We start from the raw sequence: 162,785 nt of genomic DNA, 5'->3' as shown, positions 1-162,785 counted from the left end.
CCCTGTTACCGCCGTGAAAGGGCGGTGTCCTAGGCCACTAGACGAAGGGGACGCAAACCCTTCTATACAACTGATCAACGCTGAGTGTTGATCGCTTCAAGGTCGGTGTGGCCAGACCTTGAAGTGTAAATTGGTGGAGCTAGACGGGATCGAACCGTCGACCTCTTGCATGCCATGCAAGCGCTCTCCCAGCTGAGCTATAGCCCCTCATCGCTGAGGACGGGGCGAATCTTAATGGCGCATCGGAAAGCTGTCAAACTTATTTTTCAAAAAATTTAAAATTTTTTGCCGACATAACAATCACTTACCGCCCTCCCCCCGTAAATTCGGGGGAAGCGCCGAAGATCAGGATCAAAAGATCGCGGCCTCCGGCAGCTCCTACAGAGTCAAACGCCGTCAGGCAATCGCGCCCAGAAGCTTTTCCCACTCTTTGTTTTCTTTCTTCGACACGCCGCCCAGCAGGTCAATGGCCTGGCGCAGACGGAAACGGGTCAGGTCCGGACCGAGGATTTCCATCGCGTCGAGCACCGATACCGAACTGGCCTGCCCGGTGATCGCAGCAAACATCAGCGGCATGGCGTCACGCAGCTTCAGCTCCAGGGATTCGACCACCGCCTGAATCGTTGCGGTGATGCTGTCCTTCTCCCATTGACGCAGGCTTTCCAGCTTCCACAGGATCAATTGCATCAACTGACGAACCTGATCGCCCGAGAGCTTCTTGGATTCGAACAGTTTAGCGTCCGGATTCACGCCACCAGCGAAGAAGAAGCCAGCCAGCGGTGCGACCTGGCTGAAGGTTTCAACCCGGCCCTGCACGTGCGGCGCGATCTTCATCATGTATTCAGGGTTCAGCGCCCACTTCTGCACGCGAGCGGCGAACTCTTCCACCGGCAGGTCACGCAACCACTGGCCGTTGAGCCACGACAGTTTCTCGATGTCGAAAATCGGCCCGCCAAGCGAGACGCGGCTCAGGTCGAAGTTGTCGACCATTTCCTGCAGGGAGAACTTCTCGCGCTCGTCCGGCATCGACCAGCCCATGCGGCCCAGGTAGTTGAGCATCGCTTCCGGCATGAAGCCCATGCGCTCGTAGAACGTCACCGAGGTCGGGTTCTTGCGCTTGGACAGCTTGCTCTTGTCCGGGTTACGCAGCAGCGGCATGTAGCACAGCTGCGGCTGTTCCCAGCCGAAGTACTCGTACAGCAGGATCAGTTTCGGTGCCGAAGGCAGCCATTCTTCACCGCGCAGCACGTGAGTGATGCCCATCAGGTGGTCATCGACCACGTTGGCCAGGAAGTACGTCGGCAGGCCGTCGGTTTTCATCAACACTTGCATGTCCATGCGATCCCACGGGATCTCAACGTCGCCACGCAGCATGTCCGGCACCACGCACACGCCTTCGGTCGGCACTTTCATGCGGATCACGTGAGGTTCGCCAGCGGCCAGGCGGCGCGCGACTTCTTCCTTGGACAGCAACAGCGCACGGCCGTCGTAACGCGGGGTCTCACCGCGGGCCATTTGCTCGGCGCGCATCTGGTCCAGTTCTTCGGCAGTGCAGAAGCACGGGAAGGCATGGCCCATGTCGACCAGTTGCTGGCAGTACTTCTGGTAGATATCGCCGCGCTCACTCTGACGGTAAGGACCGTGCGGGCCGCCGACATCCGGGCCTTCGCTCCAGTCGATACCCAACCAGCGCAGGGCGTCGAAAATCTGCTGTTCGGACTCGCGGGTCGAACGCAGTTGGTCGGTGTCTTCGATCCGCAGGATGAACTCACCGCCATGCTGCTTGGCAAAGCAGTAGTTGAACAAAGCGATGTAAGCGGTACCTACGTGGGGGTCCCCGGTAGGCGATGGCGCGATGCGAGTGCGGACGGTGGTCATGGCATGTCTCAAAAAGAATGAAAAGCAAAGATCAAACAAGGGGCGAATGGTAACAGGCGATAGCCGCCCGGCTCCAGTGAGTGCGGGATTTAAGCGCTGCAGGAGTCGCCAAGGCTGCGATCTTTTGACTTTGCCTGTAAAAACAAGATCAAAAGATCGCAGCCTTCGGCAGCGTCTACAGAGGGAACGTCAAACCGCGATCAACCGCTCCCGCAGCTTGCCGATTTCGTCGCGCAGCTGCGCCGCGGCTTCGAATTCCAGGTCGCGGGCGAGCTGGTACATCTTCTCTTCCAGCTGACGAATGCGCTTGGTGATCTCGCTTGGCGAGCGCAATTCGGCTTCGTATTTGGCGCTTTCCTCGGCGGCCTTGGCCATGCCTTTGCGCTTCTTGCTGCGCGAACCCGGCACAGTCGCGCCTTCCATAATGTCGGCAACGTCCTTGAACACCCCTTTGGGCGTAATGCCGTTGGCCAGGTTGAAGGCGATCTGCTTGTCGCGACGACGCTCGGTTTCGCCAATTGCCCGCTCCATGGAACCAGTAATCCGATCCGCATACAGAATCGCCCGGCCATTAAGGTTGCGTGCCGCCCGGCCAATGGTCTGGATCAGCGAGCGTTCGGAGCGCAGGAAGCCCTCCTTGTCCGCATCAAGAATCGCCACCAGCGAGACTTCCGGCATGTCCAGGCCTTCACGCAGCAGGTTGATCCCCACCAGCACATCGAAGGTGCCGAGGCGCAAGTCACGGATGATCTCGACCCGCTCCACGGTGTCGATGTCCGAGTGCAGATAACGCACGCGCACGCCGTGATCGGCCAGGTAATCGGTCAAATCCTCGGACATGCGCTTGGTCAGCGTGGTGACCAGCACCCGCTCTTCCAGGGCTACGCGCTTGGTGATTTCCGAGAGCAAGTCGTCGACCTGAGTCAGCGCCGGACGGATTTCGATCTGCGGGTCCACAAGGCCAGTCGGGCGCACCACTTGCTCGACCACGCGCCCTGCGTGCTCAGCCTCGTAATTGCCCGGCGTGGCCGAGACAAATATTGTCTGCGGGCTGATGCCTTCGAACTCGTCGAAACGCATTGGCCGGTTATCCAGCGCCGATGGCAGGCGGAAGCCATATTCCACCAGCGTTTCCTTACGGGACCGGTCGCCCTTATACATGGCGCCGACCTGCGGCACGCTGACGTGGGATTCGTCGATCACCAGCAAGGCGTCGGCCGGCAGGTAGTCGAACAAGGTGGGCGGCGCCTCGCCGGATGCACGGCCCGACAGGTAGCGCGAGTAGTTTTCGATGCCGTTGCAGTAACCCAGCTCCAGAATCATCTCCAGGTCGAAACGAGTGCGTTGCTCCAAGCGTTGGGCTTCCACCAGTTTGTTGTTGGAACGCAGGTATTCCAGGCGTTCCTGCAACTCGACCTTGATCCCCTCCACGGCGTCGAGCAGGGTTTCCCGAGGCGTCACGTAGTGGCTCTTCGGATAGAAGGTGAAGCGCGGCAGCTTGCGGATGACTTCGCCCGTCAGCGGATCGAAGGCGGACAGACTCTCCACCTCGTCATCGAACAGCTCGATGCGGATCGCCTCAAAATCGGATTCCGCCGGGTGGATATCAATCACATCGCCGCGCACCCGGAAAGTCGCCCGGGCGAAGTCCACGTCGTTGCGGGTGTATTGCAGGTCGGCCAGGCGACGCAACAAGGCACGCTGGTCGAGCTTGTCGCCGCGATCCACGTGCAACACCATCTTCAAATAGGTTTCCGGGCTGCCCAGACCGTAGATGCACGACACCGTGGTGACAATGATTGCGTCTTTGCGTTCCAGCAGCGCTTTGGTCGCGGACAGGCGCATCTGCTCGATGTGGTCGTTGATCGAGGCGTCCTTCTCAATGAAGGTGTCGGACGACGGCACATAGGCTTCGGGCTGGTAGTAGTCGTAATAGGAGACGAAGTATTCAACGGCGTTGTTCGGGAAGAACGCCTTGAACTCGCCGTACAACTGCGCAGCCAGGGTCTTGTTCGGCGCCAGCACCAGCGTCGGGCGCTGCACTTGGGCGATCACGTTGGCGATGCTGAAGGTCTTGCCCGAGCCGGTCACACCGAGCAGCGTCTGGTGCGCCAGCCCGGCCTCGATGCCCTCGACCATCAGACGGATGGCTTCCGGCTGATCGCCGGCGGGCTCGAAGCGGGTGACTAGCTGGAATTCAGACATACATACCTCTGGTTCACTCTTGCCCGGTTACACCGGACAGGAACGAGAAAGACCGCAAACGACCGATGTCGCCCGAGGAAAAAACTGGATTGTGCTCAATGTGGAGCCGATTGCCATCCCTTTCAAGGCAAACGTCCTACATCGGGTAAAACCTTTGACGACGTCACTCAAACAGCGATCGAAAAATAATTGGAAAAACTTACCGTAAAAACCGAATCGCCTGTCGCCATCAATCGCTGATGGCCTCTATACTAGCTCCCCGTTTGTGCACCGCTCTAGTGCATTCGGCTGGAGCGCGACACGTCCCTCCACACTCCATTCAGAGCCGCCGTAATAATGAGCCTGTTCTCCGCTGTCGAAATGGCACCACGCGATCCAATCCTGGGCCTCAACGAAGCATTCAATGCCGATACCCGTACCAACAAGGTCAACCTGGGGGTCGGTGTTTACTGCGACGAGCAAGGACGAATTCCTCTCCTGCGCGCCGTTGTCGAAGCCGAGACGATTCGCGCCGCTCAACACGTTTCCCGTGGCTACTTGCCGATCGACGGCATCGCCGCCTATGACCAGGCCGTGCAGAAACTGCTGTTCGGCAATGATTCGCCGCTGATCGCTGCTGGCCGGGTCATCACCACCCAGGCCGTCGGCGGTACTGGCGCGCTGAAAATCGGTGCCGATTTCCTCAAGCAACTGCTGCCGAACGCCGTCGTGGCGATCAGCGACCCGAGCTGGGAAAACCACCGCGCACTGTTCGAAACCGCCGGTTTCCCAGTGCAGAACTATCGCTACTATGACGCCGCCACCCACGACGTTAACCGCGCCGGCCTGCTGGAAGACCTGAACGCCCTGCCGTCCGGCTCCATCGTTGTGCTGCACGCCTGCTGCCACAACCCGACTGGTGTCGACCTGAGCCCGGCGGACTGGAAAAACGTACTGGAAGTAGTGAAAGCCAAAGGTCACGTGCCGTTCCTCGACATGGCCTACCAGGGCTTTGGCGACGGTATCGATGAAGACGCCGCTGCCGTGCGCCTGTTCGCCGAATCGAACCTGACCTTCTTCGTTTCCAGTTCGTTCTCCAAATCCTTCTCGCTGTACGGCGAGCGCGTTGGCGCTTTGTCGATCGTCAGCGAATCGAAAGAAGAAAGCGCTCGCGTGCTGTCGCAAGTCAAACGCGTGATCCGCACCAACTACTCCAACCCGCCGACCCACGGTGCAAGCATCGTCGCCGCTGTGCTGAACAGCCCGGTATTGCGTGCCCAGTGGGAAGAAGAACTGGCAGAAATGCGTCTGCGGATTCGCGGCATGCGCACCCAGATGGTCGACCTGCTGGCGAAAAACGCTCCACAGCGCGATTTCAGCTTCGTCGGTCGCCAACGCGGCATGTTCTCCTACTCCGGCCTGACGGTTGAGCAAGTGACCCGTCTGCGCAACGAGTTCGGCATCTACGCCTTGGACACCGGCCGCATCTGCGTTGCCGCGCTGAACCAGAGCAACATCGACGCCGTGACCAAGGCCATCGTTCAGGTGATCTGAGTCGTCGCGTGACATGAAAACGGGAAGCCAAACTGGCTTCCCGTTTTTTATTGGCCTCAGATAAATCTCAAAGCAGCCGCTGCGCCCTTTAAACTCCCACAGGCTTTATGTACACCCGAGAATTCTTGCGAGAACCCCACATGAAAAACGATGACCTACGCGCCGACCGCGACGAGCTGGACCACTTCGTGCCCCGCTCCTCTGCCAAACGCGGTAATAACCTGGTGCTGCAAGTGGCCGCGGGCGTGTTCCTTGGCGGCCTGGCCTTGTGGCTGGTGCAACTGGCCGCCACGATGCTGTATGCCAAGCTGATGCTCGGCACCATCACTTTTGGCGGTTAGGCCAATTCGCTCGCACGCTGGCTGGCCGCGTCGTCATAGGCGACATAAAGCGACTCGGCCACCTGGCTTTTGATCGCCTTGGTGCTTTCCAGGCCCAGGACAAAACCTTCGGCCTTGCCGCCTGCGCGGTTCAGCTCGTCAGCGGTGCTGGCCTGAGTGATTGCGTCGAGCAGTTTCTCGGCGTGCGGGCCGACACCTTTGGGCAGGCTGATCTGAGCGATGCTCATGGGAACACCCCACTGTTTCGGGGTGTGAAGGCTGGGTGATTCATGGCGCGTACCTTTTCGGCTGAGGGCCGGCAGCGCGTGTCACCACTTCCGGGCAGCCATGGTAGACCTCTCCCGCGCTTCTGGTAACCGCCGATGGCCGATAAACCTCCCTCTGATCCGATGAAAACATCAAATTGCCAACAGAGGCTTGACTTCTCTTTTTGAATCAGTAACATACACGCCATTCCGCGATAGCTCAGTTGGTAGAGCAAGTGACTGTTAATCACTGGGTCCCTGGTTCGAGTCCAGGTCGTGGAGCCAGACAGCAAAATCGAAAAGCCCCTGAATCGAAAGGTTCAGGGGCTTTTTTGTGTTTGCCATAAAGTCAAAAGATCGCAGACCGCAATCTTTTGACTATCTATCTTTAGACATGCTCACTGCTTTTCACATGCACCACCTGCAACTCGGCATGCCCATGGTCCATCTCCACCACCGGAATCTCATTCCCGTCGCAGTCGCGCAGTTTACCTTCGCTGAAGTAATCCCCTTCCCGCAGCGCCGCCAGGTCTTGATAACGCAGGACTCGTTCAGTACCGGCGGCAAACACTGATTGCTGGTCCGAGTTGCCGGCCGTGAGGTGGTTGAAGGTCAGGTTCAGCACGATAGCCATGATCGCCGAGGAGCTGATGCCCGAGTGGAAGATCGTCGAGAACCAGCTTGGAAAGTGGTCGTAGAAGTTCGGGGCGGCGATGGGGATCATGCCGAAACCGATGGAAGTGGCGACGATGATCAGGTTGACGTTGTTGCGGTAGTCGACCTTGGACAGTGTCCGAATGCCGCTGGCGGCGACGGTACCGAACAACACGATGCCGGCGCCGCCGAGCACCGAGGTCGGCACGGCGGCGATGACCCGGCCCATGAACGGCAGCAATCCGAGCACCACCAGAAACACACCACCCGTGGCCACCACGAAGCGGCTCTTGATCCCGGTCACCGCCACCAGCCCAACGTTCTGGGCGAAGGCGCTCTGAGTGAAGGAGCCGAAGATTGGCGCAATCATGCTCGACAGCATATCGGCGCGCAGGCCATTGCCCAGGCGTTTGGAGTCGACCTTGGTGCCGATGATTTCACCAACGGCAAGGATGTCGGCCGAGGTTTCCACCAAGGTCACCATGACCACGATGCACATCGACAGGATCGCGGCGAAGTGGAAGGTCGGCATGCCGAAATGGAACGGCGCCGGAAAGCCGAACATTGGCCCTTGGGTAACGGACGAGAAATCCGCCATGCCGAGGAACACAGCGATGACCGTGCCGATGACCATCGCCAGGAGGATCGACAAACGGGAAATGGTCGCGCTGCCGATCTTGCTCAGAAGCAGCACCAGCACCAGCGTCACCGCCGCCAGACCAATGTTCGCCATGCTGCCGAAATCCGGCGCATGGCTGTTGCCACCCATGGCCCAGCGCGCGGCCACCGGCATCAGCGTCAAGCCGATAGTGGTGATCACAATGCCGGTCACCAGCGGTGGAAAGAACTTGGTAATCCTTGAGAACACCGGCGTGATCAGCAAACCGATCAACGACGCGGCAATCACCGCCCCGAGAATCGATTGAAAGCCGCCCTCCCCGCCACTGCTGACAATCGCGACCATGGTCGCAACGCCGGAGAACGACACGCCCTGCACCAGCGGCAACTGACAACCGAAAAACGGCAAACCCAGGGTTTGCAGCAATGTCGCCAGCCCCCCTGCAAACAATGAAGCAGCAATCAACAAACCGATGTCCGCCGGCGAGAGCCCGGCCGCCTGGCCGATGATCAAAGGCACCGCGACGATACCGCCGTACATGGTCAGAACGTGTTGCAGGCCATAAGCCATATTCGCGCCGATCCCAAGGTTTTCGTCCTCGGGCCGTTGGTGTGAAACATGGGGCGTTTTCATGGTTGGGGGGGTCCCTGGTTTTTGTTATGCGCACACTGTATTCAATACTCAGGACAAATGTCTATAGAGTTGTATACAACTAGCCAGTCAGATTATGGACACTTGTCCACGCCACCCTTTGGCCATAACGCCTCCAGCCCCAAACGTCTTGAAATACATCCCTGCGCCCCTATCCCTCCTCACCGCTAATCTTTTGCTTTCCAAGCGACCGCCGGCACGGACGCCTCCTCGCTTATACATATAAAGTATGCATAATTAAGTCATTCGAAATTCAGTATCACAGGGCAAAGAACGCGGCCAACAAACTAAAACATCAAGGCATCAGCCTCGCAGAGACAGAACCGGTGTTTTATGACGAACGAGCCCTGACTTTTCAGGACGACCATCATGATGAGCAGCGGTGGATCATCATGGGGCTGGATGCCAAAGGTCGCTTGCTGGTCGTTGCGTACACCTGGCGCGACCCGAATTTCGTGCGAATCATTTCCGCACGCGTCGCCACCAAAGGCGAGCGTCGCCACTATTTGGAGGCTTGAACGATGAAAGACGAATACGACTTCAGCAACGCCAAGCGTGGAGCAATTGCCACAAGCAAAGGCAAGACCCGAATCACCATCATGCTCGACGATGTCGTCATAGAGGCCGCGCGTGCTCTGGCAGAAAACGAGGGGTATGGCTACCAGACAGTGATCAACAATACTTTGCGCCAGGTGTTGCTCAGTGATAAAGGCAAAGCGGCGAAGCCCGATGAGAACACCGCGGGGGCAAACGTCGGGCATTTCAAAAAAGGCATAACCGCCTCGGAGCTGAAAAGCCTGGAGAAAAAATTGTCAGAGGCCCTCAGCGAAATCCATCACGTGATGGAGCTAGAAGTTCGTTCCTAGACACAAACCGCTTGAGTCGGCCAAATAAAAAAGGGCGGATTGATCAGATCCGCCCTTCGCGTGGTGCTCAGTTTGCCTGCGGCACCGGCTCGATCAACCGCTCCAGCACCGGCTTCAACGCCTCCTTCGCTGGCACCCGAATGTCGAACTCACGTTCCAGCAACCCAATCAACTCATCCACATCCGTCACCTGCCGCCGCTCGCTCTCGCTGCCCATGCGGTGAATGGCAAAACTGCCATTGTTCAGAGTGCGTCGCCATCCCTCCCCCGTCCGCGCCACCATCAATTGTTTGACGAAGGACGATTCGGGATGAGTCGAGACGTACCAGTTGCCGAGGGTGTAATCGATGTCTTCCTGACGTTGCAGGTCGAAGATGTACATCGCCCGCCATTCACCGCCGACGTTGGCACGCAGGGTGTAACCGTCTGCATGCTGTTCGATGCGATAGGGTTCGTGGGGAGTGAGCTGTTCGTCCTCGGTGTCGAGGATCAGCGGTGCGGTGGGCACCATGCCGCCGAAGCCGACGTCGGTGATGTAACGCACGCCGTCGAGGGTCACCAGGCTCAAGCGGTGAGTGCGTGCGGTCCATGCGCCTTCGGGCTGGTTCATGACCACGCGACCGGTGATGCCGCGCGCATCGAAACCCAGCGTCTGCAGCAAGGCCAGGAACAGGTTGTTGAGTTCGTAGCAGTAACCGCCACGGCCGTCGTGCAGGACTTTCTGCTCGATGGACGGCAGGTCGATGAGTACCGGTTGCCCTAACAGCGTGGTGAGGTTTTCGAACGGAAAAGCACCGGTGTGGCGCAACTGCAATTGACGCAGGGTTTCCAGGGTCGGCGCCGGGGGCGCGTCGAAACCCAGGCGTTGCAGGTACAGCGCAAGATTTGTCAGTCGTGGTTCGCTCATCGCTCAATCCTTATGCATGGAACCCGCGGATCGCTCCGCCGATGGCCGCCATGTATAAGGGAAAAAGCGTCCGGGCCGATAATTGATTTCGCCAATCGCCGCACACGCCAAAACTATCGCCGCTTGCGTGAACCCAATCGAATCCACGTCGGCGCGTGATCGCTGGCATGAGACTCGTTGCGAACCCAGGCGTCGACACCGGCCTCTTGCAGGTAAGGACGCGCTGCCTGATTGAGCAGTAGATGATCGATGCGCAGTCCCGAGTTTTTCTGCCAGTGCTGCCGGAAGTAGTCCCAGAAGGTGTAGATCCGCTCCTGCGGATACAGATGACGCAGGGAATCAATCCAACCCTGATCCAGCAGACGTTGATAACACGCCCGACTCTCGGGTTGCAGCAGCGCGTCCTTGAGCCAGGAGCGTGGGTTGTAGATGTCCATGTCGGTGGGCACCACGTTGTAGTCGCCGGCCAGCACCACCGGATGGTCGCTGCCTTGCAGGTCCTTGGCGTAAGAGATCAGCCGCTCGAACCACGCCAGTTTGTAATCGAACTTTGGCCCTGGCTGCGGATTGCCGTTGGGCAAGTACAGACACCCCACCAGAACCCCGTGCACGGCCGCTTCGATGTAGCGGCTATGGGTGTCACTGTCATCGCCCGGCAGACCACGCCGACGCTCCAGCGGTTGCGCATCGCGCGCCAGAATCGCCACCCCGTTCCACGCCGCCTGGCCCTGCCAGATAGCGCCATAACCGGCCGCCTCCAGCTCAGCGGCAGGGAATGCCCCGTCCACCGATTTGAGTTCCTGCAGGCAGGCGATGTCTGGCTGCTCCCGCGCAAGCCACGCCAGTAGATTCGGCAGGCGTGCGCGCATGCCGTTGACGTTGAAGGTGGCGATTTTCAGGTTGTTCATGATCCGACGCTCGCAACGGATGGGCACTATCCAGTTGTGACCGGAGTACGCCACGGCAGTTGCCGTGGCGCACGAAACAGGCGACTAAAGGTGCGCGCCCTGCTGCGCAAAGTCTTCCTGCGAGGCCTTGAGCAAAGGCAGCAGTGCAGACCTGTCCACCGGACGACTGAGGTAAAACCCCTGCACTTCATGACACTGATCCGAGATCAGGAAGTCCAGTTGCTCCAGCGTCTCGACACCTTCTGCAGTGACGGTCAGGCCCATCGCCTTGCCCAGGTTGATGATCGCCTGCACCACGGCGCGATCATTGCTGCCGCTGCTCATGGACGAAATAAAGCGTTTGTCGATCTTGATCCCGTCGAACGGATACGTGCGCAAGTAACCCAGCGAGGAATAACCGGTGCCGAAGTCGTCCATGTTCAGGCGCACGCCCAACTCCTTGAGTGCATTCATGGTCGCCAGGGCGCCATCGACATCGATGAGCATCACGTTTTCAGTGATCTCCAGCTCCAGCCGACTGGCGGGCAAGCGGGTCTGGATCAACGCTTCGCGCACGTCCTCGATCACATCGCTACGGGCGAATTGAACCGGCGACAGGTTGACCGACACCATCATCGCACCGGGCCAGGTCAGAGCCGTCTCGCACGCCTCGCGCAGCACCCAGCGGCCCAATGGCACGATCAGATCGGTTTGCTCGGCCAGCGGGATAAACGCGTCGGGGCTCAACAAGCCTTGCACTGGATGCTGCCAGCGCAGCAGCGCTTCGACCGAGACGATGCGCTTGCCATCGACGTGATAACGCGGCTGGTAATGCATCACGAATTCGTTGTTCTTGATCGCCCGACGCAGGTCGTTTTCCAGTTGCCGGCGATGCTGGATCTGATCGTTCATGTGCGCGGCAAAATAGCACCAGGTCTTCTTGCCATCGGATTTGGCCTGATACAACGCGATATCGGCACACCGAATCAGCTCCTGTGGAATATGCCCCTGGCGCCGACTCAAGGCGATACCGATGCTCGCGCCGATGTGCAGCGAGTGATGGTCGTAGTGAATCGGCTGATGCAGGCTGTCGAGCAAGCGCTCGCAAAACCTGTCGATTTCCGCGTGGCTGTCCATGCCATGGAGCACCAGCACGAACTCGTCGCCACCCAGTCGGGCGACCAGGTCAATTTCTCGTGTGCACTCGCGCAAACGAGTGGCGACTTCCAGCAATACCGCATCGCCGGCCGGGTGGCCGAGGGAATCGTTGATCGGCTTGAAGTTATCCAGGTCGATCATCAACAACGTCAGCGCCGTCGACTGCTCTTTCAGTGCCAGCGCCTCATCGAGAAAACGCGCCAGTTTGTTGCGGTTCGGCAGGCCGGTCAGGGCGTCGTGCAACGACAGATGCTGGATCTGCGCATGGGCGGCGACTTCGTCGGTGATGTCGCTGGCCGTTCCGCGATAGCCCAGCACCGCGCCCTTGCGCTGGATCGGCCGTGCCGACACCCGACAGACCCGCTGTTGCCCCGATTGATCGCGGTAGGAACAGCGCAAATGGCTGACGGCTTGCTCTTCATCAAGTTTGTTCAGCCACAGCGACAACGGCGTCGTATCGCAATGGAGCAATTGCCCGATGTTCTGTCCCAGCCACTGCTGATCGGAGAACCCGGTGACGGTGCTGAAGCGTCCCGACAGATAAGTGATGCAATGCTGGTCGTCGATTTCCCAGATCCAGTCGGACGCGGCCTCGGCCACCGCACGAAAACGCTCTTCACTGGCCTCCAGTGCCTGGTTCGACAAATCGAGGCTGGTGTAACTGGCATCCACATGCCCCGACGTGCGCAGGACATAGCGAAAGAAATAAGCGGTCAACAACGCCAGAACCAGCAGCGCCCCGCCCAGTGGCGGCAACAGTGACCAGAGCAATTGATGACCCGGCCGCTCGAGCCGGGAGACCAGACTGTAACCGGTGCCAGTGAGTGCAATAGCGGGCTGACCGGGAGCGATGGCGTTGTCGGGCATCAGGCTCAAGTCGTGCAAACCGTAATCGACGCTCAAGGTGCTGAGCTTTCAGGGTTCAGTTGGTCGACGTATATAAGCACCGAAGTGCTTTTGGGATCGACCGCCGGGCGTTCGTCATTGGGCACAATCGCGGCGGCCGACAGCAGCGCGGGTTTGCCCTCGAACAAGGTGTAGTGGCTGACGGGTTTGATGAGGTTCTCCTGACCCTGAGCCTCGTCAATGAGCGTCGCCATCGAGGTCGACAGATAGGCCGCCGCCTCGTCCTGAACCTGAAGCCCACGCACCACGGCGTATTTTGTTCGCTGAACATCGACCACGAAAACACCCTCGTAGTGGTCCATGGTGAACAGGGTTTTACCCATGTTCTGCTCGACGTAGGCCCACTGCACATCGACCTCGCCGTTCAGGTGATCGTAGGCCGACGTCCAGTCGGCATAACTGGCGATGTAGTTTTTCGTGGCGGTAATGCGGTTTTCCAGCGCGCGCTGGGTATAAAACGTGGTCTTGGCCAAGTCCTCGGCATCGAGCCGCCCGGCAATACTGAACAGGGCGATCAGCGCGATCAGCACCCCAACCACAAACAACAGACCGACCACCAACATCAGGTTGCGAGTAATCGGGGTATGGCGCGCAGGTGCAGCGGTGGTAACGGCAGACAAATCCATGCACTTGATCCTGTCATTCGATTGCCCGATCGGGATGAGACCGGTGGGCCCGGTCGGTCAGGTGTGACAGCCAGGCTCTCTGCACTGACCATAGCAGGCATGCCCGATCATCGCTCCTGGATAACGCAAGTCATTGCCGCACTTGAAGAACCGGTCACAAGGACCATTGCCCATCGATGGCCGCAAGCGTCATCGATCCGAGCGCATCAGCGCTTCGACGCCCCCTTCCATCGACAACACTGCCGAGCGATTTCGCCCTGAGTGCTTGGCCTGGTACAGCGCCGCATCCGCGCGCTTGATCAACATTTCGGTGCTGTCGTGCGCCGTCGGCACAAACGAATAACAGCCAAGACTGACCGTCAGATAGCCCGTGGGTGAACCGCTGTGGGTGATGTTTTTGTCCATGACGCTACGGCGGATTTGCTCGGCGATCGTCAGTGCTCCATGAATGTCGGTGTCCGGCAGCAACACCGCGAACTCTTCGCCGCCGTAGCGCACCGCCAGATCGGCTTTGCGGTGGCAGCAACTCTTCAGGGCCCGCGCCACTTCGGCCAGGCAATGGTCCCCGGCCACATGACCGTAAGTGTCGTTGTAGCGCTTGAAGTAATCGATATCGAGCATAATCAGGCCCAGCGAGCTCAACCGCCGGGCACCGCGCCCGAACTCTTTCTCCAGCGCCCGTTCGAACAAGCGGCGGTTGGCCAACCCGGTCAGGCTGTCGTGGGTGGCGATCAGCTCCAGGGTTTTCTGCGCCTCGCGCAAATCCGCCTCGATGCGCTCGCCCGCACGAACCTGATGAATGAACACCCAACCGAACAACCCCACGCCGAGGACAACCAGAGCGACTATCACACCGGATTGAATCGCCGTGTCGTACCAGTCCTTGAGGACTGCGTCTTTGGAGGATGCCGCTGCGACCACCACCGGATAGGCGTCGAGCTGACGATAGCCATACAGCCGAGGGATGCCATCGACCACCGAGTCGATCATGGCGTTGCCGGACGTGGCGTTGGGCAAGAGTTTCTGAAAAATCTCGCCCTTAGCCAATGACCTGCCGATCTGCGATTCCACAAACGGCCGCCGCGCCAGCAGTGTTCCATCGGTCAATGCCAAAAACATCGCGCCGTTGTCGTCGAGGCTGAAGCTTTTGAAGAACTGATCGAAGTACGACATCTTGATCCCGGCCAGCAACACGCCCTGGAAATGACCGCTCTGATCGTTTATCCGTTTGGAAACCGGAATGATCCACTCGCCATTTTCCCGACTGCGAATTGCCGGGCCGATGTGCGCCAGGGTTGAGATGTTTTGCTGGTGAAACCTGAAATACTCGCGATCCGCCACACCAGCCCCGCGGGGTAGATCCTCGAACGACGTCACGGCCCATTGCCCCTGCCTGTCGAACAGAAATATCCCGTGCAACTGATGCAGCGCCTGCACCCGCCGCGCGAAGGTTTTCTGCAAGCGTGACGTCTGGGCAGCGTCGAAACCTTCAGCCTGAATCCAGTCCACCAGACTGGTCAGCACCAGATCGGCCTTCATGAACGTGTCTTCGGCCTGCTGCGCCATGGCCCGGGTCAGGTTCGACGACGACACCTCGGCCAACGCGAGGTCGTGCCGACGCGACTGCTCCAGTTGCAGGTAAAGCAGCCCACAGAGACAAAGGCATACCGCCGCAATGAACAGCACCGCGGCCTTGAGCAAAGGCAGTCGCTTCAAGGCACCGCCGGACGCGTCCTGCGGATCGTGAATGGGGATAGGCAAAAGTGAGTCCTGGAAGGGTAAGACATGGGCAACGGCCCAAAGCCCCTATTTTTTTTGAGCGTAGTCTACGGGGTTGTGCGGGATAAACAGAGGATTGAGGGATAAATGGTTGTGTTTTAATTCCATGACGCAAGGCAAAACCACATGACCTTGAAGGAGCTACGATTAACTGACATCACGACAGGAAATCGAAATGAGTAAGGTAGACGAGCTCGCCGCGAAGCTTAAACAATCCCGGCAAACCAGTGCCGACGCGACCATCGCCGATCAAGCCATCGACAGCTGGCCCGCCCAGGTCTACGAGCTGTATCACCAGATCGAAGCCTGGCTGCAACCACTGATCGAGGTGGGCCTGAAGCTGCGACGCAATTCCACCCATGTGTTCGAGAGTGCGCCGGACGGTGCGACTTACGATTACGCCATCGACCAACTGCTGATCGAAGGCAACCACCACGGCATCACCTTCGATCCCGTCGCGCGCTTCACCGTCGACGGCGCCGGGCGGATCGAAATCCACTCGACAGGCAAGGAACTCGCCTTGTTACGAACCGTGAACGAACACGGCGAGACGCAGTGGTGGCTCCAGGCGAGCGAACAATCCGGACAACAACCGGATGCGATCGCGCTGACGGAACACAATTTGCTGCTGGCAGTGCAAGAAGGCTTGGGGCTTTAAAGCCTACAACTTGCTCTGCTCCGCTGCCACCGAGGGAGGCGCCGCTCGCCTCCCGTCCAGCGCCGGCCGCTCCGAAGGCTGATTCAACGCCCGCAATACCGGGGAGTCATAGCCATACACATCGGGCTTGAATGTCACGCGCCCATCAAGACTCAGGTCCACCGTCCAGTAGGCCAACAGCACCGGCACTTTCACCGGGAGCCTGATGTTCTCTGTCTTGCCGTTGGCTAACTGTTTTTGAATCCCTTCGCTGTTCCAGTGAACCGGATCGTTGAACAACAGCTCCACCAATTGCAGCGGGTTTTCTACCCGAATACAGCCGGAGCTGGTCGCGCGGTTGGATTTCGCGAACAACTCGCGATGCGGCGTGTCGTGCAGATAAATCGAATACTCATTGGGAAAACGAATCACCACCTGCCCCAGCGAGTTATCCGACCCCGCATCCTGCCGTAAGGTAAGGCCACGCGGGTTGTCCCAATCGACAGTGGACGGATCAAGCACATTGCCATCTCGATCGATCACGCGAATCCGGCTTGCCTCAAGGTAACCAGGATTGTCGCGAATCTTCGGCAGCATGTCCTTGAGCAGAATCGTCGGTGGCACGGTCCAGGTGGGGTTGAACGTGACGTAGGTGATCGCGGATTGAAAAATCGGCGTGCTGCGAAACGGCTTACCGACCTGCACCCGCGAGCGCCAGATCGGTTTGCCATCGCGATAGAACGCGACTTTATACCCGGCGATATCGACCACGACGAAGGTGCCCTGAAGCTTGTACAGCAGCCATCGCGCCCGCTCCATGTTCACCCGCACCTGATCGATTCGCGCCTCGACCGGTACATTCAGCTCCGCGAGCGTCGCCGGCCCCGCTACGCCGTCCGCCCCAAGGTATTGCTCGGTCTGAAACTTCTTCACCGCCGCAGTGACGGCGTCGTCGTAGTCGGTGCGAGCAGTTCCTTGCGCGGCGAGATAACCGCCCGCCGCCAAACGCGTACGCAATAGAGCGACCGAGGCGTCGTCCATGCCGGGCCTGAGCGTCTGCCCTTCCGGGATCTTTGGCCAGCCGCCCCGATCACGAACCTTGCGCAGTTGCGCCAGGCCATGGCGCAACGTGCCGTAAACCGCTTCTTGGGGCGGCGCCTGGGCGAAGGCGCGCGCAATGTCATGGCTGTCGAGGGCGGCAAAAAATTTATTGACGTCCTCCCGAGGATCGACGCCAGCGGGGTCGAAGTTCCAGTGGATGTCCAACCGCGAAGGGTCGACCTTGCCGCGCCGCAACTGCAGCAGCGCCGTGATGAACGTCCGGGTGGCGGAGATATCAAAGGCTGCCCGTTGCCCGGGGGTTGGGGAGGTTGTCTGCATCAGCGTGTGGGCCTCGGCCAACTCGGCGATCCGGAAATCCGCGGGGTTCAGGCCATCGGCCTGGGTATCACCCAAGCTTTTCAACAACTGAGCGACATCGTCATCGTCCGTCCAGGCGGCGCGATAGCCACGATGGCTATAAAAATCCAGCACGACTCGGTTCACATCGACCCGTTGATGACGCGGCGAGGTGAGCAGCGGCGGAAACGCCGAACTCAATGGCGCCAACTCCGCCTGAATCGCTTGGCCAACATAATCACCGGGAGCCGCTTCAGCCACAGTGCTAACGGGAGATACCGGCTCAATCGGCGAAGTTTGCGCGATCGCCGTGCCGCTTATCAGAAAGCCCATAAAAAACATGCGGCTTATGACGAATAACCTTGTTAACTGCGCCATGGATAATCCTTAATCTTCCGTTTTCAACCGGCTAGCGTCGTGCGCGCTGCTAGACTCGAAATATTCAGATGAGACTTGCATATGGCCCCACACCGCTTTGGCTGCTTAATGACGGCCCTGCTGCTGACTGCTTTTTTTTCATTACCGGCAGCCTACGCCGATTCGCTTGAAGCTGCCTTGGTCAAAGCGGCCCCCGATGCCAACGCCAAAGTCATTGCCCTGGCCGTTCGCGCCTCCCAATGCAGCCGGGCCCAAGGCACGTCCCCGGTGCAGAGACTCGCAGTGATCGATTATTCCCTGCCCTCGACGGTGCAACGTCTTTGGGTATTCGACCTTAAACAACGCAAATTGTTGTTCCATGAACTGGTCGCCCACGGTCGCAACAGTGGCGAGAACATGGCCAGCCAATTCTCCAATCAGAATGCCAGCTACGCCACCAGCCTGGGCTTGTACCGCACCCAATCCAGCTATGTCGGGCAGAACGGTTATTCCCTGCGCATGGAAGGTCTGGAACCGGGTTTTAACGACAACGCCTTCGAACGGGCGATCGTCATTCATGGCGCGCCTTACGTCAGCCCTGCCCTGGCGCGGGCCAATGGCCGGATTGGCAGAAGTCTCGGCTGCCCGGCGGTGAGGCCTGCGATTGCACATCGGCTGATCGACTCGATGAAAGACGGGCAGTTGTTGTTCTCCTACTATCCGGATCAGCGTTGGTTGAAATCTTCTTCGTATATCAATTGCGGTAACGCCACCGTGGCGGATTCTTCCAGGTCCAATAGCAGTCCTTGAACACCGCGTGAAACTGTCAAAACTGTAATCTTGGCCTCAGCCTGCTGAAAGGCACCGCCCGTTAGCCTCCTCCCCATTGAGTTCTCTTCCTTCCGCTCAGGATGGACCTGAGGGCTTTATCAGGCTGACGGACGGGATAAAACGGCATGCATTCCAACACCTCAAGACGCACCTTTGTGAAGGGCCTGGCCGCTGGCGGGATGCTCGCTGGCCTCGGGCTGTGGCGCACGCCAGTCTGGGCGGTCACCAGCCCCGGCCAACCGAATGTGCTGGCCGGTACCGACTTCGACCTGTTCATTGGCGAATCCCCGGTCAACATCACCGGCAACCCTCGAACCGCGATGACCATCAACGGCGGCATTCCCGGCCCCCTGCTGCGCTGGCGTGAAGGCGACACCGTCACGCTGCGGGTGAAAAACAAACTCAAGGACAGCACGTCGATTCACTGGCACGGCATTTTGCTGCCGGCCAACATGGACGGCGTGCCGGGCCTGAGTTTTCACGGGATCGAGCCGGGTGGCATGTACGTCTACCAGTTCAAGGTCCGGCAGAACGGCACTTACTGGTACCACAGCCATTCGGGCTTTCAGGAACAGTCCGGGGTTTACGGGCCGTTGGTGATCGACGCCAAGGAGCCGGAGCCGTTCCAGTACGACCGCGACTACGTGGTGATGCTCACCGACTGGACCGACGAAGACGCCGTCGGCCTGATGAAAAAACTCAAGAAACAATCGGACTACTACAACTACAACAAACGCACCGTGGGCGATTTCATCCACGACGTCAGCGAGAAAGGCTGGGGCTCCACGGTGGCCGATCGCAAGATGTGGGCCGAGATGAAGATGAACCCCACCGACCTGGCGGACGTCAGCGGTGCCACTTACACCTACTTGATGAACGGCCAGGCGCCGAACATGAACTGGACCGGCCTGTTCCGTCCCGGCGAAAAGCTGCGCCTGCGTTTTATCAACGGCTCGTCCATGACCTATTTCGACGTGCGTATCCCGGGTTTGAAAATGACCGTGGTCGCGGCGGATGGCCAACACGTCAAACCGGTGAGCGTCGACGAGTTCCGCATCGCGGTGGCGGAGACGTTCGACGTGATCGTCGAGCCTACCCAGGACGCCTATACCCTGTTCGCCCAGTCGATGGATCGAACGGGTTATGCGCGAGGCACCCTGGCGGTGAAGGCCGGGTTGTCGGCGCCGATTCCAGCGCTGGATCCGCGACCGCTGGTGACCATGGATGACATGGGCATGGGCGGCATGGATCACGGCAGCATGGGCGGTGACATGGCGGGGATGGACCACGGTGCCACGCAAGGCATGAACGGTGGTGACATGCAGGGCATGGACGGCGGAGACATGCAGGGCATGGACGGCGGCAACATGCAGGGCACGAACAGCATGGCCGGAATGGATCACAGCAGCATGGACATGGGTGGCATGGCCGGGATGGCCGGGATGCAATCCCATCCCGACACGGAAAAAGACAACCCGCTGGTGGACATGCAAGCCATGAGCACCACGCCAAAACTCGACGACCCGGGCATGGGCCTGCGCAACAACGGCCGCCGTGTGCTGACCTACTCCGACCTGCGCAGCACCTTCGAAGACCCGGACGGCCGCGAGCCCGGCCGCACCATCGAACTGCACCTGACCGGCCACATGGAGAAGTTCGCCTGGTCGTTCAACGGCGTGAAGTTCTCTGATGCCGAACCCGTGCGACTCAAGTACGGCGAGCGGGTTCGAGTGGTGCTGGTCAACGACACGATGATGACCCACCCCATTCATTTGCACGGCATGTGGAGCGACCTCGAAGACGAAAACGGCCAGTTCATGGTGCGCAAACACACCATTGATGTGCCGCCGGGATCGAAGCGCAGCTACCGGGTCACCGCCGATGCGCTCGGCCGCTGGGCCTACCACTGCCATCTCCTGTACCACATGGAAATGGGCATGTTCCGTGAAGTTCGCGTGGAAGAATAAGGCGCTACCCATGACCAGACTCACTCCGATCTCTTTGGCCCTCGTTACCGTGGGCCTGACGCTCTCTTCGGCCATGGCCGCCACCGACAACATGCAGGGCATGGACCATAGCCAGATGCCGGGCATGGATCACAGCCAGATGCAGAGCGAGGATTACGGGCAAATGCAGCCCGCCGCGCCGACCCAAAGCCGCACGCCGATCCCGGCATTGACCGACGCCGACCGTGCCGCCGTTTTCGTCAGCCCCGCCGGCCATGACATGCACGACAGTGCGCTCAACTATTACTTCCTCGCCGACAAACTCGAATGGCAGGACGCCGATAACGGCAGCGCATTGGCGTGGGATCTGTCTGGCTGGATCGGCGGCGACGTTGATCGCCTGTGGTTGCGCTCCGAAGGCGAACGCGTCAATGGCAAGACCGAAGATGCCGAAGTCCAGGCCCTCTGGGGCCACGCGATCAGCCCATGGTGGGACGTGGTGACCGGCGTGCGCCAGGACTTCAAACCCGGCGCCCCGCAAACCTGGGCCGCGTTCGGTGTGCAAGGCATGGCGTTGTACAACTTCGAAACCGAGGCCACCGCTTTCATCGGCGAAGGCGGCCAGACCGCCGCACGGCTGGAAGGCGACTACGACATCCTGCTCACCAATCGGCTGATTCTGCAGCCGACCGCCGAGCTTAACGTCTACGGCAAAAACGACCCACAACGGGGCATCGGCTCCGGACTTTCCAGCACCGAAGCCGGGCTGCGCCTGCGCTATGAAATCCGCCGGGAGTTCGCGCCCTACATCGGTGTGACCTGGAACCGCACCTACGGCAAAACCGCCGATTACGCCAGGGACGAAGGCGAGGACCGCAGCGAAGCCCGACTGGTCGTCGGCGTTCGGCTGTGGTTCTAAACACTTCAACTCAAAAACCTAAAAAACAACCGCTTAAAGCGGTAAGAGGCCTTGCATGCGCACCATCAAAACCACCGCTGTCGCCATCGCACTTTCCACCGGGCTGCTCATGAGCGCACAGGCTCAAGCCCACCCGAAACTGCTCTCCTCCACCCCAACCGAAGGCGCGGACGGCGCAGCACCGAGCAACATCGAGCTGCACTTTTCCGAAAACCTCATGACCCAATTCTCCGGCGCCAAACTGGTCATGACCGAAATGCCCGGCATGGCCCATTCCCCCATGCCGATGAAAGCCAAAGTCTCCGGCGGCAGCGACCCGAAAACCATGGTCATCACCCCGCTCTCGCCCCTGCCCACCGGCAGCTACAAAGTCGAATGGCGCGCCGTGTCTTCGGACACTCACCCGATCACCGGCAACGTTACGTTCAAAGTGAAGTGATTGATGAGCGACTCGGTCGGCATTGCCCTGCGGTTTGCGTTGTATGTGGATTTGATGCTGTTGTTCGGGGTGGCACTTTTTGGGCTGTACAGCCTTAAAGGGCAGGAACGGATGTCCGGGGCGGTGCTGCCATTCCGGTCGATGCTGGCGGGGACGGCAGTGCTGGGCGCGGTGTTGTCCGTCGCCAGCATGGTGATGATGGCGAGCGCCATGAGCGGTGAAACGGACTTCGCCGAGCTGCGTCCGCACATCGAGATGATGCTGTTTGAGACGGATGTCGGCTTGGCTTGGGGGGTTCGCATTGTTGCGCTGGTCATCGCTGGCTTAGCGGTGATGCTCCGTGCGCCTGGTTTCAGTTTATGGGTCGCGGCTTTTGCCGGTGCTGTTGCCCTCGCCAGCCTGGCCTGGAGCGGGCATGGGGCGATGGATGAAGGCGATCGTCGCTTTTGGCATTTCGCGGTGGACATTCTGCACCTGCTGGCGGCGGGGGCTTGGCTTGGCGCGTTGCTGGCGTTTGCGTTGATGGCGAAGATCAATGCCCTGCAAACCGAAGCGCGCCTCAGGTTGCTGGCCCGCGCGGTTAATCGGTTTGAGGCGATTGGCGCGGCCATCGTCGTGGTCATCACCGCGACGGGAGTCGTGAATTATCTGTTCATCGTTGGGCCGAAGCTGGACGAGGTGTTTCTCAGCACTTACGGGATTCTGCTGTTCATCAAAGTGGTGCTGTTTGCCGGCATGCTGGTGCTCGCCGCGTTGAACCGGTTTCACCTCGGGCCGTTTCTGGAGCGCTCGTTGCGGGACGGGCAATACACGGTCGCCGCCAATGCGTTGCGGCGCAGCGTGGTGGTGGAATTGGCGGCGGCGGTGTTGATCGTGGGATTGGTGGCTTGGCTCGGAACGCTGAGCCCGGAAATGGGTGCCCAGTAGGGAAATGAAAGCATCCGATGACCGGCCAGAGCAGTCAGTGGACAGGGTGAGGGTCCTTTACTAGCGTCTAACCACACTAGATTTCAAGCCAGAGGGTTCAACACCCAAGCGCCAAGGTGAAAAAAGCGGCGCAATTATCGAAAGGAGTTCGAAAATGGCTGAAGTAATGAAAGTGGTGGATGTCGACTTAAAAATACTTAAATCCAACCCACCGCAGCTACACATATCGGCAATTGGCCTGGTGAATTCTGGTGGATGGACAAACCCGAGACTGGAGCCGCGGGTTTACATTCAGTTCCCACCAGACGGCATTCAGGACTTCGATTTTGTTGCTGATCCGCCCCAAGGAGCCGCTATTCAGGTCATCCTTCCCATCGACGCATCAAAACTTTGGAAAGACCCGCCACTCGATAAACTCAAGGGAGTAAGAGTGCACTCTGCTAGCAACTCGATTGAAGCTCACCTTAAGAGTTCGAAGTCCGTGGCTTGTGGATAAACAACTCATGTAGAGGGATACGTGTCGGGCCTTGCCTGACACGTATCAGCCATTGGAATGTCACAGTGGCAGCACAACAAACCTCTGTGGGCGTCGCTTGATATGGATCAACAACGCCCTGCGACCGTGGCGTAAGTTCAAGATCACTCCCTCTAACGGGAACACAACATATCCTGGTCCGCAGCCATCCGACGCTGCCGATCCGCGTTATCACTGTGGAGATCGCCATGCACATCTACGTCAAGTCCCTCCTGGCCGCACTGGTCATGAGCAGCCCATTGCTGACGCTGGCTGCCGAATACCCCGAAACAGCGCCCGCCGCCCCCACCGATAACGCAACCCAAGCCACGCCCATGCAAGACAAGGCCATGAGCGAACAGATGAAGAAAATGCAGGCAGCCCACGACAAAATGATCGCCGCCAAAACCCCGGCCGAACGCCGGGCAGCCATGCAGGAAGCCATGGCTACGATGAGAACAAGCCTCGGCATGCTGCACGACAATTGCAGAGGTATGGGGATGGGCATGGGCATGTCCGGTGGCAAGGGCAGCTCGGATACGACGATGATGGACATGATGATGAAAATGATGGATCAGCAATCCAGGATGATGAAGATGCCGATGGGCCAATAAGCATTGCGCCATAACCCCCGTCGCTGACGGTTGGCATTGGCCGGCATGGCCGGACGAACCCCCGCGACATTTTCGTCAGAATGGAGCGCGTCACATGAACCACTCAAACCCCTCGACACCTCCTGCCACCTCGTTCTGGCGCGGCAAACCCGGCATCGCGCTGGGCATGCTGCTGGTGATCGGACTGTTCTACATGGCCCGCGAGCATTACGGTCATATCTACCCGCTTCTGCCCTATCTGATTCTATTGCTGTGCCCGCTGATGCACCTATTCGGGCATCACCACGGCAGACACTGACCCATGCATCGCCCTCTCGATCATCGAGCATATTGAACCAGGGCCGGGGAGCATCGCATTCAGCGTGGATGACAGCCAAGAAGCGGTTTCACTACACTGATCCAGCCTTGCCCCCCACTCCATCACAAAAGCCCGATAACAATGAAAACCATAAAAAGCACAATGATGCTCTGTGGCCTGCTGGCTCTATCCTGCGGCGCTCAGGCAGAGCAAAACTCTTCCCATCTGGACACCGTCCTGCAACAAGGCCAACTGCGCGTTTGCACCACAGGCGACTACAAACCCTATACCTTCAAAGGTGAAGACGGTGAATACTCGGGCATCGACATCGCCATGGCCCGCTCACTGGCCGACAGCCTGGGAGCGAAGGTCGAGTGGGTCCAGACCACCTGGAAAACCCTGATGCCCGACATGCTCGCGGGCAAATGCGACATCGGCGTCGGCGGCATCTCCGTCACCCTGGAACGCCAGAAAAAAGCCTTCTTCAGCACCACCCTGGATGTCGACGGCAAAATCCCGCTGGTGCGCTGCGAAGATCAAGCGAAATACCAGACCCTCGAACAAATCAACCAGCCTTCGGTTCGCCTGGTCGAACCGGCCGGCGGCACCAACGAAGCCTTCGTCCACGCCTTCCTGCCCAAGGCGCAATTGCAGCTGCACGACAACGTGACCATCTTCCAGCAACTGCTGGACAAGAAGGCTGACGTGATGATTACCGACGCCTCGGAAGCGCTGTATCAGCAGAAACTCAAACCAGGTTTGTGCGCGGTCAACCCGACGCAATACATGCAGTACGGCGAGAAGGCATATCTGCTGCCACGGGATGACATCAGCTGGAAGATGTATGTCGATCAGTGGCTGCATCTGGCCAAGGTGACGGGGAACTACCAGAAAATTCTGGGTCAGTGGATAGCGGTGCCAGAGGCTAAATAGCCCGTTAGTTGCCGCGACACATTCCCTGTAGCAGCTGGCGCAGCCTGCGTTTGGCTGCGCAGCAGTCGCAAAATCAGGGCACACGGTTCATCAGGCAAATCACGCAACGGCGAAAACACCCCAGCCGTTGCGTCATTCCTTAGTCGTGCAGCAAGCCCGAGCTGTACTCATTAAAGCTGTTGCCGATGGCGCTCCCACCAAAGTTCACCTTGTTGGGGTTATGGCCATCGAATTGTTGGCAGCCTTCTGAAAAGCAGGAACTGGTGCTCACACCCGAACAGGCGCTCAAGAGCAAAGCACCGGTGATCAGCATGGCTTTGAAGAGGTTCGAGATCATCTTGTTGTTTCCTGTGGGCTGGAGGTGTGGCAGCACGGTCTTAGGTGGTCATCCTATGCCGCGAGCCTACCCAACTTGATGAAACATTACTGAGCGACAGCGTGGGTTCAGCATCCTTGTTTTCTCTGAAGCGACCCACCTGCTCAATGGCGGCTTTGTGCGGGAGACCTTCGGGTCTGCCGGGTTCCTGGTTTCCCGGTCTTGCAGACCCGCGCACAGCTGCCACCGCATCGATTGGGCGCTGCTTTCTCCTTCCGTTTTCGCGGGCGGGCATCCGGCAGATCAAATAGTGCATATAAACATACACTCGATATTTCAATTTTTTCCAAAGACGAAAAATTTCCTGGGGTGGGAGCTTTGTGCTCGCCTATACTAAAAAGATTAAATAGTGTCAGCGAGTGCATTTAACAAGATATTGAAACCTAGGCGTCTTTTGGAGTTACTGGTTAAAAACATTTTCTGTGATGATCTGGTGTCGCGACGAGGATTTGACATGAACGTTTTGTTGAAAGAACTTCTGACCTATCATCACGAAGTGTCTATGAAAATTACTCAGATCAAAGAATTGCTGAGGAAAATCAGACATGAACCCGATGGAACTGATGACTGCAAGCTGTTGTTCACGATGCTGGAAGCCTTGCATGGTGATGCAGAGCGACACCACCATGAAAATGAAGAACTTATTCGGCTGGCCTTGCTAGCGACTGAGGCGCCGATCCACCAACGGGTCAAGGATATCGAGCGAGATCATCAGGCATTTGGGCGCATTGCTGGACAGTTGAAGATGTTGGAGGACACCACTAAGGAAACGAGAGTAATTGCTGACACTATCGATGACTTTATCAAAAAATATTACGATCATATGGACGCCGAGGAAAATATTTTCTTTCCGGCGGCAGATAAGTGGCTGTCAGACGACCAGTGGCAGGAAGTCAAGAATCAATGGCATTAGTTGGAGCTCGCCGTACACCTTAAAAAATTAGCTTACTTAGCACTGACTTCACTTAAGTATTACGCGGACACCACGTATTAACTTACAGGGGTGTCCGTATATCGACGGCTCTTCGTTGCAAGTCACTCAACCCCTCCCGTTCCTGTTCTCACTCGCTCTCAACTACCACAGCAAGACTCACCTGAGCCCCGCAAGCCCAATCCTGATAAACTCCCCACCTCCCAGCCTCACCCATTCCAGAAACGCCAATGCCACCAATCACCGCCACACTCGCCCTGCTCTCCCGCCGCTTCTGCGTCGCCCCATTTTGCGTCGATCAGGCTGGTCGTTGGTAACTCAGCATCTCTCTTTTACGCAAACACGCTTATTTGAAATCGCCCATTTATTCTCGAGGTAATGGTGACTCACTCTTCGGATCAACGTACTGACGAAAAAAGCCTGCCTCGATTGTTGCTCGATCTACTTTGGCAAATCGCCGTACTGTTGATCCCGATTTTTCTCGTGGCGGTATTACCGCTGCTGTGGGCGCTCGGTGTGGTACTGGGTTGTGCTGCCTTGATGTGGCTGACGGCACGGGCCGGTTGGCAACGAACCGGTCGAGGGGCTGCCCGGCTCATGACCTCTGCCGCACTAGGCCTGGGTTTTAATCTGGGCAGGGCTTTGCCGGCGTACTGGGATATTGCGGGGGCAGCGGCTGTGATGTTCTTCGGGCTGGCTTGCGTCAGTCACTTGGAAAGACGTTTTGGCCTGGTCGATAAAACACAGGCCAAGTCGTCACCGGTATCGCCTGGTCAGTCTTCAGGCGGCGCCAGTGCCTGGGGTGGGGACGAACCGCAGCAAACTCCCGAGGGCGAGCCCATCAGGGTGTTCAACTACAGCGAAATCGCCATGGGCGGACCCGTCCTGTGCGATTACCTATTTCCCGATGGGGTGCTGCTCCAGGGCCTTGGGTCGTCGGCTCGCTTCTCGAATGACGGACGTTATTTCGCCGCGCCTTTACCCTCGCGCCAAGCCTGGGGATTGGTGATTCTGGATCGACAGTTGCGTCAGCTTTACCAGTGTTCGTGTGATGAATTTTGGGAACTGGATGCCTTTAACGACGGCATCCTGAGTGGGCGTTACAGTCCTCTGGTCGACAACGGCGCACGGGAGATCAGCCTGGAGCAACTGCTGACGACGGCTGAAAAGGTCAGCCTGGTGCCCGTTATTGACCTTTGGGTTGAGCCTGGTGACTGGCAAAAAAACCTTGCGCTCGACGCGTTCCGGCATACGTCTCCCGATGGTCAGCAAAGATTGGACGCCTGTCTGGCGCTGCCGGCCAGCCTGCGCGAATTGCCACAGCCTTGCGCCCCGCTGATGAGCCCGGAATACAGCGTGAGCATGAACGGTGAGCCCACTTCGTTGCTGATCAGGGCCGATACCTCAATCATCTGGAATCATGATGGCCGCTCGTTCGCTTGCCATGCACGGATGAATGATGAGCAACCGCAAGCCCTCGAATATTGGCTCTGGCACGTAGACCGCGGCTGGCAAGCATTGCCTTGTCCGTGGCTATCTGCCGACAGCGAACCTTCCATGGGTTGGAGCGACCCCCTGGAGCTGGATGACCACTACCTGCGGCTATCGTCTTACTTCGACTACCCACAGCCTGATCGCGGTCGCTATGGATATGGCTTGTACAGCATACACAGCGACTGTGAGTCTCAGGTGGGCCATGATCCGAACGGCCGGGTGCAGGTTGCGCAGCGGCACCTGACTCGCATGCGGTTGGCCGTGCCTCTGGTGGGTGATGGACAGCGAGGCGCGACGATGGTCGAGTCGGCACCATTGACTGGTGATACGCGGGCTCAATTTAGCTGGCGGCAAGACAACAGCCTGGGGCTCGGGGGTTATACCTGCAGGATTGGGGACTGGGAGTTACCGGGCGTTTGGCTGCTCGATCATCGAGTTTCAGACACTGGACGTTACATCGCATTAATACCGTTCGCCCTGCCGCCCGCGACAGCAGGTCACGTGGTGGTGGTCGACGCACAGGAACGACAATTGATGAACAGCCCTCCTCTGTTGGTCGCACGATTGTTGGACTTTCGTGGGCCGAGACTGAGCCTGGCAGTGATTCGAGGTCGCCTGGATCAAGATCGGCAAAGCAGTCCATTGCAGCGCTTTGATCAATCGCCACCCGAGGCGGACGATGCCGCTGCATTTTGCCAGTATCGACAGGACTCGCGGCTTTACTACGAGTGGTGTGAGCTCAATGTCAGCCAACAAGGCCTAAGCGCCCTCCCCGATTGGCGTCTGGTTAAACAGCCACAGTCTGCAATCGCCGATGGAAACTTTGTCCAGCCAGCACCGATGGATAAAGATGCCGCTTGGCTGTTCGGTTGTGAAACCGAATACGCCGACAGTTGGCTACGCGTCCAGAGCCCACGCCTGGGCGGGCATTTGCTGACGGCGTCCGGTTGCGCCATCAGCCATCTCGCGCCCTCGATGATCTGGTCCGAGGATGCACGTTATCTCGCGCTGACTCGACTCCATACCAACGTCGAAGATGACCACGGAGGTCGCTTGGCATGGCAGATCTTGCTGTTGGATGTCCAGGAGCGAACCTTGAGGCATTCACCTCAGTGGCTCCATAATCGACCACAGTTTGAAGGTTTTAATGCCAATGTCTTGAAGGTACGTCTATTTCTGCGCGACTGGGAAGCCGAGGATGAAGGAGACCGAGGCTCAATCAGCGCAATGAAGTTGAGCGACCTGCTGGCACTCCCCGCCGAGTCCCTGTGCCCGCACGCAGGACTCTGGCTGACGAAGGATCAACTTTGCCACTCCGAAGCGTGGCAAGCATTGGATACATCGGCCTTACGCCATTGGCGCTAGTCACGTTTATCACTGGCGCTGGATGGCGCGCGAAAAGAGACGAAGCCGACTGCGGTGAGAAGCACGACGTCAGAATCGTGGTCGCCGCAAGTGCCCCCTAGCGCCCTTCCACTCCCTCATTCCTGATAAACTCCCTACCCCGCCTCACGCTTCTTTTATTCAGATACCCATGCCCCATTCAGCCGCACCAACCATCGCCCAACCGCTCTCCCGCCGCTTCTCCGTCGCCCCGATGATGGACTGGACCGACCGCCACTGCCGTTTCTTCCTGCGACTGCTCTCCAAGCACGCACTGCTCTACACCGAAATGGTCACCACCGGCGCGCTCCTCAACGGCGATCACGAGCGCTTCCTGCGTCACAACGAAGCCGAGCACCCACTCGCCCTGCAGCTCGGCGGCAGTGTCCCGCTGGACCTGGCCGCCTGCGCCCGCATGGCCCAGGATCACGGTTACGACGAGGTGAATCTGAATGTCGGCTGCCCGAGTGATCGGGTGCAGAACAATATGATCGGCGCGTGCCTGATGGGGCATCCGCAGTTGGTGGCCGATTGTGTGAAGGCGATGCGTGATGCGGTGTCGATTCCGGTGACGGTGAAGCATCGGATCGGGATTAATGGGCGGGACAGTTACGAGGAGTTGTGTGATTTCGTCGGCACGGTTCGGGATGCCGGGTGCACAAGTTTTACCGTGCATGCGCGGATTGCGATTCTGGAGGGTTTGTCGCCGAAGGAGAACCGCGACATTCCGCCTCTGCGTTATGACGTGGCGGCGCGGTTGAAGGCGGATTTTCCGGAGCTGGAGATTATTCTCAACGGCGGGATCAAGACGCTGGAGGCCTGTCACGAGCATTTGCAGACGTTCGACGGTGTGATGCTGGGCCGTGAGGCGTATCACAACCCTTATGTGATGGCTGAGGTGGATCAGCAGCTGTTTGGCAGCACGGCGCCGGTGATCACTCGGGCCGAGGCGCTGGCGCAGTTGCGGCCTTATATTGCCGAGCATCTGCTGGCGGGTGGCGCGATGCATCACATCACTCGGCATGTACTGGGGCTGGGTACCGGGTTTCCGGGGGCGCGCAAGTTTCGGCAGTTGTTGTCGGTGGATATTCACAAGGCTAAAGAGCCATTGGCGTTGCTGGATCAGGCGGCAGAGTTGTTGGAGGGACGTTAATCCCTCGTCACTCACTTGCAGGTTTCGCGCGCCGGTGTCCGCGCTCTGTCTCGTTAGAAATTGGCCGCTTTGAAATGGCGGCCGTCACTTGTTCGGCCCGAGCGCTCAAAGGTCTAATTCGCAAGCTGGTCAAATCGGTAAGCATTGAGGACATGACCCAGGCCTGCTCAGCACGCTAACCGTCACCTCCATTGAACCTGCCCTCCATTTCAGCATCGTATTTACCGAGACCACGCCCCGCCTTTCAAACATCCGTTTCCAGGATGTTGCCACTGGGGCCTCGATACGCACATGCACCCTTGAGTGGCTGTCAGCGCTCGGGTAATGTCATTAGACCCATAGGACAGAGCACGCCCATGACTTCCAAGCTGGAACAACTCAAACAAATGACCACCGTGGTTGCCGACACTGGCGACTTCGAAGCAATCGCTCGCGTTAAACCCGTGGACGCCACCACCAACCCTTCCCTGCTGCTCAAAGCAGCGGCCATTCCCGGTTATGCCGAGTTGCTGAACGCTTGCGTCAGCGACTGCAAGGGCGATGTGGGCCTGGCCAGTGACCGTTTTGGTGTGGCGGTGGGGCAAGAGATTCTGAAGGTGATTCCTGGCCGTATTTCCACTGAAGTGGATGCGCGCCTGTCGTTCGACACTGACGCCGTATTGAAGCGTGCGCACCGTCTGATCGACTTGTACGAAAAGGCCGGCGTTGGCCGTGACCGTGTGCTGATCAAGATCGCTTCGACCTGGGAAGGCATCCGCGCTGCCGAGAAGCTGGAAAAGGAAGGCATTCAGACCAACCTGACCTTGCTGTTCTCTTTCGCTCAGGCGGCGGCATGTGCTGACGCTGGAGTTTTCCTGATTTCGCCGTTCGTGGGCCGTATCTACGACTGGTACAAGAAGGCCACCGGCAACGACTACACCGGCGCGGATGATCCGGGCGTGCAGTCGGTGACGCGCATCTACAACTACTACAAGGCCAATGACTACAAAACCGTAGTGATGGGTGCCAGCTTCCGTAATCTGAATCAGATCGAACAGTTGGCCGGTTGTGATCGGTTGACCATCAGCCCTGATCTGCTGGAGAAACTGGCGGCGGATACCGGCAAGCTGGAGCGCAAGTTGGTGCCGGGGCATGCGGGTGAAGCGCGTCTGAGCTTGAATGAAGCGCAGTTCCGTTGGTTGTCCAACGAGGATGCGATGGCGACCGAGAAGCTGGCTGAGGGCATTCGTCAGTTTGCTCGGGACCAGGAGAAGCTTGAGGCGTTGTTGCAGGCCAAGCTGTGATTTGAGTTAGCTGGATGCAAAAAGGGCGAACCATGGGTTCGCCCTTTTTTTGCGTTGAATTCGGGTAATGGGCTTAGCACTGGAAGATGTGGTGATTGTTAGGGCGCCTTCGCGGGCAAGCCCGCTCCCACAGGGAATTAATCAGTGACGCTCCAGCGCGTTCACCAGGTCATGAAACGCCTCACGGTTGGAGTCGTTCAGGCCCATGAGGATTTTGTGTGCTTCGAGGACTTTGATCCGCACCACTTCTTCGGACTGGTCCTGGTCTGGCAGGTCGGTCAGGCATTCAGGGCATGGGATCGGGCGGTCAACGATGTTGAACACTTGCTCGAAGCCCATGGACTGCAGCAGACGGGTGATGTCTTCGTGGGTGGTGACGACAGTCGGCAACAGGCCGACTTTTTGCCGCGACAGGATCGACAGCTTGGCCAGCAGGCCCAGAGTGGTGCTGTCGATGCTACGGGTTTCGGTCAGGTCGATCACGATGGCGTTGAAGTTCAACGCAGTGAAGATCCGCTCAATAGTCGCATCCAACGCCGAACACAAGGTCAGGCGAACTTCACCGACGAACTTCAGGACGAAGGTGCCGTCCTGCTCGGCGAACTGGATTCTACCGGTACTCATTAAAGATTCCTGCTCAACACCAACAGGGCGATATCATCCGGCATCTCCCCTAGCGTGGCCAATCCAAAAACCTGGCGCAGGCCATCCAGGCTGCCGCCCGCCGCTTTCACCCGTTGAGGCAAAGCAGCTTCTTTATCTTTGAGTGTGGGTTCTGGCAAAAGGTCCAGAATGCCATCAGACATCAGCGTCAGGCTGAATACCGGCGGCAGCTCCAGTACGTGGTCTTCGTAGGTGGCTTCATTGAAGAGGCCCACCGGCAGACCACGCCCTTCCAGGTAACGAACACTGTCTGGCGTGTACAACACGGGCAACGGCAGATGACCGCCGATGCTATAGGTCAACAAACCTGTCTCCTCGTCGATGACTCCACCGACCATTGTGACGTGTTTACCCAGCTTACAACTGATCAGGCCCCGGTTGATATGACCAAGGACTTCTGAAGGCTTGAATTCCGGCAATGTGCCGTTGCGCTTGGATTCGAACAGCAAGCGCGTGGTCATGAACTTCAGCAGCACGGTGACGAAGGCTGAAGAGGCGCCATGACCGGAAACGTCCGCCAGGTAGAACGCTACCCGACGCTCGTCGACCCGAAAGTAGTCGACGAAATCGCCCGACAGGTACAGCGACGGGATGATCTGGTGCGCAAACTGGAACTCGTTGATGGTCCAGGGGCTCACCGGCAGCATGTTCATCTGCACCTGGCGACCGGCGTTCTGGTCTTCCTGGAGCAAGTTCAGGCTGGCTTCGAGCTCGCGGTTGGCCTTTTCCAGCTTCTCGCGGTAGCGCTGGTTTTCCAGCAGCAGACGCGCACGATCCAGGGCACGGCGCACGGAGTGCTCGAGTACGGCGAGATCTTCGAGAGGCTTGATCAGGTAGTCCGCTGCGCCCAGGCGCAGGGCCTCGACGGCGTCGTTCATCACGCCGGCGCCCGAAACCACGATTACCGGGGTTTGCGGCGACAGTTCGGTGACCTGGCGAATGAGTTCGAGTCCGCCCATCTGCGGCATGCGCAGATCGCAGATGACCAAGTCGGGCTTGTCTTGCTCGAATACCTGAAGACCCTGCTGGCCATTGCTGGCCTGCAGGACACTGAAACCACTGTCTTCCAAGTAGGCCGCGAGGCTCGCACGCACTACTTCGTCATCATCGATTATCAGCAGCGTGGCACTGGTTTTTGGCATGTGGGCAAACGGCGCCAGAATTAGGTTGGCGTAGCAGGCTGGGCATTTGGCCCTGCACACACTACTGGATTCGCTTTCTAGCCTCTCTGCTGCACCGTTTTCGAGCGTTTGCCCTACTCACTGTTCCACCAGAGGTGCCCTTCTAAGGCGCAGACGGTACTCCCATCCGCGAGGCGTTTCAAGCTCACGCCGATGGTCGCTTGACGTCTTTACTTGTCAAATCACCGAGAGTTATAAGAACAGGCAAAACCGTAACCCAAAGGAAGGATCGAGCCCATGAGCCAAACCGATCGGGACTACAGCGAAAAGCGCGATTTCATCCGCATGCGGGTTGATGCCGATGTGTCGCTGATTCATGAAGGCGATGAGGTGCAAGCCGTCTGCATCGACCTTTCCAGCAGTGGCATGCAGCTGGAGGCGCCCCGCTCATTCAAGGTCGGTGACCGGCTCAGCGTGCGGATCGATTCCGATCACGCAGCCCTCAAAGGCCTTGAAGCCGACACCGAGGTGGTGTGGGTGAAAGCACAGGACGGTGGCGGCCAGAAACTCGGGCTTACAATCCTGAAGATGAAATAGCCCTGACTTAACCCCGCAAGCCAAACGAAAGAAGGCGGCCAATTGGCCGCCCTCTTTGTTTTACCGGTCGAGATTAAAAATCGTCTTCGACCTTACCATCCTTGACCTTGAATTCGCGGTTTTGCAGGTATGCATTGCGAATAAAGGTGTATTTGTCGCCAGTGATCAGTTTCTCGGCCGACAACAGGCTGGCGCGAGTGTCGACGATGTTCAGGCCGTAAATCGAGTTACGTACCGGTATATCGTTGATGTAGGGGTACGGACCGGTATAGCCATCGACATACTTGGAAGGCGTATCACGCAAGGTGCTTGGACCCAGCAGCGGCAGCATCACGTACGGGCCGCTGCCCACGCCCCAGTAACCGAGGGTCTGGCCGAAGTCTTCGTCGTTGCGGTGCAGGCCCATCTTGGTGCCCACGTCGAAGAAGCCCAGCAGGCCGAAGGTGGTGTTGAAGATCAAACGCGCGGTGTCGACGCCAGCCGCAGCGGGCTTGGCCTGCAACACGTCGTTGGCGAGGTTGGTCACATCGCCGACGTTGCGGAACATGTTGTGGATGCCGTCTTCCAGGAACTGCGGTGTGACGAACTGGTAGCCCTGAGCCAACGGCTTCAGTGCGTAGGTGTCGACAAAATCGTTGAATTTGTAGATCGGGCGGTTGATGCTTTCCCAAGGGTCTTCTTCCGTGGCGGCCTGAGTCGCAAACGGAACCAGCAATACACTGGCACACATACAAAGCTGAGCGAGTCGATTGCTCCAGCGCATAGAAAAACTCCTTGGATTGTACTGACGCGGGCGCTTGGCCCAGCCGCAAAGACCGCTAGTATATGACGGAAAACCCGGTTTAGGCAGCATCGTGCACGATGGTCTACGAACGACGCCCTCCTGACGGCGAGCGATTCACATCCGTGTCACTCGATTGTCATCGTCCGTGAATAGCCTTGTCGCTATTTCAGGGACGTTTCCATGCCGCACGCCGAAGTCTTGCCCCTTGCCGCACCAAATCTGACCGCCGTGCTGTTCGGCCTCAGTGGTTGCCTGGTGGATTTCGGCGCGCGCACGCGTCAGCACGGCACCGTTTCTGCCGAGCACACCGAGGTCACGCCCGGCGCCCTGGAGAGCCTGTCCAGCTTGCAGCGACAACGGATTCCCTGCGCCTGGCTTGATGAACTACCCCCTGCCCTCAGCCATTCCCTGGCCGTCGCACTTCCGGCCTGGATCAAATCTTTGCAACACTCTGAAACAATCAATCCATGGCCGGCCCCGAATGCCTGCTGGCAAGCCTTGATGGCGCTGAATGTCGAGCGCCTGGACGGTTGCGTGCTGGTCAGCGGCGAGCCGCGACTGCTGCAATCGGGCCTGAACGCCGGGCTGTGGACCATCGGCCTGGCGTCGTGCGGCTCGTTATGCGGGCTCGCGCCGAACGAATGGCAAGCCTTGAGCCAGAAGGAACGGGAACACTTGCGCGGCAAGGCGACGGTGCAGTTGTTCGGCCTGGGCGTGCATTCGGTGATCGATCATCTGGGCGAGCTCGATACCTGCCTGGCCGATATCAGCCTGCGTCGGCTCAAAGGCGAAAAGCCCTGACTGAGATCATGCAGGTTGCCCGGGAGTGGATTAATCTAAAGGTCAGCCATAGACCTTTGGCACGCCGCTGCGGTCTATGCCAGTGCCTATCGAGAAAAGGAAGAACGCCATGCCCGCCCGCGAACTGCAAGATCAGCTCAATAAACTGCGCGAGCAATTGGAACAGAATCCGCCACTGACCGAAGCCGAGCGCGAAGACCTGCACGCGCTGATGCAACAGATCCAACTGGAGCTTGAGCTGGAAACCAAAACCCAGGACACCAACCTCGCCGACAGTGTGAACCTGGCAGTCGATCGCTTCGAAGTCGAACATCCCGCCCTTGCCGGCACCTTGCGTAACATCATGCAAGCCTTGGTCAGCATGGGGATCTGAACCCGTCAGATGCAAAAAAGCCCCGCTATTGATAGCGGGGCTTTTTCATTTCCGGGATTTGCAAATGCAATCCCGCACTGGCTCTTTATTGTCGGACCAAGCGATGGTTCGGCAGTTGCACCTCTTCGGTGCTGCGATACGGGTTGATGTCCAATCCACCACGACGCACATACCGCGCGTACACCGTCAATTTCTCCGGCTTTAGCAACCGCTGCAGGTCGAGGAAAATCCGCTCCACGCACTGCTCATGGAAGTCCGAGTGCTGGCGGAAGCTCACGATGTATTCCAGCAAACTCGCGTGATCCAGCGCCGCGCCACGATATTCCACCACCACGCTGCCCCAGTCCGGCTGACTCGTGACCGGGCAGTTGGATTTGAGCAAATGGCTGTGCACGCACTCTTCAACGATGCGCGACTCATCGCAACGCAGCAGTTCCGGACGCGGATGCTCATAGTTGCTGACACTGATGTCCAGGTCATCGATGCACACGCCCGGCAACGCCACGACGCCTTCCGCCTCTACCTCTTTCAGGCTGCGAACCCGCACGCCCACCGGTTTGCCGGCAGCGACCGAGAGATCTTTCACCAGCGTCGCTTCAAGGCTGGCGGTGTCGGCAAATGGCGTCTGGTTCAGCGAGTTGAGGTACAGCTTGAACGACTTCGACTCGATGATGTTCGGCGAATCCGCCGGGATGCTGAATTCGCCGATCGCCACCACAGGCTTGCCGGACGGCAATAGCCACGACAGCTCGAAGCAGTTCCAGAAGTCCACGCCCTTGTACGGCAGGGTTTGCGCGGTCAGGCCCAGCTCGGCCCATTTCGCTGTGCGCGGGATCGGGAACAGCAAGGACGGCGTGTAGGTGGCGATGTATTCGCTGGATTTGCCCAGCGGCGAATGTTCGGCTGCGGGATGCATGGCGGAAACCTGACTGAAGAATCAGCGGATTCTACCAGCCTTTGCTCCCGCCTTTGAGTGCTTACTGACTGACTGTCAGTTTGCCGACCATGCCGGCCTGGTAATGGCCGGGGATGTTGCAGGCAAATTCCAGGTTAGTGGCCTTGGTGAAGGTCCAGGTCAGCTCGGCGGTTTTACCCGGCTCCACCAACACACTATTGGGGTCGTCATGCTTCATGCCGTGATCCATGGTGCCATGATCCATTCCGGCCATGGAACCGTGGTCCATGGCCTTCATGCCTGTAGGCATCAGCATGCCGCTTTGCTGCATCTGGAGCATTTCCTGCTGATGCCTGGCATGCATCTGTGCATCGCCGAGGTTGAATTCATGCAGCAACTGTCCTTTATTCACCAGTACGAGACGCACGGTTTCCCCGGCCTTGATATCGAGGGTCTTGGGGCTGAAGGTCATATCGCCCATCACCACTTCAACGCTGCGGGTGGCCTGGGCGGCCGAGGCTGGTCGACCGAAATCGTAGGTCTGCGCCGGTGAGGCTTCCAGCCCTAAACTCAGAGTCAGCAAACAAGCGGCCAGTGCCAGACGCTTTTGCAAAAACATAGTCGTACTCCAACAAGATGAGGTTCAGCTTGTGGGAAACTCTACCAGCCGGCTCTGCCAGCTACCTGACAGGCAGATTACAACTTTGTCAGATTGGCCAGCTTCCTCGCCGCCCACGGTATAACGCACCTGTTCCAACTACCCGAGTCGCCCATGAAACTGCTGATCGTCGAAGACCAACCGAAAACCGGCCAATACCTGCGCCAGGGCCTGACCGAGGCCGGGTTCAATACCGAACTGGTGACCGACGGCACCACCGGCCAGCAGCTGGCCTTGAGTGGCGATTACGCCTTGTTGATTCTCGATGTGATGCTGCCCGGACGCGATGGCTGGCAGATTCTGCAAGCGGTGCGCGGTGCAGGCCTGGACACGCCGGTACTGTTTCTGACCGCGCGGGACGCGGTGGAAGATAGAGTCCACGGCCTGGAACTGGGCGCCGACGACTACCTGGTCAAACCTTTCGCCTTCTCCGAACTGCTGGCCCGGGTTCGTAGCCTGCTGCGTCGCGGCAGCGCCACGCCTCAGGAAACCAGCCTGCAACTGGCCGATTTGCGCCTGGACCTGATCCGTCGACGGGTCGAGCGTAACGGTCAGCGCATCGACCTGACCGCCAAGGAATTCGCCCTGCTGGAAATGCTCCTGCGGCGCCAGGGCGAAGTTCTGCCCAAGTCGCTGATCGCGTCCCAGGTGTGGGACATGAATTTCGACAGCGACACCAACGTCATCGAAGTGGCGATCCGCCGGTTGCGCCTGAAGATCGATGACGATTTCCCGAACAAGTTGATTCACACCGTGCGCGGCATGGGTTACGTCCTTGAAGAGCGCCCCGCCTGATGCGCCGGCTTTCATTAAGCAACCGCCTGGCACTGCTGTTTGCCGCCTGTACTGCGGTGGTGTCGTTGTTCGCCGGGGTGTTGTTCAGCCGCGCCAGCGAGGCGCACTTTGTCGAGTTGGACCAGCAGTTGCTGGATGACAAACTGATTGGTTTACGCCGGGCGCTGGATGACATTCAGGCCGGCGACGCCGAGGCCAGGCTGGCCGATGAATTGAGCCGACAGGCCGATCTTTCGCTGCGCATCATTAGCAGTGACGGCCAACGCATGTACGACAGCTCGCCCAGCGTGCCCAAAGATTTGCCGCGCAAGCGTGGCCTGTCGACAGTGAGCGACGACGGCACCGATTACCGCGTCCTGAATGCGCCGCTGTTCCTCGACAAACCCGACTCACCGCAACTGACCTTGTTGCTGGACATCACCCATCACCAACACTTTCTGCAGCGCATGCAACACCTGATCTGGCTGACGGTTGGCCTCTCGGCCCTGGCCACTGCCCTGCTCGGTGCCTGGGCGGCGCGCAGTGGTTTGCGTCCGTTGCTGCGTATGAGTGCGGTCGCCAGCGGCGTGTCGGCGCAATCACTCAACGCCCGTCTGCCGGAAGCAGACATGCCGCCGGAACTCGCGGAAATGGCCCACAGCTTCAACGCCATGCTCGGACGCCTCGATGACTCTTTTCAGCGGCTCTCGGCCTTCTCCGCCGACATCGCCCATGAACTGCGCACACCACTGTCGAACCTGCTGACTCACACCCAAGTCACCCTCACCCGCCCTCGCCCCCTTGAGGATTACCGCGAGGCGCTGCACAGCAACCTCGAAGAACTGCAATGGATGGCGCAACTGGTCAACGACATGTTGTACCTGGCCAAGGCTGACCACGGCTTGCTGATGCCCAAGCGCGAACCGCTGGACCTGGCGGAAGAAGCGGATGTGCTGCTGGAGTTTTTCGCGCCACTGGCCGAGGACGCCCGGGTGAAGTTGAGTCGTGACGGCCACGCGCGTATGCAGGGCGATCGCAGCATGTTGCGCCGGGCACTGTCCAATTTGCTGGACAATGCGTTGCGGTTTACCCCGGCCGGTGGTGAGGTGCGGGTAAAGATCGTCGAGCAACCGGCAGGCTTGAGCCTGACCGTTGAAAACAGTGGTGAAGGGATTTCCGAGGACCTGGTGCCGCGTTTGTTTGACCGTTTCTACCGGGCAGACCCCGCGCGCCGTGAAGGCAGCAGTGAGCATGCGGGATTGGGATTGGCGATCACCCAGTCGATCATCCGCGCCCATGGCGGGCAGATTCGTTGCGAATCGGCTCAGGGGTGGACGCGGTTCATAATTGAGTTGCCAAGAAAGGACTGAGGCCAGCAGGACTGGCCCCTTCGCGGTCTAACGGACTACGAATACCGCAACGCAGTAGCCGGCTCGACTTTCGCCGCACGCCACGCCGGATAAACCGTCGCCAGAAAGCTCATGATGAAACCGGCGGAGCAGATCAACAGCACATCCGCGCCCTGCAATTCGGACGGCAAGTTGCTGACGAAGTACACATCGGAACTGAAGATGTGCTGCCCGCTGACCCGCTCCATCCAGCCCACCAGTTCACTGACGTTCAACGCCGCGATCACGCCCAGCACACCACCGATCAAGGTGCCGACAATCCCGATCACCGTGCCCTGCACCATGAAGATCGCCATGATCTGCCGAGGTGTGGCGCCGATGGTGCGCAGGATCGCGATGTCCGCGCCCTTGTCGTTCACCACCATGATCAGGGTGGCGATGATGTTGAACGCCGCCACGGCGACGATCATCAGCAACAGCAAGCCGATCATGGTTTTTTCCATCTTCATCGCGCTGAACAGACTGCCCTGGGTGTGGGTCCAGTCGTCAGCCTTGTAGGCGGCACCCAGGCCCGTTGCGATGTCGCTCGATACTTGCGGCGCGGCGTACAGATCCTTCACCGCCAGGCGTACGCTCTGTACCTGATTCGGCTGCCAGTGCTGCATTTGCGCGGCATCGGCCATGTGGATCAGCGCCATCGAACCGTCCAGTTCGGCACCGACCTTGAACACGCCCACCACGTTCAGCCGCTGCATGCGCGGGGTGATGCCACCCGGTGCATTGCTGACTTCCGGCACGATCAGGGTGATCTTGTCGCCGACGTTCAAGCGAAAGCGCCGCGCGGTGATCTCGCCGATCACCACGCCGAACTCACCCGGCTTCAAGGCGTCGAGACGCCCCTGAACAATGTGCTTGGCAACGATCGAGACCTTGCTTTCCAGCGCCGGATCGACCCCGCTGACCTGGATCGGCTGCATGGTGCCCTTGTAGGACAGCATGCCTTCCATCTCGGTGAACGGCACGGCGGCGGTGACTTCAGGATTCTTCATCGCCGCAGCGGCCACCGGCTGCCAATCGTCGATAGGGTTCACACCGACGATGGTCGCGTGCGGCACCATGCCGAGGATGCGCGAGCTCATTTCGCGCTGGAAGCCGTTCATCACCGACAGCACCACGATCATCGCCAGTACGCCCAGGGCGAGGCCGATCATCGAGGTCATCGAGATGAAGGAAACAAAGCGATTGCGGCGCTTGGCGCGGGTATAGCGCGTGCCGATAAAGATCGATAACGGTCTGAACATTCGCTGGGGCACCGTATAAAAATAAAAGACCCGACGCACTGTTCAGTGTGCCGGGTTTCAGCCAATCAGATGGGGGTCAGGTAACCTTCCTGCAAATGCAGGACGCGATCCATCTGGCGAGCCAGGTTCATGTCGTGGGTCACCACCAGGAACGCCGTGCGCATCGAGGTGCTGAGTTCCAGCATCAAATCCTGAATGCCTTGGGCGGTGTGGGAGTCGAGGTTGCCGGTCGGCTCGTCGAGCATCACCAGGCCTGGCTTGTTCACCAGGGCGCGGGCAATAGCCACACGCTGGCGTTCGCCACCGGACAACTCCGCCGGTTTGTGCTCCAGGCGATGGCCCAGCCCTACCCGCCCCAGCAACGCCGTCGCACGCTGACGCGCTTCCGGGATCGCGGTCTTGCCGATCAGCAACGGCATGCAGACGTTTTCCAGCGCGGTGAACTCAGGCAGCAAGTGGTGGAACTGGTAAACGAAACCCAGCGACCGGTTGCGCAACAGGCCACGGGCCTTTTCGTTCAGGGCCGAGAGTTCTTCACCGGCCAGCCAGACGCTGCCCTTGGTCGGCGTATCGAGGCCGCCCAGCAGGTTGAGCAAGGTACTTTTGCCCGAACCCGACGTACCGACGATCGCCACGCGCTCACCCGGATGCAGTTCCAGTTGCAGACCGGCCAGAACCTCTACCGATTCCGGGCCTTCCACGTAGGATTTGCCCAGGTTGCGGCAGCTCAAGATTGCTTTATCACTCATGCCCGACTCACTCATAACGTAGCGCCTCCGCAGGCTGGGTGCGCGCGGCACGCCAGGCTGGATACAGGGTGGCGAGGAAACTCAGGACCAACGCGGCGGCGCAGACCATCAACACGTCCTGGCTCTGCACTTGCGACGGCAGGTAATCGATGAAATACACGTCGGCGTTCAAGAACTTGTGGCCGATCAGCCCTTCAAGGGCCGAGATCGCGGCGCTGACGTTCAGCGCGGCGAAGATCCCGACCACGGCGCCGATCAGCGTACCGACCACACCAATGACCGTGCCCTGGACCATGAACGTCGCCATGATCGAGCCCGGCGTGGCGCCCAGGGTGCGCAGGATCGCGATGTCGCCCTTCTTGTCGTTCACCACCATCACCAGCGTGGAAATGATGTTGAACGCAGCAACGGCGACGATCAGCAGCAACAGCAGGCCGATCATGGCTTTTTCCATGCGGATTGCCTGATACAGATTGCCGTGGGTACGAGTCCAGTCGCGGGCGTAGTAACGGTCTTCGCCGAGCTGCTGGGCGATGGTCCACGCGGTGCGCGGCGCCTGGAACAGGTCGTCGAACTTCAGTCGCAAGCCCTGGACCTGATCCGGTTGCCAGCGGTGCAACCTGGCCAGATCCTGCAGATTGGTCAGGCCCAGATAGCCATCCAGCTCACCGGCGCCGACATGGAAGATGCCGACCACAGTAAAGCGTTTCATGCGCGGGAACATCCCGGCCGGGGTCACGGTGACTTCCGGCGCGACAAACGTCAGCTTGTCGCCAACCGCCGCGCCGAGCTTGGCTGCCGCCTTGTCGCCGATGACGATGCCGAAACTGCCCGGCGCCAGGTCGTCGAGTTTGCCCTGCTGCATGAAGTTATCAATGATCGACACCTGCCGTTCCTGCACAGGGTCGATGGCATTGAGCAACACTTTGGAAACCTTGCCGTTGTTGGTCAGCAGGCCCTGCATCTGGACGAAGGGCGCAACCGCCGCCACCTGCGGGTTCTGCTTGACCTTGGCGGCCAGGCTTTGCCAGTCGCTGATCGGCTCGCCGGACTCGATGGTCGCGTGGGGCACCATGCCCAGCACACGGGTGCGCATCTCATGATCGAAGCCGTTCATGACCGACAGCACCACGATCATCACGACCACGCCGAGGGCGAGTCCGATCATCGAGGTCAGGGAAATGAATGACACAAAATGATTGCGACGTTTTGCACGGGTATAACGCGTGCCGATAAATACGAAGAGAGGTCTGAACATGTCGGGGCTTGTTCGGAGGGAAAAGGAACGTCCTTGTGGCGGGGGTCGATAACCAGCTTTACACTCAGACCACCGCCGCTACCATGGGTTCGCCATGTCGACATTAGATGAAGAAGATCGCCGCGAATACTACCGTATCGAGGACACGATCGCACTGGAAATTCGGCCCCTGTCTGCTCCCGAAGCAGCAGGCCAGGAAGTGTTGCAGGATGCTTCCCCGCTATTCAACCTGCTCAGCGAACTGCACCTGAGCGAATTCGAGTCGCAACACCTGTTGCGCCAGATCAACGAACGCGACCGGACCATCGCCGCATTCCTGAAATCACAGAACAAACGCATCGATCTGCTGAGCCAGGTGGTCGCCCTGACCGTGCTCGGACAGATCGGCGAACCGCAGCCGGTGATCATCTCCGAAGGCGGCATCGACTTTCAGCATCCGACGCCCATCGCCGTTGGCGCGCACCTGTCGGTCAAGCTGGTGCTGATGCCACAAGCCCTCGGCCTGTTGCTGCGGGCCCGCGTCACCCATTGCGACCGCAAGGGTGGCGGCTACGACGTCGGCACCGAGTTCGAATACCTGTCCGATGCCCAGCGACAACTGCTGGCCCGCTACATCTTGCAGCGACAGGCACAAGAACGACGCCTGGCGCGCGAACAAAACGAAACCGGCCATTAATTAAGGAAGAACCGTGACTCTCATCTACGGCCATCGCGGCGCCAAGGGCGAAGCACCGGAAAACACCCTGACCAGCTTTCAGCAATGCCTCAAGCACGGAGTGCGCCGCTGCGAACTGGACCTGCACCTGTCCATGGACGGCGAATTGATGGTGATCCACGACCCGACCCTCAAACGCACCACCGATCGCCGCGGCAAAGTGGTCGAGCACACGGCGGCGGAACTGGTGACCTACGACGCGCGCAAGGGCGGCCCGGGCTGGATCAAACCTTGCCCGATTCCAACGCTGGAAGAACTGTTCGAAAAATGCGATTTCGAGCACTGGCAGCTGGAAGTCAAAAGTGCTTCACGCACCCGTGCCGCGACTACCGTGCTGGCGATTCGTGAACTGGCTCAGCGTTTCGGCATACGGGACAAGGTCACGATTACCTCGAGTTCACGCGAAGTATTGAAAGCCGCGCAGGACCTGGTGCCGGACGTGTCTCGCGGACTGGTGGCCGAGTACGCCTGGCTCGACCCGTTGAAGGTCGCGCAAAACTATGGCTGTGAGATGCTGGCGCTGAACTGGACCCTGTGTACGCCGGAACGCCTGCAGAAGGCGCAGCGTCAGGGGCTGCATGTGTCGGTGTGGACAGTCAACGAGCCCGCGCTGATGCGCAGGCTCGCTGATTTCGGCGTTGACAGCCTGATTACAGACTTTCCCGGTTTGGCCACTGCCACGCTCGAGAATTGCTGAAATCGGTCTCCCCGGCCGGCTCAGGCCACCGGCCGGAGCCGCTCAAAAAAGCCGGTTGAGGCCATCGTACGCCGCTACCCGATAGGCTTCAGCCATGGTCGGGTAGTTGAACGTCGTGTTGACGAAGTACTTCAGGGTGTTCTGCTCGCCCGGCTGGTTCATGATCGCCTGACCGATGTGCACGATCTCCGACGCCTGATAACCGAAGCAGTGAACGCCCAGCACTTCCAGCGTCTCGCGATGGAACAGGATCTTCAGCATGCCCTGAGGCTCGCCGGCGATTTGCGCACGCGCCATGCTCTTGAAGAATGCCTTGCCCACTTCGTACGGCACCTTGGCCTGAGTCAGCTCCTGCTCGTTCTTGCCGATCGAGCTGATCTCCGGAATCGTGTAGATGCCGGTCGGCACGTCGTTGACGAAGCGCCAGCTGCCGTTGTCGACGATGCTGCCAGCGGCCGAACGGCCCTGATCGTGGGCGGCACTGGCCAGGCTCGGCCAGCCAATCACATCACCGGCGCCATAAATGTTCGGCACGCAGGTGCGGTAGTTCTCGTCGACTTCGATCTGGCCACGGCTGTTGACCTTCACGCCGATGTTTTCCAGACCCAGCTGATCGGTGTTGCCGGTACGGCCGTTGCACCAGAGCAAGGCGTCGGCCTTGATCTTCTTGCCGGACTTGAGGTGCAGGATCACGCCGTTGTCCACGCCTTCGACGCGGTCGTAGTCTTCGTTGTGGCGAACCGTGATGTTGTTATTGCTGAAGTGGTAGCTCAGGGCCTGGGAAATTTCCGAGTCGAGGAAGCTCAGCAACTGACCACGGTTGTCCACCAGTTCAACCAATACACCCAGACCACTGAAGATCGAGGCGTATTCGCAGCCGATCACGCCGGCGCCGTAAACAATGAGTTTACGCGGGGTGTGGCCAAGGCTGAGGATGGTGTCGCTATCGTAGATACGCGGGTGATGGAAATCGATGTCCGCCGGGCGATAAGGACGCGAACCGGTGGCGATGATGATGTGCTTGGCCACCAGTTTTTCGACCACGCCGTTGGCGCAGACGACTTCGATGGTTTGCTCGTCGGCGAAGCTGCCGGTGCCGAAGAACACGTCGACGCGGTTACGGGCGTAGTAGCCGGTGCGCGAGGCGACTTGTTTGGAGATGACTTTTTCAGCGCTTTTCAACACGTCCGGGAACGAGAACCAACGCGGCTCACCAATGGCCCGGAACATCGGGTTGGTGTTGAACTGCATGATCTGCCGGACCGAGTGACGCAAGGCCTTGGACGGGATGGTGCCCAGGTGGGTGCAGTTGCCGCCGACCTGGCGACGGCTATCGACCATCGCCACCTTGCGCCCTGCCTTGGCAGCGTTCATTGCCGCGCCTTCTCCCGCCGGGCCGGAACCCAACACCACCACATCGTAGTTGTAGACAGCCATGCGTACTCCTCAGAACAGGCCGCGACACCCTCGGCGCCTGCGGCTAAATCACGCCGATCGGCGGCGTGAAGGAACAATTTGGGGCCAGTGCAGAACCCGGACACAGTCTATAGAAGCGTCAACGCCGCGCACATTAACCCTTGGTCGCGTCGTAGGCTAGTTTTGCCTGCACTACAAAGCCATCGAAAAATGCTTTTGCAGCCGCAATCACTCGGTTTTATCACCGGCCAGGCGCTCAAAAGCCTGATTGGTGCGTGTGACAAAACCTGTATCGGCACGAATCACAAAGAATGCAGCAATGTCATGCGTTTGGGCATAGTCCCAACCCCGTTCAGGGCCAAGAATCAGCAACAGCGTCGATAAGCCATCGGCCATCAACGCTAAAGGATGAATCACCGTGACTGACGCCAGGGTGTGTAGGACCGGTGTTCCGGTGCGGGCATCGAAGGTGTGGGAATAGCGCCGGCCACCCTGCTCGAAATAGTTACGGTAATCACCGGAGGTGGACACACCGTAGCCGTCGACGGCGATGACACGCTCGGCCACTTGCTGATCATCACGGGGTTCTTCCAGGGCGATGCGCCACGGTGAGCCGTCGAGTTTTTTGCCGACGGCCTTGAGTTCACCGGTGGCTTCAGCGAGGTAGTCGTGGATGCCCAGCGCTTCGAGTCTGGCGGCAATCGTGTCGACCGCGTAACCGGCAGCGATGCTGTTGAAGTCGACCTCGACCGCGGCATCCTTGCACAACTGGTCACCGTCAATGCGCAAGTGACGGTGGCCGACGCGCTGCTGCACCTCGGCCAGCGCTTCGGCGCTCGGGACCTTTTCCTCACGCGCCTGCGGACCAAATCCCCAGAGGTTGAGCAGCGGCTCCACCGTCAGGTCGTAGGAGCCGTCGCTTTGGGATGACAACTGTTCGCCCACACGGATCAATTCAAGGATCGGCGCGGGCATTTTCTGACAGTGGTTGGCGGGCAAATTATTGAAGCGCTCGATGTCCGAGTCGCTGCGATAGGTCGAAAATTGTCGATCCACGTCGGCGAGGATATTTTCCACTTCGGCCTGCACCGCTTTCGGCCCGGGCGTGGAGGCATGCCTTACATATTGAATGGAATAACGACTGCCCATGGTCGGGCCGTCGAAGCGTTCCAGGCTGTCGCCGTTGCCACAACCGGATAAAACGCCGGCCAGCACCACAAGTCCGCCCCACCGTCCAGTTAACAAATCTTCATCTCCCCTCAAAACCGCGCCCGCCATTATGGGCTCCAGAGCGCATGGGAGCGAGGCCTGCTCCCTCCCACAGGTGCAGCGCTTTCAAACAAGATTGACCAGAGTGAGTATCTACAAATGTCTTCCAGCACGAGCAAAGGCAAAGCGATTTTTCGCGTTGTCAGCGGTAACTTTCTCGAAATGTTCGACTTCATGGTCTACGGCTTTTACGCCACGGCCATTGCCAAAACCTTCTTTCCCGCCGATAGCGCGTTTGCTTCCCTGATGCTGTCTCTGGCCACTTTCGGGGCCGGTTTCCTGATGCGTCCGCTGGGGGCGATTTTCCTCGGGGCCTACATCGACCGCCACGGCCGTCGTAAAGGCCTGATCATCACGCTGGCGATGATGGCCGCCGGCACGGTGCTGATTGCCGGTGTGCCGGGTTATGCCACGCTGGGCGTCGCGGCGCCGCTGATCGTATTGTTCGGCCGCCTGTTGCAAGGCTTCTCCGCTGGCGTGGAACTGGGCGGTGTGTCGGTGTACCTCGCCGAAATCTCCACGCCGGGCCGCAAAGGCTTCTTCGTCAGTTGGCAGTCCGCCAGCCAGCAAGCCGCGGTGGTATTCGCCGGCCTGCTCGGCGTGGGTTTGAACCATTGGCTGAGCCCCGACCAAATGGGTGAGTGGGGCTGGCGCGTGCCGTTCCTGATCGGCTGCATGATCGTGCCGGCGATCTTCGTGATCCGCCGTTCGCTGGAAGAAACCCCGGAATTCCAGGCACGCAAACACCGCCCTACCCTGCGGGACATCGTCCGCTCGATCGGTCAGAACTTCGGCATCGTCCTCGCCGGCATGGCGCTGGTGGTGATGACCACGGTGTCGTTCTACCTGATCACCGCCTACACCCCCACCTTCGGCAAAGCCGAGCTGCATCTGTCGGATCTGGATGCGCTGCTGGTGACGGTGTGCATCGGCCTGTCGAACTTCTTCTGGCTGCCGGTGATGGGCGCGCTTTCCGACAAGATCGGCCGCAAACCCCTGCTGCTGGGTGCGACGACTCTGGCAATCCTTACGGCCTATCCGGCGCTGTCGTGGCTGGTGGCGAACCCCAGCTTCAGCCATTTGCTCATTGTCGAATTGTGGCTGTCGTTCCTGTATGGCTCGTACAACGGCGCCATGGTGGTGGCCCTGACCGAGATCATGCCGGTGGAAGTGCGTACGACTGGTTTCTCCCTGGCCTACAGCCTGGCGACCGCAACGTTCGGTGGTTTCACCCCGGCGGCCTGTACGTACCTGATCCATGTGCTGGACAACAAGGCAGCACCGGGGATCTGGCTCAGTGGTGCTGCGGTGTTGGGGTTGATCGCGACACTGGTATTGTTCCGTGGCAATCGGCATGCGTTGCGTACGGCGCAAGCGGCTGTCATCAGAGGCGCTCACTAAAAGGAACGCAGTCAGGTGCAGAACCTGTAGGAGCGGGCTTGCTCGCGAAGAGGGAGTGTCAGTAAACACTGATGTTGCCTGACACACCGCCTTCGCGAGCAAGCCCGCTCCCACATTTAATCGGCGTGCCCCATAGGTTTTAGTTCGCTTCGGTCCACATGCAGCCAAGGCGGCCCCTCTGCAAATCTGGCCTCCAGCCATGTCTTGAACGCCATGAGCGTCGACTGCGCGATGTTCAGGCAGTATCGGTATTCGATTTCCAGCGAACAATATAGCCTTACTGCAGTTCATTACTGCACACAGCGCAGCAGTCAGAAACCTTCGGCAACAGGGCCACAGCAAGGGCCAGGAGAATCAGTGCCACGGCGACGGCAAACGTTATCCGCATGCCGCTGGCGACGGCTGCGGGAGACGCGCTGGTGATGTCTGTCGTCGCCGAAGCAAGCGCAAACACCGCGCCCATCACCGAAGCTCCAGTGATCAGGCCGAGATTGCGTGACAGGCTGAGCATGCCGGAAATCACGCCGCGCTGGTCCGGGCGGATGTCGGTCATGATCGCGGTGTTGTTGGCCGCCTGAAACAACGCGTAGCTGGCCGTGATCACCGCGATGGGCGCGAGGTAACCGAGGAGGCCGAACCCCGCTGGCATCATTGATAAAGCACTCGCGCCGAGCGCCATTGTCGCGAGTCCGAGACGGGTCATGCGCCGAGTGCCAAAACGGTCCACCAGGCGACCGGCCGGCACGCCGGTCAATGCAGCCACCAACGGGCCGACCGACAAGGCGAAACCGACAAGTGCCGTGCCGAGGCCAAGCGCACCCGAGAGATAAAACGGCCCGACCACCAGCGTCGCCATCATCACCGTCGAAACGAGCGCGCTCATGGCCAGGCTGGCGCTCAATCCCTGCTGGCGGAACATCGCTAATGTGATCAATGGCGATGCGACCGTGGCCTCGACGAAGATGAAAAGCCCAACGCCGAAAACAGCCGCCAGCAGCAGCGCGATATTGAGCGGTCCAAAATCACCGTGCCCGATCGTCATGGCCAGCGCGTACGCTGCGAGCGTCAGCGCCAGCAGCAACGTGCCGGCCTTGTCGAACCCCACCCGCCCTGCTTTCACCCGCTGAACATCCGCCGGCAAATAGCGATACGCGAGCCAGATGTTCAGCACACCCAGTGGTATGTTGATCAGAAAAATCGCCTGCCAGCCAACGCCGGCAATCAACATCCCACCGAGCGACGGCCCCAGCGTGGTGCCGATCGCCGACATCGTTCCGAGCACCCCCATGGCGCTGCCGGTCTGCGCTTTCGGCACCGTCTCACCGACAAACGCCACGGTCAGCGCCAGCATGATCGCCGCCCCAAGCCCCTGCACCGCCCGGGCGCCGACCAGCCACCCAAGCGACGGCGCGACACCGCAGGCCAGCGATGACAGGGTAAAAATGGCGATGCCCACCAGTAGCAAACGCCGACGGCCGAGCATGTCGCCAAGCCGTCCGACGCTGACGATCAGCGTGGTGATCGCCAGCAGATACGCCAGCACAATCCACTGCACGTGTTGGAAGGAAGCATCGAATGCCTCGGCCAACGTCGGCAATCCTGCATTGGCGATGCTGGTGTCGAGTGAAGGCATCAACATCGACAGCGAAAGGCTGGCGAGCGACCAGCGCACCGAACCTGATTGAGTGATGGATTTCATTGTCTGGCCACGTCTGAAAGGTAGAGCAGCAGCGTATGCCCGTGCGTGACAAGGCGGAAGGCGCAGCATTTGCACTTGATAGATGCGTTTGACGCCATGTCATCCCCGCGCCGTGCTAACGTTGCGGCATGACCACTCCCGATCTCAATCTGCTGATTACCCTGGACGTGCTGCTCGCCGAAGGCAGCGTCGCCCGCGCCGCCCAACGACTGCGGCTGAGCCCGTCGGCCATGAGCCGGGCGTTGGCGCGGTTGCGCGAAACGACGGGCGACCCGCTGCTGGTCCGGGCCGGACGCGGCCTGGTACCGACGCCCCGAGCACTGGAACTGCGCGAGCACGTCAGTCGATTGGTGCAAGACGCCGAAGCAGTTTTGCGCCCCGCCGAACAACTCGACCTCAAGCAACTGGTTCGAACATTCACGCTGCGCACCAGTGACGGTTTCGTCGAAAACTTCGGCCCGGCGCTGATCGCCCGCGCCGGTGAGCAAGCCCCCGGCGTGCGTTTGCACTTTGTGCAGAAGCTGAGCAAGGACAGCGCCGCACTTCGCGACGGCTCCGTCGATCTGGAAACCGGTGTGGTCGGCGGCACGACCAGCCCGGAAGTGCGCACCCGCGCGCTGTTCGAGGACCGTTTCATCGGCGTCGTGCGCACGGGGCATCCGCTGAGCCAAGGCGAGGTCAGCACCTCCCGTTACGCCGCTGGCCGGCACATCCTGGTCTCACGGCGCGGGCTCGATAAGGGGCCGATGGATGAAGCGTTGGAGGCGCTGGGACTGCAGCGGGAAATCATCACCGTCGTCGGCGGTTTCTCAGCCGCCCTGGCACTGGCTCGCGCCTCGGACCTGATCGCCACCGTGCCTGCCCGACACACCCAAAACCTGCGCACCGGCCTGCACAGTTTCGAGCTGCCGTTCGAGCTGCCGCCGATCACCATTTCGATGCTCTGGCATCCACGGATGGATGCCGATTCGGCGCATCGGTGGTTGCGTGAATGTGTTCGAGAGGTTTGTGCGCGGCCCTGAGGAACCCTCAACCCTTCCTTTTCTGAAGCCCCTTCAACCGCACACTCGCCCGTTGCGCCGCCGCCATTTTTTCCGGACGCTTCATGCGCTTCCATTTTCTGATGTCGTCCTTGGTGCGACCACAACTGACACACAGTTCACCACTGAGCTGGCAAACGGAAATACACGGATTTTCGATATCCTTGGCCACGGCTCAACCCCGCGTTGAGCGCTTGGGCGCCAGGCGTTGCTGCCAGTTGCCGCCATTGGCACGCTGACATTGTTCTTCAGAATCGAACTGCACATGGGCCGCGACCGGGCTGACGAGAACGTCCGCTTCATTTAATGCTACGGCCGTCAGTTCGACCATGCGCGCGCCCTGCCCGCTCGCCAGCGCCTGATCCTTATGGGCCTGCGTATCGAAGACCCAGATTACCCGCAGGCTAGATGGAAAGGCGTCGTAATCGATTTCGTGGGTCAACCAGCAAAACCCGACTATTTCCGCTTTGGCTGTTTCGCACGCCTCGGTCAGAGTGGCGACCAGGCGACGTTCGATGTGTGCCTGATCGCGTTTGCTTAAAGACATCGGGTGGATCCTTGGGTGGCAGTCAACGGAAAAGACTCATCATACGATACCTTCCATCCCCCGAATCTTTCGCATCTGTATCAGTGCTACACGGCGCCCATCCTGCGACACCCGCTCTTCAACCCCAAACGGCACAAACCCGAGCTGCGGATACAAAAGTAGCCCCGCCGTGTTCTCGTTGAAGCACGAAAGCTGCACCTCGCTTGCCCGATGACGTTCAAACGCCAGCCCCACCATCGTTTCCACCAAAAACCTCGCGACACCTTTCCCCCGAGCCGTGGGTGAAACGATCACATTGCCGATCGCGCAAACGCCATCGCGCTCAAACGAATAAAAGTTAGCAAAACCGACAACAGCATTATCCCCTTCAACCACCGTTGAGTCCGAGCGTTGAGCTATCGATGCAAGCAGCTGAGCTTCCGTCAGCGGGTACTGCGCCTTCGGGAACATGAAAAAAAGCTCTTGGGGCGTTTGAGGAAAGTCGCAAATCGTCAACACGTCTTCAGCACTGACGGGGCGGTGGGTTAGCAGCATTGGTTTGGTTCCATCCAAAGGTCGATGCGACAGATTACGTTTTGCCGGCGCTGGATAAAAGAAACGCGTAACAGCGGCTCCATCTCGACGGCTCAGATAAAAGACTATCCCTATCACCCCCCAATACTCCCCCTATTAGCTGACTGCTTTATAGGCGTCTACCCTTACTGGAGCGCTGGCGTCAGCCGGCCGGTTGAGACCTGAGAAGAGATACGAATGAGTCAGGAAACGTACTAGGCTTGCCGTGGGCCACCGTGCTGGCAACTCGATTGCCGCTATCCGGATTTCCCGTGTGACCACGACGATCAATTGATCGCACGGCTGCAGCCTATGTCATTGATTCCGCTCGTCGCTATTGCGTGCCCAACCCCGGGCCGGATAGCCGGATGAACACGACCAAAGGTAGCGCACACATGGCAAATGAATCGAAATGCCCGTTCAATCACGCCGCCGCTGGCGGTGGCACGACGAACCGCGATTGGTGGCCGAACCAACTGAATCTGAGGATCCTGCACCAACACTCGCCCCTGTCCGACCCCATGGACGAGGGCTTCAACTACGCCGAAGCGTTCAAAAAACTGGACTTTGCGGCGGTCAAGCAAGACCTGCATGCACTGATGACTGATTCGCAAGACTGGTGGCCTGCGGACTTCGGTCACTATGGGCCACTGTTTATTCGCATGGCCTGGCACGCCGCCGGCACGTACCGCGTCGGTGACGGTCGTGGCGGTGCCGGCTCCGGTCAGCAGCGCTTCGCCCCGCTCAACAGCTGGCCGGACAACGTCAGCCTCGACAAGGCGCGCCGGCTGCTTTGGCCGATCAAGCAAAAGTATGGCAACAACATCTCCTGGGCTGACCTGATCGTCCTCACCGGCAACGTCGCGCTGGAGTCCATGGGCTTCAAGACCTTTGGCTTTTCCGGCGGTCGGCCAGACGTCTGGGAACCGGATGAAGACGTCTACTGGGGCACCGAAAGCACGTGGCTGGGCGGTGACGTCCGCTACGGCAAAGACAAAGAAGCCACGCAACAACCCGGCGAACGCAACCTGGAGAACCCGCTTGCCGCCGTGCAAATGGGCCTGATCTACGTCAATCCCGAAGGCCCGGAAGGCAACCCGGACCCGGTCGCTGCGGCGATAGATATCCGCGAAACCTTCGGGCGCATGGCAATGAATGACGAAGAAACCGTGGCGCTGATCGCTGGCGGCCACGCTTTCGGCAAAACCCACGGCGCCGGCCCTGCCGACAACGTCGGCGCCGAGCCCGAAGCCGCGGGTCTCGAACAACAGGGCCTGGGCTGGAAGAGCAAATTCGGCAGCGGTAAAGGCGGCGACACCATCACCAGCGGCCTGGAAGTGACCTGGACCACCACGCCCACCAAATGGAGCAACAACTACCTGGAAAACCTGTTCGGCTTCGAGTGGGAACTGACCAAGAGCCCGGCGGGCGCCAACCAGTGGACGGCGAAAGGCGGTGCCGGCGCGGGCATCATTCCGGATGCTCACGACCCGTCCAAGCGGCGTAACCCGACCATGCTGACCACGGACCTGTCACTGCGATTCGACCCGATCTATGAACCGATTTCGCGGCGCTTCCTCGCCAATCCGGACCAGTTGGCCGACGCCTTCGCCCGCGCCTGGTTCAAACTGATCCACCGCGACATGGGCCCCCTCTCCCGCTACCTCGGCCCGGAAATGCCCAACGAAGTACTCCTGTGGCAAGACCCGATCCCGCCGGTCGACCATACCTTGGTCAACGACAGCGACATCGCCGCACTCAAGGGCAAGCTCCTGGCCAGCGGCCTGACCGTCTCGCAACTGGTATCGACCGCCTGGGCAGCGGCCTCCACCTTCCGCGGCTCCGACAAACGTGGCGGCGCCAACGGCGGACGCCTGCGTCTGGCCCCGCAGAAATCCTGGCAGGCCAACCAGCCTGAGCAACTGGCGAGCGTGTTGGCGAAACTCGAAAGCATCCAGAACGAGTTCAACAGCGCGCAAACCGGCGGCAAGAAAATCTCCCTGGCCGACCTGATCGTGCTGGCCGGTTGTGCCGGCGTCGAACAAGCGGCAAAAAATGCCGGCCAGACCATCACGGTGCCTTTCACACCGGGCCGCATGGACGCCTCGCAAGAGCAAACGGACGTTGAATCCTTCGGCTACCTCGAACCCGCCGCCGATGGCTTCCGCAACTACCTCAAAACCCGCTATCGCGTACCGGCCGAGGCACTGCTGATCGACAAGGCCCAGCTGCTGACCCTCACCGCGCCGGAAATGACCGTGCTCATTGGTGGCCTGCGCGTGCTGAACACCAACGTCGGCCAAACCCAACACGGCGTGTTCACGAAGCAACCGGGAGCGTTGACCAACGACTTCTTCAAAAACCTGCTCGACATGGGCGTGGAATGGAAACCGGTGTCGCAGGCCAATGAAGAGTTCGAGGGACGCGACCGCAAAACCGGCGATCTCAAATGGACAGGGACGCGTGTTGATCTGGTGTTTGGCTCGAATGCACAGCTGAGGGCGTTGGCTGAGGTTTATGCCAGCAACGACGCGAAGGAGAAGTTTGTGAAAGACTTCGTGGCAGCCTGGGTCAAGGTGATGAATCTGGATCGGTTTGACCTGAGGTGATGCAAGCGCTCAATCCAGCGTGAAAAAAGCCCACTGACCGTTACTGGTTCAGTGGGCTTTTTATGGCTTGGCTCTCAGGTTCAATCCCAAGTGGAACCGAAGCACTAGCGACAAAGGTTTTTCCCAACTAGGGTTCTCTGTGTGATTGCGATTAAACCACCTATCGCAGTGGCGCATCACCGACGTGGCGAACCGAAGGAGCCAGATCAATTGATGAGGTCTTTGTGTGTCGCGGTCGCATTCGTAGCGCCCATCGTGTTGTCCACCACGGTCACTGCTGAAGTACTTGCGCATAAGACAGCGCTCGCTTTTGTTGCTCAAACCCATGTGGGTGACAGCCTGCCAACGCTGGCGCTGTTGGCGGCAAAGAAAACGCAAACCTTTGCGATGCTCATTGAAAAGTTAGGAAGTGAAAAAGCACACAGTGCCGTATCGAGCGAAATTGACGCACTACTTCCGCAGTACCAGCCGAAATGGAATCAAAATCTTGCTGCGGCTTATGAGAAGTCTTTTACTGAAGAAGAGCTGTTATCACTCGCGTCTGAAGGCCAGGCATCCAAATACGCTGGCAAAGTGCTGGAGCGTCGAACTGACATCGGCAGAGACATGCAGTCCAGCTCGACCCCGATACTGATTGCCCTTGTATCCGAGGCACTTAAGGCGGCCTATTCCAAGCATATTCGTTGAAGCGGTCTTGATCCCCCTCTGCCATCAGCTTGTCCGAAGAAAACCAACACCTCCATGTGTGGAGGCGTTGTGCTTTTTGCTGATCGCAGGACGAGACTAAACGGGAGAAATCGTGGCCAGCGCGCCAATCAAAATGGTCAACACCAGAAATCCACCCAGGAAAATTGCCATCTTGCCCATGGGGCCTCCTACGCTATGAGTTTGCGGTGCAGCGGTTACCACCACTGCTGACCGTGCCGTCATTGTGAGCCGCAGGCTGATCCCATTACAGATGCAGATAGCCAAGAAAAATACGGATCAGATCCGCGATTCACGCCCCCTGTAGCTGCCGAAGGCTGCGATCTTTTGATCTTAAACACGTCGCCCTGGTTATGTGGCGTCTACTAATGACTTCACATGAGTCGCAAAATCATCGTGTATCTGTTGGAACCCGCAGCGAAGGTAAAATGCCGATCCCTCTGGGGTATCCGTGGATAGGCGCACGACACGGAATCTCTGAGCCGCATATTCCAGAAGCCGCTCCACCAGAGCTTTACCCACATTCTGGCCCCTTGATGCGCGCGCGACGTATACCCGCCGTAGTCTCCCGATATCCGACCCGGCATATGGATCATATGAAAGACCACCGATGGCCATCAGTTGCCCGTTGCGGAAGGCTCCCAAAAGACATTCACCTGGTTGATCGAATCGATTCGACCCTTTTTTCCAATCTGCAACCAAGCGCGTGAGAAACCTGAAACCCTCTGTAACGGCCTCCGCTTCCAGTATCAGGATTTCCGGAGAAAGCGCTGATATCTGACGTATCGTCAGTTCGCCCGTTGACGTAACCACTCGATATCCCTTGTTTGTTTTGGCACCCTGCCTGACTCATCTGTGTGGACACCACGGCGTCAGGTGTTTTACACACAACCGCGTAGGAACTAGTTGCCCCGCCCGCCACCAAACGACCACTCATCTGCCGCGGTCGTGGTAATCACCACCATCACGTCCTCAGAATCGATGCCCGGCGCTCGGCCCAGTCTCTCGACCAGGTTGCGATAGAAACGCTGTTTCGTCTCAATGTCTCGAGGGCGACCGGCAGTGATCGCGATTAGCACAAAGTCATGGCTGCGCGGACCGCCCAGGTAGTTGGGGTCAAAGATCAGTTCGCCCACTTCGTGTTGGTGAATGACCTGGAACCGGTCGGCCATCGGCACTTCGAAGCTTTCTACCAAGGCATCGTGCAGCCCTTGTGAGAGGGCCTGTAAATACTCGGCAGACTTTCCCCGGTGCAGTGAAATACGTGCAAATGGCATTAAGACCTACTCCTGAAAATCCAACTGACCGGGGAAAACTATCAAGTCGCGATCATTCCGAATATCAGATTTAATAGCGTCCTTAGTCCCGAATTAATGGATGATTCGATGCGCCGTCCGACCTTCGATCTTGATGTGCTGCGTACTTTCGTGACCGGTGTGGAGTTCAACAGCTTTACCAAGGCGGCGGATCGCCTCAACCGCTCGACGTCTGCCGTAAGCGCACAACTCAAGAAGCTTGAGGAACAGGTAGGCACACCAGTGCTGTCAAAATCCGGTCGAGGGTTGGTGTTGACGCCGGTGGGTGAAACCCTGCTCAGCCATGCACGCCGACTGCTTGAATTGAACGACAGCATTTTCCAGACCCTGCACGAAAGCCAGACCGCCGCCACGGTACGCCTTGGGCTTCAGGAAGACTTTGGCGAACACTTTCTCAGCGACATACTGCGACGCTACGTCAAGATGTACCCGATGGTGAGCCTCGAAGTCAGGATCGCGCGTAATACCGAACTGCTTGCATTGATCGACAGCGGTGGCCTGGACCTGGCCCTGTCTTGGGACACAGGGCACAAATCCCCCTACGCCACGCACCTGGGTGAAACGCAGATGCACTGGATCGGGCCTCGTGACGCGCCCCCCATCAACGGCTCTGTCGATTCCCCCCTGCCATTGATCATGTTCGACGCCCCTTGCGTGTTACGCAGCGCGGCAACCCAGGCACTGGATGAGGCGCGGATTCCCTGGCGAATCGCGCTGACCAGCCCCAGCGTTGGTGGAATCTGGGCGGCCGTTGCGGCCGGTTTGGGCCTCACATTGCGAACTCGCATTGGGCTGCCAGCGCATCTCGCCATGATTGCCGGTCTACCCTCGTTGCCGACCCTCGGCTATGTACTTCATCGAGGAGCAGAACACTTGGCGCCTGCCCCCCGACAATTGGCTGCGTTGATACAAACGAGTCTGCAAGCGCAGGCGTTCAGTATGACTAGAGGCTCCCCCGCTTGATGCTGCCTAAAGCAGGTCGCTCAAAGTGTCGTACTTGTAGTACTGGCTGTAATTCAGAACATCTCGAGGTGTCACCTTTTCCGGAAAAGGGCTGTACATCGGATCATCGATCCGATGGAACTTGAGCGTATCGGGAGCCGCTGCGTCAGGTACGTAAGCGGCGGTGGGATGCTTCGCTTGCCATGCAGCCCAGAGTCGGTCGACATTGCAATGATGCAGAAAGAACACCGGGTCGTTTGGCGAAGATGACAACCCCATGTCACCGCCGACCCACACATGGACGTTGTTATGAATGCGCTCTTTGCCCGCCCATCCCTCGATGGAGTTGCGCGCACCACCGGTGGATTGCGCCGCGTCGTAGGGTGTTTTGTCATACACGGTATTTTCCTGGATGACCTTGCGTACATTGGCTCGACTGGGCAGTGCTCCGTCTCCACCCAGATAACGCACCAGAGGGCGGTTTACCCGGCCCAGTTCCATGGTGCGGCCGTCACCCATCAGTCGTACCCGCCACTTCCCGTCCACGAACTGTCCAAGGTACTGATTCGACCAGATGACTGATGTCCTGGGGTCCTGAAGTTCCGCGTCAGTGTTCCAGTCCCAGTACGGAATTCGAAAGTGTGGGTCGTTTACCGCTTTGCGAAGCAACGATTCCAGCCGCACGAGAAAGTAGCGATGCCACGGTAAAAATGACGGGCCTCCATGCGCAGCATTCCTGGCCATCTGGCCCGCAGGCGTTGAAATCATCATGGCTCGGTGGTGCCAGGCCACCAAGGAGTCATAAATCGAGAGATTGGCCTGCCCAGGCCAGGGATTCTGCACGGGGTCCTTGAGCCGCTTCACCCCTTCGACGTATTTCTGGAGCGCCGCGAGATCTTTAACTGCATTAGACCTGATCATGATGTGCTCCGTGATCATGGTGGACGGGATGGTCGGAGTGCTCTCCCCCGTCGCCATCGCTCTTGGCGAAAGACTCGGGATAGGCATCGATCACCGCTGTCATCAAATCGAGAGCCGACCCGTAAGAAACGAATGGAGTGGCGTGCGTATGGACCTGCCCAGCATCGTCCACAAACAGATGCGCCTGGACCGGAGCGCCATCCACCTCTACCTGATAGGTAGTCACGATCCGGACAACGTGCCCTTTGTGGTTAATCTCGCGAACCGTCCTGGCCTCATGGCCTGCATGCGGGTCCACGTACTCGGGAAACTGCTCCTTGATCCACGCTGGGTGCATTTTGTCAGGATCAGTGATGGATATCTCGGCGAGAGCAGCTATGTCGGGCGGGCTCAACAGCACGTTGGCTTCGGTTGCTGGGGGTTCAGGGCTGGAGACATTTTTCCTTGTCATGATTCCTCCTGGAGTGTGCCCCCGGACGATTGCCCGGACTGGCTGGAGAAAGTGTAGTCGGTGATGGGTAGAGATGCTGTTGAAGCCAGAGTAATGGGACCGGATTTCATCTCTCCCGGGGGGCGGACATTCAGTTTGAACACGGCTGCCAGTCCTCTGATCCCTTGTCAGGAAAGAATGATCCGAAAGACCAGTGGTGGAGCCTTGATTTCATGGCTCCCTGTTATATGCCTGAACTGGTTGAGCACAGGCAGTTGGTGACCGTAGATACCGTCTTGAACTTCACCTACTCCTGCGGATCAATCTGAGCCAACAGGATATTGACGTCAAAAAACAGAAGTCGCGCGATTATAGCTGAGGGGTTGGGCGTGAAATATAGGCCTATGATTTATATAGACTTTTAAAAATATCGGAATTGGTAGCGCAGAGTTATCTAGAGGCTTCTATTATTTCGTTACCGCCGAATTCGGTCCAATCATTGTTATGCGTCAACGACAACGCAAGCCCTTAATCAATAATTATGGGAGGGTAACATGTCGATAAAAAAAACAACTGCCTTACTCGTGCTGGCTTTTAGCTTTTTCGGAGTGACGAGTTGTGCCAGCATAAGAAATTATTCAGAAGTCTCAAGCGAAAGAAACAAGAGCATCGTTCCTGATATTGACTATTATGACCTTGCATACAACGTAGATGTTATTGTGCTTCCTGCAGAAATAAAAACCAAAGAAAATGTAGATATAGACAATAACTTTTCAGGCGAATTACAAATTTCAAACTGGGGAAATGCCATCAAGGATGCGACCCAGAAAGAAATCCATAACAGTGATCGCTTTATCGAATTTGGACATTACAGCGGCCGCATTGAAATCAGTACAGAAATATCTTCAGTATCTATAAGCAACGCCCGAGGCGGGACTCGATCGAAATGCAATGTTGTTTACACATATAAAGATTTAGCGGCAGGAAAAATACTCTCCAGGCATGACAGTGCCATTGAATTAATAGCACCATCCTCTGCCATACCAAAACCCAGTAATAGTTTTTCTTACAGCCTTGATCAACTGACATACGCTATTGCTCGCGAGGCGATTTTTGGCCTCGTTCGATTGTCGCCTGTTGCCGATATCCAGCTAACGCAGAAGCAAGTGAAATTTTATAATTCAAATATTAAAAGAAAGCCCAACCAAATTATTAGCTATGTGCCGATAGACAGCCTTATTCACAAGAACAAAAAAGAACTAAACTCTGCTTTTTCAATGGCTAAGAAAACGCAAAAAAACAGCAATAAATCGACTAAGAAAAATAAGTCAACCGTTAGAGTAGACACCGTCTCCGCTCCCGCTACCCTCCCTCTGAAACCTAGCACAGCTAGCGAGCCCCCCACCGCAAACACCGTTACATCGAGTGAAAACCCTGTCAGTCAGAACTCAAGCCAAGCTGCGACTGAAACTAAAACAGACGACAGCAGTTCAAGCGGCATTACTAGCTCATTGGAGCCATTGAAGGATGACACCATTAAAAACGACGCGCCAAGTTATGACACCAGCGGACCTCAAATCGATGTATCGGCAGAGCAAGAAAGAGCGATGGATGAATGTTTGAAGGCGGAAAAAGCAAAGTTACAGGGAGCGAAAGACAATGCCGCTTCACGTACCGGATATACAACCGTGCCGGGACTCTATCAACCTCAAAACAAGATATTAGCAGTGCAAGAAAGAGCAATGGATGAATGTTTGAAGAGGGAAAAAGCAAAGTTACGGTGAGCGACTGGCAATGCTGCTTCACGTACCGGATATACAGTCGTGCCGGGACGGTAGAGGCAGAGCATGATCGCTGCGGTAGTCGACGTGCCTGGCGATGCGCCCAGCAGGCCGGCGATGGCGCTGCTTGATGATTTGCACGCGTTGGCCGGCTTGTCACAGACTGCGCTTCCCTACGGCAGGATGAAGGAATATTCCGATTTTTCCATTGACCTCTGAGAGGTCTCTTCAGCAAACAGGGCCTTCTGCTAGGCTAGCCGTCAGGATTAAAGGGCCACAGGGAGAAGGCAGGGTGCTCACATTCGACACGTTATGGAAAAACCACCCAGAAATATTTGGAGACGCAGCTCCGTGCAGAACCAACGGCGCCAAAAACTTCAGTGATCAGTGTGCTATCAACCTCGGTGTGGCACTACGCCGGGCAGGTGCTGATCTCGGCAAGCTCAAGGATGTCCGCCACTGTTGGCAGCACCCCAAGAGCGAAGGGCATGTATTGGCAGCAGAAGAGATCGCGCAGGCGTTAAGCCAAGCCAAAATACCCGGGCTGCACGCCATCAAAAAGATAAAGCCGAAGGACTTCGAAGATGATCTTGAAGGGCAACAAGGCATCATTTTCTTCAAGGATTTCTGGCGCCGAGGGAACGAGACCTTCGGCAATCGCAGCGGCGATCATATTGATCTATGGAACGGACGTAGACTCACGGATTGGCTGAGCTACCCTCGTATTCAGTTGGGGTTTTCCATTGAGGGCAGCTTCTCCGACTACCACGAGTCGAAGGAAATATGGTTTTGGAAGGTCATATGAAAATTGTCAAAGGGGCATTGTTCGTCATCCTTGTTGTTGCCCTGGCCGTTGGGGCGTTTAATTTGATATTCGTGGCAGTGTCTGGCTACTTTGGGCCGTTCTACGAGAGTGAGGCAGACCAAAGTCGGAATTTTGCAATTTGGCTTTTGGGTAATGCGGGGGTTGGGTTGCTTTCGGTTTTCATGGGTGTCGTTTTGTATCGGCGATATCTTCCCAGACACAAAAAAGCCCACTGACCGTCAACGGTTCAGTGGGCTTTTGACAGGGCCTCTAGTTACAGAGCCATATCCGTCGCAGCATTCTCTTTCACAGCCTTAGGCTTCTCAGCAGGAGCAGCAGGAGCCGCCACCTGACCAATCACCGGCGGCGGAGTCAGCTCGAGCACCTTGGCGGTGTAAGCCCACTCTTGAGCCACTTTCTCAGGGCTGCTGTTCAGCTGAGTGCCATAGCTAGGCACGATCTGGTGCAGTTTTTCCTGCCAGGCTGGGGTGGCAACCTTGTCCTTGAACACTTTCTGCAGCACGGTCAGCATGATCGGTGCGGCAGTCGATGCACCTGGCGATGCGCCCAGCAGGCCGGCGATGGTGCCGTCAGCGGAAGCAACGATTTCGGTACCCAACTTCAGCACGCCACCGGCGGCTTCATCACGCTTGATGATTTGCACGCGCTGGCCGGCTTGCCACAGGCGCCAGTCTTCGGCTTTGGCATTCGGGAAGTATTCTTTCAGGGCATTCATGCGGTCTTCGTCAGACAGCATCAGTTGGCCTGCCAGATACTCGACCAGTGGGTATTCCTTGATGCCGACGCGGGTCATTGGCCACACGTTGTGCGTGGTGGTGGTGCTCAGCAGGTCCAGGTACGAGCCTTCTTTGAGGAACTTGGTGCTGAAGGTCGCGAATGGGCCAAACAGGATGACGCGCTTGCCGTCCAGGACACGGGTGTCCAGGTGCGGAACCGACATTGGCGGTGCGCCAACGGAGGCTTTGCCGTAGGCCTTGGCCAGGTGTTGTTCGGCGATGGCCGGGTTATCGGTGACCAGGAACGAGCCGCCAACCGGGAAGCCTGCGTATTCCTGAGCTTCAGGAATGCCGGACTTCTGCAGCAGGTGCAGTGCACCGCCGCCCGCGCCGATGAACACGAACTTGGCGTCGGTTTCGGTTTTGGTGCCGTCTTTCAGGTTTTTGTAGCTGACGCGCCAGCTGCCGTCTGCGTTCTTGGTGATGTCTTGCACTTCGCTAGACAACTTCAAGTCGAACTTCGGCGTGGTTTGCAGGTGCGCGACGAACTGGCGGGTGATCTCGCCAAAGTTCATGTCGTTACCGAGCGGGCTCCAGGTGGCCGCGACTTTCTGGTTCGGGTCACGCCCTTCCATCATCAGCGGAACCCATTTCTTGATCACTGCCGGGTCTTCGGAGTACTGCATGCCGGCGAACAGCGGGCTTGCTTGCAGGGCTTCGTAGCGCTTCTTCAGGAACTTGATGTTGTCATCGCCCCACACAAAGCTCATGTGCGGAGTGGAGTTGATGAACGAACGCGGGTTCTTCAGCACGCCTTGCTGAACTTGCCAGGCCCAGAACTGACGGGAGATCTGGAAGGCTTCGTTGATTTCAACGGCTTTCGTGATCTGAACTTTGCCATTCTCGTCTTCCGGGGTGTAGTTCAACTCGGCCAGGGCGGAGTGACCGGTACCGGCGTTGTTCCAGCCGTTGGAGCTTTCCAGGGCGACGCCATCGAGGCGCTCGACCATTTCCATCGACAAGTCGGGTTCCAGCTCATTGAGCCACACACCCAACGTTGCACTCATGATGCCGCCGCCAATGAGCAGCACATCGACTTTCTTTGCCTCCGCGTAAGCGGACGTGATCCCCATCGACAAAGCCAGCCCCAGCAGGGCTGTGTTCAGTTTCTTAAACATTTGTAGCACCTATGATAAACGCCATCCGCCTCCAACCTTCATTCATGAGCAACCCAGGTTCACGGGTACGCAGGCAGCGTGCCGCGGGTTTCTGCATTCAGAAAGATTTGAAGGTGGGCACACAAGGCCGACGTGTCTCCATCGACCTCAGTTATATGTCCCTCGTGCACTGACTTCTTATCATTATTGGCTCAGCTACTTGAGCGACATTGATTCTGTCGCACGTCTGTGGACGTACGAACCGAATAAGTCAAACCAAGTTAATGCGACAGAATATCACGCCTCGGCCAGCCTGCGCGCCCGAAAGGACTCGACAGTCTAGACGGGACGAGGCCCGTGCTCGGCGTTTTTGCTCAAACGATCCAGCACAAACGCCTTGGCGTTGCGCGTCATTTGGTCGAGATGCCGGTCGCGCTGCTTTTCCGCATCGATCATTGCCCGCTTGCCGTGTTTTTGCAGCAGATACGTATGTATCTGCCGCACCTCCAAAGAACTGTAGATCGAGGTGACATCCAACAGACCCATCAGGCCTTCAGTGCCGTGATCCCGGGTGTTCATCAGCACCTGAGTGCCGCGCACGCCCAGCACTTGAAAACCCATCGACTCGAACCAGGGCACCTTGGCGACGGTGCATGTCAACTCGGCATGGGGGTAGCGACCGAGCATGTCTTGCAGCATCGCCCGCGCGACACCCTGTCGCCGGTGACTGGCCTGCACCGCCATGTACGCCACGCCGCAGGCCTCGGGATCGTCCTTGACCGGCAGGTACAGCAAAAACCCGATGACCTTCTCGGGATCTTCATCATCCATGGCGACGATCAACTCGACCGCAATGCCTTTGGCGCCGCCGAGCGCTTCCAGGTAGAGATGAACCTCATAGCCCACCGCGTATTGATAGACGTTGTACAACGGGTTGCTCGGCGCGATGCCTACCATGCTGATGTCGGTCAGGTTGTCGACGACCATCTGCAGAATCTGGCTGTTGATGGGCTCCGGGCATGGAGTGGCAAAGTGGGTGAGCTGGGGCATTGCGTTTCTGACTCCGGATCAAGGCTTACTGAACATCAGCCCGGCCATTGTCACAGATCGAGCCCCTCGCAGGAAAATCAACGCTGCGGCGCGACGATGCGGAAGCGGATGTCGATGTCGTTGGAGACCACCGTATCGGCCCACTCCCCCTCCCCGATCTTGAAGTCACTGCGTTTGAGAATGATGTTGCCATCGAAAATCCCGATGGCCTGCTCCGGTTTCAACAGCACCTTCACCTGCAACTCGCGCGTCATGCCCCTGAGGTTAAGTTTGCCGGTGATCAGATAGCGCTGATTGCCCAGCGCTTTCACCCGGGTCGATTCAAAGGTCGCCACCGGATAGTCCGCCGTGTTGAACCAGGCAGGCTTTTGCAATTCGGCATTGGCATCGCTGCTGCCGGCGTCGATGCTGGCAAGGTCGATGGTCATCCTGGCGTGGGCCGCGGTGGGGTTTGCCGTGTCGAAATCGAGCGTGGCGTCGAATTTGCCGAAGGTGCCGTACACCCTGGAGCCGAACTGGTTATAGGTGAAGGAGATCTTGCTGGCGGTGGTGTTGACTCGGGTGTATTCAACGGCTTGGGCACAGGGCAAGACGCCGATCGTGAGGATGGCGAGCAATGCGGCGAAACGCGGGAATCGAAGAGGCATGGAGTTCTCCGGGTGGAACGCCCTTCAGGGATTGAAGTGCTGCACCCGTGTGGCTGCGATAGCTGGACTTAAGCAAATATTCGAGGGTTATTCCAGCCCAGCAGAGCCCCTGCTCCTCAAAAGCCCGGCCCCACGGGTCTTTGGACTCGCCGGAAAGCCCGATGTGCCTAAAGTTGTGCTCTTGGCCGCCGACTCCCTTTTACTAACTCCTCTTACGAAGGACCGTAAAGTAGTGAACCTACAGCGTGAAATTGACGAGGTTTACGAAAGAAAAGCCTTCGAACGGCCACTGTTCTATTCCTACCCGGGAGGTTTGCGATTCAGCCTTTCCGAAAAGGGAACTGCCATTGAACAGTTTCTCCTGGCGCTTCAAAAAGCACGGTGCATTTGCGAGGACATATTCTCCAAGGAAGGATCGCTCGTTGTCTGTCTTCGTGTTCGTTCCAGAGCAAATCCACTTGCACACCGACCTGTTCTAGCGGAGCTTCGGGCGGCCGGTATCAAGATCCCCTCGAATCATTCCCGATGGCTTAACCCCATTCATCCGGACAATTGGTTTAATGAACATGAAGAAGAGCATTGGGCAAATGTCGCCTTTCATGCCCCATTGTCGCTACTTCAGAACTTTCTATGGTGTGCATTGGCGAAGGACATTGGAGACATTCGGCCCCGCCCGTTTTGTGACATCTACTTTTTCAACCTGAACCTGCAGGTTATGGCATTTCCCTACGATGATCGCGGCATGGATGTCGTCGGACCGAACAGGACTGCCCTGGCGCAGCTGTATCAGAAACATCAGCGTTTTTTACTAACCCATGATCGACCAGTGATGGATGAGGTATTCGGAGTCCAGGAACCCCATTGTAGATAACGCTGACAGCGACGCCTGGACTCCAAAAAATTTGGGCTCGATGGGGCGTGAAACAACCCGAACTGCTCTTCGATAAAGGAAAGTGCAATGCCACCGCTGATATGGGACCCGTTTGACCTTTTCAACGTACTTGGGGTTGCTCCTTCTGAAGGAGAGTCCGGGATCTCGCACCAGTACATCGTCGAACAGGGCGCTGTCAGACTGCAATTGACCATTTGGCAATTTGATTGCGATGTTGAAGTCCAGCTGTGGGCGGCTCCGCTACCAAACCCAATAGTGCGGTACTCAATGCTCGATTGCCCGGGTATACGCGTCGTTAACGATAAACGTGGTCGTTTTTTAGAGTTCGCTGCGTCTAATACCTTCTCGGGTCGCTACGACGGCTATTCAGTCATTCCTTACGGTTTAAGACTCTGGATTGATCCGCAAATTTTTCTTGAGCCATTCACCTACTCGTGATTGGTGCTCCCACGTCTTTACCCAGCCTGCCATTACTGGATAATGGCCCCCTGCCACAACCAGGCTCTGACCTTGATTTCTCAAGGTTTTATATTGCTACAGCCTGACAGTCACCTTCAAGGACGGACGATCGGCTACGGAACAAGGAATCAGCACCGTGATATCCCAGCAAGACTCAGCAATACCGCTTACCCGCACTCAGAAATTCACCTCGTTGATCACCCGCGGCATGGCAGGCCTCAGCGTCGTGCTGGGCGCCATGTGGGCGTTAATCACCTATGCCGTGCCGGACCCGAGCGTGTTCGGTTTCAGCTTCATCAGCTGGAAAAACGTGGTCCTGCTGGTGAGTGCATTCATATTTCTGGGAGCCGTTTCAATCGGCTGGCAGATTCGTAATTTCACGCCGATGCTCCGCGGCGCGTTGCAGTTTTTCATGATCGCCGGCTTGTCTTTCGGCTTCTTCATCCTAGGCACCGAATACGCCAAGCCCTCTTTCGAGTTCGCCAAACTGCAAGCCAAAATAGTCGAAAACGAAGGCAACAACCTGCTCGGCAAACGCATGGAAGTGCTGGATAACATTCGCATCGAACTGGAGGGTTGCGAGAACATCGGCCGTCTGCCCACCTGCACTTTTGAACTGACCAATCTGAACGTAGACCGCAGCTTTCGCTTCGACGACGGCACCCGGCTATTCGACGAGTCTGGCGGTCCACTGAAGTTCGAGTCGATCCGGGTGGGCCAGGTCGAGGACAACGCCTGGCTGCGCTTTCAGCTGATTCGCAACGTACCTACACGCGTTACGCTGATCTTCCAGCAGAGCAACAGCAAACTCAGCAAAACACCAGCGATCAAGTTGGTGTTTCGAGATGGGAATGATGAGACGCTTACCGTCAAATTCAGTGAGATTGTAATGCGCTAGTTGTTGGAATAAAGGCTCTCTACTGACCACTACGGCGCAGGCACATACTCTTCGGTAATAACGAGACTATGTATAAGCCCCAACCACCCACTTCACTTTCTCCAGCGCCTCCCTGAGCGCCCCCATCTCCACGGAGCCCAGCGCCAGGCGAAACGCATGTGGAACGTTGGCCGATGTGGCAAACGGTTCGGCGGTTGAAACCGAGACGTTTTCCCGCATCAACGCCATGGCGATCTGGTCGGCCCGTGCGTCTTCCGACAATGGCAGCCAAAGAAAATACGACGAGGGGTGGCGAATACAGCGCAGCCCCGCCAGTACCTCGCCGGCCACGATTTGCCGGGCCTGCGCGTCCCGGCGCTTTTCGGCTTCCAGTTGCATGACGGTGCCGTCGTCAAGCCAGGTGGTGGCAATCGCCGTCATCACACCCGGGGTATTCCAGGTGGTCGCTTTGATTGTGCGTTCCAGCGCTGGCACGTTCTGCAGGGGGGCGGCGACGAAGCCGACGCGCAGTCCGGTGGCCACGCTTTTGGAGAGCCCTGACACGTAAATCGTCCTCTCGGGGGCGAGTACCGCCAGCGGCGCGGGTGGATTTTCGGCGAGGAAGGCGTAAGCGGCGTCTTCTATGATCAGCAGCCCATGCTGGCGCGCAATCGTCACCAGGTGTTCCCGTTGCTCGGCACTCATCACCCAGCCCAGCGGATTGTGCAGGGTCGGCATCGTGTACACGGCCCGCACGCGTCGATGCCGGCACAGGCTTTCCAGCGCTTGCAGATCAGGCCCGTGATCAAGCACCGGAATGGGCACGATTTCAAGGTGCAGCGTGTCGGCCAGGGCCTTGAACCCCGGGTAGGTCAACGCGTCCGCGGCAATCACGTCACCAGGTTGCAACAGCGCCATCATCGTCACCGCCAGCCCTTGCTGGGCGCCGGTGACGATCAGCACTTGCTCAGCCTCGACCGTCAGCCCTCGAACGCGCAGATGGCGCGCTACAGCGGCGCGCTCATGGGGTCGCCCGGCGTGTGGCTGGTAGCGCAGCAACGCTTCCAGATCACCGGCCGAGGCGAGCTGACGCAGGGCATTGCGCAACAGTTCTGCTTGCCCGGGTAGCGCCGGATAGTTGAAGTTCAGGTCGGTCATGCCGGCGGCAACGCTGTGTTGATCGATAGCCTGGTTGGGCGACCACGAGGTTTCCCTGACGAATGTCCCCCGCCCCGTCTCCCCGCTGACCAAGCCCATGGCTTCCAGCTCCGCATAGACCCGGCTAGCCGTCACCAGGGCCAGGCCTTCCGTGGTCGCCAACTGACGGTGAGTCGGCAAGCGTGTGCCCGGCAACAGGCGCCCTGAACGAATATCCGCGGCAAACGTATCCACCAGTGATTTGTAGCGGGAACGAGGCATGAGCAGATGTATCCATGACAATATTTTGATTGTATTGAGTTTCGTCCATACGATGCCTTCCATGCAACCTGAGCATGAAGGGGATCCAGAATGGAACGCACATCGAACCTGCAACAGCACACCACGGAAAAGACCGCGAGCGGATGGCTCAACGGGTTCATTGGCGTGCTCATCTTCAGCGGCTCGCTGCCGGCGACACGGGTGGCCGTTCTACAGTTCGACCCGGTCTTCCTGACGGTTGCCCGGGCCAGTATCGCTGCCATTGTGGCGCTGTGCTTGCTGTTGCTGTTCAAGGAAAAACGCCCGGCCAGGCATCAACTGTTCTCCCTGGCCATCGTGGCCCTGGGCGTTGTATTAGGGTTTCCGCTGTTGACCGCACTGGCGCTGCAATATGTAACGTCTGCGCACTCCATCGTCTTCGTTGGCCTGTTGCCGCTCGCCACCGCAGCGTTCGGGGTCTGGCGCGGCGGCGAGCGGCCCCGGCCGGTGTTCTGGTTCTTCTCGGTGCTGGGCAGCCTGCTGGTGGTGGGGTTTGCCGTCTCCCAAGGCCTGACGGCCTCTCCTGCGGGGGACATTCTGATGTTGCTGGCCATCCTGGCGTGCGGGTTGGGCTATGCCGAAGGTGCGAAGCTTTCCAAGACTCTGGGAGGCTGGCAGGTGATTTCCTGGGCGCTGGTGCTGTCGCTGCCCGTCATGGCGCCGCTGACCTGGTTGCTGGCCCCGCCTTCGCTCTCGGCAATTACCCCGCCTGCGTGGTTGAGCCTGGCTTACGTCTCGCTGTTCAGCATGTTGATTGGCTTTGTGTTCTGGTACCGCGGGCTGGCGCAGGGCGGGATCGCCGCCGTCGGCCAGCTTCAGTTGCTGCAGCCGTTTTTCGGCCTGGCACTGGCGGCCACGTTGCTGCATGAGCAGGTCAGCGTTGCCATGCTGGGGGTGACCGTGGCAGTGATTCTTTGCGTGGCCGGGGCACGAAAGTTCTCGAAATAGACGGCTCGCGTGGCGAAACAAATCGGCCAGGGGCTTTTTTAGAGCCCCTTTTCTATAGTGGCCAGAGCACTAAAGAGGCCCCGTCAGCTCCACGCTATCGCGGTACTCCGGCACCGAGACCGACCAGCCCAGCTCCAGGCTGATTCGCCGGCGCAATACATCCGAGGCATTGGGTTCGCCATGTACCACATAGGTGTGTTTCGGCGGTCGCTTGAAGCCGCGCAACCACAGCATGATTTCATCGCAGTCGGCGTGCGCGGACAGGGTTTCCATCGGCACCACTTCGGCGCGGATCGGCACGTCTTTGCCGTGAATACGTACTGACGGGGCGCCTGCGATGATCTGCGCGCCGCGGGTGCCGCCCGCCTGAAAGCCCGGCACCAGCAGCGTATTGAGCGGGTTGGGCGCCAGCGCCTTGAGGTGGTGCAGCACCCGCCCGCCAGTGGCCATGCCGCTGGCGGCGATGATCACCGCCGGTGTGCGCTGCTGGTCCAGCTCGATGGAATCTCTGGTGGAGCGCACAAAACGCGTGACACGGCACATGCCTTCGCACTCTTCCAGGGACAACCGGTGTTCACTGCGAAAGCGCTGGTACAAGCGCGTGACGTCGGTGGCCATGGGGCTGTTGAGGTAGATCGGCAGGTCGGGAATCGCGCGTTTTTGTTGCAAGCGATACAGGTGATACATCAGCAACTGCGCGCGACCGACCGCGAACGATGGCACCAGCGTGATGCCATGGCGCAGCGCGGTACGGGTGATGACCTCGGCCAGTTGATCCTCCGGGGGCTCGTCGGGATGCCGACGGTCACCATAGGTCGACTCCACCAGCAGATAATCGGCCTGCTCGATCGTCTCCGGGGCAAACATCAATGGATCGTTCGGCCGCCCCAGATCCCCGGAGAACACCAGGGTCATGCCATCGGCGACGACTTCCACGGTCGCTGCGCCCAGAATATGCCCGGCACCGCGCAACAGAATGCTCATCCCCGGGACAATGTCGACCCGGTGGTGCAACTGCACCGGCCGCAGCAATTTCAATGCCCGCTCGGCGTCTTGCTCGGTGTACAGCGGCAAGGCCGGAGAGTGTTTGGAGAAGCCATGGCGATTGGCGAACTCGGCCTCTTCTTCCTGCAAGCGGCCGCTGTCGCACAGCAGGATTTTCACCAGTTCACAGGTGGCTGGCGTCGCATACACCGGGCCGCGATAACCGTTGCGCACCAACACCGGCAGGTAGCCGCTGTGATCCAGATGAGCGTGGGTCAGCACAATGGCTTCGAGGTCGCGAACCGGCAGCTGGAATGGGTCCCAGTTGTGCAAGCGCAATTGTTTATAGCCCTGGAACAGGCCGCAATCGATCAGCACATGCTGGTCGCGATGTTCCAGCAGGTACTTGCTGCCCGTAACCGTGCCCGCAGCACCGAGAAATGTCATTCGCATGGCCGTTTCCTTGAGCATTCATGGAGCACTATTGATCGCTCCTTTGCGCTTGTGGGCAGTTGATTTTTATCAATCTAGGTCACACTGGTTCATCTTCTCTGTCGAGCCGGGGCAATGGCTTGATGATCGCCAGGCTGCAGGGCGACCGGTTCAATACGCTTTCCGCCGTACTGCCGATGAATATATCGATCCCGCGATGGTAGGTCGTTCCCAGCACCACCATGTCGAAGGCATGTTGTTGCGCGAAATGGGCAATCACCTTGGGAGGGATGCCGGGCAGCAGATGGCGCCGTTGTTTCTCGACTCCGTAGCGTTCGGCAAGCGCTTCAAAGGCCTCCAACTGGGCATCGTTGACCGCGTCTCCCAAACTGTCATCGAGAGTCGCTGTCGGCACATTCACTTGCGCCTCGCCCAACTCCGACCAGCCGCTGACATTGAGCAGGTGCAAGGTGGCGCCGCAAGATTCGGCCAGGCTCGAAGCCAGGTCGAGAATCCGGTCATTGAGCCCCTGGGTCAGCTCCTCCAGATGGGACAAATCGATGGTCGCCAGTATGCTCAACGGCTTGGGATTTGTGGCATCGATGACCAGGTGCAAGGGCGCCGGACAGTCGCGCAGCAACTGCCAGTCCAGAGGCCGATGGAAAGCGCGATCGAGGGCCGATACGCGGTGCGTGTCCTTGATCACCAGGTCCGCATGGAAGTCATTCACGTACTCCAGCAGATGCGCCAGGGTCGGTCTGGCCCACACCACTTCAGTGGTCACCTGCACGCCTTCGCATCGTTGAAACCGGGCTTGCTGCTCCAGCCAGTGACGATGTACCTGCAAGTAACCTTCCCGCGCCTGGGCCATGGCGTCGTGGTCAAACAGGCCGGCCGCCGCCAGCGCCTGGACATAATCGAAAGCGACAATGTGCAGCATCGCACCGGTTGCACAGGCCAGGGCCCGCGCCCGATCGAACGCCGGGGTGCGGACCATTTCGGTCGGGGCAATCAATAGCAAACGTTGAATTTTCACCCTCACCCACCTCATCTGGATAGCTTCAGGTTGTGGCTCAAGTATCGGGGGGCTCTCGCCATGCGGCTCTGATTTTTATCAACTAATGGCCGGCCAGCGATCGGCTTACTGCGCGACGCTCGAACCCGGCTGCCTGACCGCCAGAATGCTGCCCAGTACCGAGTACAACGCCCGCTCGGTGTTGCTGCCAATCAACCGGTCGATCCCCACGCGATGCACAGTGCCCATCACCACCACATCCGCCAGGTATTGCTCGACAAACTCACTGATCACCGGCACCGGCAGGCCCATGACAAAGTGCCGACGCTCGGGAGGAACACCGTAACGATCCGCCAGGGTGATAAATGCCCGATGCAGGGATTCGCGCAATTCTTCGACGAAGTCCACGCCCCAGCCACCGGCGATCAACGGTGCATCGCCATTGAACGCCGGCGACAAGTCGTAGGCGTACAGCAGATGCAGCGGTGCGTCGCATTGCAGCGCCAGCGCGTTGGCCGTCTGGATGATGGTGTCGTTCAATCCACTGATTTGCGTCGCCGGATCGAACGGGTCCACGGCGGCCACGACCCGGTGCGGCAACCCGTAACGGACCTGATTGACCAGGTGCACGGGGATCGTGCATTCGCGCAATAGATGGCAATCGAGCGGAGTGATGAACACCCGTTTGAGCGCCGGTTCCAGGGTGACATCCTTGATCAGCAGGTCGGGCTTGAGGTCTTCGACTGCCTTCAAAATGTCCAGCAACGGATGGGTGGTGAAGACCGCTTCAACCGTCACGTCCACGCCCTGCCCGCTGAGCCGCTCGACCTCGTCAGCCACCCAACGATGACAGTGGCGCAGATAGCGCTGATACCCCGCCTCGTCGATTTTTTCTTCCCATAAATGAACAATCGGTGCTGGATCGACAAAGGCCCGCACATCCAGCGCGGCCCCGCTTGCCTTGGCCAGCGCGACAGCCCGGAGCAAGGCAGGAGACTGATGCAGGGTCCGGTCGGCGATCAGTAACAAACGTTGATATTGCCCCATCTCACACCTCCGCTCGAAACCGGTCCCTTACCCGCCGGCATGGGCCAAGACTGCGCTCGTTGCCCCCTCCCCGAGGTTGATTTACATCAAATACCCGCAAATGAACGCCCTCGTGACAGGTGTCTGATCCAGATCAGATTCAAGGGCTGCCAGTGGCGTAGAAAGGAATCAACCGCGTGATGGGTGAATACGCACCGACCTTTCAAACAAGATGGAGGACCATCCATGCTCACTGTCAAAGACCACAATGATCGGGCCGCGGCCGCCTATGCCGCAGTCCCCGGAAAATACTGGATCGAAGCGCTCAGGGACGGCCGCCATGTGCTGATCCGGCCACTGCTGGAAAAGGACCGCGAACTTGAATACGCCTTCATCAAGCGCCTGTCGCCCGAGTCCCGGCACATGCGTTTCCTCGCGCAGATCAACGAGCCCGGCGCCGCCATGCTCGATCAGTTGATGGACACTGATAACAAACAGCGCATGGCTTACATTGCGCTGGTTCACGAAAACGGCAAATTGATCGAAATCGGCATCAGCCGCTACGCCGCCACGTCGGAACATGAGTGTGAGTGCGCGGTGACGGTCGCCGATGAATGGCAGCATCTGGGCCTCGGCACCGCCTTGATGGAGCATCTGATCAAGGCCGCCCGCAGAAACGGCTTTAATCAGATGTATTCGATCGATGCTGCAAGCAATACCTCCATGCGCGACCTGGCCAAAGCCTTGGGTTTCGAGCGGCACAATGACCCTAACGACAGTCGTCAGGTCATCCATCGTCTGTACATGTCATAAAAGCCGATTGCCCCACGACGTACCGGCCAACGGTCCGCCGTGGGGCAAGTCTACGTTCAGGGTTACAGCGACCTGTCGGGTTTGATCGCCAGCACACTGCAAGGGGCTCGGTGCAAGAGCTGTTCGGCAGTGGTCCCCAATAGCTTGTTCAACCCCGAGTGCTGCACCGTCCCCATCACAATGACATCGGTGTGATGGTCCTCGACGAACTTGCAAATACTCGGCACTGGCGCACCTTCAATGAAGTGCCGACGCTGCGACGGCACGCCGTGACGCTCGGCCAGTACCGTGAACGCCTGGTGTTGCGCCGTGCCCATGGCTTCATAAAGACCGGAGGCCAACGGGAGTGCGCCAACGCCCATGTCCAGGGCATACACGGCTGTCCAGTCATACGCATGCACCAACTCGATCTGCGCCTCACACTGTTCAGCCAGCTTGGTGGCGGCGTCGATAATCTGGTCATTGAACACCAGGTCCTGCTCTTCGCTGCGCAGCACATCGACGATGGCCAGCACGTTACGTGGCCGCGCGTTCCGGGCGTTGGTCACCAGATGCACCGGCACCGGGCAATCGCGCAACAACTGCCAATCCAGCGGAGTGAAGAACACCCGTTTCAACGCCGACTCTTCCTGGGCGTCCTTGATGATCAGACTCAGCGACATCTCGTTGACGAATTGCAGGATCTCCTCGTAAGGGTGCTGTACCCACACCACCTCGCTGGTGACCTCGACGCCGTGCTTGCTTATCAAATGTGCTTGCTCGGCAAGCCATTGCCGATGGGTTTGCAAATAGCCTTCCCGGGCCTGGGCAATTTGCTCGGGGGCGAACAGGCCGGCGACGGCCAAGGCCTGCAAGTAATCGAATGCCACGATGTGCAGCGGCGATTGCATCGCGCGGGCCAACGCGGCGGCCCGGTCGAACGCCGGAGTACGGGTCATGGAATGGGGGGCGATCAACAGTAAACGCTGAGTCTGCGACATGGGACACCTCGGCACGCGGCCATCTCGATGCAATGAGTAGAACCCTAGAGTGATCGCGGCAGATTCGGGCGACTTGATCTTTGTCAGCTAGAGCGCTCGGATGCCCGTTAATGCAGCAGCATGCCCACCCACATCGCCAACGTCAGCAAGACCTGGCCGGGAATGACATACGCGGCGAACCGTCGCCCACCGCTGACCCAGGCCACCAGGCATTTGCTCAGGGAGTTACTGCTGATGGCAACCAGCGTGGGCCCGGCAATGGCGTCGAACGGCAACAGTCCGGCCTTGGCCAGGGCGCCAATGGACGCCGTCGAAGAATGGGCATCGGCGAAACCGGTGAGCGTCGTCGTGACCATCACGCCCACTTCGCCAAAGTGATTGAGCACCATCGAAGACACAAAGGTAACGCCGGTCATGGTCAGTGCGATGACCAACGCCAGCTTGAGGTTGAACGCACCGCCGACCTTGACCGGCTGATTGTCGCCACTCGCAGGTTTGGGCAACATCAGGCTCAAGCCATACAGCGCCGTGGCGGCGGCACCCAACAACAGCGGCCCCCACATGTAGCGCAATAGACCGATGTCGACCGCCCCCAGGATCAGGCCGACCTGAATGATGGTCGCCAGGTTGGACAGCATCGCTGCCGCACTCAAGACTTTGATGTTGCCTGGCTCCTTGGCGACAAGGTGCCCCATCGCGGCGATGGTCGCGATGCTGGAAGCAAACCCGGAGGCGATGGCGCTGACCACATAGCCGTAACGGGCACCCAGGGTACGAACGGCAATATGCCCGACCGCCCCGACGGCCATCAGCAACACCGTCAGGGTGCAAATGGTGCGCAGATTGATGGCGGCATAGGGGCCGATAAAGCGATCCGGCGCCAATGGCAACACCACCAGGGCAGCGACCAACAGCACCAGACCGTCGCGCATCTCCCTTTCAGTCAATTGGCTGCGCGCAAAATGATGCAGTTTCTGGCGATACGTCAGCAGCCCCGCCACCACCACGCCAATGGCGATGGCCAGTTCGGGCGCGCTGTTACACAACGCCCCCAATGCCAATACCGTGAATAACGCCACTTCACTGGTGACACCAGGGTCAGTGCCCAGGCTTCGCCAGTAAGCCACAGTGACCAGCAAGGCCACCGAAACCGCCATGATGCCCACCAGCAAACCACCACCGATTTGCATCGCCACATAACCCAGCAACGCGGTGATCGCGAACGTGCGCAATCCGGCACAGGCGCGACTGTCCCCGCGCCCCTTGTGCCGTTCACGTTCAAGGCCGACGAGCATGCCGATCCCCAGCGCAGCTGCCGCCCCTGTCAGGCCCAAGGTTTCGTTCATATGACTCCTGTCCGGGTAAGCCACAACCCCAAGACTGCACCGGCATGACGCAGGAGAGATTGATAGTGGTCAATGTTTTATAGATGGACCTGGCGCCCCCCGCCACACGTCGGGCAGCAAGCTGGATCACTCGCCAGATTGATAAAGATCAATCCCGGCCCCCCGATCAGCGGCAGGATAAAAGCCAGAGGACCACTGCCCAAACGCAGGGGTGCCAGTGAGTACAGGAATATCTACGATTATTGACGGGAGTTTGGTCATGTCTGAGCAATCACGCTTCATGCTGGTCGTCTCGCCCCTGATGGAAAACAGCCCCGCGTTCGACCGCGCCGCTGCATTGGCCAAGGCCTCGGGCGCGGCCCTGCATATCGTCGCCTTCGATTACCTGCAAGGGCTGGCAACGGCGAGCATGGTCAACGAACAAGCGCTGGAGGAGATGCGGCTGGGGTATGTCGAGCGCCATCGGCAATGGCTCGAAGAACAGGCCCGCCCCTTGCGTAAAATCGGGGTGCCCGTCACCACGGAGGTGATCTGGGTTGAACGACCTTTGCAGGAAATCCTCATTCATCTCAAAGAACAGCCGATGGCGGTACTGATCAAGGCACTGGAATACGAGTCGCTGCTGTCACGCATCATGTTCACGCCCCTGGATATCCATTTGCTGCGCGAATGCCCGGTACCGCTGCATTTTGTCAGCCACGTGAAGCACGCGCTGCCGCGCAAAATCGTCGCCGCGGTCGATCCCTTCCATAGCAATACCCAGTACAAGGATTTCAACGACAGGATTTTGCGCGAGGCCTCAAAACTGGCCAGCACCTGTAACGCCCAGCTCGACGTGATCTACGCCCACGATCTTTCATCCCTCAGTGCGGACGAGTTCGATTTCGACAGTAGCTCAGCGCTGTTTTCCCCAGGCAAAGCCAAGACACTGTTTGATGCTCAGGCCGATGCCTTCCGTGAACTGGCTGAGCGCAATGGTATTGCGCCAGAGCAACAGCACATGATCATGGGCAACCCGACCAAGGTTCTTACCCAATACGCCGATGCCTACGACATCGACGTGCTTGTCATGGGCCGGGTCGGCCACCGGGGCGTGGGTCGACTGGTGGGCAGCACGGTGGAGCATCTGCTGTACAAAATGCCGTGCAGTGTCTGGGTGGTTTCACCTGAGGAACTGTAGAGGGCTGTTTCGCACCTGGCCTACCAACCTTTCAGACAAAGGACATCACCATGAACGACTTGAGTCTGCGTCAGAGCATTATGGATGAGCTTGAATTCCAGCCTGAGATCGATGCCGCCAACATCGGTGTGACCGTGGACAATGGCGTCGTCACGCTCACCGGGCACGTTAAGAGCTACGCGCAAAAGGTCAGCGCGGAACGCGCGGTAAAAAGCATAAAAGGGGTACGCGCCGTGGCCGAAGAAATTCAGGTCAGGCCGATGAAAAGCGCCGGCACGGCGGACGACGCCATTGCCTCCCGCGCCTTGAATATCCTCACCTGGAGCTCCGACATTCCCGAGCAGGACATCAAGGTCATTGTGCAGAAAGGGTGGATCACCCTTGAAGGCGAAGTGGACTGGCAGTACCAGAAAGAAACCGCCGAGATGGCTGTGCGCAAGCTGTCGGGGGTGGTAGGCGTGGACAATCGGCTCGTCCTTCGTCCGCAAGTGAACGTGGACGATATCCAGCGTCGTATCGAAGAAGCCCTCAAGCGCAATGCCGAAGTCGATGCCAAGGAAATTCACATCAAGGTCGAAGGCGATGTGGTGAAGCTGGAAGGCAAGGTTCATTTATGGCGCGAGCGTAAGATCGCCGAACGTGCTGCCTGGTCAGTACCGGGGGTGAGGCAAGTGGATGATCATCTGCGCATTGCCTGAGTCAATGATCCCGGGGAACCTGTAATTCCCCGGGATACCAAGCACTTGCGACGGGCCAACGGTTCTCCGTTTGTCGATTGCTTCCGGCGATCTTCCGAACGGAATCCGTGCCTTGGCGCACAACACCTATGCTTTATATATAACCCCCATGGCGCCATTGACATGACCGAAGTCCGCCTGCTTCAGGGTCAACACCTCAAGGCTGCCTGTTCCAATTGCAGTGTATTAGAGTTTTGCCTGCCTTTTGGTCTCGACAAACTGGAACTCGAGCGCCTGGACAAGCTGATTTTGCAACGGTTCAAGGTCAGGAAAGGCGCCCCCCTCTACCGCGCAGGCGATCCCTTGCACTTGCTGTATGCGATCCGTATTGGCTCATTCAAGACCAGCGTGCTGTCGCTCGATGGCCGCGAGCAGGTCACCGGCTTCCAGTTGCCCGGCGAGATGCTCGGCCTGGACGCCATTAGCGCCGAAGAGCACACCTGCAATGCATTTGCTCTGGAGGACAGTGAAGTCTGTCCCATCCATTTTTCTCAGCTGGAAAAACTCGCCCGGGAGCTGCCGGCACTGCAACACAACCTGAACAGGTTTCTGAGCCGTGAAATCGTCCGCGATCACGATCTGCTGATGATGTTGGGCAACATGAACTCGGATGAGCGTCTGGCCGCCTTTCTGCTGAACCTGTCGCTACGCTTGAGCATGCGTGGCTACTCATCCAGCGAATTCATACTCAAGATGCGGCGCGACGAAATAGGCTCCTACCTGGGGTTGCGCCTGGAAACCATCTGCCGGGGTATCGCCCACCTGCGGGAACAGGAGCTGGTGGAAATAGCCGGTCGTGAGGTCAAGATCCTGAACCTGCACGGGCTCAAGCAGTTGGTCGCCGGTTGCCATTCGGTGGCCCTCCACTGACGCTGCATAGCTTTTCAGCGCTTATCAAGGTAGCGAAACAACTCTTCCTCCTGATCGAAGTGCAGTCGCACGAGGGTATCCAGGCGGATCAACTGATGCTGGATCTCATCGACAGAAGCTGTTGCAGGGTCGGCACTGAAATCCGTGCTCATGCGCGCCAGCAAATGGATCAGGCGAAAGATCTCGCGGTGGACGTGGCTCATCGCCGACATGGGGTCCTCGCCGGGCAGGCTTTGCGTCAACAGCGGATACAGGGTGTTCTCATCGTCCCGTTCATGGCGGGCCAGTGATTCCTGCAGGTTTTTTACCAGCGCCAGCAAGTCGCTCTGCGCTTGCTCGAGTGGGCGCTGGGCGAAGTCGCTTGCCAGTTGGTGCAGATCGCTGAGTACCGAAGCGAGCTGGTCGTGTTCGTCTTGCAGGTGATCGATATGCTCGGCGGCCAGCTTGCGTTGGCGCAAACCCGGTAACGGCCCCAATGCACGCAAGGCATTGAAGATGATCACCACGTCGATACCCTCCTGCACCACGGCACCGACCAGCGGCGGCAAGTAGCCGAAGGCAGCTACCCCCATGGCCAGCACCGACATGCCCATGCCGGCCAATACACCTTGACGGGCGATGTGGCGGGTCTGACGGGCGATGTCCAACGCCTCGACCAGACGATCCAGACGATCCACCAGCAGCACCACACCCGCTGCTTGCGCGGACGCCGTGGCACCGCTCGCCCCCATGGCCACCCCGACATTGGCCGCCGCCAGGGCGGGGGCATCGTTGATGCCATCACCGACCATCAGTGTGCTGGCGTGCTGGCAGGCATCCTGTACCGCACGCACCTTGTCCCCAGGACTCAACCCGGCACGCAACTCGTCGATCCCGGCCGACAGTGCAATCATCTCGGCGGTTTCCACGCGATCGCCCGTGAGCATGACGATCCGCTCGATGCCTCTGTTGCGCAGTCGGCGCAGGGTTAGTGGGGTTTCCCGACGCAGCTTGTCGGAGAAGATCAGCAGGCCCGCGAGTGCCCCGTCCACTTCAACAAAGCTGCCGCTGCACGCCAGGTAATCCATGCGACGCAGCATGGTGGCGGCCCAGTCGCCAACCGGTGATTCATTCTGAACAAAGGACAACGTGCCGAAACGCACCCGCAGACCATCGATCAACCCGCAAAGACCGGAGCCCGGACTTTCCTCGACCGCCTGCGGCACGCTGAGCGGCAATCCACGCTGACAGGCCGCCTCGACAATGGCCTGGGAGATGGGGTGCGTCGAGGCCTGTGCCAGCGAAGCGGCCAGGCCCAGCAGACGCTGCGGATCGAGCGCTCCGTTGGTCTCGATCGATTGCAGACGGGCGTGGCCGCTGGTCAACGTGCCGGTCTTGTCGAGAAACACTTGCTTGATCTCGGCCAGCGCTTCCAGGGTGACGCCGTCCTTGATCAGGATCCCGCGCCGCGCTGCCCTGGAAATACCTGACATGATCGAAATCGGCACGGCCAGAATCAACGGGCAAGGCGTGGCCACCACCATAACCGCCAGCGCTCGCAAAGAGTCGCCACTCAGGTACCAGGCGAGGCCGGCAATCAGCAATGTCAGCGGTATGAAGAACAACGCGTAACGGTCGGCCAAACGCACAAAAGGCGCGCGCGATTGCCGTGCGGCTTCAGCCAGGCGCACGACCCCGGCGTAGGTGCTCTGCGCTGCGGTTCGAGTGGCTGTCAGCAGCATTGGCGTACCGACATTGGTCACCCCGCTGGGCAATAGCTCTCCTTCCAGGCGGGTGACCGGCAATGACTCGCCGGTGAGCGCCGACTCGTCGAGAATCGCCGTGGGGCTGAGTAAACGGCCATCGACCGGTACCACTTCCCCCAGGCGCACAAGCAGCGTCTGATGCGGTTGGATCTGCTCGACCGGAATCTGTCGTAAATTGCCGTTCTCCTGCAGCCAGGCAACGCGTGGCGCCCGGTCGACCAACGCACGCAGTTCGCGTTCGGCGCGTTGTTGGGTGAAGAACTCCAGGATGCGCCCCGACGCCAGCATCAAGGCAATCACCGCCGCCACCAGCGTCTGCTGAAAAAACAACGCGGCGGCAATCGACAGCAGAGCGATCAGGTCCACACCCGCCTCGCGCCGGGCCAGGCGCCTGACAATCTCGACGAGCAGCACCAGGGCCATCACCAGACTGCCCGCGGCCCAGCAAATCGATGCCCAGTCAGACTTGTGAGCAAGCTGCGCAATGCCCCCGGCCAGCAGGGTCAGGGTGGTGAGCAGCAATAAAACCGGGTCCAGCCACTTACTGAACATCGATGTGGGTTCCTCAAGAAACGCTGCGCAGCCCTCGTTGTACAAATGCCTGCGGCTCATCGCCGTCATGGGTAGAGCTTAGGTCTGGAATGCCCGGCATGTTCGCTGCGCGCTATCAATTGAAGCTTCGCCTGGCGTTAGCGCAATGGCCGCTGCGGGACAAAATCGTTGTCTGCTTTCTTTCTGATCTAAATCAAACAGCCGGGGGGCGTTCACGTAGACATTTAGAGTCAACGTTCACTCCGCCGCATCTGCGGTCTGCGCCCATTCTTTCGTTTCGTGGAGGCTTACTTAACATGGCGACTCATCTGCACGGTACGCAACCGATCCTCCCGCCGACCGCCCCCCAACCTCTCGCCGGCAGCTTGCGACAATTGGAGCCCAAACGCCTGTCCCTGAGCCTGCTGACGGCTCTGGTGATCGGCTCGATGATCGGCAGCGGCATTTTCAGCCTGCCGCAAAACATGGCCGCCAGTGCGGGTGCCGGTGCCATCCTGATTGGCTGGCTGATCACTGGCGTCGGCATGCTGTCGCTGGCACTGGTTTATCAAACCTTGTCCAGCCGTCAACCGACCCTGGACAACGGCGTGTTTGCCTATGCCCGGGCGTTGGGCGGTGAGTTCCTCGGCTTCAACTCCGCCTGGGGTTATTGGATCAGCGCCTGGGTCGGCAACGTCAGTTACATGGTGATTCTGTTTTCCGCGCTGAGTTTTTTCTTCCCGCTGTTTGGCGAAGGCAACAACAAAGCGGCGATTGTCGGGGCGTCCGTGGTGCTCTGGTCATTGCACTGGATGATCCTGCGGGGCATGCGCACCGCGGCCAAAGCCAACGCCCTGACCACACTGGCCAAAGTCGTGCCCTTGCTGCTGTTTATCGGGCTAGTGATCGCGGCCTTCCAGCGTAAAACCTTCATGGTCGACTTCTGGGGTTCTCCTGCACTGGGCAGCACGCTGGATCAGGTCAAAAGCACCATGCTGGTGACCGTCTGGGTGTTCATCGGGATCGAGGGTGCCAACGTGTTTTCCGCCCGTGCGGCCGAACGCGTCAATGTTGGCCGCGCCACCGTTATCGGTTTCGTCATTACCTTGTTGCTGCTGATTGCGGTGTCCCTGTTGTCGCTGGGCATTCTCGGGCAACCGGAGCTGGCGACCCTGAAAAACCCTTCGATGGCGGGCGTACTTGAGGCAGTTGTCGGGCCGTGGGGCGCGATGTTGATTAGCATCGGCTTGATCATTTCAGTCGGTGGCGCCCTGCTCGCCTGGACGCTGCTGGCAGCCGAATCGATATTCACCCCCGCCAAGGAAAAGGTCATGCCGGGTACGCTCGCCATGGAGAGCACCCGTGGCGTGCCCGCCAATGCGCTGTGGATCACCAACGGCTGCATACAACTGTTCCTGCTGCTGACGCTGTACTCGAGCGCCACTTACCTGACCCTGATTTCCCTGGCCACTTCGATGATTCTGCTGCCGTACCTGTTCAGCGGTTTGTACGCATTGAAACTGACCTGGCAGGGCCAGACCTACGCCGGCCACCGAGGCCTGCAACTGCGCGACATGGTCATTGCCTCGGTCGCCACGCTGTATTGCCTGTGGTTGCTGTATGCCGCCGGGCCTAAATACATGTTGCTCAGCGCTTTGCTCTACGCCCCCGGCTCGTTGATTTACCTGGGCACCCTGAAGACTCGTCAGGGACAAGCGCTCAACGGCCCCGAGACGGGACTGTTGATCATTATCTGGGTGGCGGCAGCCATCGCCGGCTGGATGTTGTGGTCCGGAGCACTGGCCTTGTAAGGGCGAGTGCCGGGTTGTTGTTTTGTCGTGGTGGGCCGAAACCAATGCTCGCGGCTCACCTTATTCGCCAAGAGGAGAAAAGAAAATGAGCAACTCCGTGAAGAAAGTACCCGTTCATACCGAAGCGAAAACCGCTCCGCGCCCAAAGACAACTGAACTGATGCGCCCCTTCGAAAAGCTTCGGCAACAGGTCGACCATCTGTTCGAAGACTTCAGTCTTGGCTCGGGGTTGTCGCTGTTCAACCGTGGACTGTTCGATGTCGCCCCCCTGTGGGACCGGGAGTTGATCGGTCAGAGCATGCCTGCGGTAGACATCGTCGAGAAAGATAAAAGCTTCGAAATCACTGCCGAACTTCCCGGCATGGATCAGAAGGACATTGAGATCAAACTGTCCAATGGCAGCCTGATCATCAAAGGGGAAAAGCAAGAAACGAAGGAAGAAAAAAAGAAAGGCTACCATCTCAGCGAACGTAGCTATGGCTCCTTCGAACGGATGTTCAACCTGCCCAAAGAGGTGGATGCCGATAAGATCGAAGCCAGTTACAGCAAAGGCGTACTGAGCATCTCGCTGCCGAAAAAGCCTGAAGCCCTGAAGGCTGACAAGGTCGTGCAGATCAAAGGCAACTGAGTCCCGGGCAGACCCGCCCCTTGTCGGGAAACCGACAAGGGGTTTTTTATGGGTGCCAGACAAAATGTCCGGATGGCTGATGAACTGCGTGGTGACATCCACCGAGGGCGCTGCCGCCACCAGAATATCGATGTCGCCGACGGTGTCGCGCATGCGTCGCAGGCTTCCGGAAGTTGCTGCGCAGTTTCGATACCCAGGTCGTGATAAAGGTTTTTGACGCGCCTGGGTCCTAACCCGGCAATGGAAAGCAGCCCGACCAGCCCGGGTGGCAATGTCGAACGCAAGCGTTGACGTAGCGAGCAATCACCGGTGGTCACGATTTCATTGATCTTGCCGGCAAGATCAACCCCGATCCCGGTCAGTTTGGGTAGCGGCTCGCCACGAGCGAGGGTTTTCGCCACGTCAAAGGTCAGCGCCCTCAGGGTCCGTGCTGCATTGCGGTAAGCCCGGATCCGGAAGGGATTGGCGTTCTCGATGTCCAGCAGATCAGCGATTTCATCAAAAACCGCAGCGATATGATCGTTGTCGACCACCTGACTGCCGCTGGTCGGGGGCGGCAAGGCCGACGAAGGTGCCTGGAAAGGCGCGACAGCGTGCTTCATGGCATGACTCCCATCGCACAGGCTTCATGAAATCAGCATTACCGATCCAGACTTCCCGGCATTGATATAGGTCAGACAGCAACCGGACATTCATCGGCCATTTTGTGCACCGACTATTGATAAAACTCAAATGCTCGACTGCATTCAGGCGTAGGAATGATTGAAGAGGCGGTACAGGCCCGCGACGTCGAATGGATCGAAAACAACCCCGTGCGAGCCCTGCCCTGACAGTCGACGTGATGCCGCGCCGCATCGCACGTCGGGCAATACACCCTTAGGGGGATGACGTTCATGAACACACCTTCCCAAAACATGCTGGACCACCTGTATGGCACGCATACCCACATTGACGAAGCCTCAATTGTTCCGCTCTTGCGTCAATACGCCGAACCCTTGCCGGAACTGAACTCACCAGCCTTTGGCGAAATGTTCGACCGCTTCGCCGATGCGCGCGTGGTGATGATCGGTGAAGCCAGCCATGGCACCAGTGATTTCTATCGGACCCGGGCGGCGATTACCCAACGGCTGATCGAGCAACACGGATTCAATATCGTGGCCGTTGAGGCAGACTGGCCGGACGCGGGTCATGTAGACCGTTATGTCAGAGGGTTGGCGCGCTCGGCCTGGACGCGGCACATTTTCAGCCGGTTCCCGACCTGGATGTGGCGCAACACCGATGTGAGAGCGTTCACCCATTGGCTGCATCAGTACAACCACCAACACGCACCTGAACAGCGCGTCGAGTTTCGCGGTCTGGACGTTTACAGTTTGCGCAACTCCATCCATGAGGTGCTGAGCTATCTGGACCGTGCCGACCCGCAACTGGCACACGAAGCACGGCGGCGCTATGGCTGTTTGACCCCGTGGCAGGATGATCCTGCGCTGTACGGCCACTTCGTCGAACGCGACGGCATAATGCCCTGCGAGCATGCGGTGGTCGAACAACTCAATGCCATGCTGGCCGAGCAACTGGCCGGGGATATCAAGGACGATGAAGCGTTCTTCGATGCGACCCAGAACGCCCGGGTCATCCAGGCGGCGGAACAATATTACCGAGCGATTTATCGAGGTTCGACGGCCTCCTGGAACCTGCGCGACAGGCACATGTTCGACACCTTACGTGCGTTGCTCGAACACCGCGGTCCGCAAGCCAAGGCCGTGGTGTGGGCGCACAACTCCCATATCGGCAATGCGGCCGCTACGGAGATGGGTTGGAAAGGTCAGTTCAATATCGGTCAACTGTGCCGCAATGCCTATGGGCGCGATGTGGTTCTGATCGGCATGAGCACCGACCGTGGCCAAGTGGCCGCGGCCGACGACTGGGATTGCGAGATGCTCATCAAGGACATCCGGCCGTCCCGGCCAGACAGTTGGGAGCGCAAGTTCCTCGACGCCGGCGTCCCGGCTTCATTGACCGACTGGCGGGATCCACAGCGAAAAGAGCTGCGCCGGGCCCTGTCCAAACCGCTGCTGGAGCGGGCCATCGGTGTGATTTATCGACCCGCCAGCGAGCGCAGCAGCCACTACTTCGAGTCAGTGCTGACCGAACAATTCGACGCCATGGTCTGGATTGAACAGACGCAACCGGTAACCGCGTTGCCCCTGCCAAAAAGCCAGGCGCTGGAACCGGAAGACGAAACCTTTCCATTCGGCATATGACAGGCATCGGACGGTGGTCGTCTGCGTGGGATGACTACCGTCGCAAATACTGCTCGAACCAGTCGCCGGCCAGTCTGGCGACTTCTTCGAGGGTTCCTGCTTCCTCAAAAAGATGTGTCGCGCCCGCCACCACTTCCAGCCGCTGTTCGCACTGCAGGGCGCGACTGCTTTGCACATTGAGATTGAGCACCACCGGATCCAGCTCACCGACAATCTGCAAGGTCGGCGCCTTCACGCGGGACAACGCCGCTCCGGCGAGGTCGGTCCGCCCTCCCCGGCTCACCACCGCATGCACCACGTCCGCCCGCTCGGCCGCTGCCAATAGTGCCGCCGCAGCACCGGTGCTTGCGCCGAACAATCCCATCGGTAGCGGTTGCAGTTCGGCGTCCCGACCAATCCAGTCGATCACCTTCACCAGTCGGTTGGACAGCAGCGCAATATTGAAACGCAATTCCCGGGTCTGGTTGTCCAGGTATTGCTCTGGCTCTGTGAGCAGATCGAACAGCAACGTGCCCAACCCCCGCTGAGCCAGAGACAGCGCAACTTGTTGATTACGCGGGCTTGAACGACCACTGCCGCTGCCATGAACGAACACCACCAGGCCGCCAGCGTGCGCCGGCAGACGCAGGTCGGCAGACAGCTCCACGTTCCCCAGGTCCAGTTTTCGATAGCGAAGCTCAAACATCGGAGTTCTCCTGACCGGAAGCACTCGTATCGGATTCTCTGCGCCAGGCCCGATGCAAAAGATCGATGACTTCTTCGTCCGAGGTCTGGGAAAAATTCAAATACCAATTGCCGATCGACATCAGCCATTCGGGGGTGAGCGGGCAGATCACCTCATCGACTTCGCTAAACAGCGCCTCTACCGTCTCCGGTGGCGCCACCGGCACGGCGACGACAATACGCGACGGTGCTTGCAAGCGCGCCGCCTGGACCGCTGCCATCATTGAGGCCCCGGTCGCCAGGCCATCGTCGACCAGAATCACCACCTGATCCTTGAGCGCCAAGGGGGCACGCGAGCCCCGGTACAAGCGCTCGCGACGCAACAGCTCCTGGGTTTCCCGTGCCACCACGTTATCGAGCGTGCGCTGATCGATACGGTTCGCCCGCAGCGTGTCGTCATTGACGATCTGGATACCGCCACTGGCAATCGCGCCCATGGCGAACTCCTGATGGAATGGCACCCCGAGCTTGCGGACCAGCATCAGGTCCAGGCGAACCTCCAGGGCCGTGGCAATTTCATAGGCAACCGGCACGCCGCCACGGGGCAAGGCGAGAACGATGACATCGGGTCGATGAGCGTATTTGAGCAGCGGCTCCACCAGCCTTCGACCGGCATCAACCCGGTCACGCAGGAGGGTTTGCGTTGAGGGACTATAAATCACTTGAACACCTCCCCAGGCGATCACACCTGTCGGTTCGTATCACACAGCCTTGACCTCTCCACGTCCTTGCGGGATCAAGCATCAGTTTTCATTAAAAGTCCTCCGCTGGAGTCTCCTTGTCGTTGATTTTTATCAAGCTCGCGCGCAAGGCCAACCCTGTCCGCGCAAGGGACCGGGCATTTCATTTCGCCGTTGTTGATCAATATCAATCAGGCTGGGGCCCAATGGATTACGTTGCCAATAGTGGACAGCGCCGCCCCGCAGCGGCGCGCTATGGGAGACTGTCATGCCGACCTTATTTGCGAGCCCGCGATTGCGCTTGTACGACAGCGATGAACTCGATTCGGTGCTGCAGGCAATGGCGCACCAGGCCGCGGCACTGTTGCCATCCACTCAAGTGGCACTGATTGGCATCCAGCGCCGCGGCGAACCTCTGGCGCAGCGCTTACAACAGCATCTGTCACATCAGACCGGCCAGCCAGAACTGCCGCTCTACCCCTTGAAGGTCAAGCGCTATGCCGATGACCTCAAAGTGCTGCATGCCCGCACCGAACTGACCGAAAACCCGCTGCTGGGCGAACTGGACCTTGCCAGCACCACCCTGCTCGTTGTCGACGATGTGCTGTTTGAAGGCCATTCGCTCCTGCGTACCTGCGCGTATCTGGCGCAACTCGGTGCTCGTCGGGTCTATACGGCCGTATTGGTCGACCGGCACGTCTGCCAGCAGCCGATCCATGCCGATATCGTCGGCGTGCATCTGCAAGTGGCCGCCACTGACATCGTCGAATGCAACGTGCCCCCTTACGAAAGGGAATTTTGTATTGAAGTCTGGCGGCATGGCGCCGCGCGATGACGGCGCAACATGCGTAATCGAACAGTGAGTAGCGCTTACTGTTTACTTTTTTCGTCCTGGTCGCCTTCCATCATTCGTGGTCTGAACATGTGCATCGGCATCTGCCAACGGTCATTGCCGTAGAGCCGGTGATGCACCACCGTCCAGAACAGATCGAAAATGGTTTTCTGCTCAGCATCCAAAACCTCGTAGAAAGTTTTGGTACGCACCAGCGCAGCATCCATGCGCTCCAGATGCGCCTCCATCCACTTGGTTTGCGTGCGCAAACGCTCTATCTCTCTGGCCATTCTTTCGGGGGTCGTTTCATTCATCGGCGCCCTCTTCGTGCCCGCCCTTTCATCACGTTCGGCCTTGGCCTTTTCCTGATGCTGATTGGCGTCCGCCATGACCCCCGTGGCCCAGGTATCCCAGGCAGCCATTTGCTCCGGCTTGAGATTGAGCTTGCCTTTGAGATCGTCCAGGGTCTGTTGCGTGTATTTGACCCAATCGAAATCCAGAAAACGATGATACATGCCACCTTGCGCAGCAGACGTCGGCGGGTTGGCGAAGACGCTGGTAGAGGGCACCAGCAACAGGCTTGCCGCCATTAACATGCATTGGCCGATCAGGCTTGATCTGTTCATTTCAGTTCATCTCGATACCGTGGGTTGATTCGAGAATAGGAGTCGGCCTGGGGGCGTATCTGATCCACATCAGAAAACAGGCAGACCTCCGGGCAAGTGGATAAACGGTCGAGCTGCCCCGTAAGAGGAGCGGCCAACAATCGTTATCTACGGTGCTGTCACCCAATCCAGCGGATCACGGGTTCATTCCGGGGCACGGGCGCGGGGGCAGATTTCGGGTGACCCACGATGATCGGTGCCACTGGCGTCCACTCGGTGGGAAGGCCAAGTGCATGCTTTCCTTGCGCAGTACCGAGAAAACCCTGGGCAAAACCGATCCAGCAACTACCCAATCCTTCAGCGTACGCCGCGAGCATCAGGTTCTCGGCAGCCAGTGCGCAGTCTTCGACAACCCACTGACCCGGCGCGGTTCCTGAAATCAGGATGAGTACCGGCGCGTGGTAGAAGATTTGATAGTGTTCATCATCGAGCAACGTATGGAAGTGCTCGGGCTGGGCCTCTGCGGGTATTGTCGCCAGCAGGTGAGCCTTCGCTTCGCGCGAGACCTGATCCAGCAGGCTCTGGTCGCGTATGACGGTAAATGTCCACGGTTGTTGGTTCATCGCGCTGGGCGCCTGCGCAGCGGCACTGATCAAACGACGAATGATGTCTTCATCAACCGCTTCTGTCGTGTACTCCCGTGTCGAGCGACGGCCCAAGATCGCCTTATCGATGTTCATGGGGGGCATACCTCAAAAGAGTGTCATATCCTTTATAAAGTCATCCGCCCACGAGGGCTTGCTGTTGATCTAAATCAAATCAAGGCACAACCGGCCTGCCGTTTTGTCTGACGACTCGCCCCCTCGGAGCGGACCACATTGCGCGAAATTGATCTGCATCAGATAGACGATGAACGCTCAATACACACTGCAAGCGTCTGGCTCGCGCAGGAGCGCTGACATGTGCGGGAAAATCATGGCGTGTATCGGTGGGAGTGTCGCGTTCCGGCTGCTGATCCGCATCATGCTGACAAGCGTCTGCGCACTGGCCTGGAGCACGGGTGGCGCCACACAGAACGCCGCACAGAACGCCGCAAAGAGCGTCGAGCCAGGCGTCACGATCCTCGTTTACCACCGGTTCTCGGACACGGCGGACGACTCGATGACCGTGCGCATGAGCACCTTCGAAACCCAGTTGCGCGTCCTGCGCGAGCACGGTTATCACATTGTGTCGCTGCGCGAGGTGGTCGACTGGCTGCGCAATCCCGATGCGACATTAGCGTCGAAGCCGGTGGCGATCACCGTCGACGACGGGCATCGTTCGGTCTTCGACAAACTGCTGCCCGTCATCCAGCGCGAACGCTTTCCGGTGACCCTGTTTATCTATCCATCGGCCATCTCCAACGCGTCCTATGCGCTGACCTGGGAGCAGTTGCGAACCCTGAAGCAGACCGGGCTCATCGACATCCAGTCGCATACGTACTGGCATCCCAATTTCAACGTCGAGCGCAGGCACCGCACGCCGGCGGATTTCCAGCAATTCGTCCGAACCCAACTGCAAAAATCACGTCAACGCATCGAGTCGCAAACCGGTGCGCAGCAGGTCGACATGCTCGCGTGGCCGTTCGGTATCTATGACGACGAGTTGATCGCACTCGCCTCCGACGAGGGTTACGCAGTGGCCTTCACACTAGACGCGCGCAAGGCCGACCGGCACGCACGACTGCTCGCCCTGCCGCGCTTTCTGATGAGTGATGCCTACGGCGCACACGCGTTCGCGCAGTTGCTCGGTGAACCGGACACTCAGCCGACCGCGGGGAACCCGCGATGACCTTCATCCGCGCATTGAGGCGCTATGCGATCCCGGCGCTGCTCGTCGTCACTGCCCTGCTGACCGGGCAAGGCGCACTGGCCGTCACCGGTGTCGTGCTCGATTCGAGCACGCAGAACCCGCTCGCCGACGCAATCATCACGACGTCGGCCGGCGTGATGCGTACCGACGAAAATGGGCGGTTCGAGACGGCCGAGGCGGTCGAGAGTGTCGCCGCCCGCGCCCCTGGGTATTTGCGCACCGAGGCCAAAGTGAGCGACGAAACGCCTGTGACGCTCGCCCTGACTCCGTTTCGCCCCAAAGCGGTCTATCTGTCAGTGTTCGGCGTGACCAGTTCGACCCTGCGCAACAACGCTGTCAGCCTTGCTGAAAACACCGAGATCAATGCATTGGTGATCGACGTCAAGGGTGACCGTGGCCTGACGCCCTATCGCAGTGCGGCGCGCGAGGCGATCGGTGCAACAGCCCACTTGACCACACGGGCACCTCAGATGCGCGACTTTCCGGCGCTGCTTGCCAAGCTGCGCGCGCAACACCCGTACTTGATCGCGCGCATAGTGGTGTTCAAGGACGATCCATTCGCCAGTGCGCATCCAGAATGGAGCGTGCACACCGCTGACGGCCAGCCGTGGCGGGATCTCGAAACGTTGCAATGGATGGATCCGTTTTCCCATGAGGTCTGGCAGCACAATCTCGATGTCGCCGAAGAGGCAGCGAAGATGGGTTTCGACGAGATCCAGTTCGACTATGTGCGCTTTCCCGACAAGAGCGGGCTGCGCTTTGCCCTCCCCAACAACCGCGCCAACCGGACCGCGGCGATCATCGGCTTTCTGCAGGCCGCACGCGCACGGCTCGCCCCCTACAATGTATTCGTCTCCGCGGACATCTTCGGCTACGTCTGCTGGAACCTCGACGATACGGCGATCGGCCAGCAAATCGAACTGCTGGGCGCGGAGCTCGACTACATTTCGCCAATGCTGTACCCGTCCGGTTTCACATGGGGGCTGCCGGGCTTTACCAACCCGACAGCCGACCCCGGCCAGATTGTCAGGCGTACCCTGGCGGAGGCGATGAAGCGCACCCACCTGCCGGGCGTGCGCTTTCGTCCCTGGTTGCAGGCCTTTCGTGACTATGCCTTCGATCGTCGCCCGTTTGACGCGGCCGCGATCAGTGCTCAGGTTCACGCCGCCGACGCAGCCGGCACCGATGGATGGATGTTATGGAACCCACGCAATCACTACGAGGCCGCCGATCTGCCACAGCGCTGAAGCGCTGGGCGATGCTGCTTGGCCTGGCGATGGCGGCGCACATCGCATGCGCCGGCGATCTCGATGCGACGACGCGCCTGCAAGCCGCACAAATCGTCGAGGGCCAGATCGCCACCGGACGCGTTCCAGGGGCTGTCGTCCTGATCGGTGATTCCACGCATGTGTTCTATCGCCAGGCCTTCGGACAACGCACGACGACGCCCCCCCGCGAGCCGATGACGCTGGACACCGAGTTCGATCTGGCATCGCTGACCAAAGTCATCGCGACGACCACGGCCATCCTGCAACTGGCCGAAACGGGCCGCATCAACCTGGACGCCCCCGTTGCACGGTATTGGCCGGCCTTTGGGGCGCACGGCAAAGAGGCGGTGAAGGTGCGTGACCTGCTTGCACACACGTCCGGGCTGCGCCCAGATTTGCCTGGGCGGCCACCCGTTGCGGGCCGCAAAGGTGTGTTGAGCGCCATCGCGGCGCAGCGGCTGCGCAACGCGCCGGGTGCCCAAGTCATTTACAGTGACCTGAATTTCGTGGTGCTCGGCGAGCTGGTCGAACGCATCACCCACAGCTCGCTCGACGCCTATTGCCAGGCTCACATCTTCGGGCCGCTGGGCATGCGCGACACGGTTTTTCTGCCCGATACCCTGCGAGCGATACGCAGCGCACCGACACTCGCCACCAAGGCCGGCACGCTCCGGGGGCGCGTACACGATCCGACGGCGCAATGGATGGACGGTGTATCCGGTAACGCCGGGCTGTTTTCCACGGCGGACGACCTTGCGCGTTTCGCGCAGATGGTGCTGAACCAGGGACGCGCAGGCAGCCGGCAGATCCTGCGGCCGGCGAGTATCTCCGCCCTGGCGAGCGCCGTTTCACCGCTCGACAGCGTGCCGTGGCGCGGCCTCGGCTGGGAACTGGCCGCACCGTTCGTATCGAACCATGATCGTCTGCCGCCGATTGGCGTCATCGGCCATACCGGATACACCGGCACGGGGCTGTGGATTGATCTGGTGACCCGCCAATTCATCGTCATCCTGAGCAACCGGGTGTATCCCGATGACCGCGGTGACGCTCGCCCGCTTCGTGCGCAATTGCTTGCACTGATGGCCAGTCGCGGGGCACCTGCGAACAGCGCGCAAATCGGCCGGTTGCTGCCCTCAGCGTTGCCGGCGCTGCGTGCCGCCGATCGCCTGCCCACCTCGACGGGCCCGGTGCAGACAGGCATTGATGTGCTTGAGGCACAGCAGTTTGCCCCGCTCGCCGGCCTGCGCGTGGGCTTGATCACCAATCGCAGCGGATTCGATGCCAAAGGCCGACGCACCGTCGACGTCCTCGCCCATGCGCCAGGCGTCAGACTGGTGGCGCTGTTTTCGCCCGAGCATGGGCTGAACATCGACGTGGACGAACGAGTCGGCGACACTCGCGACCCGGCGACGGGCCTCACCGTGCACAGTCTCTACGGCGCAACGCAGCGCTTCCCGGCCGGTTCGCTCAAAGGGCTGGATGCGCTGATCTTCGATATTCAGGACGCCGGCGTGCGCTTCTTCACCTATGAGACGACACTCGGCTACGCACTCGAAGCCGCCGCGGCGCAAGGCATTGCGCTGTTCGTGCTGGACCGGCCCGACCCGCTCGGCGCACAACGTTTCGGCGGCCCTGTGATGGACAGTCGCCGTGAATCGTTTACCGGCTATTTCCCTGCACCGCTGCAGCCCGGCATGACCGTCGGTGAGCTGGCGCGTCTATTCAACCGCAACAAGCACATTGGTGCGGATCTGCGCGTTGTGCCGATGCAGGGATACCGGCGCACGATGACCTTTGCCGACACCGGGTTGGGATGGGTGCCGCTCTCGCCAAACCTGCGCACGCTCTCCCAGCTGGACCTGTACCCGGATATCGGTTTGCTCGAAGGCGCAAATCTGAGTGTGGGGCGTGGCACGCCGCATCCGTTCGAGTGGGTCGGCGCGCCGTGGATCGACGCGACCCGGCTCGCAAACGCACTGAATGCGTTTGACGTCGGCGCGCATTTCGAGCCGGTCGACTTCGTCCCCACCGAATCAAACTGGCACGGTCGGCTCTGTCATGGTGTGAGCATCACCCGCCTCTCAACGCCTGCGCAACGCCCTGTAGCCAGCCTGGGACTGACCCTGCTCGCCACCTTGCACACGCTCTATCCCCACCTACTCGACCTGGCGGCGACCCGTGATTCAATCGGCTCGCAAAGCGTGTGGCAGGCGATTCGCGATGGCGCGACACCTGACGCGGCGCAGGCGCTCGACGCAGAGCTGCTTGCGCATTTCGCGCGGCTACGGCAGGAGAACTTGCTGTATTGACCCGCCCGGCAGCGTCATCGACTACCTATCGATGGCGCCTGTCCGCCGGTTTTTTCCTTTTGCATCAGATACGCGACGAGCTTGTCCAGGGTGTCCACCTGTTGGTATTCGATTTCAGGAATGACCACCCCCAGGCTCCGATTCAGGGCCTCGATGAGGCGAAGCCAATCCATGGAGTCCAGATCAACCTCCTCGCGTAGCGGGCGGTCACCGGGTAATTGCTCGGGGTCGACTTCAGGAGCGATGCTCTTCAACGCGTTCAACACCTGATTGCGTACCGATAGCGGGTCCATGGGCTCACCCTCACAAATTCTCTGGGGTTTGTAACAAACGACGGACTTCCCCCAGGAAGCGTGCGCCGTAGTGACCATCGCTGACCCGATGATCGGCTGACAAGCTGCTGACGACGGTGGGCATCACACACAACTGGCCATCCTTGACCCAGGGCCGATCGCCGATACGGCCGAAACCGACCAAGGCAACCTGGGGCGGGTAGATCACCCCCAGTACGCTGTCTACGCCCTGATCGCCGAGCTGGGTGACCGTGATGCCGGCGCCACCCAGTTCGGAGCTGCGCAGAGAACCGCCGCGGGCGCGCTCCACCAGGCTGGACAGTTCACGCATCAGATCGGTCAAGGACATGTCGGCCACATGCCGCAGAACCGGGGCGACCAACCCGCCCTGGCGCAAGGTGATTGCCACGCCAAGGTCTGTATCGGCCGCCGGTTTAAAGCCGTTGTCCTGCCAGGAACCGTTGAGTTGTGGATAGTCGCGCAAGGCCAACGCCACCGCTTTGAGCAACAAGACACCGGGTAACAGACGCTCCGGCAGTGGGCTTTGCGCGTTGTGTGCCTGCAGCCAGGCCATGGCCTTATCCAGGGCGATGGTTTCGCTCAGGTAGTAATGGGGAATCTCGCGTTTTGAACGACTCATCGCCGCCGCGATCGTACGACGCATGGCCTGGTTACGGTCGGGCTCCGGCGCCACACGGGCGGAGGCTTCGACATCTTCCAGGGTCACCACGCCGTGTGGACCATGGCCCTGCAACTGACTGGCATCGAGCCCCAGTTCGGCCGCGCGCTTGCGCGCTGCGGGGGAAATCTTCGGCCGCTGCGCAGAAAGGTTTTCCACCTCACGCGGCACAGGCGCGGGCGTTGCTGTCCGTCGCACGCTCTGCGGACTTTCACCCGGTTCCAGCAACTGCGCGATGGCGGTACCGACAGGCACTTTGGCGCCGACATCGATCAGCAGTTGCAACACCGTGCCATCGTGCCAACACTCCACATCGATAGCAGCCTTGGCCGTATCGACGACGGCAATCACCTGACCACGCTTGACCGCATCACCGGGATGGACTTTCCATTCCAGCAACGTGCCTTCATCCATATCGGCTCCCAGCGATGGCAATTTGAATTCGATCATGGTTGCCCCTCCTGGCCCGAAACCTGGACGCGGTAAATGCCTGTCATCACGTTGCAGTCCCCTCGCACAGCTCATGCGCGGCGGCGACGATCGTCGACACTTGAGGCAGTGCGGCTTCTTCAAGATGCCGGGGATAAGGCATCGGCACTTCGGCGCTGCACACCCGCGCCGGTGGTGCATCCAGTTCGTAAAAGCCCTGCTCGACGATCCGAGTGATGATTTCCGCTGCCAGGCTGCCGCTGCGCCAGCCTTCATCGACGACGAGGGCGCGGCGGGTTTTGCAGACCGAGGTCATGATTGTGCTGTCATCCAGAGGGCGCAGAACCCGCAGGTCGATGACTTCACAATCAATCCCCTCCCCGGCCAGTTGCTCAGCCGCCGTCAGGGCTTTGCCGAGGGTGCCGCCATACGCAATCAGGGTCAGGTCCTTGCCGACTCGACGGACCTTGGCGGCACTGATGTCCAGAGCCTTCCAGTCGCCAGTATCACCCTCCATGTTGTAGAGCTGGGCGTGTTCGAAAATCAGCACCGGGTCCGGATCCAGCAGCGCAGGCCAGAGCATGCCGCGTGCATCCTCGACGGTCGCCGGGGCGAGAATTTTCAGCCCTGGGATATGCGCATACCAGCCTTCGAGGCTGTGAGAGTGTTGCGCCGCAAGCTGACGTCCCGCGCCCGTCGCCATGCGCACCACCAGGGGAACCGAGAATTGGCCACCGGACATATGCCGCAGGGCAGCAGCCGTGTTCATCAGAGGATCGAGGGCGAGCAGGCTGAAATTCACGGTCATGATTTCTACAATCGGCCGCATGCCCCCCAGCGCCGCCCCGATACCGGCCCCCACGAAGCCCAACTCGGACAACGGCGCATCTCGAATGCGTTCCGGGCCGAATGCTTCAAGCAGCCCCAAAGAGACGGCATAGCTGCCACCGTAACGGCCGACGTCTTCGCCCATCAGAAACACCCGAGGGTCCCGTTGCAACGCTTCACGCAGGGCCTCGCGCAACGCATCGCGGTAGGTCATGCGAGTGCTCATGGCGCGGCCCTCGGGGTGTAGACATCGCGAGACAGATCCTCCAGCGGTTCCAGGCTGGCGCTTTCGGCATAAGCGATGGCGGCCTCCACTTCAGCGTCCACCTGGGCCAGAATCGCCAGAAAACCGGGTTCGTCCAACAGGCCTTCGGCCTTGAGCCGGGCACTGTAGGTGTGAATCGGCCCACGGGTCTTCCACTGCTCCACCTCGGCCTTGTCGCGATACAGCTGCGGGTCGAACATCGAGTGGGCGCGAAACCGATAGGTACGAAACTCCAGGAAAAAAGGCCCGCTCCCTTGCCGGATGTGTTCAACCGCCTCACGGGTGGCTTCGTACACCGCGACCACATCCATGCCATCGACAGACCGGGTCTGGACCTTGTACGCCGAGGCTTTGGCACACAGGTCGGTTTGCGATTGCGAACGCTCCAGGGCCGTGCCCATGGCATAGAGGTTGTTCTCGCAACAAAACAGCATCGGCAACTGCCACAAGGCGGCCAGGTTGATCGACTCGTGAAACGCTCCCTCGGCCATGGCACCTTCACCAAAAAAGCACGCGGAGAGCCGCGATCCACCCTGCATACGCTCGGCCAGCGCCAGGCCGACGGTGAGTGGCAAGCCGCCGGCGACGATGGCATTGCCGCCGAAGAAACGTGTACCGGCATCGAACAAGTGCATCGAACCGCCACGCCCTCGCGAGCAGCCTTCCTGACGCCCGTACATCTCGGCCATGATGGTCTTCATGGGCACTCCCTTGATCAGGGCATGGCCATGTTCGCGATACGTCGCGACCACCGCATCGTCGGCTGCCAGCGCATGCAGAGCGCCGACCGCCACCGCTTCTTCACCGATGTACAGGTGCAGGAAGCCACGGATCTTGCCCTCTCCATACAGCTCGCCGGCGCGCTCCTCAAGGCGACGGATGCGCACCATGTCCCGCAGCAAATCGAGAGCAAAGTCTTTGGGCAACGATTGAAGACTCATGACGGATTCTCCAGGCTGGAAGTATCGCCCTCCGGCAAACCCAGCTCCCGAGCCTTGAGCAGACGTCGCATGAGCTTTCCGCTGCGGGTGTGCGGCAGTGCCTGGATGAATGCCAGTTCCTTTGGCGCGACCACGGCACCGAGACGCTTGCGTCCATGGCCCAGCAATTCATCGTGCAGGGCCGGGCTGGCGGTGAATCCGCTCTTGAGCGAAACAAACGCCTTCACGGTTTCACCCAGCAGAGGATCGGGCTTGCCAATCACGGCAGCCTCGGCCACCGCCGGATGTTCCATCAGTGAGCTTTCTACCTCGAACGGGCCGATAAGGTGCCCGGCCGACTTGATGACATCGTCGCCGCGGCTAACGAACCAGTAATAACCGTCGGCATCGCGACGCACCAGATCGCCACTGAGGTACCACTCACCGACGAAGCTCTGTCGATAGCGCTCCTCTTGCCCCAGATAAGTACGGAACATGGCGGGCCACGGTCGTTTCAGAGCCAGTTCACCGACTTCATTTGCCTCGAGAAACACCAGCGAACCGTCCGCCTTGCGCTCGACGATGGCCGCCTCGACACCGGGCAACGGTTTGCCCATGGAGCCCGGTTTAATGGCCATCGAGACCGTGTTGGCAATCATGATTCCGCCGGTTTCGGTCTGCCACCAGTTGTCGTGGATCGGCAGCCCCAACACCTCTTTGCCCCACCAGACAGCCTCGGCATTGAGCGGCTCGCCGACACTGGCAATAAACCGCAGGCAGGGAAAGTGATGGCGGCGCGCCAAGGCGTCACCGGCTTTCATCAAGAGGCGAATGGCCGTCGGTGCCGTGTACCAGACCGTCACCTGTTGCTCTTCGAGAATCCTGTACCAGCGTTCGGCATCGAATTCGTTGCCCTCGACCACGCTGGTCACCCCCATCAGCAGCGGCGCGAAAATCCCGTATGAAGTCCCCGTGACCCAGCCCGGATCGGCGCTGCACCAGTAAATATCTTCAGGGTGTAAATCCAGGGCGTATTTGGCGGTGACCCTGTGCGTCAGCGCGGCGCCGTGCACATGCAACACGCCTTTGGGGGTGCCGGTCGTGCCGCTGGTGAAGTGTAAAAGTGCGGGGCTGTCGACCGTTGTCCGGGCGATGTCAAAATCGTCAGCGGCTTCGGCCAGCAATCGATGCACGCTGAGGGTACCCTCAACGGCGTTCGTATTCCCACCCTCGGCGTCATACAGCAGCACATGCTTGAGTGCCGGCAAATGCTCACGAACCGCCGCGATCTTGCGTCGATAAAGAGTTTCGCTGGTCAACAGCACGCTGCCTTCACCAAGACGCATCCGGGTTTCGATGGGCTCGGGGCCGAACGCGCAGAATAACGGCGAAACCACGCAACCGAGCTTCAAGCCACCGAGCACGCCCAGATACAGCTCCAGCCCTTGGCCACAGAGCACAAACAAGCGTTCGCCGGGGGCCACGCCCAACGTTTTCAGCACATTGGCAAAGCGGTTGGTCAGCGTACTCAGTTGTCCGTAGCTGATGTCGCGGTGCCCGCCATGGCGATCGAGTATGCGCAACGCAGTATGTTCACGCGCCCCTCCCATCGCATGCCGATCCACCGCCTCATAGGCGAGGTTCATGCCGCCCCCTGGCAACCCGGCCAATTCGAGCGCTTGAGCCTGCCATGAAAAGGCTGCGCGGGCTTGCTCGCTGTCCAGCCAATTGGGCTTTGTCGGCAAACGGGTGAGTTGCTTTTTGATCATCGGCAAATGCATGGGCTTCACCTCAACGGCTGTTCATCACAACTCGTCACCCAGGGGTGTGATCAACCGTGAACGGGACTGTCCCTAGACCGCCAGGACGCTGCATGGCACCTGATACAGAATATGTTCGGTCGTGCTGCCCACCAGTTTGTTCAATCCATGGGACTGGACTCTGCCCATCACGATCACGTCCACCTGATTTGCCTCGGCAAACTCACTCAGCGCCGAGACTGGGTGCCCCAGAATGAAATGCCGACGGTCAGAGGCCACACCGTACCGACCGGCCAGCGCCAGGAACGATTTTTCCAGTTCCCTGCGCAGCTGCTTGGTCAGCTGCGACAGAGTCAGGCCACCGCCGCCCATATCGCCCAGATAGTCTGTCGTGTCGCAGGCGTACAGCAAGTGCAACTCGGCATTGCACTGCAGCGCAAGGCCATTGGCCTGCTGGATGATCCGGTCATTCAACTCTTTGTCGGCATCGGTACCCGAAGCGTCAACGGCGGCCACGATCTTGTGCGGCAAGGTATGGCCACCGCCGCCCACCAGATAGACCGGCACCGGGCAGTGGCGCAGCAAGTGCCAATCCAGCGGGGTGAAGAACGCGCGCTTGAGCGCCGATTCATGCTGAACCTCCTTGATCAACAGGTCGGGCTGCATTTCCGTGACGTGATCCAGAATGTCCTGCTGCAGGTCATCGGCCCAGGCCACTTCTGCCGTCACCTCGATCCCCAGGCCACGGATATTTTTTGCCTGATACTTCAACCAGTCGCGGTGGTCCTGCAAGTAGGTCTCCCGCGCCGTTTCCCGCACGCCCTCTTCAAGCAGCGACAGAATATCCAACGACTTTATCAAGGCAGCGATATGCAAACGTGCCCCGCTGGCCTTGGCCAGGGCCGCCGCATGTTGTATCGCAGGAGACTGGCGCAGGGCTGGGTTGATGATCAATAACAACCGTTGATACTGGCTCATGATCTGACTCCAGGCAGGTGGGCTTCAACGCGTCATGGCCTGTTGCGAGGGCGCGGTCGGTGCGCCCTCGCTGGACCAGGCACCAGCGTCAACCCAGAGTCCTCCGTTGGAATCGCTTTGGCGTTGATATAAATCAAATACCTTCGCCGGGCAGGCTACCGGCAGCAGCCCTCCATCATGAGTCGCTCTTGCTGATGGTTTTCAACCATTCCTGGTGGGCTTGACGGTATTTGTCATCCGCCAGTTTTTTCGCTGCAGAAAATCGCTGTATCGTCTGGGTCGAAACAGGCTCACTCAACAACGCATAGGCTTGTTTACTCAGTTGGTCGGCCTCAGCAAAGAGCACCGAACATCGATTGATTGATTCAGAACAGGCAGAAAATTGTGTCGTTGAATCATTGGCGATCATGGTCGTACTCCTCCCGCAAGTACCAGTAAACGATCCCGACCTCCTGTCACTTGTTCAAGTTCGTAGCGTCGAGTACACCCTCGCCCGGTTCTACTCGTCACGCGTCCAGTCGATGTTCACCCCGAACTCATCATCGCTGTACTGATAATCGGCGTGCCCTTTGAAGGCCGCTTTCAGTGCATGACCCAGGCGGTTCGCGAGATGGATGCCCGTGGTGGTTACAACCAGCGCGCCTTCGGAGTCGGCCAGGCTGATGATGCGCTCCAGGGCATGCTCCGCTTTTTCGTTTTTCTCGGTGTTTTCGATCAGGTTGATGATCTCGCTTCGATGCGCGGCCAAGAAGCTGCCCGATAGCGTGAGCGTACCCGCCGGCTTGTTGTCATTGGTACGCTGACAGGCTGGACAGGTCACTGATTGCGCATCATGAACCACCGTGTTTTCAGGAACTTTCCAGGTCCAGTTACCTGCCTGGTAAGCGGCCCCACACTGCGGGCAGACGGCAGAGCCTTCGATTTTCGGCAAGCAATAAGGATCATGGGCCGGTGTTTTGAACAGCTGGTTTTTCTGACTCTGCCGAAACTTGTCCATGGTCTTTCCTCGCAAATGAGTTGGCTGAAAATCCCACGCGAACCGTGTTTTCAAATCGCCCCCCTCCAGTCAGGTCCACTGAAAACACGGTGGATTTGAAGATTTCATTTGGGCCCGGTTTGCTGCGGCGCAGGTTGATATTTGTCAATTCGGGCCAACAACCGACGGTCGATCATCCGAACGGTACGTACTGCGACTGCACGCCTGCCTATGTGACTTTGTTGATAAAAATCAACGCTGCACCTGCCATTTCATAGAAGCTGAAACAATGCAGAACTCTTCAGGAGAACAACCTGATGGCTCACACTAAAATCCTGTTTCGTGCTGGCGCTCGCGAGAAAATCCTCAGCGGAGCCACACAATTGGCGGACGCTGTCCGGGTGACCCTGGGACCGAAATCGAAATCGGTGTTGATCCAGAATAAATGGGGCAATCCGACGGTCTGCAACGATGGCGTGACAATTGCCAAACGGATCGACCTGCTGGACCCCGAGGAGAATCTGGGTGCGCAAATGCTGCGTCAGGCGGCGGAACGCACCGGCGAGGCCGTGGGGGACGGGACCAGCACATCGACGGTCCTGGCCCATGCAATGCTGGCCGACGGCATCCGCAACGTCGTCGCCGGCGCCAGTGCGATCGACCTCAAGCGCGGTATGGACCGGGGGCTTTCTCTGGTCATGCAATCACTGCTGGCGCAATCGCGCCCGGTCAGCACGCCCAAGGAAAAGGCCCAAGTGGCCACGCTTTCGGCCCATAACGACGCGGTCATCGGTCAACTGGTGGCCGACGCTCTGGAAAAGGTCGGCATTGAAGGTGTGGTCAGTGTCGAAGAGTCCAAGACCACCGAAACAGTGGTCGAGGTCATGGAAGGGATGCGTCTGGATCGTGGATATGTCTCGCCCTACTTCGTAACCGATACCGAGAAGATGCAGGCCGAACTTGACGATGCCTACCTGCTGCTCTGTGACCATAAGATCGGGGTGCTCAAAGACCTGCTGCCATTGCTGGAACTGATTGCCAAAAGTGGCCAGCCACTGGTCCTGATCGCCGACGACATAGAGGGTGAAGCGTTGACCACGCTGGTGGTCAACCAGATTAGGGGGGTATTGCGCGCAGTGGCGATCAAGGCGCCAGGCTTCGGTGATCGACGCAAGGAAATGCTTCAGGACATTGCCGTTCTGACCGGCGCAACCGTGATCTCCAATGAGCTGGGGATCAACCTCGAACAGGTGGAATTGAGCCAGTTGGGCCGGGCTCATCGCGTCGTGGTGCAAAAAGACAGCACCGCGCTGATTGGCGGCGCAGGTGCACGCGAGGCTATCGAGGCGCGCCTGCAACAGATCCGCGTGCAAATGGACAACACCACCAGCGATTACGACCGGGAAAAACTTCAGGAACGCCTGGCCAGGCTGTCTGGCGGCGTGGCGGTGATCCGCGTCGGCGCGCCTTCCGAAGCGGAAATGAAATCGCGCAAGGATGCACTCGACGACGCGATTTCCGCGACCCGGGCGGCGATCGCCGAAGGCATTGTTCCGGGGGGCGGTCTGGCCCTGCTCAAAGCCGTGCCGATGATTGCAGCCGAAGAAGCCAACCATGAGGGCGATGTCAAAACCGGCCTGCAGATTCTGCGCCGGGCTCTGGAAGCACCGGCCAGGTTCATCGCTGAAAACTCGGCGGTGGATGCCGGCGTGGTCATTGCCCGGATGCTCGCCGAACCGGGCAACGTGGGCTTCGATGCGGCAACCAATTGTTATGTGGACATGTACGAAGCCGGCATCATCGACCCGACCAAAGTGGTACGCATTGCCCTGGAAAATGCCGTGTCGGTCGCCAGTGTCCTGCTGCTCACCGAGGCGACCATGACGGATATTCCAGAAAAGGAATCGCCTGCCCAGCCACCGTTTCCTGAATGACCGGCACGAGGTGAGGTGATCCAGACACAAGGTCTCTGTGCACATCATCCGGCGCCCTGCGCGAGGGAGAAGCTGAAGCAGGCTATCTTTATAAAACGGGTTGGCCGCGGGCTTACCGATATGCGTTCCCACTCTGAGCCAAGGCCATGAAAAAGAACGACCAGTGGAACCTGTCCTACTTGGCGATCGCTTTTATCGTCATGGGCCTCATGCAGGTCTTCTTTGTCGAGCGCCAGGCCGTGCAGCCCCTGCCCTACAGCCAGTTCATGCAATTGTTGAACGAGCAAAAAGTCAGTGACTTGCAGATCGACAAGGACCGGATCAGCGGCAAATTGGTGGAGCCCATCGACGGACGTGACCGGTTCTCCACGGTGCGGGTCGATCCGTCGCTGGCGACCGAACTCTCCCAATCGGGCGTCGGCTTTACCGGAGTCAACGAAAACACCTTTATGAACAGCCTGTTGGGCTGGTTATTGCCGTTCATAATGATCATGGTGTTCTGGCATTTCCTGTTTCGCGGGATGGCGGACAAACAAGGCCTTGGCGGGTTGATGAATGTCGGCAAGTCGCGGGCCAGGATCTTTGTCGAACGGGACACTGGAGTGACCTTCGCCGATGTCGCGGGCATCGACGAAGCCAAGGCCGAACTGGTGGAAATTGTCTCGTTCCTCAAGAACAAAGCCCGATACGCACGCCTGGGTGCGCACATCCCCAAGGGCACTTTGCTGGTCGGCCCGCCAGGCACCGGCAAGACCCTGGTGGCCAAAGCCATCGCCGGTGAAGCCGGTGTGCCGTTTTTCTCGATTTCGGGGTCCGAGTTTGTCGAAATGTTCGTCGGGGTCGGTGCGGCCCGGGTCCGCGACCTGTTCGAACAGGCCCGCCAGGCGTCGCCCTGCATCATCTTCATTGATGAACTCGATGCGCTGGGCAAGATGCGTGGCGTCGGCGTGTTGGGCGGCAATGACGAAAAAGAACAGACCCTCAACCAGTTACTGGCCGAGCTGGACGGCTTCGATCCGCGGGAGGGCGTGGTGTTGCTGGCCGCAACCAACCGGCCGGAGGTCCTTGATCCGGCGCTGTTGCGCGCTGGGCGCTTCGACCGGCAGATTCTGATCGACCGCCCCGATCGCAAAGGGCGGCAGTCGATTCTTAAGGTTCATCTAAAGAAAATCACCGTGGAACCAGGCCTCGATAGCGCGCGTATCGCCGAAATCACCACTGGTTTCACCGGCGCCGACCTGGCCAACCTGGTGAACGAAGCAGCCATCGTCGCCACCCGTCGCGGCGCCGAGGCGGTCAGCCTGAACGACTTCACCGCCGCGGTGGAACGCCTTATCGCGGGGCTTGAACGCAAGAGCAGCCTGCTGGATGCCGACGAGCGCCGGGTGGTGGCCTATCACGAGATGGGGCATGCCCTGGCCGCCAGCAGCCTGCCGGCCATGGACCCGGTGCATAAAGTGTCGATTGTGCCCCGGGCCATCGGCTCACTGGGCTATACCTTGCAGCGACCGACCGAGGATCACTTCCTGATCAGTTGCCAGACACTCAAGGACCGGATTGTCGTGCTGATGGCCGGACGCGCCGCCGAGGACCTTGTCTACGGCCAGATCTCCACCGGGGCCGCCGACGATCTGGGCCGCGCGACCGATATCGCCCGGCAACTGATCACCCGCTTCGGCATGAGCCCTGAGCTCGGCCAGTCGGTGCTGGAAAAGCAAACCCCAACGTACCTGGGAGATCGCATGGCCACGATGGGCGAAAAGGATTATTCGGAACAGACTGCCCGGGAAATCGACCTGGGTATTCGCGCCCTGCTCGATGAAGCCTACCAACGGGCCAAGGCGCTGCTCCAGAGTCGTCGGGCCGACTTGGATGAGGGTGCCCGTCTGTTGCTGGAAAAGGAAACCCTCACGCCCGAGGAGTTCCCGCCGCTGATGCCATTCAAGCCCACCCCGGCATTACCCGCACCGTGACGCACCGATCAATCGCCCGGATACGGCGCCCTGCCCCCATCGCTGAAGGCTCATCATGTTCGCAGTCACGCTGATCAACACGTTGGTGGTGGTCATCACGGTGGTGATCCACTACGAATGCCTGCTGCGTCTGAACGATTGGCTGCCCAGGCTCAAACTCTGGAGCCGCTTCCGGATCGTCGTCGGGGTATTCGGCGCGATGGCGGCCCATGCGTTAGAGGTCTGGTGTTTCGCGCTGGTCTATTACCTGCTGATCCGCTCCGGTGAATGGGGCAGCCTGAGCGGCAATTTCGATGGTTCGTTCATGGACTGCGTGTACTTTTCCTTCACCACGTTCACGACCATCGGTTTCGGCGACATTTCACCCATGGGAAACCTCAAGTACCTGACCGGGTTGGAGGCACTGACAGGGCTGGTGCTGATTTCCTGGACCGCTTCGTTCCTGTTTCTGGAGATGCAGAAGTACTGGAAGAGCAAATAGCGCCGGGCGCCGTCCATCAGCCCTGATTGCCCGGCGCAGGCGTCCATTGCCACTCCATCACTTCGGGCATGTCCTGCCCGTGTTCGATGAGGTAAAGCTTGTGTTTCTCCATCGTCGCCCAGTAACGCGCCCGGGCGGTCTGGAGTTGATCGTGCAGCCTGGGCACGCGCTCGATGACATCCAGGGCCAACTGATACCGATCCAGATTATTGAGCACCGCCATGTCGAACGGCGTGGTGGTCGCCCCCTCGTCCTTGAAGCCGCGAACATGGAAGTTTTCATGATTGGTGCGCTTGTACAGCAGCCGGTGGATCAGCGCGGGGTAGCCGTGGAAGGCAAAGATCACCGGCCGGTCGACGGTAAACAATTCATCGAAGGCGCTGTCGGGCAAACCGTGGGGATGGTGGTACGACGGCTGCAGGACCATCAGGTCGACGACATTGACCACCCGCACCCGCAGATCCGGCACGTATTCGCGCAGCAAAGTGACCGCCGCCAGGGTTTCCAGGGTCGGAACGTCGCCGGCACAGGCCATCACCACGTCGGGATCGCTGTCATCGCGGCAGGCCCAATCCCAGCGTCCGATACCGGCCTGGCAATGACGAATGGCGGCATCGATGTCCAGCCACTGCCACTCCGGTTGCTTGCCGGCCACAATCACGTTGATGTAGTTGCGGCTCCTGAGGCAGTGCTCGGCCACTGACAGCAGGCAATTGGTATCGGGCGGCAGGTAGATCCGCACCACGTCCGCCGTTTTGTTCGCCACCAGATCGATGAACCCCGGGTCCTGATGGGAAAAACCGTTGTGGTCCTGGCGCCAGACATGGGAGGTGAGCACATAGTTGAGCGAGGCCACGGGTTTGCGCCATGGCACTTCGGCGGCGGTTTTCAGCCATTTGGCATGTTGGTTGAACATCGAGTCGACGATGTGGATGAACGCCTCGTAACAGGAAAACACCCCATGCCGGCCGGTCAGCAAATAACCTTCGAGCCAGCCTTCGCACACCTGTTCGCTCAGAATCTCCATCACCCGGCCATCGGTCGACAGATTGACGTCATCAGGCCCCAGCGGCTCCATCCACGCCTTGGCACTGACTTCATACACCGCATCCAGCCGGTTCGAGGCGGTTTCGTCCGGGCCGAACAGGCGAAAATTGCTCGACGTCAGATTGCATTTCATCACGTCGCGCAAAAACCGGCCCAGCACCCGCGTGGCCTCTGCCCGCAGGCCACCGGGCGTCTCGACGTTCACCGCATACTGGGTGAACCGTGGCAGGTCCAGCGCGCGCAACAGCAGCCCACCGTTGGCGTGGGGGTTGGCGCTCATTCGCCGATGGCCGGTCGGCGCCAACGCCGCGATCTCGGGCAACAAGGTGCCATTGGCGTCAAACAATTCGTCGGGGCGGTAACTGCTGAGCCATTCCTCCAGTTGCCGCAAATGCTGCGGCTGCTGGAAGTCGGCCAAGGGCACTTGATGCGCCCGCCAGGTGCCTTCGACCCGCTGGCCATCGACGAATGTCGGCCCCGTCCAGCCCTTGGGCGTGCGCAAGATCAGCATTGGCCACAGGGGTCGCTCCACTGCCCGGGACGATGATCGTTGACGCGCGCCCCGCTGAATGTCGCGAATCTCCTGCACGATGGTGTCCAGCGTTCTGGCCAGGGTTTGATGAACCTCTGTCGGGTCATCGCCTTCGACGAAATACGGGTCGTAGCCATAGCCGTACATCAACGCCGACAACTCCTCCTCGCTGATGCTGGAGAGCACCGTCGGGTTGGCGATTTTGTATCCGTTCAAATGCAGAATCGGCAGCACCGCCCCGTCACGCGCCGGGTTGAGGAACTTGTTGGAATGCCAACTGGCCGCCAACGCCCCGGTTTCCGCCTCGCCGTCGCCAATCACACACGCCACGATCAGGTCCGGATTGTCGAACGCGGCGCCATAGGCATGGGCCAGGCTGTAGCCCAGCTCGCCGCCTTCATGGATCGACCCCGGAATCTGCGCCGACACATGGCTGGAAATGCCATACGGCCAGGAAAACTGCCGAAACAGTCGGGCCAGGCCATTGGTATTGCGCCCCACCGACGGGTTGCACTCGGTGTACGTGCCTTCCAGGTAGGTCTGGGCCACGACGGCCGGCCCGCCGTGCCCGGGGCCGGCGATGAAGATCATGTTCAGGTCGTGGGTGGTGATCAGGCGATTGAGGTGCGTATAGATCAGGTTCAACCCCGGCGTCGTGCCCCAGTGCCCCAATAACCGTGGCTTTACATCTGCCAGTGTCAGCGGCACCGCCAGCAGCGGATTGTCCTTGAGGTAGATCTGCCCGACCGCCAGGTAATTGGACGCCCGCCAGTAGGCATCCAGCCCTTCCAGTTGCTCGGCACTCAGAAAATCGCTCATGACGTCCTCCGCCAGGGCCTGGGGTAAACCGCAAGACATGCGTCGATTCTGGGTGTCTGCACCGCCTAAGACTTGATTTACATCAAGTCTTAGGCGGTCTATCCCGGCTCAACAGGAACAAGCTTTTCCCCCGCTCATCGACTCTATCTGTAAACGCCCGATTGAAACGAGGGATCCGAACTATGCTTTTAGCTCCTGTCAGGGGGGGACTTTTGCAATGCCTGAAACCCGGCCATATCAACATCATTATCTGAAAGCCGCGTGTGCCAATTGCAGCGTTCTGGAGTTGTGTCTGCCGATTGGCTTGACCAGCCACGAAGTCGAACGGCTGGATACCCTGATCATTCAGCGCGTAAAGGTTAAAAAAGGTGCAGCCCTGTACCGGGCCGGCGATCCGTTGCGCTCGCTCTACGCGGTGCGGATTGGCTCATTCAAGACCAGCATGCTGTCGGTCGACGGTCGCGAGCAGGTCACCGGGTTTCAGATCCCCGGCGAGATGCTCGGTCTGGACGCCATCAGCGACGATCATCACACCTGCAGTGCCTTTGCCCTGGAGGACAGCGAAGTCTGCCCCTTCAACTTCACCCAACTGGAGAAGCTCGCTCTGGAGCTGCCCTCGTTGCAGCACAACATGAACAAGATCCTGAGCAGGGAAATCGTCCGTGAGCACAACCTGCTGATGATGATGGGCAACATGAACTCCGATGAACGCCTGGCCGCCTTCCTGCTGAACCTGTCGCAACGGCTGAGTATTCGAGGTTACTCGTCCCGAGATTTTGTGCTGAAGATGCGTCGCGAAGAGATCGGCTCCTACCTGGGCCTGCGTCTGGAAACCATCTGTCGGGGCATCGCTCATCTACGGGACTCGGAACTGGTCGAGATTTCCGGGCGTAACGTCAAAGTGCTGAATCTGGACGGGCTCAAGCAACTGGTCGCCGGCTGCCACCGGGAGGCGCCCCTCTGACGCCTTGCGGTGCATCGGTTTTGGAGAGTCGTTATGCGCGCCATGGTTCTGCATGCCCCCGGCCAGCCGCTGCAACGCGAAGAACGTCCCGTGCCGCAGCCCGGCGCGCAGCAACTGTTGATCAAGGTGTTGGCCTGTGGCGTGTGCCGCACCGACCTGCATTTGGTGGACGGCGAATTGCCGCAAGCAGTGCTGCCGCGGGTGCCGGGCCATGAAATCGTCGGTGAAGTGACAGCGGTGGGCGCCGATGTCGCACCCGACTGGGTCGGCAAGCGCGTCGGCGTTCCCTGGCTAGGCTGGACGTGCGGTGAGTGCACGTTTTGCTGCTCGGGCCGGGAAAACCTCTGCGACCGGGCACAGTTTACCGGCTGTCATCTGGATGGCGGTTATGCCGATTACACCATTGCCGACGCGCGCTTCTGTTTCCCCCTCCCTGACACGCTCTCGGCCACCGAAGCCGCACCGCTGCTGTGCGCCGGGCTGATCGGTTTTCGCGCCTTGCAAATGGCCAAAGGCGCACGCCACCTGGGCCTTTATGGCTTCGGCGCGGCGGCGCATCTGGCGATTCAGGTGGCGCGAGGACGGGGGCAGCAGGTGTACGCCTTCACTCGACCGGGCGACAGCGAGGGCCAGGCCTATGCCCGAACGCTGGGAGCCGTGTGGGCAGGCCCTTCGGATCAGCCGCCGCCGCATCCGCTCGACGCCAGCCTGATCTTCGCCCCCGTCGGTGCGCTGGTGCCGCTGGCGCTGGAGGCCAGCGTCAAGGGCGGTTGTGTGATTTGCGCCGGCATCCACATGAGCGACATCCCCGGTTTCCCTTATCGACTGCTGTGGGGAGAACGCAGCGTCCGCTCGGTGGCGAACCTGACCCGCGAAGACGGCACGGCGTTTTTTGCAGAGCTGCGTCATACGCCCGTGCACAGCGACGTCACCTCTTTTGCCCTGGACGATGCCAATCAGGCGCTGGCAAGCCTGCGGGCCGGTCAGGTCAAAGGGGCGATCGTGCTCGTCCCCTGACGCTCGCCCCAGCTGTGCGGTGTTTTTTCCGGCACCGTCCACCAACAACGCTAGGCTTACGGATGACGTGGCGATGACTCGTCATTTTGCAGGGAGCGCAAAAAATGGAATTAATTGACCGTTGGCAGCCTCTCTCTCTCAGGACAGCCTGTATCAGGGAGGAATGCCGCCATGCAGATTTCTAATCATTACAAATGGTCTGCCTTGGCAGCCATTGCACTGACCCTCTTCAGCGTACTGATATTTTTGCTGATCAAATCCTACTCGTACGACACATCGACCTACTTCGAATCGCGCGACTTCGTTCGTCAACTCAAGCAATACGATGCCAATTGGAACGTGAAGCTCCTGCGAGCCAAAATCGGCATGAACAACAACCTGTTGCTGGTGGCGCCGCCTGAAGCGGAAGAGCGCTGGCAACAGCTCGATAGCCTCAACGCTGTCGGCCCGCTCCCGACCCTTTGGCAAACCCGACGCCAGGGTTATCTGGAGGCGGTAGAAAACAAAGCCCGGTTGGTTGAGCAATTCAAACAGCACAACACGGCCTTGCGAACAGCATTCGAGGCCCTGCCTACGCTGGAAGATGCCATTCGGGTGTTGCAGGAAGATTCCAACGACAAACTCTCGTCGGTGGATGCCCGGGCGGCCTCAGTGGTGTTCGACCTTACCTTGGACACCCTTGAATACGCCCTCTATGTCAGCAGCGAACGGGCCGAAGAAATCTCCGGGCATCTGGAATATCTGAATGAGTACATCAATCAACTGCCGCCTGAACGGCGCCCGACTTTCACTGCACTCGTAGACGCTGTGAATGCCATTGTTCGAGAGCAGCCCATCGTCAATGACCTGGTTGATCGCATCAGTGTCATTCCGGTTGCACAGCAACTGGACAGCATCAACGAATTATTGAACGAGACACAACGGCGCACAGCCGCGACAGATCGCCAATACCACCTCTACCTGGGGATCTGCGCCGGCATCATGGCGCTGCTGTTGCTGTACCTGGCCGCCCGTCTGATTCGCAGTTATGCGCTGATCAACAAGATGAACAACCAATTGCAGACAGCGAACGAGCGGCTGGAGCAACGGGTCGAGGAACGCACCCGCGAACTGTTTGAAGCCGAGCGCGAACTGATCGACGCCGCGCGGATGGCCGGTATGGCAGAGATCGCGACCAACGTGCTGCACAACGTCGGTAATGTGTTGAATAGCGTTAACGTCTCCGCGGAATTGATCACCCGCAAATTGTCGACCAGCAAAACCCTCGGCCTGGGCAAAGCGGTAAAAATGATCAATGAACATGCCGAAGACCTGGGTCAGTTCATGACGCACGATGAAAAAGGCAAACTGCTGCCCCTTTACTTCAATCAACTGGTGGATTCCATCGCGGCCGAGCAATCGAGCATCGTTGACGAGCTGGCGCAACTCACCAAGAGCATCGATCACATCAAGGATATTGTTGCCACCCAACAGGCCTATGCCGGCGCCGCCCGGCTGGTCGAGCCGTTGAATGTCGTCGATCTGTTCGAAGATGCGTTACGCATGAATTCCGGCGCCTTGAGTCGACACCATGTCACCGTCATTAAAGACTACCAGGCCACACCGACCATCATCGGCGACAAACACCGACTGCTGCTGATCCTGATAAACCTGATCAGCAATGCCAAATATGCGATGTCCAGGGTCAGCGATCATGAGCGCCGTATGACGCTGGGCGTCAGGATTATCGATAACGCAACGCTGCGCTTCAGCGTAGAGGATCAGGGCGAAGGGATCGCCGCCGAGAACATGACCCGCATCTTCAATCACGGCTTCACCACGCGCAAGGAAGGCCATGGATTCGGCCTGCACAGCTGCGCGCTCGCGGCGGTGGAAATGAACGGCCACCTTAGCGTCCATAGCGACGGCCCCGGCCAGGGAGCGGTTTTTACCCTGGAGATTCCGCTGGAGACGGCGCAGGTAATGCCGGCCGCCGTAAGCCTGTAGCAGCTGTCGAGCCTGCGAGGCTGCGTTCGGCGGCGAAGCCGTCGTCAAACCAGAGCTTGCGGTGCATCAGGCAGACCGCGTCAATCGGACTCACGACTGCTGCGCAGCCGAACGCAGCCTCGCGCTGCTCGGCAGCTGCTACAAGGTAGCCGTCAACCCACCAGCGCAATCAACTGCTGGCGCTGTGCATCCGTGAGCATCGGTCCTCTACCTGCACCGGCGTTTTCCGTCATGTAGCGCGGGTTGCTGGTGCCGGGGATGACGCAGGTCACCGCCGGATGAGCGAGCAGGAACTTGAGCGCCAGTTGCGCCCAGCTGTTGATCCCCACTTGCGCAGCCCATCCCGGTAGCGGTTTGCCTTTCAATCGAGCGATCAGGCCCCCGCCACCGAAGGGCCGATTGCAGATCACCGCCACACCGCGCTCACGACACAGCGGCAGGATTCGCTTCTCGACAGCGCGGTCGTCCAGGGCATAGTTGATCTGCAAAAAATCCATCGGCTCACCTTTCAACACCGCCTCCACTTCGTCGTAGGCCGACGCCGTGTAATGGCTGATGCCGATGTAGCGGATACGCCCTTCTGCCTTCCATTGACGCAGGGTCGGCAGATGGGTTTTCCAGTCCAGCAGGTTGTGAATCTGCATCAGGTCGATCCGGTCGGTCTGCAACAGTTTGAACGACTGCTCCATCTGCGCGATGCCTTCCTCGCGGCCACGGGTCCAGACCTTGGTGGCCAGGAATGCTGGCGAGCGCGGTTGATGGATCGACAGCAACTCACCGGTGGTCTGCTCGGCGCGACCGTACATGGGCGAACTGTCGATCACCTTTGCACCCTTCTCGAACAACGCGCTGAGCACCGCCTGCAGTTGCTTGTAAGCGGCGTCGGCGGGCGTGACATCAAAACCGCGATAAGTACCCAAGCCGACGATGGGCAACGGCTCGTTGCTGGAAGGAATCGCTCGGGTCAGCATGTTCTTGCCTCCGTGTGGCGAGGGGGCTTGCCCCCGTTGGGTTGCGAAGCGGCCCCAAAACCTGCAGTCGCGGTGTATCAGGTACTCCGCATGCAACGGATTTACGACTGCTACGCAGTCGAACGGGGGCGAGCCCCCTCGCCACAGGTGCTCGCACCCACACGGGCATTGGGCGGCGCTTCTGCACAGCTGAAATTGCTGGACTACACTCTGGCGACGCTCCAGCAATAGCTGTCTCAAGGCCCGAAGCAGTCCATGCCGTCCACTAAACTTAGCCGAATGTCGCGAACCCTGGTGTCTCTCTTCGCTTTCATTGCCGTTGCATACCTGCTGCTCTGCGTCGCGCTGTTCGTGTTTCAACGGGCCCTCATCTACTACCCGCAACCTCGCGCCATCGGCACACCCGAATCACTGCTTGCCTTGTCAGTCGCCGACGCGCAGGTGCTGGTGACCGTCAGGCCACACGACGGGCCGAAGGCGTTGATCTATTTTGGTGGCAATGCCGAGGACGTTTCCCGCAGCCTGCCCGGGTTTTCGCAGGCGTTTGCGGATCATGCGATCTACTTGCTGCATTACCGAGGTTACGGAGGCAGTACCGGGTCGCCGTCCGAGGAGGCGATTCAGCGTGATGCCATGACCTTGTTCGACTATGTCTACAACAGCCATCCCGATATTGCAGTGATCGGGCGCAGCCTGGGTTCAGGCGTTGCCGTGCGCCTGGCCAGCCAGCGACCGGCGTCGCGGCTGATCCTGATCACGCCCTACAACAGCCTTGAAGACCTCGCCGCCCGCCAGTTTCCCTGGTTCCCGGTGAAATGGCTGTTGCAGGACAAGTTCGAGTCCTGGAAATACGCCGCTCATATCACGGTCCCGACGCTGTTGGTTGCGGCCGAGCACGACGAAGTCGTACCGCGCGCAAGCACAGACCAGCTCTACACGCATTTCGCCAAGGGTGTAGCATCGCTGCAGGTCATACCGGACACGGGCCACAACTCGATCTCCGAGAGCCCCAACTACCTGCAAATGCTGGGCGCCGCGTTGTGAGCACCCTCACAGCAGCACGTTTTTAAGCAGACGGTCAGAAAAACGAAGTAAATACTTAACGTTTTTTTTACAATCCAACTGGCAGGGTATACGGCTGCGAGTTCTGCGGCTCATGATGAGCACCGCACAGGGCTTTACCAATACAATGGAGCAAGGCATGGAGCCAATGGTGGTAACAAGCCCAAAAAATATACTGATCAGCGAGTACGAGTACTTACAGGGGATTGTATTGTGATGCAAAAGCGTCCTTTGCGCAGAATCGGAATCAGTCACGCACAGGCGCAGGCCTCATGACTGTTCTGGTTACTGGCGCCGCCGGTTTCATCGGGTATCACACCGTCAAGCGTTTGTGTCAAGAAGGCCTTGAAGTCGTCGGTATCGACAATCTCAACGACTATTACAGCGTAGAACTCAAACACGCGCGGCTCAAGGAGCTGGAGTCCTTGCCGGGTTTTCGCTTCCAGGCCATGGACATCGTCGACAAACCGGCCTTGATGGCGCTGTTCGAAACTCACGCTTTTACCGAGGTTGTGCACCTGGCCGCCCAGGCGGGTGTTCGCTATTCACTGGACAACCCGGATGTTTATGCGCAGTCCAATCTGGTGGGTTTTCTGAATGTGCTGGAAGCTTGCCGGCACCATCGCCCCGCACATCTGATCTATGCCTCGAGCAGCTCGGTGTACGGCACCAACAGCAAAATGCCGTTCAGCGTCGAAGACGCCGTCGATCATCCCATTTCGCTGTACGCCGCCACCAAACGCTCCAATGAACTGCTGGCACACAGCTATTGCCATCTCTATGGCCTGAAAGCCAGCGGATTGCGCTTTTTTACCGTTTACGGACCTTGGGGGCGCCCCGACATGGCGCTGTTCAAGTTTACCGAGGCGATCATCAAAGGTTTGCCGATCGACATCTATAACCATGGCCAGATGTCGCGCGATTTCACCTATGTCGACGATATCGTCGAAAGCATCGCCCGCCTGCGCTCCAAGCCACCGGTGCCGAACGAGCCGGGCGCTGGCGTCAACCGGATTTTCAACATCGGCCGTGGCCAACCCGTGCCGCTGCTGGAGTTTGTCGACTGCCTGGAATCGGCGCTGGGCATCAAGGCCCAACGTAATTTCATGCCGCTACAGGCAGGCGATGTGGTCAAGACCTGGGCCGATATTTCGGCACTGGCCGAGTGGGTCGACTTCCGTCCTCAAGTGACGGTCGAGACCGGTGTAGCAGAATTTGTGAAGTGGTATCGCCACTTCTATCAGATATGAATCGAGCCCTTGATAAATAAAAGACCAAGGAGCAAGGGGGGGACTCTATGAGCCAAGACATTTTTGTATCTGTACTGATTCCAGCAAAGAACGAAGCAAACAACCTCAAGCCGTTACTTGAGGAAGTCCGCGCCGCATTGGCCGATGAGGCCTACGAAATCATTGTGGTGGACGATGGCAGCACCGACTCCACCCTGCATGAACTGCGGCAGCTGAAAAACAATGGCCTGGACGCGTTGCGCATCCTGCGCCATGAGCGCTCGCTGGGGCAAAGCACCTCGCTCTACCACGCGGCAATCGCCGCCCGGGGGCAATGGCTGGCCACGCTTGATGGCGACGGTCAAAACGACCCTGCGGACATCCCCGGGATGTTGGCGCTGGTGCGCGGTGAAAAGGGTCTGGTCGACGTTCAGCTAGTGGCCGGGCACCGGGTCAACCGCCGCGATACCGCAAGCAAACGCTGGGCTTCGCGTTTCGCCAACGGGCTGCGTCGCCGCCTGCTTAATGACGATACCCCGGACACCGGTTGCGGGCTGAAGCTGATCGAGCGCGCGGCGTTTCTGCGCCTGCCGTACTTCGACCACATGCATCGGTACATTCCCGCGCTGATCCAGCGTCACAACGGCCGAATGATCGTCCACCCGGTCAACCACCGGCCCCGCACCGCCGGGGTGTCCAAATACGGCAACATCGACCGCGCCCTGGTGGGTATTCTCGACCTGTTCGGTGTGTGGTGGCTGATCAAGCGCACGCGGTTGAACACCAACGCGCAGGAGATCGAAGGATGAACCTCTCCCGCGAAACCCTGTGGCTGGTGGTCGGCTTCGCTGGCCAGATCGCCTTTACCGGTCGCTTCATCCTGCAGTGGCTGTATAGCGAGTACAAAAAACGCAGCGTGATCCCGGTGAGTTTCTGGTACCTGAGCATTGTCGGCAGCGCCCTGCTGCTCGCTTATGCCATTTACCGGGCAGACCCGGTGTTCATCGCCGGCCAGGCCTTTGGTTCCATCGTCTATCTGCGCAATTTGCAATTGATTGCCCGCACCAAACACCTGAAGGACTGAGCCATGCGTAAAAACCTGTCGCCCAGCATCGAATGCCTGGGCCTGGTGCTGCTTGCCTTGCTGTTGATCGGCGCTGGCCTTGGGCTGCGTCAACCGCAAAACGTCGACGAGGAACGTTTCCTCGGCGTAGCGCTGGAGATGCTGCACAACGGGTCGTGGTTCATCCCTCACCGCGCTGCGGAGATCTACGGCGATAAACCGCCGGTCTTCATGTGGATGGTGGCGTTCTTCGCGTGGCTCACCGGCCTGCCCGCCCTCGCCCTGTATATTCCGGGGATGTTGTCGGCGGCGACGGTCACGGCCGTGGTCTACGACCTGGGCCGTCGGCTGTGGAATCAGCGCATTGGTCGAATAGCGGCGCTGTTGTACCTGGCCACCTATCAGACTTATAGCATCCTGCGTACCGGCCAGATCGACAGCCTGTTGATTCTGTTCACCTCCCTGGGTCTGTACGGACTGGCACGGCACCTGCTGCTCGGGCCGGCCTGGCGCTGGTTTTACGTAGGCTGCGCCGCCATGGGCATTGGCATCATCACCAAAGGGGTCGGCTTCGTCCCGGCCTTGATGCTGATTCCGTATGCCTACGCGGTGCGCAAAAACTGGTCCGGCGTGGTGGCCATGCCCGGCCAGAAGCGCAAGTGGTTCCTGGGCTTTTTGGTGGCGCTCGGCGCCATCGCGATCTGGCTGCTGCCTCTGGCACTGTCCATCGTGCTCAATGGCACCGCTGAAGAAGTCGCCTATGCGCGAGAAATCCTGCTGCGCCAGACAGCGGGACGCTATGCCGCCGCGTGGGACCATCGCGAACCGTTCTGGTACTTCTTCGTCAACGTGATCCCGCAATACTGGCTGCCATTGGTGCTGGCCCTGCCGTGGCTGGTGCCGGCCTGGCGCAAGCAACTGCGCAAGCACGACGGTCGAGTGCTGGTGCTGCTGAGCTGGGTCGTGCTGGTGGTGCTGTTTTTCTGCCTGAGCACCGGCAAGCGCAAGTTGTACATCTATCCGGCGTTGCCCGGTCTGGTACTGGTGGCGGCGCCACTGATTCCCTGGCTGCTTAAGCGCTGGTTTGGAAAGCGTCCGCGCGGTATGCGGGTATTCCAGGCGCTGGTGGCGACCTGGTTTGTTCTGTGGTTCGCCCGCGGGTTTATCGAGCCGATCAAGGAAGGTCAAAACCCCCATGAAGCGATCATGGCGCAGGCGGCGACCATGACCCACGGCGCCGATCTGGTGTTGGTCAACTGGCGCGAGGGCCACTGGTTATTCGCCCGGCAGCCGATCGTGCATTTCGGGATGACCAACTCTACGGTCGAACTGGCGGCGCAGTGGCTGCGCGAACACCGTGACGCCTACGCCTTGGTCCCCGACGATGTGCTGAGCAAGTGTTTCAATCCCCAAGCCGCTCATGAGCTGGGCGAAACATCTCGTGCGCAGTGGTCGATCGTGGGCGCCGATGCCGATAACGGCCAATGCCAGCCCGGACAACCCGCCAAGGTCTATCGCTTCAGCTGGGACAAGGACAGGTCATGAGCAAGAGATGGACGCTGGGAGTATTTTTCATTGTTGTACTACTTGGCGCCTACGTGGTTTCCGCACGCTTCATGGTCCACCAGCAGCTTTATGCGTACTGGCAAACCCTCTGGCATGGCAATCAGGCGCCCGATAAAAATATCTGGCTGCCGGACTATAAAGCCGTGATCCAGGCCAAGCCTGTCGCGGACATCACCAATCTGTCCGGCATCGCCTATGACCCGGACCATGATCGGCTGCTGGGCATCACCAATGGTGGGCCCATGCAGATTGTGGCCATGAACCGCAACGGTGATCTGCTTGAACGTTACCCGCTGATCGGCTTCCAGGACACCGAAGGCCTTGCTTACCTCGGTAACGGTCGCGTAGTGATCGCCGATGAACAGTTGCAGCGACTGTACGTCGTCACCTTGCCGGACAGCCCTGGCCCGATCCATGTCGAGAACACCCCGTTTGTTGCCATCGAGATCAACCTGAGCGAACACAACAAGGGCTTTGAAGGCGTGACCTATGACGCGGCCAATGATCGTATCTTCGCGATCAAGGAGCGCGATCCGCGGCAGCTGTTTACGGTCACGGGCATGCTGGCGTCCATCGGCAGCCCGTTGCAGGTGCACATCCAGGACTTGACCCATTGGATCGACCGTAGCGTCTCCGGCCTGGACCTTTCCGAGGGTTACTACGATCCGCGGACCGGTCACTTGCTGTTATTGAGCGAGCAATCCAACAACGTGACCGAACTGGACCAAGACGGCAACTTCGTCAGCTTCCGCTCCCTGCTCGGCCTGAATGACCTGAAAAAAACCATACCGCAAGCCGAAGGCATGACCATGGACACCTCCGGCGAGCTTTACATTGTGAGCGAGCCCAACCTGTTCTATCGGTTCTCCAAGTCCAAAGCTGCTGTGGCGGAGAATCAGCAGAAGCAATAATGGGTTTTGCACCGGATGGTGCCGGCACTATCCGTAGCAGCAGCCTCGCAAGCTCGGCAGCTGCTACGGATCGCATCACGGCTGAACTGACCACCTATCGGACAACTTCCCGCCCCTTGCGCCATTAAACCGATTCCGGGTCTTTAATGGTTGCAGGATTCCAAGCCAGCCCCCTCCCCGACCAGAAACACGATGTCCAAGCGGGGCTGACACCTCGCACCCCACTGCACACGCATCGGGAGACTCGTCATGAAAATCGTTGTGATTGGCGGTACCGGGCTGATCGGCAGGCAGCTCTGCAGAAACCTGCAAGACCTGGGGCATGAAACCCTGGCCGCGTCACCCAGCACCGGCGTCAACGCCCTCACTGGCGAGGGCTTGCAAAACGCCTTGCAAGGCGCCGATGTAGTGGTCGACGTGGCCAACTCGCCCTCCTTCGAAGATGCCGCCGTGCTCGAGTTCTTCGAAACCTCCGGGCGCAACCTGCTCGCCGCCGAGAAGGCCGCCGGGGTCAAACACCATGTCGCGCTGTCGGTAGTAGGCACCGAGCGCATGCTCGACAGCGGCTATTTCCGGGCAAAAATGGCCCAGGAACAACTCATCAAGGACTCAGGCATTCCTTACACAATCCTGCGGGCCACACAGTTCTTTGAATTCATTGGGGCCATTTCCCACTCGGGCGTACAGGAAGGCGACACCGTGCGCTTGACCTCCGCCGCGTTGCAACCGATTGCCGCGTTCGACGTCGCGACGGCGCTGGCGAAAGTCGCCGTGCAAGCGCCGAGCAACAACACCCTGGAAGTGGCCGGGCCTGAGCGCTGGCCGCTGGTGGAGTTCGTGCGCTTGTTTTTGCAACACACCAACGACCCGCGCCAGGCCCAACCGGACGACACTGTCCCCTACTTCGGCGCGCCGATCGATGACCACTCGCTGACGCCGGGCGAGCACCCCATCGTCGGGCCGACACGCTTCGAGACCTGGCTCAAGAGCAATACTTGAGAGGCCCCCTACACCAACCGCTCGATCTTCTGATGCTGCCAGACCATTTTGTAATACAGCGTCTGCAGCATCAGCATGCCCAGATACGCCACCGGAAACGCCATCCACACTCCAGGCAACCCAAAGCGCGCATCCAGCAGATACGCCACCGGCAACTGCACCCCGACCACGCACACAATCGACACCGCTACCGGCACCAACACCGTGCCGCTGGCGCGCATGATGCCGCCGACAATCGCCTGAAAACCAAACACCAGCAGGCTCCAGAGCATGATGTGCAACAAGTGCTCGGCCATTGCCCGGGTGGAATCATCCGTAAGAAACAACCCCAGCAACCAGTGCGACAGCAGATAACCCAACAGCACCAGGCCGCCGGTCAGGCACACGTTGATCAACAACCCGGTGCGCAAAATCTCCCCCATGCGCTCAATGCGCCCGGCCCCGATCGCCTGCGCGCCAAGGATCGACGCCGTGATCGCAATCGACAGCGCCGGGAACTGCACGTAATTGACGATCTGCGTCACCGCCCCGTACGCCGCCGTCGCTTGGGAGCCGTGCTGGTTCACCAGCGCCAGAATCACCAACTCCGACAACGACAGCACCACCATCTGCAACCCGGTCGGCAGCCCGATGCGCAGCACCTTGCCGAGGATGACCCTGTCGAGCCGCATCGCCGCAAACATCTCCCGATCCGGCGCCAACGGATGCCCCTTGCGAATCAACCGCCACGCCAGCCACCCCATCGCCGACAGGTTACCCACCAACCCCGCCCACGCCGCACTCTGAATCCCCATCGGCGGCAGCCCCAACCAACCGAGAATCAACGCCGGCGTCAGCGCCAACCCGACACACGTCGACACCACCAGCGCCAACAACGGCGACAGCGTATCGCTCACCCCACGCAGCAACTGCGTGAACAACACAAACACCAACAGCGACGGCAAAATCCACATCATCACATGCGCATACGCCACCGCATCGTCCAGCACATCCCCCGGCGTGCCCAACCCCTGCAACGCCGGCCGGGCAAACACACTGCCCAACACCGCCGCCACCAACCCGATCATCGCCCCCAACAGCAGCGTCGAACCGGCGATGGCCTTCACCAGATGCGGCTCACGGGCGCCCCAGGCCTGACCAATCAACACCCCGGCGCCCGCACCGAGGCCGATAACCAGGGCGATGAAGAAGAACACCACGGGGAACATGCCCGATACCGCCGCTAACGCCTGGGTGCCGAGCAATTGGCCGATGTAGATGCTGTTGACGGTGCCAGACATGGACTGGAGGAAGTTGGAGAGGACCATGGGGGCGAGGAATAGGAGGTAGGTTTGCCAGAGTGGGTGTTGAGGTTTGGCTGGGGTTTGCATTGAGGGTCCGTCTCGGGTGGGGGCTGGCGTTTTGGAAATTCTACGCTACGGAACTGGGAACAACGCGCTCCTATTTTGTGGATTTGGATGTGTAATGGCTGCTTCCGGGCTAGGCCGAAAGCGAACGATCGACGGATGAGTGCGTGGTCGTTAAGCTTCTATTTTTCACGGAAGGTCGAGTGAGTGACGAAGGTTTACCAGGGAAGCTGCCTTTGTGCAGCGGTGAGTTACGAGATGCTTGTTCCGCCAAAAGCGGTGAATCATTGCCATTGCGGCCAGTGTCGGAAAAGCCACGGGGCGGCATTCGCTACTTACGGCAGTGTTCTACGCAGTGACTTTCGGATCTTGAGCGGCGCATCTGATATCAAGTCCTACCCTTCGTCCAAATCTGTGCTTCGCCAGTTCTGTGCGCACTGTGGCTCGACATTGTTCTGGTCAAGAATTCAAGGCGAGTACGCCCATTGGATTTCTGTAGCTCTGGGCACGCTGGACACTCCCTTCATACCGCAGAAACAGAAACATATTCATGTTGCCTCCAAGGCACCATGGTATGAACTTCCCGAATCGTATCCGCCGTGCGAATGAGCGCTAAGCAGATACGCAACGCTGCATGCTCCGGGCTCCAACTTTCAACCAAACTGATCACGCCAGCTTTACATACAAGTCCTACACCAACCTCGGAAATCGCCCCTACCCCCTACTGGCGCGAAGAACCTATAGTCACCCCGCCGCCCACGAAGCGACCAGGTTTGGCGACCTGCAGATCGGATCAGTCCCTTTAAATCTGATTCGGAGTTTCACCTATGGATAGATACATGCCCCTCACCGGAATCGACCTGATCCCGGCCTCCCTGCTCATCGACACCCAAGCCCCACTCGACGTCCTGCAAGCCATGGCCGACTACCGCATCCGCGCGGTCACGCAGGTGCTGGAAAACATCGCCTTCCGCGCCGAGATCGGTTGCGACACGGTGGTGCTGTCGGATTTTGCCAAACTGCTGGCCATACCGTTGCGCGATGGTTGTGATTTGATGGATGTGATCGGCAGACGCTTGCGGGCGCAGGCCGCGGAATAAATGAAAACGGGCGCCTCGTCAGGCGCCCGTTTTGTTTTTTTCGAACCCGGCCAACACGCAGAGGTCGAAACCAGTGATGGCATCGCTACTGATCACAGGCCGCCGGCCTGCTTCATTCAAGGGCGAAGCCAGTAGCTCACACCACTTTAGGGTGCGCCGGATAATTTCAGCAGGCCCGGATTCTGCCGGGGCAAGTGCTGGCTGCTGCTGACATCCAATGCTCCCGTATTGGAGTACCTGACATGACTCAGTCAATGCGGTTCTTCTTATCGATCGTCCTTGCGACAGCTTCACTGGTATCGGCAAGTTTCCTGAACACCGCAGGTGCGGCAACCGCTGAGGATCTGAATGCCGACTCTCAGCAAGCGTTGCAAACTCTTTACAAGTCCACACCACTGGCCGAATCCATTTCGCACAATGCCAAAGCGATTCTTGTCTTCCCGAATATCGTCAAGGCGGGCCTTGTATTCGGCGGCAGCTACGGCGAAGGCGTATTGTTGAAGAACAAGAAAGTAGAGAATTACTACAACACCGTAACCGGGTCCTGGGGGCTACAGGCAGGCGCACAGTCGTATGCCTATGCGGTTTTCCTGATGACCGACAAAGCCGTGGACTATGTACGTAAAACCAAGGGTTGGGAAATCGGCGTAGGCCCCACTGTTGTATTGGTAGATGCGGGTGTGGCGAAAAATCTGTCCAGTACGACGCTGAAGGGCGATGCCTACGCGTTCATTTTCGACCAGCAAGGGTTAATGGCTGGCGTCAGCATCGAAGGCACCAAGATTTCCCTGATCAAGCGTTAGAACCGGTCGTTTGGCGCTTACGGGCGCAAGCGATGGAGCAGACAAAAACGGGCACCTGAAGGGCGCCCGTTTTTTGTGTCCGCAATTGGTGATGCATCAGCCACCCTGGAGCGTTACTGCGTGCTTTCGATCAAGGCTTTCGCCATAGCCACGGATCATCTCCAGCAATGACTTCACCCGCAGCGGCAGATTCCCGGCCGGGTACACCGCGTGCATCTGCGGGCTCTCACCGCTGCTGGAGGTGAGTTTGTACTGGGGACAGACCCGCAGCAGGCGCCCCGCTTCCACTTCGGGCTCCGCCAGCCAGTCCGCCAGGCGGGCGATGCCGAGGCCCGCCAGGGCCGCCTGGAACGCCGCCGAACCGGAGTTGAAGCGGAACTTGGGGTGAGTCCGAACGCTGATGGCCTGCGTCTCACTACGAAAATTCCACTCCTTGAGAATCCGCGGCGCCGTGTGCAGGATCAGCGAGTGCGCCTCCAGCGCCTCGATGGAGTCGGGTATCCCGTGCCGCTCCAGATACTCGGGGCTGGCGTACAGATAACGTGAATAACTCCAGAGTGGAAAGCCGATCAGGTCACTGGATTGCGGATAGCCGCCGCGAATCGAGAAGTCCAGTTTGCTCTTGGCCGGGTCGATGGTTTCATCGGTGAAAATCCCATCGACGTTCACGTCTGGATAACGCTCGGCGTACCGCGCGATCAGCCGGGGCAATACCCCGTGCCCGAGAAACTCGGGGGCGGAAAAGCGGACCCAGCCGTAGGCCTGGCCACTGATGCCGGCCAGGTCTTCATCCGCCTCACGTTGCAGATCCAGCATTTTGTAGGCGTGGGGCAACAAGCGCTCACCCGCCTCGGTCAAGCTCACGGCATTGGAGGAGCGATTGAACAACTTGACTCCGACACTTTCCTCCAAGGCCTGAACTGCGCGGGTCAGCGCGCTGGGAGAGCGCCCCAGAGTTCGTGCTGCCGCGACGAAGCTGCGCTTGCGAGCCACCGTCGCGAAGGCTTCAAGTTCCCCCAACATATCCAATGCCATGCGCCACCTCATTGCACTTTTCACAACGTGGTATTGCAACACAAAAAAAGCGCTTTGGTTAACCTTCCCGTTCAACCTTGGACTCTCACCCCTCCTTTCACCGTCAGAGCCTGATTCCATGATCGATATTGTCATCCTTTGCGTGTTCGCCTTCTCCGCCGGCCTGATCGATGCGGCGGTGGGCGGCGGCGGACTGATCCAGATTCCCGCGCTGTTCAACGTGCTGCCCACGGCACAACCGGCGGCGCTGCTGGGGACCAACAAGGTTGCGGCAGCCTGCGGCACTGCATTCGCGGCCCGATCCTTCGTGCGCAAGGTGGTGATCAACTGGAGTCTGGTGATCCCCGCCGCCAGTGCGGCGTTTGTTATGTCCTTCTTCGGTGCGGCCACAGTGTCGTTCGTCCCCCAGTCGGTGATCCGGCCGGCGGTGCTGGTGTTGATCGTGCTGATGGCGATCTACACCTTCTGGAAAAAGGACTTCGGTGCCCTGCACAAGCCCATGCACATCGGCACCAAGGAAAAACTGCTGGCGATTGTCATCGGCGGCGCCATCGGTTTCTACGACGGACTGTTCGGGCCCGGCACTGGCAGCTTCCTGATCTTCCTGTTCATCCGCTGCTTCGCCTTCGACTTCCTGCATGCCTCGGCGTCGGCAAAACTGGTGAACATCGCGACCAACGTAGCAGCGCTGATGTTCTTCATTCCGACGGGGAACGTGCTCTACCTGATCGCCATCCCCATGGCCGCATTCAACATCCTCGGCGCACTGACCGGCACCTGGCTGGCGGTTCATAAAGGCGTGCCCTTTGTCCGGGCGCTGTTCCTGGTGTTGCTGCTGATCCTGATCGGCAAACTGTCCTATGACCTGTTCATGTAAACCTGAGGAAACAGCCCGCATCCAATGTTCGATAGGTGTGGGTCCATGTCGCGTGAACGCGGCATTTGCCCACCGCGTTTCAACCATTGCTGGCGTCGATAGTCACCATCACGTCAATGAAGTTCTCATAAAAAATCCTCGGCGTAACATCCGCTCCATACCCAGCCAATAACACCCCGGAGCACACCATCATGAAACGCCAAACCCTTCTCAGCATCGCTTTCTCGGTTTTTGCAGTAAACGCTTTCGCCGCTTCCTCTACTCACCCGGTCGTCGCTGAAGGCGGCTCGGATCGCCTGATTGAAAGCCGTGTGGCTGAAGGTGGTTCGGATCGCCTGATCGAAAACCGCGTTGCTGAAGGCGGCTCGGATCGTCTGATCGAAAACCGCGTCGCTGAAGGTGGTTCGGATCGTCTGATCGAGAATCGCGTCGCTGAAGGTGGTTCGGATCGTCTGATCGAAAACCGCGTCGCTGAAGGCGGTTCGGATCGTCTGATCGAAAACCGCGTCGCTGAAGGTGGTTCGGATCGTCTGATCGAGAATCGCGTTGCTGAAGGTGGTTCGGATCGTCTGATCGAAAACCGCGTCGCTGAAGGTGGTTCCGACCGTCTGATCGAAAACCGTGCAGCATGAATGAGTGGCTTTACCGTAACACTCGACCAAAGAACCCGGCCTCATCAGCCGGGTTTTTTCATGCGTTTTTTTGGTGCCCAACTGCATCGATGTTCGCCCGAAGCAGCATAGACGCGGGTTTCAGCGAATTGGCACCTGCGCTGAATCATCAACAACGACCGTCCGTAACCCCACCCCGACGACCTCTCCCCCTTCGCTATTCTTAACCACACACACCGCGGGCACGGCTTGCGGCATCAAAATCAGGAGTAAGGATCCGGGTAAGGAGTGCGCCACTTCAAACTGAGTATCAAATAATGAAAATGCTACTGATGGTCGAGTTTCCCCATGAGCCTTTCAACGCGTTTGTCCGGTCGGGGAAGGTCGGCGAAATCATGAACCGTATCCTGGACACCATTAAGCCCGAAGCGGCTTATTTCACTGAGCAAGATGGCATGCGAGGTGGGATTTTTCTGATCGATGTCGTGGATCCCTCCGAAATACCCGGATATGCGGAACCCTTCTTCCTTAACTTCCAGGCCAACTGCAAATTCCGTGTGGTCATGAACCCGCAGGACCTGCAAAACGCCGGTCTGGAGGAACTCGGAAAAGCGTGGGCGTGAGGTTCGATCAATGAGCCGGGTGATGGCATCTGGATGTGCCTCACCCCGGTCGATGTCCTAAGCCGTAATGCGATCTGTAGCAGCTGCCGAGCTCGCGAGGCTGCGTTCGGCTGCACAGCAGTCGTAAGATCAGAACTTGCGGTGCATCAGGCAGACCGCGTCAGTCGGATTCACGACTGCTTCGCAGCCGAACGCAGCCTCGCGAGCTCGGCAGCTGCTACAAGGAATGCGCCGCAGCTGAAATGACTGAAGGCGCACCGCACTTACTGAACGGTTTTCAGCTTGACCACATCACCGGAGATTTTGGTGGTGTAGCCGGTCAGGACCCAAGCCCAGAACCAGTTTTCCTGCACTTGGGTGTTGATCATGGCGTCGCCGCCCTTGGCTTTGATCGCCGCATCCTGAGCGCGGATGAAGCGGTTGTTCTGCTGGATCGGGATGACGCCGAACAGCAGCAGGCCAGTGGCGGTCGCTTCACTGTGGCCGACAACGGTGTACTGGCTGCTGTCGTATTGCTGGGTCTTCATCGGGGTGCCGGTGCAACCCGCCAGAACCAGGCCAAACAGGGCTACGGCAACCGCTTTGCTGAGGTAATTCACTGTGTCACTCCATTAGAAATACCCGGGATCCATCTCTCGGGCGGCGCATACTCTAACGGATGAAGTGGCCCATTGATATCACTCAGCACTGAAAAAAGCGGATCGATGAGGCACCGATCATTGCGGCTGAAACGTCTGCAGATAGGCCAACAGGTTTTCGATCTTTTCCGGATCGCTGAGGCCCCAGAAAATCATGCGGGTGCCGGGGACCACTGTTTTTGGCGCTTCGATGTAGGCGGTGAGTGTTTCGCGGGTCCAGACGACGCCTGATGATTTCATCGCATCTGAGTACTGGTAGTCCGTCGTGCTGCCCGCAGGGCGCCCGAAAATCGCATTGAGTTGCGGACCAAAAAACCCTCGCGCTGAACTCCCTACCTGATGGCAGCCGCCGCAGATTCGCTTGAACAGTTTCTCGCCCGCCTCAGCATCGCCAGCCGCTACTGCTTGCGTACTGAACAACCCCATATTGAGCATCAAGGCCAAGGTGAGTACGGCGGCGTTTTTCATGTTCGGCTCCAAATCGATGCGGCTGACAGCAAAAGCGGGCGGCTATTTCATCATGACTGGCTGCTACGTCGAAACACTGATCTGGACCAGACGTGTCACTCAACCCACACTCGCTTGAAACTTCTTCCGGTAAGCCGCCGGTAGCAGGCCCACGCGCTGCTGGAAAAGCCTGCGAAATGAGTTGCTGTCCTCGTAACCTACTTTGTAGGTGATGCTGTCCAGGGTCATTCGTGTGGATTCGAGCAACTGCTTTGCCTTTTCCAGACGCAGTGTTTGCAGGTAGGTCAGCGGCGTGTAACCGGTGGCTTCCTTGAAACGCCTTTTGAAGTTCCTGACGCCGAATCCGAATCGCTCGGCCATGTCATTGATCAGCAGCGGCTGATGGAAGTGATCTTCCAGCCACGCCTGAACCCGCAGGATTTCGCCGTCCCCATGGTTCTTCGGCATCGACCACATGACATAGACCGATTGCTCGCTGCGTACGTTGTCGGCCAGCAGGTATTTGCCGCACTTCTGCGCCAGCTCCAGTGATGCGAAGCGGCGGATCAGATGCAGCAACAGGTCCATGGCGGCCGTCGCGCCACCGCAGGTGATCACGCGATTGTCTTCACAGAGGATCTGCGCCTCCTCCAGACAGGCCTCTGAATACCGGCGACGAAAAAAATCGGCAAAGGCCCAGTGCGTGGTGGCACGAACGCCGTCCAGCATTCCCGCCTCTGCGAGCATGAACGCCGCTGTACACATGGAAGCCACGACGGCACCTTGCGCGTGCTGTTGACGCAGCCACGGCCCATAACCGGGAAATGCCGGCAAGGCGTCTTTCAGGGTAAAGAGAAACCCCGGGATCAGCACCAGATCGGTTCGGGTGATGTCGACGATGGATCGGTCCACGCGCAGCGTTTGCCCTCCCCATGCGGCGACATCGGCGCCATCCAGCGAGGCGGCAACCACCTCAAACGGCGCACTGGCGGTATCGGCGAACAGGTTGGCGGCACTGAGCACTTCCAGCGCCAGGGTGGCGCTGGCGGCGGAACATTGATCAGCCAGTAGCAGGGTGACGTGCATGAATCATCCAGATTGCGCTTTTCGCATGAAAAAAGTCATTTGCGCACCTACCTTATCCGATTTCCGCCCCCTAAAGTTCACCGGTCATTCAATCCTCGGCGTACTTATGAATCTCTGGTTCCGACTTATCCTCATGCTGTTCCGTCGCCCATGGCGCAAACCGGTCGACGGCCTGGCCACCACCGTCATCCGCCTGCGCGTCTGGCCGCTCGACCTCGACCTCAACCGCCACGTCACCAATGGCCGCTATTTCACCCTGGCCGACGTAGGCCGCATGGATTTCACGCTGCGCAGCGGCGCCTTTCGAGTAGCCTTGCGCAACAAAGCCGTGCCGATCGTTGGCGATACCTGGGGCAAGTTTCGGCGTGAGCTGAAGCTGTTCGAATCGTTCGAGATTCATACCCGCATACTCGGCTGGGACGATAAATGGAGCTTTATGGAACACCGCTTCGTGAGCAAAGGACGGGTAATCGGCGTCGTCATCATGCGGGGGCTGTTCCGCTCGGCCAAAGGCACGGTTGCACCGGTCGAGTTCGTCCGCGAGCTGGGATTGGCCGAACAGTCACCCGAGATGTCGATGTGGCTGACGGCCTGGTCGCAAAGCTGCGACGACATGAGCCGTCAGCTGCGAGGGGAAGAAGCTAGTTGCTCAACCGCCCTGCTGTCATCGATGAAGGAACAGCAATAACGTCCGCCTGAACCATCTCGGGCTTTGCCTCTGCGCCCTCCCCGTTCAGCGCCTTGTTCATCTTCACCGTATCCAACGCACCGACCCATTTGGCAATGGCCATGGTGCCGACGCCGTTGCCGATGGTGTTGGTGATCGCGCGTGCTTCCGACATGAACCGATCGACGCCCAACAACAGCACCATGCCCGCCACCGGGATGGTGCCGAGGGAGGACAGCGTCGCCGCCAGGATGATGAACCCCGAACCGGTCACCCCCGCCGAGCCTTTGGAGGTGAACATCAGCACCGCCAGCACGATCAACTGGTCCATGAGGGTCAGCGGCGTGTTGGTCGCCTGGGCAATGAAGATCGCGGCGATGGTGTAGTAGATCGCCTGGCCGTCCGGGTTAAAGGTCAAGCCCGAGGGAATGATCATCCCGGCGACGGGTTTGGAAACGCCGGCCTTTTCCATCTTGGAAATCATCTGCGGCAGCACCGATTCCGAAGAGCTGGTGCCCAGTACCGTGAACAGTTCTTCCTTGATGAACTTCAGAAACTTCCACAGGCTGAAACCACTGTAGCGGCAGATCGGCCCGAGCACGAAGATCACGAACACCGCGCAGGTCAGGTACACGCACGCCATCAATTTGCCGAGGGAGAACAGCGAACCGAAGCCGTATTTGCCGATGGTAAAGGCAATCGCCCCGAAGGCACCGATGGGGGCCAGACGCATGACCATGTTGACGATGCGAAACATCCCTTGCATCAGGCTATCCAGCGTGTCGACGAACACTTTTGCGCGCGGCCCGACATGCGCCAGGGCAACACCCAGCAGAATGGAGAACAGCAAGATTTGCAGGACGTTGCCTTTGGCGAAGGCATCCACGATGGTGTCGGGGATGATGTTCATCACAAAGTCCATGAACGACGCATGTTTCACCGCCGTGGTGTAGGTCGCGAGGCTGGACGTATCCAGCGAGGCGACATCGATGTTCATGCCCGCGCCGGGTTTGAACACATCGACCACGACCAGGCCGACCACCAGCGCCAGTGTGGACACCACTTCGAAATAGAGCAGAGCCCGGAAGCCGACACGCCCCAACTCTTTCATGTTCTCCATGCGCGCAATGCCCGTCACCACCGTGAGGAAAATCACCGGGGCAAGCAGCATTTTGATCAGTTTGATGAACGCGTCACCCAAGGGTTTGAGCGCTGCTCCGGTCTCGGGAATGAACACCCCGACAATGGCGCCGAGGATGACCGCGATGAGCACTTGTACGTAGAGTTTGCCAAATATTCTTTTCATGACAGGGCCCTGATTTTTTATTGTTGTCAGGAAATGCCAAGGGACCGGATTCAGCGATCTGCCCCTTGGCGCTGTGCCGCAGTACTACTTTGAATCGGTGGGAAATATCAGCGGTTGATCAACGCAATGACTGCATCGGTGATCTGCCGGGTGGTGGCCGTGCCGCCCAGATCCGGGGTATGCAAACCGCTTTCGGTCACGGCTTCGATGGCCGACATCAGCTGTTTCGCCGCGGCCGCTTCGCCCAGGTGTTCGAGCATCATTGCCGCGGTCCAGAATGTAGCAATCGGGTTGGCCACGCCTTTGCCGGTGATGTCGAAAGCCGAGCCGTGGATCGGTTCGAACATCGAGGGGAATTTGCGCGACGGGTTGAGGTTGGCGGTCGGCGCGATGCCCAGGCTGCCGGACAACGCGGCGGCCAGATCGGACAGGATGTCGGCGTGCAGGTTGGTGGCGACGATCACGTCCAGCGTCGACGGTTTGAGCACCATGCGCGTGGTTACGGCGTCGACCAGTTCCTTGTCGATCTTCACGTCCGGAAAGTCCTTGGCGACTTCGTAGAAGATCTCGTCCCACAACACCATGCCGTGACGCTGAGCGTTGGATTTGGTGACCATGGTCAGGTGCTTGCGCGGACGGCTGCGCGCCAGTTCGAAAGCAAAACGGTGAATGCGCTCGACCCCGGCACGAGTGAACACCGACACTTCGGTGGCGACTTCTTCCGGCAGGCCCCGGTGCACGCGACCGCCGTTGCCGGAGTATTCGCCCTCGGAGTTTTCACGCACCACTACCCAGTCGATCTGATCACCGTTATGCAGCGGGCTTTTCACCCCTGGCAGCACGCGGGCCGGACGCACGTTGGCGTACTGGTCGAAGCCCTGGCAGATCGGCAGCCGCAGGCCCCACAGGGAAATGTGATCCGGCACATTGAGCGCACCGACTGCGCCGAAGAAAATCGCATCGAAGGTTTTCAGTTCTTCCAAGCCACCTTCAGGGATGTAGTAGCCGTTTTTCAGGTAGTTATCCGAGTTCCAGTCGAAGTGTTTGAAGGCCAGTTCGAAGCCAGACTTTTTCGACAAGGCTTGCAGCACCTCGACGCCCGCAGCGATCACTTCCACGCCGATGCCATCACCTGGAACCGCAGCAATTTTGTATGCGCTCATCATCAACTCCACTCTCGTTACGTTCTTGTTGTGCCTGTCGAACGGGGGTGTTCAATCAGGGTGTGAGCGGAGTATATGTAGTGAGCAAATGAGCGTGAGTTACTCCAAATCACTACATAGATGAATTTGAGTTACCAATGAGCCAGACCCTGGATTTGTCTTTTTTCTACCTGCTGGCCAACAAAGGCAGCCTCGCGGCGACGGCTCGAGAGCTGGGTGTGACCCCACCGGCGGTGAGCAAACGCTTGAGCGCGCTGGAAGCACGGCTGGGCATCCGCCTGGTCAACCGCACCACGCGCTCGATGAGCCTGACCTCGGAAGGTGAGCTGTATTTTTCCCATGCCGCGCGCATCCTGACGCAGATCGATGAGGTCGAGCAGCTCATCAGCAGCAGTCGTGCAACGCCGAAAGGCCTGATTCGCGTCAACGCGTCTTTGGGTTTCGGTCGTCGCTACATCGGCCCGGCATTGGGCGCGTTCTTCGCGCAATACCCGGAGGTGGAAATACAACTGGAAATCAGCGATCACCCGCTCGACCTGGCGACCCACGGGTTTGACCTGGGCATTCGTTTCGGCACGCTGCCGGATGCGGCCTTTCATGCGCGCAAGATTGCCTCCAATCGCCGTCTGCTCTGCGCCTCGCCGCTGTACCTAGAAAAGCATGGCGTGCCGCAACGCCTGGCGGATTTACAGCAACACAACTGCATTTTCCTGCGGCAAAACGAAACGCCCTATGGCGTGTGGAGCTTTACCAACGGTGGGCGCACGCAAAACGTCAAAGTGCGTGGCGCGTTAGGCTGCAACGACGGTGAAGTGGCCCTCAATTGGGCGCTGGAAGGTCATGGGATTCTGCTGCGGGCCGAATGGGACATCGCCCGCTACGTGCGCAGTGGCCGCTTGCGCCTGGTGCTGGAGGACCAGACACCGACCCGCGCCGATGTCTATGCCATCTACCCGCAACAGTTACACCTGTCGGCGCGAGTGCGCAGCCTGATCGATTTTCTGGTCGAGCGTTTCAAGCACATCGATCACCTGGATGAACCGGAATCTGTGCTCGACTGAACGGCGCTACGACAGATTGAGCGCCACGGCGGCGCGGATCAGCGCCTTCAAGGCCGTTTCATCAATCCGGTCGCCCTCATGAATATCGATGGCACGCCGGGTGTTGCCATCGAGGCTGGCGTTGAACAGTCCTGAAGGGTCTTCCAGCGAGGCGCCCTTGGCGAACGTCATCTTCACGGCATTCTTGTACGTCTCGCCGGTGCAGATGATGCCGGCATGGGACCACACCGGAACGCCCCGCCACTTCAACTCCTCGACCACTTCGGGGTCGGCTTGCTTGATGAGCGCTCGAACCCGAGCAAGCGTCTCGCCCCGCCAATCATCCAGTGCCTTGATTTTCGCCTCGATCAGCGCAGAGGCAGAGCCTTGCCCCTCAGTGTCCTTAGATCCAGCCGTCTCCTTGCTCATAGTGGCTATCCCTCTTCATAATGATTGTCGCTCGCCTGCCTCTTGAGTATCGCTGACAGGACTACAACGCAGGCGTTGCAGTTTGACCCACAACGGGTCGTTTGCCTTCAAATCTCCGATGGATGCAACTTGTGCACTCACGGAATAGCAAAACAAGGACGTAACAACAGTGGAAAAGGAAATCATCTTGATGCGTCATGGCCAGCCAGATCTGGCCGTGCAAGACAAAGTTTCAGCGCGCGATATGAAACGCTGGATCGAGCAATACGACCTGTCAGAAATCATCGACCAACCCGCTCCACAATCGAGTGTGGCGCTGGCGCGTACCGCCAGAATGATCGTGTCGAGCAGTGCGCCCCGGGCGCTGACGTCGGTTCGAGCGCTAGGCCTTCAAGCCAGCCTTGTCGATGATATGTTCTGCGAAGCGCAACTGCCCCATGGACGATGGTCACTGCCGCGCCTTTCACCATTTACGTGGGCATTCATTCTTCGTGTTTTATGGTTGTGCGGTTTCTCGGGGAAGGTCGAGTCTGCCAGTAAGGCCAGAATGCGCGCCAATACGGCCGCTCAACGGCTTCAATCCCTTGCCGACGAAGGGCCCGTTTTACTGCTCGGTCATGGAATAATGAATCGAATGATTGCCAAGCACCTGGAGGCTACCGGATGGATTCGCCATACCAGCAATGGTAACCGGTACTGGAGCGCGACGGCCTATCGTATGAAACCGCGTTAAGGTACGACGACAGCCCACAGACTGAATCCCGGCGCCCTGGCTGGTGGTCAAATAGGAGCTAATATTCATCTGTATTCCCCTGCAAAGGACTGCAATCATGAGCCGGCTCGAGTTACTGACCAAATGGAATCGCATGATCGTGCGGTTGCAGATCGAGCACGAAATCAGTGCCCGAGATTTCGAGAAGTTCAGCTGGAAACTGGGCATCCCTTGCGTGGTGTTGTCGGCGATAGTCAGCGCCAGCGTCTTTGGTTCAATCAGTGACTCATCGCCAGCATGGCTCCAATATGCAGCCGGCATCCTTTCACTGCTGACCCTGGTGCTGAGTTCAGTGCAGACCTTCCTGAACTTTGATACCCGGGCTGCCGGGCACAAAGACACCTCCGAGAAGCTCGGTGCGATGTCTCGCGAGATTCAGGACGAAATCGCCAGCGGCAAGGACGAAGCTATCCTGGGGCCAATCGTGCTGGACATCCGCAAGCGCATTGATTCGATTCTTCTGGATGCCCCGACCTTACCCAAGTCAACCATAAGGAGACTGGGTGATGTTCGCATCCACCCGGAGTCACAGCCAGAAGAGCAGGAGATCGTCCCGGCTTGAATAGAGGCCCGATGCCGGTCCGCGACATCGTGACAGGAGGCGTTTGAGATGCAACTCATCACGTTGAAAATCGACAAACCGGAAGCGACGAATTTCATTTTTGGTCAGACGCACTTCATCAAGTCCGTTGAAGACCTCCACGAAGCGTTGATAAACGCCGTGCCAGGCATCCAGTTTGGCGTGGCTTTTTGTGAAGCCTCCGGCAAATGCCTGGTGCGATGGTCTGGCACCAATACCGCCATGATCGAGCTGGCCCAGAAAAACGCGCAAGCCATTGCCGCCGGCCACAGCTTCATCATTTTCCTCGGCGACGGTTTCTATCCGCTGAACGTGTTGAACGCCGTCAAAATGGTGCCAGAGGTGTGCCGCATTTTTTGTGCAACAGCCAATCCAACCGAAGTGATTCTTGCCGAGACGGAACAGGGACGCGCGATCCTGGGCGTCGTGGATGGCTTCTGTGCCAATGGCATTGAAGGCGACGAAGACATCCTGTGGCGCAAGAATTTGTTGCGGCAGATTGGCTACAAGCAGTGAAACACGTTTCGCTGCTGAGCTAACGATGGGCTGCCGCCGTCGACAGCCTCACCTGCCGGAATTCTGCACGAGTTGCTCAACGAAGAACTCCACGTGCCCTCTCGGATGAGTCGGCAATGGCCAGCTGTCGACGTTGTGCGCAAGGGCCTGGAAAGCTTGAGCGCACCTGGAGCGCGGGAAGGCTTCAAACACTGCACGTCCCTTCTGCACGGCTTTGTGCGCACTGTCGTCGTTCGGCACCGCGCCGACGTATTGCAGCGAGACATCCAGGAACATTTCGGTAATCTTTTCCAGCTTGGCAAACAGATTGCGACCTTCCGCCGGGCTGCCCGTCATGTTGGCCAGCACGCGAAAACGCTGCAGACCGTAGTTCAGGTTGAGCAATTTGATCAGCCCGTAGGCGCCGCTGATCGAGGTGGGTTCATCGCACACCACCACCAGCACTTCCTGAGACGCGCGGATGAAGTTGATCACTGAGCCACCGATACCGGCGGCCGTATCGATGATCAGCACATCCAGTTTGTCGCCGATATCGCTAAAGGCCTGGATCAGCGCGCGGTATTGCGCAGGCTCCAGATGAGTCATGTTCTGCAAACCAGAAGAGGCCGGGGCCACACGAATGCCTCCAGGCCCTGGCATGAGTGCCTCGGACAGCTCGCAACGCCCTTCGAGAACATCGGCCAGTGTGTAGCGCGGGGTCAGCCCCAGCAGAATATCGATATTCGCCAGTCCAAGGTCGGCGTCCAGCAGTACGACGCGCCGCCCCATTTTCGCCAACGCCAACGAGAGGTTAACCGCCACCGTGGTCTTGCCCACGCCACCCTTGCCGCCAGTCACAGCGATAACTTGCACGCAATGCACATCATCCATTTGTCTTTCCCTTCCCTGCGCATCGTGTGCCACTACGTAATGGCTACCATCCAGATGCCGGAAGAATAGCTGAAAAGCGCGCAATAGCTGCCTTGTCTCCCGACGAGAGGCATTTCGCCAGCCTCCATTGAATCGTTTCAACGAAAATGCCGACAGAAACCACCAAATGGCTAAATCCACACATCATTGATTGCGGTTCTTTTCCCGGCCTGATCACCGGTGTTCAGCACACCACGCGGTTCGATCAGCAACAACTTCACCTCGCGTTCAGCGTAAGGCTTGTGTTCGACGCCCTTGGGGACGACGTACATTTCTCCCTGCCCGACCACGACCGCCCCCTCTCGAAAATCGATGCGAAGCTTGCCTTCAAGGACGATGAAGGCTTCATCGGTATCGGCATGGGAATGCCAGACAAAATCGCCTTCGATTTTCACCACTTTGAACTGATAGTCGTTCATTTCGGCAATCACCTTGGGCGCCCATAGCTCGCTGAACAAGGCATATTTTTCGGCAAAGTTAATCGCGGTGCAGACCTGGGAATTCATTTAAGTCACCCTCATTGGACAAGATATCGAGCCCTGACTTTAGGGATGACCTAACGTTGCGTATTGCACGATTGTGCAAGTCGACCGGGGCCATTCTCAAGCAAGGCCCAACCTCTTCAGCCATCGGCCGGGTGAAACGCCATAGGTCTGGACGAATTGACGCGTCATGTGGCTTTGGTCGAAAAAACCTGCGCATACGGCCGCCTCTGCCATCGAATGGCCCCCAATCATCAATGCTCTTGCCAGGTCGAGCCGGCGTTGGGTCATGTACCGATAGGGGCTCGTACCGTACAGCGCACGAAAGTCGCGGCTCAGGCTCCAGCGATCGCGGCCACTCGCTTGCGATAACTCATCCAGGGTAATGACCCGATCCAGCGAGTCATGAATCAGCGCACGCGCGCGCTCGGCCGCTGCAAAATCAAACGACTTGCGCCGCCCACGCTGGCCAGAGAGCGTGTCCAGCGCCTGCGCGAGATCATAAATAGCATCGTCTTCTTCCAGGGGCTCGATGCAAGCGTCGAGGTTTTGCAGCAGCACCTGGGTTGCGGCACCCAGCCGTGGGTCGCTCGATAAGCCCCCCTCGATAAATGGCAACGGCTTGCCGCCCAGCACCTGCTGAATCAAGGCCGGTTCGATGTAGATCATCCGGTAATGAAAACCTGCTTCGGTACCGGCCTCACCGTCATGCACCTCGTCCGGGTGCAAGACGATGGTTTTACCGGGCAGGCTGTGGCGTTGGGATTTGCGGTACTGGAAACTTTGCACACCCGACAGCGTTCGCCCGATGGCGTAAGTATCGTGGCGATGCGGCGTAAAGCCATGGCCGCCAAAAAAGGCTTCGATGCGCTCCATCTTCAACGGCTGCGCCGAGCGCTTGACCCAATCCTTGTTGCCCTTGGTCTTAGTCATGTCCCTGTACCACTCGAATGATGTCAGTACGTTACCAGTGCGAGCGTCTGCTGTCCCAGGCTCGTCACCCGCCTGGATCGGGCCTCTCAGCGTAGCCGTCAAATTTGTCTGTTCCCCTCGTGAACCAGTTTTGAGACCCGCAGTCATAGCCGTGCCGTAAAAGACGCTCGCCCAAAGAAGCGCTCATGCGGTTATTGCTCATCTTTATCCCACCCTTATCGTCGTCAACTCATCAGAGCTGTCTGTTCATGCGCCCGACTGTCCGCTGCTGCCGCTTTATTTCGCTGTGCCTGATGCCTTTGTTTCCGCTGTTCACCAGCCCCGCCCATGCCAGTGGGGAACGGCAGCTGGTGGAAGTCATTAACGACTATCGCGCCGATCCCGATCGTTGCGCAGGGCGTGCGGTCAGGCCGTTACGGCCGCTGGCGCTGAAATCGGACTTGTCCTTGCCGATCGGCTATGGCGGTGGCTTACGGGAGGGGTTGAAGGCTAACGGCTATCAGGCGGTGACGGTGCGGACCATCCGTCTGGTCGGCGCGCAGGACGCCGATGAGGCGTTCGACATGCTTCAGAGCGATTACTGTGGGGCGCTGCTCGATACCCAATACGCCGACATCGGCGTCACTCGTGCCCGCAGTGAATGGCGAGTGGTACTGGCACAACCGGTGCTCGATGGGCGTATCGGCGATTCACGCGCTGCGGGCAAGACGTTGCTGGCGCAGGTCAATGCGGCACGGGCCAGGCCACGTATGTGTGGGCGCCAACGCTTTGCCGCCGCGCGCCCATTAACCTGGAACGCCGCCCTGGGCGCCGCCGCGCAAGGCCACAGCAAGGCAATGGCCTACGGCAACTACTTCGCCCACCAGGACCCCGACGGCGATATGCCGGCGGATCGCGCCAGAGCCGCCGGTTACCGCGGCCGGCAGATCGGCGAGAACATCGCCGCCGGGCAAGGCTCGCCCAGCCAGGCGATGTCCGGCTGGCTGGCCAGCCCCGGGCATTGCGCCAACCTGATGAATCCGATGTTTACCCAGGTCGGCGCGGCGTATGCCAGCGATTCGCGCAGCAATAAAGGGGTTTATTGGACGATGCTGTTTGGCGCGCCTTGAGTGAGGGTTTCGAACCGTCCATAGAAAATGGCTGGCGCTGGGGTCAGTCAGTTAGGGGCTTGAACACCGCAGACTTGTGTGGCGAGGGGGCTTGCCCCCGTTGGGTTGCGAAGCGGCCCCAAAACCTGCGATCGCGGTATATCAGGTACACCGCATGCAACGGTTTTACGACTGCTGCGCAGCCGAACGGGGGCAAGCCCCCTCGCCACACAGGCTCGCTTCCACAAGTTTGCGCCTACTTCAAGTCGAGACAGTAGGTGTAGTAACCCGTATCGCGCACATAGCCCAATGACTCATACAACCGTTGCGCAAGGTGATTGTCCGTGGCCGTTTCCAGCACCATGCCCTTGGCGCCGGTCAACAGCGCAAAGGCTCGGGCGGTGTTCATCAGCAACGTCCCTACCCCTCTGCCGCGGGCGGCAGGTGTGGTGAAGAGGTCGTTGAGCAGCCAGGTGCGGTGGGCGTCGATGGAGGAGAACGTCGGGTATAACTGGACAAAGCCGAGCGCTTCGCCCGTGGAGTCCTCGGCGAAGAAAATCACCGATTCGTCCCTGGCGATGCGCTCTGCGATGAAAGCGCGAGACTGCATCAGGTTCGAGGGCTGGCCGTAAAAGCCTCGATAGGCGTCGAAGAGGCTGGCGACTTTATCGATGTGGGTTGCATCAACGCGCAGGACCTGGACGGCCATGTGGGTGGTCTCCGAACAGATGAGTTACTTCGGTTGCGCCACGGTGCGCAAATAAGGTTTCAGCGTCTTGAAGCCATCCGGGTATTTCTTCCTGGCGTCCTCATCGGAGACCGAAGTGGGAATGATGACGTCCTCGCCCGGACGCCAGTTCACCGGCGTGGCAACGGTGTGCTTGGCGTTCAGTTGCAGAGAATCGAGCAGACGCAGCACTTCATCGAAGTTGCGCCCGGCACTCATCGGGTAGATCAGCATCGCCTTGACCTTTTTGTCCGGGCCGATGATGAACACAGAACGCACCGTGGCGTTGTCCACGGCAGTCCGTGCGCCGCCACTGGCATTCGGATGAATCATGTCGTAGAGCTTCGCCACCACCAGGTTCTCGTCGCCGATCATGGGGTAGTTGACCGCATGCCCCTGGGTCTCTTCGATGTCTTTGGCCCAGGTCTTATGGTTACTGACAGGGTCGACACTGAGCCCGACAATTTTGGTGTTGCGCTTATCGAACTCTGGCTTGAGCCCCGCCATGTAGCCAAGTTCAGTGGTGCACACCGGGGTGAAATCCTTGGGGTGCGAGAACAGAATCGCCCACTTGTCACCGATCCACTCATGGAAATGCAACGGGCCTTCAGTGCTTTCAGCGGTAAAGTCCGGTGCTTCGTCGCCAATACGGATTGCCATGTTCGTTCTCCTTACTGTTGAGTCGTAGGGAAGTCGCCGGAGCGCTGGCTGCTGTTCCGGCGGCATTCGGTGTCTGTGTTAAATCGTCAACGCGGATCAGTATAGGAGACGCTCGAGGACCCGGTAGTTAGCCCCGCGCCCCCTGCCCCCTTTGATGACCGGGCATTCAAGCCTGCGAACTGCGCTCGACCGACACCGCAAGCGCAGATGTCCTGGCCAGCCAGTAATAGAGCATGCCCGGCACCACCAGCCCGACGATCCAGGAAATATCGACACCACCGAGCTGCGCGACCATTGGTCCGGAGTAGAAGTGAGTGTCGACAAAAGGCAGCTGGACCAACACACCGAGCACATACACGCTGATCCCCAACACATTCCAACGGCCATAACGCCCCGCCGGGTCGGACAACGCCGGAATGTCATAGCGCTCCTTGTTGATGAAGTAGTAATCCACCAGGTTGATCGCGCTCCACGGCGTGAAGAACGTCAGCAGAAAGAGGATGAAGTACTTGAACGTGCTCAGGAACGAGTACTGCCCCAGCAGCGCGAGCGTGGTGGACGCGCCGACAATCACCAGCACAAACAGCATGCGTTTACCGGCGGATATTTCGAAGCCACGACGAAAGCCACTGATGATGGTGGCCACGCACATGAAGCTGCCATAAGCGTTGAGGGTCGACACCGTGACCTTGCCGAACACCACGCTCAAGTACAGCAGGGAGGCCATCACCCCGGTACTGCCCAACCCGACGATGGTGGCGACCTCATGTCCACGAAAATTTGCGCCCGCCAACGCAGCGGCGAACACTCCCAGCACCATGGAAGCCTGGGCCCCCACCACCGTCCCCAGGCCTACGGCAGTGAACGTCTTCCAGGACGAGGTCTTGCTCGGCAGGTAGCGTGAGTAGTCGGCCACATAAGGGCCGAACGCAATCTGCCAGGATGCGGAAAGAGACACCGCCAGCAAGAAAGTACTCCAGCCGAAATGGCGGTTTTCCAGCAACAGACCGATGTCGTTGAGCGTCATCAACCGGGTAAACAGATAGACGAAGGCGATGATGCCCAGCACGCTCGCCACCCTGCCCACCAGATGGATGACCCGATAACCGAAGAGGGTCAGAAACGCGATGCAGGAGGCGAAAATCAGGATGCCGGCGCTGTCGCTGACATGGACCAACTGGGCAATCGCCTGCCCCGACAGTACCGCGCCGGTGGCGCTGAAGCCGAGGTACATCAGGCACACCAGCACAATCGGAATCGCCGCCCCATAGACCCCGAACTGCACACGACTGGAGATCATCTGCGGCAGCCCGAGCTTGGGTCCTTGTGCAGCGTGCAGTGCCACCACCGCGCCGCCGAGCAACTGGCCGATCAGCAAACCAATGAGTGACCAGAACACATCGCCACCCAGCACCACGGCCAGCGCGCCAGTCACAATCGCCGTGATCTGCAGATTGGCGCCGAGCCACAGGGTGAACTGGCTGTAGAGGCTGCCATGACGCTCCGCCTCGGGGATGTAATCGATCGAGCGTGTCTCGATCAAGGGACTTCGCTGCTGGGTATCGCTGACCTTGGTCATTTTTTGTGTTCTCTTCTTATTGAGGTAGACGCTAATGCCAGTGAGCCAAAGTGCAGAACCTGTGGGAGCGAGGCTTTCGTCGCTCAAATTTCTTAACTCACCGGCATTGGGCGTGCTTTTATTTCTGTTGTTCAGTTACCGCCCACTTCTATCGAGCCAACAACCGAGTCTAGACATAACTACTCGGCAGCGTCGCATTAGCGCGGTCGCCAACGAGATTGCATTAAGGCATCAGATCCAACGGCATCACCTGCCCTTTCGTTCGCTCGTCATACCAATGCTGCAGCACATCGGGTAAGCGGCCTTTCCAATCCGACGCGTTGGTGTAGTAACGGGCTCGGGAATTGTTCTGCTCATCGAACACCAGCAGCACTAGCCAAAATCGAACGTCCGCTGTACGCATGAGGATGGCGGCGTTGGTATTGCCCAGCCCGCGTACCCACATTTCAGTCACTTCGGCGCCCGGCAGGTCATTCGACTCATCGCCGATCAGCCTGGAACTGCTGCTGTCCACCAGCGTCTGGTAATCGTCCTTGAGCAATTGCCGCAATGCATCGTCTTCTTCCTGTGTACGCGCCAACCCCAGACTCAGTAAATCGTTGTCCAGAACCAAGGGCTGTTCCGACGCGATATAGCGCCCCGCATAGAACACGCCCATGCCAGCACCACAATCGGCATCGGCGCCGTCCTGGGTGACATCAAGCACGCCGTTGATGGCTTGGAAGGTCAACGCGCATGCACCTTCGACGTAATGCGCCTGAGTGCCGTCGAGTTTGGCGATGCCATCCAGGTCGCCAGAGTTGGCGCCGCTCGCGGCAGAAACTTCGAAGACGAGATGAGTCGAATCCCGGCGCTTTGTCTTCAACTCGGCTCCCGTCGAAACGCCCCAGGGAATACGCTGCCAAGTGGCGTCCCAGGTAAACGGAATGGCCGCGTGCTCGAGTTCAGTGATGCGCATCAGGTACTGCTGGCGCAGGCAATCGATTTGGTCTGCGCAGCGATTACGTTGTTTCAACCACTGACGCTGGTCTGCTTTTAACGCTTCAGGGGCGGTGACTTTTTCCAGCGTCGAGCGCCAGACCGCTCCCAGTTTTTGATCCAGCTTCGACGTGTAAGCGTCGGCGCAAATGGCTTTTTCACTGGAGCTGGCGGCGCTGGTGCAATCGAAGCTACTGGCATGGGCTGCGGCAGAGAATGCGAGAAACCCCAGCAGTAAAGCGCGGCGAGCGTTAGAGCAGAACAAGGTCGGGGGCATGGGTAGATTCCATTCTTTGAGCGCGCCAGTATGCCGAGACAAACGTGAAAAGGCGCTTGTTTTGGTATAGCTCGCTCGCCACAAATCTCGCAGGAAGCGTAAAGTCACGTTCATTCTCCAGGAGCAAAACATGACTGATCCGTCGCCTCCACCACCGCGGGAAATTTATCTCTCGCAGACATCCGACCGGGATCTGTTCAATCGCATCGCCAGTGAATTGGCACGAGGGCTGGGCGGGACCTGGACGGCACAGATCAATGGGTTGGACCAGCGTTATTGGGACCTGGCCGTCGAGGGGCAGACGATTACGCTGCATCTGGAACACTACCTGGGGATCATGCTGCTGGTGGAGGACGCGGATCCGGACTGGATTGCGTCGGAGCGTTTTCAGGCGGTGGTGCGGCGGCTACAGACGGATTGAACAAAAAACGGGCGCCATGATCGGCGCCCGTTTCATTTGAAGCGAGAGGGAAATACATCCAGTAACCACCGATGCTTTCAGATATTGATTTCGCTGGCCGGCACGACATCGATCCGCGCCACGGAACCGGTCAGATGCGCCAGATCCTTGTTGTGTTCGTTGATGATGTCTTCGGCGCTCATCGTGCCATTGTCGATTGTGGAATGAGCATCGGACGCCAGCACCACGTCATAGCCTCGCGATAATGCCTCGCGGACCGTGGCGTTGACGCAGTAGTCGCTTTGCAGGCCGCAGATAATCAGGCGGTCGACGTCCAGCTCTTGCAGATGTTCATGCAGGTGGGTCTGGTAGAACGAATCCGGGGTGGTCTTGCGCACGCGCAGGTCTTGGGGTGAGGTCTTCAGGCCCTCGGCCAGTTGCCAGCCTTCGGCGCCGTATTGCAGCAGGTCGCCCTCTTCTTCGTGCTGGATCAGGATGACCGGAATATTGGCGGTTCGGGCTTTGGTGCTGAGGCCGTTGATGGTGTCGATGACGCGCTGTATGTCGAAGCATTCATACTCGCCGGTGCACAGCGCGCGTTGGACATCGATGATCAGGAGTGCGGTGCTCATGGCTTCCTTCCTTAGACAGGTCGCTGGAACGATGGATTTCAACTCCCTTCTAGCCTATGTAGCCGGTGTAGCAGCTGTCGAGCTTGCGAGGCTGCGTTCGAGCGCGCAGCGCTCGCCATATCAGCGAATGCGGTTGCCCGAATGAACGTGGCTAACCGACTTTACGACTGCTACCCGGGATCGAGGCCACCCAGGGAGTCGGGGTGGCCGATGATCGCCTGTTTCAGTAACCGAGCGACAGCCCGGTATTGCGCCGTGGGTCGTTCGCCCCATAGAACCGGTTCTTGCCCACGGGTTTGCCTTCCAGCGAAGGCGCACCTACCAGAATAGCTGCAATATGGTTGGGGTCCTGCGGGCCGGCAAACTTGTGGCCCCAACTTTCGAGCATCTTCTTGGTGTCCGGGCTGGTGGCGAAGTTCTCCAGGTTGGTTTCTTCCGGCAGCCATTGCTGATGGAAACGCGGCGCATCCACCGCTTCCTGGATGTTCATGCCGTAGTCGATCACGTTGAGCATGGTCAGCAGGGTTGCGGTGATGATGCGACTGCCACCGGGGGTGCCGACGACCATGACGACTTTGCCATCCTTGGTGACGATGGTCGGGCTCATGGACGACAGCGGTGCCTTGCCGGGGGCGATGGCGTTGGCCTCCCCTTGTACAAGGCCGTACATGTTCGGCACGCCGATTTTCGAGGTGAAGTCGTCCATTTCATCATTGAGGATGACCCCGGTTTTGCTCGCCATCACGCCGGCGCCGAACCAGTCGTTGAGGGTGTAGGTCACCGATACCGCGTTGCCCCATTTGTCGACGATCGAGTAATGGGTGGTGTTACTGCCTTCGTGGGGCGCTACGCCAGGTTTGAGCTCGCGGGACACGCCGGCCTTTTGCGGATCGATGGCGGCGCGGATTTTGGTCGCGTAGTTTTTATCCAGCAAATGGGCGATCGGATTTTTCACGAAGTCCGGGTCGCCGAGGTAGCTGTTGCGGTCCACATACGCGTGGCGCATCGCTTCGATCTGGTAGTGCATGGCCTGGGCCGAGCGGTAGCCGAGGTCTTTCATCGGGTAGCCGTCGAGGATGTTCATGATCTCGCAGATCACCACACCGCCGGAGCTTGGCGGCGGCGCCGAGACCACGTGGTAGCCGCGGTAGTCGCACTCGATGGGTGCCAGTTCGCGGGTCTGGTATTTGTCGAGGTCGGCCTGGGTGATGATGCCCTTGTTGGCCTGGCTGGAGGTGACAATAGCGTCGGCCACCCAGCCTTTATAGAAACCGTCGGCGCCCTTCTCGGAAATTTCCCGCAGGGTTTTGCTCAAGTCTTTTTGCACGAGTTTCTGCCCGACCTGCATCGGCTCGCCATTGCTCAGGAAGATCGAGCCCGAGTCGCGCATGTCTTTCTTGAAGACGTCTGTGGCGTACTCCAGCAAATCGACATCGCCCTGCTCCAGCACAAAACCGTCTTCGGCAAGTTTGATCGCCGGGGCGATCACTTCCTTGCGAGGTTTGGTGCCGAATTTCTTCAGCGCCAGCTCCATGCCAGACACGGTGCCTGGCACGCCGACGGCCAAGTGGCCGCGGGTGCTGAGATCAGGGATGACGTTGCCCTGCTTGTCGAGGTACATGTCGGCCGTGGCGGCCAGCGGCGCTTTTTCACGGAAGTCGAGGAAGGTCTTGCGCCCGTCCGCCAATTGAATCGTCATGAAACCGCCGCCGCCCAGGTTGCCTGCAGCGGGGTACACCACCGCCAGCGCATAACCCACCGCAACCGCTGCATCGACGGCGTTGCCGCCATTCTTGAGGACATCGACGCCGACGTGACTGGCCAGATGTTGGGCGGTGACGACCATGCCATTTTCGGCCGCGACCGGTGCAACGGAGGCCGCATGAGCCATCAGACAGCTCAGCGCCAATGAGGTCGCCATGAGCGATTTGGCAAAAGGTTCAAACTTCATGGGTCGGTCTCTTTTTTGTTTTTAGGCTCTGTGGAAAAACAGAGGGAACGGTTCAAAAGCAGTTGGCAAGTATGGCTGCTATTGCGTATTGCGCCTCCCCGGCGAGGCAGTATGCTGGGCCCCTGTTCAGCACGTGTGCGGAGTCCGCCGGCATGACCTACACATTTACCACCCTGGCGTCGCCGGTCGGCGAGTTGAAGCTGGTCGCGAAAGGCACGCGTCTGGCGGCCATCCTCTGGGAAAACGACAAACCAGGTCGGGTAAGACTGGGGCCGATGAGTGAAGCGGCGGACAACCCGATCCTGATACGCGCCGCACAGCAGTTGCGGGAATACTTTGCCGGCACGCGTAATCATTTCGAGCTGGAACTGGACTTTGCCGGGACGGACTTTCAGAAGCAGGTGTGGCAGGCATTGCTGACGATTCCGTTTGGCGAGACGCGCAGCTACAGCGAGATAGCCCGGCAGATCGGCAATCCCAGCGCGGTTCGGGCGGTGGGTGCGGCCAACGGCAAAAATCCGATATCGATTGTCGCGCCGTGTCATCGGGTGATTGGGGCGTCGGGGAAATTGACGGGGTTTGCCGGGGGGCTTGAGGCCAAAGAGCGGTTGCTGACGCTGGAGGGCTGTGAATGGTCGGGGGCCGGCAGGATGGGTGATTTGTTTTGACTGAATGGGCTCTCTTGTGGCGAGGGGGCTTGCCCCCGTTGGGCTGCGAAGCGGCCCTAAACCCGATCACCACGGTAAATCAGGCATACCGCATTCACAGGCTTGGCGACTGCTGCGCAGCCGAACGGGGGCAAGCCCCCTCGCCACAATAATCCGCGCGGCCCGACCGACACGAACAACCTGACTTATTCATTCTCCAGTGCAAACGCCTCGACAATCTGCTCAATCACCGCCCGCACCCGCGCGGTGTGGCGCAGGTCCGCATGGGTCACCAGCCACACTTCATACGGCAGCGGACGTGTGCGTTCCGGCCAGAGCCTGACCAGCCCATCGCGCTCGCCCATGTACACCGGGATCTCCCCCACCCCGAGACCTGCGGCAATCGAACGACGCACCAGCAGGCTGGAACTCAGGCTGGCGACAATCCGCCCACGGCTCAGGGGTTCCGAGACCAGGGTCATGTTCTTGTTGCCCTGCAAGTACGGCTGATACACCACCAGATCATGCCCCTCGAAGGCCGAGCCCGGTTGCGGCATGCCGTTGGCCTCGACATAACTTCGCGAGGCGAACAGCCCCACCGGCCAGCGCGCGATGCGCCGGGCGATCAGGTCGGGGTTGTCCGGCCGGGTGTTGCGCACGGCGATGTCGGCTTCACGCTTGGCCAGGCTGAGGATTTGCGTGGAGGCGTCCAACTGCACTCGCACGTCGGGGTGCACTGCATGCAAACGAGCGATGGCCGGGATCAGAAAATCGATGGCCAGAGAATCGGTAGTGCTGACGCGCACATTGCCGATCAATCGTTCGTCGAGGCCCTGAATCTGCCGCTCCAGCTCAAATGCCGAGTGCTCCATCTTTTCCACGGATTGCAACGCCGCTTCGCCGACCGCTGTCAGCGCATAGCCCTCGGAGGTGCGCAGAAACAAAGTCGCATTCAACGATTTTTCCAGCGCGGCGATACGCCGGCCGACGGTCGCTTGATCGACCTTCAGCACCCGCGCTGCACCGCGTAAGGTCGATTCTCGACATACCGCCAAAAACACTCGCGCATCATCCCAATTCATAGCGTTTCCTGCAGCGATGCATATACGCATCATCGTAGCGCGAAATCGCTGCAATATTGCACCAGCGTTCCTCGATATGCTTGAGGCCAAGCACAAATTCACAGGACCGCTCCCATGCACAGCACATCCCTCGACACTGGGCGCAGCGCGATCTGGCTGCCGATCTTCGCCGGTCTCTGCGCCAGCCTGGTCAGTATTGGTCTGGCGCGTTTTGCCTACACGCCGTTGATACCATCGTTGATTCAGGCCCAGTGGTTTTCCGCCAGCGACGTGGTGTACCTCGGCGCCGCCAATCTGGTGGGCTACTTGATCGGCGCACTGCTCGGCCATCCGCTGGCCCGTCGCACATCCAACAAAACCGCTTTGCGGCTGATGATGCTGGCGGTGACACTGGCGTTTTTTGCCTGTGCCTTTCCGTTATCGGTGAGCTGGTTCTTCGGTTGGCGATTGCTGTCGGGGATTGCCGGTGGCGCGATCATGGTGCTGGTGGCGGCGACCGTGTTGCCCCATGTGCCCGCCTCGCGCCGAGGCCTGGCCAGCGGTGCGATTTTCCTGGGCATCGGCTTGGGGATTGCCGGCTCAGGCACCCTCGTTCCGCCGCTGCTGAGCCTTGGCTTACAGAACACTTGGCTTGGGCTCGGCGCCTTGGCCTTGATTCTGACCGCCGCCAGCTGGTTTGGCTGGCCGTCATCCGTTGCCAATGAAACGGCTGCACCGCACGCTCAGCACACCAAATCGCCGTTTGATCCCAACCTTTATCTGCTGTTTGCACAGTACGCGTTCATGGCTGCCGGGCTGGTGCCAGCCATGGTGTTTCTGGTGGATTACGTGGCGCGCGGCCTCGGTGCCGGGCCCCATGTCGGTGCACTGATCTGGGTGATGTACGGCCTGGGCGCGATAGTCGGGCCGGTGAGTTATGGCTTTCTGGCCGATCAACTGGGGGCGAAGCTGAGCATCCGCCTGGTACTGGTGGTGCAGGCGATTGCCGTCGGCCTGCTGGCTATATCGAGTTCGTTCACCGCCCTGGCCCTGCTGGCAGTGATCCTCGGTTCGTTCCCGCCGGGCATCGTGCCGCTGGCGCTGGCCCGGGTGCATGAGCTGGTACCGCAACACCATCAACAGCAAGTGGCCTGGAGCCGCGCCACGGTTTCATTCGCAACCTTTCAGGCCATCGCCGGGTTTGCCTACTCGGCGCTGTTCAACGCCAGCGGCGGTCATCACGGGTTACTGTTCGTCATCGCGGCCGGGGCCATCGTCGTCGCGCTCGTGCTGGAACAGGCCTTGCGCTTGTTGAAGCTAAAGGACCGGATGATGCCGATGAGTTGTTCATGATCGCGCAACACAAGTTTGCGGCTATCGATAACCACGCGCCTGCACGTTGAACAACTGCGCATAACGCCCACCCGCCGCGACCAGGCTGTCGTGATCACCCCGCTCAAGGATCGCGCCCTGGTCCAGCACGATGATGTGGTCGGCATTGCGTACGCTGGAGAAGCGGTGAGATATCAGCAACGTCATGCGCCCTTCAGTGTGTTGGCTGAAATGCTCGAACACCGCAGCCTCCGCCGCCGGGTCCAGGGCTGAGGTCGGTTCATCCAGAATCAGGATATCGGCGTCGCGGCGCATGTAAGCGCGAGACAAGGCAATCTTTTGCCATTGCCCACCGGACAGCTCTTGCCCACCGGCAAACCATCGCCCTAACTGCGTGGCATAACCACGATCCAGACGCTCGATGAAGGGCGCAGCCATACCCTCGGCGGCCGCTTGCTGCCAACGGGTTTCATCGTTGAAAGCCAGGGTGTCGCCGACACCAATGTTCTCGCCGACGGAGAACTGGTAGCGAATGTAGTCCTGGAAGATCACGCCGATGCGCCGTCTCAGCGCCTCTTCTTCCCAGGCCTGCAAATCACTGCCATCCAACAGAATGCGGCCCTGATCAGGGCGATACAGCCGCGTCAGCAACTTGATCAGCGTGGTTTTGCCCGAGCCGTTTTCCCCCACCAGCGCAACACTGTGTCCGGGCAACAGGTGCAGATCGATGCCCTGCAAAGCAGCGCGGCTCGCCCCCGGATAACGAAAACCGACACTCTCGAAACGCAACCCATCGCCGGGCACCGCACCCACGGTAAGGCTTCCGGCATCGGCCACCACCGGCTCAGCCAAATACTCATAGAGGCTCGACAGGTAAAGGCCATCTTCATAGAGACCGCTGATCGCGCTCAAGCTGCTGCTCACCGCCGTCTGCCCCTGCTTGAACAGCACCAGGTACATGGTCATTTGCCCGAGGCTGATGCTGCCGTGAACGGTATCGACCACGACCCACGCATAGGCCAGATAAAACGCCGCGGTGCCCAGCAGTCCCAGCACAAATCCCCAGCCATCGCGACGCAATGTCAGGCGCCGGTCTTCGGCGTAGAGACGAGCAAACGTGTCCCGATAACGCTGCAACAACAGCGGCGCGAAGCCGAACAGCTTCACCTCTTTGATGTAGCCCTCATGGGAGAGCAGTGTCTCGATGTAGTTCTGCTGCCGACTCTCCGGTGCCCGGCGCGTGAACAGCCGAAAGGCATCCCCGGAAAAGTGCGCTTCGGCAAAGAACACCGGCAACGCCCCGACCACCAGCAACACCAGCGCCCAAGGCGAAAAATGCACCAGCAACACACCGAAGCTGATCAACACGATGAGGTTCTGGATCAGCCCCAGCGACTTCATCACCAGCGCCAACGGCCGGGTCGATGCCTCGCGCCGAACCCGAACCAGCTTGTCGTAGAACTCGGAATTCTCGAATTGCACCAACGATAACGTCTGGGCCTTCTCCAGAATCATCGTGTTAACCTTCTGCCCCAACTGCACCCGCAACAACGACTGCTGCACCGACAACGCGCGCTGCGTCCCGGACAGCAACGCAAGCACGCCCGCTTCAAACAACACATAGCGCACGACCGGCCACAACGGCGCGCTGCCCTGTTGCGCGTGCAACTGCATGGCGGTAACGACCGCGTCGACAATCCGCTGCCCCAACCAGGCCGCCAATGCAGGCAGCACCCCGGCAATCAGTGTCGCCAGCACCAACCCCAGGAACAGCCCGCGTGATGTTCCCCAGACCAGCAGCAAGGCACGCCTCGCTTGGTCGAGCAAAGAGGCGAAACGGGTAAGGACAGGCATAGGGCAATGGGCTCGGTGGCGGATGTAGAGGGGCGCGGCAGGTCATACGGTATGCGGAATGAGCAACGCCCACTTACGTGGATATGAGGCGATAAGCCTCGCCTCGTCCATAGGAAAAACATCTAAAAAAGTATCGTTGCGCACTACGTTTTAGCGCTTTGCTATGAGGAGTCAATGCCTATCGGGATTGGTAGACGAACCTGAACGTCCAACCAATGTGCCCCATTCCATCACCGGGAGCAGAACATGAAAATCAACCCCTACCTGATCTTCAACGGCGACTGCCAGGATGCCTTCAATTTCTACGCCAAAAGCCTGCCTGGCCAGATCGAAGTCATGATGACCTTCGGCGAAACTCCGGCTCGCGACCATGTGCCAGCGGACTGCCACAACCTGATCATTCATACGCGCCTGTTGGTCGGGGATCAGTCGATCATGGGGTCGGATACCACACCCGATCGCCCCAGCGCCGGCATGAGCGGTTGTTCGGTGTCGTTGAATGTCGACAGCGTGGTTGAGGCAAAGCGAGTGTTTGCGGCATTGGCGCAAGGCGGGAGTATTCAAATGCCATTGGAGACGACGTTCTGGGCGGCACGCTTCGGGATGCTGGTCGATCGGTTTGGCGTGTCATGGATGATTAATTGCGAAAAGGACCGATGATGGGCCCCAAGACTAATACTTAAGTATAATGGCCCCTTGATATCAATTTTAGCTTTTTTTATTCAATAACCAGACGGAACAACTACATCGTTCAAAAAATCAGCTCTTGACATAAAATATTACGAATACAACGCAAAAGGAGTCAATTAATATGTCCCCCCCGCTCTCATTCGCCCTAAAAAGAGGCAACAGTTGAACTGGTGCCTTTCGAGCGCGCACCTAAACTGCCATAGAACACCGTGGAATATCCTTATAAATCAACTCCAGATATCAAAAATGCGGACTTCCGCACAATTTATACGCAAGACTTCTCAGTGATGCCTCGTTCTGTAGCCCAATCCGCGGATCAGCCACGCGTCAGTGTTGATCATAGAAAAGTCAACCTAGAGGGCCTAGTCCGACGCAAAGGCGCTCACCAACTAATTCGGATATCAGAAAATCAAATTGGCTAAAGCCTCCACAGTTGGCTATGTCATTGAATCAACTGAAACTACTGGCGATAGAATGGCACCTGTTGACAAGCCCAAAATGTTATAAAAAGTCAGATAATTTCAGTATTTTGTGTATTAAGATTGCAACGCCAGCACATATGAGTAATTTGCACGATGAGTACTGAGAGCAAAATCGAAAATAGCCAGAGGGGTATTCTCGCTATTGGGCGCACTTGGCGCTCAGCGGAGAAACTTCGACTGTTATTTGCACCCAATCTCACGCATATATATACATTAGATTACACAAACCCATTAACCCCGGATAATGAAGTTCAAGCCCACGATGCCGTACTAATCGACGTTGAAAGCCCTTCCATTCTTAATGACTGCCTGGCGCTCATCAAGAAATTACGTACGAGTCCAACAGAACTGTCCATTATCGTTGCAATCAATTTTCGCGCTCCGCAAACCAAAATTGAATGTTACCTGGCCGGCGCCGATCATTGTATCAATGTACCTAACGACCAGGATGAAAAAGCCAGGTTAATTTCAGAGTTGCTCGAAACACCTGAATGGCAGTCCGCCACTAAGTTGACCCTGGACCAAACATGCCTGCACTTATACAACGATGAGTTCAAACTGGATCTGGCTTATCAGGAAATGAAAGCCCTGGATGCGCTTATTAATGCGGAAGGTAATATCCTGCACCATGACTCCATGGCCGAATCCATGGGTTTGAATATCAAGCTCTATGACTCACGTGTTCTGGAGAAATCCATAAGCCGCCTTCGAAACAAAATCAAAAAGCACTTCGGCATTAACATCATTCATAGTGTTCGCGGTTATGGCTATCGATTGCTTCGAGGGGTCGTTTCAGTAAAGCAAGCAAACTTTCATTCTTAAAGGGACTAAACGATGGAGTCCAGCAGGCAATATACCGTGCAAGATAACTTCGCCATGGTTTTCTTCAGGCAATCAATTCTCAAGCGAAACGATGAATTGTTCGGCAGTGAGATTTATGCCAAAGCGACCAAACAACAGACACCTCTGAACAAGGGGTATCAGCCATTGCATCCCGATCACCCGCTGGCGATTTATCGTGAAGTACTGATGCGGATCCAATTAAATGCCCTTTCACAGATCGAGGTCACGTCGTCCCCATCCGTACAGACACCCAATAAATTATTCGTGACCATGAACCAATCCGCGTTATTGGATAAAGCGTTCATCCGAGAACTGAACGACGCTCAAACGACACTCAAGAAGCATGAACAACAGTTAATCCCCAGCATTAACGGCAGTTCGCTCCTTTCGTTCAACCTCAAAGAAAAAAGAACCATTATCAATCACATTCACTTATTGAAGGACAACGGGATCGAGATTGCTTTCGATGGCTATGACTTAAGCGATGACAGCGCTGAAAAACTGATCAGCCCGAAGCTGTTCGATTATATAAAAGTAGACCTGACCCGATCCAATTTCGACATCATGGTCGACAACAGCCAGGACTTTTTCAACAGATCTTACGACTGCCTGAGCAGCATGATCCATGACAGCAAGATCAGATTCATCGCGGACCGGGTCGAGCACAAAGCACTGCACACACTGGCCCGTAGCATGCCTTTCGATTTTTTCCAGGGGAGATATTACTCTCCGACCGAGGTTATTTAAGCTTTAAAAATTTCACCAAACTAGGAAGGAGCCTTATTGTGAATACGTCAAACAACAGCTTTCTAATTTTCACCCGAGATCAACTGGCACGACAAGCTATAGAATCGCTTCTCGCACAACGCCTGTATTTATCTTTTGAAATCGAATCTGGCAAACTCAGCAGCGAACGCATCCGAAAGAGTCGATTCACGCACATCCTGCTCGATCAGGCCGATATCTCGCTGAGCGATGTCAGCTTTATCCGCAAGAATCAAAAAGATGCGGAAATCATACTCATAACTCCCAACTCGGAACATTCAGAACTCCATCACTTCTCGCATTTCGGGGTTGATGGCTTTCTCAAGAAACCGGTGGCAGACGAAGAGTTCATCTCTGCAGTCAGCCGGATTAAAGAGTCGCAGGGTAACCCCGACATCTGGTGGTTTAATGCCGACGACAGAACATTAATCAAGGAAGATATAACCATCCCATTGACCAGCACCGAATCGTTAATGCTCACCCAACTGGTCATCAGTGATCGACGGGTACTCAGCAAGAACGATCTTATTCTACGCATCGATAAAGACCCGGAGAATTACAGCGGCCTTGAAATGTGCTTGAGCCGGCTGCAGAAAAAATTCAAGACTGCCGCCAACGGGGAACGCCTGATTCGCTCGGTCAGAAACCGTGGTTATTGCCTGGCACAAAGGATCAGAATCGCTTACTGAGCGAGATCGCAAAAACAATAACAATAAATGCGATTTTCCGCCCCACCCGATACCGCTTGACTGCCTAACCACCTCGCCTTGTATTTCCCGCCGCCTGTCCCTCGCACATCTGTCTCTCCATAGTTCCTGCCCGGTTCCCTCCACATGGCGGGCAAGCGTTTATCGGAATGCTGTAAATTTATAGACGATTTAGCGATGCCCTCCTAATGAAAGAGCACGACCTTTTATAACATGGGCCCTGGAAGTAGTGTCCGTTATAATTCGTCAGACACCCACAAAGATTAAGATACTAATATAAAAACCGGACACTGAGACAACCGTATCAGCTGACTTGAAAACAACATTCGGATGGCCAGCCGTAGCCCGCGTTATTCCCTTCCAATAATAAAAATAACTTCTGACCGAACTGCGCTCGCTCAGCCTTTGCGCGCGGCTGCCATTTATTAACCGTCGACTGATACACAACGTGGCGCACGCCCGAGGGACACCGCGATGGTACATAATCGTATTAATCGAAACAGCATATCCAAAGGACTGACCTTCTGGGGGCAATGGATAATTGCCATCACTTCGGTCAATGCGTTGCTATTTGCTCTGGCGTTGTACCAGACAGGAGAAATCGAAGCTCATTATCGTGTGCTTGCCGTGCTGACTTTCCTGGGCTCGGTCCCTTCTTACTCCCTGCTGCTGGTCTATCACAAGCAACATGGATACCTCTCCGGCCTGGGACGCTTGCTGCTGGGATGGCTGCTGCTGCTGGCCGGGATGACCAGCATTGGCTTTCTCAGCAAGACCAGCGAATTGTTCTCCCGGGAGATCATCATGGTCTGGGCTGTGGCAGGTTATTGCGTGCAGGCCTTGCTGTACCTGCCTCTGCATAGTTTTTCCAGACACTACCACCGGCAATTGCATAGCCAAAATAACACCCTGATCATCGGCACCGACCAACTGGCGGTGAATCTGGCGGACAAACTGGCCAAAACCGAGTTTCCACCGCTGGTCGGCCTGATCAGCTCAAAACCCAACGAGCTGTCGACCAACGTCAATACCCACCGGATCGTGGGCCAGCTGCAGGAACTGCGCGAGCTGATCCGGGTGCACGATGTCCGGCGGTTGTACATCGCGCTGCCCTTGAGCGAAGCCAAACAGGTCGAAGCGCTGTACATCGACCTCCTCGACTCGAATGTCGATGTGGTCTGGGTTCCCGACCTGGGCAGCATGACGTTGCTCAATCATTCCGTCAGCGAGCTGGATGGCCTGCCCGCCATCCACCTCAATGAAAGCCCGCTGACCAGCTACCCGACGGCGGCACTGAGCAAGACCCTGCTGGACAGAGGCCTCGCCGCCCTGGCGCTGATCGCCTTCAGTCCACTGCTGCTGGTGATCGCCGTCGCAGTGAAGATCTCCTCCCCGGGGCCGATCATTTTCAAACAGGAACGGCACGGCTGGAACGGCAAGATCATCAAGGTCTGGAAATTCCGCTCCATGCGCCTGCACGACGACCATCAAGTCCGCCAGGCCGGCCGTGAAGACCCACGCATTACCCCGGTTGGCCGTTTCATTCGACGCACGTCCATCGATGAACTGCCACAGTTCTTCAACGTACTGCAAGGCCATATGGCGCTGGTCGGGCCGCGGCCGCACGCGATTGCCCATAACGACTACTACACCGGCAAAATCCAGGCATACATGGCCCGTCATCGAATCAAACCGGGCATCACCGGGCTGGCCCAGATCAGTGGCTGCCGTGGCGAAACCGAGACCCTCGACAAGATGCAAAAGCGCGTAGAGATCGACCTCAACTACATCAACAACTGGTCGTTGTGGCTCGACATCAAGATCCTGATCAAGACGCCCTTTACGCTCTTTTCCAAGGACATCTATTAACCGCTGCGATTCCCCCCCGCCTGTTCTTCAGCTTGTGGCTAACAGAGCCGCAGTCCGGGCAGTCAGATCTCTGACTGCCCGAGCCTCTCTCCCCCGCCTCACCCCATTCGCCCTCTGTTTTGTAGCAGCTGCCAACGGCTGCGTTCGCCCGTAGCAGCTGTCGAGCCTGCGAGGCTGCGTTCGGCTGCGCAGCAGTCGTGAATCCGGCTGACGTGGTTTGCCTGATGCACCGCAAGTTCTGGTTTGACGACTGCTGCGCAGCCGAACGCAGCCTCGCAGGCTCGGCAGCTGCTACAGATTGCATTACGGAACATATGCCGGATGGAGTGGCAAGAGAGGTGTTGCTGGAGGGGGGGATATAGCGAGGGTCAACGGTTACAACATACCGACAAACTGCCAGGTGCCTAACGCCTTTTCAACGTACCCAGTACCTTGAAATCAATAACCCCATTAACACGCCGATACTATTTGCCAGCATGTCGTAGGGCGAGGCCGTACGCAGCGGCATCATACCTTGCGCGAGCTCAATGAGTACGCCTGCGAGCAAACACCCCAAGGCTGTCCAGGTAAACTTCACATTGGGGAAAGCCAAACGGCAACTGCATGCAAATACCAGAAAGCCGATCCAGTGATGCAGCTTGTCCTCTTCGACGAACAGCTCAGGGATCGGCTGAGGACGCAAACCTGCGTACAGCAGAATCATAGTCACCGCGGCAAAGACCAAGCCCCGGAGCCAGAATGGCAACTCGACCAAGCCTTTAAGCCACGTGATCATTCGGTAATTTTCTCGAAGTTGTTGTAGAACAGGTCGCTGTTGCGTCCGTCGGTCATGGTCTGCAACGAGTAGGAACGGTTCAGGCGTGCACCGCCATCACGGGTCAGTGGCGCCCAGACGATATTGGCACGGCGCATGGTCGAGGTACTCATCAACTCGTCGAACGGGATGGAAATGTAGATGCCTTTGTCAAAGCTGCCCTCGCCATATTCCGCCTTCGACGCAGTGGTCAGGGTGACCCAGCCGCCAAACTTCACGCCGTTCTTGAACTCACGCGACAAGTCGACGGTGGTGCCCCAGTCCCGTGCCAGGTAACGCCCGACGCTGACCGCTGCAAGCATGTCATTGGGCAATTCAGTATAGCTGGTGACATGACCCGTTATGGTCTGGTAATCGCGCAGGCCAAAGCCCTGATCAAAATCCCGCTGGCGCACGAAATTCAGATCGGCGCCCACCGACCAGCGTTTCCCGTTAGGTCGATACAGCACTTCGCTGCCGACCCCGGCATACATGGATTCCAGATAGCCGCCATAGACCATGCCATACCAGTCCCGATCCAGCTGCGCCGCGTGATTGAACTGGAACGTCGGCATCGTCACATCGGAGGTGGTCAGGTACTGACGTAAATCGGTGCGCACTCGCGGTAACCCGCTCGGTGCGTCGTAGGTGAACTTGTCGTAGTTGTTCAGCAGGTTGGCGCTGAGCAAGCCGCTCCACCAGGTGTTGCGGGTGAAACGGTACTCCGCGTCGGCATCGGCGGTGAACTGATAGAGCAAGCCGTTGGGGCCGCCGATGTTCTGTTTATAGCCCAGGCCCAAACCATAGCTGAACGGCTCCAGCGCCTGGGTATAGAGCGTGGTTTCCCGGTGTGCAGTCGCCGGATTGACCTCGGTCGTACGGTGTAGATCCTTCAGCGGCTGGTCGTTGTTCACCACCGCGCGGAAGGTTTCTCGCGGCACGCTGGTTTCTTCGATAGACATGTCATAACGCTGATTCACCAAGGTGAACCAATCGATGTCCTGATTGACGCTGTTATCGAGAATCCGGCTGGCCCGCCCGACAGCCTTGGCCGAATAAAAATAGCGAGACTGCTCGCCATACACCATCAGCTCCGAACCGCGCTGGGTAATGCGTTTGACCTTATAGCCAGCATTTTGCTGTAACCGATTGGAGACATCGGCCCAGTTGACCTGGTCGGCCGGAGTTGATGGTGCCTGCGCCGGCAGAGGCTCGGCGGGAGGGTCATAGGTCTTCACCGGTGCCTTGCGGCTGACAAAGTTGGTGTGCAGGGTGATGCCGAACATCGCCGTATTGCCACGCTCCCAACCGGCGCTCAGGTCGACGCTGTCGGCCAGCTTGTAGACCACACCGAAGTTGATCGGCAGGTCTTGCTTGAGCGGGTTGTCCAGTGGCTCATTCTTGTAATCGTTGCCCTCGTATTCGATCTTCAGGCTCAGTGGTTCCCAGGGCGTTTGATAGGCAATCCCGCCAAACAACGAAGGGTGGCCCCTGAAGTAAGCGTTGGTGTTCACGTCCCCTGCCCTGGCGACAACTGCAGTGCTCTGCGGGCGGTCGTTGAACTGGCTGCCCAAAACCGAAAGCGGGTTACTGAAATCCCCTCGATTACCCAGATAACCCCAGGCAATGCCCAGGCTGAAATCGAGGTCGCCATAACGTTTGTTGGCGACGAAATACTCGCTGGAAAACAGCCCGGTACCACCGATGTCCCGCGCACCGATGGCGACCTGCGGTGCCCAGTGACTTTCTTCCCAAAGCCGCGCCTTGACGTCGATGGCCTTGTCTTTGAAGCTCTGATCACCGCTCAATTCTTCGGTGCCGTACCTGCGGTTGGAGATTGCGGTGTAACGAAACGATCCCTCCAGCCAATCAAGTGGCTGCAAGGAAAAACTATAGCGCGAATAAGGGTCGGTACGACTGGCCGTGACGCTCAACTCCCCCGCAGGGGCCATGCGCGCGGTGGGGGTCTGTAACAGACCAACGCCACCAAAATCACTCTGGGTGTAGCGCGGTTCACCGTGAGCCAATCCGCAGGGCAGGAGCAATGCAGCAGCAAAACGTAACTTCAACGGGCACTTCAAGGGGCCACCTCAGCCAGCGGTTGAGTGGCGAGAAACTCGGCCAGTTGTTGATTGAGCTCAGGGGTCGGCGTCTCGAGATCGTCGCTCCTGATCGGCACCAGGATCTTGCTGCCGGGCGCCGCCACGACGCCATCCTCACGATTCCACGCCGCCACGCCCAGGCGCCGCACTTGGCCGTCAGGCTGGATCAGCCACAGATAGTCGCCCTCGGCGTCGCCAAGAATGGCGCAGTCACGGGCATAGGCACGCACTTCCTGCAGGGCTCGGTAAGGTACCTGACAAGGCTGCGCGACCGCCCCGAAAACTTCCACGGTGGACGGCCGCTGGGGGTAAATCAGATGGTCGCCATCATCCAGCAGCGCGTTGCGGGCGAACCCCGTTTCCACAGCGATCGGATCGAGCACCGCGACCTGACGTCCGGTGACCGGCAGTTGCGCGACCTGCTCATATAGGCGCGCGCTCAATTCTGCTCGCGTGTTTTTGCCATCGAGCAAGGCCCCCCGTTGCAGCAGTTTCAGATCGAACAGAACACCTGCTTTCAAACGCGTCTGCTTGTCCACTAATGAACGGTGCAGCCACGCCGCGCCCAGCCAGTAACTTTCGGCATTGGGTTGGGCGTTACGAATGACATCCAGCAAGCGCGCACCGGGCTTGATTTCGAATTGGCCAGGGCTACGCACGTCACCGCTGACTGTCACGGCCGCCTGGCCCACGCCCGGGCCGATCAACAGCAGGCCAAGCAAGAAAAGGTTTGAACACTTCACCGGGCAGCTCCCCGATCACGGCGCACCTGCACGATTTTCAGAAACAGCTGCGGCGTCAGATGCTGCTCGCTGCGCAGAATGAAACCGTCCTGGGGGTCGACCCAGTAGCGGTTGGTGGCGCGGAAATTCAGGGCGGGTGCATCCACCTGCTCGTCGATGCGTAGCAAGGCGTAATCCTTGTCCAGAATGCTGATGGTCTCGATGCCATGGGGACTGAAACGGCTGTTGACCGCGATACCGATGCGGTTGCCGTCGTAGATGTCTATCCAGCGCGTGCTGGTATAGCCGTCGGGCAAATGCTGAAGGCCACGCTTGAAGGGCGACTCTTCATTGAAGCGAGTACCGTCCAGGGAAACGCCCAGCCCGACAGTGCGCACCACCAGACCGTCGCGCATCATCAGCACCTGCTTGCCAGATGCGACCCAGAACTGCAGGTCGCCCCGCCGACGAGCCATGGCCATCACACCCTCACTGGAGGGGGTGGTGACCAGAATCTGCGGATACGGCACGGCGTCGACCTGAGCACGGGTCAAATTGATGGAGGCAGGCCCCGCGACGGATGTCTCAAGGGTGTCCCAGGAGGCCTTCATCAACGGGTTACACCCGCACAGCAAGAGCGCCATCGTCAGACCGGCGCAGGTAGGCAAAGTTTTCACGGCGGGATAGAGCCTTATCTGCTGTTGGCTTCGCTGAGGTTATTGAGAGAGCTGGCGCCGGTCCCCAGGACACTGGCCGTAGGCAGAAGCTGGCTGATCAGACGGTTCCAGCGCGTCACGCCGGCCGGGCCGACATAGACGATGTCTTGCGGTTGCAAGTCGAAACGGGTGGCCAGTACCAGGGCCGAAGGGGATTCGGCATCGAGTTGGAACACCTTGGCCGGTTCAGTTTCCAGGTGGTCGGCGCCGCGAATCACGTACACCGCATTGCCGTTCGAGGTAGTCTGGTTCAAGCCACCCACTGTGCCCAGCGCATCGGTCAGGTTGATCGACTTGCCTTTGAAGCTCAGCGCGCGAGGCAAGTTGACCTCACCCATGACATAGATCCGCTTTTGGTCGTTATACGGCAAGTACAGCCGGTCGCCGCCCTTGAGGTAAACGGCTTGCAGCTGTGAGTCCTGGCGATTGAGGGTGTCCAGATCGAGCTTGTATTCGCGCCCGTCCCGGGTCAGCGTCAGGCCTGACAGGTCTGCGTTCGAGGGGTCCACACCGGCCGCGCCAACGGCCTCCACCACGCTCAACGGTGTGGTAGTGATCGGCTGTTGGCCAGCTTTGAGCACCGCACCGGAAATCACCACAGTCTGGCTGGCGAAGCGCAATACGCTGACGTCGACCTGGGGGCTTTCGACAAATTGCGACAAGCGCTCGGCAATAAAGGCCCGCAACTCTTCAATGGTTTTACCGGCGGCTGGGATATTACCGATGTAGGGATAAAACAACGTGCCGTCCGGACGAACCAGACGCCCGTTGGCATCGATTTGCTGTTGCGGCCCCGAAGGCGCCGTCAACTCGGGGTGATCCCAGACCGTGATAAATAACAGGTCGTTGGCACCCACGCGATAACCGCCTGGAACATAGGACAACAATGCCGGGGGAACGGATTCGCGAACTTGCGTGGCGGCATCCATGGCAATCAATTTAGGCGTGATGGGAATAAGCTCCACTCGGCTACTTTCCGGAGAGCCGTCACTGACCATTTGACTGGTGTCCATGTGTTGACCAGGCGAAAACATACAGCCGTGCAAGCTGATACTTGCCAGCATAACAACAGATAATCTACGGATCATAATGGCACTACGCTAGTCGAGGGCAAATCTAAAACAAGATCACTCAGAAAGTTCTGAGTGATCTTGAACAACATACTTCGCGGGGTTTAGTTGGTACCCGTCGTACCACCAGTACCGGTTGTGCCACCCGTTCCAGAGGTACCGCCATTGGAACTGCCTCCAGAGTTTGAAGCGGCCGCCGCAGCGCCGACAATGGCCGCGCCGATCACCACGGTTTCGGCGACCGTCACGTCCCCAACCAGCGGAGTGCTCAGGGACAGTGGCTCGCTAGCCGTTTCAGCCGCCGTTTCAGCAGCCGGTTCATCCGCCGCCAATGCTGCGGTGCTCATGACAGCCAGCAAGCTGGCCGTAAGTAGTTTCTTCATATCAGACTCCTTCTCGATATTAGACCCTTATATAACTTCATAATAAGGGAGCAGGAATGGAACGGAGATGAAGAGGCAATGATCACTTCACAAAGATCTTGTCAGATCACGCACGTCGCCTCCTGGGAATCATCTCACTCGTTGGTAACGTAAACCAGTGGCCAACATTCCTCGAAAGGCTGGAATAGACTGCACGCTCACGAGAGGCCCGGGCGCATTTTTTTCTGATTTTCTAAGAAATTAACCGAAGTTTTACTATTTTTTTCTGCAAATTCTTGTACGAAAATCTTCCAGTGCGCTGAAGCATTGTTATTAATGGTCAGCATTATCTAAGTTTGTTGACTACCGGACTTGTCCGCGTCAGCACACGGACAAGTATGGAAGAGCCTTTTATGGTGTTTGCGACCTGGGCAGAATTAAATGACAGGCCTTACCGATAGACCACGACCGATACCATAGTAGTCGAATCCATTGGCTTTCATGCGGTGAGGATCAAATATGTTACGACCGTCAAATATGACAGGAGCGCTCAATTTTTCCTTTATAAGGTCCATGTCGGGAGCTTTGAATTCGCGCCATTCTGTGACAATGATCAAGGCATCAGCACCTTGAAGCGCGGCTTCTTTAGTCCCCATTAAAAGCAAGTCTTCATTCATCCCGTAAATGCGTTGTGTTTCGGCCATCGCTTCGGGGTCGAAGGCTTG

The 162,785-nt window shown here is 58.8% G+C and carries 159 protein-coding genes, 2 tRNA genes and 2 pseudogenes (1 of these 163 only partly in view); 82 read left to right on the top strand and 81 right to left on the bottom strand.

The genetic code is table 11. From position 1 onward, the window contains the following. Window positions 1-131: 131 nt before the first annotated feature. The 3 genes from AC1RL4_RS13390 to uvrB all read right to left on the bottom strand — a co-directional run bounded on the left by AC1RL4_RS13390 (window position 132) and on the right by uvrB (window position 4,083). Window positions 132-207 (bottom strand) — tRNA-Ala (locus AC1RL4_RS13390). A gap of 189 nt (window positions 208-396) precedes the next feature. Beyond that, the gene (gene gltX, locus AC1RL4_RS13385; protein WP_018928106.1) at window positions 397-1,878 is read right to left on the bottom strand and encodes a glutamate--tRNA ligase; all 1,482 of its coding nucleotides are present in this window, start codon (window positions 1,876-1,878) and stop codon (window positions 397-399) included. Window positions 1,879-2,067: 189 nt separating this feature from the next. Beyond that, window positions 2,068-4,083: an excinuclease ABC subunit UvrB gene (gene uvrB, locus AC1RL4_RS13380; protein ID WP_019582112.1), complete on the bottom strand. Its 2,016-nt coding sequence runs from the start codon at window positions 4,081-4,083 to the stop codon at window positions 2,068-2,070. Window positions 4,084-4,419: 336 nt separating this feature from the next. Between uvrB and AC1RL4_RS13375 the strand changes: the two genes are divergently transcribed. Both AC1RL4_RS13375 and AC1RL4_RS13370 read left to right on the top strand, forming a co-directional pair. Continuing rightward, on the top strand, window positions 4,420-5,616 hold the full coding sequence (locus AC1RL4_RS13375) for an amino acid aminotransferase (RefSeq protein ID WP_028939639.1): 1,197 nt from the start codon (window positions 4,420-4,422) through the stop codon (window positions 5,614-5,616). A 140-nt stretch (window positions 5,617-5,756) separates the two neighbouring features. Then, window positions 5,757-5,957 (top strand): hypothetical protein, encoded by a 201-nt coding sequence (locus AC1RL4_RS13370; RefSeq protein ID WP_007935214.1) that lies wholly within the window; start codon window positions 5,757-5,759, stop codon window positions 5,955-5,957. Here AC1RL4_RS13370 and AC1RL4_RS13365 read toward each other — a convergent pair. Continuing rightward, the gene (locus tag AC1RL4_RS13365; RefSeq protein ID WP_019582110.1) at window positions 5,954-6,184 is read right to left on the bottom strand and encodes a hypothetical protein; all 231 of its coding nucleotides are present in this window, start codon (window positions 6,182-6,184) and stop codon (window positions 5,954-5,956) included. The two genes, AC1RL4_RS13370 and AC1RL4_RS13365, sit on opposite strands and share 4 nt — an antisense overlap. A 227-nt stretch (window positions 6,185-6,411) precedes the next feature. Here AC1RL4_RS13365 and AC1RL4_RS13360 point away from each other — a divergent pair. Further along, a tRNA-Asn gene (locus tag AC1RL4_RS13360) sits at window positions 6,412-6,487 on the top strand. Between the two features lie 103 nt (window positions 6,488-6,590). Here AC1RL4_RS13360 and AC1RL4_RS13355 read toward each other — a convergent pair. Further along, window positions 6,591-8,108 carry a nucleobase:cation symporter-2 family protein gene (locus AC1RL4_RS13355; RefSeq protein WP_096480693.1) on the bottom strand — a complete coding sequence of 506 codons (1,518 nt, stop codon included), beginning with the start codon at window positions 8,106-8,108 and terminating at the stop codon, window positions 6,591-6,593. A 254-nt stretch (window positions 8,109-8,362) separates the two neighbouring features. On the opposite strand from AC1RL4_RS13355, the gene AC1RL4_RS13350 reads away from it, so the two are divergent. Both AC1RL4_RS13350 and AC1RL4_RS13345 read left to right on the top strand, forming a co-directional pair. Next, window positions 8,363-8,644, top strand: coding sequence for a BrnT family toxin (locus tag AC1RL4_RS13350; protein WP_204124463.1), 282 nt, complete (start codon window positions 8,363-8,365; stop codon window positions 8,642-8,644). Between the two features lie 3 nt (window positions 8,645-8,647). Beyond that, on the top strand, window positions 8,648-8,992 hold the full coding sequence (locus AC1RL4_RS13345; protein WP_028939643.1) for a BrnA antitoxin family protein: 345 nt from the start codon (window positions 8,648-8,650) through the stop codon (window positions 8,990-8,992). 67 nt (window positions 8,993-9,059) lie between these two features. On the opposite strand, the gene AC1RL4_RS13340 is transcribed toward AC1RL4_RS13345, so the two are convergent. From AC1RL4_RS13340 to AC1RL4_RS13325, 4 genes and pseudogenes are all read right to left on the bottom strand, one after another. Beyond that, a complete protein-coding gene (locus tag AC1RL4_RS13340) occupies window positions 9,060-9,899 on the bottom strand; it encodes an arylamine N-acetyltransferase family protein (protein ID WP_230172745.1) in 840 nt (279 codons plus the stop codon). A 113-nt stretch (window positions 9,900-10,012) separates the two neighbouring features. Next, entirely contained in the window at window positions 10,013-10,807 is a 795-nt protein-coding gene (gene xth / locus AC1RL4_RS13335) for an exodeoxyribonuclease III (RefSeq protein WP_019582105.1), read from the bottom strand. Between the two features lie 84 nt (window positions 10,808-10,891). Further along, window positions 10,892-13,476, bottom strand: a pseudogene (locus AC1RL4_RS13330) (bifunctional diguanylate cyclase/phosphodiesterase). A gap of 189 nt (window positions 13,477-13,665) precedes the next feature. Continuing rightward, complete coding sequence (locus AC1RL4_RS13325) at window positions 13,666-15,237, bottom strand: sensor domain-containing diguanylate cyclase (protein ID WP_019582103.1); 1,572 nt, start codon at window positions 15,235-15,237, stop codon at window positions 13,666-13,668. A gap of 193 nt (window positions 15,238-15,430) precedes the next feature. Between AC1RL4_RS13325 and AC1RL4_RS13320 the strand changes: the two genes are divergently transcribed. After that, a complete protein-coding gene (locus AC1RL4_RS13320) occupies window positions 15,431-15,913 on the top strand; it encodes a hypothetical protein (RefSeq protein ID WP_018928117.1) in 483 nt (160 codons plus the stop codon). A gap of 3 nt (window positions 15,914-15,916) precedes the next feature. On the opposite strand, the gene AC1RL4_RS13315 is transcribed toward AC1RL4_RS13320, so the two are convergent. Then, window positions 15,917-17,668 carry a L,D-transpeptidase family protein gene (locus tag AC1RL4_RS13315; protein WP_230172746.1) on the bottom strand — a complete coding sequence of 584 codons (1,752 nt, stop codon included), beginning with the start codon at window positions 17,666-17,668 and terminating at the stop codon, window positions 15,917-15,919. 81 nt (window positions 17,669-17,749) lie between these two features. Between AC1RL4_RS13315 and AC1RL4_RS13310 the strand changes: the two genes are divergently transcribed. From AC1RL4_RS13310 to AC1RL4_RS13270, 9 genes are all read left to right on the top strand, one after another. Then, window positions 17,750-18,457, top strand: a complete 708-nt coding sequence (locus AC1RL4_RS13310; protein WP_018928119.1) for a murein L,D-transpeptidase catalytic domain family protein — start codon at window positions 17,750-17,752, stop codon at window positions 18,455-18,457. 146 nt (window positions 18,458-18,603) lie between these two features. Next, a complete protein-coding gene (locus tag AC1RL4_RS13305; protein WP_230172750.1) occupies window positions 18,604-20,445 on the top strand; it encodes a copper resistance system multicopper oxidase in 1,842 nt (613 codons plus the stop codon). A gap of 10 nt (window positions 20,446-20,455) precedes the next feature. Then, window positions 20,456-21,343 (top strand): copper resistance protein B, encoded by an 888-nt coding sequence (locus tag AC1RL4_RS13300; RefSeq protein ID WP_230172752.1) that lies wholly within the window; start codon window positions 20,456-20,458, stop codon window positions 21,341-21,343. 55 nt (window positions 21,344-21,398) lie between these two features. Further along, window positions 21,399-21,782, top strand: a complete 384-nt coding sequence (copC, locus tag AC1RL4_RS13295) for a copper homeostasis periplasmic binding protein CopC (RefSeq protein WP_230172753.1) — start codon at window positions 21,399-21,401, stop codon at window positions 21,780-21,782. 3 nt (window positions 21,783-21,785) lie between these two features. Beyond that, the gene (gene copD, locus AC1RL4_RS13290; protein WP_096480701.1) at window positions 21,786-22,709 is read left to right on the top strand and encodes a copper homeostasis membrane protein CopD; all 924 of its coding nucleotides are present in this window, start codon (window positions 21,786-21,788) and stop codon (window positions 22,707-22,709) included. 154 nt (window positions 22,710-22,863) lie between these two features. Then, window positions 22,864-23,205: a hypothetical protein gene (locus tag AC1RL4_RS13285; protein WP_019582098.1), complete on the top strand. Its 342-nt coding sequence runs from the start codon at window positions 22,864-22,866 to the stop codon at window positions 23,203-23,205. A gap of 227 nt (window positions 23,206-23,432) precedes the next feature. Continuing rightward, the gene (locus AC1RL4_RS13280) at window positions 23,433-23,837 is read left to right on the top strand and encodes a hypothetical protein (protein WP_096480702.1); all 405 of its coding nucleotides are present in this window, start codon (window positions 23,433-23,435) and stop codon (window positions 23,835-23,837) included. A gap of 94 nt (window positions 23,838-23,931) precedes the next feature. Then, window positions 23,932-24,135 carry a DUF2933 domain-containing protein gene (locus AC1RL4_RS13275; protein WP_096480703.1) on the top strand — a complete coding sequence of 68 codons (204 nt, stop codon included), beginning with the start codon at window positions 23,932-23,934 and terminating at the stop codon, window positions 24,133-24,135. 141 nt (window positions 24,136-24,276) lie between these two features. Then, entirely contained in the window at window positions 24,277-25,068 is a 792-nt protein-coding gene (locus AC1RL4_RS13270) for a transporter substrate-binding domain-containing protein (RefSeq protein ID WP_028939654.1), read from the top strand. A 139-nt stretch (window positions 25,069-25,207) separates the two neighbouring features. On the opposite strand, the gene AC1RL4_RS13265 is transcribed toward AC1RL4_RS13270, so the two are convergent. Continuing rightward, window positions 25,208-25,405, bottom strand: a complete 198-nt coding sequence (locus AC1RL4_RS13265; RefSeq protein ID WP_019582096.1) for a hypothetical protein — start codon at window positions 25,403-25,405, stop codon at window positions 25,208-25,210. Between the two features lie 493 nt (window positions 25,406-25,898). Between AC1RL4_RS13265 and AC1RL4_RS13260 the strand changes: the two genes are divergently transcribed. From AC1RL4_RS13260 to tal, 4 genes are all read left to right on the top strand, one after another. Further along, on the top strand, window positions 25,899-26,357 hold the full coding sequence (locus AC1RL4_RS13260) for a hemerythrin domain-containing protein (protein WP_019582095.1): 459 nt from the start codon (window positions 25,899-25,901) through the stop codon (window positions 26,355-26,357). A gap of 396 nt (window positions 26,358-26,753) precedes the next feature. Continuing rightward, window positions 26,754-29,234, top strand: a complete 2,481-nt coding sequence (locus AC1RL4_RS13255) for a hypothetical protein (RefSeq protein ID WP_019582094.1) — start codon at window positions 26,754-26,756, stop codon at window positions 29,232-29,234. A 169-nt stretch (window positions 29,235-29,403) separates the two neighbouring features. Then, window positions 29,404-30,405, top strand: a complete 1,002-nt coding sequence (gene dusA, locus AC1RL4_RS13250; RefSeq protein ID WP_230172755.1) for a tRNA dihydrouridine(20/20a) synthase DusA — start codon at window positions 29,404-29,406, stop codon at window positions 30,403-30,405. A 356-nt stretch (window positions 30,406-30,761) separates the two neighbouring features. Next, window positions 30,762-31,688: a transaldolase gene (gene tal / locus AC1RL4_RS13245; protein WP_019582092.1), complete on the top strand. Its 927-nt coding sequence runs from the start codon at window positions 30,762-30,764 to the stop codon at window positions 31,686-31,688. 141 nt (window positions 31,689-31,829) lie between these two features. Here tal and rssC read toward each other — a convergent pair whose 3' ends face one another. Together rssC and rssB are read right to left on the bottom strand one after the other, a co-directional pair. Continuing rightward, window positions 31,830-32,312 (bottom strand): anti-sigma factor antagonist RssC, encoded by a 483-nt coding sequence (gene rssC, locus AC1RL4_RS13240; protein WP_007935262.1) that lies wholly within the window; start codon window positions 32,310-32,312, stop codon window positions 31,830-31,832. Beyond that, the gene (gene rssB / locus AC1RL4_RS13235) at window positions 32,312-33,493 is read right to left on the bottom strand and encodes a two-component system response regulator RssB (protein ID WP_018928140.1); all 1,182 of its coding nucleotides are present in this window, start codon (window positions 33,491-33,493) and stop codon (window positions 32,312-32,314) included. Before rssB ends, rssC begins: the two co-directional genes overlap by 1 nt. A 276-nt stretch (window positions 33,494-33,769) precedes the next feature. Between rssB and AC1RL4_RS13230 the strand changes: the two genes are divergently transcribed. Beyond that, window positions 33,770-34,069, top strand: a complete 300-nt coding sequence (locus AC1RL4_RS13230) for a PilZ domain-containing protein (protein WP_007935265.1) — start codon at window positions 33,770-33,772, stop codon at window positions 34,067-34,069. A 73-nt stretch (window positions 34,070-34,142) separates the two neighbouring features. Here the strand turns inward: AC1RL4_RS13230 and AC1RL4_RS13225 are convergent, their stop codons facing one another. Beyond that, window positions 34,143-34,832, bottom strand: coding sequence for an MlaA family lipoprotein (locus tag AC1RL4_RS13225; RefSeq protein WP_018928141.1), 690 nt, complete (start codon window positions 34,830-34,832; stop codon window positions 34,143-34,145). A gap of 201 nt (window positions 34,833-35,033) precedes the next feature. On the opposite strand from AC1RL4_RS13225, the gene pcrP reads away from it, so the two are divergent. Together pcrP and AC1RL4_RS13215 are read left to right on the top strand one after the other, a co-directional pair. Beyond that, window positions 35,034-35,654 carry an HAD superfamily inactivated hydrolase PcrP gene (gene pcrP / locus AC1RL4_RS13220; protein WP_019582090.1) on the top strand — a complete coding sequence of 207 codons (621 nt, stop codon included), beginning with the start codon at window positions 35,034-35,036 and terminating at the stop codon, window positions 35,652-35,654. 109 nt (window positions 35,655-35,763) lie between these two features. Then, window positions 35,764-36,027 (top strand): DUF4404 family protein, encoded by a 264-nt coding sequence (locus tag AC1RL4_RS13215; RefSeq protein ID WP_019582089.1) that lies wholly within the window; start codon window positions 35,764-35,766, stop codon window positions 36,025-36,027. A gap of 85 nt (window positions 36,028-36,112) precedes the next feature. Here AC1RL4_RS13215 and queF read toward each other — a convergent pair whose 3' ends face one another. Together queF and copI are read right to left on the bottom strand one after the other, a co-directional pair. Continuing rightward, window positions 36,113-36,943 (bottom strand): NADPH-dependent 7-cyano-7-deazaguanine reductase QueF, encoded by an 831-nt coding sequence (gene queF / locus AC1RL4_RS13210; protein WP_019582088.1) that lies wholly within the window; start codon window positions 36,941-36,943, stop codon window positions 36,113-36,115. A 61-nt stretch (window positions 36,944-37,004) separates the two neighbouring features. Then, window positions 37,005-37,541, bottom strand: coding sequence for a copper-resistant cuproprotein CopI (gene copI, locus AC1RL4_RS13205; RefSeq protein ID WP_230172756.1), 537 nt, complete (start codon window positions 37,539-37,541; stop codon window positions 37,005-37,007). A gap of 153 nt (window positions 37,542-37,694) precedes the next feature. Between copI and AC1RL4_RS13200 the strand changes: the two genes are divergently transcribed. Together AC1RL4_RS13200 and AC1RL4_RS13195 are read left to right on the top strand one after the other, a co-directional pair. After that, window positions 37,695-38,375, top strand: a complete 681-nt coding sequence (locus AC1RL4_RS13200) for a heavy metal response regulator transcription factor (RefSeq protein WP_019582086.1) — start codon at window positions 37,695-37,697, stop codon at window positions 38,373-38,375. Further along, complete coding sequence (locus AC1RL4_RS13195; protein WP_019582085.1) at window positions 38,375-39,724, top strand: heavy metal sensor histidine kinase; 1,350 nt, start codon at window positions 38,375-38,377, stop codon at window positions 39,722-39,724. The genes AC1RL4_RS13200 and AC1RL4_RS13195 overlap by 1 nt, the downstream gene beginning before the upstream one ends. Before the next feature lie 35 nt (window positions 39,725-39,759). Here the strand turns inward: AC1RL4_RS13195 and AC1RL4_RS13190 are convergent, their stop codons facing one another. From AC1RL4_RS13190 to AC1RL4_RS13180, 3 genes are all read right to left on the bottom strand, one after another. Next, window positions 39,760-41,004, bottom strand: a complete 1,245-nt coding sequence (locus AC1RL4_RS13190) for a lipoprotein-releasing ABC transporter permease subunit (protein ID WP_018928148.1) — start codon at window positions 41,002-41,004, stop codon at window positions 39,760-39,762. Between the two features lie 65 nt (window positions 41,005-41,069). After that, window positions 41,070-41,753 (bottom strand): lipoprotein-releasing ABC transporter ATP-binding protein LolD, encoded by a 684-nt coding sequence (lolD, locus tag AC1RL4_RS13185; RefSeq protein ID WP_230172757.1) that lies wholly within the window; start codon window positions 41,751-41,753, stop codon window positions 41,070-41,072. Window positions 41,754-41,760: 7 nt separating this feature from the next. Continuing rightward, entirely contained in the window at window positions 41,761-43,011 is a 1,251-nt protein-coding gene (locus tag AC1RL4_RS13180; protein WP_007935280.1) for a lipoprotein-releasing ABC transporter permease subunit, read from the bottom strand. A 94-nt stretch (window positions 43,012-43,105) separates the two neighbouring features. Here AC1RL4_RS13180 and AC1RL4_RS13175 point away from each other — a divergent pair, with 94 nt between their 5' ends. Together AC1RL4_RS13175 and AC1RL4_RS13170 are read left to right on the top strand one after the other, a co-directional pair. Beyond that, the gene (locus tag AC1RL4_RS13175) at window positions 43,106-43,687 is read left to right on the top strand and encodes a PilZ domain-containing protein (RefSeq protein WP_230172758.1); all 582 of its coding nucleotides are present in this window, start codon (window positions 43,106-43,108) and stop codon (window positions 43,685-43,687) included. A gap of 13 nt (window positions 43,688-43,700) precedes the next feature. After that, window positions 43,701-44,423 (top strand): glycerophosphodiester phosphodiesterase, encoded by a 723-nt coding sequence (locus tag AC1RL4_RS13170; RefSeq protein WP_230172760.1) that lies wholly within the window; start codon window positions 43,701-43,703, stop codon window positions 44,421-44,423. A 42-nt stretch (window positions 44,424-44,465) separates the two neighbouring features. Here AC1RL4_RS13170 and sthA read toward each other — a convergent pair whose 3' ends face one another. Both sthA and AC1RL4_RS13160 read right to left on the bottom strand, forming a co-directional pair. Continuing rightward, window positions 44,466-45,860 (bottom strand): Si-specific NAD(P)(+) transhydrogenase, encoded by a 1,395-nt coding sequence (sthA, locus tag AC1RL4_RS13165; RefSeq protein ID WP_007935284.1) that lies wholly within the window; start codon window positions 45,858-45,860, stop codon window positions 44,466-44,468. Between the two features lie 207 nt (window positions 45,861-46,067). Continuing rightward, entirely contained in the window at window positions 46,068-47,117 is a 1,050-nt protein-coding gene (locus tag AC1RL4_RS13160) for an FAD:protein FMN transferase (protein WP_230172762.1), read from the bottom strand. A gap of 90 nt (window positions 47,118-47,207) precedes the next feature. Between AC1RL4_RS13160 and AC1RL4_RS13155 the strand changes: the two genes are divergently transcribed. Continuing rightward, on the top strand, window positions 47,208-48,509 hold the full coding sequence (locus AC1RL4_RS13155; protein ID WP_096480709.1) for an MFS transporter: 1,302 nt from the start codon (window positions 47,208-47,210) through the stop codon (window positions 48,507-48,509). Window positions 48,510-48,786: 277 nt separating this feature from the next. Here AC1RL4_RS13155 and AC1RL4_RS13150 read toward each other — a convergent pair whose 3' ends face one another. After that, a complete protein-coding gene (locus AC1RL4_RS13150; protein WP_230172763.1) occupies window positions 48,787-50,208 on the bottom strand; it encodes an MFS transporter in 1,422 nt (473 codons plus the stop codon). Between the two features lie 128 nt (window positions 50,209-50,336). Here AC1RL4_RS13150 and AC1RL4_RS13145 point away from each other — a divergent pair, with 128 nt between their 5' ends. Beyond that, complete coding sequence (locus AC1RL4_RS13145; RefSeq protein WP_028939703.1) at window positions 50,337-51,230, top strand: LysR family transcriptional regulator; 894 nt, start codon at window positions 50,337-50,339, stop codon at window positions 51,228-51,230. Between the two features lie 7 nt (window positions 51,231-51,237). On the opposite strand, the gene AC1RL4_RS13140 is transcribed toward AC1RL4_RS13145, so the two are convergent. Genes AC1RL4_RS13140 through AC1RL4_RS13130 form a run of 3 tightly spaced genes read right to left on the bottom strand, consistent with a single transcriptional unit; the run spans window position 51,238 to window position 52,329 of the window. Then, window positions 51,238-51,420, bottom strand: coding sequence for a DUF1289 domain-containing protein (locus AC1RL4_RS13140; protein WP_081626539.1), 183 nt, complete (start codon window positions 51,418-51,420; stop codon window positions 51,238-51,240). 3 nt (window positions 51,421-51,423) lie between these two features. Then, a complete protein-coding gene (locus tag AC1RL4_RS13135) occupies window positions 51,424-51,795 on the bottom strand; it encodes a hypothetical protein (RefSeq protein WP_230172765.1) in 372 nt (123 codons plus the stop codon). A 39-nt stretch (window positions 51,796-51,834) separates the two neighbouring features. Continuing rightward, entirely contained in the window at window positions 51,835-52,329 is a 495-nt protein-coding gene (locus AC1RL4_RS13130; RefSeq protein WP_230172772.1) for a GNAT family N-acetyltransferase, read from the bottom strand. 386 nt (window positions 52,330-52,715) lie between these two features. On the opposite strand from AC1RL4_RS13130, the gene katG reads away from it, so the two are divergent. Together katG and AC1RL4_RS13120 are read left to right on the top strand one after the other, a co-directional pair. Next, window positions 52,716-54,956 carry a catalase/peroxidase HPI gene (gene katG, locus AC1RL4_RS13125; RefSeq protein WP_230172774.1) on the top strand — a complete coding sequence of 747 codons (2,241 nt, stop codon included), beginning with the start codon at window positions 52,716-52,718 and terminating at the stop codon, window positions 54,954-54,956. A gap of 141 nt (window positions 54,957-55,097) precedes the next feature. After that, on the top strand, window positions 55,098-55,643 hold the full coding sequence (locus AC1RL4_RS13120; RefSeq protein ID WP_230172783.1) for a hypothetical protein: 546 nt from the start codon (window positions 55,098-55,100) through the stop codon (window positions 55,641-55,643). A 369-nt stretch (window positions 55,644-56,012) separates the two neighbouring features. Here AC1RL4_RS13120 and AC1RL4_RS13115 read toward each other — a convergent pair whose 3' ends face one another. After that, on the bottom strand, window positions 56,013-56,474 hold the full coding sequence (locus AC1RL4_RS13115) for a GNAT family N-acetyltransferase (protein WP_230172786.1): 462 nt from the start codon (window positions 56,472-56,474) through the stop codon (window positions 56,013-56,015). An 89-nt stretch (window positions 56,475-56,563) separates the two neighbouring features. After that, window positions 56,564-56,938, bottom strand: coding sequence for a tautomerase family protein (locus AC1RL4_RS13110; RefSeq protein ID WP_204124335.1), 375 nt, complete (start codon window positions 56,936-56,938; stop codon window positions 56,564-56,566). A gap of 108 nt (window positions 56,939-57,046) precedes the next feature. Between AC1RL4_RS13110 and AC1RL4_RS13105 the strand changes: the two genes are divergently transcribed. After that, window positions 57,047-57,940, top strand: coding sequence for a LysR substrate-binding domain-containing protein (locus AC1RL4_RS13105; RefSeq protein ID WP_230172787.1), 894 nt, complete (start codon window positions 57,047-57,049; stop codon window positions 57,938-57,940). Between the two features lie 6 nt (window positions 57,941-57,946). Here AC1RL4_RS13105 and AC1RL4_RS13100 read toward each other — a convergent pair whose 3' ends face one another. Beyond that, complete coding sequence (locus AC1RL4_RS13100; protein ID WP_019582072.1) at window positions 57,947-58,840, bottom strand: tyrosinase family protein; 894 nt, start codon at window positions 58,838-58,840, stop codon at window positions 57,947-57,949. Then, window positions 58,827-59,291: a hypothetical protein gene (locus tag AC1RL4_RS13095; protein ID WP_019582071.1), complete on the bottom strand. Its 465-nt coding sequence runs from the start codon at window positions 59,289-59,291 to the stop codon at window positions 58,827-58,829. Before AC1RL4_RS13095 ends, AC1RL4_RS13100 begins: the two co-directional genes overlap by 14 nt. 533 nt (window positions 59,292-59,824) lie before the next feature. On the opposite strand from AC1RL4_RS13095, the gene AC1RL4_RS13090 reads away from it, so the two are divergent. Continuing rightward, window positions 59,825-61,054, top strand: a complete 1,230-nt coding sequence (locus AC1RL4_RS13090; RefSeq protein ID WP_230172789.1) for a hypothetical protein — start codon at window positions 59,825-59,827, stop codon at window positions 61,052-61,054. A gap of 59 nt (window positions 61,055-61,113) precedes the next feature. Here AC1RL4_RS13090 and AC1RL4_RS13085 read toward each other — a convergent pair. Next, window positions 61,114-61,207: pseudogene (locus tag AC1RL4_RS13085) on the bottom strand (hypothetical protein); the annotation flags it as partial. A 136-nt stretch (window positions 61,208-61,343) separates the two neighbouring features. Here AC1RL4_RS13085 and AC1RL4_RS13080 point away from each other — a divergent pair. Both AC1RL4_RS13080 and AC1RL4_RS13075 read left to right on the top strand, forming a co-directional pair. After that, window positions 61,344-61,856 carry a type VI secretion system amidase effector protein Tae4 gene (locus tag AC1RL4_RS13080; protein WP_230172792.1) on the top strand — a complete coding sequence of 171 codons (513 nt, stop codon included), beginning with the start codon at window positions 61,344-61,346 and terminating at the stop codon, window positions 61,854-61,856. After that, a complete protein-coding gene (locus AC1RL4_RS13075) occupies window positions 61,853-62,092 on the top strand; it encodes a hypothetical protein (protein ID WP_172901202.1) in 240 nt (79 codons plus the stop codon). The genes AC1RL4_RS13080 and AC1RL4_RS13075 overlap by 4 nt, the downstream gene beginning before the upstream one ends. A 38-nt stretch (window positions 62,093-62,130) precedes the next feature. On the opposite strand, the gene mqo is transcribed toward AC1RL4_RS13075, so the two are convergent. The 3 genes from mqo to AC1RL4_RS13060 all read right to left on the bottom strand — a co-directional run bounded on the left by mqo (window position 62,131) and on the right by AC1RL4_RS13060 (window position 65,447). Beyond that, a complete protein-coding gene (gene mqo / locus AC1RL4_RS13070; protein ID WP_230172793.1) occupies window positions 62,131-63,771 on the bottom strand; it encodes a malate dehydrogenase (quinone) in 1,641 nt (546 codons plus the stop codon). Window positions 63,772-64,089: 318 nt separating this feature from the next. Further along, window positions 64,090-64,800 (bottom strand): GNAT family N-acetyltransferase, encoded by a 711-nt coding sequence (locus AC1RL4_RS13065; protein ID WP_018928170.1) that lies wholly within the window; start codon window positions 64,798-64,800, stop codon window positions 64,090-64,092. 77 nt (window positions 64,801-64,877) lie between these two features. Next, window positions 64,878-65,447: a YceI family protein gene (locus AC1RL4_RS13060; RefSeq protein ID WP_028939714.1), complete on the bottom strand. Its 570-nt coding sequence runs from the start codon at window positions 65,445-65,447 to the stop codon at window positions 64,878-64,880. Here AC1RL4_RS13060 and AC1RL4_RS13055 point away from each other — a divergent pair. The 3 genes from AC1RL4_RS13055 to AC1RL4_RS13045 all read left to right on the top strand — a co-directional run bounded on the left by AC1RL4_RS13055 (window position 65,446) and on the right by AC1RL4_RS13045 (window position 67,696). Next, window positions 65,446-66,318 carry a DUF3885 domain-containing protein gene (locus AC1RL4_RS13055; RefSeq protein ID WP_461772276.1) on the top strand — a complete coding sequence of 291 codons (873 nt, stop codon included), beginning with the start codon at window positions 65,446-65,448 and terminating at the stop codon, window positions 66,316-66,318. The genes AC1RL4_RS13060 and AC1RL4_RS13055 overlap by 2 nt on opposite strands. A gap of 87 nt (window positions 66,319-66,405) precedes the next feature. Beyond that, the gene (locus AC1RL4_RS13050) at window positions 66,406-66,777 is read left to right on the top strand and encodes a hypothetical protein (protein ID WP_018928174.1); all 372 of its coding nucleotides are present in this window, start codon (window positions 66,406-66,408) and stop codon (window positions 66,775-66,777) included. A 157-nt stretch (window positions 66,778-66,934) separates the two neighbouring features. Then, window positions 66,935-67,696 carry a hypothetical protein gene (locus AC1RL4_RS13045; RefSeq protein ID WP_018928175.1) on the top strand — a complete coding sequence of 254 codons (762 nt, stop codon included), beginning with the start codon at window positions 66,935-66,937 and terminating at the stop codon, window positions 67,694-67,696. Window positions 67,697-67,762: 66 nt separating this feature from the next. Here the strand turns inward: AC1RL4_RS13045 and AC1RL4_RS13040 are convergent, their stop codons facing one another. Continuing rightward, window positions 67,763-69,094: an aminotransferase-like domain-containing protein gene (locus tag AC1RL4_RS13040; protein WP_064616935.1), complete on the bottom strand. Its 1,332-nt coding sequence runs from the start codon at window positions 69,092-69,094 to the stop codon at window positions 67,763-67,765. A gap of 90 nt (window positions 69,095-69,184) precedes the next feature. On the opposite strand from AC1RL4_RS13040, the gene AC1RL4_RS13035 reads away from it, so the two are divergent. After that, on the top strand, window positions 69,185-70,081 hold the full coding sequence (locus AC1RL4_RS13035; RefSeq protein WP_230172796.1) for a DMT family transporter: 897 nt from the start codon (window positions 69,185-69,187) through the stop codon (window positions 70,079-70,081). Between the two features lie 69 nt (window positions 70,082-70,150). Here the strand turns inward: AC1RL4_RS13035 and AC1RL4_RS13030 are convergent, their stop codons facing one another. From AC1RL4_RS13030 to AC1RL4_RS13020, 3 genes are all read right to left on the bottom strand, one after another. Beyond that, window positions 70,151-71,518 (bottom strand): MBL fold metallo-hydrolase RNA specificity domain-containing protein, encoded by a 1,368-nt coding sequence (locus AC1RL4_RS13030; RefSeq protein WP_230172797.1) that lies wholly within the window; start codon window positions 71,516-71,518, stop codon window positions 70,151-70,153. Between the two features lie 79 nt (window positions 71,519-71,597). Beyond that, complete coding sequence (locus AC1RL4_RS13025; RefSeq protein ID WP_230172798.1) at window positions 71,598-72,533, bottom strand: universal stress protein; 936 nt, start codon at window positions 72,531-72,533, stop codon at window positions 71,598-71,600. A gap of 105 nt (window positions 72,534-72,638) precedes the next feature. After that, window positions 72,639-73,559: a universal stress protein gene (locus AC1RL4_RS13020; RefSeq protein ID WP_230172799.1), complete on the bottom strand. Its 921-nt coding sequence runs from the start codon at window positions 73,557-73,559 to the stop codon at window positions 72,639-72,641. A gap of 225 nt (window positions 73,560-73,784) precedes the next feature. On the opposite strand from AC1RL4_RS13020, the gene AC1RL4_RS13015 reads away from it, so the two are divergent. After that, complete coding sequence (locus tag AC1RL4_RS13015) at window positions 73,785-74,351, top strand: GNAT family N-acetyltransferase (RefSeq protein WP_096480724.1); 567 nt, start codon at window positions 73,785-73,787, stop codon at window positions 74,349-74,351. Between the two features lie 62 nt (window positions 74,352-74,413). Here AC1RL4_RS13015 and AC1RL4_RS13010 read toward each other — a convergent pair whose 3' ends face one another. Both AC1RL4_RS13010 and AC1RL4_RS13005 read right to left on the bottom strand, forming a co-directional pair. Continuing rightward, window positions 74,414-75,331 carry a universal stress protein gene (locus AC1RL4_RS13010; RefSeq protein ID WP_096480725.1) on the bottom strand — a complete coding sequence of 306 codons (918 nt, stop codon included), beginning with the start codon at window positions 75,329-75,331 and terminating at the stop codon, window positions 74,414-74,416. 107 nt (window positions 75,332-75,438) lie between these two features. Next, a complete protein-coding gene (locus AC1RL4_RS13005) occupies window positions 75,439-76,677 on the bottom strand; it encodes an MgtC/SapB family protein (RefSeq protein ID WP_086945371.1) in 1,239 nt (412 codons plus the stop codon). 259 nt (window positions 76,678-76,936) lie between these two features. Between AC1RL4_RS13005 and AC1RL4_RS13000 the strand changes: the two genes are divergently transcribed. From AC1RL4_RS13000 to fnr (AC1RL4_RS12990), 3 genes are all read left to right on the top strand, one after another. Next, a complete protein-coding gene (locus AC1RL4_RS13000; protein ID WP_018928184.1) occupies window positions 76,937-77,857 on the top strand; it encodes a universal stress protein in 921 nt (306 codons plus the stop codon). Between the two features lie 50 nt (window positions 77,858-77,907). Beyond that, window positions 77,908-78,555, top strand: coding sequence for a BON domain-containing protein (locus tag AC1RL4_RS12995; protein WP_064616928.1), 648 nt, complete (start codon window positions 77,908-77,910; stop codon window positions 78,553-78,555). Between the two features lie 162 nt (window positions 78,556-78,717). Then, on the top strand, window positions 78,718-79,464 hold the full coding sequence (gene fnr, locus AC1RL4_RS12990) for a fumarate/nitrate reduction transcriptional regulator Fnr (protein WP_138867161.1): 747 nt from the start codon (window positions 78,718-78,720) through the stop codon (window positions 79,462-79,464). 14 nt (window positions 79,465-79,478) lie between these two features. On the opposite strand, the gene AC1RL4_RS12985 is transcribed toward fnr (AC1RL4_RS12990), so the two are convergent. Next, window positions 79,479-81,761: a heavy metal translocating P-type ATPase gene (locus AC1RL4_RS12985; RefSeq protein ID WP_230172800.1), complete on the bottom strand. Its 2,283-nt coding sequence runs from the start codon at window positions 81,759-81,761 to the stop codon at window positions 79,479-79,481. A 296-nt stretch (window positions 81,762-82,057) separates the two neighbouring features. Here AC1RL4_RS12985 and arcD point away from each other — a divergent pair, with 296 nt between their 5' ends. After that, window positions 82,058-83,551, top strand: a complete 1,494-nt coding sequence (gene arcD / locus AC1RL4_RS12980) for an arginine-ornithine antiporter (protein ID WP_096480729.1) — start codon at window positions 82,058-82,060, stop codon at window positions 83,549-83,551. Between the two features lie 85 nt (window positions 83,552-83,636). After that, the gene (locus AC1RL4_RS12975; protein ID WP_019582052.1) at window positions 83,637-84,179 is read left to right on the top strand and encodes an Hsp20/alpha crystallin family protein; all 543 of its coding nucleotides are present in this window, start codon (window positions 83,637-83,639) and stop codon (window positions 84,177-84,179) included. Here AC1RL4_RS12975 and AC1RL4_RS12970 read toward each other — a convergent pair. Further along, window positions 84,092-84,712, bottom strand: coding sequence for a nucleotidyltransferase family protein (locus AC1RL4_RS12970; RefSeq protein WP_230172801.1), 621 nt, complete (start codon window positions 84,710-84,712; stop codon window positions 84,092-84,094). The two genes, AC1RL4_RS12975 and AC1RL4_RS12970, sit on opposite strands and share 88 nt — an antisense overlap. Window positions 84,713-85,072: 360 nt before the next feature. On the opposite strand from AC1RL4_RS12970, the gene AC1RL4_RS12965 reads away from it, so the two are divergent. Then, complete coding sequence (locus AC1RL4_RS12965) at window positions 85,073-86,440, top strand: erythromycin esterase family protein (RefSeq protein ID WP_096480730.1); 1,368 nt, start codon at window positions 85,073-85,075, stop codon at window positions 86,438-86,440. A gap of 34 nt (window positions 86,441-86,474) precedes the next feature. Here AC1RL4_RS12965 and AC1RL4_RS12960 read toward each other — a convergent pair whose 3' ends face one another. After that, a complete protein-coding gene (locus AC1RL4_RS12960) occupies window positions 86,475-87,125 on the bottom strand; it encodes a dienelactone hydrolase family protein (RefSeq protein ID WP_019582050.1) in 651 nt (216 codons plus the stop codon). Further along, window positions 87,118-87,822, bottom strand: coding sequence for a phosphoribosyltransferase (locus AC1RL4_RS12955; protein ID WP_033051674.1), 705 nt, complete (start codon window positions 87,820-87,822; stop codon window positions 87,118-87,120). Before AC1RL4_RS12955 ends, AC1RL4_RS12960 begins: the two co-directional genes overlap by 8 nt. 289 nt (window positions 87,823-88,111) lie before the next feature. Between AC1RL4_RS12955 and AC1RL4_RS12950 the strand changes: the two genes are divergently transcribed. Beyond that, window positions 88,112-88,678: a bifunctional pyr operon transcriptional regulator/uracil phosphoribosyltransferase PyrR gene (locus AC1RL4_RS12950; RefSeq protein WP_230172805.1), complete on the top strand. Its 567-nt coding sequence runs from the start codon at window positions 88,112-88,114 to the stop codon at window positions 88,676-88,678. A 35-nt stretch (window positions 88,679-88,713) separates the two neighbouring features. On the opposite strand, the gene AC1RL4_RS12945 is transcribed toward AC1RL4_RS12950, so the two are convergent. Next, on the bottom strand, window positions 88,714-89,301 hold the full coding sequence (locus AC1RL4_RS12945; protein ID WP_230172807.1) for a Spy/CpxP family protein refolding chaperone: 588 nt from the start codon (window positions 89,299-89,301) through the stop codon (window positions 88,714-88,716). Between the two features lie 158 nt (window positions 89,302-89,459). Then, a complete protein-coding gene (locus AC1RL4_RS12940) occupies window positions 89,460-90,020 on the bottom strand; it encodes a nitroreductase family protein (protein WP_230172809.1) in 561 nt (186 codons plus the stop codon). 220 nt (window positions 90,021-90,240) lie between these two features. Here AC1RL4_RS12940 and AC1RL4_RS12935 point away from each other — a divergent pair, with 220 nt between their 5' ends. From AC1RL4_RS12935 to AC1RL4_RS12925, 3 genes are read left to right on the top strand one after another with little or no spacing between them, the layout of a single operon-like run. Next, the gene (locus tag AC1RL4_RS12935; protein ID WP_230172811.1) at window positions 90,241-91,110 is read left to right on the top strand and encodes a polysaccharide deacetylase family protein; all 870 of its coding nucleotides are present in this window, start codon (window positions 90,241-90,243) and stop codon (window positions 91,108-91,110) included. Next, a complete protein-coding gene (locus AC1RL4_RS12930) occupies window positions 91,107-92,378 on the top strand; it encodes a putative glycoside hydrolase (RefSeq protein ID WP_461772274.1) in 1,272 nt (423 codons plus the stop codon). The genes AC1RL4_RS12935 and AC1RL4_RS12930 overlap by 4 nt, the downstream gene beginning before the upstream one ends. Beyond that, complete coding sequence (locus AC1RL4_RS12925; protein WP_230172815.1) at window positions 92,330-94,708, top strand: exo-beta-N-acetylmuramidase NamZ domain-containing protein; 2,379 nt, start codon at window positions 92,330-92,332, stop codon at window positions 94,706-94,708. The genes AC1RL4_RS12930 and AC1RL4_RS12925 overlap by 49 nt, the downstream gene beginning before the upstream one ends. Before the next feature lie 14 nt (window positions 94,709-94,722). Here AC1RL4_RS12925 and AC1RL4_RS12920 read toward each other — a convergent pair whose 3' ends face one another. The 8 genes from AC1RL4_RS12920 to AC1RL4_RS12885 form a co-directional block, all read right to left on the bottom strand. After that, complete coding sequence (locus tag AC1RL4_RS12920) at window positions 94,723-95,001, bottom strand: acyl carrier protein (protein WP_230172816.1); 279 nt, start codon at window positions 94,999-95,001, stop codon at window positions 94,723-94,725. 10 nt (window positions 95,002-95,011) lie between these two features. Continuing rightward, window positions 95,012-96,130, bottom strand: a complete 1,119-nt coding sequence (locus AC1RL4_RS12915; protein ID WP_230172817.1) for a dihydrolipoamide acetyltransferase family protein — start codon at window positions 96,128-96,130, stop codon at window positions 95,012-95,014. A 46-nt stretch (window positions 96,131-96,176) separates the two neighbouring features. Then, on the bottom strand, window positions 96,177-97,163 hold the full coding sequence (locus tag AC1RL4_RS12910) for an alpha-ketoacid dehydrogenase subunit beta (RefSeq protein WP_096480737.1): 987 nt from the start codon (window positions 97,161-97,163) through the stop codon (window positions 96,177-96,179). After that, complete coding sequence (gene pdhA / locus AC1RL4_RS12905; RefSeq protein WP_028939737.1) at window positions 97,160-98,143, bottom strand: pyruvate dehydrogenase (acetyl-transferring) E1 component subunit alpha; 984 nt, start codon at window positions 98,141-98,143, stop codon at window positions 97,160-97,162. The genes AC1RL4_RS12910 and pdhA overlap by 4 nt, the downstream gene beginning before the upstream one ends. Continuing rightward, window positions 98,140-99,903, bottom strand: coding sequence for an acetate--CoA ligase (gene acsA / locus AC1RL4_RS12900; RefSeq protein WP_028939738.1), 1,764 nt, complete (start codon window positions 99,901-99,903; stop codon window positions 98,140-98,142). Before acsA ends, pdhA begins: the two co-directional genes overlap by 4 nt. A gap of 72 nt (window positions 99,904-99,975) precedes the next feature. Then, window positions 99,976-100,860 (bottom strand): universal stress protein, encoded by an 885-nt coding sequence (locus tag AC1RL4_RS12895; RefSeq protein WP_028939739.1) that lies wholly within the window; start codon window positions 100,858-100,860, stop codon window positions 99,976-99,978. 175 nt (window positions 100,861-101,035) lie between these two features. Beyond that, window positions 101,036-101,269: a hypothetical protein gene (locus AC1RL4_RS12890; RefSeq protein ID WP_028939740.1), complete on the bottom strand. Its 234-nt coding sequence runs from the start codon at window positions 101,267-101,269 to the stop codon at window positions 101,036-101,038. 90 nt (window positions 101,270-101,359) lie between these two features. Next, a complete protein-coding gene (locus tag AC1RL4_RS12885; RefSeq protein ID WP_230172989.1) occupies window positions 101,360-101,857 on the bottom strand; it encodes a BCAM0308 family protein in 498 nt (165 codons plus the stop codon). Between the two features lie 296 nt (window positions 101,858-102,153). Between AC1RL4_RS12885 and groL the strand changes: the two genes are divergently transcribed. The 3 genes from groL to AC1RL4_RS12870 all read left to right on the top strand — a co-directional run bounded on the left by groL (window position 102,154) and on the right by AC1RL4_RS12870 (window position 106,224). Next, window positions 102,154-103,770 (top strand): chaperonin GroEL, encoded by a 1,617-nt coding sequence (gene groL, locus AC1RL4_RS12880; protein WP_230172818.1) that lies wholly within the window; start codon window positions 102,154-102,156, stop codon window positions 103,768-103,770. Window positions 103,771-103,916: 146 nt separating this feature from the next. Next, window positions 103,917-105,743 carry an ATP-dependent zinc metalloprotease FtsH gene (gene ftsH, locus AC1RL4_RS12875; protein ID WP_204124361.1) on the top strand — a complete coding sequence of 609 codons (1,827 nt, stop codon included), beginning with the start codon at window positions 103,917-103,919 and terminating at the stop codon, window positions 105,741-105,743. Window positions 105,744-105,798: 55 nt separating this feature from the next. Beyond that, window positions 105,799-106,224, top strand: a complete 426-nt coding sequence (locus AC1RL4_RS12870; RefSeq protein WP_111453728.1) for a potassium channel family protein — start codon at window positions 105,799-105,801, stop codon at window positions 106,222-106,224. Between the two features lie 16 nt (window positions 106,225-106,240). Here the strand turns inward: AC1RL4_RS12870 and AC1RL4_RS12865 are convergent, their stop codons facing one another. Continuing rightward, entirely contained in the window at window positions 106,241-108,622 is a 2,382-nt protein-coding gene (locus tag AC1RL4_RS12865) for a phosphoketolase family protein (protein WP_230172819.1), read from the bottom strand. 217 nt (window positions 108,623-108,839) lie between these two features. Here AC1RL4_RS12865 and fnr (AC1RL4_RS12860) point away from each other — a divergent pair, with 217 nt between their 5' ends. From fnr (AC1RL4_RS12860) to AC1RL4_RS12850, 3 genes are all read left to right on the top strand, one after another. Beyond that, the gene (fnr, locus tag AC1RL4_RS12860; protein WP_230172820.1) at window positions 108,840-109,586 is read left to right on the top strand and encodes a fumarate/nitrate reduction transcriptional regulator Fnr; all 747 of its coding nucleotides are present in this window, start codon (window positions 108,840-108,842) and stop codon (window positions 109,584-109,586) included. A gap of 33 nt (window positions 109,587-109,619) precedes the next feature. Next, window positions 109,620-110,603, top strand: coding sequence for a zinc-dependent alcohol dehydrogenase family protein (locus AC1RL4_RS12855; protein ID WP_230172821.1), 984 nt, complete (start codon window positions 109,620-109,622; stop codon window positions 110,601-110,603). A 171-nt stretch (window positions 110,604-110,774) separates the two neighbouring features. Next, window positions 110,775-112,589, top strand: coding sequence for a DAHL domain-containing protein (locus AC1RL4_RS12850; RefSeq protein WP_230172822.1), 1,815 nt, complete (start codon window positions 110,775-110,777; stop codon window positions 112,587-112,589). A 152-nt stretch (window positions 112,590-112,741) separates the two neighbouring features. Here the strand turns inward: AC1RL4_RS12850 and AC1RL4_RS12845 are convergent, their stop codons facing one another. Beyond that, complete coding sequence (locus AC1RL4_RS12845) at window positions 112,742-113,560, bottom strand: aldo/keto reductase (RefSeq protein ID WP_230172826.1); 819 nt, start codon at window positions 113,558-113,560, stop codon at window positions 112,742-112,744. Between the two features lie 255 nt (window positions 113,561-113,815). Here AC1RL4_RS12845 and AC1RL4_RS12840 point away from each other — a divergent pair, with 255 nt between their 5' ends. The 7 genes from AC1RL4_RS12840 (at window position 113,816) to AC1RL4_RS12810 (ending at window position 120,390) form a co-directional block, all read left to right on the top strand. Continuing rightward, window positions 113,816-114,604 (top strand): alpha/beta hydrolase, encoded by a 789-nt coding sequence (locus AC1RL4_RS12840; RefSeq protein ID WP_230172827.1) that lies wholly within the window; start codon window positions 113,816-113,818, stop codon window positions 114,602-114,604. Window positions 114,605-114,894: 290 nt separating this feature from the next. Beyond that, the gene (locus AC1RL4_RS12835; protein ID WP_204124365.1) at window positions 114,895-115,872 is read left to right on the top strand and encodes an NAD-dependent epimerase; all 978 of its coding nucleotides are present in this window, start codon (window positions 114,895-114,897) and stop codon (window positions 115,870-115,872) included. Between the two features lie 47 nt (window positions 115,873-115,919). Continuing rightward, on the top strand, window positions 115,920-116,660 hold the full coding sequence (locus tag AC1RL4_RS12830) for a glycosyltransferase family 2 protein (RefSeq protein ID WP_019582030.1): 741 nt from the start codon (window positions 115,920-115,922) through the stop codon (window positions 116,658-116,660). After that, on the top strand, window positions 116,657-116,935 hold the full coding sequence (locus tag AC1RL4_RS12825) for a lipid-A-disaccharide synthase N-terminal domain-containing protein (RefSeq protein ID WP_018928220.1): 279 nt from the start codon (window positions 116,657-116,659) through the stop codon (window positions 116,933-116,935). The genes AC1RL4_RS12830 and AC1RL4_RS12825 overlap by 4 nt, the downstream gene beginning before the upstream one ends. Before the next feature lie 3 nt (window positions 116,936-116,938). Further along, entirely contained in the window at window positions 116,939-118,459 is a 1,521-nt protein-coding gene (locus AC1RL4_RS12820) for an ArnT family glycosyltransferase (RefSeq protein ID WP_019582029.1), read from the top strand. After that, window positions 118,456-119,391, top strand: a complete 936-nt coding sequence (locus AC1RL4_RS12815) for an SdiA-regulated domain-containing protein (protein ID WP_096480746.1) — start codon at window positions 118,456-118,458, stop codon at window positions 119,389-119,391. The genes AC1RL4_RS12820 and AC1RL4_RS12815 overlap by 4 nt, the downstream gene beginning before the upstream one ends. A 249-nt stretch (window positions 119,392-119,640) precedes the next feature. Beyond that, window positions 119,641-120,390 carry an SDR family oxidoreductase gene (locus tag AC1RL4_RS12810; protein ID WP_028939749.1) on the top strand — a complete coding sequence of 250 codons (750 nt, stop codon included), beginning with the start codon at window positions 119,641-119,643 and terminating at the stop codon, window positions 120,388-120,390. 8 nt (window positions 120,391-120,398) lie between these two features. Here AC1RL4_RS12810 and AC1RL4_RS12805 read toward each other — a convergent pair whose 3' ends face one another. After that, on the bottom strand, window positions 120,399-121,760 hold the full coding sequence (locus AC1RL4_RS12805) for an MATE family efflux transporter (RefSeq protein ID WP_230172828.1): 1,362 nt from the start codon (window positions 121,758-121,760) through the stop codon (window positions 120,399-120,401). 183 nt (window positions 121,761-121,943) lie between these two features. Between AC1RL4_RS12805 and AC1RL4_RS12800 the strand changes: the two genes are divergently transcribed. The 3 genes from AC1RL4_RS12800 (at window position 121,944) to AC1RL4_RS12790 (ending at window position 123,639) form a co-directional block, all read left to right on the top strand. Then, window positions 121,944-122,345: a GFA family protein gene (locus AC1RL4_RS12800; protein WP_081791051.1), complete on the top strand. Its 402-nt coding sequence runs from the start codon at window positions 121,944-121,946 to the stop codon at window positions 122,343-122,345. A 218-nt stretch (window positions 122,346-122,563) separates the two neighbouring features. After that, window positions 122,564-122,836, top strand: a complete 273-nt coding sequence (locus AC1RL4_RS12795) for a hypothetical protein (RefSeq protein WP_026331910.1) — start codon at window positions 122,564-122,566, stop codon at window positions 122,834-122,836. Between the two features lie 242 nt (window positions 122,837-123,078). Continuing rightward, window positions 123,079-123,639 carry a lipid-binding SYLF domain-containing protein gene (locus tag AC1RL4_RS12790; protein WP_018928229.1) on the top strand — a complete coding sequence of 187 codons (561 nt, stop codon included), beginning with the start codon at window positions 123,079-123,081 and terminating at the stop codon, window positions 123,637-123,639. A 96-nt stretch (window positions 123,640-123,735) separates the two neighbouring features. Here AC1RL4_RS12790 and AC1RL4_RS12785 read toward each other — a convergent pair whose 3' ends face one another. Further along, a complete protein-coding gene (locus AC1RL4_RS12785; RefSeq protein WP_230172830.1) occupies window positions 123,736-124,674 on the bottom strand; it encodes a LysR family transcriptional regulator in 939 nt (312 codons plus the stop codon). 118 nt (window positions 124,675-124,792) lie between these two features. Here AC1RL4_RS12785 and AC1RL4_RS12780 point away from each other — a divergent pair, with 118 nt between their 5' ends. From AC1RL4_RS12780 to AC1RL4_RS12770, 3 genes are all read left to right on the top strand, one after another. Beyond that, a complete protein-coding gene (locus AC1RL4_RS12780; RefSeq protein ID WP_230172833.1) occupies window positions 124,793-125,551 on the top strand; it encodes a sulfite exporter TauE/SafE family protein in 759 nt (252 codons plus the stop codon). Between the two features lie 191 nt (window positions 125,552-125,742). After that, window positions 125,743-126,183, top strand: a complete 441-nt coding sequence (locus tag AC1RL4_RS12775; protein ID WP_490133790.1) for a phage infection protein — start codon at window positions 125,743-125,745, stop codon at window positions 126,181-126,183. Window positions 126,184-126,479: 296 nt separating this feature from the next. Further along, entirely contained in the window at window positions 126,480-126,785 is a 306-nt protein-coding gene (locus AC1RL4_RS12770; protein WP_028939753.1) for a hypothetical protein, read from the top strand. 263 nt (window positions 126,786-127,048) lie between these two features. Here the strand turns inward: AC1RL4_RS12770 and AC1RL4_RS12765 are convergent, their stop codons facing one another. From AC1RL4_RS12765 to AC1RL4_RS12755, 3 genes are all read right to left on the bottom strand, one after another. Then, window positions 127,049-127,384: a hypothetical protein gene (locus tag AC1RL4_RS12765; RefSeq protein WP_018928235.1), complete on the bottom strand. Its 336-nt coding sequence runs from the start codon at window positions 127,382-127,384 to the stop codon at window positions 127,049-127,051. Window positions 127,385-127,501: 117 nt separating this feature from the next. Then, window positions 127,502-127,891, bottom strand: coding sequence for a c-type cytochrome (locus AC1RL4_RS12760; protein ID WP_204124371.1), 390 nt, complete (start codon window positions 127,889-127,891; stop codon window positions 127,502-127,504). Between the two features lie 99 nt (window positions 127,892-127,990). Then, entirely contained in the window at window positions 127,991-128,956 is a 966-nt protein-coding gene (locus AC1RL4_RS12755; protein WP_230172839.1) for a GlxA family transcriptional regulator, read from the bottom strand. Between the two features lie 106 nt (window positions 128,957-129,062). Between AC1RL4_RS12755 and AC1RL4_RS12750 the strand changes: the two genes are divergently transcribed. After that, a complete protein-coding gene (locus tag AC1RL4_RS12750) occupies window positions 129,063-129,644 on the top strand; it encodes a thioesterase family protein (protein WP_050438300.1) in 582 nt (193 codons plus the stop codon). Here AC1RL4_RS12750 and AC1RL4_RS12745 read toward each other — a convergent pair. After that, window positions 129,598-130,929, bottom strand: coding sequence for a dicarboxylate/amino acid:cation symporter (locus AC1RL4_RS12745; protein ID WP_230172841.1), 1,332 nt, complete (start codon window positions 130,927-130,929; stop codon window positions 129,598-129,600). The genes AC1RL4_RS12750 and AC1RL4_RS12745 overlap by 47 nt on opposite strands. 107 nt (window positions 130,930-131,036) lie before the next feature. After that, window positions 131,037-132,092, bottom strand: a complete 1,056-nt coding sequence (locus tag AC1RL4_RS12740) for a tartrate dehydrogenase (protein WP_007935426.1) — start codon at window positions 132,090-132,092, stop codon at window positions 131,037-131,039. Window positions 132,093-132,229: 137 nt separating this feature from the next. Here AC1RL4_RS12740 and AC1RL4_RS12735 point away from each other — a divergent pair, with 137 nt between their 5' ends. After that, window positions 132,230-133,153, top strand: a complete 924-nt coding sequence (locus AC1RL4_RS12735) for a LysR family transcriptional regulator (protein WP_019582011.1) — start codon at window positions 132,230-132,232, stop codon at window positions 133,151-133,153. Between the two features lie 6 nt (window positions 133,154-133,159). On the opposite strand, the gene AC1RL4_RS12730 is transcribed toward AC1RL4_RS12735, so the two are convergent. Continuing rightward, the gene (locus AC1RL4_RS12730) at window positions 133,160-133,561 is read right to left on the bottom strand and encodes a DUF1801 domain-containing protein (RefSeq protein WP_019582010.1); all 402 of its coding nucleotides are present in this window, start codon (window positions 133,559-133,561) and stop codon (window positions 133,160-133,162) included. Window positions 133,562-133,730: 169 nt separating this feature from the next. On the opposite strand from AC1RL4_RS12730, the gene AC1RL4_RS12725 reads away from it, so the two are divergent. From AC1RL4_RS12725 to AC1RL4_RS12715, 3 genes are all read left to right on the top strand, one after another. Further along, entirely contained in the window at window positions 133,731-134,294 is a 564-nt protein-coding gene (locus AC1RL4_RS12725; RefSeq protein ID WP_019582009.1) for a histidine phosphatase family protein, read from the top strand. A 97-nt stretch (window positions 134,295-134,391) separates the two neighbouring features. Continuing rightward, on the top strand, window positions 134,392-134,895 hold the full coding sequence (locus tag AC1RL4_RS12720) for an SLATT domain-containing protein (protein ID WP_019582008.1): 504 nt from the start codon (window positions 134,392-134,394) through the stop codon (window positions 134,893-134,895). A 48-nt stretch (window positions 134,896-134,943) separates the two neighbouring features. After that, a complete protein-coding gene (locus AC1RL4_RS12715) occupies window positions 134,944-135,429 on the top strand; it encodes an adenosine-specific kinase (RefSeq protein ID WP_028939759.1) in 486 nt (161 codons plus the stop codon). Between the two features lie 48 nt (window positions 135,430-135,477). On the opposite strand, the gene AC1RL4_RS12710 is transcribed toward AC1RL4_RS12715, so the two are convergent. From AC1RL4_RS12710 to AC1RL4_RS12700, 3 genes are all read right to left on the bottom strand, one after another. Continuing rightward, window positions 135,478-136,299 (bottom strand): MinD/ParA family ATP-binding protein, encoded by an 822-nt coding sequence (locus AC1RL4_RS12710; RefSeq protein WP_019582006.1) that lies wholly within the window; start codon window positions 136,297-136,299, stop codon window positions 135,478-135,480. A gap of 170 nt (window positions 136,300-136,469) precedes the next feature. Further along, window positions 136,470-136,844, bottom strand: a complete 375-nt coding sequence (locus tag AC1RL4_RS12705; RefSeq protein ID WP_230172843.1) for a cupin domain-containing protein — start codon at window positions 136,842-136,844, stop codon at window positions 136,470-136,472. A 96-nt stretch (window positions 136,845-136,940) separates the two neighbouring features. After that, window positions 136,941-137,753, bottom strand: coding sequence for an AraC family transcriptional regulator (locus tag AC1RL4_RS12700; protein ID WP_019582004.1), 813 nt, complete (start codon window positions 137,751-137,753; stop codon window positions 136,941-136,943). Window positions 137,754-138,001: 248 nt separating this feature from the next. Here AC1RL4_RS12700 and AC1RL4_RS12695 point away from each other — a divergent pair, with 248 nt between their 5' ends. Continuing rightward, window positions 138,002-138,862, top strand: coding sequence for a CAP domain-containing protein (locus AC1RL4_RS12695; protein WP_019582003.1), 861 nt, complete (start codon window positions 138,002-138,004; stop codon window positions 138,860-138,862). A gap of 235 nt (window positions 138,863-139,097) precedes the next feature. Here the strand turns inward: AC1RL4_RS12695 and AC1RL4_RS12690 are convergent, their stop codons facing one another. From AC1RL4_RS12690 to AC1RL4_RS12675, 4 genes are all read right to left on the bottom strand, one after another. After that, complete coding sequence (locus AC1RL4_RS12690) at window positions 139,098-139,550, bottom strand: GNAT family N-acetyltransferase (RefSeq protein ID WP_018928248.1); 453 nt, start codon at window positions 139,548-139,550, stop codon at window positions 139,098-139,100. A gap of 24 nt (window positions 139,551-139,574) precedes the next feature. Continuing rightward, window positions 139,575-140,228, bottom strand: a complete 654-nt coding sequence (locus AC1RL4_RS12685; RefSeq protein WP_018928249.1) for a peroxiredoxin — start codon at window positions 140,226-140,228, stop codon at window positions 139,575-139,577. 166 nt (window positions 140,229-140,394) lie between these two features. Continuing rightward, complete coding sequence (locus AC1RL4_RS12680) at window positions 140,395-141,807, bottom strand: purine-cytosine permease family protein (RefSeq protein WP_230172845.1); 1,413 nt, start codon at window positions 141,805-141,807, stop codon at window positions 140,395-140,397. A 223-nt stretch (window positions 141,808-142,030) separates the two neighbouring features. Beyond that, a complete protein-coding gene (locus AC1RL4_RS12675; protein WP_356687164.1) occupies window positions 142,031-143,062 on the bottom strand; it encodes a lysozyme inhibitor LprI family protein in 1,032 nt (343 codons plus the stop codon). A gap of 130 nt (window positions 143,063-143,192) precedes the next feature. On the opposite strand from AC1RL4_RS12675, the gene AC1RL4_RS12670 reads away from it, so the two are divergent. Then, the gene (locus AC1RL4_RS12670) at window positions 143,193-143,483 is read left to right on the top strand and encodes a DUF3630 family protein (RefSeq protein ID WP_019582000.1); all 291 of its coding nucleotides are present in this window, start codon (window positions 143,193-143,195) and stop codon (window positions 143,481-143,483) included. A gap of 77 nt (window positions 143,484-143,560) precedes the next feature. Here the strand turns inward: AC1RL4_RS12670 and AC1RL4_RS12665 are convergent, their stop codons facing one another. Together AC1RL4_RS12665 and ggt are read right to left on the bottom strand one after the other, a co-directional pair. Beyond that, window positions 143,561-144,094, bottom strand: a complete 534-nt coding sequence (locus AC1RL4_RS12665) for a cysteine hydrolase family protein (protein ID WP_019581999.1) — start codon at window positions 144,092-144,094, stop codon at window positions 143,561-143,563. A 223-nt stretch (window positions 144,095-144,317) separates the two neighbouring features. Continuing rightward, window positions 144,318-146,045, bottom strand: coding sequence for a gamma-glutamyltransferase (gene ggt / locus AC1RL4_RS12660; RefSeq protein ID WP_028939763.1), 1,728 nt, complete (start codon window positions 146,043-146,045; stop codon window positions 144,318-144,320). 152 nt (window positions 146,046-146,197) lie between these two features. Between ggt and AC1RL4_RS12655 the strand changes: the two genes are divergently transcribed. Then, a complete protein-coding gene (locus AC1RL4_RS12655) occupies window positions 146,198-146,713 on the top strand; it encodes a methylated-DNA--[protein]-cysteine S-methyltransferase (protein WP_096480759.1) in 516 nt (171 codons plus the stop codon). Window positions 146,714-146,898: 185 nt separating this feature from the next. Here AC1RL4_RS12655 and AC1RL4_RS12650 read toward each other — a convergent pair whose 3' ends face one another. Beyond that, window positions 146,899-147,774, bottom strand: a complete 876-nt coding sequence (locus AC1RL4_RS12650) for a LysR family transcriptional regulator (RefSeq protein WP_019581995.1) — start codon at window positions 147,772-147,774, stop codon at window positions 146,899-146,901. Window positions 147,775-147,888: 114 nt separating this feature from the next. Here AC1RL4_RS12650 and AC1RL4_RS12645 point away from each other — a divergent pair, with 114 nt between their 5' ends. Further along, on the top strand, window positions 147,889-149,106 hold the full coding sequence (locus AC1RL4_RS12645) for a YbfB/YjiJ family MFS transporter (protein ID WP_028939764.1): 1,218 nt from the start codon (window positions 147,889-147,891) through the stop codon (window positions 149,104-149,106). Between the two features lie 21 nt (window positions 149,107-149,127). On the opposite strand, the gene AC1RL4_RS12640 is transcribed toward AC1RL4_RS12645, so the two are convergent. Then, entirely contained in the window at window positions 149,128-150,939 is a 1,812-nt protein-coding gene (locus AC1RL4_RS12640) for an ABC transporter ATP-binding protein (protein ID WP_019581993.1), read from the bottom strand. Window positions 150,940-151,185: 246 nt separating this feature from the next. Between AC1RL4_RS12640 and AC1RL4_RS12635 the strand changes: the two genes are divergently transcribed. From AC1RL4_RS12635 to AC1RL4_RS12615, 5 genes are all read left to right on the top strand, one after another. Continuing rightward, the gene (locus AC1RL4_RS12635; RefSeq protein WP_019581992.1) at window positions 151,186-151,599 is read left to right on the top strand and encodes a VOC family protein; all 414 of its coding nucleotides are present in this window, start codon (window positions 151,186-151,188) and stop codon (window positions 151,597-151,599) included. A gap of 605 nt (window positions 151,600-152,204) precedes the next feature. Then, the gene (locus AC1RL4_RS12630; protein WP_019581991.1) at window positions 152,205-152,933 is read left to right on the top strand and encodes a winged helix-turn-helix domain-containing protein; all 729 of its coding nucleotides are present in this window, start codon (window positions 152,205-152,207) and stop codon (window positions 152,931-152,933) included. 12 nt (window positions 152,934-152,945) lie between these two features. After that, window positions 152,946-153,701, top strand: a complete 756-nt coding sequence (locus tag AC1RL4_RS12625) for an EAL domain-containing protein (protein WP_019581990.1) — start codon at window positions 152,946-152,948, stop codon at window positions 153,699-153,701. A gap of 38 nt (window positions 153,702-153,739) precedes the next feature. After that, a complete protein-coding gene (locus AC1RL4_RS12620; RefSeq protein ID WP_019581989.1) occupies window positions 153,740-154,408 on the top strand; it encodes a winged helix-turn-helix domain-containing protein in 669 nt (222 codons plus the stop codon). 492 nt (window positions 154,409-154,900) lie between these two features. Further along, window positions 154,901-156,295, top strand: a complete 1,395-nt coding sequence (locus tag AC1RL4_RS12615) for an undecaprenyl-phosphate glucose phosphotransferase (RefSeq protein ID WP_019581988.1) — start codon at window positions 154,901-154,903, stop codon at window positions 156,293-156,295. Between the two features lie 415 nt (window positions 156,296-156,710). Here AC1RL4_RS12615 and AC1RL4_RS12610 read toward each other — a convergent pair whose 3' ends face one another. The 7 genes from AC1RL4_RS12610 to AC1RL4_RS12580 form a co-directional block, all read right to left on the bottom strand. After that, window positions 156,711-157,070 carry a VanZ family protein gene (locus AC1RL4_RS12610; protein WP_019581987.1) on the bottom strand — a complete coding sequence of 120 codons (360 nt, stop codon included), beginning with the start codon at window positions 157,068-157,070 and terminating at the stop codon, window positions 156,711-156,713. Further along, on the bottom strand, window positions 157,067-159,157 hold the full coding sequence (locus AC1RL4_RS12605) for a YjbH domain-containing protein (protein WP_019581986.1): 2,091 nt from the start codon (window positions 159,155-159,157) through the stop codon (window positions 157,067-157,069). The genes AC1RL4_RS12610 and AC1RL4_RS12605 overlap by 4 nt, the downstream gene beginning before the upstream one ends. A gap of 8 nt (window positions 159,158-159,165) precedes the next feature. Further along, window positions 159,166-159,933 carry a capsule biosynthesis GfcC family protein gene (locus AC1RL4_RS12600; RefSeq protein WP_028939765.1) on the bottom strand — a complete coding sequence of 256 codons (768 nt, stop codon included), beginning with the start codon at window positions 159,931-159,933 and terminating at the stop codon, window positions 159,166-159,168. Continuing rightward, on the bottom strand, window positions 159,930-160,589 hold the full coding sequence (locus AC1RL4_RS12595) for a YjbF family lipoprotein (protein WP_032831007.1): 660 nt from the start codon (window positions 160,587-160,589) through the stop codon (window positions 159,930-159,932). Before AC1RL4_RS12595 ends, AC1RL4_RS12600 begins: the two co-directional genes overlap by 4 nt. Window positions 160,590-160,603: 14 nt before the next feature. Continuing rightward, window positions 160,604-161,716, bottom strand: a complete 1,113-nt coding sequence (locus tag AC1RL4_RS12590; protein ID WP_172901206.1) for a polysaccharide biosynthesis/export family protein — start codon at window positions 161,714-161,716, stop codon at window positions 160,604-160,606. Window positions 161,717-161,802: 86 nt separating this feature from the next. Further along, on the bottom strand, window positions 161,803-162,081 hold the full coding sequence (locus AC1RL4_RS12585) for a hypothetical protein (RefSeq protein ID WP_028939766.1): 279 nt from the start codon (window positions 162,079-162,081) through the stop codon (window positions 161,803-161,805). A gap of 416 nt (window positions 162,082-162,497) precedes the next feature. Beyond that, window positions 162,498-162,785 carry the end of a UDP-glucose dehydrogenase family protein gene (locus tag AC1RL4_RS12580; RefSeq protein WP_019581981.1) on the bottom strand. The gene runs 1,056 nt beyond the window's last position, so the window shows 288 of its 1,344 coding nt (coding positions 1,057-1,344); the start codon falls outside the window, past its right edge; the stop codon is at window positions 162,498-162,500.

The organism is Pseudomonas sp. GW822-FHT07A10 (genome assembly GCF_058798795.1).
This window is presented reverse-complemented; position numbering and strand designations above follow the sequence as displayed.

Excerpts from the sequence above, each read along its gene's own strand:
- gltX (WP_018928106.1), bottom strand. The coding sequence starts at position 1,878 with ATGACCACCGTCCGCACTCGCATCGCGCCATCGCCTACCGGGGACCCC.
- uvrB (WP_019582112.1), bottom strand. The coding sequence starts at position 4,083 with ATGTCTGAATTCCAGCTAGTCACCCGCTTCGAGCCCGCCGGCGATCAG.
- AC1RL4_RS13375 (WP_028939639.1), top strand. The coding sequence starts at position 4,420 with ATGAGCCTGTTCTCCGCTGTCGAAATGGCACCACGCGATCCAATCCTG.
- AC1RL4_RS13370 (WP_007935214.1), top strand. The coding sequence starts at position 5,757 with ATGAAAAACGATGACCTACGCGCCGACCGCGACGAGCTGGACCACTTC.
- AC1RL4_RS13365 (WP_019582110.1), bottom strand. The coding sequence starts at position 6,184 with ATGAGCATCGCTCAGATCAGCCTGCCCAAAGGTGTCGGCCCGCACGCC.
- AC1RL4_RS13355 (WP_096480693.1), bottom strand. The coding sequence starts at position 8,108 with ATGAAAACGCCCCATGTTTCACACCAACGGCCCGAGGACGAAAACCTT.
- AC1RL4_RS13345 (WP_028939643.1), top strand. The coding sequence starts at position 8,648 with ATGAAAGACGAATACGACTTCAGCAACGCCAAGCGTGGAGCAATTGCC.
- AC1RL4_RS13340 (WP_230172745.1), bottom strand. The coding sequence starts at position 9,899 with ATGAGCGAACCACGACTGACAAATCTTGCGCTGTACCTGCAACGCCTG.
- xth (WP_019582105.1), bottom strand. The coding sequence starts at position 10,807 with ATGAACAACCTGAAAATCGCCACCTTCAACGTCAACGGCATGCGCGCA.
- AC1RL4_RS13320 (WP_018928117.1), top strand. The coding sequence starts at position 15,431 with ATGAGTAAGGTAGACGAGCTCGCCGCGAAGCTTAAACAATCCCGGCAA.
- AC1RL4_RS13315 (WP_230172746.1), bottom strand. The coding sequence starts at position 17,668 with ATGGCGCAGTTAACAAGGTTATTCGTCATAAGCCGCATGTTTTTTATG.
- AC1RL4_RS13310 (WP_018928119.1), top strand. The coding sequence starts at position 17,750 with ATGGCCCCACACCGCTTTGGCTGCTTAATGACGGCCCTGCTGCTGACT.
- AC1RL4_RS13305 (WP_230172750.1), top strand. The coding sequence starts at position 18,604 with ATGCATTCCAACACCTCAAGACGCACCTTTGTGAAGGGCCTGGCCGCT.
- AC1RL4_RS13300 (WP_230172752.1), top strand. The coding sequence starts at position 20,456 with ATGACCAGACTCACTCCGATCTCTTTGGCCCTCGTTACCGTGGGCCTG.
- copC (WP_230172753.1), top strand. The coding sequence starts at position 21,399 with ATGCGCACCATCAAAACCACCGCTGTCGCCATCGCACTTTCCACCGGG.
- copD (WP_096480701.1), top strand. The coding sequence starts at position 21,786 with ATGAGCGACTCGGTCGGCATTGCCCTGCGGTTTGCGTTGTATGTGGAT.
- AC1RL4_RS13285 (WP_019582098.1), top strand. The coding sequence starts at position 22,864 with ATGGCTGAAGTAATGAAAGTGGTGGATGTCGACTTAAAAATACTTAAA.
- AC1RL4_RS13280 (WP_096480702.1), top strand. The coding sequence starts at position 23,433 with ATGCACATCTACGTCAAGTCCCTCCTGGCCGCACTGGTCATGAGCAGC.
- AC1RL4_RS13275 (WP_096480703.1), top strand. The coding sequence starts at position 23,932 with ATGAACCACTCAAACCCCTCGACACCTCCTGCCACCTCGTTCTGGCGC.
- AC1RL4_RS13270 (WP_028939654.1), top strand. The coding sequence starts at position 24,277 with ATGAAAACCATAAAAAGCACAATGATGCTCTGTGGCCTGCTGGCTCTA.
- AC1RL4_RS13265 (WP_019582096.1), bottom strand. The coding sequence starts at position 25,405 with ATGATCTCGAACCTCTTCAAAGCCATGCTGATCACCGGTGCTTTGCTC.
- AC1RL4_RS13260 (WP_019582095.1), top strand. The coding sequence starts at position 25,899 with ATGAACGTTTTGTTGAAAGAACTTCTGACCTATCATCACGAAGTGTCT.
- AC1RL4_RS13255 (WP_019582094.1), top strand. The coding sequence starts at position 26,754 with ATGGTGACTCACTCTTCGGATCAACGTACTGACGAAAAAAGCCTGCCT.
- dusA (WP_230172755.1), top strand. The coding sequence starts at position 29,404 with ATGCCCCATTCAGCCGCACCAACCATCGCCCAACCGCTCTCCCGCCGC.
- tal (WP_019582092.1), top strand. The coding sequence starts at position 30,762 with ATGACTTCCAAGCTGGAACAACTCAAACAAATGACCACCGTGGTTGCC.
- rssC (WP_007935262.1), bottom strand. The coding sequence starts at position 32,312 with ATGAGTACCGGTAGAATCCAGTTCGCCGAGCAGGACGGCACCTTCGTC.
- rssB (WP_018928140.1), bottom strand. The coding sequence starts at position 33,493 with ATGCCAAAAACCAGTGCCACGCTGCTGATAATCGATGATGACGAAGTA.
- AC1RL4_RS13230 (WP_007935265.1), top strand. The coding sequence starts at position 33,770 with ATGAGCCAAACCGATCGGGACTACAGCGAAAAGCGCGATTTCATCCGC.
- AC1RL4_RS13225 (WP_018928141.1), bottom strand. The coding sequence starts at position 34,832 with ATGCGCTGGAGCAATCGACTCGCTCAGCTTTGTATGTGTGCCAGTGTA.
- pcrP (WP_019582090.1), top strand. The coding sequence starts at position 35,034 with ATGCCGCACGCCGAAGTCTTGCCCCTTGCCGCACCAAATCTGACCGCC.
- AC1RL4_RS13215 (WP_019582089.1), top strand. The coding sequence starts at position 35,764 with ATGCCCGCCCGCGAACTGCAAGATCAGCTCAATAAACTGCGCGAGCAA.
- queF (WP_019582088.1), bottom strand. The coding sequence starts at position 36,943 with ATGCATCCCGCAGCCGAACATTCGCCGCTGGGCAAATCCAGCGAATAC.
- copI (WP_230172756.1), bottom strand. The coding sequence starts at position 37,541 with ATGTTTTTGCAAAAGCGTCTGGCACTGGCCGCTTGTTTGCTGACTCTG.
- AC1RL4_RS13200 (WP_019582086.1), top strand. The coding sequence starts at position 37,695 with ATGAAACTGCTGATCGTCGAAGACCAACCGAAAACCGGCCAATACCTG.
- AC1RL4_RS13195 (WP_019582085.1), top strand. The coding sequence starts at position 38,375 with ATGCGCCGGCTTTCATTAAGCAACCGCCTGGCACTGCTGTTTGCCGCC.
- AC1RL4_RS13190 (WP_018928148.1), bottom strand. The coding sequence starts at position 41,004 with ATGTTCAGACCGTTATCGATCTTTATCGGCACGCGCTATACCCGCGCC.
- lolD (WP_230172757.1), bottom strand. The coding sequence starts at position 41,753 with ATGAGTGATAAAGCAATCTTGAGCTGCCGCAACCTGGGCAAATCCTAC.
- AC1RL4_RS13180 (WP_007935280.1), bottom strand. The coding sequence starts at position 43,011 with ATGTTCAGACCTCTCTTCGTATTTATCGGCACGCGTTATACCCGTGCA.
- AC1RL4_RS13175 (WP_230172758.1), top strand. The coding sequence starts at position 43,106 with ATGTCGACATTAGATGAAGAAGATCGCCGCGAATACTACCGTATCGAG.
- sthA (WP_007935284.1), bottom strand. The coding sequence starts at position 45,860 with ATGGCTGTCTACAACTACGATGTGGTGGTGTTGGGTTCCGGCCCGGCG.
- AC1RL4_RS13160 (WP_230172762.1), bottom strand. The coding sequence starts at position 47,117 with ATGGCGGGCGCGGTTTTGAGGGGAGATGAAGATTTGTTAACTGGACGG.
- AC1RL4_RS13155 (WP_096480709.1), top strand. The coding sequence starts at position 47,208 with ATGTCTTCCAGCACGAGCAAAGGCAAAGCGATTTTTCGCGTTGTCAGC.
- AC1RL4_RS13150 (WP_230172763.1), bottom strand. The coding sequence starts at position 50,208 with ATGAAATCCATCACTCAATCAGGTTCGGTGCGCTGGTCGCTCGCCAGC.
- AC1RL4_RS13145 (WP_028939703.1), top strand. The coding sequence starts at position 50,337 with ATGACCACTCCCGATCTCAATCTGCTGATTACCCTGGACGTGCTGCTC.
- AC1RL4_RS13135 (WP_230172765.1), bottom strand. The coding sequence starts at position 51,795 with ATGTCTTTAAGCAAACGCGATCAGGCACACATCGAACGTCGCCTGGTC.
- AC1RL4_RS13130 (WP_230172772.1), bottom strand. The coding sequence starts at position 52,329 with ATGCTGCTAACCCACCGCCCCGTCAGTGCTGAAGACGTGTTGACGATT.
- katG (WP_230172774.1), top strand. The coding sequence starts at position 52,716 with ATGAACACGACCAAAGGTAGCGCACACATGGCAAATGAATCGAAATGC.
- AC1RL4_RS13110 (WP_204124335.1), bottom strand. The coding sequence starts at position 56,938 with ATGCCATTTGCACGTATTTCACTGCACCGGGGAAAGTCTGCCGAGTAT.
- AC1RL4_RS13105 (WP_230172787.1), top strand. The coding sequence starts at position 57,047 with ATGCGCCGTCCGACCTTCGATCTTGATGTGCTGCGTACTTTCGTGACC.
- AC1RL4_RS13100 (WP_019582072.1), bottom strand. The coding sequence starts at position 58,840 with ATGATCAGGTCTAATGCAGTTAAAGATCTCGCGGCGCTCCAGAAATAC.
- AC1RL4_RS13095 (WP_019582071.1), bottom strand. The coding sequence starts at position 59,291 with ATGACAAGGAAAAATGTCTCCAGCCCTGAACCCCCAGCAACCGAAGCC.
- AC1RL4_RS13090 (WP_230172789.1), top strand. The coding sequence starts at position 59,825 with ATGTCGATAAAAAAAACAACTGCCTTACTCGTGCTGGCTTTTAGCTTT.
- AC1RL4_RS13075 (WP_172901202.1), top strand. The coding sequence starts at position 61,853 with ATGAAAATTGTCAAAGGGGCATTGTTCGTCATCCTTGTTGTTGCCCTG.
- mqo (WP_230172793.1), bottom strand. The coding sequence starts at position 63,771 with ATGTTTAAGAAACTGAACACAGCCCTGCTGGGGCTGGCTTTGTCGATG.
- AC1RL4_RS13065 (WP_018928170.1), bottom strand. The coding sequence starts at position 64,800 with ATGCCCCAGCTCACCCACTTTGCCACTCCATGCCCGGAGCCCATCAAC.
- AC1RL4_RS13055 (WP_461772276.1), top strand. The coding sequence starts at position 65,446 with ATGGAGTTCTCCGGGTGGAACGCCCTTCAGGGATTGAAGTGCTGCACC.
- AC1RL4_RS13060 (WP_028939714.1), bottom strand. The coding sequence starts at position 65,447 with ATGCCTCTTCGATTCCCGCGTTTCGCCGCATTGCTCGCCATCCTCACG.
- AC1RL4_RS13050 (WP_018928174.1), top strand. The coding sequence starts at position 66,406 with ATGCCACCGCTGATATGGGACCCGTTTGACCTTTTCAACGTACTTGGG.
- AC1RL4_RS13040 (WP_064616935.1), bottom strand. The coding sequence starts at position 69,094 with ATGCCTCGTTCCCGCTACAAATCACTGGTGGATACGTTTGCCGCGGAT.
- AC1RL4_RS13035 (WP_230172796.1), top strand. The coding sequence starts at position 69,185 with ATGGAACGCACATCGAACCTGCAACAGCACACCACGGAAAAGACCGCG.
- AC1RL4_RS13030 (WP_230172797.1), bottom strand. The coding sequence starts at position 71,518 with ATGCGAATGACATTTCTCGGTGCTGCGGGCACGGTTACGGGCAGCAAG.
- AC1RL4_RS13020 (WP_230172799.1), bottom strand. The coding sequence starts at position 73,559 with ATGGGGCAATATCAACGTTTGTTACTGATCGCCGACCGGACCCTGCAT.
- AC1RL4_RS13015 (WP_096480724.1), top strand. The coding sequence starts at position 73,785 with ATGCTCACTGTCAAAGACCACAATGATCGGGCCGCGGCCGCCTATGCC.
- AC1RL4_RS13010 (WP_096480725.1), bottom strand. The coding sequence starts at position 75,331 with ATGTCGCAGACTCAGCGTTTACTGTTGATCGCCCCCCATTCCATGACC.
- AC1RL4_RS13005 (WP_086945371.1), bottom strand. The coding sequence starts at position 76,677 with ATGAACGAAACCTTGGGCCTGACAGGGGCGGCAGCTGCGCTGGGGATC.
- AC1RL4_RS13000 (WP_018928184.1), top strand. The coding sequence starts at position 76,937 with ATGTCTGAGCAATCACGCTTCATGCTGGTCGTCTCGCCCCTGATGGAA.
- AC1RL4_RS12995 (WP_064616928.1), top strand. The coding sequence starts at position 77,908 with ATGAACGACTTGAGTCTGCGTCAGAGCATTATGGATGAGCTTGAATTC.
- fnr (WP_138867161.1), top strand. The coding sequence starts at position 78,718 with ATGACCGAAGTCCGCCTGCTTCAGGGTCAACACCTCAAGGCTGCCTGT.
- AC1RL4_RS12985 (WP_230172800.1), bottom strand. The coding sequence starts at position 81,761 with ATGTTCAGTAAGTGGCTGGACCCGGTTTTATTGCTGCTCACCACCCTG.
- arcD (WP_096480729.1), top strand. The coding sequence starts at position 82,058 with ATGGCGACTCATCTGCACGGTACGCAACCGATCCTCCCGCCGACCGCC.
- AC1RL4_RS12975 (WP_019582052.1), top strand. The coding sequence starts at position 83,637 with ATGAGCAACTCCGTGAAGAAAGTACCCGTTCATACCGAAGCGAAAACC.
- AC1RL4_RS12965 (WP_096480730.1), top strand. The coding sequence starts at position 85,073 with ATGAACACACCTTCCCAAAACATGCTGGACCACCTGTATGGCACGCAT.
- AC1RL4_RS12960 (WP_019582050.1), bottom strand. The coding sequence starts at position 87,125 with ATGTTTGAGCTTCGCTATCGAAAACTGGACCTGGGGAACGTGGAGCTG.
- AC1RL4_RS12950 (WP_230172805.1), top strand. The coding sequence starts at position 88,112 with ATGCCGACCTTATTTGCGAGCCCGCGATTGCGCTTGTACGACAGCGAT.
- AC1RL4_RS12945 (WP_230172807.1), bottom strand. The coding sequence starts at position 89,301 with ATGAACAGATCAAGCCTGATCGGCCAATGCATGTTAATGGCGGCAAGC.
- AC1RL4_RS12940 (WP_230172809.1), bottom strand. The coding sequence starts at position 90,020 with ATGAACATCGATAAGGCGATCTTGGGCCGTCGCTCGACACGGGAGTAC.
- AC1RL4_RS12935 (WP_230172811.1), top strand. The coding sequence starts at position 90,241 with ATGTGCGGGAAAATCATGGCGTGTATCGGTGGGAGTGTCGCGTTCCGG.
- AC1RL4_RS12930 (WP_461772274.1), top strand. The coding sequence starts at position 91,107 with ATGACCTTCATCCGCGCATTGAGGCGCTATGCGATCCCGGCGCTGCTC.
- AC1RL4_RS12925 (WP_230172815.1), top strand. The coding sequence starts at position 92,330 with ATGGAACCCACGCAATCACTACGAGGCCGCCGATCTGCCACAGCGCTG.
- AC1RL4_RS12920 (WP_230172816.1), bottom strand. The coding sequence starts at position 95,001 with ATGGACCCGCTATCGGTACGCAATCAGGTGTTGAACGCGTTGAAGAGC.
- AC1RL4_RS12915 (WP_230172817.1), bottom strand. The coding sequence starts at position 96,130 with ATGATCGAATTCAAATTGCCATCGCTGGGAGCCGATATGGATGAAGGC.
- AC1RL4_RS12910 (WP_096480737.1), bottom strand. The coding sequence starts at position 97,163 with ATGAGCACTCGCATGACCTACCGCGATGCGTTGCGCGAGGCCCTGCGT.
- pdhA (WP_028939737.1), bottom strand. The coding sequence starts at position 98,143 with ATGAGTCTTCAATCGTTGCCCAAAGACTTTGCTCTCGATTTGCTGCGG.
- acsA (WP_028939738.1), bottom strand. The coding sequence starts at position 99,903 with ATGCATTTGCCGATGATCAAAAAGCAACTCACCCGTTTGCCGACAAAG.
- AC1RL4_RS12895 (WP_028939739.1), bottom strand. The coding sequence starts at position 100,860 with ATGAGCCAGTATCAACGGTTGTTATTGATCATCAACCCAGCCCTGCGC.
- AC1RL4_RS12890 (WP_028939740.1), bottom strand. The coding sequence starts at position 101,269 with ATGATCGCCAATGATTCAACGACACAATTTTCTGCCTGTTCTGAATCA.
- AC1RL4_RS12885 (WP_230172989.1), bottom strand. The coding sequence starts at position 101,857 with ATGGACAAGTTTCGGCAGAGTCAGAAAAACCAGCTGTTCAAAACACCG.
- groL (WP_230172818.1), top strand. The coding sequence starts at position 102,154 with ATGGCTCACACTAAAATCCTGTTTCGTGCTGGCGCTCGCGAGAAAATC.
- ftsH (WP_204124361.1), top strand. The coding sequence starts at position 103,917 with ATGAAAAAGAACGACCAGTGGAACCTGTCCTACTTGGCGATCGCTTTT.
- AC1RL4_RS12870 (WP_111453728.1), top strand. The coding sequence starts at position 105,799 with ATGTTCGCAGTCACGCTGATCAACACGTTGGTGGTGGTCATCACGGTG.
- AC1RL4_RS12865 (WP_230172819.1), bottom strand. The coding sequence starts at position 108,622 with ATGAGCGATTTTCTGAGTGCCGAGCAACTGGAAGGGCTGGATGCCTAC.
- fnr (WP_230172820.1), top strand. The coding sequence starts at position 108,840 with ATGCCTGAAACCCGGCCATATCAACATCATTATCTGAAAGCCGCGTGT.
- AC1RL4_RS12855 (WP_230172821.1), top strand. The coding sequence starts at position 109,620 with ATGCGCGCCATGGTTCTGCATGCCCCCGGCCAGCCGCTGCAACGCGAA.
- AC1RL4_RS12850 (WP_230172822.1), top strand. The coding sequence starts at position 110,775 with ATGCAGATTTCTAATCATTACAAATGGTCTGCCTTGGCAGCCATTGCA.
- AC1RL4_RS12845 (WP_230172826.1), bottom strand. The coding sequence starts at position 113,560 with ATGCTGACCCGAGCGATTCCTTCCAGCAACGAGCCGTTGCCCATCGTC.
- AC1RL4_RS12840 (WP_230172827.1), top strand. The coding sequence starts at position 113,816 with ATGCCGTCCACTAAACTTAGCCGAATGTCGCGAACCCTGGTGTCTCTC.
- AC1RL4_RS12835 (WP_204124365.1), top strand. The coding sequence starts at position 114,895 with ATGACTGTTCTGGTTACTGGCGCCGCCGGTTTCATCGGGTATCACACC.
- AC1RL4_RS12830 (WP_019582030.1), top strand. The coding sequence starts at position 115,920 with ATGAGCCAAGACATTTTTGTATCTGTACTGATTCCAGCAAAGAACGAA.
- AC1RL4_RS12825 (WP_018928220.1), top strand. The coding sequence starts at position 116,657 with ATGAACCTCTCCCGCGAAACCCTGTGGCTGGTGGTCGGCTTCGCTGGC.
- AC1RL4_RS12820 (WP_019582029.1), top strand. The coding sequence starts at position 116,939 with ATGCGTAAAAACCTGTCGCCCAGCATCGAATGCCTGGGCCTGGTGCTG.
- AC1RL4_RS12815 (WP_096480746.1), top strand. The coding sequence starts at position 118,456 with ATGAGCAAGAGATGGACGCTGGGAGTATTTTTCATTGTTGTACTACTT.
- AC1RL4_RS12810 (WP_028939749.1), top strand. The coding sequence starts at position 119,641 with ATGAAAATCGTTGTGATTGGCGGTACCGGGCTGATCGGCAGGCAGCTC.
- AC1RL4_RS12805 (WP_230172828.1), bottom strand. The coding sequence starts at position 121,760 with ATGCAAACCCCAGCCAAACCTCAACACCCACTCTGGCAAACCTACCTC.
- AC1RL4_RS12795 (WP_026331910.1), top strand. The coding sequence starts at position 122,564 with ATGGATAGATACATGCCCCTCACCGGAATCGACCTGATCCCGGCCTCC.
- AC1RL4_RS12790 (WP_018928229.1), top strand. The coding sequence starts at position 123,079 with ATGACTCAGTCAATGCGGTTCTTCTTATCGATCGTCCTTGCGACAGCT.
- AC1RL4_RS12785 (WP_230172830.1), bottom strand. The coding sequence starts at position 124,674 with ATGGCATTGGATATGTTGGGGGAACTTGAAGCCTTCGCGACGGTGGCT.
- AC1RL4_RS12780 (WP_230172833.1), top strand. The coding sequence starts at position 124,793 with ATGATCGATATTGTCATCCTTTGCGTGTTCGCCTTCTCCGCCGGCCTG.
- AC1RL4_RS12775 (WP_490133790.1), top strand. The coding sequence starts at position 125,743 with ATGAAACGCCAAACCCTTCTCAGCATCGCTTTCTCGGTTTTTGCAGTA.
- AC1RL4_RS12770 (WP_028939753.1), top strand. The coding sequence starts at position 126,480 with ATGAAAATGCTACTGATGGTCGAGTTTCCCCATGAGCCTTTCAACGCG.
- AC1RL4_RS12760 (WP_204124371.1), bottom strand. The coding sequence starts at position 127,891 with ATGAAAAACGCCGCCGTACTCACCTTGGCCTTGATGCTCAATATGGGG.
- AC1RL4_RS12755 (WP_230172839.1), bottom strand. The coding sequence starts at position 128,956 with ATGCACGTCACCCTGCTACTGGCTGATCAATGTTCCGCCGCCAGCGCC.
- AC1RL4_RS12750 (WP_050438300.1), top strand. The coding sequence starts at position 129,063 with ATGAATCTCTGGTTCCGACTTATCCTCATGCTGTTCCGTCGCCCATGG.
- AC1RL4_RS12745 (WP_230172841.1), bottom strand. The coding sequence starts at position 130,929 with ATGAAAAGAATATTTGGCAAACTCTACGTACAAGTGCTCATCGCGGTC.
- AC1RL4_RS12740 (WP_007935426.1), bottom strand. The coding sequence starts at position 132,092 with ATGAGCGCATACAAAATTGCTGCGGTTCCAGGTGATGGCATCGGCGTG.
- AC1RL4_RS12735 (WP_019582011.1), top strand. The coding sequence starts at position 132,230 with ATGAGCCAGACCCTGGATTTGTCTTTTTTCTACCTGCTGGCCAACAAA.
- AC1RL4_RS12730 (WP_019582010.1), bottom strand. The coding sequence starts at position 133,561 with ATGAGCAAGGAGACGGCTGGATCTAAGGACACTGAGGGGCAAGGCTCT.
- AC1RL4_RS12720 (WP_019582008.1), top strand. The coding sequence starts at position 134,392 with ATGAGCCGGCTCGAGTTACTGACCAAATGGAATCGCATGATCGTGCGG.
- AC1RL4_RS12715 (WP_028939759.1), top strand. The coding sequence starts at position 134,944 with ATGCAACTCATCACGTTGAAAATCGACAAACCGGAAGCGACGAATTTC.
- AC1RL4_RS12710 (WP_019582006.1), bottom strand. The coding sequence starts at position 136,299 with ATGGATGATGTGCATTGCGTGCAAGTTATCGCTGTGACTGGCGGCAAG.
- AC1RL4_RS12705 (WP_230172843.1), bottom strand. The coding sequence starts at position 136,844 with ATGAATTCCCAGGTCTGCACCGCGATTAACTTTGCCGAAAAATATGCC.
- AC1RL4_RS12700 (WP_019582004.1), bottom strand. The coding sequence starts at position 137,753 with ATGACTAAGACCAAGGGCAACAAGGATTGGGTCAAGCGCTCGGCGCAG.
- AC1RL4_RS12695 (WP_019582003.1), top strand. The coding sequence starts at position 138,002 with ATGCGCCCGACTGTCCGCTGCTGCCGCTTTATTTCGCTGTGCCTGATG.
- AC1RL4_RS12690 (WP_018928248.1), bottom strand. The coding sequence starts at position 139,550 with ATGGCCGTCCAGGTCCTGCGCGTTGATGCAACCCACATCGATAAAGTC.
- AC1RL4_RS12685 (WP_018928249.1), bottom strand. The coding sequence starts at position 140,228 with ATGGCAATCCGTATTGGCGACGAAGCACCGGACTTTACCGCTGAAAGC.
- AC1RL4_RS12680 (WP_230172845.1), bottom strand. The coding sequence starts at position 141,807 with ATGACCAAGGTCAGCGATACCCAGCAGCGAAGTCCCTTGATCGAGACA.
- AC1RL4_RS12675 (WP_356687164.1), bottom strand. The coding sequence starts at position 143,062 with ATGCCCCCGACCTTGTTCTGCTCTAACGCTCGCCGCGCTTTACTGCTG.
- AC1RL4_RS12670 (WP_019582000.1), top strand. The coding sequence starts at position 143,193 with ATGACTGATCCGTCGCCTCCACCACCGCGGGAAATTTATCTCTCGCAG.
- AC1RL4_RS12665 (WP_019581999.1), bottom strand. The coding sequence starts at position 144,094 with ATGAGCACCGCACTCCTGATCATCGATGTCCAACGCGCGCTGTGCACC.
- ggt (WP_028939763.1), bottom strand. The coding sequence starts at position 146,045 with ATGAAGTTTGAACCTTTTGCCAAATCGCTCATGGCGACCTCATTGGCG.
- AC1RL4_RS12655 (WP_096480759.1), top strand. The coding sequence starts at position 146,198 with ATGACCTACACATTTACCACCCTGGCGTCGCCGGTCGGCGAGTTGAAG.
- AC1RL4_RS12650 (WP_019581995.1), bottom strand. The coding sequence starts at position 147,774 with ATGAATTGGGATGATGCGCGAGTGTTTTTGGCGGTATGTCGAGAATCG.
- AC1RL4_RS12645 (WP_028939764.1), top strand. The coding sequence starts at position 147,889 with ATGCACAGCACATCCCTCGACACTGGGCGCAGCGCGATCTGGCTGCCG.
- AC1RL4_RS12640 (WP_019581993.1), bottom strand. The coding sequence starts at position 150,939 with ATGCCTGTCCTTACCCGTTTCGCCTCTTTGCTCGACCAAGCGAGGCGT.
- AC1RL4_RS12635 (WP_019581992.1), top strand. The coding sequence starts at position 151,186 with ATGAAAATCAACCCCTACCTGATCTTCAACGGCGACTGCCAGGATGCC.
- AC1RL4_RS12630 (WP_019581991.1), top strand. The coding sequence starts at position 152,205 with ATGAGTACTGAGAGCAAAATCGAAAATAGCCAGAGGGGTATTCTCGCT.
- AC1RL4_RS12625 (WP_019581990.1), top strand. The coding sequence starts at position 152,946 with ATGGAGTCCAGCAGGCAATATACCGTGCAAGATAACTTCGCCATGGTT.
- AC1RL4_RS12615 (WP_019581988.1), top strand. The coding sequence starts at position 154,901 with ATGGTACATAATCGTATTAATCGAAACAGCATATCCAAAGGACTGACC.
- AC1RL4_RS12610 (WP_019581987.1), bottom strand. The coding sequence starts at position 157,070 with ATGATCACGTGGCTTAAAGGCTTGGTCGAGTTGCCATTCTGGCTCCGG.
- AC1RL4_RS12590 (WP_172901206.1), bottom strand. The coding sequence starts at position 161,716 with ATGATCCGTAGATTATCTGTTGTTATGCTGGCAAGTATCAGCTTGCAC.
- AC1RL4_RS12585 (WP_028939766.1), bottom strand. The coding sequence starts at position 162,081 with ATGAAGAAACTACTTACGGCCAGCTTGCTGGCTGTCATGAGCACCGCA.